The organism is Klebsiella sp. ZJOU C1 (assembly GCF_035620215.1).
Lineage (GTDB): Bacteria > Pseudomonadota > Gammaproteobacteria > Enterobacterales > Enterobacteriaceae > Klebsiella > Klebsiella variicola.
Map to the genome: position 1 here is coordinate 57,672 of NZ_CP141644.1, position 230,686 is coordinate 288,357.

The 230,686-nt window shown below is 56.4% G+C and carries 194 protein-coding genes, 15 tRNA genes, 9 rRNA genes and 3 riboswitches (1 of these 221 running past the window's edge); of the genes, 147 read left to right on the plus strand and 71 right to left on the minus strand.

The genetic code is table 11. The features are described from left to right. Together argH and oxyR are read left to right on the plus strand one after the other, a co-directional pair. Nucleotides 1-8: the 3' end of an argininosuccinate lyase gene (argH, locus tag SPE70_RS00275; RefSeq protein WP_012543258.1), read on the plus strand. The gene continues 1,366 nt to the left of window position 1, outside the view; only the last 8 of its 1,374 coding nucleotides appear in the window; its start codon lies off the left edge, out of view; its stop codon occupies nt 6-8. Between the two features lie 258 nt (nt 9-266). Beyond that, nucleotides 267-1,184, plus strand: coding sequence for a DNA-binding transcriptional regulator OxyR (gene oxyR, locus SPE70_RS00280; protein WP_008807853.1), 918 nt, complete (start codon nt 267-269; stop codon nt 1,182-1,184). Here oxyR and sthA read toward each other — a convergent pair. Further along, on the minus strand, nt 1,167-2,567 hold the full coding sequence (gene sthA, locus SPE70_RS00285; RefSeq protein ID WP_008807852.1) for a Si-specific NAD(P)(+) transhydrogenase: 1,401 nt from the start codon (nt 2,565-2,567) through the stop codon (nt 1,167-1,169). The two genes, oxyR and sthA, sit on opposite strands and share 18 nt — an antisense overlap. Nucleotides 2,568-2,763: 196 nt before the next feature. Here sthA and fabR point away from each other — a divergent pair, with 196 nt between their 5' ends. After that, nucleotides 2,764-3,399, plus strand: a complete 636-nt coding sequence (gene fabR, locus SPE70_RS00290; protein WP_004151856.1) for an HTH-type transcriptional repressor FabR — start codon at nt 2,764-2,766, stop codon at nt 3,397-3,399. Between the two features lie 15 nt (nt 3,400-3,414). Then, nucleotides 3,415-3,774: a YijD family membrane protein gene (locus SPE70_RS00295; protein WP_004203691.1), complete on the plus strand. Its 360-nt coding sequence runs from the start codon at nt 3,415-3,417 to the stop codon at nt 3,772-3,774. A 54-nt stretch (nt 3,775-3,828) separates the two neighbouring features. On the opposite strand, the gene trmA is transcribed toward SPE70_RS00295, so the two are convergent. Beyond that, nucleotides 3,829-4,929 (minus strand): tRNA (uridine(54)-C5)-methyltransferase TrmA, encoded by a 1,101-nt coding sequence (gene trmA / locus SPE70_RS00300; protein ID WP_012543257.1) that lies wholly within the window; start codon nt 4,927-4,929, stop codon nt 3,829-3,831. 114 nt (nt 4,930-5,043) lie between these two features. Next, nucleotides 5,044-5,231: riboswitch (cobalamin riboswitch) on the plus strand. 64 nt (nt 5,232-5,295) lie between these two features. Here trmA and btuB point away from each other — a divergent pair. From btuB to SPE70_RS00345, 9 genes are all read left to right on the plus strand, one after another. Further along, a complete protein-coding gene (gene btuB, locus SPE70_RS00305) occupies nt 5,296-7,134 on the plus strand; it encodes a TonB-dependent vitamin B12 receptor BtuB (protein ID WP_064170667.1) in 1,839 nt (612 codons plus the stop codon). After that, complete coding sequence (gene murI, locus SPE70_RS00310) at nt 7,079-7,930, plus strand: glutamate racemase (RefSeq protein WP_008807849.1); 852 nt, start codon at nt 7,079-7,081, stop codon at nt 7,928-7,930. Before btuB ends, murI begins: the two co-directional genes overlap by 56 nt. A 396-nt stretch (nt 7,931-8,326) precedes the next feature. Further along, nucleotides 8,327-9,866: ribosomal RNA gene (locus SPE70_RS00315) — 16S ribosomal RNA — on the plus strand. Nucleotides 9,867-9,935: 69 nt separating this feature from the next. Beyond that, nucleotides 9,936-10,012, plus strand: a tRNA-Ile gene (locus SPE70_RS00320). A gap of 36 nt (nt 10,013-10,048) precedes the next feature. Then, a tRNA-Ala gene (locus SPE70_RS00325) sits at nt 10,049-10,124 on the plus strand. A gap of 177 nt (nt 10,125-10,301) precedes the next feature. Then, a 23S ribosomal RNA gene (locus tag SPE70_RS00330) occupies nt 10,302-13,206 on the plus strand. Nucleotides 13,207-13,301: 95 nt separating this feature from the next. After that, nucleotides 13,302-13,417: ribosomal RNA gene (gene rrf, locus SPE70_RS00335) — 5S ribosomal RNA — on the plus strand. The 16S, 23S and 5S rRNA genes sit together here with 4 tRNA genes alongside, the layout of an rRNA operon. Before the next feature lie 57 nt (nt 13,418-13,474). After that, nucleotides 13,475-13,551 (plus strand) — tRNA-Asp (locus tag SPE70_RS00340). A 52-nt stretch (nt 13,552-13,603) separates the two neighbouring features. Beyond that, nucleotides 13,604-13,679, plus strand: a tRNA-Trp gene (locus SPE70_RS00345). A 101-nt stretch (nt 13,680-13,780) separates the two neighbouring features. Here the strand turns inward: SPE70_RS00345 and hdfR are convergent. Beyond that, nucleotides 13,781-14,602 (minus strand): HTH-type transcriptional regulator HdfR, encoded by an 822-nt coding sequence (gene hdfR, locus SPE70_RS00350; RefSeq protein WP_012543255.1) that lies wholly within the window; start codon nt 14,600-14,602, stop codon nt 13,781-13,783. A 118-nt stretch (nt 14,603-14,720) separates the two neighbouring features. On the opposite strand from hdfR, the gene SPE70_RS00355 reads away from it, so the two are divergent. Next, nucleotides 14,721-15,059, plus strand: coding sequence for a MaoP family protein (locus tag SPE70_RS00355; protein WP_004886877.1), 339 nt, complete (start codon nt 14,721-14,723; stop codon nt 15,057-15,059). A gap of 24 nt (nt 15,060-15,083) precedes the next feature. Here SPE70_RS00355 and SPE70_RS00360 read toward each other — a convergent pair whose 3' ends face one another. Further along, entirely contained in the window at nt 15,084-16,604 is a 1,521-nt protein-coding gene (locus SPE70_RS00360; RefSeq protein ID WP_012969207.1) for a YifB family Mg chelatase-like AAA ATPase, read from the minus strand. Between the two features lie 354 nt (nt 16,605-16,958). Here SPE70_RS00360 and ilvL point away from each other — a divergent pair, with 354 nt between their 5' ends. The 7 genes from ilvL to ilvA all read left to right on the plus strand — a co-directional run bounded on the left by ilvL (nt 16,959) and on the right by ilvA (nt 23,505). Next, entirely contained in the window at nt 16,959-17,057 is a 99-nt protein-coding gene (gene ilvL, locus SPE70_RS00365; RefSeq protein WP_001311244.1) for an ilv operon leader peptide, read from the plus strand. Nucleotides 17,058-17,144: 87 nt separating this feature from the next. Then, complete coding sequence (ilvX, locus tag SPE70_RS26345) at nt 17,145-17,195, plus strand: peptide IlvX (protein ID WP_175426296.1); 51 nt, start codon at nt 17,145-17,147, stop codon at nt 17,193-17,195. Between the two features lie 2 nt (nt 17,196-17,197). Continuing rightward, nucleotides 17,198-18,844 carry an acetolactate synthase 2 catalytic subunit gene (gene ilvG / locus SPE70_RS00370; RefSeq protein ID WP_008807982.1) on the plus strand — a complete coding sequence of 549 codons (1,647 nt, stop codon included), beginning with the start codon at nt 17,198-17,200 and terminating at the stop codon, nt 18,842-18,844. Then, nucleotides 18,841-19,098: an acetolactate synthase 2 small subunit gene (ilvM, locus tag SPE70_RS00375; protein WP_008807981.1), complete on the plus strand. Its 258-nt coding sequence runs from the start codon at nt 18,841-18,843 to the stop codon at nt 19,096-19,098. The genes ilvG and ilvM overlap by 4 nt, the downstream gene beginning before the upstream one ends. Nucleotides 19,099-19,117: 19 nt before the next feature. Continuing rightward, nucleotides 19,118-20,047, plus strand: a complete 930-nt coding sequence (locus SPE70_RS00380; RefSeq protein ID WP_008807980.1) for a branched-chain amino acid transaminase — start codon at nt 19,118-19,120, stop codon at nt 20,045-20,047. A 60-nt stretch (nt 20,048-20,107) separates the two neighbouring features. Beyond that, nucleotides 20,108-21,958 carry a dihydroxy-acid dehydratase gene (ilvD, locus tag SPE70_RS00385; protein ID WP_060876633.1) on the plus strand — a complete coding sequence of 617 codons (1,851 nt, stop codon included), beginning with the start codon at nt 20,108-20,110 and terminating at the stop codon, nt 21,956-21,958. Nucleotides 21,959-21,960: 2 nt separating this feature from the next. Beyond that, on the plus strand, nt 21,961-23,505 hold the full coding sequence (ilvA, locus tag SPE70_RS00390; RefSeq protein WP_008807978.1) for a threonine ammonia-lyase, biosynthetic: 1,545 nt from the start codon (nt 21,961-21,963) through the stop codon (nt 23,503-23,505). Here the strand turns inward: ilvA and ilvY are convergent. After that, complete coding sequence (ilvY, locus tag SPE70_RS00395; RefSeq protein ID WP_012543253.1) at nt 23,502-24,392, minus strand: HTH-type transcriptional activator IlvY; 891 nt, start codon at nt 24,390-24,392, stop codon at nt 23,502-23,504. The genes ilvA and ilvY overlap by 4 nt on opposite strands. Nucleotides 24,393-24,546: 154 nt before the next feature. On the opposite strand from ilvY, the gene ilvC reads away from it, so the two are divergent. Beyond that, entirely contained in the window at nt 24,547-26,022 is a 1,476-nt protein-coding gene (gene ilvC, locus SPE70_RS00400; protein WP_008807976.1) for a ketol-acid reductoisomerase, read from the plus strand. Nucleotides 26,023-26,224: 202 nt separating this feature from the next. Here ilvC and ppiC (SPE70_RS00405) read toward each other — a convergent pair whose 3' ends face one another. Both ppiC (SPE70_RS00405) and ppiC (SPE70_RS00410) read right to left on the minus strand, forming a co-directional pair. Further along, nucleotides 26,225-26,506 carry a peptidylprolyl isomerase PpiC gene (ppiC, locus tag SPE70_RS00405; RefSeq protein WP_002883180.1) on the minus strand — a complete coding sequence of 94 codons (282 nt, stop codon included), beginning with the start codon at nt 26,504-26,506 and terminating at the stop codon, nt 26,225-26,227. Between the two features lie 51 nt (nt 26,507-26,557). After that, the gene (gene ppiC / locus SPE70_RS00410) at nt 26,558-26,839 is read right to left on the minus strand and encodes a peptidylprolyl isomerase PpiC (protein ID WP_008807974.1); all 282 of its coding nucleotides are present in this window, start codon (nt 26,837-26,839) and stop codon (nt 26,558-26,560) included. A gap of 112 nt (nt 26,840-26,951) precedes the next feature. Here ppiC (SPE70_RS00410) and rep point away from each other — a divergent pair, with 112 nt between their 5' ends. Next, the gene (rep, locus tag SPE70_RS00415) at nt 26,952-28,973 is read left to right on the plus strand and encodes a DNA helicase Rep (protein WP_012543251.1); all 2,022 of its coding nucleotides are present in this window, start codon (nt 26,952-26,954) and stop codon (nt 28,971-28,973) included. Between the two features lie 4 nt (nt 28,974-28,977). On the opposite strand, the gene SPE70_RS00420 is transcribed toward rep, so the two are convergent. The 5 genes from SPE70_RS00420 to rhlB form a co-directional block, all read right to left on the minus strand. After that, nucleotides 28,978-29,700 (minus strand): DUF554 domain-containing protein, encoded by a 723-nt coding sequence (locus SPE70_RS00420; protein WP_012969205.1) that lies wholly within the window; start codon nt 29,698-29,700, stop codon nt 28,978-28,980. Nucleotides 29,701-29,762: 62 nt separating this feature from the next. After that, a complete protein-coding gene (locus tag SPE70_RS00425; RefSeq protein WP_008807971.1) occupies nt 29,763-30,761 on the minus strand; it encodes an amidohydrolase family protein in 999 nt (332 codons plus the stop codon). A gap of 130 nt (nt 30,762-30,891) precedes the next feature. Continuing rightward, nucleotides 30,892-31,818: a LysR family transcriptional regulator gene (locus tag SPE70_RS00430; protein WP_032736939.1), complete on the minus strand. Its 927-nt coding sequence runs from the start codon at nt 31,816-31,818 to the stop codon at nt 30,892-30,894. Nucleotides 31,819-31,837: 19 nt separating this feature from the next. Further along, a complete protein-coding gene (gene gppA / locus SPE70_RS00435) occupies nt 31,838-33,346 on the minus strand; it encodes a guanosine-5'-triphosphate,3'-diphosphate diphosphatase (RefSeq protein WP_012969202.1) in 1,509 nt (502 codons plus the stop codon). A gap of 118 nt (nt 33,347-33,464) precedes the next feature. Then, entirely contained in the window at nt 33,465-34,730 is a 1,266-nt protein-coding gene (rhlB, locus tag SPE70_RS00440; RefSeq protein ID WP_008807968.1) for an ATP-dependent RNA helicase RhlB, read from the minus strand. 341 nt (nt 34,731-35,071) lie between these two features. On the opposite strand from rhlB, the gene trxA reads away from it, so the two are divergent. The 20 genes from trxA to SPE70_RS00535 all read left to right on the plus strand — a co-directional run bounded on the left by trxA (nt 35,072) and on the right by SPE70_RS00535 (nt 52,144). Further along, nucleotides 35,072-35,401 carry a thioredoxin TrxA gene (gene trxA, locus SPE70_RS00445; protein ID WP_002883224.1) on the plus strand — a complete coding sequence of 110 codons (330 nt, stop codon included), beginning with the start codon at nt 35,072-35,074 and terminating at the stop codon, nt 35,399-35,401. A 144-nt stretch (nt 35,402-35,545) separates the two neighbouring features. After that, nucleotides 35,546-35,647, plus strand: coding sequence for a rho operon leader peptide (locus SPE70_RS26350; protein WP_049245627.1), 102 nt, complete (start codon nt 35,546-35,548; stop codon nt 35,645-35,647). Between the two features lie 86 nt (nt 35,648-35,733). After that, nucleotides 35,734-36,993: a transcription termination factor Rho gene (gene rho, locus SPE70_RS00450; RefSeq protein ID WP_002883293.1), complete on the plus strand. Its 1,260-nt coding sequence runs from the start codon at nt 35,734-35,736 to the stop codon at nt 36,991-36,993. A 240-nt stretch (nt 36,994-37,233) separates the two neighbouring features. Beyond that, the gene (gene wecA, locus SPE70_RS00455; RefSeq protein ID WP_004886849.1) at nt 37,234-38,337 is read left to right on the plus strand and encodes a UDP-N-acetylglucosamine--undecaprenyl-phosphate N-acetylglucosaminephosphotransferase; all 1,104 of its coding nucleotides are present in this window, start codon (nt 37,234-37,236) and stop codon (nt 38,335-38,337) included. A gap of 13 nt (nt 38,338-38,350) precedes the next feature. After that, nucleotides 38,351-39,397 carry an ECA polysaccharide chain length modulation protein gene (wzzE, locus tag SPE70_RS00460; RefSeq protein WP_002883296.1) on the plus strand — a complete coding sequence of 349 codons (1,047 nt, stop codon included), beginning with the start codon at nt 38,351-38,353 and terminating at the stop codon, nt 39,395-39,397. A gap of 56 nt (nt 39,398-39,453) precedes the next feature. Next, entirely contained in the window at nt 39,454-40,584 is a 1,131-nt protein-coding gene (gene wecB, locus SPE70_RS00465; protein ID WP_008807966.1) for a non-hydrolyzing UDP-N-acetylglucosamine 2-epimerase, read from the plus strand. Next, entirely contained in the window at nt 40,581-41,843 is a 1,263-nt protein-coding gene (gene wecC / locus SPE70_RS00470; RefSeq protein WP_008807965.1) for a UDP-N-acetyl-D-mannosamine dehydrogenase, read from the plus strand. The genes wecB and wecC overlap by 4 nt, the downstream gene beginning before the upstream one ends. Next, nucleotides 41,840-42,907, plus strand: coding sequence for a dTDP-glucose 4,6-dehydratase (rffG, locus tag SPE70_RS00475; RefSeq protein ID WP_012969200.1), 1,068 nt, complete (start codon nt 41,840-41,842; stop codon nt 42,905-42,907). Before wecC ends, rffG begins: the two co-directional genes overlap by 4 nt. Nucleotides 42,908-42,925: 18 nt before the next feature. Further along, nucleotides 42,926-43,807 carry a glucose-1-phosphate thymidylyltransferase RfbA gene (rfbA, locus tag SPE70_RS00480; protein WP_002883307.1) on the plus strand — a complete coding sequence of 294 codons (882 nt, stop codon included), beginning with the start codon at nt 42,926-42,928 and terminating at the stop codon, nt 43,805-43,807. Further along, entirely contained in the window at nt 43,785-44,459 is a 675-nt protein-coding gene (gene rffC, locus SPE70_RS00485; RefSeq protein WP_032732160.1) for a dTDP-4-amino-4,6-dideoxy-D-galactose acyltransferase, read from the plus strand. The genes rfbA and rffC overlap by 23 nt, the downstream gene beginning before the upstream one ends. 4 nt (nt 44,460-44,463) lie before the next feature. Continuing rightward, nucleotides 44,464-45,594 (plus strand): dTDP-4-amino-4,6-dideoxygalactose transaminase, encoded by a 1,131-nt coding sequence (gene rffA, locus SPE70_RS00490; protein WP_022065886.1) that lies wholly within the window; start codon nt 44,464-44,466, stop codon nt 45,592-45,594. Nucleotide 45,595: 1 nt separating this feature from the next. Then, the gene (gene wzxE, locus SPE70_RS00495; RefSeq protein ID WP_064170676.1) at nt 45,596-46,846 is read left to right on the plus strand and encodes a lipid III flippase WzxE; all 1,251 of its coding nucleotides are present in this window, start codon (nt 45,596-45,598) and stop codon (nt 46,844-46,846) included. Continuing rightward, nucleotides 46,843-47,919, plus strand: a complete 1,077-nt coding sequence (locus tag SPE70_RS00500; protein WP_008807960.1) for a TDP-N-acetylfucosamine:lipid II N-acetylfucosaminyltransferase — start codon at nt 46,843-46,845, stop codon at nt 47,917-47,919. The genes wzxE and SPE70_RS00500 overlap by 4 nt, the downstream gene beginning before the upstream one ends. Next, complete coding sequence (gene wzyE, locus SPE70_RS00505; protein ID WP_004886822.1) at nt 47,916-49,262, plus strand: ECA oligosaccharide polymerase; 1,347 nt, start codon at nt 47,916-47,918, stop codon at nt 49,260-49,262. The genes SPE70_RS00500 and wzyE overlap by 4 nt, the downstream gene beginning before the upstream one ends. Before the next feature lie 11 nt (nt 49,263-49,273). After that, entirely contained in the window at nt 49,274-50,014 is a 741-nt protein-coding gene (gene wecG, locus SPE70_RS00510; protein ID WP_012969197.1) for a lipopolysaccharide N-acetylmannosaminouronosyltransferase, read from the plus strand. 205 nt (nt 50,015-50,219) lie between these two features. Continuing rightward, complete coding sequence (thrP, locus tag SPE70_RS00515) at nt 50,220-51,605, plus strand: bifunctional threonine/serine APC transporter ThrP (RefSeq protein WP_064170677.1); 1,386 nt, start codon at nt 50,220-50,222, stop codon at nt 51,603-51,605. A 102-nt stretch (nt 51,606-51,707) separates the two neighbouring features. Further along, a tRNA-Arg gene (locus tag SPE70_RS00520) sits at nt 51,708-51,784 on the plus strand. A 55-nt stretch (nt 51,785-51,839) separates the two neighbouring features. After that, nucleotides 51,840-51,915, plus strand: a tRNA-His gene (locus SPE70_RS00525). A 23-nt stretch (nt 51,916-51,938) separates the two neighbouring features. Then, nucleotides 51,939-52,025, plus strand: a tRNA-Leu gene (locus SPE70_RS00530). A 42-nt stretch (nt 52,026-52,067) separates the two neighbouring features. Next, nucleotides 52,068-52,144: transfer RNA gene (locus tag SPE70_RS00535), tRNA-Pro, on the plus strand. A 461-nt stretch (nt 52,145-52,605) separates the two neighbouring features. On the opposite strand, the gene hemY is transcribed toward SPE70_RS00535, so the two are convergent. From hemY to hemC, 4 genes are read right to left on the minus strand one after another with little or no spacing between them, the layout of a single operon-like run. Further along, nucleotides 52,606-53,802 (minus strand): protoheme IX biogenesis protein HemY, encoded by a 1,197-nt coding sequence (gene hemY / locus SPE70_RS00540; RefSeq protein WP_008807956.1) that lies wholly within the window; start codon nt 53,800-53,802, stop codon nt 52,606-52,608. A 3-nt stretch (nt 53,803-53,805) separates the two neighbouring features. Then, nucleotides 53,806-54,987 (minus strand): uroporphyrinogen-III C-methyltransferase, encoded by a 1,182-nt coding sequence (gene hemX / locus SPE70_RS00545; protein ID WP_008807955.1) that lies wholly within the window; start codon nt 54,985-54,987, stop codon nt 53,806-53,808. Between the two features lie 21 nt (nt 54,988-55,008). Next, nucleotides 55,009-55,749, minus strand: coding sequence for a uroporphyrinogen-III synthase (gene hemD / locus SPE70_RS00550; protein ID WP_012969195.1), 741 nt, complete (start codon nt 55,747-55,749; stop codon nt 55,009-55,011). Beyond that, nucleotides 55,746-56,687, minus strand: a complete 942-nt coding sequence (hemC, locus tag SPE70_RS00555; protein WP_032734013.1) for a hydroxymethylbilane synthase — start codon at nt 56,685-56,687, stop codon at nt 55,746-55,748. The genes hemD and hemC overlap by 4 nt, the downstream gene beginning before the upstream one ends. A 357-nt stretch (nt 56,688-57,044) precedes the next feature. Between hemC and cyaA the strand changes: the two genes are divergently transcribed. After that, entirely contained in the window at nt 57,045-59,597 is a 2,553-nt protein-coding gene (gene cyaA, locus SPE70_RS00560; protein ID WP_002883383.1) for a class I adenylate cyclase, read from the plus strand. A 133-nt stretch (nt 59,598-59,730) separates the two neighbouring features. On the opposite strand, the gene cyaY is transcribed toward cyaA, so the two are convergent. Next, a complete protein-coding gene (gene cyaY / locus SPE70_RS00565) occupies nt 59,731-60,051 on the minus strand; it encodes an iron donor protein CyaY (RefSeq protein WP_002883389.1) in 321 nt (106 codons plus the stop codon). Between the two features lie 138 nt (nt 60,052-60,189). Here cyaY and lptM point away from each other — a divergent pair, with 138 nt between their 5' ends. The 8 genes from lptM (at nt 60,190) to corA (ending at nt 67,104) form a co-directional block, all read left to right on the plus strand. Beyond that, nucleotides 60,190-60,393 carry an LPS translocon maturation chaperone LptM gene (gene lptM / locus SPE70_RS00570; protein ID WP_004886794.1) on the plus strand — a complete coding sequence of 68 codons (204 nt, stop codon included), beginning with the start codon at nt 60,190-60,192 and terminating at the stop codon, nt 60,391-60,393. A 35-nt stretch (nt 60,394-60,428) separates the two neighbouring features. Beyond that, the gene (gene dapF, locus SPE70_RS00575; RefSeq protein WP_002883394.1) at nt 60,429-61,253 is read left to right on the plus strand and encodes a diaminopimelate epimerase; all 825 of its coding nucleotides are present in this window, start codon (nt 60,429-60,431) and stop codon (nt 61,251-61,253) included. Further along, nucleotides 61,250-61,957: a DUF484 domain-containing protein gene (locus SPE70_RS00580; protein ID WP_008807952.1), complete on the plus strand. Its 708-nt coding sequence runs from the start codon at nt 61,250-61,252 to the stop codon at nt 61,955-61,957. The genes dapF and SPE70_RS00580 overlap by 4 nt, the downstream gene beginning before the upstream one ends. Continuing rightward, nucleotides 61,954-62,856: a tyrosine recombinase XerC gene (gene xerC, locus SPE70_RS00585; RefSeq protein WP_023296872.1), complete on the plus strand. Its 903-nt coding sequence runs from the start codon at nt 61,954-61,956 to the stop codon at nt 62,854-62,856. The genes SPE70_RS00580 and xerC overlap by 4 nt, the downstream gene beginning before the upstream one ends. Then, nucleotides 62,856-63,572, plus strand: a complete 717-nt coding sequence (yigB, locus tag SPE70_RS00590; protein ID WP_012969191.1) for a 5-amino-6-(5-phospho-D-ribitylamino)uracil phosphatase YigB — start codon at nt 62,856-62,858, stop codon at nt 63,570-63,572. Before xerC ends, yigB begins: the two co-directional genes overlap by 1 nt. Nucleotides 63,573-63,635: 63 nt before the next feature. Continuing rightward, a complete protein-coding gene (gene uvrD, locus SPE70_RS00595; RefSeq protein ID WP_012543235.1) occupies nt 63,636-65,798 on the plus strand; it encodes a DNA helicase II in 2,163 nt (720 codons plus the stop codon). 148 nt (nt 65,799-65,946) lie between these two features. After that, nucleotides 65,947-66,003 carry a YsgD/CorL family protein gene (gene ysgD, locus SPE70_RS26355; RefSeq protein WP_349815745.1) on the plus strand — a complete coding sequence of 19 codons (57 nt, stop codon included), beginning with the start codon at nt 65,947-65,949 and terminating at the stop codon, nt 66,001-66,003. Between the two features lie 150 nt (nt 66,004-66,153). Continuing rightward, nucleotides 66,154-67,104, plus strand: coding sequence for a magnesium/cobalt transporter CorA (gene corA / locus SPE70_RS00600; RefSeq protein WP_012543234.1), 951 nt, complete (start codon nt 66,154-66,156; stop codon nt 67,102-67,104). A gap of 43 nt (nt 67,105-67,147) precedes the next feature. Here the strand turns inward: corA and rarD are convergent, their stop codons facing one another. After that, nucleotides 67,148-68,041, minus strand: a complete 894-nt coding sequence (gene rarD, locus SPE70_RS00605; protein ID WP_063106422.1) for an EamA family transporter RarD — start codon at nt 68,039-68,041, stop codon at nt 67,148-67,150. A gap of 48 nt (nt 68,042-68,089) precedes the next feature. Further along, on the minus strand, nt 68,090-68,554 hold the full coding sequence (gene yigI / locus SPE70_RS00610; RefSeq protein WP_008807947.1) for an acyl-CoA thioesterase YigI: 465 nt from the start codon (nt 68,552-68,554) through the stop codon (nt 68,090-68,092). A gap of 152 nt (nt 68,555-68,706) precedes the next feature. On the opposite strand from yigI, the gene pldA reads away from it, so the two are divergent. The 3 genes from pldA (at nt 68,707) to rhtC (ending at nt 72,143) form a co-directional block, all read left to right on the plus strand. Further along, nucleotides 68,707-69,567, plus strand: coding sequence for a phospholipase A (gene pldA, locus SPE70_RS00615; RefSeq protein ID WP_002883408.1), 861 nt, complete (start codon nt 68,707-68,709; stop codon nt 69,565-69,567). A gap of 67 nt (nt 69,568-69,634) precedes the next feature. Continuing rightward, the gene (gene recQ, locus SPE70_RS00620; RefSeq protein ID WP_324726425.1) at nt 69,635-71,461 is read left to right on the plus strand and encodes an ATP-dependent DNA helicase RecQ; all 1,827 of its coding nucleotides are present in this window, start codon (nt 69,635-69,637) and stop codon (nt 71,459-71,461) included. A 61-nt stretch (nt 71,462-71,522) separates the two neighbouring features. Further along, entirely contained in the window at nt 71,523-72,143 is a 621-nt protein-coding gene (gene rhtC, locus SPE70_RS00625) for a threonine export protein RhtC (protein ID WP_008807945.1), read from the plus strand. Between the two features lie 44 nt (nt 72,144-72,187). On the opposite strand, the gene SPE70_RS00630 is transcribed toward rhtC, so the two are convergent. Next, a complete protein-coding gene (locus SPE70_RS00630; protein WP_012543232.1) occupies nt 72,188-73,096 on the minus strand; it encodes an Rpn family recombination-promoting nuclease/putative transposase in 909 nt (302 codons plus the stop codon). 162 nt (nt 73,097-73,258) lie between these two features. After that, complete coding sequence (gene rhtB, locus SPE70_RS00635; RefSeq protein ID WP_008807943.1) at nt 73,259-73,879, minus strand: homoserine/homoserine lactone efflux protein; 621 nt, start codon at nt 73,877-73,879, stop codon at nt 73,259-73,261. Between the two features lie 109 nt (nt 73,880-73,988). Between rhtB and pldB the strand changes: the two genes are divergently transcribed. From pldB to SPE70_RS00650, 3 genes are all read left to right on the plus strand, one after another. Next, complete coding sequence (gene pldB / locus SPE70_RS00640) at nt 73,989-74,981, plus strand: lysophospholipase L2 (protein WP_008807942.1); 993 nt, start codon at nt 73,989-73,991, stop codon at nt 74,979-74,981. 44 nt (nt 74,982-75,025) lie between these two features. Beyond that, nucleotides 75,026-75,826, plus strand: a complete 801-nt coding sequence (yigL, locus tag SPE70_RS00645) for a sugar/pyridoxal phosphate phosphatase YigL (RefSeq protein WP_008807941.1) — start codon at nt 75,026-75,028, stop codon at nt 75,824-75,826. Between the two features lie 88 nt (nt 75,827-75,914). Further along, nucleotides 75,915-76,814, plus strand: a complete 900-nt coding sequence (locus SPE70_RS00650) for a carboxylate/amino acid/amine transporter (protein ID WP_012969187.1) — start codon at nt 75,915-75,917, stop codon at nt 76,812-76,814. On the opposite strand, the gene metR is transcribed toward SPE70_RS00650, so the two are convergent. Next, nucleotides 76,702-77,655, minus strand: a complete 954-nt coding sequence (gene metR / locus SPE70_RS00655) for an HTH-type transcriptional regulator MetR (protein WP_064170678.1) — start codon at nt 77,653-77,655, stop codon at nt 76,702-76,704. The two genes, SPE70_RS00650 and metR, sit on opposite strands and share 113 nt — an antisense overlap. A gap of 248 nt (nt 77,656-77,903) precedes the next feature. Here metR and metE point away from each other — a divergent pair, with 248 nt between their 5' ends. Then, nucleotides 77,904-80,168 carry a 5-methyltetrahydropteroyltriglutamate--homocysteine S-methyltransferase gene (gene metE / locus SPE70_RS00660; RefSeq protein WP_063106420.1) on the plus strand — a complete coding sequence of 755 codons (2,265 nt, stop codon included), beginning with the start codon at nt 77,904-77,906 and terminating at the stop codon, nt 80,166-80,168. A 58-nt stretch (nt 80,169-80,226) separates the two neighbouring features. On the opposite strand, the gene SPE70_RS00665 is transcribed toward metE, so the two are convergent. Then, a complete protein-coding gene (locus tag SPE70_RS00665) occupies nt 80,227-81,039 on the minus strand; it encodes a dienelactone hydrolase family protein (protein ID WP_008807937.1) in 813 nt (270 codons plus the stop codon). Nucleotides 81,040-81,311: 272 nt separating this feature from the next. On the opposite strand from SPE70_RS00665, the gene udp reads away from it, so the two are divergent. The 9 genes from udp (at nt 81,312) to tatD (ending at nt 89,278) form a co-directional block, all read left to right on the plus strand. Then, entirely contained in the window at nt 81,312-82,073 is a 762-nt protein-coding gene (gene udp, locus SPE70_RS00670; protein ID WP_002883419.1) for a uridine phosphorylase, read from the plus strand. A gap of 135 nt (nt 82,074-82,208) precedes the next feature. Then, nucleotides 82,209-83,657, plus strand: a complete 1,449-nt coding sequence (gene rmuC / locus SPE70_RS00675) for a DNA recombination protein RmuC (protein WP_008807936.1) — start codon at nt 82,209-82,211, stop codon at nt 83,655-83,657. Nucleotides 83,658-83,727: 70 nt separating this feature from the next. Continuing rightward, on the plus strand, nt 83,728-84,483 hold the full coding sequence (gene ubiE / locus SPE70_RS00680; protein ID WP_008807935.1) for a bifunctional demethylmenaquinone methyltransferase/2-methoxy-6-polyprenyl-1,4-benzoquinol methylase UbiE: 756 nt from the start codon (nt 83,728-83,730) through the stop codon (nt 84,481-84,483). 13 nt (nt 84,484-84,496) lie between these two features. Next, nucleotides 84,497-85,102, plus strand: coding sequence for a ubiquinone biosynthesis protein UbiJ (ubiJ, locus tag SPE70_RS00685; RefSeq protein ID WP_008807934.1), 606 nt, complete (start codon nt 84,497-84,499; stop codon nt 85,100-85,102). After that, a complete protein-coding gene (gene ubiB / locus SPE70_RS00690) occupies nt 85,099-86,739 on the plus strand; it encodes a ubiquinone biosynthesis regulatory protein kinase UbiB (RefSeq protein WP_008807933.1) in 1,641 nt (546 codons plus the stop codon). Before ubiJ ends, ubiB begins: the two co-directional genes overlap by 4 nt. 129 nt (nt 86,740-86,868) lie before the next feature. Next, nucleotides 86,869-87,120: a Sec-independent protein translocase subunit TatA gene (gene tatA / locus SPE70_RS00695; protein ID WP_002883425.1), complete on the plus strand. Its 252-nt coding sequence runs from the start codon at nt 86,869-86,871 to the stop codon at nt 87,118-87,120. Between the two features lie 3 nt (nt 87,121-87,123). Beyond that, complete coding sequence (gene tatB / locus SPE70_RS00700; protein WP_023323445.1) at nt 87,124-87,660, plus strand: Sec-independent protein translocase protein TatB; 537 nt, start codon at nt 87,124-87,126, stop codon at nt 87,658-87,660. 2 nt (nt 87,661-87,662) lie between these two features. Then, nucleotides 87,663-88,442, plus strand: a complete 780-nt coding sequence (gene tatC, locus SPE70_RS00705; protein WP_004886745.1) for a Sec-independent protein translocase subunit TatC — start codon at nt 87,663-87,665, stop codon at nt 88,440-88,442. 32 nt (nt 88,443-88,474) lie between these two features. After that, complete coding sequence (tatD, locus tag SPE70_RS00710) at nt 88,475-89,278, plus strand: 3'-5' ssDNA/RNA exonuclease TatD (protein ID WP_163593179.1); 804 nt, start codon at nt 88,475-88,477, stop codon at nt 89,276-89,278. Here the strand turns inward: tatD and rfaH are convergent. Then, a complete protein-coding gene (gene rfaH / locus SPE70_RS00715; protein WP_022065870.1) occupies nt 89,275-89,763 on the minus strand; it encodes a transcription/translation regulatory transformer protein RfaH in 489 nt (162 codons plus the stop codon). The two genes, tatD and rfaH, sit on opposite strands and share 4 nt — an antisense overlap. Before the next feature lie 178 nt (nt 89,764-89,941). Between rfaH and ubiD the strand changes: the two genes are divergently transcribed. Continuing rightward, nucleotides 89,942-91,411 (plus strand): 4-hydroxy-3-polyprenylbenzoate decarboxylase, encoded by a 1,470-nt coding sequence (ubiD, locus tag SPE70_RS00720; protein WP_008807929.1) that lies wholly within the window; start codon nt 89,942-89,944, stop codon nt 91,409-91,411. Nucleotides 91,412-91,466: 55 nt separating this feature from the next. Next, nucleotides 91,467-92,168 (plus strand): NAD(P)H-flavin reductase, encoded by a 702-nt coding sequence (gene fre, locus SPE70_RS00725; protein ID WP_008807928.1) that lies wholly within the window; start codon nt 91,467-91,469, stop codon nt 92,166-92,168. Between the two features lie 106 nt (nt 92,169-92,274). Here fre and fadA read toward each other — a convergent pair whose 3' ends face one another. Both fadA and fadB read right to left on the minus strand, forming a co-directional pair. Next, the gene (fadA, locus tag SPE70_RS00730; protein ID WP_008807927.1) at nt 92,275-93,438 is read right to left on the minus strand and encodes an acetyl-CoA C-acyltransferase FadA; all 1,164 of its coding nucleotides are present in this window, start codon (nt 93,436-93,438) and stop codon (nt 92,275-92,277) included. A 9-nt stretch (nt 93,439-93,447) separates the two neighbouring features. Then, nucleotides 93,448-95,637, minus strand: a complete 2,190-nt coding sequence (fadB, locus tag SPE70_RS00735) for a fatty acid oxidation complex subunit alpha FadB (RefSeq protein WP_012543218.1) — start codon at nt 95,635-95,637, stop codon at nt 93,448-93,450. A gap of 191 nt (nt 95,638-95,828) precedes the next feature. Here fadB and pepQ point away from each other — a divergent pair, with 191 nt between their 5' ends. The 11 genes from pepQ to birA all read left to right on the plus strand — a co-directional run bounded on the left by pepQ (nt 95,829) and on the right by birA (nt 107,662). Continuing rightward, nucleotides 95,829-97,160: a Xaa-Pro dipeptidase gene (pepQ, locus tag SPE70_RS00740; protein ID WP_012969182.1), complete on the plus strand. Its 1,332-nt coding sequence runs from the start codon at nt 95,829-95,831 to the stop codon at nt 97,158-97,160. After that, on the plus strand, nt 97,160-97,774 hold the full coding sequence (locus SPE70_RS00745) for an IMPACT family protein (RefSeq protein ID WP_008807924.1): 615 nt from the start codon (nt 97,160-97,162) through the stop codon (nt 97,772-97,774). The genes pepQ and SPE70_RS00745 overlap by 1 nt, the downstream gene beginning before the upstream one ends. Nucleotides 97,775-97,813: 39 nt before the next feature. After that, entirely contained in the window at nt 97,814-99,265 is a 1,452-nt protein-coding gene (gene trkH, locus SPE70_RS00750) for a Trk system potassium transporter TrkH (protein WP_008807923.1), read from the plus strand. An 11-nt stretch (nt 99,266-99,276) separates the two neighbouring features. Then, nucleotides 99,277-99,810: a menaquinone-dependent protoporphyrinogen IX dehydrogenase gene (hemG, locus tag SPE70_RS00755; protein WP_050887809.1), complete on the plus strand. Its 534-nt coding sequence runs from the start codon at nt 99,277-99,279 to the stop codon at nt 99,808-99,810. Between the two features lie 388 nt (nt 99,811-100,198). Beyond that, nucleotides 100,199-101,738 (plus strand): 16S ribosomal RNA (locus SPE70_RS00760). Nucleotides 101,739-101,807: 69 nt separating this feature from the next. Continuing rightward, nucleotides 101,808-101,884 (plus strand) — tRNA-Ile (locus SPE70_RS00765). 36 nt (nt 101,885-101,920) lie between these two features. Further along, nucleotides 101,921-101,996 (plus strand) — tRNA-Ala (locus SPE70_RS00770). Between the two features lie 178 nt (nt 101,997-102,174). Then, nucleotides 102,175-105,078 (plus strand): 23S ribosomal RNA (locus SPE70_RS00775). Nucleotides 105,079-105,269: 191 nt separating this feature from the next. Further along, nucleotides 105,270-105,385: ribosomal RNA gene (gene rrf, locus SPE70_RS00780) — 5S ribosomal RNA — on the plus strand. 289 nt (nt 105,386-105,674) lie between these two features. Beyond that, entirely contained in the window at nt 105,675-106,703 is a 1,029-nt protein-coding gene (murB, locus tag SPE70_RS00785) for a UDP-N-acetylmuramate dehydrogenase (protein WP_012969181.1), read from the plus strand. Then, complete coding sequence (gene birA, locus SPE70_RS00790; RefSeq protein ID WP_008808010.1) at nt 106,700-107,662, plus strand: bifunctional biotin--[acetyl-CoA-carboxylase] ligase/biotin operon repressor BirA; 963 nt, start codon at nt 106,700-106,702, stop codon at nt 107,660-107,662. The genes murB and birA overlap by 4 nt, the downstream gene beginning before the upstream one ends. Before the next feature lie 26 nt (nt 107,663-107,688). Here birA and coaA read toward each other — a convergent pair whose 3' ends face one another. Continuing rightward, entirely contained in the window at nt 107,689-108,639 is a 951-nt protein-coding gene (gene coaA / locus SPE70_RS00795; RefSeq protein WP_012543215.1) for a type I pantothenate kinase, read from the minus strand. Between the two features lie 418 nt (nt 108,640-109,057). Here coaA and SPE70_RS00800 point away from each other — a divergent pair. From SPE70_RS00800 to dcuB, 14 genes are all read left to right on the plus strand, one after another. Beyond that, a tRNA-Thr gene (locus SPE70_RS00800) sits at nt 109,058-109,133 on the plus strand. Nucleotides 109,134-109,143: 10 nt separating this feature from the next. Continuing rightward, nucleotides 109,144-109,228: transfer RNA gene (locus SPE70_RS00805), tRNA-Tyr, on the plus strand. A gap of 115 nt (nt 109,229-109,343) precedes the next feature. Next, nucleotides 109,344-109,418: transfer RNA gene (locus SPE70_RS00810), tRNA-Gly, on the plus strand. 5 nt (nt 109,419-109,423) lie between these two features. After that, a tRNA-Thr gene (locus tag SPE70_RS00815) sits at nt 109,424-109,499 on the plus strand. 115 nt (nt 109,500-109,614) lie between these two features. Then, nucleotides 109,615-110,799 carry an elongation factor Tu gene (gene tuf, locus SPE70_RS00820; RefSeq protein WP_012543214.1) on the plus strand — a complete coding sequence of 395 codons (1,185 nt, stop codon included), beginning with the start codon at nt 109,615-109,617 and terminating at the stop codon, nt 110,797-110,799. A gap of 338 nt (nt 110,800-111,137) precedes the next feature. Continuing rightward, nucleotides 111,138-111,521 (plus strand): preprotein translocase subunit SecE, encoded by a 384-nt coding sequence (gene secE, locus SPE70_RS00825; protein ID WP_002883772.1) that lies wholly within the window; start codon nt 111,138-111,140, stop codon nt 111,519-111,521. Nucleotide 111,522: 1 nt separating this feature from the next. Then, the gene (nusG, locus tag SPE70_RS00830) at nt 111,523-112,068 is read left to right on the plus strand and encodes a transcription termination/antitermination protein NusG (protein WP_007665882.1); all 546 of its coding nucleotides are present in this window, start codon (nt 111,523-111,525) and stop codon (nt 112,066-112,068) included. A gap of 156 nt (nt 112,069-112,224) precedes the next feature. After that, entirely contained in the window at nt 112,225-112,653 is a 429-nt protein-coding gene (gene rplK, locus SPE70_RS00835; RefSeq protein ID WP_008808007.1) for a 50S ribosomal protein L11, read from the plus strand. 3 nt (nt 112,654-112,656) lie between these two features. Then, nucleotides 112,657-113,361 (plus strand): 50S ribosomal protein L1, encoded by a 705-nt coding sequence (rplA, locus tag SPE70_RS00840; RefSeq protein ID WP_008808006.1) that lies wholly within the window; start codon nt 112,657-112,659, stop codon nt 113,359-113,361. 414 nt (nt 113,362-113,775) lie between these two features. Next, nucleotides 113,776-114,273 (plus strand): 50S ribosomal protein L10, encoded by a 498-nt coding sequence (gene rplJ, locus SPE70_RS00845; protein WP_001207203.1) that lies wholly within the window; start codon nt 113,776-113,778, stop codon nt 114,271-114,273. A 66-nt stretch (nt 114,274-114,339) separates the two neighbouring features. Next, entirely contained in the window at nt 114,340-114,705 is a 366-nt protein-coding gene (gene rplL, locus SPE70_RS00850) for a 50S ribosomal protein L7/L12 (RefSeq protein WP_002884142.1), read from the plus strand. Nucleotides 114,706-115,029: 324 nt separating this feature from the next. Then, a complete protein-coding gene (rpoB, locus tag SPE70_RS00855; protein ID WP_008808005.1) occupies nt 115,030-119,058 on the plus strand; it encodes a DNA-directed RNA polymerase subunit beta in 4,029 nt (1,342 codons plus the stop codon). Nucleotides 119,059-119,134: 76 nt separating this feature from the next. Next, complete coding sequence (rpoC, locus tag SPE70_RS00860) at nt 119,135-123,358, plus strand: DNA-directed RNA polymerase subunit beta' (RefSeq protein WP_008808004.1); 4,224 nt, start codon at nt 119,135-119,137, stop codon at nt 123,356-123,358. A gap of 400 nt (nt 123,359-123,758) precedes the next feature. Further along, the gene (gene dcuB / locus SPE70_RS00865) at nt 123,759-125,099 is read left to right on the plus strand and encodes an anaerobic C4-dicarboxylate transporter DcuB (RefSeq protein WP_008808003.1); all 1,341 of its coding nucleotides are present in this window, start codon (nt 123,759-123,761) and stop codon (nt 125,097-125,099) included. Nucleotides 125,100-125,142: 43 nt separating this feature from the next. On the opposite strand, the gene SPE70_RS00870 is transcribed toward dcuB, so the two are convergent. From SPE70_RS00870 to SPE70_RS00915, 10 genes are all read right to left on the minus strand, one after another. Then, nucleotides 125,143-125,460 (minus strand): PTS lactose/cellobiose transporter subunit IIA, encoded by a 318-nt coding sequence (locus tag SPE70_RS00870; protein WP_008808002.1) that lies wholly within the window; start codon nt 125,458-125,460, stop codon nt 125,143-125,145. A gap of 3 nt (nt 125,461-125,463) precedes the next feature. Next, entirely contained in the window at nt 125,464-125,724 is a 261-nt protein-coding gene (locus SPE70_RS00875; RefSeq protein ID WP_004198931.1) for a PTS sugar transporter subunit IIB, read from the minus strand. A 216-nt stretch (nt 125,725-125,940) separates the two neighbouring features. Further along, the gene (locus SPE70_RS00880) at nt 125,941-127,473 is read right to left on the minus strand and encodes a sensor domain-containing diguanylate cyclase (protein ID WP_012543212.1); all 1,533 of its coding nucleotides are present in this window, start codon (nt 127,471-127,473) and stop codon (nt 125,941-125,943) included. Nucleotides 127,474-127,788: 315 nt separating this feature from the next. After that, nucleotides 127,789-128,922, minus strand: a complete 1,134-nt coding sequence (gene thiH, locus SPE70_RS00885; RefSeq protein WP_064170696.1) for a 2-iminoacetate synthase ThiH — start codon at nt 128,920-128,922, stop codon at nt 127,789-127,791. After that, on the minus strand, nt 128,919-129,689 hold the full coding sequence (gene thiG / locus SPE70_RS00890) for a thiazole synthase (RefSeq protein ID WP_064170695.1): 771 nt from the start codon (nt 129,687-129,689) through the stop codon (nt 128,919-128,921). The genes thiH and thiG overlap by 4 nt, the downstream gene beginning before the upstream one ends. Nucleotide 129,690: 1 nt before the next feature. Further along, a complete protein-coding gene (thiS, locus tag SPE70_RS00895; protein ID WP_008807998.1) occupies nt 129,691-129,891 on the minus strand; it encodes a sulfur carrier protein ThiS in 201 nt (66 codons plus the stop codon). Beyond that, complete coding sequence (gene thiF, locus SPE70_RS00900; protein ID WP_008807997.1) at nt 129,875-130,630, minus strand: thiazole biosynthesis adenylyltransferase ThiF; 756 nt, start codon at nt 130,628-130,630, stop codon at nt 129,875-129,877. The genes thiS and thiF overlap by 17 nt, the downstream gene beginning before the upstream one ends. Next, on the minus strand, nt 130,623-131,258 hold the full coding sequence (gene thiE / locus SPE70_RS00905; RefSeq protein ID WP_023296881.1) for a thiamine phosphate synthase: 636 nt from the start codon (nt 131,256-131,258) through the stop codon (nt 130,623-130,625). Before thiE ends, thiF begins: the two co-directional genes overlap by 8 nt. Then, nucleotides 131,258-133,153 carry a phosphomethylpyrimidine synthase ThiC gene (gene thiC / locus SPE70_RS00910; RefSeq protein ID WP_023323453.1) on the minus strand — a complete coding sequence of 632 codons (1,896 nt, stop codon included), beginning with the start codon at nt 133,151-133,153 and terminating at the stop codon, nt 131,258-131,260. The genes thiE and thiC overlap by 1 nt, the downstream gene beginning before the upstream one ends. Nucleotides 133,154-133,239: 86 nt before the next feature. Beyond that, nucleotides 133,240-133,364, minus strand: a riboswitch (TPP riboswitch). Between the two features lie 53 nt (nt 133,365-133,417). Then, a complete protein-coding gene (locus tag SPE70_RS00915; RefSeq protein ID WP_002884324.1) occupies nt 133,418-133,915 on the minus strand; it encodes an Rsd/AlgQ family anti-sigma factor in 498 nt (165 codons plus the stop codon). Nucleotides 133,916-134,008: 93 nt separating this feature from the next. On the opposite strand from SPE70_RS00915, the gene nudC reads away from it, so the two are divergent. The 6 genes from nudC to SPE70_RS00945 all read left to right on the plus strand — a co-directional run bounded on the left by nudC (nt 134,009) and on the right by SPE70_RS00945 (nt 138,371). Beyond that, on the plus strand, nt 134,009-134,782 hold the full coding sequence (gene nudC / locus SPE70_RS00920) for an NAD(+) diphosphatase (protein WP_008807994.1): 774 nt from the start codon (nt 134,009-134,011) through the stop codon (nt 134,780-134,782). Between the two features lie 40 nt (nt 134,783-134,822). After that, nucleotides 134,823-135,887: a uroporphyrinogen decarboxylase gene (gene hemE / locus SPE70_RS00925; RefSeq protein ID WP_008807993.1), complete on the plus strand. Its 1,065-nt coding sequence runs from the start codon at nt 134,823-134,825 to the stop codon at nt 135,885-135,887. A gap of 12 nt (nt 135,888-135,899) precedes the next feature. Further along, entirely contained in the window at nt 135,900-136,571 is a 672-nt protein-coding gene (gene nfi / locus SPE70_RS00930; RefSeq protein WP_008807992.1) for a deoxyribonuclease V, read from the plus strand. 42 nt (nt 136,572-136,613) lie between these two features. Continuing rightward, nucleotides 136,614-137,204 (plus strand): YjaG family protein, encoded by a 591-nt coding sequence (locus tag SPE70_RS00935; RefSeq protein ID WP_012543208.1) that lies wholly within the window; start codon nt 136,614-136,616, stop codon nt 137,202-137,204. 186 nt (nt 137,205-137,390) lie between these two features. Continuing rightward, entirely contained in the window at nt 137,391-137,663 is a 273-nt protein-coding gene (gene hupA / locus SPE70_RS00940; protein ID WP_002884342.1) for a nucleoid-associated protein HU-alpha, read from the plus strand. A 12-nt stretch (nt 137,664-137,675) separates the two neighbouring features. After that, nucleotides 137,676-138,371: a DUF1481 domain-containing protein gene (locus tag SPE70_RS00945; protein ID WP_012969176.1), complete on the plus strand. Its 696-nt coding sequence runs from the start codon at nt 137,676-137,678 to the stop codon at nt 138,369-138,371. A gap of 3 nt (nt 138,372-138,374) precedes the next feature. Here SPE70_RS00945 and zraP read toward each other — a convergent pair whose 3' ends face one another. After that, nucleotides 138,375-138,812: a zinc resistance sensor/chaperone ZraP gene (zraP, locus tag SPE70_RS00950; protein ID WP_064170694.1), complete on the minus strand. Its 438-nt coding sequence runs from the start codon at nt 138,810-138,812 to the stop codon at nt 138,375-138,377. A gap of 259 nt (nt 138,813-139,071) precedes the next feature. On the opposite strand from zraP, the gene zraS reads away from it, so the two are divergent. Both zraS and zraR read left to right on the plus strand, forming a co-directional pair. After that, nucleotides 139,072-140,466 (plus strand): two-component system sensor histidine kinase ZraS, encoded by a 1,395-nt coding sequence (gene zraS, locus SPE70_RS00955; protein ID WP_032734024.1) that lies wholly within the window; start codon nt 139,072-139,074, stop codon nt 140,464-140,466. After that, a complete protein-coding gene (gene zraR, locus SPE70_RS00960; protein WP_016160093.1) occupies nt 140,453-141,784 on the plus strand; it encodes a sigma-54-dependent response regulator transcription factor ZraR in 1,332 nt (443 codons plus the stop codon). Before zraS ends, zraR begins: the two co-directional genes overlap by 14 nt. On the opposite strand, the gene purD is transcribed toward zraR, so the two are convergent. After that, nucleotides 141,774-143,069 (minus strand): phosphoribosylamine--glycine ligase, encoded by a 1,296-nt coding sequence (gene purD / locus SPE70_RS00965; protein ID WP_040971032.1) that lies wholly within the window; start codon nt 143,067-143,069, stop codon nt 141,774-141,776. The genes zraR and purD overlap by 11 nt on opposite strands. Nucleotides 143,070-143,084: 15 nt before the next feature. After that, on the minus strand, nt 143,085-144,674 hold the full coding sequence (gene purH, locus SPE70_RS00970; protein ID WP_022064764.1) for a bifunctional phosphoribosylaminoimidazolecarboxamide formyltransferase/IMP cyclohydrolase: 1,590 nt from the start codon (nt 144,672-144,674) through the stop codon (nt 143,085-143,087). 627 nt (nt 144,675-145,301) lie between these two features. Here purH and SPE70_RS00975 point away from each other — a divergent pair. The 4 genes from SPE70_RS00975 (at nt 145,302) to rrf (SPE70_RS00990) (ending at nt 150,308) form a co-directional block, all read left to right on the plus strand. Next, nucleotides 145,302-146,841 (plus strand): 16S ribosomal RNA (locus tag SPE70_RS00975). Nucleotides 146,842-146,926: 85 nt separating this feature from the next. Further along, a tRNA-Glu gene (locus tag SPE70_RS00980) sits at nt 146,927-147,002 on the plus strand. A 190-nt stretch (nt 147,003-147,192) separates the two neighbouring features. Beyond that, nucleotides 147,193-150,096, plus strand: a 23S ribosomal RNA gene (locus SPE70_RS00985). Between the two features lie 96 nt (nt 150,097-150,192). Next, nucleotides 150,193-150,308, plus strand: a 5S ribosomal RNA gene (rrf, locus tag SPE70_RS00990). Between the two features lie 239 nt (nt 150,309-150,547). Here the strand turns inward: rrf (SPE70_RS00990) and SPE70_RS00995 are convergent. Then, complete coding sequence (locus SPE70_RS00995) at nt 150,548-151,003, minus strand: acetyltransferase (RefSeq protein ID WP_012969172.1); 456 nt, start codon at nt 151,001-151,003, stop codon at nt 150,548-150,550. A 156-nt stretch (nt 151,004-151,159) separates the two neighbouring features. On the opposite strand from SPE70_RS00995, the gene metA reads away from it, so the two are divergent. The 4 genes from metA (at nt 151,160) to aceK (ending at nt 157,222) form a co-directional block, all read left to right on the plus strand. Then, nucleotides 151,160-152,089 carry a homoserine O-acetyltransferase MetA gene (metA, locus tag SPE70_RS01000; protein ID WP_012969171.1) on the plus strand — a complete coding sequence of 310 codons (930 nt, stop codon included), beginning with the start codon at nt 151,160-151,162 and terminating at the stop codon, nt 152,087-152,089. A gap of 260 nt (nt 152,090-152,349) precedes the next feature. Beyond that, complete coding sequence (gene aceB, locus SPE70_RS01005; RefSeq protein WP_008807330.1) at nt 152,350-153,951, plus strand: malate synthase A; 1,602 nt, start codon at nt 152,350-152,352, stop codon at nt 153,949-153,951. Nucleotides 153,952-154,030: 79 nt separating this feature from the next. After that, the gene (gene aceA, locus SPE70_RS01010) at nt 154,031-155,335 is read left to right on the plus strand and encodes an isocitrate lyase (RefSeq protein ID WP_032701149.1); all 1,305 of its coding nucleotides are present in this window, start codon (nt 154,031-154,033) and stop codon (nt 155,333-155,335) included. Nucleotides 155,336-155,437: 102 nt separating this feature from the next. Then, nucleotides 155,438-157,222, plus strand: coding sequence for a bifunctional isocitrate dehydrogenase kinase/phosphatase (gene aceK, locus SPE70_RS01015; RefSeq protein WP_012969170.1), 1,785 nt, complete (start codon nt 155,438-155,440; stop codon nt 157,220-157,222). 50 nt (nt 157,223-157,272) lie between these two features. Here the strand turns inward: aceK and iclR are convergent, their stop codons facing one another. Further along, the gene (gene iclR / locus SPE70_RS01020) at nt 157,273-158,103 is read right to left on the minus strand and encodes a glyoxylate bypass operon transcriptional repressor IclR (RefSeq protein WP_004206826.1); all 831 of its coding nucleotides are present in this window, start codon (nt 158,101-158,103) and stop codon (nt 157,273-157,275) included. Nucleotides 158,104-158,297: 194 nt separating this feature from the next. Between iclR and metH the strand changes: the two genes are divergently transcribed. Both metH and SPE70_RS01030 read left to right on the plus strand, forming a co-directional pair. After that, nucleotides 158,298-161,981 (plus strand): methionine synthase, encoded by a 3,684-nt coding sequence (metH, locus tag SPE70_RS01025; RefSeq protein ID WP_136047518.1) that lies wholly within the window; start codon nt 158,298-158,300, stop codon nt 161,979-161,981. 130 nt (nt 161,982-162,111) lie between these two features. Continuing rightward, a complete protein-coding gene (locus SPE70_RS01030) occupies nt 162,112-163,743 on the plus strand; it encodes a Na/Pi cotransporter family protein (RefSeq protein WP_008807325.1) in 1,632 nt (543 codons plus the stop codon). Between the two features lie 87 nt (nt 163,744-163,830). Here SPE70_RS01030 and SPE70_RS01035 read toward each other — a convergent pair whose 3' ends face one another. The 8 genes from SPE70_RS01035 to SPE70_RS01070 form a co-directional block, all read right to left on the minus strand. Next, nucleotides 163,831-164,640 carry a shikimate 5-dehydrogenase gene (locus tag SPE70_RS01035; RefSeq protein ID WP_008807324.1) on the minus strand — a complete coding sequence of 270 codons (810 nt, stop codon included), beginning with the start codon at nt 164,638-164,640 and terminating at the stop codon, nt 163,831-163,833. Then, nucleotides 164,633-165,865: an L-sorbose 1-phosphate reductase gene (gene sorE, locus SPE70_RS01040; RefSeq protein ID WP_008807323.1), complete on the minus strand. Its 1,233-nt coding sequence runs from the start codon at nt 165,863-165,865 to the stop codon at nt 164,633-164,635. The genes SPE70_RS01035 and sorE overlap by 8 nt, the downstream gene beginning before the upstream one ends. 72 nt (nt 165,866-165,937) lie before the next feature. Continuing rightward, entirely contained in the window at nt 165,938-166,762 is an 825-nt protein-coding gene (locus SPE70_RS01045) for a PTS system mannose/fructose/sorbose family transporter subunit IID (protein WP_002884590.1), read from the minus strand. Between the two features lie 11 nt (nt 166,763-166,773). After that, nucleotides 166,774-167,574 carry a PTS mannose/fructose/sorbose transporter subunit IIC gene (locus SPE70_RS01050; protein WP_002884608.1) on the minus strand — a complete coding sequence of 267 codons (801 nt, stop codon included), beginning with the start codon at nt 167,572-167,574 and terminating at the stop codon, nt 166,774-166,776. A gap of 64 nt (nt 167,575-167,638) precedes the next feature. Further along, nucleotides 167,639-168,133 (minus strand): mannose/fructose/sorbose PTS transporter subunit IIB, encoded by a 495-nt coding sequence (locus SPE70_RS01055; protein ID WP_004151751.1) that lies wholly within the window; start codon nt 168,131-168,133, stop codon nt 167,639-167,641. Then, nucleotides 168,133-168,540 (minus strand): PTS sugar transporter subunit IIA, encoded by a 408-nt coding sequence (locus tag SPE70_RS01060; RefSeq protein WP_002884611.1) that lies wholly within the window; start codon nt 168,538-168,540, stop codon nt 168,133-168,135. Before SPE70_RS01060 ends, SPE70_RS01055 begins: the two co-directional genes overlap by 1 nt. 9 nt (nt 168,541-168,549) lie before the next feature. Further along, the gene (locus SPE70_RS01065) at nt 168,550-169,353 is read right to left on the minus strand and encodes an SDR family oxidoreductase (RefSeq protein WP_022065225.1); all 804 of its coding nucleotides are present in this window, start codon (nt 169,351-169,353) and stop codon (nt 168,550-168,552) included. 70 nt (nt 169,354-169,423) lie between these two features. Further along, entirely contained in the window at nt 169,424-170,371 is a 948-nt protein-coding gene (locus SPE70_RS01070) for a sugar-binding transcriptional regulator (RefSeq protein ID WP_002884616.1), read from the minus strand. A 349-nt stretch (nt 170,372-170,720) separates the two neighbouring features. On the opposite strand from SPE70_RS01070, the gene rluF reads away from it, so the two are divergent. Further along, complete coding sequence (gene rluF / locus SPE70_RS01075; protein WP_008807321.1) at nt 170,721-171,596, plus strand: 23S rRNA pseudouridine(2604) synthase RluF; 876 nt, start codon at nt 170,721-170,723, stop codon at nt 171,594-171,596. Here rluF and SPE70_RS01080 read toward each other — a convergent pair. Beyond that, nucleotides 171,593-171,865 carry a YjbD family protein gene (locus tag SPE70_RS01080; RefSeq protein ID WP_004177859.1) on the minus strand — a complete coding sequence of 91 codons (273 nt, stop codon included), beginning with the start codon at nt 171,863-171,865 and terminating at the stop codon, nt 171,593-171,595. The two genes, rluF and SPE70_RS01080, sit on opposite strands and share 4 nt — an antisense overlap. 199 nt (nt 171,866-172,064) lie before the next feature. Between SPE70_RS01080 and SPE70_RS01085 the strand changes: the two genes are divergently transcribed. Then, complete coding sequence (locus SPE70_RS01085; RefSeq protein WP_012969165.1) at nt 172,065-172,421, plus strand: type II toxin-antitoxin system RelE/ParE family toxin; 357 nt, start codon at nt 172,065-172,067, stop codon at nt 172,419-172,421. After that, nucleotides 172,418-172,756: a helix-turn-helix domain-containing protein gene (locus SPE70_RS01090; protein ID WP_008807319.1), complete on the plus strand. Its 339-nt coding sequence runs from the start codon at nt 172,418-172,420 to the stop codon at nt 172,754-172,756. Before SPE70_RS01085 ends, SPE70_RS01090 begins: the two co-directional genes overlap by 4 nt. 36 nt (nt 172,757-172,792) lie before the next feature. Here SPE70_RS01090 and panS read toward each other — a convergent pair whose 3' ends face one another. Beyond that, nucleotides 172,793-173,722, minus strand: coding sequence for a ketopantoate/pantoate/pantothenate transporter PanS (gene panS, locus SPE70_RS01095; RefSeq protein ID WP_002884627.1), 930 nt, complete (start codon nt 173,720-173,722; stop codon nt 172,793-172,795). A 139-nt stretch (nt 173,723-173,861) separates the two neighbouring features. Continuing rightward, complete coding sequence (lysC, locus tag SPE70_RS01100; RefSeq protein ID WP_008807318.1) at nt 173,862-175,211, minus strand: lysine-sensitive aspartokinase 3; 1,350 nt, start codon at nt 175,209-175,211, stop codon at nt 173,862-173,864. Nucleotides 175,212-175,390: 179 nt separating this feature from the next. Beyond that, nucleotides 175,391-175,626: riboswitch (Lysine riboswitch) on the minus strand. A gap of 349 nt (nt 175,627-175,975) precedes the next feature. On the opposite strand from lysC, the gene pgi reads away from it, so the two are divergent. Further along, nucleotides 175,976-177,625 carry a glucose-6-phosphate isomerase gene (pgi, locus tag SPE70_RS01105; protein ID WP_012543196.1) on the plus strand — a complete coding sequence of 550 codons (1,650 nt, stop codon included), beginning with the start codon at nt 175,976-175,978 and terminating at the stop codon, nt 177,623-177,625. Nucleotides 177,626-177,672: 47 nt separating this feature from the next. On the opposite strand, the gene SPE70_RS01110 is transcribed toward pgi, so the two are convergent. Together SPE70_RS01110 and SPE70_RS01115 are read right to left on the minus strand one after the other, a co-directional pair. After that, nucleotides 177,673-178,128, minus strand: a complete 456-nt coding sequence (locus SPE70_RS01110) for an acyltransferase (RefSeq protein ID WP_032734029.1) — start codon at nt 178,126-178,128, stop codon at nt 177,673-177,675. A gap of 8 nt (nt 178,129-178,136) precedes the next feature. Next, the gene (locus tag SPE70_RS01115) at nt 178,137-178,646 is read right to left on the minus strand and encodes a GNAT family N-acetyltransferase (protein WP_008807315.1); all 510 of its coding nucleotides are present in this window, start codon (nt 178,644-178,646) and stop codon (nt 178,137-178,139) included. A gap of 144 nt (nt 178,647-178,790) precedes the next feature. Between SPE70_RS01115 and psiE the strand changes: the two genes are divergently transcribed. Continuing rightward, a complete protein-coding gene (gene psiE / locus SPE70_RS01120; protein ID WP_004206282.1) occupies nt 178,791-179,201 on the plus strand; it encodes a phosphate-starvation-inducible protein PsiE in 411 nt (136 codons plus the stop codon). Between the two features lie 193 nt (nt 179,202-179,394). Here psiE and malG read toward each other — a convergent pair whose 3' ends face one another. From malG to malE, 3 genes are all read right to left on the minus strand, one after another. Continuing rightward, nucleotides 179,395-180,285 carry a maltose ABC transporter permease MalG gene (gene malG / locus SPE70_RS01125; protein WP_002884725.1) on the minus strand — a complete coding sequence of 297 codons (891 nt, stop codon included), beginning with the start codon at nt 180,283-180,285 and terminating at the stop codon, nt 179,395-179,397. Between the two features lie 14 nt (nt 180,286-180,299). Continuing rightward, nucleotides 180,300-181,844 (minus strand): maltose ABC transporter permease MalF, encoded by a 1,545-nt coding sequence (gene malF / locus SPE70_RS01130; RefSeq protein WP_008807314.1) that lies wholly within the window; start codon nt 181,842-181,844, stop codon nt 180,300-180,302. Nucleotides 181,845-181,961: 117 nt separating this feature from the next. Then, complete coding sequence (malE, locus tag SPE70_RS01135) at nt 181,962-183,152, minus strand: maltose/maltodextrin ABC transporter substrate-binding protein MalE (RefSeq protein WP_008807313.1); 1,191 nt, start codon at nt 183,150-183,152, stop codon at nt 181,962-181,964. 370 nt (nt 183,153-183,522) lie between these two features. Between malE and malK the strand changes: the two genes are divergently transcribed. The 5 genes from malK to ubiA all read left to right on the plus strand — a co-directional run bounded on the left by malK (nt 183,523) and on the right by ubiA (nt 188,615). After that, nucleotides 183,523-184,632, plus strand: coding sequence for a maltose/maltodextrin ABC transporter ATP-binding protein MalK (gene malK / locus SPE70_RS01140; RefSeq protein WP_008807312.1), 1,110 nt, complete (start codon nt 183,523-183,525; stop codon nt 184,630-184,632). Nucleotides 184,633-184,717: 85 nt separating this feature from the next. After that, nucleotides 184,718-186,007: a maltoporin gene (locus SPE70_RS01145; RefSeq protein WP_008807311.1), complete on the plus strand. Its 1,290-nt coding sequence runs from the start codon at nt 184,718-184,720 to the stop codon at nt 186,005-186,007. Nucleotides 186,008-186,121: 114 nt separating this feature from the next. After that, nucleotides 186,122-187,051 (plus strand): maltose operon protein MalM, encoded by a 930-nt coding sequence (malM, locus tag SPE70_RS01150; protein ID WP_008807310.1) that lies wholly within the window; start codon nt 186,122-186,124, stop codon nt 187,049-187,051. Nucleotides 187,052-187,238: 187 nt separating this feature from the next. Further along, nucleotides 187,239-187,736: a chorismate lyase gene (gene ubiC / locus SPE70_RS01155; protein ID WP_008807309.1), complete on the plus strand. Its 498-nt coding sequence runs from the start codon at nt 187,239-187,241 to the stop codon at nt 187,734-187,736. A gap of 12 nt (nt 187,737-187,748) precedes the next feature. After that, the gene (gene ubiA, locus SPE70_RS01160) at nt 187,749-188,615 is read left to right on the plus strand and encodes a 4-hydroxybenzoate octaprenyltransferase (protein WP_008807308.1); all 867 of its coding nucleotides are present in this window, start codon (nt 187,749-187,751) and stop codon (nt 188,613-188,615) included. 57 nt (nt 188,616-188,672) lie between these two features. Here the strand turns inward: ubiA and plsB are convergent, their stop codons facing one another. After that, entirely contained in the window at nt 188,673-191,096 is a 2,424-nt protein-coding gene (plsB, locus tag SPE70_RS01165) for a glycerol-3-phosphate 1-O-acyltransferase PlsB (RefSeq protein WP_008807307.1), read from the minus strand. Between the two features lie 128 nt (nt 191,097-191,224). Here plsB and SPE70_RS01170 point away from each other — a divergent pair, with 128 nt between their 5' ends. The 4 genes from SPE70_RS01170 to SPE70_RS01185 all read left to right on the plus strand — a co-directional run bounded on the left by SPE70_RS01170 (nt 191,225) and on the right by SPE70_RS01185 (nt 194,155). Continuing rightward, the gene (locus tag SPE70_RS01170) at nt 191,225-191,593 is read left to right on the plus strand and encodes a diacylglycerol kinase (protein WP_008807306.1); all 369 of its coding nucleotides are present in this window, start codon (nt 191,225-191,227) and stop codon (nt 191,591-191,593) included. Between the two features lie 122 nt (nt 191,594-191,715). Continuing rightward, nucleotides 191,716-192,324, plus strand: coding sequence for a transcriptional repressor LexA (gene lexA, locus SPE70_RS01175; RefSeq protein WP_004206291.1), 609 nt, complete (start codon nt 191,716-191,718; stop codon nt 192,322-192,324). 69 nt (nt 192,325-192,393) lie between these two features. Further along, nucleotides 192,394-193,710 carry an MATE family efflux transporter DinF gene (gene dinF / locus SPE70_RS01180; RefSeq protein WP_008807305.1) on the plus strand — a complete coding sequence of 439 codons (1,317 nt, stop codon included), beginning with the start codon at nt 192,394-192,396 and terminating at the stop codon, nt 193,708-193,710. Between the two features lie 235 nt (nt 193,711-193,945). Then, the gene (locus tag SPE70_RS01185) at nt 193,946-194,155 is read left to right on the plus strand and encodes a CsbD family protein (RefSeq protein ID WP_004206293.1); all 210 of its coding nucleotides are present in this window, start codon (nt 193,946-193,948) and stop codon (nt 194,153-194,155) included. Between the two features lie 95 nt (nt 194,156-194,250). Here SPE70_RS01185 and zur read toward each other — a convergent pair whose 3' ends face one another. Beyond that, nucleotides 194,251-194,766: a zinc uptake transcriptional repressor Zur gene (gene zur, locus SPE70_RS01190; RefSeq protein ID WP_012543190.1), complete on the minus strand. Its 516-nt coding sequence runs from the start codon at nt 194,764-194,766 to the stop codon at nt 194,251-194,253. Nucleotides 194,767-195,015: 249 nt separating this feature from the next. Between zur and SPE70_RS01195 the strand changes: the two genes are divergently transcribed. The 3 genes from SPE70_RS01195 (at nt 195,016) to pspG (ending at nt 196,985) form a co-directional block, all read left to right on the plus strand. After that, on the plus strand, nt 195,016-195,504 hold the full coding sequence (locus SPE70_RS01195) for a cupin domain-containing protein (RefSeq protein ID WP_324726428.1): 489 nt from the start codon (nt 195,016-195,018) through the stop codon (nt 195,502-195,504). Nucleotides 195,505-195,604: 100 nt separating this feature from the next. Next, nucleotides 195,605-196,603, plus strand: a complete 999-nt coding sequence (dusA, locus tag SPE70_RS01200) for a tRNA dihydrouridine(20/20a) synthase DusA (RefSeq protein ID WP_012543189.1) — start codon at nt 195,605-195,607, stop codon at nt 196,601-196,603. A gap of 139 nt (nt 196,604-196,742) precedes the next feature. Further along, a complete protein-coding gene (pspG, locus tag SPE70_RS01205; RefSeq protein ID WP_012543188.1) occupies nt 196,743-196,985 on the plus strand; it encodes an envelope stress response protein PspG in 243 nt (80 codons plus the stop codon). Nucleotides 196,986-197,166: 181 nt separating this feature from the next. On the opposite strand, the gene SPE70_RS01210 is transcribed toward pspG, so the two are convergent. Beyond that, nucleotides 197,167-198,150 carry a quinone oxidoreductase gene (locus tag SPE70_RS01210; protein ID WP_008807300.1) on the minus strand — a complete coding sequence of 328 codons (984 nt, stop codon included), beginning with the start codon at nt 198,148-198,150 and terminating at the stop codon, nt 197,167-197,169. Between the two features lie 169 nt (nt 198,151-198,319). Here SPE70_RS01210 and dnaB point away from each other — a divergent pair, with 169 nt between their 5' ends. The 6 genes from dnaB to SPE70_RS01240 all read left to right on the plus strand — a co-directional run bounded on the left by dnaB (nt 198,320) and on the right by SPE70_RS01240 (nt 204,029). Then, nucleotides 198,320-199,735 carry a replicative DNA helicase gene (gene dnaB / locus SPE70_RS01215; protein ID WP_008807299.1) on the plus strand — a complete coding sequence of 472 codons (1,416 nt, stop codon included), beginning with the start codon at nt 198,320-198,322 and terminating at the stop codon, nt 199,733-199,735. 30 nt (nt 199,736-199,765) lie between these two features. Then, nucleotides 199,766-200,845, plus strand: a complete 1,080-nt coding sequence (gene alr, locus SPE70_RS01220) for an alanine racemase (protein WP_064170552.1) — start codon at nt 199,766-199,768, stop codon at nt 200,843-200,845. Between the two features lie 176 nt (nt 200,846-201,021). Next, nucleotides 201,022-202,215 (plus strand): aromatic amino acid transaminase, encoded by a 1,194-nt coding sequence (tyrB, locus tag SPE70_RS01225; protein WP_064170551.1) that lies wholly within the window; start codon nt 201,022-201,024, stop codon nt 202,213-202,215. Nucleotides 202,216-202,408: 193 nt separating this feature from the next. Beyond that, the gene (gene aphA, locus SPE70_RS01230) at nt 202,409-203,122 is read left to right on the plus strand and encodes an acid phosphatase AphA (protein WP_023323467.1); all 714 of its coding nucleotides are present in this window, start codon (nt 202,409-202,411) and stop codon (nt 203,120-203,122) included. A 130-nt stretch (nt 203,123-203,252) separates the two neighbouring features. Then, on the plus strand, nt 203,253-203,669 hold the full coding sequence (locus SPE70_RS01235; RefSeq protein ID WP_008807295.1) for a secondary thiamine-phosphate synthase enzyme YjbQ: 417 nt from the start codon (nt 203,253-203,255) through the stop codon (nt 203,667-203,669). 3 nt (nt 203,670-203,672) lie between these two features. After that, nucleotides 203,673-204,029 carry an MmcQ/YjbR family DNA-binding protein gene (locus SPE70_RS01240; protein ID WP_008807294.1) on the plus strand — a complete coding sequence of 119 codons (357 nt, stop codon included), beginning with the start codon at nt 203,673-203,675 and terminating at the stop codon, nt 204,027-204,029. Here SPE70_RS01240 and uvrA read toward each other — a convergent pair whose 3' ends face one another. Continuing rightward, a complete protein-coding gene (gene uvrA / locus SPE70_RS01245) occupies nt 204,030-206,855 on the minus strand; it encodes an excinuclease ABC subunit UvrA (protein WP_008807293.1) in 2,826 nt (941 codons plus the stop codon). It abuts the gene before it with no gap. Between the two features lie 251 nt (nt 206,856-207,106). On the opposite strand from uvrA, the gene ssb1 reads away from it, so the two are divergent. Then, complete coding sequence (gene ssb1, locus SPE70_RS01250) at nt 207,107-207,634, plus strand: single-stranded DNA-binding protein SSB1 (RefSeq protein ID WP_008807292.1); 528 nt, start codon at nt 207,107-207,109, stop codon at nt 207,632-207,634. Between the two features lie 150 nt (nt 207,635-207,784). Here the strand turns inward: ssb1 and SPE70_RS01255 are convergent, their stop codons facing one another. Continuing rightward, nucleotides 207,785-209,365 (minus strand): MltF family protein, encoded by a 1,581-nt coding sequence (locus SPE70_RS01255; protein WP_064170549.1) that lies wholly within the window; start codon nt 209,363-209,365, stop codon nt 207,785-207,787. A 588-nt stretch (nt 209,366-209,953) separates the two neighbouring features. On the opposite strand from SPE70_RS01255, the gene SPE70_RS01260 reads away from it, so the two are divergent. Further along, nucleotides 209,954-212,212, plus strand: a complete 2,259-nt coding sequence (locus SPE70_RS01260) for a TonB-dependent siderophore receptor (RefSeq protein WP_008807289.1) — start codon at nt 209,954-209,956, stop codon at nt 212,210-212,212. Between the two features lie 263 nt (nt 212,213-212,475). On the opposite strand, the gene SPE70_RS01265 is transcribed toward SPE70_RS01260, so the two are convergent. Then, nucleotides 212,476-212,844: a helix-turn-helix transcriptional regulator gene (locus SPE70_RS01265; RefSeq protein ID WP_008807288.1), complete on the minus strand. Its 369-nt coding sequence runs from the start codon at nt 212,842-212,844 to the stop codon at nt 212,476-212,478. A 33-nt stretch (nt 212,845-212,877) separates the two neighbouring features. Beyond that, nucleotides 212,878-214,638, minus strand: a complete 1,761-nt coding sequence (locus tag SPE70_RS01270; protein WP_022065216.1) for a tannase/feruloyl esterase family alpha/beta hydrolase — start codon at nt 214,636-214,638, stop codon at nt 212,878-212,880. 626 nt (nt 214,639-215,264) lie between these two features. Here SPE70_RS01270 and bamA point away from each other — a divergent pair. Continuing rightward, nucleotides 215,265-217,688: an outer membrane protein assembly factor BamA gene (gene bamA, locus SPE70_RS01275; RefSeq protein ID WP_012969159.1), complete on the plus strand. Its 2,424-nt coding sequence runs from the start codon at nt 215,265-215,267 to the stop codon at nt 217,686-217,688. A 39-nt stretch (nt 217,689-217,727) separates the two neighbouring features. Here the strand turns inward: bamA and SPE70_RS01280 are convergent, their stop codons facing one another. Continuing rightward, nucleotides 217,728-218,894 (minus strand): L-dopachrome tautomerase-related protein, encoded by a 1,167-nt coding sequence (locus SPE70_RS01280; protein ID WP_023323470.1) that lies wholly within the window; start codon nt 218,892-218,894, stop codon nt 217,728-217,730. A 129-nt stretch (nt 218,895-219,023) separates the two neighbouring features. On the opposite strand from SPE70_RS01280, the gene SPE70_RS01285 reads away from it, so the two are divergent. Further along, nucleotides 219,024-219,971, plus strand: coding sequence for a LysR family transcriptional regulator (locus SPE70_RS01285; RefSeq protein WP_022065214.1), 948 nt, complete (start codon nt 219,024-219,026; stop codon nt 219,969-219,971). A gap of 270 nt (nt 219,972-220,241) precedes the next feature. After that, nucleotides 220,242-220,595: an anti-adapter protein IraM gene (locus SPE70_RS01290; protein WP_008807283.1), complete on the plus strand. Its 354-nt coding sequence runs from the start codon at nt 220,242-220,244 to the stop codon at nt 220,593-220,595. Nucleotides 220,596-220,633: 38 nt separating this feature from the next. Here SPE70_RS01290 and SPE70_RS01295 read toward each other — a convergent pair whose 3' ends face one another. The 3 genes from SPE70_RS01295 to SPE70_RS01305 are packed head-to-tail and all read right to left on the minus strand — an operon-like array spanning nt 220,634 to nt 223,186. Next, on the minus strand, nt 220,634-221,395 hold the full coding sequence (locus SPE70_RS01295) for an inositol monophosphatase family protein (protein ID WP_012969157.1): 762 nt from the start codon (nt 221,393-221,395) through the stop codon (nt 220,634-220,636). A 10-nt stretch (nt 221,396-221,405) separates the two neighbouring features. Beyond that, nucleotides 221,406-222,419, minus strand: a complete 1,014-nt coding sequence (locus tag SPE70_RS01300; RefSeq protein ID WP_016160112.1) for a LacI family DNA-binding transcriptional regulator — start codon at nt 222,417-222,419, stop codon at nt 221,406-221,408. After that, on the minus strand, nt 222,416-223,186 hold the full coding sequence (locus SPE70_RS01305; protein ID WP_064170547.1) for an MBL fold metallo-hydrolase: 771 nt from the start codon (nt 223,184-223,186) through the stop codon (nt 222,416-222,418). Before SPE70_RS01305 ends, SPE70_RS01300 begins: the two co-directional genes overlap by 4 nt. A 162-nt stretch (nt 223,187-223,348) precedes the next feature. Here SPE70_RS01305 and SPE70_RS01310 point away from each other — a divergent pair, with 162 nt between their 5' ends. The 4 genes from SPE70_RS01310 to SPE70_RS01325 are packed head-to-tail and all read left to right on the plus strand — an operon-like array spanning nt 223,349 to nt 227,297. After that, the gene (locus tag SPE70_RS01310) at nt 223,349-224,380 is read left to right on the plus strand and encodes an ABC transporter ATP-binding protein (protein ID WP_012543175.1); all 1,032 of its coding nucleotides are present in this window, start codon (nt 223,349-223,351) and stop codon (nt 224,378-224,380) included. 29 nt (nt 224,381-224,409) lie between these two features. Next, nucleotides 224,410-225,549 carry an ABC transporter substrate-binding protein gene (locus tag SPE70_RS01315; RefSeq protein ID WP_008807278.1) on the plus strand — a complete coding sequence of 380 codons (1,140 nt, stop codon included), beginning with the start codon at nt 224,410-224,412 and terminating at the stop codon, nt 225,547-225,549. A gap of 60 nt (nt 225,550-225,609) precedes the next feature. Continuing rightward, nucleotides 225,610-226,443, plus strand: coding sequence for an ABC transporter permease (locus SPE70_RS01320; protein WP_008807277.1), 834 nt, complete (start codon nt 225,610-225,612; stop codon nt 226,441-226,443). Beyond that, complete coding sequence (locus tag SPE70_RS01325) at nt 226,440-227,297, plus strand: ABC transporter permease (protein WP_064170546.1); 858 nt, start codon at nt 226,440-226,442, stop codon at nt 227,295-227,297. The genes SPE70_RS01320 and SPE70_RS01325 overlap by 4 nt, the downstream gene beginning before the upstream one ends. Nucleotides 227,298-227,343: 46 nt before the next feature. On the opposite strand, the gene SPE70_RS01330 is transcribed toward SPE70_RS01325, so the two are convergent. Continuing rightward, the gene (locus SPE70_RS01330; protein ID WP_008807275.1) at nt 227,344-227,625 is read right to left on the minus strand and encodes a YjcB family protein; all 282 of its coding nucleotides are present in this window, start codon (nt 227,623-227,625) and stop codon (nt 227,344-227,346) included. A gap of 508 nt (nt 227,626-228,133) precedes the next feature. Here SPE70_RS01330 and SPE70_RS01335 point away from each other — a divergent pair. After that, nucleotides 228,134-229,738, plus strand: coding sequence for an EAL domain-containing protein (locus SPE70_RS01335; RefSeq protein ID WP_008807274.1), 1,605 nt, complete (start codon nt 228,134-228,136; stop codon nt 229,736-229,738). Here SPE70_RS01335 and soxS read toward each other — a convergent pair. After that, nucleotides 229,723-230,052 (minus strand): superoxide response transcriptional regulator SoxS, encoded by a 330-nt coding sequence (gene soxS / locus SPE70_RS01340; protein WP_004151738.1) that lies wholly within the window; start codon nt 230,050-230,052, stop codon nt 229,723-229,725. The two genes, SPE70_RS01335 and soxS, sit on opposite strands and share 16 nt — an antisense overlap. An 84-nt stretch (nt 230,053-230,136) precedes the next feature. On the opposite strand from soxS, the gene soxR reads away from it, so the two are divergent. Beyond that, entirely contained in the window at nt 230,137-230,595 is a 459-nt protein-coding gene (soxR, locus tag SPE70_RS01345) for a redox-sensitive transcriptional activator SoxR (RefSeq protein WP_004206331.1), read from the plus strand. Nucleotides 230,596-230,686: the final 91 nt, after the last annotated feature.

Below are 230,686 nucleotides of genomic sequence, written 5' to 3' on the forward strand. Positions count from 1 at the left end.
TGAGCTAATTCTCTGGCATCCACCTTTCTGAACCCGGCCGAGCCTGACGACGCCGGGTTTTTTATGCAAAAAAAAGCGGACACAAGGTCCGCAAAAGTTCACGTTGGCTTTAGTTGTTCGGGTAGAGAAACAGTGTGACGGGCCAATGATTTTCACAGGTATACCGTCTCTATGGGCGTATTATTGAACAGAAAGCTTGATAGGGATAATCGTTCGTTGCTATGCTATCTATCGCCATGGACTATCGTGGCGATGGAGGATGAATAATGAATATTCGCGATCTTGAATACCTGGTAGCGCTCGCCGAACACCGCCACTTCCGGCGGGCGGCTGACTCATGCCACGTGAGCCAACCGACGCTCAGCGGACAGATCCGCAAGCTCGAGGATGAACTTGGCGTCATGCTGCTGGAGCGCACCAGCCGTAAGGTTCTGTTTACCCAGGCGGGGCTGTTGCTGGTGGATCAGGCGCGTACCGTGTTACGCGAAGTAAAAGTGCTCAAGGAGATGGCAAGCCAACAAGGGGAAACCATGTCCGGGCCGTTGCATATCGGCTTGATCCCGACAATTGGCCCGTACCTGCTGCCGCAAATCATTCCGATGCTGCACCAAACTTTTCCGAAACTGGAAATGTACCTGCACGAAGCGCAGACCCATCAGTTGCTGGCCCAGCTCGACAGCGGTAAGCTCGACTGCGCCATTCTGGCGCTGGTCAAAGAGAGCGAGGCCTTTATCGAGGTGCCGCTGTTTGATGAGCCGATGATGCTGGCTATCTATGAGGATCACCCGTGGGCGAACCGCGACCGGGTGCCGATGTCGGATCTGGCTGGTGAAAAGCTGCTGATGCTGGAGGATGGCCACTGTCTGCGCGATCAGGCGATGGGCTTTTGCTTTGAAGCAGGAGCGGATGAGGATACCCACTTCCGGGCGACCAGTCTGGAAACGCTACGCAATATGGTGGCGGCAGGCAGCGGCATTACCTTGCTGCCTGCGCTGGCGGTACCGCAGGAAAGAAAACGCGATGGCGTGGTCTATCTGCCGTGCATTAAGCCAGAGCCAAGACGAACCATCGGCCTGGTTTACCGTCCCGGCTCCCCGCTGCGCAGCCGCTATGAACATCTGGCGGAGGCCATCCGCGGTACGATGGATGGCCATTTCGACAAGGCGTTAAAACAGGCGGTTTAAGCCGTTCAGCGCGGCAACCCGATACGCTTCCGCCATGGTCGGGTAGTTAAAGGTGGTGTTGACGAAGTACTCAATGGTGTTACCACCACCTTTCTGCTCCATGATCGCCTGGCCGATGTGAATGATTTCGGCTGCGCGTTCGCCAAAGCAGTGAATGCCGAGGATCTCCTTGGTCTCCCGATGGAACAGGATCTTCAGGGTTCCCACGCTCATGCCAACGATTTGCGCCCGTGCCAGGTGTTTAAACTGGGCGCGACCCACCTCATACGGCACTTTCATTGCCGTCAGCTGCTGCTCGGTTTTCCCGACGGAGCTGATTTCCGGAATGGTGTAGATCCCGGTGGGGATATCTTCAATCAGATGCGCTGAAGCTTCGCCTTTCACCAGCGCCTGGGCGGCAATGCGCCCTTGATCGTAAGCGGCAGAAGCCAGGCTTGGATAGCCGATGACATCGCCAACCGCATAAATGTGCGGGAGGGCGGTCTGGTACATGCTGTTGACCTTCAGCTGGCCGCGGCTGTCAGTCTGCAGACCGATGTTTTCCAGCGCCAGGGTGTCGGTATTGCCGGTGCGGCCGTTGGCGTACAGCAGGCAATCGGCCTTCAGTTTTTTACCGGACTTCAGGTGCATGATCACGCCGTCATCCACCCCCTCAATTTTCTCATACTCCTCATTGTGGCGAATGACCACGCCGCTGTTCCAGAAGTGATAAGAGAGCGAGTCTGACATCTCCTGATCGAGGAAGGCCAGCAGACGATCGCGGGTGTTGATCAGATCGACCTTCACCTCCATGCCGCGGAAGATCGAGGCGTATTCGCAACCGATCACCCCGGCGCCGTAAATGATCACGTGGCGCGGCTCATGCTGCAGGCTGAGAATCGAATCGCTGTCATAGATGCGTGGGTGGTGGAAATCGACATCGGCCGGATGGTAGGGACGTGACCCGCAGGCGATAACGAATTTCTCCGCAGTCACCGTCTCGACCGTGCCGTCATGGCATTCCAGCGCCAGAGTATGTTCATCAACGAAGTGCGCGTTGCCCTGCAGAATTTCACAGTGGTTGCGCTCATAGAATCCCTGGCGCATATGAGTCTGCTGGTTGATGACGCTGTCGGCATGGTTGAGGATGTCGGCGAAAGAAGAGCGAAGAAGGCGGGAGTGGTCGCTGTAGAGGGGGTTTTGGTTAAACTCGATAATACGGCTGACGGCATGGCGGAGGGCTTTCGACGGGATGGTGCCCCAGTGGGTGCAACCGCCGCCGACATTATGGTAGCGCTCAATGACGGCAACGCGTACTCCCTGTTTCACCAGTCCCATGGCGGCGCCTTCGCCGCCAGGACCGGAACCAATCACTATTGCATCATAATCCCAAGAGTGTGACATGGCATTACTCACCTGTTTTATACATAAAATAAACACGATGATAACATTCGCTGCGCTTTAACCCAATTATCGTTGTGCTTTTTTGCGGCATAAAAGCAGAAACGGCTCGTAAACAATCATTCACAATCCAGTGCAAACCGATTAGTTTTAATCTCTGGTATAGTGCCAGCAGGGCTATTGGAAGGATTCATACATCGTGATGGGCGTAAGAGCACAACAAAAAGAAAAAACCCGCCGTTCGCTGGTGGAAGCAGCATTCAGCCAACTTAGCGCTGAGCGGAGTTTCGCCAGCCTGAGCTTGCGCGAAGTGGCGCGGGAAGCTGGGATCGCGCCGACGTCCTTTTATCGTCATTTTCGCGATGTCGATGAGTTAGGCCTGACGATGGTCGATGAGAGCGGACTGATGCTGCGCCAGCTGATGCGCCAGGCGCGCCAGAGAATTGCTAAAGGCGGCAGCGTGATCCGTACCTCGGTCTCCACCTTTATGGAGTTTATCGGTAACAACCCGAACGCCTTCCGCTTGCTGTTGCGAGAGCGCTCGGGAACCTCTGCGGCGTTTCGCGCCGCCGTCGCGCGCGAGATCCAGCACTTTATCGCGGAACTCGCCGACTATTTAGAACTCGAAAACCATATGCCGCGCGCCTTCACCGAAGCGCAGGCTGAAGCTATGGTCACCATCGTCTTTAGCGCTGGCGCGGAAGCGCTGGATGTCGGCCCTGAACAGCGCCGGCAGCTGGAAGAACGGTTGGTGCTGCAGCTCAGAATGATCTCGAAAGGCGCGTATTACTGGTATCGCCGTGAACAAGAAAAAATGTCACATCATTCCGAATAACGTGAAGGACGAGCAATGAAACACTCAGTTCAAGATAAAGGTACGCTGCTGCTGGCGCTGATTGCCGGGTTATCCATTAATGGCGCCTTTGCGGCGCTGTTCAGTTCGATAGTTCCGTTTTCCGTCTTCCCGATTTTATCCCTGCTGCTGACGGTCTACTGTCTGCATCAGCGCTATCAGAATCGCAGTATGCCCGTTGGGCTTCCGGGCCTGGCCGCCGCCTTTTTTATTCTCGGGGTACTGTTGTACAGCACCGTCGTGCGTGCGGAGTACCCGGATATCGGCTCTAACTTCTTCCCGGCCGTTCTGTCCGTCGCGATGGTCTTCTGGATCGGCTACAAGATGCGTAACCGCAAAAATACGGCAGCCGAGTAAGCCGCCAGTGGTGTAAAAAAAACCGGCAATATGACATTGCCGGTTTTTTTGGGCCTATTTCCGGGTCAGCAGAACGCCGCATTCCATATGATGGGTGTACGGGAACTGGTCGAACAGCGCCAGCCGGGTGACGTTGTGCGTCTGGCTTAACGTCTCCAGATTGCGGCACAGCGTTTCCGGGTTGCACGAAATGTACAGAATGCGCGGATAGGCCTGCACCATTTTTTCCGTTTCGCTGTCCAGTCCGCTGCGCGGCGGATCGACGAAAATGGTCTCGCACTGATAGCTCTGCAGATCGATACCCTGCAGCCGGTTGAACTCCCGCACGCCATTCATCGCCTGAGTAAACTCTTCCGCCGCCATGCGGATAATCTGCACGTTGTCGATATGGTTAGCGGCGATGTTGTACTGCGCCGCAGCCACCGACGGTTTGGCGATTTCGGTGGCCAGCACGCGATCAAAATTACGCGCCAGCGCCAGCGAGAAGTTACCGTTGCCGCAGTACAATTCCAGCAGGTCACCGGTCGCCTCTTTGGTGACATCCAGCGCCCACTCCAGCATCTGAATGTTCATGGCCGCGTTCGGCTGGGTAAAACTGTTTTCCACCTGACGGTAGATCATCTCTCGACCGCCAACCGGCAGGCGTTCATCTATATAGTCCTGATCGAGCTCGATTTTGGTTTTGGTCGCCCGTCCAATCAGATGCACATTGAGTCCCTGGGCTCGCAGGGCGTCACGCAGCGCCTCCGCTTGCTCACGCCAGGTATCATCGAGTTTTTTATGATACAGCAGCGAAACGACCGCCTGGTTGCTGAGGGTGGTCAGATAGTCAATCTGGAACAGCTTATGGCGCAGCACGGGATTGTTGCGCACGCCCTCCAGCATGGCGGTCATCAGCTGATTGATAAGCGCGCTGGCGGCCGGAAAGCTGTCAACGCGAATCCGCGACCGGGTCTGCTGATCGAAAATAATATGGTACAGATCGTCGCCATCGTGCCACAGACGGAACTCGGCGCGCATCCGGTAGTGGCTGACCGGCGAACGAAACACTTCCGGAACCGGCGCGGCAAAAGGCGCCATCATGGTTTGCAAACGGACGACTTTTTCTGCCAGCTGCGCTTCGTATTGTTCGGTAGGAAGGTGTTCGGGGGTCATGATGCATCCTGAATAAAATAAGTACGCGGGGATTGTAGGGAAAGCGCCGGGGATGTCCAGCTTCGAATGTGGCGGGAAATATAATTAGCAGTCTGGACATCTATATGATTCTAATTGTAGCATTCGCCTACCGGTCCTGTGAGTTAAAAGGGAACCCAGTGGAAATCTGGGGCTGACGCGCAGCGGTAAGGAAGGTGAGAAATGAGCGCACTCGGTGCAGACACTGCGGCTAGCCGTGGGAAGTCATTATTTCTTGAAACAGCCTCCAAGCCCGAAGACCTGCCGGAATACGTCGCACTGGGTTTTATCGTCGCGAGCAACTGATAAAACCAGCGGCATCCTTTTTCTGTTTCGGATGCTTTTACAATGATTAAAAAAGCTTCGCTGATGACGGCTTTATCCGTCACGGCATTTTCCGGCTGGGCGCAGGATAGCAATTCAGATACGTTAGTGGTGACAGCAAACCGTTTTCAACAGCCGGTCAATACCGTGCTGGCGCCGACCGACATTGTGACGCGCGATGATATCGACCGCTGGCAGTCCAAAGATTTAAACGATGTCATGCGTCGTCTTCCTGGGATCGATATTGCCCGCAACGGCGGCATGGGGCAGAGCGCTTCGCTGTATGTTCGGGGGACGGAGGCTCGTCACGTGCTGGTGCTGATCGACGGTGTGCCGATGGCGCGTCCGGGGATCTCCAATGGCGTAGATATCAGTCAGATCCCTATCTCGCTGGTCCAGCGGGTGGAATACATCCGTGGCCCGCGCTCCGCAGTCTACGGCTCCGGAGCGATCGGTGGGGTGGTGAACATTATCACCATGACCGACGCTGAGCGTTCGCAAATTAACGCCGGCGCGGGGACGAACGGCTACCAGTCCTATGACGGCGCCTTTAACAAGCGGTTTGGCGATACGCTGGTTACCGCTGCCGGCGCCTATCAGACCACCAAAGGATTTAACGTTCAGCCAAACTCCTCTTATAGTGGCGACAGCGATCGCGACGGCTACCGCAATAAAATGCTGTGGGGCGGGGTACAGCATCAGTTCGATGACAACTTCTCAGGTTTCTTCCGCGGCTATGGTTATTCCGCCAACGCTGACTATGACCAGGGCAACTGGGGCTACGCAGGCGGAAACGATGAAGATCAGTCTTATACTCAGTCCTGGGATACCGGTCTGCACTACCACTCCGGGATTTACTCCTCTCAGTTGATTGCTAACTATCAGCGCATCAAAGATTACAACTACAGCAGCGACGCTGGCCGCTATGCCGCGGGCACCACCCTGGATGATATGGAACAGCGCTATATCCAGTGGGGAAATAATGTTGTGGTAGGCCATGGGGCAGTGAGCGGCGGCGTTGACTGGAAACAAGAGAAGCTGAAATCCAGCGGAACGACCAGTACCGACGTGTATAAGCGTGACACCACCGGTCTTTATCTGACTGGGCAGCAGCAGATTGATAGCGTGACGCTGGAAGCTTCCGGCCGTGAGGATCATGACGAGCAGTTTGGCTGGCACGGAACCTGGCAGACGGCGGCAGGCTGGGAGTTTATCGACGGTTATCGGACAACGCTCTCGTACGGTACAGGATTCCTCGCCCCCTCCCTTGGGCAGCAGTATGGCGCAGAGCGTTTTGGCATCGCCTCTAACCCGAACCTGAAACCCGAGGAGTCGAAGCAATGGGAAGCGGGCCTCGAAGGGTTAACGGGGCCGCTCGACTGGCGCCTCTCCGCGTATCGCTATGAGATTCAGAACCTCATCGATTACGACAACAACGCCTATTACAACGTCAAGTCTGCGACGATCAAGGGGCTGGAGTGGACGGGGAATGTCACCACCGGGCCGGTGGAGCATCATCTGACGCTGCAGTATGTTGACCCTCGCGATGACGAAACCGACAAGATCCTCTATCGCCGGGCGAAGCAGCAGGTGAAATACGAGCTGAACGGTCAGGTCTACGATCTGGGGTGGGATGTGACGTATCACTACATCGGCAAGCGTTACGATTATGACTACGACAACTCGCGTACCGTCAATATGGGTGGGTTGAGCCTCTGGGATGTCGGTTTATCGTATCCCGTCACCTCACACCTGACAGTTCGTGGTAAAATAGCCAATCTGTTCGATAAAGATTACGAGACAGTTTATGGCTACCAATCTGCAGGACGGGAATACACCTTGTCTGGCAGCTACACCTTCTGATCCACGTCCCACCGTGCTGGTGTTTGATTCCGGCGTCGGTGGGTTGTCAGTTTATAATGAGATTCGGCAGCTGCTGCCGAATCTGCATTACATCTATGCTTTTGATAACGTTGCTTTCCCGTACGGTGAGAAGAGCGAGGAGTTTATCGTTGAGCGCGTTGTGGAAATCGTGACTGCCGTTCAGCAACGCTATCCACTGGCGCTGGCGGTCATCGCCTGTAACACCGCCAGTACCGTCTCACTGCCTGCCCTGCGTGAAAAGTTCGCTTTCCCCGTCGTTGGCGTGGTGCCGGCGATCAAGCCCGCCGCCCGCTTAACGGCGAACGGTATTGTTGGCCTGCTGGCGACGCGCGGTACCGTTAAGCGTCCTTATACCCGTGAGCTGATCGACCGCTTTGCCAATGAATGTCGGATTGAGATGCTGGGGTCGGCGGAGCTGGTGGAGCTGGCGGAAGCGAAGCTGCATGGCGAGCCTGTGCCGTTAGAAGAGCTGCGCCGTATCCTGCGCCCGTGGCTGCGGATGCAGGAGCCGCCGGATACGGTGGTGCTGGGCTGCACCCACTTTCCTCTTTTACAGGAGGAGCTGCAGCGCGTTCTGCCGGAGGGCACGCGGCTTATCGATTCTGGCGCGGCGATTGCCCGCCGCACCGCCTGGCTGTTAGAGCATGAAGCGCCGGACGCGAAGTCCAGTGACGAGAATAAAGCATTCTGCATGGCGCTGACGGCAGAAACAGAACAACTTTTACCCGTTCTGCATCGCTATGGTTTCCCAACGCTGGAAAAATTACCGCTTTAAGGGCGTTTTGCACAAAAAAGAGACGGTTGAATAATTTTTTGAAAACAGGGCTTGTCAACGTCTCAGAACTCCCTATAATGCGCCTCCACTGACACGGAACAACGGCAAGCAAGCCGCCGGGTCAGCAGGGTTTCGGTGGTGAAGTTCAACGCTGAAAACCGACAGAGAAAAGCAAAATAAGCGCTTGACTCTGCATGAGGAAAACGTATTATACGGGACCTCGCAACGGTGAGCTGAAAGCCGCGTTGCAACTGCTCTTTAACAATTTATCAGACAATCTGTGTGGGCACTCAAAGTGACATGGATTCTTAATGTCTTCGGACAAAAAATGAATACCAAGTCTCTGAGTGAACATGCGTAATTCATTACGAAGTTTAATTCACGAGCATCAAACTTAAATTGAAGAGTTTGATCATGGCTCAGATTGAACGCTGGCGGCAGGCCTAACACATGCAAGTCGAGCGGTAGCACAGAGAGCTTGCTCTCGGGTGACGAGCGGCGGACGGGTGAGTAATGTCTGGGAAACTGCCTGATGGAGGGGGATAACTACTGGAAACGGTAGCTAATACCGCATAACGTCGCAAGACCAAAGTGGGGGACCTTCGGGCCTCATGCCATCAGATGTGCCCAGATGGGATTAGCTAGTAGGTGGGGTAACGGCTCACCTAGGCGACGATCCCTAGCTGGTCTGAGAGGATGACCAGCCACACTGGAACTGAGACACGGTCCAGACTCCTACGGGAGGCAGCAGTGGGGAATATTGCACAATGGGCGCAAGCCTGATGCAGCCATGCCGCGTGTGTGAAGAAGGCCTTCGGGTTGTAAAGCACTTTCAGCGGGGAGGAAGGCGGTGAGGTTAATAACCTCATCGATTGACGTTACCCGCAGAAGAAGCACCGGCTAACTCCGTGCCAGCAGCCGCGGTAATACGGAGGGTGCAAGCGTTAATCGGAATTACTGGGCGTAAAGCGCACGCAGGCGGTCTGTCAAGTCGGATGTGAAATCCCCGGGCTCAACCTGGGAACTGCATTCGAAACTGGCAGGCTAGAGTCTTGTAGAGGGGGGTAGAATTCCAGGTGTAGCGGTGAAATGCGTAGAGATCTGGAGGAATACCGGTGGCGAAGGCGGCCCCCTGGACAAAGACTGACGCTCAGGTGCGAAAGCGTGGGGAGCAAACAGGATTAGATACCCTGGTAGTCCACGCTGTAAACGATGTCGATTTGGAGGTTGTGCCCTTGAGGCGTGGCTTCCGGAGCTAACGCGTTAAATCGACCGCCTGGGGAGTACGGCCGCAAGGTTAAAACTCAAATGAATTGACGGGGGCCCGCACAAGCGGTGGAGCATGTGGTTTAATTCGATGCAACGCGAAGAACCTTACCTGGTCTTGACATCCACAGAACTTTCCAGAGATGGATTGGTGCCTTCGGGAACTGTGAGACAGGTGCTGCATGGCTGTCGTCAGCTCGTGTTGTGAAATGTTGGGTTAAGTCCCGCAACGAGCGCAACCCTTATCCTTTGTTGCCAGCGGTCCGGCCGGGAACTCAAAGGAGACTGCCAGTGATAAACTGGAGGAAGGTGGGGATGACGTCAAGTCATCATGGCCCTTACGACCAGGGCTACACACGTGCTACAATGGCATATACAAAGAGAAGCGACCTCGCGAGAGCAAGCGGACCTCATAAAGTATGTCGTAGTCCGGATTGGAGTCTGCAACTCGACTCCATGAAGTCGGAATCGCTAGTAATCGTAGATCAGAATGCTACGGTGAATACGTTCCCGGGCCTTGTACACACCGCCCGTCACACCATGGGAGTGGGTTGCAAAAGAAGTAGGTAGCTTAACCTTCGGGAGGGCGCTTACCACTTTGTGATTCATGACTGGGGTGAAGTCGTAACAAGGTAACCGTAGGGGAACCTGCGGTTGGATCACCTCCTTACCTTAAAGAACCTGCCTTTGTAGTGCTCACACAGATTGTCTGATGAAAAACAGCAGTAAAAACCTCTACAGGCTTGTAGCTCAGGTGGTTAGAGCGCACCCCTGATAAGGGTGAGGTCGGTGGTTCAAGTCCACTCAGGCCTACCAAATTTGCGAAGCAAATTTGAAGAGGTTGCAAACGATGGGGCTATAGCTCAGCTGGGAGAGCGCCTGCTTTGCACGCAGGAGGTCTGCGGTTCGATCCCGCATAGCTCCACCATCTTTACTGCAAACACAAGAAAACTTCAGAGTGAACCTGAAAAGGTGCACTGCGAAGTTTTGCTCTTTAAAAATCTGGATCAAGCTGAAAATTGAAACGACACACAGTTAATGTGTGTTCGAGTCTCTCAAATTTTCGCGACACGATGGTGTTTTACGAAACATCTTCGGGTTGTGAGGTTAAGCGACTAAGCGTACACGGTGGATGCCCTGGCAGTCAGAGGCGATGAAGGACGTGCTAATCTGCGAAAAGCGTCGGTAAGGTGATATGAACCGTTATAACCGGCGATGTCCGAATGGGGAAACCCAGTGCAATTCGTTGCACTATCGTTAACTGAATACATAGGTTAACGAGGCGAACCGGGGGAACTGAAACATCTAAGTACCCCGAGGAAAAGAAATCAACCGAGATTCCCCCAGTAGCGGCGAGCGAACGGGGAGCAGCCCAGAGTCTGAATCAGCTTGTGTGTTAGTGGAACGGTCTGGAAAGTCCGACGGTACAGGGTGATAGTCCCGTACACCAAAATGCACAGGTTGTGAACTCGAAGAGTAGGGCGGGACACGTGGTATCCTGTCTGAATATGGGGGGACCATCCTCCAAGGCTAAATACTCCTGACTGACCGATAGTGAACCAGTACCGTGAGGGAAAGGCGAAAAGAACCCCGGCGAGGGGAGTGAAAAAGAACCTGAAACCGTGTACGTACAAGCAGTGGGAGCACCTTCGGGTGTGACTGCGTACCTTTTGTATAATGGGTCAGCGACTTATATTCTGTAGCAAGGTTAACCGTATAGGGGAGCCGCAGGGAAACCGAGTCTTAACTGGGCGTTAAGTTGCAGGGTATAGACCCGAAACCCGGTGATCTAGCCATGGGCAGGTTGAAGGTTGGGTAACACTAACTGGAGGACCGAACCGACTAATGTTGAAAAATTAGCGGATGACTTGTGGCTGGGGGTGAAAGGCCAATCAAACCGGGAGATAGCTGGTTCTCCCCGAAAGCTATTTAGGTAGCGCCTCGTGAACTCATCTTCGGGGGTAGAGCACTGTTTCGGCTAGGGGGTCATCCCGACTTACCAACCCGATGCAAACTACGAATACCGAAGAATGTTATCACGGGAGACACACGGCGGGTGCTAACGTCCGTCGTGAAGAGGGAAACAACCCAGACCGCCAGCTAAGGTCCCAAAGTCATGGTTAAGTGGGAAACGATGTGGGAAGGCACAGACAGCCAGGATGTTGGCTTAGAAGCAGCCATCATTTAAAGAAAGCGTAATAGCTCACTGGTCGAGTCGGCCTGCGCGGAAGATGTAACGGGGCTAAACCATGCACCGAAGCTGCGGCAGCGACGCTTATGCGTTGTTGGGTAGGGGAGCGTTCTGTAAGCCTGCGAAGGTGGCCTGTGAGGGTTGCTGGAGGTATCAGAAGTGCGAATGCTGACATAAGTAACGATAAAGCGGGTGAAAAGCCCGCTCGCCGGAAGACCAAGGGTTCCTGTCCAACGTTAATCGGGGCAGGGTGAGTCGACCCCTAAGGCGAGGCCGAAAGGCGTAGTCGATGGGAAACAGGTTAATATTCCTGTACTTGGTGTTACTGCGAAGGGGGGACGGAGAAGGCTATGTTAGCCGGGCGACGGTTGTCCCGGTTTAAGCATGTAGGCGGAGGTTCCAGGTAAATCCGGTACCTTTTAACGCTGAGGTGTGATGACGAGGCACTACGGTGCTGAAGTAACAAATGCCCTGCTTCCAGGAAAAGCCTCTAAGCATCAGGTAACATTAAATCGTACCCCAAACCGACACAGGTGGTCAGGTAGAGAATACCAAGGCGCTTGAGAGAACTCGGGTGAAGGAACTAGGCAAAATGGTGCCGTAACTTCGGGAGAAGGCACGCTGGTGTGTAGGTGAAGTCCCTGCGGATGGAGCTGAGACCAGTCGAAGATACCAGCTGGCTGCAACTGTTTATTAAAAACACAGCACTGTGCAAACACGAAAGTGGACGTATACGGTGTGACGCCTGCCCGGTGCCGGAAGGTTAATTGATGGGGTTATCCGTAAGGAGAAGCTCTTGATCGAAGCCCCGGTAAACGGCGGCCGTAACTATAACGGTCCTAAGGTAGCGAAATTCCTTGTCGGGTAAGTTCCGACCTGCACGAATGGCGTAATGATGGCCAGGCTGTCTCCACCCGAGACTCAGTGAAATTGAACTCGCTGTGAAGATGCAGTGTACCCGCGGCAAGACGGAAAGACCCCGTGAACCTTTACTATAGCTTGACACTGAACATTGAGCCTTGATGTGTAGGATAGGTGGGAGGCTTTGAAGCGTGGACGCCAGTCTGCGTGGAGCCAACCTTGAAATACCACCCTTTAATGTTTGATGTTCTAACGTAGGCCCCTGACCGGGGTTGCGGACAGTGTCTGGTGGGTAGTTTGACTGGGGCGGTCTCCTCCCAAAGAGTAACGGAGGAGCACGAAGGTTAGCTAATCCTGGTCGGACATCAGGAGGTTAGTGCAATGGCATAAGCTAGCTTGACTGCGAGCGTGACGGCGCGAGCAGGTGCGAAAGCAGGTCATAGTGATCCGGTGGTTCTGAATGGAAGGGCCATCGCTCAACGGATAAAAGGTACTCCGGGGATAACAGGCTGATACCGCCCAAGAGTTCATATCGACGGCGGTGTTTGGCACCTCGATGTCGGCTCATCACATCCTGGGGCTGAAGTAGGTCCCAAGGGTATGGCTGTTCGCCATTTAAAGTGGTACGCGAGCTGGGTTTAGAACGTCGTGAGACAGTTCGGTCCCTATCTGCCGTGGGCGCTGGAGAATTGAGGGGGGCTGCTCCTAGTACGAGAGGACCGGAGTGGACGCATCACTGGTGTTCGGGTTGTCATGCCAATGGCACTGCCCGGTAGCTAAATGCGGAAGAGATAAGTGCTGAAAGCATCTAAGCACGAAACTTGCCCCGAGATGAGTTCTCCCTGAGACTTTAAGTCTCCTGAAGGAACGTTGAAGACGACGACGTTGATAGGCCGGGTGTGTAAGCGCAGCGATGCGTTGAGCTAACCGGTACTAATGAACCGTGAGGCTTAACCTTACAACGCCGAAGATGTTTTGGCGATTTGAGAGAATTTTCAGCTCTGATACAGATTAATCAATGCGTCCGTGAGACGTGTTGAAAAACAGAATTTGCCTGGCGGCGATAGCGCGGTGGTCCCACCTGACCCCATGCCGAACTCAGAAGTGAAACGCCGTAGCGCCGATGGTAGTGTGGGGTCTCCCCATGTGAGAGTAGGGAACTGCCAGGCATCAAATTGCAGTAAGCCGGGGTGACAACCGGTGGTAATAAAGCGAAGAAATTCGGTGGAGCGGTAGTTCAGTCGGTTAGAATACCTGCCTGTCACGCAGGGGGTCGCGGGTTCGAGTCCCGTCCGTTCCGCCACTTATTAAAATTAAGCCTGCTATATTAGCGGGCTTAATAGCGAGAAAGATTTAGGGGCGTAGCTCAGTTGGTAGAGCACCGGTCTCCAAAACCGGGTGTCGCGAGTTCGAGTCTCTCCGCCCCTGCCATATATAATCCTTTGCTTAGGCAAAGGATTTTTTTTGCTTGTAATTTTTCCATTCCTCTCTCTTCCTTGCTTTCTGAGCACTCCATCCATGGAGTCAGATCTTTATTCCAGTATGCTGCTTTTCAGGATCTCGCGAATATGCGCTTGTTTATCACTATTTTGTAGCCAAATGGCATACAGAGGACGTGAGAGCGTTACGCTATCGGTCACCGTATGCAGACCACTTTTCTGCTGCGCCCAACTGACGGGTAACCAGGTACAGCCATTCAAGGTACTGAGTTGCTGATAAGCCAGTTCTGCGGAGCTCGTCGTTAACAGTGGCACATCATCGCTACCAATCAGCCCCACTTCGTTTTGCTGGAAATCCGGCCCCCATTCCAGACGCAGGTAGTTCAAATCATTCTTATTTTTCCCTGGGGCGGCACAATAGAGCGCCAGGGTGAAATTACCCAGCAACTGGCAGCTTAATTCATCCATCTTCGGTGATTCAGTTGTGATCAGGAGATCGAGCTGGCGTTCATGCAACTGTTTAACTAATGACTGACGTTGGGCGATCCGCGCCTCGAATTGCAGGTTATAGGGATCTTTGTAGAGAGTCCCCAACCAGCCGTTCAGTAGACATTCCCACAGCGACGCGCTGGCCCCGATGGAGAATTCGTTATGTCGCGAAGAGTGAGCGACCTCCTTGCGCGCGGCCTGCCAGGTGTTCATCAACGTTTCGGCGTAGGGCAGGAGCTTTTCTCCGGCGGTCGTCAGACGAATGTTATTACGATGGCGGGTGAACAGGTTCACGCCAAGTTGATTCTCCAGCTGACGAATACGAAAGCTGACCGCTGACTGCGTCAGGTAAAGTGCCTCTGCTGCCCGCCCAAAGTGACGAGTTCTGCTCACTTCCAGGAAAGTCTTGAGCAATTCCGTATCCACACCGTTCTCCACAAAATTATTTGTCGTCATGATTTAAATGTTTTGTTTGACGCTCTGTCAAGCGTAACTAATACTCCGCGCCATAAATAGCTCGGCCAAAGAATCAGGAGCGTGTAGGATGGCGGAAAGCTTTACGACGACTAATCGTTTTTTCGACAATAAAAATTATCCACGCGGGTTCTCCCGTCATGGTGATTTCACCATCAAAGAGGCGCAACTGCTGGAACGTCATGGTTATGCCTTTAACGAACTGGAACTGGGTAAACGCGAACCTGTTACCGATGATGAAAAACAATTTGTCTCGGTGTGCCGTGGTGAACGTGAGCCGGTAACGGAAGCAGAACGCGTATGGATTAAGTATATGGCACGCATTAAGCGGCCGAAGCGTTTCCATACTCTTTCCGGCGGCAAACCGCAGATGGAAGGCGCTGACGATTACACCGAAAGCGATGACTAAGAAAAAAGGGCGTAAGCCCTTTTTTTACGCCATCATTTTCTGCAGATGGTTTAGCATCCGGTCTATTGCCCGATAGCTGAGCGCCTCCTGCAAATGGCGGCGTTCAATCTCTTCAGCTTCTGCCAGATCGGCAATGGTTCTTGCCACCTTTAACAGACGCTGCCAGGCCCGTATAGAAAGCCCCAGCTGCGTTAACGTCTGTTCCAGCCAAAGCGCATCCTCCTGGCGCAAGTGACAGCAGCTCTTCATTTCACGATTCTCAAGATGCGCATTCAGCTTATTTTGCCTGAGCATTTGACGTTCACGTGCCGCCAGCACACGCTGACGGACCGTCGCACTCGATTCTTCGCCCTGCGTGCCCTGGCTCAGTATCCCCGGCGGCGGGAGCGGGATCTCTAAAGAAAGATCGAAGCGGTCGAGAAAAGGGCCGGACAGGCGCCCAAGGTAGCGCAATGTCTGCTCAGGCGACGCGCGATTATGTTTGCCCTGATAATGCCCGGTAGGGCTTGGGTTCATTGCCGCGATAAGCTGAAAACGCGCCGGATAGTCAATCTTGGCGCGCGATCGTGATATGTGGATCTTGCCTGACTCAATGGGTTCACGCAGCGCGTCCAGCACCCGTCGTTCAAACTCTGGCAGTTCATCAAGAAATAGGACGCCATTATGGGCCAGTGAAATCTCGCCGGGGACAGGTATTGAGCCTCCGCCTACCATCGCTGCCAGCGAGGCGCTATGGTGAGGGGCGCGAAACGGCCTCTGACGCCACCGGGTCTTCGCAGTCTGGAGGTTGACCAGACTTTGAATGGCCGTGCTCTCCAGCGCTTCCTGGTTGCTTAATGGCGGCAAAAGGCCGGGGAGCCGGCAGGCAAGCATTGTTTTGCCGGTACCGGGCGGGCCAATCAGCAGCAGGTTGTGGCCACCGGCCGCCACAATCTCCAGCGCTCGCTTGCCTTGTTGTTGGCCGATAACATCACGTAGATCTTCACAGCGTTCATCAACGGCGGGCACGTCGGCGAGAGGCGGCGAGAGCGATGCTTGCCCTGCGAGAAACGCGCACACCTGTTGCAGATGGTCGGCGACCAGGCAATCGCTGCCGCCGATCAGACCCACCTCAGCCGCATTGTCAGAGGAGACGACAATGCGCCGGCCGGCTTTGATGGCTTCCATTGCGCTGGGGATCGCCCCTGGAACGCCGCGTAAGCCGCCTGTAAGGGCGAGTTCGCCCACAAACTCATATTGATTCAATCGGGTAGTGTTGAGCTGCTCTGAGGCGACGAGAAGCGCGAGAGCGATGGGAAGGTCATATCGCCCGCCCTCTTTGGGCAGATCCGCGGGTGCCAGGTTAATGGTTATTTTCTTCGCAGGGAAAGCGTAGCCGCTGTTGATCAAGGCGCTGCGTACCCGGTCGCGGGCCTCTTTCACGGTGGTCTCCGGTAGCCCGACCATGGTCAAGCCAGGCAGACCGCTGCTGAGATGAACCTCGATAGTAATCAATGGCGCTTCGATACCGAGCGCCGCGCGTGTGTAAACGATGGCGAGCGACATAAAACCTCCTGGACAGAGAAGGATTATGACGAGCCTGCCGTGAAACGGCAGCGGCAATAACACGAAGTTAGAAGCATAAATCCATTATTTTCACGCCATCTCGTTACATTTAGCCGAAAATGGAAGCGTGATCGAAAAAGGTGGTGCATCCGAAACAGAGATGGGCGCTGAGCGTACAGCGTGAAAGAAAACTGAATTTTTTTCATTTCTGATTTTCTTCATATAAAACAATTATTTTTCCTGAAACTGTTAGGCTGCTCAGAAACCAGGATATAAAAAAATCTTGTGTTTTATGTGATGTCTGTGGTACCTCTTTAGGTATTCCTTCGAACAAGAAGCCAGAAAGTACAGAAAATGACAGCCCTTCTACGAGTGATTAGCCTGGTCGTGATTAGCGTGGTGGTGATTATTATCCCACCGTGCGGGGCTGCACTTGGACGAGGAAAGGCTTAAGAATCAAGCCTTAACGAACTAAGACCCCCGCACCGAAAGGTCCGGGGGTTTTTTTATAACTGAAATAACCTAAGCGAGGAGCAGATGATGACTTTTAGCATAAAATTCTGTTTCTCCCGATTTATGACGGGGAACTAACTATGAATGGCGCGCAGTGGGTGGTACATGCTTTGCGGACACAGGGAGTCGACACAGTTTTTGGCTATCCGGGTGGCGCAATTATGCCGGTTTACGATGCACTGTATGACGGCGGCGTGGAGCACCTGCTGTGTCGGCATGAGCAAGGGGCAGCCATGGCGGCTATTGGCTATGCGCGAGCAACCGGGAAAACCGGGGTGTGCATAGCGACGTCCGGCCCGGGCGCGACCAACCTGATCACTGGCCTGGCGGACGCCCTGCTTGATTCCATTCCCATTGTCGCTATCACCGGCCAGGTGGCCGCTCCCTTCATCGGCACGGATGCGTTCCAGGAAGTAGACGTTCTTGGTTTGTCACTGGCCTGTACTAAGCACAGTTTCCTCGTGCAGTCTCTGGATGAGCTGCCGCGGGTTATCGCTGAAGCTTTCCAGGTGGCAAACTCAGGCCGTCCGGGCCCGGTGCTGGTTGATATCCCTAAGGATATTCAGATGGCCCAGGGCGAGCTTGATCCTCATTTCTCTACCGTCGACGATGAGATGGCGTTCCCGCAGGCGGAGGTTGCTCAGGCTCTGCAGATGCTGGCTCAGTCACAGAAGCCGATGCTGTATGTTGGCGGCGGGGTGGGTATGGCGCAGGCGGTACCGGCTTTGCGTGAATTCCTGGCGGTAACCCGAATGCCGGCAACCTGCACGCTGAAAGGGCTGGGCGTGGTGGCCGCAGATTATCCGTATTATCTCGGTATGCTGGGCATGCACGGCACTAAGGCGGCCAACCTGGCGGTACAGGAGTGCGATCTGCTGATCGCTGTCGGCGCGCGCTTTGACGATCGTGTGACCGGTAAGCTCAATACCTTCGCTCCGCATGCCAAAGTGATCCACATGGACATCGATCCGGCGGAGCTGAACAAGCTGCGTCAGGCGCACATCGGTCTGACCGGCGATCTGAACCGCTTGCTGCCGGCGCTGCAGCAGCCGTTAGCTATCGATGCCTGGCGCGAGCATAATGCCGCACTGCGTACCGAGCACGCCTGGCGTTACGATCATCCCGGCGAGGCGATCTACGCGCCGCTGCTGCTGAAGCAGCTTTCCGACCGTAAGCCGGCGGATAGCGTCGTGACAACCGACGTTGGCCAGCACCAGATGTGGTCGGCTCAACATATGACCTATACCCGCCCGGAAAACTTTATCACCTCCAGCGGCTTAGGCACCATGGGCTTTGGCCTGCCAGCCGCCGTTGGTGCCCAGGTGGCGCGCCCGGACGATACGGTGATCTGTATCTCCGGTGACGGTTCCTTCATGATGAACGTGCAGGAGCTGGGCACCGTCAAGCGCAAACAATTACCGTTAAAGATCGTGTTACTCGACAACCAGCGGTTAGGGATGGTTCGACAATGGCAGCAGCTGTTTTTCCAGGAACGTTATAGCGAAACCACTCTGACTGATAACCCTGATTTCCTCACGCTGGCCAGCGCCTTCGGTATTCCTGGCCAACACATCACCCGTAAAGACCAGGTTGAAGCGGCACTCGACACCATGCTTTCGAGCCAGGGGCCATACCTGCTTCATGTCTCAATTGACGAACTTGAGAATGTCTGGCCGTTGGTGCCGCCCGGCGCCAGTAATGCAGAAATGCTGGAGAAATTATCATGAAGCAACATCAGGTCGCTTTGCAGGCGCGTTTCAATCCGGAAACCTTAGAGCGCGTGCTGCGCGTGGTCCGCCACCGTGGTTTTCAAATCTGCGCAATGAATATGGAAACCGCGTCGGATGCGCAAAATATAAATATCGAATTGACCGTTGCCAGCCCGCGGCCCGTCGAATTACTGTTTAGTCAATTAAGTAAACTGGTCGACGTCGCCTGCGTCGAGATCCAGCAACCCACATCACAACAAATCCGCGCCTGAGCGCAGAGGAATAAAAAAAATGACGACGAAGAAAGCTGACTACATTTGGTTCAATGGCGAGATGACCCCATGGGGCGAGGCGAAAGTGCACGTCATGTCCCATGCGTTGCACTACGGGACTTCGGTATTCGAAGGCATCCGCTGCTACGACTCGCACAAGGGCCCGGTGGTGTTCCGTCATCGCGAACATATGCAGCGTCTGCATGACTCAGCCAAAATTTATCGTTTCCCGGTCTCGCAGAGCGTTGATGAGCTGATGGAAGCCTGCCGCGAAGTTATCCGTACCAATAAACTGACCAGCGCTTATATTCGTCCGCTGGTGTTTGTTGGCGATGTTGGCATGGGCGTTAACCCGCCGGACGGTTACAAAACCGACGTTATCATCGCGGCGTTCCCGTGGGGCGCCTACCTCGGCGCAGAAGCGCTGGAGCAGGGGATCGATGCGATGGTTTCTTCCTGGAACCGCGCGGCGCCTAACACCATCCCAACCGCGGCGAAAGCGGGCGGCAACTATCTCTCCTCTCTGCTGGTCGGCAGCGAAGCGCGTCGTCACGGTTATCAGGAAGGTATCGCGCTGGATGTTAACGGTTATATCTCCGAAGGTGCAGGCGAAAACCTGTTTGAGGTAAAAGATGGCGTGCTGTTTACTCCGCCGTTCACCTCTTCCGCGCTGCCGGGCATTACCCGCGACGCGATCATCAAACTGGCGAAAGATCTTGGCATCGAAGTGCGCGAGCAGGTGCTGTCCCGTGAATCGCTGTACCTCGCGGATGAAGTGTTCATGTCCGGCACCGCGGCAGAAATCACCCCGGTACGCAGCGTTGACGGCATCCAGGTCGGCGCAGGTCGCCGCGGGCCGGTGACCAAACGCATTCAGGAAGCCTTCTTTGGCCTCTTCACCGGTGAAACAGAAGATAAATGGGGCTGGTTGGATCCGGTAAGTAAGTAATTAAAAATGGGACGGCACGCACCGTCCCATTTAATAAACAGAGATGGGAGTAAAAAGAGCATGCCTAAGTACCGTTCCGCCACCACCACACATGGCCGCAACATGGCGGGCGCCCGCGCGTTGTGGCGCGCAACCGGAATGACCGATGCCGATTTCGGCAAACCGATTATCGCCGTCGTCAACTCCTTTACCCAGTTTGTCCCCGGGCACGTGCACCTGCGCGATCTCGGTAAACTGGTTGCCGAGCAGATTGAAGCGGCAGGCGGTGTCGCCAAAGAATTTAACACCATCGCGGTGGATGATGGGATCGCCATGGGCCACGGGGGTATGCTCTATTCACTGCCATCCCGCGAGCTGATCGCCGACTCGGTCGAGTACATGGTTAACGCCCACTGCGCCGATGCCATGGTCTGTATCTCCAACTGCGACAAAATCACCCCGGGGATGCTGATGGCCTCTCTGCGCCTGAACATTCCGGTGATCTTTGTTTCCGGCGGCCCAATGGAAGCCGGGAAGACCAAGCTGTCAGATAAAATCATCAAGCTCGACCTGGTGGATGCGATGATCCAGGGGGCGGATCCGAAAGTGTCCGACGAACAGAGTAACCAGGTGGAACGTTCCGCTTGTCCGACCTGTGGTTCCTGTTCCGGGATGTTCACCGCGAACTCCATGAACTGCCTGACCGAAGCGCTGGGCCTGTCACAGCCGGGTAACGGCTCGCTGCTGGCGACCCACGCCGATCGTAAGGAGCTGTTCCTGAACGCCGGTAAACGTATCGTGGAGCTGACCAAACGCTACTACGAGCAGGATGACGCTTCCGCCCTGCCGCGTAATATCGCCAGCAAGGCGGCATTTGAAAACGCCATGACCCTCGATATCGCGATGGGCGGTTCAACCAATACCGTACTGCACCTGCTGGCGGCGGCGCAGGAAGCCGAAATCGACTTCACCATGAGCGATATCGACAAACTGTCCCGCAAGGTCCCGCAGCTGTGTAAAGTGGCGCCGAGTACGCAGAAATACCATATGGAAGACGTGCACCGGGCTGGTGGCGTTCTGGGCATTCTGGGCGAGCTGGACCGCGCGGGGTTACTCAACCGCGATGTGAAAAACGTCCTTGGCCTGACGCTGCCGCAGACCCTGGAACAGTACGATGTAATGGTGACCCAGGACGACGCGGTGAAAAAAATGTTCCGCGCCGGCCCGGCCGGGATCCGTACCACCCAGGCGTTCTCGCAGGATTGCCGCTGGGATACGCTGGATGACGATCGCGCCGAGGGATGTATCCGTTCTCTGGAACATGCCTACAGTAAAGACGGTGGCCTGGCGGTCCTGTACGGTAACTTTGCCGAAAACGGCTGTATCGTCAAAACCGCTGGTGTGGACGATAGCATCCTGAAATTTACCGGCCCGGCGAAAGTTTATGAAAGCCAGGACGAAGCGGTTGATGCCATCCTCGGCGGCAAAGTCGTGGAAGGCGACGTCGTGGTTATTCGCTATGAAGGGCCGAAAGGCGGGCCGGGGATGCAGGAAATGCTCTATCCGACCACCTTCCTGAAGTCCATGGGTCTTGGCAAAGCGTGCGCGCTGATCACCGATGGCCGTTTCTCCGGCGGCACCTCCGGGCTGTCCATCGGCCACGTATCGCCGGAAGCGGCGAGCGGCGGCAACATCGCGATCATCGAAGATGGCGACATGATTGCTATCGATATTCCGAACCGCGGTATTCAGCTGCAGCTCAGCGATGCCGAAATCGCCGCCCGTCGCGAAGCGCAGGAAGCGCGTGGCGATCAGGCGTGGACGCCGAAAGACCGCGAGCGCCAGGTCTCCTTTGCACTGCGCGCTTATGCCAGTCTCGCGACCAGCGCCGACAAGGGCGCGGTGCGCGATAAATCAAAACTGGGTGGCTAATTATGGCGGACTCACAACCCCTGTCCGGTGCCCCTGAGGGCGCCGAATACCTGAGAGCAGTGCTGCGCGCGCCAGTTTATGAAGCGGTGCAGAAAACGCCGCTGCAAAAAATGGAGAAGCTCTCTTCGCGGCTGGATAACGTTATTCTGGTCAAACGCGAAGATCGCCAGCCGGTACACAGCTTTAAGCTGCGCGGCGCCTACGCGATGATGTCCAGCCTGACGGCGGAACAGAAATCGAATGGGGTGATCACGGCGTCGGCAGGCAACCATGCGCAGGGAGTGGCTTTCTCAGCCTCCCGGCTTGGGGTTAAGGCGCTGATCGTGATGCCGGTAGCGACCGCCGATATCAAAGTCGATGCCGTTCGCGGTTTTGGTGGCGAAGTGCTGCTGCATGGCGCCAACTTTGACGAAGCGAAAGCTCGGGCGATTGAACTGGCGCAGCAGCAGGGCTTCACCTGGGTGCCGCCGTTTGATCACCCGATGGTGATCGCGGGTCAGGGAACCTTGGCGCTGGAGCTGCTGCAGCAGGATGCCCACATCGACCGTGTATTCGTCCCGGTGGGCGGCGGCGGTCTGGCGGCGGGCGTGGCGGTGCTGATCAAGCAGCTGATGCCGCAGATTAAAGTGATAGCGGTAGAAGCGGAAGATTCGGCGTGTCTGAAAGCGGCGCTGGATGCCGGCCATCCGGTGGATCTGCCGCGCGTCGGTTTGTTTGCTGAAGGCGTGGCGGTGAAGCGCATTGGCGATGAAACCTTCCGTTTGTGCCAGGAGTATCTGGACGACATCATCACTGTCGACAGCGACGCTATTTGCGCGGCGATGAAAGATCTGTTCGAAGATGTGCGGGCGGTGGCGGAGCCTTCCGGCGCGCTGGCGTTGGCGGGGATGAAGAAATATGTCGCCCAGCACAATATTCGCGGCGAGCGACTGGCTCATATTCTGTCCGGGGCCAACGTTAACTTCCACGGCCTGCGCTACGTGTCTGAGCGCTGCGAGCTCGGGGAACAGCGCGAAGCGCTGCTGGCGGTGACGATCCCGGAAGAGAAGGGCAGCTTTCTGAAGTTTTGCCAGCTGCTGGGCGGGCGCTCGGTGACGGAGTTCAACTACCGCTTTGCTGATGCTAAAGATGCCTGCATTTTTGTCGGGGTACGCCTGAGTCGCGGGCTGGAGGAGCGGAAAGAGATCCTCCAGTTACTGAACGATGGCGGCTACAGCGTCGTTGACCTTTCCGATGACGAAATGGCCAAGCTCCATGTGCGCTATATGGTCGGCGGCCGGCCGTCCAAAGCGCTGCAGGAGCGGCTGTTCAGCTTCGAGTTCCCTGAATCGCCGGGGGCGCTGCTGAAGTTCCTGCACACCCTTGGCACCCACTGGAATATTTCGCTGTTCCACTACCGTAGCCATGGCACCGACTATGGTCGGGTGTTAGCGGCCTTTGAGCTGGGCGAGCACGAGCCGGACTTTGAAACCCGCCTTAATGAACTGGGCTATGAGTGCCACGACGAAACCCATAACCCGGCGTTCCGCTTTTTCCTCGCGGGCTAGTGGTTAGGCAGGATTTTCCAGAAAGCATCAATAAGCGGCTCATGCAGCCGCTTTTTTTGTGCGCAAACGCCCAGCTCAAACGGGGTTTGCTCATCGCTGCGCTCCAGAATCATCACCCGGTTGCGTACTGGTTCCGGGCTGTTTTCCAGTACCACCTCCGGTAGCAGCGCCACGCCGCAGCCGAGGGCGACCATCGACACCATCGCTTCGTGTCCCCCGACGGTGGCATAGATCGACGGGTTGCTGATTTTATGGCGTCGAAACCACAGCTCGATGCGCCGACGTACCGGCCCCTGGTCAGCCATGATAAACGGCACTGTCGACCAGTCCGGACGCTCGACGGTCACCTGGTTACGCACCGGGCAGGGAAGCGCCGGGGCAATTAACACCACGGCGAGGTTCTCCAGCATCGAAAACGCCACCGATCCCGGCAGGGTCTCTGGTTTACCGGCAATCGCCAGGTCGGCTTCGCCGGTGACGACCTTCTCCATGGCGTCAGCGGCATCGCCGGTCGATAATTTTATCTCAACCGAAGGATGCGCGGCGCGAAAGCGGTCGAGGATCGGCGGCAGATGGCTATAAGCGGCGGTGACAGAGCAGAAGATATGCAGCTCGCCGGAGAGCGACGGTCCCTGCTGATCGATGGCGTGGCGAAGCTGCTGATACTGCAGTAAGGTCTGCTGGGCAAAGGTGCGTAACTCTTCCCCGGCTTCGGTGAGCGTCACCGTGCGATTATCACGCACGAACAGCGGCTGGCCGAGGTCCTCTTCCAGGCGTTGGATCTGCCGCGAAAGGGTCGAAGGACTGACGTGCATGGCCCGCGCGCTGCGGCCAAAATGGCGGCTTTCCGCCAGATGCAGAAAGGTTTTCAGATCGCGTAAATCCACGGCGCGTACTCCCCGATTTTGTATTTCATAAATTGCAACGTGACGTTGTGAATATATCAATTTCCGCAATAAAATTCCTGTCATATAGTAAGTTCATTCTCGCAAAAGCGAACCGAACAATAAGCACGACAACACAACATCACGAGGTATCACCATGGCTAACTACTTCAACACACTGAATCTGCGCCAGCAGCTGGCACAGCTGGGCAAATGCCGCTTTATGGGGCGCGATGAATTTGCCGATGGCGCAAGCTATCTTCAGGGTAAAAAAGTAGTCATCGTCGGCTGTGGCGCGCAGGGCCTGAACCAGGGTCTGAACATGCGTGATTCCGGCCTGGATATCTCCTATGCGTTGCGTAAAGAAGCGATTGCCGAGAAGCGCGCTTCCTGGCGTAAAGCGACCGAAAACGGCTTCAAAGTCGGTACCTATGAAGAGCTGATCCCGCAGGCCGACCTGGTGGTTAACCTGACGCCGGACAAACAGCACTCTGACGTTGTGCGTTCCGTACAGCCGCTGATGAAAGACGGCGCGGCGCTGGGTTACTCCCACGGCTTCAACATCGTTGAAGTGGGCGAGCAGATCCGCAAAGACATCACCGTGGTGATGGTGGCGCCGAAGTGCCCGGGTACCGAAGTTCGTGAAGAGTACAAACGCGGTTTCGGCGTGCCGACGCTTATCGCCGTCCACCCGGAAAACGATCCGAAAGGCGAAGGCATGGCCATTGCCAAAGCCTGGGCAGCGGCGACCGGCGGCCATCGTGCGGGCGTTCTGGAATCCTCCTTCGTGGCGGAAGTGAAATCTGACCTGATGGGCGAGCAGACCATCCTCTGCGGCATGCTGCAGGCGGGTTCTCTGCTGTGCTTCGACAAGCTGGTGGCGGAAGGTACCGATCCGGCGTATGCGGAAAAACTGATTCAGTTCGGCTGGGAAACCATCACCGAAGCGCTGAAGCAGGGCGGTATTACCCTGATGATGGATCGCCTCTCTAACCCGGCGAAACTGCGCGCTTATGCGCTGTCCGAACAGCTGAAAGAGATCATGGCGCCGCTGTTCCAGAAACACATGGACGACATCATCTCCGGCGAATTCTCCTCCGGTATGATGGCAGACTGGGCGAACGATGATAAGAAACTGCTGACCTGGCGCGAAGAGACCGGCAAAACCGCGTTCGAAACCGCCCCGCAGTATGAAGGCAAAATCGGCGAGCAGGAGTACTTCGATAAAGGCGTGCTGATGATCGCGATGGTGAAAGCGGGCGTTGAGCTGGCGTTCGAAACCATGGTTGATTCCGGCATCATCGAAGAGTCCGCTTACTATGAATCACTGCACGAGCTGCCGCTGATCGCGAACACTATCGCCCGTAAGCGTCTGTATGAAATGAACGTGGTTATCTCTGATACTGCAGAGTACGGTAACTACCTGTTCTCTTACGCTTGCGTACCGCTGCTGAAAGAGTTCATGACTACCCTGCAGACCGGCGACCTGGGCAAAGCGATTGCTGAAGGCGCGGTAGATAACGCTCAGCTGCGCGATGTGAACGAAGCAATTCGCAGCCACGCTATCGAGCAGGTAGGTAAGAAACTGCGCGGTTATATGACTGATATGAAACGTATCGCGGTAGCCGGCTAATTCCTCGTCGTCTTTCGACTTGCCGATGCGTTGGCTACGGTACGTACACCCCAGTCACATAGTAATCTATGTTCCTGGGGATGTACTTCCTTGCCGCCTTCCGGCAAGCCGAAATCCATAGAGGAATGGATTTGTTTAGTCGGCCTGATAAGCGAAGCGCCATCAGGCAGAAACCCGGAGATTAAGATCCCCGGGTTTTTTATTATTTCCGGTATAGCACTTTGATGATGTGGTAGCCGAACTGGGTATGCAGCGGGCCGGTTGGCTCCAGTTCCGGGCAGGAGAAGACCACTTTATCGAAGGCCGGTACCATCTGGCCCTGGCGGAACTCACCCAGATCGCCGCCGCGTTTGCCTGACGGACAAATGGAGTGTTTCTTTGCCAGCTTGCCGAAATCGGCGCCGTTTTTGAGCTGCTCGAGCAGATCGAGCGCCAGTTTCTCTTCTTTTACCAAGATGTGCAGTGCTGCCGCGGTTTTAGCCATGATTGCGCCTTGATTGAGTTGGGATAAATCAGGGCGCCATAGTAGCACGCGTTACCGGCGATACAGCACCTTGATGATATGGTAGCCAAATTTGGTTTTCACCGGGCCATAGGGTTTGAGCAGCGGACAGCTGAAGACAGCTTGATCAAACGGGCCGACCATCGTCCCCTGCGGGAATTCGCCTAAATCACCGCCATGACGTCCGGACGGACACTTTGAGTAACGCTTCGCCAGATGATCGAAGCTGATGCCCCGTTCCAGTTTGGCGAGGATCTCGTGCGCCAGTTTCTCTTCTTTAACCAGAATATGCAGGGCCGCTGCGCTTTTTGCCATTACCAGATCCTCAGGATGAATTGCGTGGCTGACACTTTACCATCAGCCGGTAAATCTCGGCCTCGCTTTCTGCTACAATCCACACCCCGTTCGAAGATTGAGCAATATTCCCATGCGTTTAAACCCTGGCCAACAACAAGCCGTCGAATTCGTTACCGGACCGTGCCTGGTGCTGGCGGGCGCCGGTTCCGGTAAGACCCGCGTTATTACGAATAAAATCGCCCACCTGATCCGCGGCTGCGGCTATCAGGCGCGCCATATCGCGGCCGTCACCTTCACCAACAAGGCCGCGCGCGAAATGAAAGAGCGCGTCGGGCAAACGCTGGGGCGCAAAGAGGCGCGCGGGCTGATGATCTCCACCTTCCACACCCTGGGCCTGGATATCATCAAACGTGAATACGCCGCGCTGGGAATGAAGTCTAACTTTTCCTTGTTCGATGATACTGACCAGGTCGCGCTGCTGAAAGAGCTCACCGAAGGGTTGATCGAAGATGACAAAGTGGTGTTGCAGCAGCTGATCTCGACGATCTCCAACTGGAAAAACGATCTGAAAACCCCGGCGCAGGCGGCGGCTGGCGCGAAAGGCGAACGGGACCGCATTTTCGCCCACTGCTATGGGCTGTACGATGCGCACATGAAGGCCTGCAACGTCCTCGATTTTGACGATCTGATCCTGTTGCCGACGCTGCTGCTGCAGCGTAATGAAGAGGTGCGCGAACGCTGGCAGAACAAGATCCGTTACCTGCTGGTGGATGAGTATCAGGATACCAACACCAGCCAGTATGAACTGGTGAAATTACTGGTGGGGCAGCGCGCGCGTTTTACCGTGGTGGGGGACGATGACCAGTCGATCTACTCGTGGCGTGGCGCGCGGCCGCAGAACCTGGTGCTGCTCAGCCAGGACTTCCCGGCGTTGCAGGTGATCAAGCTTGAACAGAACTACCGCTCCTCCGGGCGTATTCTGAAAGCCGCTAACATTTTGATCGCTAATAACCCGCACGTCTTTGAAAAGCGGCTGTTCTCAGAACTTGGCTACGGTACCGAGCTGAAAGTACTCTCCGCCAACAATGAAGATCATGAAGCGGAGCGCGTGGCCGGGGAACTGATCGCCCACCACTTTATTAATAAAACCAACTACAAAGACTACGCGATCCTTTACCGCGGCAACCACCAGTCGCGGGTCTTTGAAAAGATGCTGATGCAGAACCGCATCCCGTACAAAATCTCCGGCGGCACGTCGTTCTTCTCGCGTCCGGAAATTAAAGACCTGCTGGCCTATCTGCGCGTGCTGACCAACCCGGATGACGATAGCGCCTTCCTGCGTATCGTCAACACGCCGAAACGCGAGATCGGCCCGGCGACGCTGCAAAAGCTGGGTGAGTGGGCGATGAGCCGCAATAAAGGCTTATTCACCGCCAGCTTTGACATGGGGTTAAGCCAGACGCTGACCGGGCGCGGCTACGAATCCCTCACGCGCTTTACCCACTGGCTGCGGGAAATTCAGCAGCTGACCGAACGCGAGCCCGTTGCCGCCGTGCGCGATTTGATTCGCGGGATCGACTACGAATCCTGGCTGTATGAAACCTCGCCCAGCCCGAAAGCCGCGGAAATGCGAATGAAAAACGTCAACCAGCTGTTTACCTGGATGACCGAGATGCTGGAAGGCAGCGAAATCGATGAGCCGATGACCCTAACGCAGGTGGTCACCCGCTTTACCCTGCGGGACATGATGGAGCGCGGCGAATCGGATGAAGAGCTCGATCAGGTGCAGCTTATGACCCTCCATGCCTCAAAAGGGCTGGAGTTCCCGTATGTTTACCTGGTGGGAATGGAAGAGGGATTGCTGCCGCACCAGAGCAGCATCGATGAAGATAACGTCGATGAAGAGCGCCGGTTAGCCTACGTCGGCATCACCCGTGCGCAAAAAGAGCTGACCTTTACGCTCTGTAAGGAACGCCGACAGTATGGTGAGCTGGTGCGCCCGGAGCCAAGCCGTTTCCTGCTCGAGCTCCCGCAGGACGATCTGATATGGGAGCAGGAGCGAAAAGTTATCTCTGCGGAAGAACGTATGCATAAAGGCCAGGCCAACGTCGCGAATATTAAAGCGATGCTGGCGAAGGCGAAAAAAGGCTAACGCCTCAGGCGACAAACTGCTGCCAGGCGGCGGAGAAGGGCATTACCAGCAGCAGTGAGGGCAGCATATTGGCGGTGGGGAAGGCGCGGATCCCGCACAGACGAAAACCAGTCGCCAGCATAATGATGCCGCCGCAGGCGGTGAAGTCGGCGATCATCGCCGGATTGATCAGCGCCATGATAAAGGTTGCCGCGAAAAACAGGATAATGAAGACAATCAGCTGGGGAATAAAGATCACGGTGATGATATACCCCAGCGTAGAGGCGAAAATCGCGGCAGTGAAAAAGTCGAGTATCGACTTGGTCAGCAGAATGGTCGGGTCGCCGGTCATCCCTTCGGTTAAAGCACCGAAGATGCCGGTGCCGCTGGCGCAGAACAGGATCAGCACGGCGATAAACTGATTCATAAAATCTTCCGCACTCACGCTGGCGCTGGCCTGCGCCGGGAAAATGCGCTCAATGGGCGTGCGTAGCGTTGTCCCGGCCCGCTCAATCCATTTTTCAATATTCAGCAGACCGCCGATAATCGTGCCGACAATAATGGCCAGGGCAATGGGTGGCAGATTATGCAATTTATTGACAAAGTGGATGCCCATGCTGATGGAGATCAGACCGGCAATTAGCGGCAAGGTTTTCTTGAAGTGTTCCGGAATAAAGCGATTTAGCGAGGCGCCGGCCAGCGCACCGACGAGAAGCGAGCCGCTACAGACAAATATACCTATTGCCATCATTTATTCTCCCTAATAAAAACAGGGCCTGAATATTCAGGCCCTGAAGTCTGTCTTTAATATTATTGAATGTTAAAGACGCGGCTGGCATTGCCCCAGGCAATTTTATCTTTCAGGCCCGCTTCAAGTTCTAACGGATCAAACCAGTCACAAGCCTGATGAATATCTTCATACGGATAATCGACAGAGAACATCACACGATCGGCGCCCATGACTTCAATGGCATTATTCAGCGAATGGGTATTAAAATGGCCGCTGGTGGTAACAATGAAGTTATTCTGCAGGTAGTGCATTAACGGTTTTTCCGCTTTACCCAGACCGCAGCCGAAACGCTGACGATAGAGGCGGTGCTGAGTACGCGGCAGCATATGAACCAGCCCTTCGCCGAGGTGGCCCAGTACCAGATTGAGGTTAGGATAACGATCGAACAAACCACTCATCATCAGACGGATAGCATGCACTGCCGTTTCCTGCGCAAAGCCCCACGCGGAGCCGATCAGGCTTTCGTAACCGGTATAGATGCCGCGCGCCGGGCCTTCCAGCGGTTCGCGAGGATGCAGGTACACCGGTACGTTCAGCTCGTTGACCTTATCCCAGAAGACCAACATCGATTCGTCATCAAGATACAGGCCATGCTCGCTATCTTTAACGTTGGTATAGCCGTTGATCAGTGCGCCTTTCATGCCTAGTTTCTTCACGGCGCGCTCCAGCTCTTCCGCCGCGGCTTCCGGGTTTTGCAAGGCCAGGGTGGCGAAAGCGCTAAATTTATCCGGATTTGGCTTCACATAATTCTCGACGATAAAATCGTTAGTATCACGAGCAAAAGAGACCGCTTTGGCTTTATCTAAAATAGATTGCGCGCCAGGTGAAGTTAGAGAAAGAATGACGTGGTCAATATGACGCTGCGCCATTTCTTCCAGCTGAATACTGCGATCCAGCAGGCGACGTTCAACGTCTTTCATATATTCTGTACCGTTACGGCCGGCTTCACCGGTTGAATCCCACAGACGGTTATTTTCAGGAGTGGAGACGTGCTCTTCTAAAGCGATTTTTCCGCGCATGATATATTCCTTGCGATATTTGTTAGTATGGCTTGATGCAAGGAGAATAAAAGCTTTCACGTATTGCCAGCAATAAACCAAACGTAATAGGGATTATCAGTAAAACTAATACAGCGGTATATTTCGCGGTTTAGATCGTAATAGATCCGCTCTGCTGAGCGGGATCGGCAAGTGCGGCGATCAGCGAACGTAGCCAGATATGCCCGGGATCGCGATGCAGCCGCTGATGCCAGACCTGACGAATGGCGATCCTGGCGAGAGGAAAAGGTAGCGGCCAGCTGCGGCAGGGATAGCGGCGGGTGATATGCCGCGCCACCTGTTCCGGGACGACGGCAATCATATCGCTTTCGGCCACCAGCTCGCCGGTACCTAAAAAGCTCGGTAATGTCAGCGCGATCCGCCGGGGCATACTGTGCTCATCAAGCCGCTTATCCATATCGCCGTGGGCAGTCCCCTCCACGCGGATCGCCAGATGCTTTTCCTGCCGCCAGTCTTCGGCACGAAGCTGGGTTCGAATACGTGGATGATTTTCCGCCGCGAGGCAGACATACGATTGATCGAAGAGATGCTGCTGGTAGACGCTATCCGGAAGCTGCGTCAGATAGCCGATCGCGAGATCACACTTCCCGGATTCGAGGGCGTTGAGGGTCTGCTCATCCAGATTCTGTACCGTAAAGGTGATCCCGTCCGCCGCCTGCTGCTGGAGCGCAATTTGCAGCAAAGGCAGCAGCGTCATTTGACTGATATCGGTCATTCCGATCGTGAAGTTACGCTGGCTCTGCTGGGGAAGAAATTCAGGTTTGACGGCTAAATCGTTATCGGCAAGCTGGAGAAGGGTAAATACAGTCGGGGCGATCGCGTCCGCTCGCGGCGTCGGCATCATCCGCTGTCCCACCCGGACAAACAACGGGTCAGCAAAATGATCCCGTAGTTTTTTCAGCAAAAGGCTGCCGGTGGGTTGGCTGATATTCAGCGCGTCAGCCGCCGGGGAGACATTGCCTAGCCGGTAGAGCGCGGAGAAAAAGCGTAGCGATTTGAAATCCAGTTCTTCCCGCATCCGCCCTCCTGGCTGGATATTATCTTGGCGTATCGCCGCTGGTGACCCGTAGCGTCCAGTGGACGTAGCTTTGCCATTGACACTCCTGATCGACCATTTCCCGGCCAAGCGGATGTTCAGCCAGCCAGTTCTCCGGCAGCGTCAGCGTTAACTGGTCGTCGTGAGCGGCCAACTGAATCGCCGGCAACAAATCGTCGCGCCGCCGGCTGGCAAACAGGATCGCCAGTCGCAGCAGGCGACACAGATGTTCGGCCACTCGCGGCGGGACCGCATTCTGCTGATGAAGCGAAGACAGGTCGATGGCGTTGGTCTGATTCAGGAGCAGCGTGGCAATCAACTTCTTCTGCGCCGGGGTAAAGCCGGGCAGGTCGAGGTTATTGACCAGATAAGCCGCGTGCTGCGGCGCGCGCTTGAAATCCACACTCAGCCCAATTTCATGCAGCGAGCAGGCGCTGAGGAGTAAATCACGGCTCAGCGGGTCCAGCTCCCAGCTGCCATCCAGCTGACTGAGCAGATGGCTGGCCAGACTGGCGACGCGCTGGGCCTGCTCGGTGTCGATCATAAAACGGCGCTGAATATTGCGCAGGGTGCGGCTGCGGATGTCCTGTTCGACAGAGAGATGCAGCATGCCGTACACCAGACCTTCGCGTAACGCGCCGCCTGCCAGGGTCATACACTGAATATTCAGTTCGCTGAAGATAGCGATCAGGATCGCCAGCCCGCTCGGGAACACCAGCGCCCGCTCAAGGGTTAAGCCTTCGATCTCCAGCTCTTCCAGACGTCCGCACTGGATGGCGCGCTGTTTAAGCTGCTGGAGTTTGGCGAGGGTGATGCGTTCATCCATCCCCTGCGCCATCATAATTTCCTGCAGCGCCTGAACGGTGCCGGAAGCGCCGACGCACACTTTCCATCCGTGATAGCGCAGCACATCGGCGATGGGTAATAACACCTCGCGCGCGGCCGCTTCGGCGAGATCGAAATTCTCTTTCGTCAGGCTACGGTCGGCAAAATAGCGTTCAAGCCAGGTCACACAGCCCATCGACAGACTGAACAGCGAGGTCGTTTGCGCGCCGGTGCCGGTCACCAGCTCGGTGCTGGCGCCGCCGATATCGACCACCAGACGCTGATCGGCGCCGCCGGTGGTGTGGGCGACACCCTGGTAAATCAGGCGCGCTTCTTCTTCGCCGCTGATCACCTGCACTGGCGTGCCGAGGATCTCTTGCGCTTTCGCCAGAAACTCCTCTGCATTGACGGCAAGACGTAGCGTGGCGGTGGCCACGACGCGGATTTGCGTCGGCGGAATATCCTGCAGGCGTTCGGCAAACAGGCGTAAGCACTGCCAGCCGCGCTCCATCGCTTCCGCGGAGAGCGTGTTGTCGCTATTCAGACCGGCGGCCAGACGAACCTTACGCTTAATACGGCTCAGCGTCTGGATGCTGCCCGCCACCTCGCGCACCACCAACATATGGAAACTGTTGGAACCCAAATCAATGGCGGCATACAGCGAGGTGGAGCTCATACTCTTCATCGTTCAGAAGGCTCCCTGGTTGGCGGAGCGCTTAGGCCCGGTCCACATCACTGAGCGGGTTGCCAGAGGAAGGTCGCCCTGGCTGATTCTGAATGATTGAGCGTATGGCATAGATTTCTTAACCTGAACGACGACGATTGCGCGGTGGACCGTTGCGGCGCGGGCCGTTGCCTGGGCGCGCACGGGTCAGACGCAGCGGCTTAGGCAGGTCGGTCATCAGCGCGTCCGGGTTGTACTTACTGACCGGGATCGAGTGACCAATATAGGTTTCGATTGCCGGCAGGTTCAGCGCGTACTCTTCGCAGGCGAGGCTGATAGAGTTGCCGCTGGCGCCAGCGCGGCCGGTGCGGCCGATGCGGTGAACGTAATCTTCGCAGTCGTCCGGCAGATCGTAGTTAAAGACGTGGGTCACAGCCGGAATATGTAAGCCGCGCGCAGCAACGTCAGTTGCGACCAGAATATCGAGATCGCCACGAGTAAATTCGTCGAGAATACGCAGACGCTTTTTCTGCGCCACGTCGCCGGTCAGCAGACCTACACGATGGCCGTCAGCGGCGAGATGACCCCAGATATCTTCACAACGGTGCTTGGTGTTGGCGAAGATGATGGCGCGATCGGGCCACTCTTCTTCCAGCAGCGTCTGCAGCAGGCGCATTTTTTCTTCGTTGGAAGGGTAGAACAGCTCTTCTTTAATACGGTGGCCCGTTTTCTGTTCCGGTTCCACTTCGACATATTCGGCGTTGTTCATCTGCTCGAACGCCAGTTCGCGAACGCGATAAGAAAGAGTCGCGGAGAACAGCATGTTCAGGCGCTGCGTCGCCGGCGGCATGCGGCGGAACAGCCAGCGGATATCTTTAATAAAGCCGAGATCGTACATGCGATCGGCTTCGTCCAGTACGACGACCTGAATGGCGCCGAGGTTAATGTGGTTCTGTTTCGCGTAATCGATCAGACGACCAGTGGTACCGATCAGAATATCGACACCGCTTTCCAGCACTTTCAGCTGCTTGTCGTAGCCGTCGCCGCCGTAAGCCAGACCCAGCTTCAGACCGGTGGCCTGCGCCAGCGGTTCAGCATCCGCGTGGATCTGTACCGCCAGTTCACGCGTTGGTGCCATAATTAGCGCGCGCGGTTGGTTAACCTGGCGATCGGCGATAGCCGGGTGAGAGAGAAGATAATGAAACGTTGACGTCAGGAACGCCATCGTTTTACCGGTACCGGTTTGCGCCTGCCCGGCGACATCGCGGCCTTCCAGCGTCAGCGGAAGGGCGAGGGCCTGAATGGGTGTGCAATTATGAAACCCTTTCTTTTCAAGGGCTTCAATGACTGCCGGGTGCAGGGCGAAGTCGGAAAACTTCTGTTCTGTTAAATGTGTTTTGCTCATAGTGTGGTAGAATATCAGCTAACTATTGCATTAAGAAAGCGTATCCGGTGAAATAACGTCAACCTTTCGTTGGCGGTGTACGAAATTATTCAAGGTACGTCTACGGTAACTGAACGAATCCAGGATAGCTTAGACTACTAAGCGAGTCGGGAGCGATAAATCTGCAGCATGCAGTTCGCGTTCGGGCACCCTGGCGTCAACAGGCGAGTCCATGATGGATTGCGCCAGTTGGCAGCCCAGAGAATTGAGGTATCCTGAAGAATAGCGTGCATAACGTAGCCGCAGCACGTCGTTGATGGCTACGACACCAACACACCAGGCTTATTCCTGTGGAGTTAAATATGAGCGATAAAATTATTCACCTGACTGACGACAGTTTTGACACGGACGTACTCAAGGCTGACGGGCTGACCCTCGTCGATTTCTGGGCAGAGTGGTGTGGTCCGTGCAAAATGATCGCCCCGATTCTGGATGAGATCGCTGAAGAGTATCAGGGCAAACTGACCGTAGCTAAGCTGAACATCGACCAGAACCCGGGCACCGCGCCGAAATACGGCATTCGCGGTATCCCAACCCTGCTGCTGTTCAAAAACGGCGAAGTGGCGGCCACTAAAGTTGGCGCACTGTCCAAGGGTCAGCTGAAAGAGTTCCTCGACGCCAACCTGGCGTAAGCGAATTGCTGGTCCGGCGTCCAGATTCCTATTTTTTGCGGAACTCTGGACGCCCGGCAGGAGTCGTGCTAAGTTAATCCACAGACTTCGTTTTAAACATACCTATTGTTTGAATCTTGTTTTACCCAAAGCGTCCCGCAGACGATGCGCGTGAGGCTAATAATTCCGGGCTTATCACTCATTCCGTCTTGTCGTTTCAGTTCTGCGTTCTTTCCTGTGACCAGGCAACGTACAGACACGAGATGAAGCCGCTAACAGGCATGGATGTTCCTGCCATACCATTCACAACATTAAGTTCGAGATTTACCCCGAGTTTAAGAACCCACACCACTATGAATCTTACCGAATTAAAGAATACGCCGGTTTCTGAGCTGATTACTCTCGGCGAAAATATGGGGCTGGAAAACCTGGCTCGTATGCGTAAGCAGGATATTATTTTTGCCATCCTCAAGCAGCATTCGAAGAGTGGCGAAGATATCTTTGGCGACGGCGTACTGGAGATACTGCAGGATGGATTTGGATTCCTCCGCTCCGCAGACAGCTCCTACCTCGCCGGCCCTGACGACATCTACGTATCCCCCAGCCAAATCCGCCGTTTCAACCTTCGCACTGGTGACACCATTTCCGGTAAGATTCGTCCTCCGAAAGAGGGTGAGCGTTACTTTGCACTGTTGAAAGTTAACGAAGTTAACTACGACAAGCCGGAAAACGCGCGTAACAAGATCCTGTTCGAGAACTTAACGCCGCTGCACGCGAATTCTCGCCTGCGTATGGAACGTGGTAACGGTTCTACCGAAGACTTAACCGCTCGCGTACTGGATCTGGCCTCCCCGATTGGCCGCGGCCAGCGTGGTCTGATTGTCGCGCCGCCGAAAGCCGGTAAAACGATGCTGCTGCAGAACATCGCGCAGAGCATCGCTTACAACCACCCGGACTGCGTGCTGATGGTGCTGCTGATCGACGAACGTCCGGAAGAAGTGACCGAGATGCAGCGTCTGGTGAAAGGTGAAGTGGTTGCTTCCACCTTTGACGAGCCGGCATCCCGCCACGTGCAGGTTGCCGAGATGGTTATCGAGAAAGCAAAACGTCTGGTTGAACACAAGAAAGACGTTATCATCCTGCTCGACTCCATTACTCGTCTGGCGCGAGCCTACAACACCGTGGTACCGGCTTCTGGTAAAGTCCTGACCGGTGGTGTGGACGCCAACGCCCTGCACCGTCCGAAGCGTTTCTTCGGTGCGGCACGTAACGTCGAAGAGGGCGGCAGCCTGACCATCATCGCCACGGCGCTGATTGACACCGGCTCCAAAATGGACGAAGTGATCTACGAAGAGTTTAAAGGCACCGGTAACATGGAGCTGCACCTCTCTCGTAAGATTGCCGAAAAACGCGTCTTCCCGGCTATCGATTACAACCGTTCCGGTACCCGTAAAGAAGAACTGCTCACCACTCAGGAAGAGCTGCAGAAAATGTGGATCCTGCGCAAAATTATTCATCCGATGGGTGAGATCGATGCAATGGAATTCCTCATTAACAAGCTGGCGATGACCAAGACGAATGATGACTTCTTCGATATGATGAAGCGCTCGTAAGGTAAAAAAAGCCAAAAACGCCACGCCTTTGCGTGGCGTTTTCATTTTTGGGTTTGTATGATCCAGAGACAGAGAAAGCGGGACGAAAGTTGTCGTATAATGGCGCCGGATAGCAGGCGGAGACAGCTTTAACAGACTAAAATCTATACAATAAATTTGTAATGTTCTGCTTTTCCCCTTCTGGAGTTGGGGCATCATCGCTATACTTCCCGGATTAACTATGCTGAGAGCACATGCGTTGTGAATTTACTCACTGCTATTACTGAATTAATCAGTATTTTCTTATTCACGACCCTCTTTATTTTTGTCGCGCGGAAAGTGGCAAAAAAGATCGGGTTGGTGGATAAACCAAACTATCGCAAACGGCATCAGGGGTTGATTCCGTTGGTCGGTGGTATCTCAGTTTATGCAGGCATCTGTTTTACTTTCGCCATCGCCGATTATTATATTCCTCACGCCTCGCTGTATCTGGCCTGCGCGGGGGTATTGGTGCTGGTTGGCGCGCTTGACGATCGCTTCGATATCAGCGTGAAAATTCGCGCAGTCATACAGGCTGCGATCGCCGTGATTATGATGATGGCAGGGAATCTGCATCTGAGTAGTCTCGGCTTTATTTTTGGCTCGTGGGAGCTGGTGCTGGGGCCTTTCGGCTTCTTCCTGACGCTGTTTGCCGTGTGGGCTGCCATCAATGCGTTTAACATGGTCGACGGGATCGACGGCCTGCTCGGCGGTCTGTCATCGGTCTCCTTTGCGGCGACTGGGATCATCCTCTGGTTTGATGGTCAGTACAGCCTGGCGATGTGGTGTTTCGCGATGATCGCCGCCATTCTGCCCTATATTCTTCTCAATCTTGGCGCCCTCGGCCGCCGCTATAAAGTCTTTATGGGTGACGCCGGCAGCACGATGATTGGCTTCACCATTATCTGGATCCTGCTGGAAACCACGCAAGGTAAAACACATCCCATTAGCCCGGTGACCGCGCTGTGGATTATCGCTATCCCGTTGATGGACATGGTGGCGATTATGTATCGCCGCCTGCGCAAAGGCATGAGTCCTTTCTCTCCGGACCGTCAGCATATTCATCATTTGATCATGCGCGCCGGCTTTACTTCCCGTCAGGCGTTCGTCCTGATTACCCTGGCCGCCGCCCTGCTGGCGCTGGTTGGCGTCGCGGCGGAATACACCCGCATTGTGCCGGAATGGGTGATGTTAATTCTCTTTTTGGTAGCCTTCTTCCTTTATGGCTACTGTATTAAGCGCGCCTGGAAAGTGGCGCGCCTGGTTAAGCGCATCAGACGCAGAATTCGGCGACACAGCGGCAATAATCCGAAACTAACCAAGTAAAGCTGGGGATGTGATGACTCAACCATTACCGGGAGCACAAGCAGTGAACGTTGAGAACGAGCTGGATATTCGCGGGCTGTTTCGCGCTTTATGGGCAGGAAAAGGCTGGATAGTCGGCGGCGCCGTACTCTTCGCCGCCATCGTGCTGGTATATACCTTTTTTGCTCGCCAGGAGTGGAGCGCCACGGCGATCACCGATCGGCCTACTGTCAATATGTTGGGGGGGTACTATTCCCAGCAGCAGTTCTTACGCAATCTGGACATTAAAGCCGACCTTGCCTCGGTCGATCAGCCTTCCGCCATGGATGAAGCGTATAAAGAGTTCATCATGCAGCTGGCCTCCTGGGATACCCGGCGCGATTTCTGGCTACAAACGGACTACTACAAGCAGCGTCAGTCGGGTAATGCCCGCGCGGATGCGGCGATGCTGGATGACCTGATTAACAATATCCAGTTTATGCCAGGCGATGCGGCCAAGAGCATTAACGACAGCGTCAAACTGACCGCCGAGACCGGGCAGGATGCCAATAATCTGTTGCGTCAGTATGTGGCTTTCGCCAGCCAGCGGGCGGCAGGCCATCTTAATGACGAACTCAAAGGCGCCTGGGCGGCGCGGACCGTGCAAATGAAAGCGCAGGTGAAGCGCCAGGAAGAGGTGGCCGAGGCCATCTTCAACCGTCGGACGCACAGCGTGGAGCAGGCGCTGAAGGTGGCCCAGCAGCACAATATTTCACGCAGCGAAACGGATGTTCCTGCCGATCAGTTGCCGGATTCAGAGCTATTTTTATTGGGCAGGCCGATGCTGCAGGCCAGGCTGGAAAACCTGCAGGCCGTCGGGCCGGAATATGACCTCGATTACGACCAGAACCGCGCCATGCTGAGCACGTTGAACGTCGGTCCAACGTTAGATCCGCGTTTTCAGACTTACCGGTATTTGCGGACGCCGGAAGAACCTGTAAAACGCGATAGCCCGCGCCGTGTATTTCTGATGGTGATGTGGGGGATTGTGGGTGCGCTCATCGGCGCAGGCGTGGCGTTATCACGTCGTCGTGTCCTGTGATTGCGGCCTGTGGTGAAGGGCAGATGACCTTCATCGCCTAATCGAAGAGAATCGATGTGAAAGTACTAACTGTATTTGGCACGAGGCCGGAAGCCATCAAGATGGCGCCTCTGGTCCATGCGCTGGCAAAGGATCCTCATTTTGAGGCGAAAGTATGCGTGACCGCGCAGCATCGGGAGATGCTCGATCAGGTGTTGAAACTTTTCTCTATTGTCCCGGACTACGATCTCAACATCATGAAGCCGGGGCAGGGGCTGACCGAGATCACCTGTCGCATCCTTGAGGGGCTGAAGCCGGTGCTGGAGTCGTTTAAACCCGACGTGGTGCTGGTGCATGGCGATACCACGACCACCATGGCGGCGAGCCTGGCGGCGTTTTATCAGCGGATACCGGTGGGCCACGTAGAGGCCGGCCTGCGCACTGGCGATTTAAGTTCGCCGTGGCCGGAAGAAGGCAACCGTACGTTGACCGGCCATCTGGCGACATACCATTTCGCCCCCACGGAAACCTCGCGGCAGAACCTGCTACGGGAAAATATTGCCGACAGTCGCATCACGGTCACCGGGAATACGGTCATTGACGCCCTGTTCTGGGTGCGGGATCGGGTTCTGGGTGATGAAGCGCTACGGGAGACCCTGCTGCAGCGCTATCCTTTCATCAGCCACGGTAAAAAGATGATTCTGGTTACCGGCCACCGGCGGGAAAGCTTTGGGCTCGGCTTTGAACAGATCTGCCAGGCGCTGGCGGAAATAGCCCATACCCACCCTGAGGTGCAGATTGTCTATCCGGTTCACCTGAATCCTAACGTCAGCGAGCCGGTGAATCGTATTCTCGGTCATATTGACAATGTGATGTTGATTGAACCGCAGGACTACCTGCCGTTCGTCTGGCTGATGGATCGGGCCTGGCTGATCCTGACCGATTCCGGCGGCATTCAGGAAGAGGCCCCTTCTCTCGGGAAACCGGTACTGGTCATGCGCGATATGACCGAACGTCCGGAAGCGGTGGCCGCTGGCACCGTGTGCCTGGTCGGCACCGACAGCCAGCGCATCGTGGCGGAAGTCACGCGACTGCTGCAGGATGATGCCGCATACCAGGCGATGAGCCGCGCGCATAATCCCTATGGCGATGGTGAAGCATGTCGTCGAATTTTGTCTGCACTTAAAAATAATCAGGTAACGTTATGAGTTTTTCTACCATTTCAGTGATTGGCCTTGGCTATATCGGGCTGCCAACCGCTGCCGCGTTCGCCTCCCGGCAGAAGCGGGTGGTCGGCGTTGATGTTAATCAACATGCCGTGGAGACCATTAACCGTGGAGAGATTCATATCGTGGAGCCGGATCTGGCGAGCGTGGTGAAGACCGCGGTCGAACAGGGTTATTTAAGCGCCACCACCACCCCGGTGGAGGCGGATGCCTACCTGATTGCCGTGCCGACGCCGTTTAAAGATCGCCACGAGCCGGATATGGTGTTTGTCGAGTCGGCCGCTAAATCCATTGCGCCGACGTTAAAGAAAGGGTCACTGGTGATCCTGGAGTCCACCTCGCCGGTGGGTTCGACTGAGCAGATGGCCGGCTGGCTGGCGGAGATGCGCCCGGATCTCAGCTTCCCTCAGCAGGCGGGCGACGCCGCTGACGTGAATATCGCCTACTGCCCGGAGCGGGTATTGCCCGGTCAGGTGATGGTCGAGCTGATTAAAAACGATCGCGTTATCGGCGGCATGTCGCCGGTCTGCTCGGCGCGCGCCAGCGAGCTGTATAAAATCTTCCTCGAAGGCGAATGCGTGGTGACCAACTCGCGCACCGCCGAGATGTGTAAGCTGACGGAAAACAGCTTCCGCGACGTCAACATCGCCTTTGCCAACGAACTGTCGCTGATTTGCGCCGACCAGGGCATTAACGTCTGGGAGCTGATCCGCCTGGCAAACCGCCATCCGCGCGTCAATATCCTGCAGCCGGGCCCGGGCGTCGGCGGCCACTGCATCGCCGTCGACCCGTGGTTTATCGTGGCGCAAAACCCGCAGCAGGCGCGTCTGATCCGCACCGCTCGCGAGGTCAACGACCATAAGCCGGAATGGGTTATCGAACAGGTGAAAGCGCAGGTCGCGGACTGCCTGAATGCCACCAACAAACGGGCCAGCGAACTGACGATCGCCTGTTTTGGCCTCGCTTTTAAACCGAATATTGACGACCTGCGCGAAAGCCCGGCGATGGAAATTGCCGCGCAGATTGCCCGCTGGCACAGCGGCACGACGCAGGTGGTTGAGCCCAACATTCACGCGCTGCCGAAGAAACTCGATGGACTGTGTACGCTGGCGACCCTCGATGCGGCGCTGGCCAGCGCCGATGTGCTGGTGATGCTGGTCGATCATAATGAATTTAAAGCCGTTAGCGGCGATAGCGTCACCCAGGCGTATATCATCGACACCAAAGGAGTGTGGCGGTGAGAACCATTCTGGTCACCGGCGGCGCGGGCTTTATTGGTTCGGCGGTGGTGCGGGAGATTATCCAGCACACCGCCGATCGCGTAGTGGTGGTGGATAAACTGACCTATGCCGGCAATTTAATGTCGCTGGCGCCAGTGGCGCAGGATGCGCGTTTCGCCTTTGAACAGGTGGATATCTGCGACCGCGGCGAGCTGGACCGTATTTTCCGTCAGCATCAACCCGATACGGTGATGCACCTGGCGGCGGAAAGCCACGTCGATCGTTCGATTGACGGCCCGGCGGCGTTTATCGAAACCAATATCGTAGGCACCTATACGCTACTGGAGGCGGCCCGCAGCTGGTGGAATACCCTGGCCACGGAGAAAAAATCGGCGTTCCGTTTTCACCATATCTCGACCGACGAAGTGTATGGCGATCTGCACGGCAGCGAGGATTTCTTTACCGAGACCACGCCCTATGCGCCAAGCAGCCCCTATTCGGCCTCGAAAGCCAGCAGCGACCACCTGGTGCGCGCCTGGCTGCGGACCTATGGCCTGCCGACGCTTATCACCAATTGCTCCAATAACTACGGCCCGTATCACTTCCCCGAGAAGCTGATCCCGCTGACGATCCTCAATGCGCTGGCGGGCAAGCCGCTGCCGGTGTATGGCAATGGGCAGCAGATCCGCGACTGGCTGTACGTGGAAGATCACGCCAGAGCGCTGTATCTGGTGGCGACCCGCGGCGAACCGGGCGAAACTTACAATATCGGCGGTCATAACGAACGTAAAAATATCGAGGTGGTGGAAACCATTTGTCAGCTGCTGGAAGAGCTGGCGCCGCATAAACCGCAAAGCGTGGTGCACTATCACGATCTGATCACCTTCGTAGCCGATCGTCCGGGCCACGATCTGCGCTATGCCATTGATGCCTCGAAGATTGCCCGCGAGCTGGGCTGGACGCCGGCAGAGACCTTTACTTCCGGTATGCGTAAGACCGTGGCGTGGTATCTGGCGAACGAGAGCTGGTGGCGCCAGGTTCAGGATGGAAGCTATCAGGGCGAGCGTCTTGGGCTGCAAGGCTAATCATCTCTGGGGGGAATGATGAAAGGTATTATTCTGGCGGGCGGTTCCGGAACGCGACTGCATCCCATCACCCGCGGCGTATCGAAGCAGTTGTTGCCGATCTACGACAAGCCGATGATCTACTACCCGCTGTCGGTATTAATGCTGGCCGGGATACGTGAGATCCTGATCATCACCACGCCGGACGACCTACGTGATTTCCAGCGCCTGCTCGGCGATGGCTCAGAGTTTGGCATTGCGCTGCACTATGCCGTACAGCCGACGCCGGATGGTTTAGCCCAGGCGTTCATCATCGGCGAAGCCTTTCTTAACGGCGAACCGGCATGTCTGGTGCTAGGCGACAATATTTTCTTCGGCCAGAGCTTTAGCCCGAAGCTGCGCAGCGTGGCTGCTCGCACGGAAGGGGCGACGATTTTTGGCTATCAGGTGATGGATCCTGAGCGCTTTGGCGTGGTGGAGTTTGATGACAACTTCCGCGCGCTGTCGCTGGAAGAGAAGCCGAAGCAGCCGAAGTCGAACTGGGCGGTCACCGGTCTCTATTTCTACGATGGCAAGGTGACGGAGTATGCCAAACGGGTCAAGCCGTCCGAGCGCGGCGAGCTGGAAATCACCTCCATCAACCAGATGTACCTTGAGGATGGCGCATTGACCGTCGAGCTCCTCGGGCGCGGTTTTGCCTGGCTGGACACCGGCACGCACGATAGCCTGATCGAGGCCAGCATGTTCGTGCAGACCGTCGAGAAGCGCCAGGGCTTTAAAATCGCCTGTCTGGAAGAGATCGGCTGGCGTAACGGCTGGCTGGACGATGATGGCGTCAAACGCGCCGCGAAGCGGCTGGAAAAAACCGGCTACGGCCAATACCTGCTGGATCTGCTCCGTGCCCGTCCGCGCCAGTATTGATCCCCTGGAGTGGGAGAACCGCTTCTTTGCTGTTAACAGCGCCATCGTTCACTTTGATGAACGTGCGCCGCGGCTGACGCCTGAGGCGCTGGCGGGGTGGTCGCGGGTGCAGGCGAAGGTGGCCGCCAGCGACACCGTCCGGCTGGACGCGCTACAGCAGCTGGGTTTTCAGCTGGTGGAAGGCGAAGTCGATCTGGCGCTACCGGTGGGCAACCCTGCTGATGCGGGCGCCGACGTTGCCGTGGAAGCGGATATTGCGCCGCTGCGCGAGCTGGCGGCGCAGGCCTTTGCCATGAGCCGCTTTCGCGCGCCCTGGTACGCTGCCGATGCCAGCGGCCGCTTCTATGCCCAGTGGATTGAAAATGCGGTGCGTGGCACCTTCGATCATCAATGTCTGATTTACCGCCATCCTGAGGGGGATATCCGCGCCTTTGTCTCCCTGCGGCAGATCACTGCGACCGAAGCGCGTATCGGCCTGCTGGCCGGGCGCGGCGCCGGGGCGCAACTGATGCAGGCGGCGCAGTACTGGGCTGCCTCGCGCGGACTTTCTACACTGCGGGTGGCGACCCAGATGGGCAACACCGCCGCGCTTAAACGTTATATTCTCAGCGGTGCTAACGTGGAAAGCACCGCCTACTGGCTATACAGGTGACCCCATGATCCCATTTAACGCGCCGCCGGTGGTTGGAACCGAGCTTGATTACATGCAGTCTGCGATGAACAGCGGCAAGCTGTGCGGCGACGGCGGTTTTACGCGCCGCTGCCAGCAGTGGATGGAGCAGCGATTTGGCACGGCAAAAGCGCTGCTGACGCCTTCCTGCACGGCTTCGCTGGAGATGGCCGCGCTGCTGCTGGATATCCAGCCGGGCGACGAAGTGATTATGCCCAGCTATACCTTTGTCTCTACCGCCAACGCCTTTGTGCTGCGTGGGGCGAAAATCGTCTTCGTTGATATCCGCCGCGATACGATGAATATCGATGAAACGCTTATCGAAGCCGCCATCACCGATAAAACCCGGGCGATTGTCCCGGTGCACTATGCCGGCGTAGCCTGCGAGATGGACACCATCATGGCCATTGCCGACAAATACAACCTGTTTGTGGTGGAAGACGCCGCGCAGGGGGTGATGTCTACCTACAAGGGGCGCGCGCTGGGCACCATCGGCCATATCGGCTGCTTCAGCTTCCATGAAACCAAAAACTACACCGCCGGCGGTGAGGGCGGGGCGACGCTGATCAACGATCGCACGCTGGTGGAACGCGCGGAGATTATTCGCGAAAAAGGCACCAACCGCAGCCAGTTCTTTCGCGGCCTGGTGGATAAATATACCTGGCGGGACATTGGCTCCAGCTATCTGATGTCCGACCTGCAGGCCGCCTATCTGTGGGCGCAGCTGGAAGCGGCGGAGCGGATCAACCAGCAGCGCCTGGCGCTGTGGCAGAACTATCACGATGCGCTGCTGCCGCTGGCGCGTGCGGGGCGTATCGAACTGCCGACGGTTCCGGCCGACTGTGGGCAAAATGCGCACATGTTCTACATTAAGCTGCGTGATATCGAGGATCGCAGCAGGCTGATCGCCTGGCTGAAAGAGGCGGAGATCCTCGCGGTATTCCATTATATTCCGTTGCACAGCTGCCCGGCCGGAGAACACTTCGGCGAGTTCCACGGTGAAGACCGCTACACCACCCTGGAGAGCGAGCGCCTGGTGCGCCTGCCGCTGTTTTACAATCTCTCTCTGGTGAACCAGCGGACGGTGATTAACTCGCTGCTGAGCTATTTCTCCTGATATGTCGTTAGCAAAAGCCTCACTGTGGACGGCGGCATCGACGCTGGTCAAAATCGGCGCCGGTCTGCTGGTCGTCAAGCTGCTGGCCGTCTCGTTTGGGCCGGCGGGCGTTGGCCAGGCCGGTAACTTCCGGCAGCTGGTCACCGTGCTCGGCGTGCTGGCGGGTGCCGGGATATTTAATGGCGTCACGAAGCTGGTGGCTCAGCATCACGACGCTCCCCCACGTCTGAAACAGGTGGTGGGTACCTCGTCGGCTATGGTGCTTGGCTTTTCCACGCTGCTGGCGCTGGTGTTTTTACTGGCGGCGGCGCCGATAAGCCAGGGGCTGTTCGGCCATACGCACTATCAGGGGCTGGTACGCCTGGTGGCGCTGGTGCAGATGGGGATCGCCTGGGCGAACTTCCTGCTGGCGCTGATGAAAGGCTTTCGCGATGCGGCGGGTAACGCCTTCTCGCTGATTGCTGGGAGCCTGATTGGCGTCGCGGCCTATTATGCCTGTTACTACTTCGGGGGTTACCAGGGGGCGCTATTGGGGCTGGCGTTAGTGCCGGCGCTGGTGGTGATCCCGGCGGGCATCATGCTCTGGCGGCGGGGTAATATACCGCTGAGCGCCCTGCGCCCGCGCTGGGATAACGGTCTGGCGGGACAGCTATCGAAATTTACCCTGATGGCGCTCATAACCTCGGTGACGCTGCCGGTGGCCTATGTGATGATGCGTAATCTGCTGGCGGCGCATTACGGCTGGGAGGCGGTCGGGATTTGGCAGGGGGTGAGCAGCATTTCCGATGCTTACCTGCAGTTTATTACCGCCTCGTTTAGCGTCTATCTGCTGCCGACGCTGTCGCGGCTGAGCGCCAAAACGGATATCACCCGCGAGATTGCCAAATCGCTGAAATTCGTTCTGCCGGCGGTGGCGGCGGCAAGCCTGACGGTCTGGCTACTGCGCGATTTTGCCATCTGGCTGCTGTTTTCCGATCGCTTTACCGCGATGCGTGACCTGTTCGCCTGGCAGCTGGTGGGCGACGTCTTAAAAGTCGGCGCCTATGTCTACGGCTATCTGGTGATCGCCAAAGCGTCGCTACGTTTTTATATTCTGACGGAAATCAGCCAGTTCACGCTGCTGACCGCATTCTCACACTGGCTTATTCCGGCGCACGGCGCAATTGGCGCGGCGCAGGCGTATATGGCCACGTATATTGTTTATTTCGCCCTCTGTAGTGGCGTGTTTTTACTCTGGCGTAAACGGGCATGACAGCACTGATACATGTACTGGGATCGGATATCCCGCACCATAACCAGACCGTACTGCGGTTCTTTAACGACGAACTGGCCGCCGACCCGCAGGCCCGGAGATTTTTGGTCGTCGGTGATGAGGCCAGCGTGCGTGATGGATATCCGGCACTGGACATCACCTGCTATCCAGGAAAGAAAGCGCTGGCGCAGGCAGTGATTGCCACCGCGAAAGCCAACCGCCAGCAGCGCTTTTTCTTCCACGGCCAGTTTAATACCGGGCTGTGGCTGGCGCTGTTGAGCGGCGGCATCCGCCCGTCACAGTTTAACTGGCATATCTGGGGGGCAGATCTGTATGAAAACTCTGCCAGCCTGAAGTTTCGCCTGTTCTATCCGCTACGCCGCATGGCGCAGGGGCGAGTAGGGCGCGTTTTCGCCACCCGCGGCGATCTCAGCTGGTTCGCTAACCGCCATCCGCGTGTGCCGGGTGAGCTGCTCTACTTCCCGACCCGTATGGATCCGGCGCTGAATACCCTGGCCGATAACGCCCCGCGCGGTGATACCCTGACTATTCTGGTCGGCAACTCCGGGGATCGCAGCAATGAACATATTGCCGCGCTGAAGGCTATCCATCAGCAGTTTGGCGATACGGTGAATGTCATCGTGCCGATGGGTTATCCGGCGAATAACGACGCCTATATCAACGAGGTTCGCGAGGCGGGGGCGGCGCTGTTTAGCCGTGCGCATCTGCAGATCCTCAGCGAGAAGCTTGAATTTAATGATTATCTGGCGCTGCTGCGCCGCTGCGATCTGGGCTATTTTCTGTTTGCCCGCCAGCAGGGGATCGGCACCCTGTGTCTGCTGATTCAGGCGGGTATTCCCTGCGTGCTCAATCGCGAAAATCCGTTCTGGCAGGATATGACCGAGCAGCATGTGCCGGTGCTGTTCACCAGCGACGCGCTGGACGTCAGCGTGGTGCGTGAAGCGCAGCGTCAGCTGGCGAGCGTGGATAAATCTACTATCGCCTTCTTCCGGCCGAACTATCTGACGGGCTGGCAGCGGGCGCTACGGTTAGCGGCGGAGGGGCAGGCATGACGTTAATGCAATTTAGCGGGCTGCTGGTGGTCTGGCTGCTGTCGACCCTGTTTATCGCCACCGCCACCTGGTTTGAGTTCCGTCGGGTACGCTTCAACTTCAACGTCTTTTTCTCGTTGTTGTTTCTGCTGACCTTTTTCTTCGGCTTCCCGCTGACCAGTATTCTGGTGTTCCGCTTTGACGTCAGCGTAGCGCCGCCGGAGATTTTGCTGCAGACGCTGCTGATCGCGGTGTGCTTCTACGCGATCTACTACGTGACCTATAAAACGCGGTTGCGCCCGGCCTCGCGCGAGGTTGCGCATCGCCCGCTGTTTACCATGAACCGGGTGGAAACCCATCTGGCGTGGGGCATACTGATGGGGCTGGCGCTGCTGTGCGTCGGCATCTTCTTCGCTCACAACGGCTTTCTGCTGTTTAAGCTCAACTCCTACAGCCAGATTTTTTCTGCTGAAGTGTCCGGCGTGGCGTTGAAGCGCTTCTTTTACTTCTTTATTCCGGCGATGCTGGTGGTTTATTTTCTGCGCCAGGATTATAAGGCGTGGATCTTCTTCCTCGTCAGTACCGTGGCCTTTGGTTTGCTGACCTACGCCATTGTCGGCGGGACCCGCGCCAATATCATCATCGCCTTCGCCATCTTTCTGTTCATCGGTATTATTCGCGGCTGGATCAGCTTGTGGATGCTGGCGGCGGCGGGCGTGCTGGGTATTGTCGGCATGTTCTGGCTGGCGCTGAAGCGCTACGGGATGAACGTCAGCGGCGATGAAGCGTTTTATACCTTCCTGTATCTCACGCGCGACACCTTCTCACCGTGGGAAAACCTGGCGCTGCTGCTGCAGAACTACGACAAGATCGATTTCCAGGGGCTGGCGCCGATGATCCGCGATTTCTACGTCTTCATCCCCAGCTGGATGTGGCACGGTCGTCCGACGATGGTGCTCAATACCGCCAACTACTTCACCTGGGAGGTGTTAAACAACCATTCGGGGCTGGCGATTTCGCCGACGCTGATTGGCTCGCTGGTGGTGATGGGCGGCGTCTGGTTTGTGCCGCTGGGCGCAGTGGCGGTAGGGTTGATTATTAAATGGTTCGACTGGCTGTATGAGCTGGGCAACCGGGAGAGCAATCGTTACAAAGCGGCTATCCTGCACAGTTTCTGTTTCGGCGCTATCTTCAACATGATAGTGCTGGCGCGCGAGGGTCTGGATTCGTTCGGCTCCCGCGTGGTGTTTTTCCTCGTGATCTTTGGTATCTGCTTGCTGGCGGCGAAATTGCTGTACTGGTTCCTGGATAGCGTGGGACTGATTCATAAGCGCGTAAAACCGCTTTCGCAACCGCAAGTCTGAGAAGGATAGACATGACTGGGACCATTTCCGCGCCGTTGTATCTGTTAAGAGGGCTGCAGCTCATAGGCTGGCGCGATATGCAGCACGCTCTGGATTATTTGTATGCCGACGGCGCGCTCCGGGAGGGGACGCTGGTGGCCATTAATGCTGAGAAAATGCTGGCCGTAGAAGATAACCCGGAGGTACGGGCGCTGATTGAGGCGGCGGAGTTTAAATATGCGGATGGCATCAGCGTGGTGCGTTCGCTGCGCAAAAAATACCCGCAGGCCCAGGTATCCCGCGTCGCCGGGGCCGATCTCTGGGAAGCGTTAATGCAGCGCGCTGGCGCTGAAGGGACACCGGTGTTTTTGGTTGGTGGTAAACCGGAGGTCCTGACGCAAACGGAGTCCAGGCTGCGTCAGCGCTGGCAAGTGAACATCGTCGGCAGCCAGGACGGTTATTTTACCCCTGAGCAGCGCCAGGCATTGTTCGAACGCATTCGCGACAGCGGGGCGAAAATCGTCACCGTCGCGATGGGGTCGCCGCGCCAGGAGATCTTCATGCGCGACTGCCGGCGCCTGTATCCGCACGCGCTGTATATGGGCGTCGGCGGCACTTACGATGTCTTCACTGGGCACGTCCATCGGGCGCCGAAGTTCTGGCAGGATCTGGGGCTGGAGTGGTTCTATCGCCTGCTTTTGCAGCCGAGCCGCATCAAGAGACAGTTCCGTCTGCTGCGCTATTTACGTTGGCATTATACCGGCAAGCTCTGATATTCCACTGCAACCAGGCGAGTTTGCATACATATTCTGTGTAATCTCTTCACTCGCCTGATACTTTATTTGCCATTTCCGTAAAATTAATTAACCATTCGCAGGCTTCATACGCGCGGGGGAGATCTGCGCGTCGGCAAGGCTATGGTTTCAGTTAATAACAATAACCGGGAGTACCCGGAATACGGCAAACACAAGAGGATATATGACTGAGAAAAAAGCGGAGCTCCAGCGTGGACTGGAGGCCCGGCATATTGAACTGATCGCCCTTGGCGGGACGATTGGCGTGGGGTTGTTTATGGGGGCGGCCAGTACGTTGAAATGGGCCGGGCCTTCCGTGCTGCTGGCGTACATTATCGCTGGCCTGTTCGTCTTTTTCATTATGCGCTCAATGGGCGAAATGCTGTTCCTTGAGCCTGTCACTGGCTCCTTCGCGGTGTATGCGCATCGCTATATGAGCCCCTTCTTCGGCTACCTGACCGCGTGGTCCTACTGGTTTATGTGGATGGCGGTGGGGATCTCGGAGATTACCGCCATCGGGGTCTATGTGCAGTTCTGGTTCCCGGAGATGGCGCAGTGGATCCCGGCGTTAATTGCCGTGGGGCTGGTGGCGCTGGCGAACCTGGCGGCGGTCCGGCTGTACGGTGAAATCGAGTTCTGGTTCGCCATGATTAAAGTCACCACCATTATCGTGATGATCGTCGTCGGGCTGGGCGTCATTTTCTTCGGCTTTGGCAACGGCGGCCACTCCATTGGTTTTGGTAATCTCACCGAACATGGCGGTTTCTTCGCCGGCGGCTGGAAGGGCTTCCTGACGGCGCTGTGTATCGTGGTCGCGTCCTATCAGGGGGTGGAGCTCATCGGCATTACCGCAGGTGAAGCGAAAAATCCGCAGGTGACCCTGCGCAGCGCGGTGGGCAAAGTGCTGTGGCGGATCCTGATTTTCTACGTGGGCGCGATTTTCGTTATCGTCACCATCTTCCCGTGGGATCAAATCGGCTCCAACGGCAGCCCGTTCGTACTGACGTTTGCCAAAATCGGGATTACCGCGGCGGCGGGAATTATCAACTTCGTGGTGCTGACGGCGGCGCTTTCCGGCTGCAACAGCGGAATGTACAGCTGTGGACGTATGCTGTACGCCCTGGCGAAGAACCGCCAACTGCCGGCGGTGATCGGTAAGGTATCGCGCAACGGCGTTCCGGCCGTCGGCGTGGCGCTGTCGATTCTGATCCTGCTGGTGGGCTCCTGCCTGAATTACATCATTCCTAATCCGCAGCGGGTGTTTGTCTATGTCTACAGCGCCAGCGTGTTGCCAGGGATGGTGCCATGGTTTGTGATCCTGATTAGCCAGCTGCGTTTCCGTCGCGTGCATCGGGCGGCAATCGCCAGCCATCCGTTCCGTTCGCTGCTGTTTCCGTGGGCCAACTATTTCACCATGGCCTTCCTGATCTGTGTGCTGGTAGGGATGGGTCTGAATGATGAAACCCGGATGTCGCTGTTTGTCGGTATTATTTTCCTGGCCGCCGTCACCCTGATTTATAAGGTGTTTGGCCTCGGAAGACAGGGGCAAGTCAATAATACGGCTGAATAACCGTCAAAACGAACAAAGCATGAGCAAACGATAATTTTCTTTTAAAAGGCACTAGACAGCGGGGTAGGAAGTCCGTATTATCCGACCCCGCAACGGCGCTAAGCGCCCGTAGCTCAGCTGGATAGAGCGCTGCCCTCCGGAGGCAGAGGTCTCAGGTTCGAATCCTGTCGGGCGCACCATTAACCCGGTGCTGGAGCTGCGGTGGTTTTAATACCGCGTAAAAGGTTTGCAGTGGTGGCTATAGCTCAGTTGGTAGAGCCCTGGATTGTGATTCCAGTTGTCGTGGGTTCGAATCCCATTAGCCACCCCATTATTTGATAGAGTTGTGAATTTGCGAAGGTGGCGGAATTGGTAGACGCGCTAGCTTCAGGTGTTAGTGTTCTTACGGACGTGGGGGTTCAAGTCCCCCCCCTCGCACCACGACTTTAACGAATTGAACTAAAAATTCAAAAAGCAGTATTTCGGCGAGTAGCGCAGCTTGGTAGCGCAACTGGTTTGGGACCAGTGGGTCGGAGGTTCGAATCCTCTCTCGCCGACCAATTTTGAACCCCGCTTCGGCGGGGTTTTTTGTTTTCTGTCGCTGCCCGCCATTATTTATTCCCCTGATCTTGCTGATAAAAAAACGCCTCTCTGCTTGAGAATACGCGTCAGGAAAACTCTCAATTCATCACTGTGGTAGATGCAATTTCCCCGGATCCTGTGCGATAATAACCGGGTAGATGCTCATTCCATCTCTTATGTTCGCCTTCGTGCCTCATAAACTCCGGAATGATGCAGAGCCGTTCTTACGGTGCTTATCGTCCACTGACAGATGTCGCATTTATGCCTCATCAAACACCATGGACATTACGTTGAGTGAAGCACCCAATTTGTTGTCAAACAGACCTGTTTTAACGCCTGCCCTGATTTCAGCGCAGGCGTTTTTTTCTTTCAGGGATCCGTCAACGCGAAGGCGGGGGAGAAGGGCTATCGCCCCGCAGGAGGCGATAGCCATGGCAGGTTACGGCTGAGGATTATTCTGCAGCGTCAGCAGCAGCCCATCGCGGCGCATAGCGGCGGCTTCTTCCGGCTGATGCAGGCGATCCAGGGCATCCGCCAGCCAGGCGTAATCAAAGGCATCCGGACGCTGCTTAAGCGCGGCGCGGAAGGCGATGCTGGCCTCCTGCCATTCGCCGTGCCGCATCAGCGACTGGCCCAGGGTACTCCACAGCAGCGGACGGTCGCCAACGGCTTTGATCTGCTGGCGCAGCACTTTCTCCAGCTGTTCCGGGTTATTGGTCTTCAGACGCGGGATCGGCATCACCAGACGGTCATCATACTGTTTCTTCAGACCATCAATGATAATTTGCTGCGCGGTATCGTGATCGTCGCTCTCGATGAGGCGCTCGGCCATCGCCACCTGCAGCGGCACCAGCGCCCGCGTTTTACGGCTCTGGTTGCGCCACCATTCGCGCAACCCTTCGCTGCCGCCGTCGGCCAGCGCTTTATCCATCAGGCCAACCCAGGCCAGCTGTTCCAGCGCAGCGCGGTGCTCTTCATCGCCGACGTTAGCTTTCGCCATCGATGGAATGATGTCCAGCAGCGACTGCCAGGCGCCGGTGCGGGTGTATGCCTGTTCGGCGAGGCGCAGCACTTCAGGATGACGCGGAGTAATTTCCAGCAGCTTATCGATGCCATGGCGCGCGGCGTGATTTTCATTACGTGCCAGCTGCAGGCGAACGCGGGTGATTTCCACCGGGATCAGGTCATCGCCCGCCAGCTCGGTGGCGCGCTCCAGATGCTGGTTGGCCCGCGCTTCATCGCCGCGCTGCTGGGCCGCTTCCGCCGCCAGCAGATAGTTCACCACCGGCTGTTCGGCGTGATCGGCATTTTTCGCCATCAGCTTCTCAACCTGCTGGTAATCACCTTCCGCCAGCTTGAGTAGCGCCTGCTCGGTTTGCTTACGCGCGCGACGGCGTTTACGGCCGACAAACCAGCCGCGCGTATGTGCCCCGGTGCGGAAAATGCGGCGCAGCAGCCATTCAATGGCGAACAGCACCACCATGGCGAGGATCAGGATGATCACCAGCCCGGTCACGCTGGTCTCGATATTGTAATTATCGGTCTGGATCAGGACGTAGCCCTGATGCCCGGCGATCATCGGGCCAAGCACGATCCCGGCGATCAACAGCGCGAAGAGTAGAAGAATTTTCAGCATGCGTTACTCTCCTTGCGGCGCAGCAGGGGCGGCCGGTGCAGCAGGGGCTGGTGAGGGCGCGCCGCCCGCGGTAACGGCAGGCTGCGCCATCAGGTTGCGCACCCGGGTCTGCATCAGTTTTTCCAGCAACGCCTGGCTCTGCAGCGTTTCCGGCACCGTCATGGTAATGCTTTGCTGACTGAGCTTATCCACCTCGTCGAGGAAGGCTTTGGTGGTGGCGTCATCAGTATCGTAATAGGCGCGTACCCAGGTCGAGACGTTATCCAGCGACTGTTTCCAGGTCTCTTCCTGATGGCGCGGCACTGCCTGCGCGGCGACCAGCAGGCGAGAGCGAATATTTTCCCGCAGATAGATATCCTGATTCGGCGCCAGCAGCGGGACCGCGGTTTCATCGCGGCGGCGCACGGTGATAAAGCTGTCCATAAAGTTCTGCCAGCTTTTCTGCAGATTGACGCGCCATTCGCTGATAGAGCTGGAAAGCTCGTCGCTATCAGAGTCCATCGGCGAATCGTCATCGTTATTATCGGCCAGCCGCAGGTTGTCGATTTGGTTCGCCAACTGATTCACCTTGAGGATCATACCGTCGTAGTCCACCTGGCTTACCGCGGAGAGGGTGGCGATGTCGTCGGTGATCGCCCGGCGGGCGCCGATCAGGCTGGGGTCATTCATGTCGGCGAGGCTGGCGTCGGCGCTTTTTAGCAGCGCGGCGGCGGTGGTGACATCCTGATCGCTCCACAGCTTACGTCCCGCCAGCTTGACGAGGAAATCGGCCTGGGCCAGCAGCCAGGTTTTGGCATCGCTGCCCGAAATCACGGCGACTTTCTGCTGCAACTCATCAAGCTGTTTGGTCAGGGTTTCCTGCTCGTGTTTGGCCTGACTCAGCTGGTCGGCCTGCTGTTTGATAATGCCTTCCAGTTCGCTCTTTTGGCTCTCCTGCGCTTTTTGCAGTGCCGCAAGCTGGCCTGATAATTCAGAGGTGGTTGCGTTTTGCCGCGTGGCCTGCTGTTTGTTCAGGCCATACAGGCCGATGCCAGCGGCTATCGCAATGGCGATAGCGATCGCGCTGAGCGCCAGGCTGGTTTTGTTACCCGCCTTCTTCTTATCGTTGTTCTCTGGCTGTGGTGTGGTTTCCACGGCCTCCCTGGTCTCTTCAACCACGGCGGATTGATTTTGTTGTTCCGTCATTATGGCTTCCAATGTTGAGAGTTATTGTAATGCGCGTAGCAGCGCATCGTTGTCAGCGTTATCGGCAACCTGAATCTCCTGCCAGCCCAGTTCCCGGGCCTGAAGGGCCAGACGTTCGCTGACAACGACAACGCGGCAGTGCAGGAGCCATTGTTCGCGATACCATTGCGGTATGAGCGACCACAGCTGCTGCAGCATCTCACCGCTGGTGACCACCAGCGTGGTGACCCCGCGAGACTGCCAGCGCATCGCTTCTTCTGCGCCATCGTAATGTTTTGCACTACGTTGATAACATTCACAAAATGTGACCCTGGCGCCGCGTTCAGCCAGCGTGGCACCTAAGAGTTCCCGCCCACCATTGCCGCGTAGGATCAGCGCATTTTTCCCGGCAATGTTTTGTAATTCAGGTAATTGTAGCAAGACTTCGCTAATTTCCCGATCTAACGGGTAACGGATGTGCTGCCCGCTGACCGTATGCAGGGCCAGCGCCGTCGTTCGACCAATGGCAAAATAGTGCGGAGAAGTGGGCCAGGGCAGGCCTTGCTGCTGCAGACGGGCATGGGCGAATTCCACCGCATGCTGGGATAGCGCAAACAGCAGGTCGTCGGACCCCAGATGGGCAAGATGGTCGCCCAGCACGGGAAGCTCCCGGCCAGGCGTAAATTCTATCAGCGGAAAGCTCCAGGCCACGCGTCCCATGGCCCGCAGACGGCTGACCAGCGCTTCCCCTTGCGGGAGTGGACGAGTGACCAGGATGCTCATCGTGGGGCTTCTCCATCATAAACTGCCGCGAGAATGTCGCGGGCGCCGTTATCCAGGAGCTCTTCCGCCAGCGAGATGCCGAGCGCTTCGGCCTGCTCTGCTGGCCCGCGCCGTTCGCCGCGTACCATCTGCGAACCATCCGGGGCGCCAACCAGCGCCCGCAACCACAGTTCGCCGTTGACGAGTTCCGCATAGCTGCCAATTGGCACCTGACAACCGCCTTCGAGGCGGGTGTTCATCGCCCGTTCGGCGCGCACGCGTACTGCGGTTTCCGCATGGTTGAGGGGCGCTAACAGCGCCTGGGTCCATGCATCGTCAAGACGGCATTCGATACCCACCGCGCCCTGGCCGACGGCCGGCAGGGATTGCTCCGGCGACAGCGGCTGGCGAATACGCGCTTCCAGTTTCAGGCGCTTCAACCCGGCGGCGGCAAGGATAATGGCGTCATACTCACCGTTATCCAGTTTACTCAGCCGGGTACCGACGTTACCGCGCAGAGAGCGGATCACCAGGTCTGGACGGGTGGCGGCCAGCTGGCACTGACGGCGTAAACTTGACGTGCCAACGACGCTGCCGGCCGGCAGTTCGTCAATTGAGGCATAGTGATTGGAAACAAACGCGTCGCGCGGATCGTCGCGCTCGCAGATGGTGACCAACCCCAGGCCCTCCGGGAATTCCACCGGGACATCTTTCATCGAATGGACGGCGATATCGGCCCGCCCTTCGAGCATGGCGAGCTCTAACTCTTTCACAAATAAGCCCTTGCCGCCCACCTTTGCCAGGGGCGTATCAAGGATGACATCACCGCGCGTAACCATCGGCACCAGCTCGACGTTCAGTCCTGGATGCGCGTGTTCCAGGCGCGCTTTAACATACTGCGCCTGCCATAGCGCAAGCGGGCTTTGCCGTGTGGCAATTTTCAAAACTTTGTCTAACATGCTTGTTACCGTCATTGTCGACCACTATCCATCCTAACATTGTTGTCTTACGGATGTTAGTTTTCACGGTTTATGTGGGAGATGGCTCCGGCCTTCTCTTTTTTAACCTTTCATGCGCGTGGCGGTTGCCGGAGGCGTAGTGAGGAATTTACAGGTAATAAACGGTGCTACACTTGTATGTAGCGCATCTTTCTTTACGGTCAATGAGCAAGGTGTTAAATTGATCACGTTTTAAACCATTTGTCCGTCCGCTGCTCATCACAACCACACCGACGACGAATGGTGACGGTTTTTGTTGAAATACTGAAATCCTCCGTACTATTGTACTTCGGGTTTTTGAACATCAGGCGATATGTCTTGTACCTCTATATTGAGACACTGAAACAGAGACTGGATGCCATCAACCAATTGCGCGTGGATCGCGCGCTTGCTGCCATGGGACCCGCTTTCCAGCAGGTTTACAGTCTACTGCCAACGTTACTACATTATCATCACCCGCTGATGCCGGGTTACCTTGACGGTAACGTTCCCCGTGGCATTTGCCTCTACACGCCTGATGAAACCCAACGCCACTATCTTGAAGAACTGGAGCTGCATCGCGGTATGCAGACCCAGGAGCCGCCGAAAGGCGAGCTGCCGATCACCGGCGTCTACTCGATGGGCAGTACTTCCTCCGTTGGTCAAAGCTGTTCTTCCGATCTGGATATCTGGGTATGTCACCAGGCCTGGCTGGATAGCGAAGAGCGCCAGCTGCTGCAGCGAAAATGCAGCCTGCTTGAGAGCTGGGCGGCCTCGCTCGGCGTGGAAGTCAGCTTCTTCCTGATCGACGAAAACCGCTTCCGTCATAATGAAAGCGGCAGCCTCGGCGGCGAAGACTGCGGTTCGACTCAGCATATCCTGTTGCTCGATGAGTTCTATCGCACCGCGGTGCGTCTCGCCGGCAAGCGTATTCTGTGGAATATGGTGCCGTGCGATGAAGAAGAGCATTACGATGATTACGTCATGGGGCTGTATGCTCAGGGCGTGCTGACGCCTAACGAATGGCTCGATCTCGGCGGCCTCAGTTCGCTGTCGGCGGAAGAGTACTTCGGCGCCAGCCTGTGGCAGCTGTATAAGAGTATCGACTCCCCCTATAAAGCGGTGCTGAAAACGCTGCTGCTGGAAGCCTACTCCTGGGAATACCCCAATAACCGCCTGTTAGCGAAAGATATCAAACAGCGTCTGCACGACGGCGAGATTGTCTCCTTCGGCCTCGACCCGTACTGCATGATGCTGGAGCGCGTGACTACCTATCTGCAGGCCATCGAAGATGAAACCCGCCTCGACCTGGTGCGCCGCTGCTTCTACCTGAAAGTCTGTGAAAAACTCAGCCGCGAACGCGCCTGCGTCGGCTGGCGTCGCGAAGTCGTCAGCCAGTTGGTGAATGCCTGGGGCTGGGACGAAAAGCGTCTGATGATGCTCGACAACCGCGCCAACTGGAAAATTGATGAAGTGCGCAAGGCGCACAACGAACTGCTCGACGCCATGATGCAGAGCTATCGTAATCTGATCCGCTTCGCGCGGCGCAATAACCTTAGCGTCTCCGCCAGCCCTCAGGATATTGGCGTGCTGACCCGTAAGCTGTATGCGGCCTTTGAAGCGCTGCCGGGGAAAGTGACGCTGGTGAACCCGCAAATTTCGCCGGATCTGTCGGAACCGAACCTGACCTTTATCCACGTGCCGCCGGGCCGTGCCAACCGTACCGGTTGGTATCTGTATAACCGCGCGCCGGATATGGAATCGATCATCAGCCATCAGCCGCTGGAATATAACCGTTATCTTAATAAGCTGGTGGCCTGGGCCTGGTTTAACGGCCTGCTGACCTCACGCACTCGCCTGTTTATTAAGGGCAACGGCATCGTCGATCTGGCGAAGCTGCAGGAGATGGTGGCCGACGTGTCGCACCACTTCCCGCTGCGCCTGCCGGCGCCGACGCCAAAAGCGCTGTACAGCCCGTGCGAAATCCGCCATCTGGCGATTATCGTCAACCTCGAATATGACCCGACCGCGGCCTTCCGCAATCAGGTGGTGCACTTCGACTTCCGTAAACTGGATGTTTTCAGCTTCGGCGAAGAGCAAAAATGCCTGATCGGCAGCGTCGACCTGCTGTATCGCAACTCGTGGAACGAAGTGCGTACGCTGCACTTTAACGGCGAGCAGGCGATGATCGAAGCGCTGAAGACGATCCTCGGCAAAATGCATCAGGACGCCGCGCCGCCGGACAGCGTGGAGGTGTTCTGCTATAGCCAGCACCTGCGCGGCCTGATCCGTACCCGCGTGCAGCAGATGATCTCCGAATGCATCGAACTGCGTCTCTCCAGTACCCGCCAGGATACCGGGCGCTTCAAAGCGCTGCGCGTCTCCGGCCAGACGTGGGGGCTGTTCTTCGAGCGTCTTAACGTTTCGGTGCAGAAGCTGGAAAACGCCATTGAGTTCTACGGCGCTATCTCGCACAACAAGCTTCACGGGTTGTCGGTGCAGGTGGAAACCAATCACGTTAAGCTGCCGGCGGTGGTGGATGGCTTCGCCAGCGAAGGGATTATTCAGTTCTTCTTTGAAGATGCGGATAACAACGACAGCGGCTTTAACATCTATATTCTTGATGAGAGCAACCGTGCCGAGGTCTATCATCACTGCGAGGGCAGTAAAGAGGAGCTGGTGCGCGACGTCAGCCGCTTCTATTCGTCATCGCACGATCGTTTCACCTACGGCTCCAGCTTTATCAACTTCAACCTGCCGCAGTTCTATCAGATTGTCGAGGTAGACGGGCGCACCCAGGTGATCCCCTTCCGCACCCAGGCGATTGCCGCCGCGATACCCACCAGCCAGGACGTTACCGCCTCGCCGGTGCTGCAGCAGCGCTACTCGTAGATTTGGCCCGGATAAGGCGTGAGCCGCTATCCGGAGATATTCCCTGCTGGCGCTGCGCTTAGCAGGGCTACGGTTCTAAGTCGTCGGGTAGCCCGGATAAGGCGCGATGCGCCGCCATCCGGGAAACACGTCATTAACGGAATTTCACCGTCTCACCGGCCTGCTGGCTCGCCGCCTGCTCCAGCAAATCCCAGAAGGTCTCGCCGCTGCGATCGCAGATCCACTCGTCGCCTTTGAGATCAAAATGGTAGCCGCCCTGTTTGGTGGCCAGCCACACCTGGTGCAGCGGCTCCTGACGGTTAATAATGATTTTGCTGCCGTTTTCAAAGCTGATGGTCAGCACGCCGCCGTTGATTTCACAGTCGATGTCGCTATCGCCGTCCCAGTCGTCCAGGCGTTCTTCGATGGTCATCCACAGGCTATCCGCCAGGCGATGGAATTCACTGTCGTTCATGGTTCTATCCTGCTTTTTTGAAGATGGCGGCAGTATAGCGCGAAACAAAAGCGCGCGCAGTCGGATGCTAAAGGCTTGCTTTTACGTCTTCTCCTGCGATGATAGAAAGCAGAAAGAATGAATCACGGGCAACTATCAATGAAAAACGTTTTTCCTACGCTTGCCGTTTTGTTTGCGATCTTCAGCCTGACCGGCTGCGGTCTGAAAGGGCCTCTTTATTTCCCGCCGGCGGACAAAACCGCGCCGCCGCCGACCAAACCGGTTAACCCGGGCATTCAGAGCTCAACGCCGGATCGTAACGATCGTGGCGATACCGGTGGTCCGAGCCAGGTCAATTACTAACGATAACGTTCTGTTCCGCGCAACTGGAGTAGATGATGCAGTTCTCTAAAATGCATGGCCTTGGCAACGATTTTATGGTCGTTGACGCGGTAACGCAGAATGTTTTTTTCTCGCCGGAGTTGATTCGCCGCCTGGCAGATCGCCATCTTGGCGTCGGGTTCGATCAGCTGTTGGTCGTCGAGCCGCCCTACGATCCCGATCTGGATTTTCATTACCGGATCTTTAACGCCGACGGCAGCGAAGTGTCGCAGTGCGGCAACGGCGCGCGCTGTTTTGCCCGCTTTGTCCGGCTGAAAGGCCTGACCAATAAACGTGATATTCGCGTGAGTACGGCCAACGGGCGTATGGTATTAAGCGTAACGGAAGACGATCTGGTGCGGGTGAATATGGGCGAGCCTAACTTTGAGCCGTCCCAGGTGCCGTTCCGCGCCAACAAAGCGGAAAAGACCTATATCATGCGTGCCGCCGAGCAGACAGTATTGTGCGGCGTGGTGTCCATGGGGAATCCGCACTGCGTCATCCAGGTGGATGACGTGGATACGGCGGCCGTAGAAACCCTCGGCCCGGTGATGGAAAGCCACGAGCGTTTTCCGGAGCGCGCCAATATCGGCTTTATGCAGGTGGTCGGCCGGTCCCACATCCGTCTGCGCGTCTACGAACGCGGCGCGGGGGAAACCCAGGCCTGCGGCAGCGGCGCCTGCGCCGCGGTGGCGGTGGGGATCCAGCAGGGGCTGCTCGCTGAAACGGTACGCGTGGAATTGCCCGGCGGTCGTCTTGATATCGCCTGGAAAGGCCCGGGCCAGCCGCTGTTTATGACCGGCCCGGCGGCCCATGTCTATGATGGATTTATTCATTTATGAAACCAATCGGGGAAGAACAGCAGGAGGTTACCAGCGCGTTGAACGATCGGGCGGTGGTGGACTATCTGTTGCAACATCCTGAATTTTTTATTCGTAATGCCGCCCAGGTTGAACATATCCGTGTCCCGCATCCGGTCCGCGGTTCGATTTCGCTGGTGGAGTGGCACATGATGCGGGCGCGTAACCATATTCATGTGCTGGAAGAGAATATGTCGCTGCTGATGGAGCAGGCGGTCGCTAATGAAAGCCTGTTCCAGCGCCTGCTGCAGCTGCAAACGCGGCTGGCGGCCGCGGAGAGCCTCGATGATATGCTCAACCGCCTTCATCGCTGGGCTCGCGAGCTGGGGTTAGCTGGCGCCACGGTGCGCCTGTTCCCTGACTGCTGGCGCCTCGGCGCGCCCTCGAAGTTTACCCATTTGGCGTTAAGCCGGCAGGCGTTTGAGCCGATCCGTATTCAACGTCTGGGCCAGGCGCGCCACTATCTTGGGCCGCTGAACGGTCCGGAGCTGCTGGTGGTGCTACCGGAAGCGAAGGCCATTGGATCCGTGGCGATGTCGATGCTGGGCGGCGATAACGCTCCGGGCGTGATGCTCTTTAGCAGCCGCGATGCGCAGCATTATCAGTCAGGGCAGGGGACGCAGTTGCTGCAGGAAATTGCGCAGATGCTCCCTGGCCTGCTGGAGCGCTGGATTGAACGCGCATGACCGACTCTCCGCTTTCCGCCTGCGTCGACCGCTTCCTGCGCTATCTCGGCGTTGAGCGTCAGCTTAGCCCGATTACGCTGACTAACTACCAGCGTCAGCTGGACGCGTTGATCGCCCTGGCGGATGAGGCGGGGCTGAAAAGCTGGCAGCAGTGCGATGCCGCTCAGGTGCGTAGCTTTGCGGTACGCAGCCGCCGTGCGGGTTTAGGCCCGGCGAGCCTGGCGCTGCGGCTTTCCGCGCTACGCAGCTTCTTTGACTGGATGGTCAGTCAGGGCGAACTGGCCGCTAACCCGGCGAAGGGGATTGCGGCGCCGAAAATTCCCCGCCACTTGCCGAAAAATATCGATGTCGATGATGTAAATCGGCTGCTGGATATCGACCTCAACGATCCGCTCGCGGTGCGCGACCGGGCGATGCTGGAAGTGATGTACGGTGCAGGTCTGCGTCTGTCTGAGCTGGTCAACCTTGATATTAAGCACCTCGACCTCGAAAGCGGTGAGGTTTGGGTGATGGGCAAAGGCAGCAAAGAACGCCGTTTGCCGATCGGTCGTAACGCGGTGGCGTGGATTGAGCACTGGCTGGATTTGCGCGGCCTGTTCGGTACTGATGACGACGCGCTGTTTTTGTCGAAGCTGGGTAAACGCATTTCGGCGCGCAACGTGCAGAAGCGATTTGCCGAGTGGGGGATTAAGCAGGGGCTGAACAGCCATGTGCACCCGCACAAGCTGCGCCACTCCTTTGCTACCCATATGCTGGAGTCCAGTGGCGATCTGCGCGGCGTGCAGGAGCTGTTGGGCCATGCTAACCTCTCCACCACTCAAATCTATACCCATCTTGACTTTCAACACCTTGCCTCGGTGTACGATGCCGCGCATCCGCGCGCTAAACGGGGGAAATAATGCGTTTTTACCGACCTCTGGGCCAGATTTCCGCACTGACGTTTGACCTGGACGACACCCTATATGATAACCGCCCGGTGATTGACCGGACGATGCACGAGTCGCTGGCCTTTGTGCGCAATTACCATCCGTCGCTCAGCCAGTTCGATGCCCATGAGCTTAACCAACTGCGTCAGACGCTGCTGGCATCTGAGCCGGAGATCTACCACGACGTGACCGTCTGGCGCCATCGTGCGCTGGAGCTCGGCATGCGTAACGCTGGGCTCTCCGCCGAAGCGGCAAAAGCCGGCGCCGATGCGGCGATGGAAAACTTCGCCCACTGGCGCAGCCGGGTCGATGTTCCGCAGGAGACCCACGATACGCTGGCGAAGCTGGCACAGAAGTGGCCGCTGGTGGCCATTACCAATGGCAACGCCCGCCCCGAGCTGTTCGGCCTGAGCGACTATTTCCGCTTCGTGCTGCGCGCGGGTCCGGATGGTCGTTCCAAGCCGTTTGCCGATATGTATCACCTGGCGGCGGCGCGTCTGAATTTACCGCTCGGGCACATTCTGCACGTCGGCGATGATCTGACGACCGACGTCGCCGGTTCGCTGCGCTGTGGGATGCAGGCCTGCTGGATCAAACCGCAAGGCGCGGACCTGATGCACACCGCGGACAGCCGCCTGCTGCCGCATATTGAAATTTCACGGTTGGCATCTCTAACCTCGCTGATATAATCACCAGTCACTCTGTATATATTAACAGGGGTTCATGGAACCCCTTCTCTTCCGGCGGTGCCAATGGACGTTTCTTACCTGCTCGACAGCCTTAATGACAAACAGCGTGAAGCCGTAGCGGCCTCGCGCACCAATATGCTGGTTCTGGCAGGGGCGGGCAGTGGTAAGACGCGCGTTCTGGTGCACCGTATCGCCTGGCTGCTGAGCGTGGAGAACTGCTCGCCGTACTCGATTATGGCGGTGACCTTTACCAACAAAGCGGCGGCGGAGATGCGCCACCGTATCGGCCAGCTGATGGGCACTACCCAGGGCGGCATGTGGGTAGGCACCTTCCACGGCCTCGCGCACCGCCTGCTGCGTGCGCATCATCTGGACGCCAACCTGCCGCAGGATTTCCAAATCCTCGACAGCGAAGACCAGCTCCGTCTGCTGAAGCGTCTGATTAAGGCGATGAACCTCGATGAGAAGCAATGGCCGCCGCGTCAGGCGATGTGGTACATCAACAGCCAGAAAGATGAAGGGCTGCGCCCGCATCACATTCAGAGCTACGGCAACCCGGTCGAGCAGACCTGGCAGAAGGTCTATCAGGCCTACCAGGAGGCCTGCGACCGCGCCGGGCTGGTGGATTTCGCCGAGCTGCTGCTGCGCGCGCACGAGCTGTGGCTGAACAAGCCGCATATCCTGCAGCACTATCGTGAGCGTTTCACCAATATCCTTGTCGATGAATTCCAGGACACCAACAACATCCAGTACGCCTGGATCCGCCTGCTGGCGGGCGATACCGGCAAGGTGATGATCGTCGGCGATGATGACCAGTCGATTTACGGCTGGCGCGGTGCGCAGGTTGAGAACATTCAGCGCTTCCTCAACGACTTCCCCGGCGCGGAAACTATTCGCCTGGAGCAGAACTATCGTTCAACCAGCAATATTCTTAGCGCTGCCAACGCCCTGATTGAAAACAACAACGGGCGCCTGGGCAAGAAGCTGTGGACCGACGGCGCCGACGGCGAGCCGATTTCGCTGTACTGCGCCTTCAACGATCTCGACGAAGCGCGCTTCGTGGTGAACCGCATTAAAACCTGGCAGGAGAACGGCGGCGCGCTGGAGCAATGCGCCATTCTCTATCGCAGTAACGCCCAGTCGCGCGTGCTGGAAGAGGCGCTCCTGCAGGCCAGCATGCCGTACCGTATCTACGGCGGTATGCGCTTCTTCGAACGTCAGGAAATCAAAGATGCGCTCTCTTACCTGCGCCTGATTGCCAACCGTAACGACGATGCAGCGTTTGAGCGGGTGGTCAATACGCCGACTCGCGGCATCGGCGATCGTACGCTGGACGTGGTGCGCCAGACGTCGCGCGATCGTCAGCTGACGCTGTGGCAGGCCTGCCGCGAGCTGCTGAAAGAGAAAGTGCTGGCTGGCCGAGCCGCCAGCGCTCTGCAGCGATTTATGGAGTTGATTGACGCGCTGGCGCAGGAAACCGCCGATATGCCGCTACATGTTCAGACCGATCGGGTGATTAAAGACTCCGGGCTGCGCGCGATGTACGAGCAGGAGAAAGGCGAGAAGGGCCAGACCCGTATTGAAAACTTAGAGGAACTGGTGACGGCGACGCGCCAGTTCAGCTACAACGAAGAAGATGAAGACCTGATGCCGCTGCAGGCGTTCCTCTCCCACGCCGCGCTGGAAGCGGGCGAGGGGCAGGCGGACACCTGGCAGGACGCGGTTCAACTGATGACCCTGCACTCGGCGAAAGGGCTGGAATTCCCGCAGGTGTTTATCGTCGGCGTCGAAGAAGGGATGTTCCCGAGCCAGATGGCGCTTGATGAAGGCGGCCGCCTGGAAGAAGAGCGTCGCCTGGCCTACGTTGGCGTGACGCGCGCCATGCAGAAGCTGACGCTGACCTACGCCGAAACCCGCCGTCTGTACGGCAAAGAGGTTTACCATCGCCCGTCGCGCTTTATTGGAGAACTGCCGCAGGAGTGCGTAGAAGAAGTGCGTCTGCGGGCCACGGTGAGCCGTCCGGTAAACCACCAGCGACTGGGGGCGCCGATTGCCGAGAGCGATACCGGCTACAAGTTAGGTCAGCGGGTGCGTCATCCGAAGTTTGGCGAAGGCACTATCGTCAACCTCGAAGGCAGCGGCGAGCACAGCCGGCTGCAGGTGGCTTTTCAGGGCCAGGGAATCAAATGGCTGGTGGCGGCTTACGCGCGGCTTGAGACGGTGTAACTTTAAGAAAAATATCATTATTTTGTAATATTCTGCTACCTTTATACGTTAAGGCGCCTGATTTGCGCTTTCGCGTTCCGTTGCGTGTTGACGCCGATTTTGCGCTGGCGTAACATGCGCGCACGATTACGCTAAGAGGACATTCGCCTTGGACACACCCAGTAGATGCTGGCTCAACTTCCTGTCATTCAGGAACAACTCCTAAGGCTATCCTCTTATGCTGATAGCCTTAGCGGTTGTCAGCGACCTGCCCTATTCCCGTCGCGCTGAGTCAGGCTTAATGGTCTGAAACCCAATTTGTTTCTGTGTGCCCACCGAACTGTCCGATAATTTTTTTGCATTGGGAGTCCCGGTCATGCTGAGCGCATTTCAACTGGAAAACAATCGTTTAACGCGCCTGGAAGCCGATGAGATCAAGCACCTCGCCAGCTCGGTGTGGGTCGATCTGGTCGAGCCTGACGACGATGAGCGAAGCCGCGTGCAGACGGAACTGGGTCAGAACCTGGCGACGCGCCCGGAACTGGAAGATATCGAAGCCTCCGCGCGTTTCTTTGAAGATGAAGACGGGTTACACATCCACTCGTTCTTCTTTTTTGAAGATGCGGAAGATCACGCCGGCAACTCTACCGTGGCGTTTACCATCCGCGAAGGCCGCCTGTTCACGCTGCGCGAGCGCGAACTGCCCGCTTTCCGCCTGTACCGTATGCGCGTGCGCAACCAGACGCTGGTCGACGGTAACGCCTACGAACTGCTGCTCGACCTGTTCGAAACCAAAATCGAGCAGCTGGCGGATGAAATTGAAAATATCTACAGCGACCTGGAAAAGCTGAGCCGCGTGATTATGGAAGGCCATCAGGGCGACGAGTACGATGAAGCGCTGTCGACGCTGGCGGAACTGGAAGATATCGGCTGGAAGGTCCGCCTCTGTCTGATGGATACCCAGCGCGCGCTGAACTTCCTGGTGCGTAAGGCGCGCCTGCCGGCGGGCCAGCTGGAACAGGCGCGGGAGATCCTGCGCGATATCGAATCCCTGCTGCCGCACAACGAATCGCTGTTCCAGAAGGTGAACTTCCTGATGCAGGCGGCGATGGGCTTCATCAACATCGAGCAGAACCGCATCATCAAGATCTTCTCTGTGGTGTCGGTGGTGTTCCTGCCGCCAACCCTGGTGGCGTCCAGCTACGGGATGAACTTTGAATTTATGCCGGAGCTGCACTGGAGCTTCGGCTACCCGGGGGCGATCGTCTTTATGATGCTGGCCGGCCTGGCGCCATATCTCTACTTCAAGCGTAAAAACTGGCTGTAAAAAAAGGGAGCGGCGGCTCCCTTTTTTACTGGCTGAGGCCGGCTTAGCCTCTGCGCAGCCGGCGCTGGGTATACAGCGCATCGACGATAAATACCGCCAGCGCGACCCAGATAAAGCCGAAGGTCACCATTTTATCCTTGCCCGGCACTTCGCCGTAGAACGTCACCGCCAGCAGGAACATCAGCGTTGGGCCGATGTACTGGAAAAAGCCCAGCGTGGAGAGCCGCAGGCGCGTTGCCGCGCCGGTGAAGCACAGCAGGGGAATGGTCGTGACCACGCCCGCGGCCATCAGTAGCAGATTGAGCGACCAGGGGTTCTCCCCCATATGGCTGGTCGGGCTATCAGTGATGCCAAACAGCCAGATTGCCGCCACCGGCAGTAGCCACAGCGTTTCCACCAGCATGCCGGTCTGCGCGTCGACAGCGATTTTCTTCCGCACCAGGCCGTAAAAGGCAAAACTGAAGGCCAGCCCAAGGCCGATTATCGGCAGCGAACCAAAGGTCCACAGCTGGACCAACACGCCGCAAAAGGCGAGGATCACCGCCAGCCACTGCAGGCGACGGAAGCGTTCGCCGAGGAAAATCATCCCCAACAGAATATTTACCAGCGGGTTGATAAAGTAGCCGAGGCTGGCTTCCAGCATATGGTGGTTATTCACCGCCCAGATGAACAACAGCCAGTTACCGCCGACCAGCACTGCCGAGAGCGCCAGCAGGAAGATCTTGCGCGGCGTCTTCAGCAGCTTTTTCACCTGCGGCCACTGGCGGCTGACGCTGATGAGCACCACCATGAAGAAGAAGGACCAGATCACGCGATGGGTCAGAATTTCATCGGCGGGAACATAGTAGATAAGTTTGAAGTACGCTGGCGCGATACCCCAGATAAAGTAGGCGGCGAGGGCCAGAATGATCCCCAACCGCGTCTGTTTCGCATCCATCGGTAAAATCCATTGCCAAAGAGAGTGATGTTACTCGATTTTGGCCAATCAACCCACCATATAGGTGGCCGTTGCGCTGGCAATATAGACCTGAGCTTCGTTATGCAGTTCCACGCGGGCTACCGCCACTTTATTGCCGGCGCGCAGCAGGCTGCTGGTGGCGGTAAACCGTTCGCCGCGGCCCGGACGCAGGTAGTCTACGCGCAGGTCGATGGTTCCCATGCGGGAGAGGCGTTGGCGCAGCTCTTCTTCGTTGATGGTGTCATGGCGGGTGAGGGTGCTGCCGACGCAGACCAGGCCAGCGGCGACGTCCAGCGCGGAGGCGATCACTCCGCCATGCAAAATACTCTGCGCCCAGTTGCCGACCATCATCGGCTGATTATTAAAGCTGAGCTGGGCAAACGCCTTTTCATAGCGCTCCAGTTCGAGACCGAGGGCACGGTTAAACGGCATGTGATAGACGAAAATCTCCCCCACCAGTTTCAGCGCTGCTTCGGCAGTAAGTTCAGACATAACACCGGTTCCATTCGTTAACAAAATGTTGATTTTATGCTTCTAAAATATTGATTTCCACTTTCGGAGCGGATTAGGGGGCAGGTGATTAATAAACAGGTAGAATGGCTTCAGGTTAAACAAAAATAAAAACTATTTATCAGGAGACCAGCATGCGTATCTCTTTGGCCTGCCTGGTGGCGCTGTGCGCGCTACCGGCCGGTGTTATGGCGCAGGATGCGTCGGTTCACGACAAACCGGCAGTGCGCGGCAGCATTATCGCCAACCTGCTCCAGGACCATGATAATCCTTTCCTGCTCTACCCTTATGAGAGCAACTATTTGCTCTACACATGGACCAGCGACCTCAATAAAGAGGCGATCCGCAGCTATGACTGGGCCGAAAATGCCCGTAAAGATGAAGTGAAATTTCAGCTGAGTCTGGCGTTTCCGCTGTGGCGCGGCATCCTGGGTGATAATTCGCTGCTCGGCGCATCGTACACCCAGAAATCCTGGTGGCAGCTCTCCAACAGCAAAGAGTCGGCGCCGTTTCGCGAAACCAATTACGAACCCCAGCTGTTTTTGGGCTTTGCGACCGACTACCAGTTTGCCGGCTGGACGCTGCGCGACATCGAGATGGGGTATAACCACGACTCGAATGGTCGTTCCGACCCCACCTCGCGCAGCTGGAACCGGCTTTACGCCCGCCTGATGGCGCAAAACGGCAACTGGCTGGTGGAAGTGAAGCCCTGGTATGTGGTGGGCAACACCGATGATAACCCGGATATCACCAAATATATGGGCTATTACCGGCTGAAGGTGGGCTACCAGCTGGGAGAGGCGATCCTCAGCGCGCAGGGGCAATATAACTGGAACACCGGCTATGGCGGGGCGGAGCTCGGCGTGAGCTATCCCATTACCAAACATGTTCGCGCCTATACGCAGATCTACAGCGGTTACGGCGAATCGCTTATCGACTACAACTTCAATCAAACGCGCGTCGGCGTCGGGCTAATGCTCAACGATCTGTTTTAATCGTTGCACTCTGGCTCGCAGGCGCTGAAAATAGCGCCTGTTTTCTTTTCAGGCAAATGGGGTCAACGTGGCACAGGCGGAAGTATTAAATCAGGAATCGCTGGCGAAGCAGGTTTTACAAGAGACCTTCGGCTACCAGCAGTTCCGTCCTGGCCAGGAAACGATTATCGAGACGGTGCTTGAGGGCCGGGACTGCCTGGTGGTCATGCCGACCGGTGGCGGCAAGTCGCTGTGCTATCAGGTGCCGGCGCTGGTCATGGGCGGTCTGACAGTCGTGGTCTCACCCCTGATCTCGCTGATGAAAGACCAGGTCGATCAACTGCTGGCCAACGGCGTGGCGGCGGCTTGTCTGAACTCGACGCAAAGCCGCGAGCAGCAGCAGGAAGTGATGGCCGGCTGTCGCAGCGGGCAGGTTCGTCTGCTGTATATCGCGCCGGAACGGTTGATGCTGGATAACTTTCTTGAGCATCTGGCGAACTGGAACCTGGCGATGCTGGCGGTAGACGAAGCGCACTGTATCTCCCAGTGGGGCCATGACTTCCGTCCGGAATATGCCGCGCTGGGCCAGCTGCGTCAGCGGTTGCCGCAGATCCCGTTTATGGCGTTGACCGCCACCGCCGATGACACCACCCGCCGTGATATCGTCCGTCTGCTGGGGCTTAACGATCCGCTGATTCAGGTCAGCAGCTTCGACCGGCCGAACATCCGCTATATGCTGATGGAGAAATTCAAACCGCTCGACCAGCTGATGCGCTACGTTCAGGATCAGCGCGGCAAATCGGGCATCATCTACTGCAACAGCCGCTCGAAAGTGGAAGATACCGCCGCGCGTCTGCAGAGCCGCGGCATCAGCGCGGCGGCTTACCATGCTGGTCTGGAAAACGCCGTTCGCGCCGACGTGCAGGAGAAATTCCAGCGCGACGATCTGCAGATCGTGGTGGCGACGGTGGCCTTCGGGATGGGTATCAACAAGCCGAACGTCCGCTTTGTGGTGCACTTCGATATCCCGCGCAATATTGAATCCTACTACCAGGAAACCGGCCGCGCCGGGCGTGATGGCCTGCCGGCGGAAGCGATGCTGTTTTACGATCCGGCGGATATGGCGTGGCTGCGCCGCTGTCTGGAGGAAAAACCCGCCGGATCGCTACAGGATATCGAGCGGCATAAGCTGAATGCGATGGGGGCGTTTGCCGAAGCGCAAACCTGTCGTCGTCTGGTGCTGCTGAACTACTTTGGCGAAGGGCGCCAGGAGCCGTGCGGCAACTGCGATATCTGTCTTGACCCACCAAAGCAGTACGATGGCTTAATGGATGCGCGCAAGGCGCTGTCAACGATTTACCGGGTGAATCAACGTTTCGGGATGGGTTACGTGGTGGAGGTCCTGCGCGGGGCCAACAACCAGCGCATCCGTGACATGGGCCACGATAAGCTGCCGGTTTACGGTATCGGCCGGGAGCAGAGTCACGAGCACTGGGTGAGCGTAATCCGCCAACTGATTCACCTTGGGCTGGTGACGCAGAATATCGCCCAGCACTCCGCACTGCAGCTGACCGAAGCCGCACGACCGGTGCTGCGCGGCGAGGTGCCGCTGCAGCTTGCCGTACCGCGTATCGTGGCGCTGAAGCCGAAGGCGATGCAGAAATCCTTTGGCGGCAATTACGACCGCAAGCTGTTTGCCAAGCTGCGCAAATTGCGTAAAGCGATCGCCGACGAAGAGAATATCCCGCCATACGTGGTCTTCAACGACGCGACGCTGATCGAGATGGCGGAACAGTCGCCACTCACCGCCGGCGAGATGCTCAGCGTCAACGGCGTGGGGACGCGTAAACTTGAGCGCTTCGGTAAAGAATTCATGGCATTGATACGCGCTCATGTCGATGGTGATGATGAGTAGTCAGCCGCGGGAAAAGGTGCCAGAATAGTTTCCCTCTTCACTATTTTCCTGCGAGTTAACTATGCTGATGCTTTTCCTCACCGTGGCGCTGGTGCATATCATTGCGCTGATGAGCCCGGGGCCGGACTTTTTCTTTGTCTCACAAACGGCCATCAGCCGCTCGCGCAGAGAGGCGATGATGGGTGTGCTGGGGATCACCTGCGGCGTCATGATCTGGGCGGGGGTTGCCCTGCTCGGCCTGAACCTGATCCTCGCGCAGATGGCGTGGCTGCATAACATCATCATGGTCGGTGGCGGCCTGTATCTGTGCTGGATGGGCTACCAGATGCTGCGCGGCGCGCTGAAAAAAGAGGCGGTGGCCTCGGCGGAGCCGCAGGTGGAGCTGGCCCGCAGCGGACGCAGCTTCGTGAAGGGACTGCTGACCAATCTGGCGAATCCGAAAGCGATCATCTACTTCGGCTCGGTGTTCTCGCTGTTCGTGGGTGACAGCGTCGGCGCTGGTGCGCGCTGGGGTATTTTCCTGCTGATTATCGTCGAGACGCTGGCCTGGTTTATGGTGGTTGCCAGCCTGTTCGCCCTGCCGGGGATGCGCCGCGGCTATCAGCGGATGGCGAAGTGGATCGATGGTATCGCCGGTACGCTGTTTGCGGGCTTCGGCATCCACCTGATTATCTCGCGTTAACCGGTATGCTGTTTCCCACCCGGCTGTTTCCGGGTGGGAAAGTGTCAGTGGCGAAGCCGCTGCAGCTCATCCTCAGCCAGACCGGTCATTTCCATAATAGCTGCGTCATCAATACCGCGTTTGCGCATTGCTTCGGCAACCTGCAGCAAGGCCTGGTGTTTACCTTCTTTTATGCCCTGCTGTACGCCTTTCTCCATACCTTCTGCAAGCCATGTTTCCGCCAGCGTCATCAGTAATCCTCCATGCTGCGGCACGCGCTGTGCCAGTCCGTACAAGAGTGTCCGTGTATCCTCGGCATCTCCTGCCTGAGCCATATAGTTTACCAATACGGTGATTTGTTGTCCGCTCATCTGCTCCAGCAGTAAGAGATGGGTCAACTTATCCAGCAATTGCGCCATATCGCGCTGGCGGATGTGCTTTTGCACCAGCGTCAGGGCTGCCATGCTGCGGTGCTGCATGATGTCGTCGTCGGGGATCACCGTGATATCGACCAGCGGAAACGCCCCGCTATAGAGCTGGCGGGCGGTCTCAGGATCGGCAAAATTATCCAGCCAGCGCATCGACCAGGGATAGGGGCTGCGTCGTCCCTGATAAAAGAGAATAGGGATAACCAGAGGCAGCGTTTTATGGCCGCTCTCCAGGTGCCGCTGCATGGCGGCGACAGCATAGCGCATTAAGCGAAAGGCCATCAGCTTATCAGGTGCGCTCTGGTGCTCGATCAGAACATGGACATAGCCCGCACCGCGGGTGGTTTCCAGCGAATAAAGGATATCACTGTAGTAAGGCCTGAGATCGTCTTCGAGAAAGCTGCCGGATTCCAGACGCAGGGTATCCAGTTTGCAGATCTGTGTTAACGACGAAGGCAGGTGGAGCTCGATAAAATCGCGCGCCGTCTCTACCCGCGAGAGAAAGGTTTTAAATACCGCATCATGAGGAGTCGCCGTTTCCGCCATCGCCGTTCATCCGTGAATCACGTATCTGGCGGCATCCTGACACGGTGGGTTCAACGCCGACAGCGGGTAAAAAAATTAATTACCCGCTTTGCGTGTCGGCTCGTGCAGAGAGTGCGCGTTTTTCGCCCGGCAAACCTCTCTTTGCGAGCGAGATTCCATGATTCAGGCGTGACGGGCGGAGGCGAGCAGCGCCCCGACCAGCATAAACAGCGAACCAAAGACTTTGTTCAGCGCCTTCATCTGCTTTGGACCTTTAATCCACGCTGAAATGCGCTGCGCCAGGGTCGCATAGCCAATCATCACAATGATATCGACGACAATGGTGGTGACGCCCAGAACAAGATACTGCATCACCTGTGGCTGGTGCGGCAGGATAAACTGCGGAAACAGGGCGGCCAGAAACACAATGCTTTTGGGGTTGGTGAGATTCACGAACACCGCGCGCTGGAACAGTTTGCCGCGCGTCTGCGCCTTCGCCAGCGTATTCAGGTCGATCGCCCCCGCCGCCCGCCATTGCTGGATCCCCAGCCAGATAAGATAAGCCGCGCCGGCCCATTTCAGCACTTCAAAGGCCAGCACCGAGCGGGAGAAAAGGGTGCCGAGACCAACACCAACCAGCACGATATGAATAACCAGCCCGGTCTGCAAACCGGCAATCGACGCCGCCGCGCCGCGGTAACCGTGGTTAATGGAGGTGGTCATGGTATTAATCGCTCCGGAACCTGGTGACAGGCTGAGAATGATTGATGTCAGCAGGTAGGCGAACCACCACTCAATGGTCATGAGAAACTCCCTGATTGTCTGTTTTTATGCCACAATACGCTATTGTGTCAGCATTGTGTGATACAGGGCAAAAAAACGATTTTCAGCGGTTAACAGGGGTGTAAACCCGATGTTTGGGCAGAAAAAGGACTGGGAAACACGAGAAAACGCGTTTGCGGCCTTTAGCATGGGGCCGCTGACGGATTTCTGGCGACAGCGCGAAGAGGCTGAATTTAAAGGCGTCGATGATGTGCCGGTACGCTTTGTTCGCTTCTGCGCGCAAAATAACGATCGTCTGGTGCTGATTTGCCCCGGGCGCATTGAAAGCTACGTGAAGTATGCTGAAGTGGCCTACGATCTCTTTCACAGCGGCTTTGACGTGATGATCATCGACCATCGCGGCCAGGGGCGCTCGGGCCGCCTGCTCTCTGATACCCACCGCGGACACGTCGTCAACTTCAGCGACTATGTCGATGACCTGGCGGCGCTCTGGCAGCAGCAGGTGGTCCCCGGACACTGGCGAAAACGGTTTATCCTCGCTCACTCTATGGGCGGGGCGATTGCCACGCTTTTTCTGCAACGTTACCAGGCGCATTGCGATGCGATTGCGCTCTGCGCACCGATGTTCGGGATTATCATTCGATTGCCGGACTGGATGGTGCGCCATATTCTCGACTGGGCTGAGGGCCATCAGCGCATTCGCGAAGAGTATGCCATCGGCACCGGGCGCTGGCGGGCGCTGCCTTTTGCCGTTAACGTGCTGACGCACAGTCGACAACGCTATCGTCGCAACCTGCGCTTCTATGCCGATGAACCGCGACTGCAGGTTGGCGGCCCGACCTGGCACTGGGTGCGGGAGGGCATGCTGGCCGGCGACGAAGTGCTGGCGAATGTGGAAAAAGACACCGCCCCGACGCTGCTTTTACAGGCAGAGGAGGAGCGGGTGGTCGATAATCTGATGCACGACCGCTATTGTGAATTACGGGCCGCTGCCGGCCATCCCTGTGAGGGCGGTAAACCGCTCGTCATTGAAGGGGCATATCATGAGATCCTTTTTGAAAAGGACGCTATGCGCTCAGTCGCGCTCAATGCCATCGTCGAGTTTTTCAATCGACATACTTAATCCGACGATAACGCTCGTCGCCCTGCTTAGAGGTTAACTTTTTTATGTACCAGGTTGTTGCGTCTGATTTAGACGGCACGCTGCTTTCCCCCGATCATTTCCTGACCCCGTATGCCAAAGAGACGCTGAAATTGCTCACCGCCCGTGGGATCAATTTCGTCTTCGCCACCGGCCGTCACTACATCGACGTCGGGCAGATCCGCGATAATCTCGGCATCCGGTCGTACATGATCACCTCTAACGGCGCCCGGGTTCACGATAGCGATGGTCAGCAAATCTTTGCCCATAACCTCGACCGCGATATTGCCGCCGACCTGTTTGAGATCGTGCGTAACGACCCGAAAATCGTCACTAACGTCTATCGGGAAGACGAGTGGTATATGAACCGCCATCGTCCGGAAGAGATGCGCTTCTTCAAGGAGGCGGTGTTTAACTACAAGCTGTATGAGCCGGGCGAACTGGATCCGCAGGGGATCAGCAAAGTATTCTTTACCTGCGAGGATCACGAGCATCTGCTGCCGCTGGAGCAGGCGATGAACGCCCGCTGGGGCGATCGCGTGAACGTCAGCTTCTCCACCTTAACCTGCCTGGAAGTCATGGCGGGTGGGGTATCGAAGGGGCATGCGCTGGAGGCGGTGGCGAAAATGCTCGGTTACACTCTTGCCGATTGCATCGCCTTCGGCGACGGTATGAACGACGCTGAGATGCTGTCGATGGCCGGCAAAGGCTGCATCATGGCCAACGCCCATCAACGGCTGAAGGATCTGCATCCGGAACTGGAAGTGATCGGCAGTAACGCCGACGATGCGGTCCCGCACTACCTGCGTAAGCTATACCTCGACTGAAAAAGATTGACGACTGGCGAATAACTCTCCAGTCGTCAACCTGACTCTTCGCTACAATGCCTGTTCTTTATCCAACGAGACGACCATTGTGGCGCTGTTAATTATCACCACTATCCTGTGGGCCTTTTCTTTTAGCCTGATTGGCGAATACCTGGCCGGTAGCGTCGACAGCTATTTTTCGGTGCTGATGCGTGTGGGCCTGGCGGCGCTGGTGTTCCTGCCTTTCCTGCGCACGCGCGGCCAGTCTCCGCGCACGATCGTGCTCTATATGCTGGTGGGCGCGATGCAGCTTGGCATCATGTATCTGCTGGCTTTCCGCGCCTATCTCTATCTGACGGTTTCGGAATTTCTGCTGTTTACCGTGTTTACCCCGCTGTATATCACGCTGATCTACGACCTGCTCAGCGGACGTAAGCTGCGCTGGGGCTATCTGCTGAGTGCTGCGCTGGCGGTGCTGGGGGCGGCGATTATCCGCTATGACAAAGTCAGCGATCATTTCTGGACCGGGCTGTTACTGGTGCAGTTGTCAAACCTCTGCTTCGCTATCGGCATGGTGGGTTACAAGCGCCTGATGGAGGTACGTCCGATGCCGCAGCACAATGCCTTTGCCTGGTTTTATGTCGGGGCCTTTATCGTGGCGGTGGCAGCGTGGTTTATGCTGGGCAACCCCCAGAAGCTGCCGACCACCACGCTGCAGTGGAGCGTGCTGGTGTGGCTCGGCGTGGTGGCTTCCGGGCTGGGTTACTTTATGTGGAACTATGGCGCCACGCAGGTGGATGCCGGCACGCTGGGGATCATGAATAACGTCCATGTCCCCGCGGGTCTACTGGTAAACCTCGCCATCTGGCAGGAGCAGCCGCACTGGCCGAGCTTTATTAGCGGAGCGTTGGTGATCCTGGCCTCGCTGTGGGTCCATCGCCGCTGGGTCGCTCCGCACTCCGGACAAACGGCAGATGATCGCAGGCGTGGTTCCGCGCAGAGCGAATAAACGCTTCGGTGACCGGTTGACGCTGTTCGCCATCGCGGACGGCCGCGTACAACCGGCTCCATAATCCCTCACCCAGGGTTTTGGTGACCACCAGGCCCTGGCGTTCAAAGCTTTCCACCACCCAGTGCGGCAGCGCGGCGATGCCCATCCTTGCGGCCACCATCTGGATCAGCAACAGCGTGTTATCGACGCTTTTCAGCTGGGGACTGATGCCGGCCGGCTGCAGGAAATGGCGCCAGATGTCGAGGCGCCCGCGCTGCACGGGATAAATCAGCAGTGTTTCCGAGGCCAGGTCCTCTGGCGTAATCAGCATCTTCATGGCTAACGGGTGCTCGGGCGCCAGCACCAGACGCACCTCATAATCAAACATCGGCGAGTAGTGCAGACCGCTGCGCGGCAGGATATCGGAGGTCATCACCAGATCCAGTTCGCCCTGCTGTAGCGCAGGCTGCGGGTCGAAGGTCACTCCGGAATGGAAGTCGACCTCCACGTGCGGCCAGCGGGCGCGGAAATTCTCCAGCGCCGGCGTCAGCCACTGAATACAGCTGTGACATTCGATAGCCAGCCTCAGCCGGGTCTGCTGTGGTTCGTTACAGTCCTGCAGGGCGCGAGCGATCTGCGGCAGCACCTGATTGGCCAACTGCAGCAGAATTTCCCCTTGCGGCGTGAAGCGTAGTGGCTGGCTTTTACGCACAAACAAACGGAAGCCAAGGCGCTGTTCCAGATCGCTGAACTGGTGAGACAAGGCGGACTGGGTCTGGTGCAGGGCCGCTGCCGCACCCGCCAGTGAACCGCTGTTCCGCAACGCTTGCAGCGTTTTCAGGTGTTTAATTTCGATCATGAAAGTCCTTCACTTCGCCATGAGCAATTTGCGCTTGAGGAATATACAGTAACTGTCAATTATGGATGTGTAAACATCTGGACGTCTAAAACTCGTCATATTTCGACTTGCAGATGCGTTGGCTGCCTCGCTTACCCCAGTCACTTACTTCAGTAAGCATCCTGGGGATGCGCATCGTTGCCGCCTTCCTGCAAGCCGAACTATTTAGAGTTTTTCTTCAGATTCAATGAAATAAGAGAGGAACAAAAATGACAATTATTAACCACACCCTCGGTTTTCCTCGCGTTGGCCTGCGCCGCGAGCTGAAAAAAGCGCAAGAGAGCTACTGGGCGGGCAACGCCACTCGCGAGGAACTGCTGACAGTAGGCCGTGAGCTGCGCGCCCGTCACTGGGAGCAGCAGAAACAGGCGGGCGTTGATCTGCTGCCGGTGGGGGATTTCGCCTGGTACGACCATGTTCTGACTACCAGCCTGCTGCTTGGCAACGTGCCGGCTCGTCATCAGAACAAAGACGGATCCATCGATATCGATACCCTGTTCCGCATTGGCCGCGGCCGCGCGCCGACTGGCGAACCAGCCGCCGCTGCGGAAATGACCAAATGGTTTAACACCAACTATCACTACATGGTGCCGGAGTTCGTGAAGGGCCAGCAGTTCAAACTGACCTGGCCCCAACTGCTGGATGAGGTAGACGAAGCGCTGGCGCTGGGCCACAAGATCAAGCCCGTGCTGCTGGGGCCGGTAACGTACCTGTGGCTGGGTAAAGTGAAAGGTGAACCGTTTGACCGTCTGAGCCTGCTGAATGCCATCCTGCCGGTTTACCAGCAGGTGCTGGCCGAACTGGCGAAGCGCGGCATCGAGTGGGTGCAGATTGATGAACCGGCGCTGGTGCTGGAGCTGCCGCCAGCGTGGCTGGAGGCCTTTAAACCGGCTTATGACGCCCTGCAGGGCCAGGTGAAACTGCTGCTGACCACCTATTTTGAAGGCATTAGCGACAATCTCGCGACCATTGCTGCGCTACCGGTCCAGGGGCTGCACGTCGATCTGGTGCACGGCAAAGATGATGTTGCCGAGCTGCACAACCGCCTGCCGGCCGACTGGCTGCTGTCTGCGGGTCTGATCAATGGGCGCAACGTCTGGCGCGCCGATCTCACCGAAAAGTATGCGCAAATTAAAGACCTCGTCGGTAAACGCGACCTCTGGGTCGCGTCATCCTGTTCTCTGCTGCATAGCCCGATCGATCTGAGCGTGGAGACGCGCCTTGATGCGGAAGTGAAGAGCTGGTTTGCCTTCGCGCTGCAGAAATGCGGCGAGCTGGCGCTGCTGCGCGATGCGCTGAACAGCGGCGATACGGCGGCGATTACCGAGTGGAGCGCGCCAATCCAGGCCCGTCGCCATTCGACCCGCGTGCACAACGTGAAAGTGGAAAAACGGCTGGCGGCGATCACCGCTCAGGACAGCCAGCGTGCCAGCCCCTATGAGGTTCGCGCGCAGGCACAGCGCCAGCGCTTTAACCTGCCGAAATGGCCGACCACCACCATCGGGTCATTCCCGCAAACGACGGAGATCCGCGGCCTGCGCCTGGACTTCAAAAAGGGCAACCTGGATGCCAGTCATTATCGTACCGGGATTGCGGAACATATTAAGCAGGCGATCGTCGAGCAGGAGCGGTTAGGTTTAGACGTACTGGTGCACGGAGAAGCCGAGCGGAACGACATGGTGGAATACTTCGGTGAACATCTGGACGGTTTTATCTTCACGCAAAACGGCTGGGTGCAGAGCTATGGTTCCCGTTGCGTGAAGCCGCCGGTGGTGATCGGCGACGTCAGCCGTCCGCAGGCGATCACCGTCGACTGGGCGAAGTACGCGCAGTCGCTGACCGACAAGCCAGTGAAAGGGATGCTTACTGGACCGGTGACCATTCTGTGCTGGTCCTTCCCGCGGGAAGATGTCAGCCGTGAAACCATCGCGAAACAGATTGCGCTGGCCCTGCGTGATGAAGTGGCGGATCTGGAGGCGGCGGGGATCGGCATCATCCAGATTGATGAGCCGGCGTTGCGCGAAGGGTTACCGCTGAAGCGCAGCGACTGGGATGCCTATCTGCAGTGGGGTGTGGAAGCCTTCCGCCTTAATGCTGCGGTCGCCAAAGACGACACGCAGATCCACACCCACATGTGCTATTGCGAGTTCAATGACATCATGGACTCCATTGCCGCGCTGGACGCTGACGTGATCACCATTGAAACCTCGCGGTCCGATATGGAGCTGCTGGAGTCGTTCGAAGCGTTCGAGTACCCCAATGAGATCGGGCCGGGAGTATATGATATTCACTCGCCAAACGTGCCGAGCGTGGAGTGGATCGAAGCGCTGCTGGCAAAAGCCGCGCAGCGTATCCCGGCGGAGCGGCTGTGGGTTAACCCGGACTGCGGCCTGAAAACTCGCGGCTGGCCGGAAACCCGCGCCGCGCTGGCGAATATGGTGCAAGCGGCGCAGAACCTGCGCCAGTCCGCCTGATCGTTACGCAAAAAATCAAAAAGGAGGCATTTGCCTCCTTTTTTCATGCATTGGGTGATTATGCTTTTTTACCGCCATACTGAGCAAACCACGCGAGCATTCGCTGCCAGCCGTCTTTGGCTGACTCTTCATGATAGCTGGCGCGATAGTCGGCGTTAAAGGCATGATCGGCTTCGGGATAGACCACGATTTCCGCTGTGGCGTTGGCCGCCCGCAGCGCCTGACGCATGGTCTCGATGGTGTCCTGTGGAATACTGGCGTCTTTAGCGCCGTACAGACCAAGCACCGGGGCGTTGAGATCGACCGCGATATCTACCGGATGCTTCGGTGAATTCAGCGATTTTTCTCCCACCAGCTTGCCGTACCAGGCCACGCCTGCCTTCAGCTGCGGGTTATGCGCGGCATACAGCCAGGTAATGCGTCCGCCCCAGCAGAAGCCGGTGATTAGCAGACGATGGGCATCGCCGCCGTGGCGCGCCGCCCAGCTGGCGACATGGTCGAGATCCGCCAGCACCTGCGCGTCCGGCACCTTGGTAACCAGCTCTTTGAACAGGGTCGGGATATCGTGGTACTCATTCGGATCGCCCTGACGGAAGTACAATTCAGGCGCAATAGCCAGATAGCCTTCCTGCGCCAGGCGGCGACAAAGATCGCGAATATGCTCATGCACGCCGAAAATTTCCTGTACCACGATAACGATCGGCAGCGGACCGTCGGCATTTTTCGGGCGGGCGTGGTAGGCCGGCATGTTTTCACCCTGAGAGGGAATAGACGTCTCTCCGGCGATAATATGCTCTTCCGGCGTATGAACCGCGGTGGCGGCGTGTGGTGAAGCTGCAGGTGCGAATCCAGGTTGCTTGGTGGTGGTCATGGTATTCTCCGTACCCTTATTTATTAGCGCATCAATAACTATAGACCCTTTACCTTTAGTTCGGGCGGTAATAAAGCACAGTGCCTGAAAGCGGCTATCTTTTGTTCTGTGACGATGAATATAACTTGTTAATGTGATGTGTATCACTATTTACTGAAAAACAACTGCAATCATTATTGGTCTTGGTGACTATCATCACAAAATGTTGCCAGGGGCTTCTGTACAGTACCGTTTTGCTTCTGCTGATAATTCGACCCACAGAGGAGTTTTTTATGTCCAAGTCTGATGTTTTTCATCTCGGCCTCACCAAGAACGATTTACAAGGGGCTACGCTGGCTATCGTCCCTGGCGATCCGGAGCGTGTGGAAAAGATCGCCGCGCTGATGGATAAGCCGGTTAAGCTGGCATCCCACCGCGAATTTACCTCCTGGCGCGCGGAGCTGGACGGCAAACCGGTGATCGTCTGCTCCACCGGCATCGGCGGCCCGTCGACTTCTATCGCCGTGGAAGAGCTGGCGCAGCTGGGCGTGCGTACCTTCCTGCGTATCGGCACCACCGGCGCGATTCAACCGCACATTAACGTTGGCGATGTGCTGGTTACGACCGCTTCCGTTCGCCTGGACGGCGCCAGCCTGCACTTCGCGCCGATGGAGTTCCCGGCCGTCGCAGACTTCGCCTGCACCACCGCGCTGGTGGAAGCGGCGAAATCTATTGGTGCCACCACCCATATCGGCGTGACCGCCTCTTCGGATACCTTCTACCCAGGCCAGGAGCGTTACGACACCTTCTCCGGCCGCGTGGTGAGCCGCTTCAAGGGCTCAATGGAAGAGTGGCAGGCAATGGGCGTGATGAACTATGAAATGGAATCCGCCACGCTGCTGACCATGTGCGCCAGCCAGGGCCTGCGTGCCGGGATGGTCGCCGGGGTTATTGTGAACCGTACCCAGCAAGAGATCCCTAACGCCGAAACCATGAAGCAAACCGAAAGCCACGCGGTCAAAATCGTCGTGGAAGCGGCGCGTCGTCTGCTGTAATTCAACCCCTTCTCTGTCAGGCCGGGTCCTCCGGCCTTTCTTTTTTGCGTTGCTCCTCGCAGGAAATCCCTTTTAAACTGGACGTTTGTACAGCACAATTCTATTTTGTGCCATCAGGTTATCGCAGGGGGCGTCGTGGATCTCTCAATCATTATCAGCGCGGTTATCGCACTGGCTGCCGGGTTAATGGTCGGCTGGCTGGCAACCAAAGCGCGCGCCGACCAAATCCGGGCCGATCTCATTGAGGAGCGGCGAGAGCTGGATATTGAGCTGAGCGCCGCCCGTCAGCAGCTGGTGCAGGAGGCCCACTGGCGTGAGGAGTGCGAGCTGCTGAACAATGAGCTGCGCAGTCTGCGGGATATCAATACCTCGCTGGAGGCCGATCTGCGTGAGGTCACCACCCGGCTCGAATCCACCCAACTGCATGCGGAAGATAAGATCCGTCAGATGGTTAACAGCGAGCAGCGCCTGAGCGAGCAGTTTGAAAACCTCGCCAACCGCATTTTCGAACACAGCAACCGGCGCGTCGATGAGCAAAACCGCCTGAGTCTGCATGGTCTGCTGACCCCGCTGCGCGAACAGCTCGACGGGTTCCGCCGCCAGGTGCAGGAGAGCTTTGGCCAGGAGGCGCGGGAAAGGCACACCCTGGCGCATGAGATCCGCAATCTTCAGCAGCTGAACGCGCAGATGGCGCAGGAGGCACTGAACCTGACGAAAGCGCTGAAAGGTGATAACAAAACCCAGGGCAACTGGGGGGAAGTGGTCTTAACCCGCGTGCTGGAGGCCTCCGGCCTGCGCGAAGGCTATGAGTACCAGACCCAGGTCAGTATCGAGACCGATAACCGCTCGCGGATGCAGCCTGACGTCATTGTCCGCCTGCCGCAGGGCAAGGACGTGGTGATAGACGCCAAAATGACCCTGGTCGCCTATGAGCGCTATTTCAACGCCGAAGACGACTACACCCGCGAAGTCGCGCTGCAGGAACATCTTGCCTCGGTGCGAAACCATATTCGCCTGCTGGGACGCAAGGATTATCAACAGCTGCCGGGGCTGCGCTCTCTCGACTACGTGCTGATGTTTATTCCCGTCGAGCCGGCGTTCCTGGTGGCCATCGATCGTCAGCCCGAGCTCATCAGCGAGGCGTTGCAAAATAATATCATGCTGGTCAGCCCGACGACGCTGCTGGTAGCCCTGCGTACTATCGCCAATCTGTGGCGCTATGAGCATCAGAGCCGCAACGCGCAGAAGATCGCCGAGCGGGCGGGGCGCCTTTACGACAAAATGCGCCTGTTTGTGGATGATATGTCCGCCATCGGCCAGAGTCTGGATAAGGCGCAAGAGAACTATCGCCAGGCGATGAAAAAGCTCGCTTCCGGGCGCGGGAATCTGCTGGCCCAGGCGGAAGCCTTTCGCGGCCTGGGGGTGGAGGTGAAGCGCGGGATAAATCCTGATTTAGTCGAACAAGCCACTGCCCAGGACGATGAATATCGTCTCGAAGACGAGGATAACCTCCCGGAAAATGACGCATTTTCAGCCGACTCTGCCGAGGCGTTACATAATCGGGAGGCGGCTCCGCCACGTTGAAACGTATGGGAAATGCGCTGAATCTGATACACTCAGTGAACATTTTCTTGAAAAGCAAGCAGGCATAGAGATGGTTGAGGATTCACAAGAAACGACGCACTTTGGCTTTCAGACGGTCGCTAAAGAGCAGAAACAGGACATGGTGGCGCATGTATTCCATTCTGTCGCGGCAAAGTATGATGTGATGAACGACTTGATGTCGTTTGGTATCCATCGTTTGTGGAAGCGTTTCACCATCGACTGCAGCGGCGTACGTCGCGGGCAGACCGTGCTGGATCTGGCAGGGGGGACCGGCGATTTGACAGCCAAGTTCTCCCGTCTGGTAGGAGAAACCGGCCGCGTCATGCTTGCTGATATCAATGATTCCATGCTCAAAATGGGCCGCGAAAAGCTGCGTAATATCGGCATCGTGGGCAACGTTGAGTATGTTCAGGCCAACGCGGAAGCCCTGCCGTTTGCTGATAACACCTTTGACTGCATCACCATCTCTTTCGGTCTGCGTAACGTTACCGATAAAGAAAAAGCGCTGCGTTCGATGTACCGCGTGCTGAAGCCAGGCGGACGTCTGCTGGTGCTGGAGTTTTCTAAACCGATTATCGAACCGCTCAGCAAAGCCTACGACGCTTACTCCTTCCATATCCTGCCGAAGGTGGGGGAACTGGTGGCAAAAGACGGCGACAGCTATCGCTACCTGGCAGAATCTATCCGTATGCACCCGGATCAGGAAACCCTGAAAGGGATGATGCAGGATGCAGGTTTTGAAAGTGTCGACTACCACAACCTGACGGCGGGTATCGTTGCCTTGCATCGCGGTTACAAGTTCTGACAGGAGGGACGCTATGCCTTTCACACCCCTGGTGACCGCTAGCATTGAGACGGCGCTGAATACTTTTCTCTGGCGTGACAAGGCGCTAAAACCCGCTCGTCAGCGCCTGCTGGGTAAGGTATTGCGAGTTCAACTGCAGGACTTCTCCACCCCGATCGTACTGGCGTTCAGCGAACGCCAGGTTGATGTCCTGAGCGCCTGGGAGGGAGAGGCCGACTGCACTGTGATTACCCGGCTCAGCGTGCTGCCCAAACTGCGTAATCGTCAGCAGCTCACGGCGCTTATCCGTAGCGGAGATCTGGAAGTGCAGGGCGATCTGCAGGTGGTGCAGAATATGGTCTCCCTGTGCGATCTGGCGGAGTTCGATCCCGCTGAACTGCTGGCGCCTTATACTGGCGATATCGTGGCTGAAGGCGTTGGCAAAGTCCTCCGCGGCGGCGCTCAGTTTTTACTGAAAGGCGCGCAGCGCCAGCAGCGCTATGTCGCAGAAGCGATCACTGAAGAGTGGCGACTGGCACCGGGGCCGCTGGAGCTGGCATGGTTTGCGGAAGAAACGACGGCTATTGAACGCGCGCTGGCCGCACTGGAAAAACGGCTGGAAACGCTGGAGGGCAAATGACGCCAGGAGAATTACGGCGCCTGTATTTCATCATCCACACCTTTTTGAGCTACGGGCTCGATGAGCTCATCCCCAAAATTCGTCTCACGCTGCCGCTGCGTATCTGGCGGCGGATGCTGTTCTGGATGCCAAATCGTCATCAAGACCAACCCCTTGGCACTCGTCTGCGCCTGGCGCTTCAGGAGCTGGGGCCGGTGTGGATTAAATTTGGCCAGATGCTTTCCACCCGCCGGGATCTCTTCCCGCCGCATATTGCCGATCAGCTGGCGCTGTTGCAGGACCGCGTAGCGCCCTTTGAAGGAAAGCTCGCGCAGCAGCAGATAGAGAAAGCGATGGGGGGCCTGCCGGTGGAAGCCTGGTTTGATGATTTCTCCGTAGAGCCGTTAGCCTCGGCGTCCATCGCCCAGGTGCATACCGCACGTCTGAAAGAGAATGGCAAAGAGGTGGTGATCAAGGTTATCCGCCCGGATATTTTGCCGATCATTAAAGCGGACATGAAGCTCATCTACCGCCTGGCGCGCTGGGTACCGCGTCTGCTGCCTGACGGCCGCCGTCTGCGCCCGCAGGAGGTGGTTCGCGAATATGAAAAAACGCTGCTGGACGAGCTGAACCTGTTGCGGGAATCCGCCAACGCCATTCAGCTGCGGCGTAATTTCGAAGATAGTCCGATGCTGTACGTGCCGGAGGTGTACCCCGACTACTGCAGCGAAAGCATGATGGTGATGGAGCGCATCTACGGTATCCCGGTGTCCGACGTGGAGGCGCTGGAGGCCCAGGGGACCAACATGCAGCTGCTGGCGGAGCGGGGCGTGCAGGTCTTCTTTACCCAGGTGTTCCGCGACAGCTTCTTTCATGCCGATATGCACCCTGGCAACATATTCGTCAGCTACGAGCACCCGGAAGATCCGCAGTATATCGGCATCGACTGCGGTATTGTCGGCTCGCTGAACAAAGAAGATAAGCGCTATCTGGCGGAAAACTTTATCGCCTTCTTTAACCGCGATTATCGTAAGGTGGCTGAGCTGCACGTCGATTCCGGTTGGGTACCGCCCGATACGAATGTCGAAGAGTTTGAGTTCGCGATCCGCACGGTCTGCGAGCCGATCTTTGAGAAGCCGCTGGCGGAGATCTCCTTCGGCCACGTGCTGCTTAATCTGTTCAATACCGCGCGGCGTTTCAATATGGAAGTCCAGCCGCAGCTCGTTTTACTACAGAAGACATTACTTTACGTAGAAGGGGTAGGCCGGCAGCTCTATCCTCAGTTAGACTTGTGGAAAACGGCGAAGCCTTTCCTCGAGTCGTGGATCAAAGATCAGGTCGGCATTCCGGCGCTGGTGCGCGCGTTTAAAGACAAAGCGCCGTTCTGGATCGAAAGAATGCCTGAAATACCTGAGCTGGTGTACCAGAGCCTGCAGCAGAGCAAACAGCTGCAGACCAGCGTCGATACCATCGTGCGGGATATGCATGTGCGTCATGTGCGCCAGGGCCAATCCCGTTATCTGTTTGGTATAGGCGCGGTTTTATTGCTCAGTGGTACGCTGCTCTTTATCCATCGCCCTGAGTGGGGAATGATGCCCGGCTGGTTGATGGCCGGCGGTGTGGTGACCTGGCTGATTGGCTGGCGGAAAACCCACTGATCGGTTCGCCTCTTCATGACGCAGGCTTATTTGCGCAAAATCATGCCGGCGGCCTGACGAAGAGGCGGCTCGCAGGATGGCGTGTATAATGCGTCCACATAATTCATCATCTGTCATAGGGGAACGTGTATGGGTGGTATCAGTATTTGGCAGTTATTAATTGTTGTCGTCATCGTAGTTCTGCTTTTTGGGACGAAGAAGCTGAGCTCACTGGGGTCAGACTTAGGGGCATCTATCAAAGGCTTTAAAAAAGCCATGAGTGATGATGATAAACCCGAAAAGTCGGCGCCAGACGCAGATTTCACGGCGAAAACCATCGCCGATAAACAGGATGATGCAAAAAAAGACGAGACAAAACGCCACGACAAAGAGCAGGTGTAACTCGTGTTCGATATTGGTTTTAGTGAACTACTGCTGGTGTTTGTGATTGGCCTCATTGTTCTGGGGCCACAGCGGCTTCCCGTCGCGGTTAAAACGGTGGTTGGCTGGATCCGTACGCTACGCTCGCTGGCGACCACGGTACAAAATGAGCTGGCCCAGGAGCTAAAACTGCAGGAGTTCCAGGAGAGCCTCAAGAAGGTGGAAAAGGCCAGCCTGAATAACCTGACGCCGGAGCTGAAAGCCTCCATGGATGAACTGCGCGAGGCCGCGGAGTCGATGAAGCGCTCCTATAGCGCCCACGATCCTGAAAAGGCCAGCGACGAAGCCAATACCATCCTTAATCCGGTGGTGAAAGGCAGTGAAGCGCAGCGCCAGGACGTCACGCCGGCGACGGCAGAACATCAGGCCAGCGCTCCGGCTCATGCGCCGGGTCCCGTCGTCGATGAGCAACCCGCTTCACCGGCTGAACTTCCGGCAGAGAAAACATCCGCTACGGCGGCAGCCCCTCATTCTTCCCCCGCATCGAGTGATAAACCGTAAACATGGGCGTAGACGATACACAACCGCTAATTTCGCATCTGATTGAGCTGCGCAAGCGTCTGCTCAACAGCATCATTGCTATTCTGGTGATCTTCCTGGCGCTGGTCTATTTCGCCAATGATATCTACCAGCTGGTCTCGGCCCCGCTTATCAGCAAGATGCCGGTGGGCGCGACGATGATCGCTACTGATGTCGCTTCACCTTTCTTTACGCCGATAAAGCTGACCTTCATGGTGTCGGTGATCCTGTCAGTGCCGATTATTCTTTACCAGGTATGGGCCTTCGTCGCGCCGGCGCTGTATAAGCACGAGCGCCGGCTGGTGGTGCCTTTACTGGTATCCAGTACGCTGCTGTTCTATATCGGCATGGCTTTCGCTTATTTTGTCGTGTTTCCGCTGGCGTTCGGCTTCCTGACCCATGCTGCACCGGAGGGGGTGCTGGTCTCGACCGATATCCGCAGCTATCTCGACTTCGTGATGGCGCTGTTTATGGCTTTCGGGGTCTCTTTTGAGGTGCCGGTCGCCATTGTGCTGCTCTGCTGGATGGGCGTTACTACGCCGGAAGAGCTGCGCAAAAAACGGCCGTATGTCCTGGTGGGCGCCTTCGTGGTGGGTATGCTGCTGACGCCGCCGGACGTATTCTCGCAGACGCTGCTGGCCATTCCGATGTACTGTCTGTTTGAAGTCGGGGTGTTCTTCGCCCGCTTCTACACCGGGAAGCGCCTGACGCGTGATGACGACGCTGCGGCCGAAGCTGAAGCCGCGGAGCACAGAGAAGAGTAATACCGCCAACCGCCCGTCAGGGCGGTTGTCATATGGGAGCGATCATGTTTGATATCGGCGTTAATCTCACCAGTTCGCAGTTTTCCCGCGACCATGATGAGGTGGTGGCGCGCGCCCGGGCGGCGGGGGTTCACGGCATGCTGCTGACCGGCACAAATTTGCCGGAGAGCCAGCAGGCCCAGAGAATGGCGAGCCGCTATTCCGGCTGCTGGTCCACGGCGGGGGTTCATCCCCATGATGGCAGCAGCTGGACGCCAGCGGTCGCCGAGGCGATTTATACCCTCGCCCGCGAGCCACAGGTGGTGGCGATAGGTGAGTGCGGTCTGGATTTCAACCGTAATTTCTCCACGCCGCAGGAGCAGGAGGCAGCGTTCAGCGCCCAGCTGGCGCTGGCCGCTGAGCTGTCGATGCCGGTGTTTTTACACTGCCGCGACGCCCACGACCGGTTTCTGGCGTTGCTTAAACCCTGGCTTGAGAAGATCCCGGGCGCGGTGCTGCACTGCTTTACCGGCAGCCGCAGCGAGGTGCAGGAATGCCTGGATCTGGGCCTGTTTATCGGTATTACCGGTTGGGTATGCGATGAGCGGCGGGGACTGGAGCTGCGCGAGCTGCTGCCGGCGATCCCGGCGGAACGTCTGCTGCTGGAGACCGATGCGCCTTATCTGCTGCCTCGCGACCTCAAGCCGAGACCGGCCTCGCGGCGTAACGAGCCCGCGTATTTGCCGCATATCCTGGCCAGCGTCGCGAGCTGGCGGGGCGAAGAGACGCAATGGCTGGAGGCGCAAACGGACGCAAACGTCAGGACGCTGTTTGGCATCGACGTTAACGGCGTTTAGATTTTCTGGAAGTCGGTATTTTTAACGCTCTGCAGGACTTGCTTATTCAGCAGGTTTAACAGCAACATAGAACGAGCTTCGCCGTCCGGCTCGGTGAAGATAGCCTGTAAGCCTTCGAACGCGCCGTCGGTGATTAGCACGCTATCGCCCTCATGCGGCGTTTCCGGGTCGGTAATGCCTTCTGGTTCGTAGATAGAGAGCTGATGAATCACCGCCGAGGGAACGACAGCGGGCAGGGCGCCAAAGCGCACGAAGTTGTTAACCCCGCGGGTGGCGCTGATGGTAGTGGTATGAATCACCTCTGGATCGAACTCAATAAACAGGTAGTTCGGGAACAGCGGTTCGCTGACCATGGTGCGTTTACCGCGAATGATTTTTTCCAGCGCAATCGTCGGCATCAGGCAGTTAACTGACTGACGTTCCAGATGTTCCTGGGCTCGTTGTAGCTGCCCACGTTTGCAATACAGTAAGTACCAGGCTTGCATAATGACTCATTCCACTTCTAATAACGGCAAGCATAACAAATGGCTGGTGTAATCGCGAAAGCCATTATAATTGAAATCCAAATTTCAGCGTTCTTTCACGCTAATTTAACAAAATTACAGCATCGCGCCGTCGAACACCGTATAATTAGCCGCCTGTAGAGAGGTCAATAACACTTTCATGAAATACCACGATCTTCGCGACTTTCTGACACTCCTGGAACAACAGGGCGAACTAAAACGTATCACTCTGCCGGTCGATCCTCACCTGGAAATCACCGAAATTGCCGACCGGACCCTGCGTGCCGGTGGCCCGGCGCTGCTGTTTGAAAACCCGAAAGGCTACTCGATGCCGGTGCTGTGCAATCTGTTTGGCACGCCGCGTCGTGTGGCGCTAGGGATGGGGCAGGAAGACGTCAGTTCGCTACGGGAAGTCGGGAAGCTATTGGCCTTTCTGAAAGAGCCGGAACCGCCAAAAGGCTTCCGCGATCTGTTTGATAAGCTGCCGCAGTTCAAGCAAGTGCTGAATATGCCGACCAAACGCCTGCGCGGTGCGCCCTGCCAACAAAAAATCATCCAGGGCGATGACGTCGACCTGAATAAAATCCCGATTATGACCTGCTGGCCGGAAGATGCCGCGCCGCTGATCACCTGGGGGCTGACGGTGACCCGCGGGCCGCACAAAGAGCGGCAGAACCTGGGAATTTATCGCCAGCAGCTGATCGGTAAAAATAAACTCATCATGCGTTGGTTATCCCACCGCGGCGGCGCGCTCGATTTCCAGGAGTGGTGCGCGGCGCATCCCGGCGAGCGCTTCCCGGTTTCCGTGGCGCTTGGCGCCGATCCGGCGACCATTCTTGGCGCGGTGACGCCGGTGCCCGATACCTTGTCGGAATATGCTTTCGCAGGCTTGCTGCGCGGCACCAAGACCGAAGTGGTGAAGTGCGTTTCCAATGACCTTGAAGTCCCGGCCAGCGCGGAAATTGTGCTCGAAGGTTACATTGAGGCCGGTGAGATGGCGCCGGAAGGCCCGTATGGCGATCATACTGGCTACTACAATGAAGTGGATAGCTTCCCGGTGTTTACGGTAACCCACATTACCCAGCGCGAAGACGCGATTTATCATTCGACCTATACCGGTCGTCCGCCGGATGAACCTGCGGTGCTGGGCGTGGCGCTGAACGAAGTCTTTGTGCCGATTCTGCAAAAGCAGTTCCCGGAAATCGTCGACTTTTATCTGCCGCCGGAAGGGTGTTCCTATCGCCTGGCGGTGGTGACCATGAAAAAACAGTACGCGGGCCATGCCAAGCGCGTGATGATGGGCGTCTGGTCATTCCTGCGCCAGTTCATGTATACCAAATTCGTGATCGTATGCGATGACGACGTCAACGCACGCGACTGGAACGACGTGATTTGGGCGATTACTACCCGTATGGACCCGGCTCGTGATACGGTACTGGTAGAAAATACGCCAATAGATTATCTGGATTTTGCCTCGCCGGTTTCCGGCCTGGGTTCAAAAATGGGGCTGGATGCCACAAATAAATGGCCTGGCGAAACCCAGCGTGAATGGGGTCGTCCAATCAAAAAAGATCCTCAGGTGACGGCGCGCATCGACGCCATCTGGGATGAACTGGCCATCTTTAAATAACAGTAAGCGGGGCTAACGCCGCTGTTTTGCTCTATAGACCCGACAGAGGGGACGCATGACAACCTTAAGCTGTAAAGTGACCTCAGTGGAGGCGATTACCGATACCGTGTATCGCGTTCGATTAGTACCGGAAGCGGCATTCTCTTTCCGCGCTGGCCAGTATCTGATGGTGGTAATGGACGAGCGCGATAAGCGTCCGTTCTCTATGGCTTCCACGCCGTCAGAGCACGAGTTTATCGAGCTGCATATCGGTGCTTCTGAACTCAATCTGTATGCGATGGCGGTGATGGATCGCATTCTGAAAGAGCGTGAAATTGAGGTTGATATTCCGCATGGCGAAGCGTGGCTGCGCGATGACGAAGATCGCCCGCTGATTCTGATCGCCGGCGGTACCGGATTCTCTTATGTGCGTTCTATTCTGTTAACCGCGCTGGCGCGTAACCCGGATCGCGATATCGCCATTTATTGGGGCGGCCGCGAGGCTAAGCATTTGTACGATCTGGCCGAGCTGGAAGCGTTAAGCATCAAGCATCCGAATCTGCGCATCGAGCCGGTGGTCGAGCAACCGGAAGAAGGGTGGCGCGGTCGTTCCGGTACGGTACTGACTGCCGTGCTACAGGATTACGGCACGCTGGCCGAGCATGATATCTACATTGCCGGTCGTTTTGAGATGGCCAAGATTGCCCGCGACCTGTTCTGCAACGAACGCGGCGCGCGCGAAGATCGCCTGTTTGGCGACGCGTTTGCCTTTATCTGAAAATAAAAAACCCGCCCCTGACAGGCGGGAAGAACGGCAACTAAACCTGCTCTCTTCGCCATTGCTGCCTGTTTCTGGTCGCAATGGCGTTGAGATAACCCTTCGATTAAATCCGCTCAAACACAGTGGCAATACCCTGACCTAAACCGATACACATGGTCGCCAGACCGAACTGAGCGTCTTTGCGTTCCATCTGATTGATCAACGTGGTGCTAATGCGCGCCCCGGAGCAGCCCAGCGGATGTCCGAGCGCGATCGCGCCGCCGTTGAGGTTGATCTTCTCGTCAATCTGCTCCATTAAGCCCAGATCTTTAATACACGGCAGGATCTGCGCGGCAAACGCTTCATTCATTTCAAAGACGTCGATATCGCTGGTGGATAAGCCCGCTTTTTTCAGCGCCAGCTTTGAGGCCGGAACCGGGCCATAACCCATAATGGACGGGTCGCAGCCGACCACCGCCATCGAACGGACGCGGGCGCGTGGCTTCAGCCCCAGCTCGCGGGCGCGGCTTTCGCTCATCAGCAGCATTGCCGCCGCGCCGTCGGAAAGGGCGGAAGAGGTGCCTGCCGTTACCGTGCCGGTCACCGGATCAAATGCCGGTCTCAGCGCCGCCAGCGCTTCGACGGTGGTTTCCGGGCGGATCACTTCGTCATAGTTAAAAGACTTCAGTACGCCATCGGCATCGTGGCCACCGGTCGGGATAATCTCGGCTTTGAAGGCGCCTGATTGGGTCGCCGCCCAGGCGCGAGCGTGAGAGCGTGCGGCGAACTGATCCTGCATTTCGCGGCTGATGCCGTGCAGACGCGCCAGCATTTCCGCGGTCAGCCCCATCATGCCGGCGGCTTTCGCCACATTACGGCTGAGGCCCGGATGGAAATCGACACCGTGGCTCATTGGCACATGGCCCATGTGCTCAACGCCGCCAATCAGGCAGACGCTGGCATCGCCGGTCATGATCATACGGGCCGCATCGTGCAGCGCCTGCATGGAGGAACCGCACAGACGGTTAACCGTCGTCGCCGGTACCGAGTGCGGGATTTCTGCCAGCAGCGCGGCGTTACGCGCAATGTTGAAACCCTGCTCCAGCGTTTGTTGCACGCAGCCCCAGTAAATATCGTCAATCGCGCTCGCCTCAAGCGACGGGTTACGCGAAAGCAGGCTACGCATCAGGTGCGCGGAGAGGTCTTCCGCACGCACGTTGCGAAAGGCGCCGCCCTTCGAACGGCCCATCGGGGTGCGAATTGCATCGACAATGACAACCTGTTCCATTGTGACTCCTTAAGCCGTTTTCAGAGCGCCAACCGGACGGGCTGGCTCTACCTGGGGATAATACGCTTCGTTATGGCGCGCTTTGTCACGCAGACCGGCTGGCACTTCATACAGCGGGCCAAGGTGCTGGTATTGCTGTGCCATATCGAGATACTTCGCGCTGCCGATGGTGTCCAGCCAGCGGAATGCGCCGCCGTGGAACGGAGGGAAGCCCAGGCCGTATACCAGCGCCATATCCGCTTCCGCCGGGCTGGCGATAATGCCTTCTTCCAGGCAGCGGACGACTTCGTTAACCATCGGGATCATCATGCGGGCGATAATCTCTTCATCGCTGAAATCGCGCTTCGGCTGGCTGACGTCGGCCAGCAGGCTGTCGACGGCAGCGTCTTCTTCTTTCTTCGGCTTACCTTTGCTGTCTTCTTTATAACGCCAGAAACCGAGGCCGTTCTTCTGGCCGAAACGGTTGGCGTCAAACAGGGCGTCGATGGCGTCGCGATAATCTTTCTGCATCCGCTGCGGGAAGCCCGCCGCCATCACGGCCTGAGCATGGTGGGCGGTATCGATGCCGACAACATCCAGCAGATAGGCCGGGCCCATTGGCCAGCCAAACTGTTTTTCCATCACTTTGTCGACCTTGCGGAAATCCGCCCCGTCGCGCAGCAGCTGGCTGAAGCCGGCGAAGTAGGGGAACAGCACGCGGTTGACGAAGAAGCCGGGACAATCATTCACCACGATTGGCGTCTTGCCCATTTTGCTGGCCCAGGCCACAACTTTGGCAATGGTCTTATCCGAGGTTTTTTCGCCGCGGATCACTTCAACCAGCGGCATGCGATGCACCGGGTTAAAGAAGTGCATACCGCAGAAGTTTTCCGGGCGTTGCAGAACGCTGGCCAGTTCGCTGATGGGGATTGTTGAGGTGTTGGATGCCAGCACGGTATCCGGGCGCACTTTTGCCTCGGTTTCGGCCAGCACCGCTTTCTTCACTTTCGGGTTTTCGACCACCGCTTCAACAACCACGTCGACGCGATCAAAACCGCTGTATTCCAGGGTTGGCTGAATGGTGCTGATCACTCCGGCCAGCTTCAGACCGTCGATTTTGCCGCGTTCCAGCTGTTTATTCAGCAGTTTCGCCGCTTCGGTCATGCCCAGGGTCAGCGATTTGTCGCTAATGTCTTTCATCACCACCGGCACGCCTTTCCAGGCCGACTGGTATGCGATACCGCCGCCCATAATGCCAGCGCCCAGGACAGCAGCATGCTTCGGCGTCTCGACATCTTTGGTCAACTTTTTCGCTTTCGCTTTGACGTACTGGTCGTTCAGGAAGATACCAACCAGCGCGCGGGCCTCATTGGTATGGGCCAGCGGGACAAAGCTTTTATTTTCCAGCACCAGGGCTTCTTCACGACCAAGACGTGCGGCGGCTTCAATGGTTTTCACCGCGGTGATCGGCGCCGGGTAATGTTTCCCGGCCGTTTGTGCGACCATGCCTTTGGCAATCGTGAAGCTCATGGTAGCTTCAATTTTGCTGAGCTTCAGCGGCTCTAGTTTCGGCTGACGTTTTGCTTTCCAGTCCAGATCGCCATTAATCGCCTGACGCAGGATCGCCAGCGCGCCGTCACGCAGTTTTTCCGCTGCGACCACACCATCCACCAGGCCGATTTTCAGCGCCTGATCGGCGCCGACGTCTTTCCCGGCGGCAATAATTTCCAGCGCGCTATCGGCGCCGAGCAAGCGTGGCAGACGCACAGAACCGCCGAAGCCCGGCATAATGCCAAGCTTGGTCTCCGGCAGACCGATACGCAGATCCGGCGTCGCCAGGCGGTAATCGGTCGCCAGGACGCATTCACAACCGCCGCCCAGCGCGTAACCATTGACGGCAGAGATCGTCGGGACGGGAAGATCTTCCAGACGATTGAAAACGCTGTTAGCAAAATGCAACCACTGGCTTAACTGCTCCTCAGGGACCAGGAACAGCGAGAGGAATTCGGTGATATCCGCGCCGACGATAAACGCCGCTTTTTCAGAGCGCAGCAGCAGACCTTTGAGATCGTTTTGTTTTTCCAGTACGTCCAGCGCGTGACCGAGGCTGGCTACGGTTGCGGTATCAAGCTTGTTGACCGAACCTGGGGCATCGAACACCAGTTCGGCGATGCCATCTTCCAGCCAGTCGAGGTACAGGGTGTCGCCTTTGTAGAGCATGTCAGTCTCCTGAATCCAGCAATATGATCTGGTCATACCAGATGAAACGGAGTGTGGAATTTATGTTAAAGAATTGCAAATTACTCTTTAAATAATTGCTGGTCGGATCACATCCGGCGGAAATCACCCGCACGCAGGGTGATGTGCTAAGATGCGGAGTATCACGATCCCATAAAAGCAAAGGATGAAAGATGGAATCCCTGTCCGCGCTCTATAAAAATCATATTGTTACCCTACAAGAACGTACCCGCGACGTGCTGGCCCGTTTTCAGATGGATGCGCTGCTGATTCACTCCGGTGAGCTGGTTAACGTCTTCCTTGACGACCACCCGTACCCGTTCAAGGTCAATCCGCAGTTCAAAGCCTGGGTGCCAGTGACGCAGGTGCCTAACTGCTGGCTGCTGGTGGATGGCGTTAACAAACCGAAGCTGTGGTTCTATCTGCCGGTCGATTACTGGCACAACGTCGAGCCGCTACCGACCGCATTCTGGACCGAAGAAGTTGACGTCATTGCTCTGCCGAAGGCCGATGGCATCGGCAGCCAGCTACCTGCCGCTCGCGGTAATATCGGTTATATTGGGCCGGTACCGGAGCGCGCGCTGGGGCTGGGTATCGCTGCGGATAAGATCAACCCGAAAGGGGTTATCGATTACCTGCACTACTATCGGGCTTACAAAACGGATTACGAGCTGGCCTGTATGCGTGAAGCGCAGAAATCGGCGGTCAATGGTCATCGCGCGGCCTATGAAGCTTTCCAGTCCGGGATGAGCGAATTCGATATCAACCAGGCCTATCTCACCGCTACTGGTCACCGCGATACCGACGTGCCTTACAGCAACATTGTCGCGCTGAATGAGCATGCCTCCGTCCTGCACTACACCAAACTGGATCATCGCGCCCCGGCGGAGATGCGCAGCTTCCTGCTCGACGCTGGCGCAGAATATAACGGCTATGCCGCGGATCTGACGCGAACCTGGGCGGCGCACGGCGACAACGACTTTGCCCATCTGATCAAAGACGTTAATGACGAGCAGCTGGCGCTGATTAGCACCATGAAGGCCGGGACTCGTTATGTTGATTACCATATCCAGTTCCATCAGCGCATCGCAAAGCTACTGCGTAAACACCAGTTGGTTACCGACATAAGCGAAGAGGCGATGGTGGAGAATGACCTGACCGGGCCGTTTATGCCGCACGGGATTGGCCATCCGCTGGGTCTGCAGGTGCATGATGTCGCTGGCTTTATGCAGGATGACACCGGTACGCATCTGGCGGCGCCGTCGAAATACCCGTATCTGCGCTGCACCCGTATTATCGAGCCGCGCATGGTGCTGACTATTGAACCCGGCATCTACTTCATCGAGTCGTTACTGGCGCCGTGGCGTGAAGGCCCGTTCAGCAAGCACTTCAACTGGCAGAAAATTGACGCCATGAAGCCGTTTGGCGGGATCCGTATCGAAGATAACGTGGTGGTTCACGAAAACAGCATTGAAAATATGACGCGCGATCTGAAGCTGGCGTAATGGAAAGCTGGTTAATCCCGGCGGCGCCGGTTACCGTCGTTGAGGAGATTAAAAAAAGCCGTTTTATCACGCTGTTGGCGCATACCGACGGCGTGGCGGCGGCAAAAGCGTTTGTCGAGTCCGTCAGAGCGGATCACCCTGATGCCCGCCACCACTGCGTGGCGTGGGTCGCCGGGCCGCCTGATGATTCGCAACAGCTGGGGTTTTCTGACGATGGCGAACCGGCGGGGACGGCGGGTAAACCGATGCTGGCGCAACTGATGGGGTGCGGCGTGGGTGAGATAACCGCTGTCGTCGTGCGCTACTACGGTGGTATCCTGCTGGGCACTGGCGGCCTGGTGAAAGCCTATGGCGGCGGTGTTCATCAGGCGCTGGCGCAGCTGACGACGCAGCGCAAGACACCGTTAACAGCATATACTTTGCAATGTGAGTATGGGCAACTGGCCGGTATCGAAGCGCTGCTCGCCCAATTCTCCGGGAAGGTAGTCGAAAGCGAATATCTGGCGTCGGTTCGGCTGCGCGTGGCGCTTCCCCGGGCCGAAGTGGCGGCTTTTTCAGCAAAACTGGCTGATTTTAGTCGCGGTTCATTGCAATTACTGAAGATTGACGAATAATCCCCTCTGTTTTTTTGCCTATCAAAGGAAGCGCCAGAGATGCATTTTCGCGCCATAACCCGAATCGTTGGACTGTTGGTCATCTTATTTTCGGGGACGATGATCGTTCCGGGATTAGTGGCCCTGATATATCGCGATGGCGCGGGGCGGGCCTTCACGCAAACCTTTTTTGTTGCGCTGGCGATTGGCTCCATGCTGTGGTGGCCGAATCGTAAACAAAAAGGCGAACTGAAATCCCGCGAAGGGTTTCTGATTGTGGTGCTGTTCTGGACCGTGCTGGGGAGCGTGGGGGCCTTGCCCTTTATTTTCGCCGAGCAGCCGAACCTGACGGTGACCGATGCCTTCTTCGAGTCATTTTCCGGCCTGACGACGACCGGAGCGACCACCCTGGTTGGTTTGGACTCATTACCTCATGCAATCCTCTTTTACCGGCAGATGCTGCAATGGTTCGGCGGCATGGGGATCATTGTGCTGGCGGTGGCGATTCTGCCTATCCTCGGCGTAGGGGGGATGCAGCTCTACCGCGCGGAAATGCCCGGTCCGTTGAAAGACAACAAGATGCGCCCGCGTATCGCCGAGACGGCGAAGACGCTGTGGCTTATCTATGTGTTATTGACGATAGCCTGCGCATTGGCGCTCTGGTTTGCCGGTATGCCGGCGTTCGATGCGATTGGGCACAGCTTTGCCACTATCGCCATCGGCGGTTTCTCGACTCACGATGCCAGCGTCGGCTATTTCAATAGCCCGATGATTAACTCTATCATCGCGATCTTTTTGCTGATCTCTGGCTGTAACTACGGTCTGCATTTTTCGTTATTGAGCGGACGCAGCCTGAAGGTGTACTGGCGCGACCCAGAATTTCGCATGTTCATTGGCGTCCAGTTGACGCTGGTCATCATCTGTACGCTGGTGCTATGGCTTCATAACGTGTATGGGTCGGTGCTGACGACGCTGAATCAGGCATTTTTCCAGGTGGTGTCGATGGCGACCACCGCGGGATTCACTACCGATAGCATTGCGCGCTGGCCGCTATTCCTGCCGGTGTTGCTGCTCTGCTCCGCATTTATCGGCGGCTGTGCCGGTTCCACGGGCGGTGGCTTAAAGGTGATCCGTATCCTGTTGCTGTTTAAGCAGGGCAACCGTGAGCTTAAGCGTCTGGTACACCCGAATGCGGTTTATAGCATCAAGTTAGGTAACCGCGCCTTGCCGGAACGTATTCTTGAAGCCGTGTGGGGGTTCTTCTCCGCCTATGCGCTGGTCTTTATCATTAGTATGTTGGCTATTATCGCCACCGGGGTGGATGATTTCTCTGCCTTCGCCTCCGTGGTGGCGACGTTGAACAACCTCGGGCCTGGGCTTGGCGTTGTCGCGGACAACTTTGCCACTATGAACCCGGTCGCGAAATGGATCCTGATTGCTAATATGCTGTTTGGTCGTCTGGAAGTGTTCACCTTACTGGTGCTCTTTACTCCCACTTTCTGGCGCGAATAACAGGAGTGCTCGTGAAAACTTTAATACTCTTCTCCACCCGCGACGGGCAGACCCGTGAAATCGCTTCGTTTCTGGCCTCCGAGCTGAAAGAGCTGGGCATCGACGCGGACATCTTGAACCTGAACCGTACCGATGTCGTCGAATGGCATCACTACGATCGGGTGGTCATCGGCGCGTCGATTCGCTACGGGCACTTTCATCCGGCGGTGGACCGCTTTGTGAAAAAGCATCTGGCATCATTGCAGGCGCTGCCGGGAGCATTCTTCTCTGTTAACCTGGTGGCGCGTAAACCCGAGAAGCGCACGCCGCAGACCAACAGCTATACGCGTAAGTTTCTGCTGAACTCGCCGTGGCAGCCGCAGAGCTGCGCGGTATTTGCCGGCGCGCTGCGCTACCCGCGCTACAGCTGGTACGATCGGTTTATGATCCGCCTGATTATGAAAATGACCGGGGGGGAAACGGATACCCGCAAAGAAGTGGTCTATACCGACTGGCAACAGGTATCCCGGTTTGCTCGGGAAATCGCACAAATGGCGCGCAAATAGCGCGTAAAACTCGCGTTGTGATGGAAAATCGAGCGAACGAAAAGTTTTTTTGAATTTCCCCTTGTCACCTCAGAATTACTCCCTATAATGCGCCTCCACTGACACGGAACAACGGCAAACAAGCCGCCGGGTCAGCGGGGTTCCGGTGAGAACCTCGCAGAGAAAAGCAAAAATAAATGCTTGACTCTGAGGCGGGAAAGCGTAATATGCACACCCCGCGCCGCAGCGAAAAACGAAGCGGCACTGCTCTTTAACAATTTATCAGACAATCTGTGTGGGCACTCAAAGTGACATGGATTCTTAACGTCCTCGGACGAAAAATGAATACCAAGTCTCTGAGTGAACATGCGTAATTCATTACGAAGTTTAATTCACGAGCATCAAACTTAAATTGAAGAGTTTGATCATGGCTCAGATTGAACGCTGGCGGCAGGCCTAACACATGCAAGTCGAGCGGTAGCACAGAGAGCTTGCTCTCGGGTGACGAGCGGCGGACGGGTGAGTAATGTCTGGGAAACTGCCTGATGGAGGGGGATAACTACTGGAAACGGTAGCTAATACCGCATAACGTCGCAAGACCAAAGTGGGGGACCTTCGGGCCTCATGCCATCAGATGTGCCCAGATGGGATTAGCTGGTAGGTGGGGTAACGGCTCACCTAGGCGACGATCCCTAGCTGGTCTGAGAGGATGACCAGCCACACTGGAACTGAGACACGGTCCAGACTCCTACGGGAGGCAGCAGTGGGGAATATTGCACAATGGGCGCAAGCCTGATGCAGCCATGCCGCGTGTGTGAAGAAGGCCTTCGGGTTGTAAAGCACTTTCAGCGGGGAGGAAGGCGGTGAGGTTAATAACCTCACCGATTGACGTTACCCGCAGAAGAAGCACCGGCTAACTCCGTGCCAGCAGCCGCGGTAATACGGAGGGTGCAAGCGTTAATCGGAATTACTGGGCGTAAAGCGCACGCAGGCGGTCTGTCAAGTCGGATGTGAAATCCCCGGGCTCAACCTGGGAACTGCATTCGAAACTGGCAGGCTAGAGTCTTGTAGAGGGGGGTAGAATTCCAGGTGTAGCGGTGAAATGCGTAGAGATCTGGAGGAATACCGGTGGCGAAGGCGGCCCCCTGGACAAAGACTGACGCTCAGGTGCGAAAGCGTGGGGAGCAAACAGGATTAGATACCCTGGTAGTCCACGCTGTAAACGATGTCGATTTGGAGGTTGTGCCCTTGAGGCGTGGCTTCCGGAGCTAACGCGTTAAATCGACCGCCTGGGGAGTACGGCCGCAAGGTTAAAACTCAAATGAATTGACGGGGGCCCGCACAAGCGGTGGAGCATGTGGTTTAATTCGATGCAACGCGAAGAACCTTACCTGGTCTTGACATCCACAGAACTTTCCAGAGATGGATTGGTGCCTTCGGGAACTGTGAGACAGGTGCTGCATGGCTGTCGTCAGCTCGTGTTGTGAAATGTTGGGTTAAGTCCCGCAACGAGCGCAACCCTTATCCTTTGTTGCCAGCGGTTAGGCCGGGAACTCAAAGGAGACTGCCAGTGATAAACTGGAGGAAGGTGGGGATGACGTCAAGTCATCATGGCCCTTACGACCAGGGCTACACACGTGCTACAATGGCATATACAAAGAGAAGCGACCTCGCGAGAGCAAGCGGACCTCATAAAGTATGTCGTAGTCCGGATTGGAGTCTGCAACTCGACTCCATGAAGTCGGAATCGCTAGTAATCGTAGATCAGAATGCTACGGTGAATACGTTCCCGGGCCTTGTACACACCGCCCGTCACACCATGGGAGTGGGTTGCAAAAGAAGTAGGTAGCTTAACCTTCGGGAGGGCGCTTACCACTTTGTGATTCATGACTGGGGTGAAGTCGTAACAAGGTAACCGTAGGGGAACCTGCGGTTGGATCACCTCCTTACCTTAAAGAACCTGCCTTTGTAGTGCTCACACAGATTGTCTGATGAAAAACAGCAGTAAAAACCTCTACAGGCTTGTAGCTCAGGTGGTTAGAGCGCACCCCTGATAAGGGTGAGGTCGGTGGTTCAAGTCCACTCAGGCCTACCAAATTTGCGAAGCAAATTTGAAGAGGTTGCAAACGATGGGGCTATAGCTCAGCTGGGAGAGCGCCTGCTTTGCACGCAGGAGGTCTGCGGTTCGATCCCGCATAGCTCCACCATCTTTACTGCAAACACAAGAAAACTTCAGAGTGAACCTGAAAAGGTGCACTGCGAAGTTTTGCTCTTTAAAAATCTGGATCAAGCTGAAAATTGAAACGACACATCTTTAATGGTGTGTTCGAGTCTCTCAAATTTTCGCGACAAGATGGTGTTTTACGAAACATCTTCGGGTTGTGAGGTTAAGCGACTAAGCGTACACGGTGGATGCCCTGGCAGTCAGAGGCGATGAAGGACGTGCTAATCTGCGAAAAGCGTCGGTAAGGTGATATGAACCGTTATAACCGGCGATGTCCGAATGGGGAAACCCAGTGCAATTCGTTGCACTATCGTTAACTGAATACATAGGTTAACGAGGCGAACCGGGGGAACTGAAACATCTAAGTACCCCGAGGAAAAGAAATCAACCGAGATTCCCCCAGTAGCGGCGAGCGAACGGGGAGCAGCCCAGAGTCTGAATCAGCTTGTGTGTTAGTGGAACGGTCTGGAAAGTCCGACGGTACAGGGTGATAGTCCCGTACACCAAAATGCACAGGCTGTGAACTCGAAGAGTAGGGCGGGACACGTGGTATCCTGTCTGAATATGGGGGGACCATCCTCCAAGGCTAAATACTCCTGACTGACCGATAGTGAACCAGTACCGTGAGGGAAAGGCGAAAAGAACCCCGGCGAGGGGAGTGAAAAAGAACCTGAAACCGTGTACGTACAAGCAGTGGGAGCACCTTCGGGTGTGACTGCGTACCTTTTGTATAATGGGTCAGCGACTTATATTCTGTAGCAAGGTTAACCGTATAGGGGAGCCGCAGGGAAACCGAGTCTTAACTGGGCGTTAAGTTGCAGGGTATAGACCCGAAACCCGGTGATCTAGCCATGGGCAGGTTGAAGGTTGGGTAACACTAACTGGAGGACCGAACCGACTAATGTTGAAAAATTAGCGGATGACTTGTGGCTGGGGGTGAAAGGCCAATCAAACCGGGAGATAGCTGGTTCTCCCCGAAAGCTATTTAGGTAGCGCCTCGTGAACTCATCTTCGGGGGTAGAGCACTGTTTCGGCTAGGGGGTCATCCCGACTTACCAACCCGATGCAAACTACGAATACCGAAGAATGTTATCACGGGAGACACACGGCGGGTGCTAACGTCCGTCGTGAAGAGGGAAACAACCCAGACCGCCAGCTAAGGTCCCAAAGTCATGGTTAAGTGGGAAACGATGTGGGAAGGCACAGACAGCCAGGATGTTGGCTTAGAAGCAGCCATCATTTAAAGAAAGCGTAATAGCTCACTGGTCGAGTCGGCCTGCGCGGAAGATGTAACGGGGCTAAACCATGCACCGAAGCTGCGGCAGCGACACTATGTGTTGTTGGGTAGGGGAGCGTTCTGTAAGCCTGCGAAGGTGGCCTGTGAGGGTTGCTGGAGGTATCAGAAGTGCGAATGCTGACATAAGTAACGATAAAGCGGGTGAAAAGCCCGCTCGCCGGAAGACCAAGGGTTCCTGTCCAACGTTAATCGGGGCAGGGTGAGTCGACCCCTAAGGCGAGGCCGAAAGGCGTAGTCGATGGGAAACAGGTTAATATTCCTGTACTTGGTGTTACTGCGAAGGGGGGACGGAGAAGGCTATGTTAGCCGGGCGACGGTTGTCCCGGTTTAAGCATGTAGGCGGAGGTTCCAGGTAAATCCGGTACCTTTTAACGCTGAGGTGTGATGACGAGGCACTACGGTGCTGAAGTAACAAATGCCCTGCTTCCAGGAAAAGCCTCTAAGCATCAGGTAACATTAAATCGTACCCCAAACCGACACAGGTGGTCAGGTAGAGAATACCAAGGCGCTTGAGAGAACTCGGGTGAAGGAACTAGGCAAAATGGTGCCGTAACTTCGGGAGAAGGCACGCTGGTGTGTAGGTGAAGTCCCTGCGGATGGAGCTGAGACCAGTCGAAGATACCAGCTGGCTGCAACTGTTTATTAAAAACACAGCACTGTGCAAACACGAAAGTGGACGTATACGGTGTGACGCCTGCCCGGTGCCGGAAGGTTAATTGATGGGGTTATCCGTAAGGAGAAGCTCTTGATCGAAGCCCCGGTAAACGGCGGCCGTAACTATAACGGTCCTAAGGTAGCGAAATTCCTTGTCGGGTAAGTTCCGACCTGCACGAATGGCGTAATGATGGCCAGGCTGTCTCCACCCGAGACTCAGTGAAATTGAACTCGCTGTGAAGATGCAGTGTACCCGCGGCAAGACGGAAAGACCCCGTGAACCTTTACTATAGCTTGACACTGAACATTGAGCCTTGATGTGTAGGATAGGTGGGAGGCTTTGAAGCGTGGACGCCAGTCTGCGTGGAGCCAACCTTGAAATACCACCCTTTAATGTTTGATGTTCTAACGTAGGCCCCTGACCGGGGTTGCGGACAGTGTCTGGTGGGTAGTTTGACTGGGGCGGTCTCCTCCCAAAGAGTAACGGAGGAGCACGAAGGTTAGCTAATCCTGGTCGGACATCAGGAGGTTAGTGCAATGGCATAAGCTAGCTTGACTGCGAGCGTGACGGCGCGAGCAGGTGCGAAAGCAGGTCATAGTGATCCGGTGGTTCTGAATGGAAGGGCCATCGCTCAACGGATAAAAGGTACTCCGGGGATAACAGGCTGATACCGCCCAAGAGTTCATATCGACGGCGGTGTTTGGCACCTCGATGTCGGCTCATCACATCCTGGGGCTGAAGTAGGTCCCAAGGGTATGGCTGTTCGCCATTTAAAGTGGTACGCGAGCTGGGTTTAGAACGTCGTGAGACAGTTCGGTCCCTATCTGCCGTGGGCGCTGGAGAATTGAGGGGGGCTGCTCCTAGTACGAGAGGACCGGAGTGGACGCATCACTGGTGTTCGGGTTGTCATGCCAATGGCACTGCCCGGTAGCTAAATGCGGAAGAGATAAGTGCTGAAAGCATCTAAGCACGAAACTTGCCCCGAGATGAGTTCTCCCTGAGACTTTAAGTCTCCTGAAGGAACGTTGAAGACGACGACGTTGATAGGCCGGGTGTGTAAGCGCAGCGATGCGTTGAGCTAACCGGTACTAATGAACCGTGAGGCTTAACCTTACAACGCCGAAGATGTTTTGGCGATTTGAGAGAAGATTTTCAGCTCTGATTCAGAGTCCGAAGGATTTTGCGCTGAGACAAGGCGGCAAACGAGGCGATGGAAGGAGCATACATAAGTATGTGACTGACACTCGCGAGAGCAGCCAACGCAGTATGAGCGCAAAAGACACAGGACGAGCACAAAGAATTTGCCTGGCGGCACTAGCGCGGTGGTCCCACCTGACCCCATGCCGAACTCAGAAGTGAAACGCCGTAGCGCCGATGGTAGTGTGGGGTCTCCCCATGTGAGAGTAGGGAACTGCCAGGCATCAAATAAAGCAGAAAGCTCAGTCGAAAGACTGAGATTTTTGTTTTTGCGTTTTAACAAGAACCCCGTCCCGAAAGGTGCGGGGTTTTTTGCTGTGTGGGCATATCTCCCCGGTGGCGCTGCGCTTACCGGGGCTACGGATTCGCACCCGCCCTGCACGACCTGTAGCCCGGACCGGTACACCGCATCATTACCGGTAACGCCCCCAATATCACTGCCCCTGCAATCAGGCAAGCCTTCCCCCGCCAGATACGGTAAACTAACGCCGATTTTGCATCAGGAAGCCACTATGAACCACTCCCTCAAACCCTGGAATACCTTTGGCATTGAGCGCTCCGCCAGGACGATTGTACGCGCCGAAACTGAGCAGCAGTTATTAAGCGCCTGGCAAACTGCTGTCGCGGCAGGCGAACCCACGCTGATCCTTGGGGAAGGTAGTAATGTCCTGTTTCTGAACGACTATGCCGGTACGGTGATCCTCAACCGAATTATGGGGATCGAGGTGAGCGAAACGCCGGAAGCCTGGTGCTTGCACGTCGGCGCCGGCGAAAACTGGCATCAACTGGTGCAGTTCACGCTACAGCATGCGATGCCAGGTCTGGAAAATTTGGCATTGATCCCTGGCTGCGCAGGATCTTCGCCGATCCAGAATATTGGCGCCTACGGTGTCGAGCTCCAGCGGGTTTGCAACTATGTGGACTGCATTGAGCTGGAAACGGGTCGTAAGCAGCGTCTTTCAGCGGCGGAATGCCGTTTCGGCTACCGTGACAGTATCTTTAAACATGAATACCAGGATCGCTACGCCATCGTCGCGATTGGTTTAACGTTAGCGAAAGCATGGCAGCCTGTACTGAGTTACGGTGATTTAACGCGTCTTGATCCACAGACCGTCACCCCGCAGCAGGTATTCGATTCCGTTTGTCATATGCGAATGACGAAGTTGCCGGATCCCCGGATTAACGGCAATGCCGGAAGTTTCTTTAAGAATCCGATCGTCAGCGCTCAGGTTGCTGAAGCGCTGCTGGCGCAATTCCCCCAGGCGCCGCATTATCCGCAGGCAAACGGCACCGTCAAGCTGGCCGCGGGCTGGTTAATCGATCAATGTCAGCTCAAAGGGCAACGCATTGGCGGCGCGGCCGTCCATCGACAACAGGCCCTGGTACTCATTAATGAAGATCGAGCGACCAGCGAGGACGTGGTAAAACTAGCCCATTACGTTCGCCAGCAGGTGGGTAAGAAATTCGATGTATGGCTTCAGCCCGAGGTGCGCTTCATTGGAACGCATGGTGAAGTCAACGCAGAGGAGAGCATTGCGTGAAAGACCATACTATTCCCTTAACGTTGATTTCTATCCTGGCTGATGGCGAGTTCCACTCAGGTGAACAGCTTGGTGAGCAGTTAGGCATGAGCCGGGCGGCGATTAATAAGCATATCCAGACCTTACGCGACTGGGGCGTCGATGTGTTTACAGTGCCAGGCAAGGGTTACAGCCTGCCGGAGCCCATTCATCTGTTGGATGAGAAAAAGATTTCCCAACAGATTGAACATGGCCGAGTGACGGTTCTCCCCGTGATTGACTCCACTAACCAGTATTTACTGGACAGGCTTGATGAGCTGACATCCGGGGATGCCTGTGTGGCTGAATATCAGCAGGCAGGGCGAGGACGGCGAGGTAGAAAATGGTTCTCGCCCTTTGGCGCCAATCTTTATCTCTCGATGTACTGGCGCCTGGAGCAGGGGCCGGCGGCGGCTATTGGACTCAGCCTGGTGATTGGTATCGTGATCGCTGAAGTTCTGCAGCAACTCGGGGCCGATCAGGTTCGTGTGAAATGGCCAAACGATATTTACCTGCAAGATCGTAAACTGTCAGGGATCCTCGTGGAACTGACCGGGAAAACGGGTGATGCTGCACAAATCGTTAGTGGCGCGGGTATCAATCTTGTGATGCGTCGCGTGGAGTCTGACGTGGTCAATCAGGGGTGGATAAGCCTTCAGGAGGCGGGGGTTGTCATCGACCGCAATCTCCTCGCCGCGCGCCTGATTAAAGAGCTACGTCTGGGCCTGGAACTGTTCGAGCAGGAAGGGTTAGCGCCCTATCTGCCGCGCTGGGAGAAACTGGATAACTTTATTCATCGCCCGGTAAAACTCATTATCGGTGATAAAGAAATCTATGGAATTTCCCGGGGCATTGATGCGCAAGGCGCACTATTGCTGGAACAGGATGGGGTGATAAAAGCCTGGGTTGGCGGTGAAATATCATTGCGCAGCGCAGAATAAAAAAGGGAGCTTCGGCTCCCTTTGCTTTATTTACGTAAGCGTACTTGATTCACAGAATGATTGGCGCTTTTGGTCATGATCAGGCTGGCACGTTCGCGGGTTGGAAGGATGTTTTCTTTAAGATTCATTAAGTTAATCTCGTTCCATAGCGAGGTGGCAATATCCACCGCCTCTTCCTTCGACAGCTTAGCGTAATTGTGGAAGTAGGAGTCAGGATCGGTAAACGCCCCTTCTCGGAATTTGAGAAAACGGTTGATATACCAGCTTTTCAGTAATTCTTCCGGGGCATCGACATAAATAGAAAAATCGACAAAATCGGATACAAATACATGATGAGGATCGTGCGGATAATCCATTCCACTTTGCAGAACGTTGAGTCCCTCAAGAATTAAAATATCCGGCTGCGCGACGGTTTTATCGCCGTCGGGAATAACATCATAAATCAGATGGGAATAAACCGGCGCGGTTGCCTGCGGTACACCTGATTTAAGATCGGAGACAAACTTCACCAGTCGATGCATATCATAGGACTGCGGGAAGCCTTTCTTCTTCATTAATCCGCGTTCTTTCAATACTGAGTTAGGGTGCAAAAAACCGTCAGTAGTGATGAGTTCAACATGGCGGTGCTCCGGCCAACGGCTAAGCAAGGCCTGCAGTACACGCGCGGTGGTGCTTTTCCCCACCGCAACGCTGCCAGCGATGCTGATGATATAGGGAATGCGTTGACCGTTGGTACCAAGAAATTGTTCGAGAACAGCCTGACGACGCAGGTTAGAACTGATATAGAAGTTGAGCAAACGCGACAGCGGCAAATAGATCTCGGCAACCTCTTCCAGAGAGAGATCTTCGTTGATGCCTTTTAACCGCGTGATTTCATCCTCGGTTAACGTCATCGGGACAGAATCACGAAGTGCAGCCCATTGGTGGCGGTTAAATTGTAGGTACGGTGTCATTAACGTCTGCTCTTTTTGGCTCATAAGCATGTTCTTACCATCGCCGTATACGTTGAAACGGCGATGCTTCACACGAGTTAATCAGGACAATGGGCAGGAGGGTAACACCAGATTGCCGGGAATAATAAGAAAAAAACTCATTGAATGCTGCTTTCTCGCGCCAGCATCACAAGAGAGGAATAAGTTTCTTATTCGTAGTAAACCAGCAGGATAGTGCTAACGGCCCGTTACCTTTCTGTCAGTCGTCCGCATACATCCTGGGCATCAGCGGGTGACTGGAACCGCTCCTGATGAGCTGGATTGCTGGCGAATATTTGCACTGCCCTGTTTGAAATTACACCGTTTTTTCGTGTAAGAGCACAAAATGTGAGCAAGAGAACGTTTTATGCAAATTTTTAGTTGCATGAACTCGCTCCTCTCCCTAGAATGCGCGCTACTTGATGCCGACTTAGCTCAGTAGGTAGAGCAACTGACTTGTAATCAGTAGGTCACCAGTTCGATTCCGGTAGTCGGCACCATAACAATTTGGGTGGGGTTCCCGAGCGGCCAAAGGGAGCAGACTGTAAATCTGCCGTCATCGACTTCGAAGGTTCGAATCCTTCCCCCACCACCACTTTCTGGCGACGCTTTGCGTAGCCGGAGTTGGTTGGGTAAACTAATCAGCTCAATACTAAAGAGAGCAGTCTCTTTAGTATTACAGAAAGAACTGGGTAGCCGAGTTTCAGGATGCGGGCATCGTATAATGGCTATTACCTCAGCCTTCCAAGCTGATGATGCGGGTTCGATTCCCGCTGCCCGCTCCAGACGTGCTGATATGGCTCAGTTGGTAGAGCGCACCCTTGGTAAGGGTGAGGTCCCCAGTTCGACTCTGGGTATCAGCACCACTTCTTTTCTCTCCTTCCCTGTTTCTCTTCTGTTATTTTCATTCAACAAGTCGGGCATGTTGCCTGGTTGATGTGGTGATATCACCGATTTATCCGTGTCTTAGAGGGACAATCGATGTCTAAAGAAAAGTTTGAACGTACAAAACCGCACGTTAACGTCGGTACTATCGGCCACGTTGACCATGGTAAAACAACGCTGACCGCTGCCATCACTACCGTTCTGGCTAAAACCTACGGTGGTTCTGCTCGTGCATTCGACCAGATCGATAACGCACCGGAAGAAAAAGCTCGTGGTATCACCATCAACACCTCTCACGTTGAATATGACACCCCGACTCGCCACTACGCGCACGTAGACTGCCCGGGCCACGCCGACTATGTTAAAAACATGATCACCGGTGCTGCGCAGATGGACGGCGCGATCCTGGTTGTTGCTGCGACTGACGGCCCGATGCCGCAGACTCGTGAGCACATCCTGCTGGGTCGTCAGGTAGGCGTTCCGTACATCATCGTGTTCCTGAACAAATGCGACATGGTTGATGACGAAGAGCTGCTGGAACTGGTTGAGATGGAAGTTCGTGAACTGCTGTCTCAGTACGATTTCCCGGGCGACGACACCCCGATCGTTCGTGGTTCTGCTCTGAAAGCGCTGGAAGGCGACGCAGAGTGGGAAGCGAAAATCATCGAACTGGCTGGCCACCTGGATACCTATATCCCGGAACCAGAGCGTGCGATTGACAAGCCGTTCCTGCTGCCGATCGAAGACGTATTCTCCATCTCCGGTCGTGGTACCGTTGTTACCGGTCGTGTAGAGCGCGGTATCATCAAAGTCGGTGAAGAAGTTGAAATCGTTGGTATCAAAGAAACCGCGAAGACCACCTGTACTGGCGTTGAAATGTTCCGCAAACTGCTGGACGAAGGCCGTGCTGGTGAGAACGTTGGTGTTCTGCTGCGTGGTATCAAACGTGAAGAAATCGAACGTGGTCAGGTACTGGCTAAGCCGGGCAGCATCAAGCCGCACACCAAGTTCGAATCTGAAGTGTACATCCTGTCCAAAGACGAAGGCGGCCGTCATACTCCGTTCTTCAAAGGCTACCGTCCGCAGTTCTACTTCCGTACTACTGACGTGACTGGCACCATCGAACTGCCGGAAGGCGTAGAGATGGTTATGCCGGGCGACAACATCAAAATGGTTGTTACCCTGATCCACCCGATCGCGATGGACGATGGTCTGCGTTTCGCAATCCGTGAAGGCGGTCGTACCGTTGGCGCGGGCGTGGTTGCTAAAGTTCTCGGCTAATCGCTGATAACATTTGACGCAATGCGCAATAAAAGGGCATCATTTGATGCCCTTTTTGCACGCTTTCATACCAGAACCTGGCTCATCAGTGATTTTTTTTGTCATAATCATTGCTGAGACAGGCTCTGAAGAGGGCGTTTATACACCAAACCATTCGAGCGGTAGCGCGACGGCAAGTCAGCGTTCTCCTTTGCAATAGCAGGGAAGAGGCGCCAGAACCGCCAGCGTTGAAGCAGTTTGAACGCGTTCAGTGTATAATCCGAAACTTAATTTCGGTTTGGATCGCCTCGCCCCCGCGGGGTGAAATTGTTTGTAGAATACTTCTGACAGGTTGGTTTATGAGTGCGAATACCGAAGCTCAAGGGAGCGGGCGCGGCCTGGAAGCGATGAAGTGGATTATCGTTGCCGTGCTGCTGATCGTGGCGATCGTGGGCAACTTCCTTTATCGCGACATTATGCTGGCGGTGCGTGCGCTGGCCGTGGTTATTCTTATTGCTGCTGCCGGTGGCGTCGCGCTGTTGACGACGAAAGGTAAGGCGACCGTTGCTTTTGCTCGCGAAGCGCGAACTGAAGTGCGTAAAGTGATTTGGCCGACTCGCCAGGAAACGCTGCATACTACGCTGATTGTTGCTGCCGTGACTGCAGTAATGTCACTGATCCTGTGGGGACTGGATGGTATTCTGGTTCGCCTGGTCTCCTTTATCACTGGCCTGAGGTTCTGAGATGTCTGAAGCTCCTAAAAAGCGCTGGTACGTCGTTCAGGCGTTTTCCGGTTTTGAAGGTCGCGTAGCTACTTCGCTGCGTGAACATATCAAATTACACAACATGGAAGAGTTGTTTGGCGAAGTCATGGTTCCAACCGAAGAAGTGGTTGAAATCCGTGGCGGCCAGCGTCGCAAAAGCGAACGTAAATTCTTCCCTGGCTACGTTCTGGTTCAGATGGTCATGAACGACGCGAGCTGGCACCTGGTGCGCAGCGTACCGCGTGTGATGGGCTTCATCGGCGGTACTTCCGACCGTCCGGCGCCGATCAGCGACAAAGAAGTCGATGCCATCATGAACCGCCTGCAGCAGGTTGGCGATAAGCCGCGTCCGAAAACGCTGTTTGAGCCGGGCGAAATGGTTCGTGTCAACGATGGTCCGTTCGCTGACTTTAACGGCGTCGTTGAAGAAGTGGACTATGAGAAGTCCCGCCTGAAAGTTTCTGTTTCTATCTTCGGTCGTGCGACGCCGGTAGAACTGGACTTCGGTCAGGTTGAGAAGGCGTAAGCCGGCGATCAAAAAAGCAGCGATTTAATCGTTGCATAGGGCGCGAAATTGGCATACAATTTCGCGCCTTTTGTTTTTATGGGCCTGGCCCGTAAAACGATGTTTAATCACGGGGAGCTTCTCTGAAGCGTTAATACCCAATTTGAGGATTTAAGAATGGCTAAGAAAGTACAAGCCTACGTCAAGCTGCAGGTTGCAGCTGGTATGGCAAACCCGAGTCCGCCGGTTGGTCCAGCACTGGGTCAGCAGGGCGTTAACATCATGGAATTCTGCAAAGCGTTCAACGCAAAAACTGAATCCATGGAAAAAGGTCTGCCAATCCCGGTTGTTATCACCGTTTACGCTGACCGTTCTTTCACTTTCGTTACCAAAACCCCGCCGGCAGCAGTTCTGCTGAAAAAAGCGGCTGGTATCAAGTCCGGCTCTGGTAAGCCGAACAAAGATAAAGTGGGTAAAATTTCCCGCGCTCAGCTGCAGGAAATCGCGCAGACCAAAGCTGCCGACATGACTGGTGCCGACATTGAAGCGATGACTCGCTCCATCGAAGGTACTGCACGTTCCATGGGCCTGGTAGTGGAGGACTAAGAAATGGCTAAACTGACCAAGCGCATGTCCGTGATCCGTGACAAAGTTGATGCAACTAAACAGTATGACATCAACGAAGCCATCTCTCTGCTGAAAGAACTGGCTACTGCTAAGTTCGTTGAAAGCGTTGACGTTGCTGTAAACCTGGGCATCGATGCTCGTAAATCTGACCAGAACGTACGTGGTGCAACTGTACTGCCGCACGGTACTGGCCGTTCTGTTCGCGTTGCCGTATTTGCCCAGGGCGCAAACGCTGAAGCTGCTAAAGCTGCAGGCGCTGAGCTGGTAGGTATGGAAGATCTGGCTGACCAGATCAAGAAAGGCGAAATGAACTTTGACGTTGTTATTGCTTCCCCGGATGCAATGCGCGTTGTTGGCCAGCTGGGCCAGGTTCTGGGTCCGCGCGGCCTGATGCCAAACCCGAAAGTGGGTACCGTAACCCCTAACGTTGCTGAAGCGGTTAAGAACGCTAAAGCAGGTCAGGTTCGTTATCGTAACGACAAAAACGGCATCATCCACACCACCATCGGTAAAGTGGACTTTGACGCTGACAAACTGAAAGAAAACCTGGAAGCTCTGCTGGTTGCGCTGAAAAAAGCAAAACCGACTCAGGCGAAAGGCGTGTACATCAAGAAAGTTAGCATCTCCACCACCATGGGTGCAGGTGTTGCAGTAGATCAGGCTGGCCTGAACGCTTCTGCAAACTAATGCCTTTACGTGGGCGGTGATTTTGTCTACAATCTTACCCCCACGATTCTGTCAATAAGACAGACGCTATGCGAGTCATTTGAATTGCAGCAAGGCAGCAATCGAGTGAATCACCGGGAGTGTAGTTAACTACATGACCGGTGTGAACGAGAGCAGCTAACGCCGCTGCGGTTCGAAGGACGAAGTCATAGAAAGAATTTGTTCGTTGGAGCCTGGCCTATCCAGGCCTCCGTCGAAGACCGCAGGTGTTTCGCAAGAAACTTAATCCCCTGCGTAGACGGTGACAGAACGCTAAGATTATTTTTTGGATACTCTGGCTTGTTTCTGCTCACCGTATTTAGACGCTCTTTTCGTTGAATTGAGTGAAGTGAGTTCCAGAGCATAAGCTCTGGCAAACATCCAGGAGCAAAGCTAATGGCTTTAAATCTTCAAGACAAACAAGCGATTGTTGCTGAAGTCAGCGAAGTAGCCAAAGGCGCGCTGTCTGCAGTAGTTGCGGATTCCCGTGGCGTAACTGTAGATAAAATGACTGAACTGCGTAAAGCAGGTCGTGAAGCTGGCGTATACATGCGTGTTGTTCGTAACACCCTGCTGCGCCGCGTCGTTGAAGGTACTCAGTTCGAGTGCCTGAAAGACACGTTTGTTGGTCCGACCCTGATTGCATACTCTATGGAACACCCGGGCGCTGCTGCTCGTCTGTTCAAAGAGTTCGCGAAAGCGAATGCAAAATTTGAGGTCAAAGCCGCTGCCTTTGAAGGTGAGCTGATCCCGGCGTCGCAGATCGACCGCCTGGCAACTCTGCCGACCTACGAAGAAGCAATTGCACGCCTGATGGCAACCATGAAAGAAGCTTCGGCTGGCAAACTGGTTCGTACTCTGGCTGCTGTACGCGATGCGAAAGAAGCTGCTTAATCGCAGTTATCTTTATAAAGCATTCGCTTACGTATAAACTTATTCTGATATTCAGGAACAATTTAAATGTCTATCACTAAAGATCAAATCATTGAAGCAGTATCCGCTATGTCCGTAATGGACGTTGTTGAGCTGATCTCTGCAATGGAAGAAAAATTCGGTGTTTCCGCTGCTGCTGCTGTAGCTGTAGCTGCTGGCCCGGTTGAAGCTGCTGAAGAAAAAACTGAATTCGACGTAATTCTGAAAGCTGCTGGCGCTAACAAAGTTGCTGTTATCAAAGCAGTACGTGGCGCAACTGGCCTGGGTCTGAAAGAAGCTAAAGACCTGGTAGAATCTGCTCCGGCTGCACTGAAAGAAGGCATCAGCAAAGACGACGCTGAAGCTCTGAAAAAATCTCTGGAAGAAGCTGGCGCTGAAGTTGAAGTTAAATAAGCCAACCCTTCCGGTTGCAGCCTGAGAAATCAGGCTGAGGCTGGTGACTTTTTAGTCACCAGCCTTTTTGCGCTGTAAGGCGCCAGTAGCATTTCACACTGTTTGACTGCTGGTTTGCCTGACAATGCTTGTTTCTATCGACGACTTAATATACTGCGACAGGTTAGGGTTCCTGGGCTGTGTAAATCGCAACGAAATGGTTTAAGCGTGATAGCAACAGGTATTGCGGAAAGTGTTCCATTTTCCGGTCAACAAAATAGTGTTGCATAAAAAACTGCCTTACTTAGGCAGACGGGTCGACTTGTCAGCGAGCTGAGGAACCCTATGGTTTACTCCTATACCGAGAAAAAACGTATTCGTAAGGATTTTGGTAAACGTCCACAAGTTCTGGACATACCTTATCTCCTTTCTATCCAGCTTGATTCGTTCCAGAAGTTTATCGAGCAAGATCCTGAAGGGCAGTATGGTCTGGAAGCAGCCTTCCGTTCCGTATTCCCGATTCAGAGCTACAGCGGTAATTCAGAGCTGCAATACGTCAGCTACCGTCTGGGCGAACCTGTTTTTGATGTTAAAGAATGTCAGATCCGTGGCGTGACTTATTCTGCACCGCTGCGCGTAAAACTGCGTCTGGTGATCTACGAGCGCGAAGCGCCGGAAGGCACCGTTAAAGACATCAAAGAACAAGAAGTCTACATGGGCGAAATTCCGCTCATGACCGACAACGGTACCTTTGTTATCAACGGTACCGAGCGTGTTATCGTTTCTCAGCTGCACCGTAGCCCGGGCGTCTTCTTTGACAGTGACAAAGGTAAGACCCACTCCTCCGGTAAGGTCCTGTATAACGCACGTATCATCCCTTACCGCGGTTCCTGGCTGGACTTCGAATTCGACCCGAAAGACAACCTGTTCGTTCGTATCGACCGTCGTCGTAAACTGCCGGCAACCATCATTCTGCGCGCGCTGAATTACACCACTGAGCAGATCCTTGACCTGTTCTTCGAGAAAGTGGTCTTTGAAATTCGCGACAACAAGCTGCAGATGGAGCTGGTACCGGAGCGTCTGCGCGGTGAAACCGCCTCCTTCGATATCGAAGCCAACGGTAAAGTGTACGTTGAGAAAGGCCGTCGTATTACTGCGCGCCACATTCGCCAGCTGGAAAAAGACGATATCAAACATATCGAAGTTCCGGTTGAGTACATCGCGGGTAAAGTTGCTTCTAAAGACTACATCGACGAAGCGACCGGCGAACTGATCTGCCCGGCGAACATGGAGCTGAGCCTGGATCTGCTGGCTAAACTGAGCCAGTCCGGCCACAAGCGTATCGAAACGCTGTTCACCAACGATCTGGACCACGGTCCGTACATTTCTGAAACGGTACGCGTCGACCCGACCAACGATCGTCTGAGCGCGCTGGTAGAAATCTACCGCATGATGCGCCCTGGTGAGCCGCCGACTCGCGAAGCGGCTGAAAGCCTGTTTGAGAACCTGTTCTTCTCCGAAGACCGCTACGATCTGTCCGCGGTTGGTCGTATGAAATTCAACCGTTCTCTGCTGCGCGACGAAATCGAAGGTTCCGGTATCCTGAGCAAAGACGACATCATCGAAGTGATGAAGAAGCTCATCGATATCCGTAACGGTAAAGGCGAAGTCGATGATATCGACCACCTCGGCAACCGTCGTATCCGTTCCGTTGGCGAAATGGCGGAAAACCAGTTCCGCGTTGGCCTGGTACGTGTAGAGCGTGCGGTTAAAGAGCGTCTGTCTCTGGGCGATCTGGATACCCTGATGCCTCAGGATATGATCAACGCCAAGCCGATTTCCGCAGCAGTGAAAGAGTTCTTTGGTTCCAGCCAGCTGTCCCAGTTTATGGACCAGAACAACCCGCTGTCTGAGATTACGCACAAACGTCGTATCTCCGCACTCGGCCCAGGCGGTCTGACCCGTGAACGCGCAGGCTTCGAAGTTCGAGACGTACACCCGACGCACTACGGTCGCGTATGTCCAATCGAAACGCCTGAAGGTCCGAACATCGGTCTGATCAACTCCCTGTCCGTGTACGCACAGACTAACGAATACGGTTTCCTTGAGACCCCGTATCGTAAAGTGACCGACGGTGTGGTTACCGATGAAATTCACTACCTGTCTGCTATCGAAGAAGGCAACTACGTTATTGCTCAGGCGAACTCCAACCTGGATGAAAACGGCCACTTCGTAGAAGACCTGGTTACCTGCCGTAGCAAAGGCGAATCCAGCTTGTTCAGCCGCGACCAGGTTGACTACATGGACGTATCCACCCAGCAGGTGGTATCCGTCGGTGCGTCCCTGATCCCGTTCCTGGAGCACGATGACGCCAACCGTGCATTGATGGGTGCGAACATGCAACGTCAGGCGGTTCCGACTCTGCGCGCTGATAAGCCGCTGGTTGGTACCGGTATGGAACGTGCTGTTGCCGTTGACTCCGGTGTTACTGCGGTGGCTAAACGTGGCGGTACCGTTCAGTACGTGGATGCTTCCCGTATCGTTATCAAAGTTAACGAAGACGAGATGTACCCGGGCGAAGCAGGTATCGACATCTATAACCTGACCAAGTACACCCGTTCTAACCAGAACACCTGCATCAACCAGATGCCTTGCGTGTCCCTGGGCGAACCCATTGAGCGCGGCGACGTGCTGGCCGACGGCCCATCCACCGACCTTGGTGAACTGGCACTGGGTCAGAACATGCGCGTAGCGTTCATGCCGTGGAACGGCTACAACTTCGAAGACTCCATCCTCGTCTCCGAGCGTGTTGTTCAGGAAGACCGTTTCACCACCATCCACATTCAGGAACTGGCGTGCGTGTCCCGTGACACCAAGCTGGGGCCGGAAGAGATCACCGCTGACATCCCGAACGTGGGTGAAGCTGCGCTCTCTAAACTGGATGAGTCCGGTATCGTTTATATCGGCGCGGAAGTGACCGGCGGCGACATTCTGGTTGGTAAGGTAACGCCGAAAGGTGAAACCCAGCTGACGCCGGAAGAGAAACTGCTGCGTGCGATCTTCGGTGAGAAAGCGTCTGACGTTAAAGACTCTTCTCTGCGCGTACCGAACGGTGTCTCTGGTACCGTTATCGACGTTCAGGTCTTTACCCGTGATGGCGTAGAAAAAGACAAACGTGCGCTGGAAATCGAAGAGATGCAGCTGAAGCAGGCGAAGAAAGACCTGTCTGAAGAACTGCAGATCCTCGAAGCCGGTCTGTTCAGTCGTATCTACGCGGTGCTGGTCTCCGGTGGCGTTGAAGCTGAGAAGCTCGACAAACTGCCGCGCGATCGCTGGCTGGAACTGGGCCTGACCGACGAAGAGAAACAGAATCAGCTGGAGCAACTGGCTGAGCAGTATGACGAACTGAAACACGAGTTCGAGAAAAAACTCGAAGCGAAACGCCGTAAAATCACCCAAGGCGACGATCTGGCACCGGGTGTGCTGAAGATTGTTAAGGTATACCTGGCCGTTAAACGCCGTATCCAGCCTGGTGATAAGATGGCAGGCCGTCACGGTAACAAGGGTGTTATCTCTAAGATCAACCCGATCGAAGATATGCCGCACGATGCTAACGGTACGCCGGTAGATATCGTACTGAACCCGCTGGGCGTACCGTCTCGTATGAACATCGGTCAGATCCTGGAAACTCACCTGGGTATGGCTGCGAAAGGCATCGGCGATAAGATCAACGCCATGCTGAAACAGCAGCAAGAAGTCGCGAAACTGCGCGAATTCATCCAGCGTGCTTACGATCTGGGCGCTGACGTTCGCCAGAAAGTTGACCTGAATACCTTCAGCGATGAAGAAGTTCTGCGTCTGGCTGAAAACCTGCGTAAAGGCATGCCGATCGCAACGCCGGTATTCGACGGTGCGAAAGAAGCTGAAATCAAAGAGCTGCTGCAGCTGGGCGACCTGCCGACTTCCGGTCAGATCACCCTGTTTGACGGCCGCACCGGTGAACAGTTCGAACGTCCGGTAACCGTGGGTTACATGTACATGCTGAAACTGAACCACCTGGTCGACGACAAAATGCACGCTCGTTCCACCGGTTCCTACAGCCTGGTTACTCAGCAGCCGCTGGGTGGTAAGGCGCAGTTCGGTGGTCAGCGCTTCGGTGAGATGGAAGTGTGGGCGCTGGAAGCTTATGGCGCGGCCTACACCCTGCAGGAAATGCTCACCGTTAAGTCTGATGACGTGAACGGTCGTACCAAGATGTATAAAAACATCGTGGACGGCAACCACCAGATGGAACCGGGCATGCCGGAGTCCTTCAACGTACTGTTGAAAGAAATCCGCTCGCTGGGCATCAACATCGAACTGGAAGACGAGTAACTCTCGCTCAAACAGGTCACTGGTGCCGGGATAAAACCCGGCGCCAGATTGTGCTAACTCCGACGGGAGCAAATCCGTGAAAGACTTATTAAAGTTTCTGAAAGCGCAAACTAAAACCGAAGAGTTTGATGCGATCAAAATTGCTCTGGCATCGCCAGACATGATCCGTTCATGGTCTTTCGGTGAAGTTAAAAAGCCGGAAACCATTAACTACCGTACGTTCAAGCCTGAGCGTGACGGTCTGTTCTGTGCTCGTATTTTCGGGCCAGTAAAAGACTATGAGTGCCTGTGCGGTAAGTACAAGCGCCTGAAACACCGCGGTGTGATCTGTGAGAAGTGCGGCGTTGAAGTGACCCAGACTAAAGTGCGTCGTGAGCGCATGGGCCACATCGAGCTGGCATGCCCGACGGCGCACATCTGGTTCCTGAAATCGCTGCCGTCCCGTATCGGCCTGCTGCTGGATATGCCGCTGCGCGATATCGAACGTGTACTGTACTTCGAATCCTACGTGGTTATCGAAGGTGGCATGACCAACCTCGAACGCAACCAGATTCTGACTGAAGAGCAGTACCTGGATGCGCTGGAAGAGTTCGGTGACGAATTCGACGCGAAAATGGGTGCGGAAGCGATCCAGGCGCTGCTGCGCAATATGGATCTGGAGCAGGAATGCGAACAGCTGCGTGAAGAGCTGAACGAAACCAACTCCGAAACCAAGCGTAAAAAGCTGACCAAGCGCATTAAACTGCTGGAAGCGTTCGTTCAGTCTGGCAACAAGCCGGAATGGATGATCCTGACCGTTCTGCCGGTTCTGCCGCCAGATCTGCGTCCGCTGGTTCCGCTCGATGGCGGCCGTTTTGCGACTTCTGACCTGAACGATCTGTATCGTCGCGTCATTAACCGTAACAACCGTCTGAAACGTCTGCTGGATCTGGCTGCGCCGGACATCATCGTACGCAACGAAAAACGTATGCTGCAGGAAGCGGTTGACGCCCTGCTGGATAACGGCCGTCGCGGTCGTGCGATCACCGGTTCTAACAAACGTCCTCTGAAATCTTTGGCCGATATGATCAAAGGTAAACAGGGTCGTTTCCGTCAGAACCTGCTTGGTAAGCGTGTTGACTACTCCGGTCGTTCTGTTATCACCGTAGGTCCATACCTGCGTCTGCATCAGTGCGGTCTGCCGAAGAAAATGGCGCTGGAGCTGTTCAAACCGTTCATTTACGGCAAGCTGGAACTGCGTGGCCTGGCCACCACCATCAAAGCTGCTAAGAAAATGGTTGAGCGCGAAGAAGCCGTCGTTTGGGATATCCTGGACGAAGTTATCCGCGAACACCCGGTACTGCTGAACCGTGCGCCAACGCTGCACCGTTTAGGTATCCAGGCATTCGAACCGGTTCTGATCGAAGGTAAAGCTATTCAGCTGCACCCGCTGGTTTGTGCGGCCTATAACGCCGACTTCGATGGTGACCAGATGGCTGTTCACGTACCGCTGACGCTGGAAGCCCAGCTGGAAGCGCGTGCGCTGATGATGTCTACCAACAACATCCTGTCCCCGGCGAACGGCGAACCAATCATCGTTCCGTCTCAGGACGTTGTACTGGGTCTGTACTACATGACCCGTGACTGTGTTAACGCCAAAGGCGAAGGCATGGTGCTGACTGGCCCGAAAGAAGCGGAGCGTATTTATCGCGCCGGTCTGGCCTCTCTGCATGCGCGCGTTAAAGTGCGTATCACTGAATACGAAAAAGACGAGAATGGTGAATTCGTCGCGAAGACTAGCCTGAAAGACACGACCGTTGGCCGTGCCATTCTGTGGATGATCGTACCGAAAGGTCTGCCGTTCTCTATCGTGAACCAGGCGCTCGGTAAGAAAGCGATCTCCAAGATGCTGAACACCTGTTACCGTATTCTGGGCCTGAAACCGACCGTTATTTTTGCGGACCAGACGATGTACACCGGCTTTGCTTATGCAGCGCGTTCAGGTGCATCCGTTGGTATCGATGACATGGTCATCCCGGAGAAAAAATACGAAATCATCAGCGAAGCGGAAGCGGAAGTTGCTGAGATTCAGGAACAGTTCCAGTCTGGTCTGGTCACCGCGGGCGAACGCTACAACAAAGTTATCGATATCTGGGCTGCGGCGAACGATCGTGTATCCAAAGCGATGATGGATAACCTGCAAACCGAAACCGTGATTAACCGTGACGGTCAGGAAGAGCAGCAGGTTTCCTTCAACAGCATCTACATGATGGCCGACTCCGGTGCGCGTGGTTCTGCGGCACAGATTCGTCAGCTGGCTGGTATGCGTGGTCTGATGGCGAAGCCGGATGGCTCCATCATCGAAACGCCGATCACCGCGAACTTCCGTGAAGGTCTGAACGTACTCCAGTACTTCATCTCCACCCACGGTGCGCGTAAAGGTCTGGCGGATACCGCACTGAAGACTGCGAACTCCGGTTACCTGACTCGTCGTCTGGTTGACGTTGCGCAGGACCTGGTTGTCACTGAAGACGACTGTGGCACCCTGGAAGGCATCACCATGACGCCGGTTATCGAAGGTGGCGACGTTAAAGAGCCGCTGCGCGATCGCGTACTGGGTCGTGTGACTGCTGAAGACGTTCTGAAGCCGGGTACCGCGGACATTCTGGTTCCACGCAACACGCTGCTGCACGAGCACTGGTGTGACCTGCTGGAAGAGAACTCCGTTGACTCCGTCAAAGTTCGTTCCGTTGTATCCTGTGACACCGACTTTGGTGTATGTGCGCACTGCTACGGTCGTGACCTGGCGCGTGGCCACCTCATCAACAAAGGTGAGGCTATCGGCGTTATCGCGGCACAGTCCATCGGTGAGCCGGGTACACAGCTGACGATGCGTACGTTCCACATCGGTGGTGCGGCATCTCGTGCGGCTGCTGAATCCAGCATCCAGGTGAAAAATAAAGGTAGCATCCGTCTGAGCAACGCGAAGTCGGTTGTGAACTCCAGCGGTAAACTGGTTATCACCTCTCGTAACACCGAGCTGAAACTGATCGACGAATTCGGTCGTACCAAAGAAAGCTATAAAGTGCCTTACGGCTCCGTTATGGCGAAAGGCGACGGCGAACAGGTTGCTGGCGGTGAAACCGTTGCAAACTGGGATCCGCATACCATGCCGGTTATCACCGAAGTGAGTGGTTTCGTCCGCTTCACTGACATGATCGACGGCCAGACCATTACTCGTCAGACCGACGAGCTGACCGGTCTGTCTTCGCTGGTGGTTCTGGATTCCGCGGAACGTACCTCCGGTGGTAAAGATCTGCGTCCAGCACTGAAAATTGTTGATGCTCAGGGCAATGACGTTCTGATCCCAGGCACCGATATGCCGGCTCAGTACTTCCTGCCGGGTAAAGCGATTGTTCAGCTGGAAGATGGCGTACAGATCAGCTCTGGTGACACCCTGGCGCGTGTTCCGCAGGAATCCGGCGGTACCAAGGACATCACCGGTGGTCTGCCGCGCGTTGCGGACCTGTTCGAAGCACGTCGTCCGAAAGAGCCGGCAATCCTGGCTGAAATCAGCGGCATCATTTCCTTCGGTAAAGAAACCAAAGGGAAACGTCGTCTGGTTATCACCCCGGTAGACGGTAGCGAACCGTACGAAGAGATGATTCCGAAATGGCGTCAGCTGAACGTGTTCGAAGGTGAACGTGTAGAACGTGGTGACGTGGTTTCCGACGGTCCGGAAGCACCGCACGACATTCTGCGTCTTCGTGGCGTGCACGCGGTAACGCGTTACATCACCAACGAAGTGCAGGACGTTTACCGTCTGCAAGGCGTTAAGATTAACGATAAGCACATTGAAGTTATCGTTCGTCAGATGCTGCGTAAAGCGACCATCGAAAGTGCTGGTAGCTCCGACTTCCTCGAAGGCGAGCAGGTTGAATACTCCCGCGTTAAGATCGCTAACCGCGAGCTTGAAGCGAATGGCAAAGTGGCGGCAACCTATTCCCGCGACCTGCTGGGTATCACCAAAGCGTCTCTGGCAACCGAGTCCTTCATCTCCGCGGCCTCGTTCCAGGAGACCACTCGCGTGCTGACCGAAGCAGCCGTTGCGGGCAAACGCGACGAACTGCGCGGTCTGAAAGAGAACGTCATCGTGGGTCGTCTGATCCCGGCGGGTACCGGCTATGCGTACCACCAGGATCGTATGCGCCGTCGCGCAGCGGGCGAACAGCCAGCTGCCCCGCAGGTGAGCGTAGAAGAAGCGTCTGCCAACCTGGCAGAACTGCTGAACGCAGGCCTGGGCGGTTCTGACAACGATTAATCGTTGATGCACTGCTAAAAAGCCGGTCAGGTTTCCTGACCGGCTTTTTTATTGTTTGTTCGCCGCCTCACCCTCTTCTTTAATTACATTTACGACATATTAACGCCGCATATTTTTAGCAATTAATTCATATAAAATATCCATCCCCCGTTCACTGGAAAAACCTTTGTTTATATATGGGTAAAAGTTCTACTCATATCAAAAAATAATCAATCCAAAGGCGATATATTCAAAATACCTAATGAATCATGGGATTACTTCTGCTGCTTTATCTTCGAAGCTACGGCTCTGGAGAGGGATCGCCGCATCTCATGCTTCTCCCGATAAGACGCAGAAATAATACCGGCAGGCAGGTGTTGGTCATTTCTTTTGGTCTGAGTGGACAGGCTCTGGGGGCTGCATGGAATTTGCGATACAACTCATTATTATCTTAATTTGTCTGTTTTATGGTGCCCGAAAAGGCGGTATTGCGCTGGGCCTGTTGGGCGGCATCGGTTTGGTTATCCTTGTTTTTGTGTTCCATCTTCAGCCGGGTAAACCACCGGTTGATGTAATGCTGGTGATCATTGCCGTCGTGGCCGCTTCGGCCACGCTACAGGCGTCCGGCGGGCTGGATGTCATGTTACAGATTGCCGAGAAGCTGCTGCGGCGCAACCCGAAATATGTTTCAATCGTCGCGCCTTTCGTCACCTGCACGCTGACCATTCTCTGCGGTACCGGACACGTGGTGTACACGATCCTGCCGATTATCTACGATGTCGCCATTAAGAATAACATTCGTCCGGAGCGTCCGATGGCGGCCAGCTCCATAGGCGCCCAGATGGGGATCATCGCCAGCCCGGTCTCGGTAGCGGTGGTGTCGCTGGTGGCGATGCTGGGGAATTTTACCTTTAACGGTAAACACCTGGAATTTCTCGACCTGCTGGCGATAACCATTCCGTCCACGCTGCTGGGGATCCTGGCGATTGGTATCTTCAGCTGGTTCCGTGGCAAAGATCTGGATAAAGACGAAGCCTTCCAGGCGTTTATTGCGGTACCGGAAAATCGCCATTACGTCTATGGCGATACGGCGACGCTGCTGGATAAAAAGCTGCCGACCAGCAACTGGATTGCGATGTGGATCTTCCTTGCTTCCATCGCCGTGGTGGCCTTACTCGGCGCGTTTTCCGAACTGCGTCCGGCCTTCGACGGTAAGCCGCTGTCGATGGTGCTGGTGATCCAGATGTTCATGCTGCTCTCCGGGGCATTGATCATCATCATTACCAAAACCAACCCGGCGTCGATTTCTAAAAATGAGGTTTTCCGTTCGGGAATGATCGCTATCGTCGCGGTATACGGCATCGCGTGGATGGCGGAAACTATGTTCGGCGCGCATATGACCGAGATTAAAGGTGTGCTCGGGGAGATGGTGAAGGAGTACCCGTGGGCTTACGCCATCGTACTGCTGCTGGTTTCGAAGTTTGTGAACTCTCAGGCGGCAGCGCTGGCGGCGATTGTTCCGGTGGCGCTGGCCATCGGCGTCGACCCGGCCTATATCGTGGCTTCCGCGCCGGCCTGCTATGGCTACTATATTCTGCCGACCTACCCAAGCGATCTGGCGGCGATCCAGTTCGACCGCTCAGGGACCACCCATATCGGCCGCTTTGTCATTAACCATAGCTTCATCCTGCCCGGGCTCATCGGCGTCGGTGTCTCCTGCGTGTTTGGCTGGGTATTCGCCGCGATGTATGGTTTTCTTTGAGAGGGGACGGGCGCCGGCAGCGGCGCCCGTTAAATCCGCGAGATTACTGCGCGAGCGGCAGACGACGATAGAGTTCAATCATATCGGTCGCCAGATCCTGAATGACCATGGCGTTCATCAGGTGGTCCTGAGAGTGAACGGTGATCAGGTTGACCGGCAGCTTACCGGTGCCTTCATCCAGGCCGATGAGCTGGGTCTGGATTTTATGCGCATGTTTGACGAACTCATGGGACTCGGCCATGGCCTGCTCGGCTGCCGCAAAGTCACCTTTCCGTGCTAACTGGAGAGCAGTGAGCGCCGCGCTACGTGCGGAACCGGCATTAACCAACAGTTCCATGATGATCGTTTCTAAATCTTCCATCGATTACTCCAGCATCTTCAGGGCTTTATCCAGAACGGCATCGCCTTTCATCATGCCGTAGTCCATCATATCGATCACCGCGACTTTCTTGCCGAATGGATCGGCCAGCGCCTGCAGTTTCGCCTGCTCATATTTCACCTGCGGGCCGAGTAAAATAATGTCGGCGGCGGCCAGGTTATCTTTAAACTCGGCGACCGGGACGGCCTTGATAGAAACCTCAACACCTTTCTTCTGCGCGGCATCTTGCATACGCTGAACCAGCATGCTGGTGGACATACCGGCGGCACAGCACAAAACGATATTCTTCATAGTCAGTGGCCCTTGTGTTCCGTGATGTCTTATCTTTATCGCGGCCCTGGCGATGCGACAACCGCTTTACCGTGATTGTGTGTAAGTCATCACACAAAAATTGAAACCGGTTTCATTATTGCCGATAAAAATAAAAAAGCCCACCGAAGTGGGCGGCCGCTTCCTGTTGTCTCACGCGCGGAGGATGCGGTTTTTACCTTGTTGCTTGGCTTTGTAAAGTGCCTCATCGACGCTCACCACCAGCTTATCCAGCGGCTCCATATTCCATTCCCCCAGTCCGGCGCTAAATGTGACCGTCAGGCCATCTTCGCGCCAGGTACGCCGTTCGACGTTGACCCGCCATGTTTCCAGTAGCGTTCGGGCGTTATCGATGTGTTCGGCAGGAAAGACCACCGCGAACTCTTCACCGCCGTAGCGATAAAGGGAAATCTCCAGCGGCTGGAGGACCTGCAGCCCCTCGCGGGCGACGTTGCGCAGGACGATATCGCCGTTGAGGTGTCCCCAGGTGTCGTTGATCGATTTGAAGTTATCGATATCGACCAGGGCAAGGGCGAAAGGTTGGTGATCGTTCATCAGCGCGGCGATATCGCTGTCGAAGGCGCGGCGGTTTTTGCAGCCAGTGAGGGCGTCGATGGTGGCCTGGCGAACGTAGGTCAGTTCACGCTGTTTGTTGGTTTCAATGGCTTTACTCAGCATTGCCTCAAGGCGCGGAGCGCGTTTGACGTCGCCGGTTTTAATCGCATTGATGATATTCATCAGCACGGTACGGGAAGCATGACGCAGATAAAGGCCGAACAAGAGGATGATAATCGCCGCGAGTGAGAAACCGCCGATCACTAAGTTTGTCTCATGGCGCGTCAGATTGATCAGGGTGGCGTTATCGACACGGTAAATCACGAACCAGTCGGGATTGGTAAAGGAGTAGTAGTAATACCAGGTATCGCTCCTGACATCGTAAAGCTGCCCCTCTCCGCTGGTCATTTTATCCATCAGTTCGTCGCTGACGAAGGGTTTAAACAGCGCGCCCGGGTCGGAGTGCAGGACAACTTTGCCATCCCGCTGCACCACAAAAAATTCCCCCTGTACGGGGGCGACCATCTGCCGTAGCGCGAACCCCATGGAGGTGAGATCTAGATGAAAAGCCAGGCTGCCCTTGAGTTTACCCTCCGGAGTAATGATGGGTTTGAAAATGGTAATCGTCGGATGGTGGGTGAAAAAGTCCATATACGGGCTGGTGTAGTGGCTGAAGGTGCTGGCTTCTGCCTGTTTGATAAACCAGGGCCGCGTTTTGGGGTCGAAAGCCAGGCTGTCTTCATTTTTCAGTACTTCCGGGGCGCGCAGATAGTGGCCCTCGGTATCCGCCAGCGAGATGGATGAGACGCTTGGCATCATGTTCTGTAACTGCATTAGCGTGGTTAACCCTTTCTCCGGATCAACGTTCACCGCGCGGTTCAGTTCGTCATTACGGGCAAAGAAGGTGGCCGCGCGGCCGAGGATAAAATCATTTTCCCGCAGCAGCGTTTCCGTATAGTTGATGGCCAGGTTGTGGGTAAAGTTGCGGTTAATATCGTGATAATCTTCGAGAAAATCTTTCCGCTGTGCCAGGGTGACAAAAGTAGCAATCAGCATGAAACTGAGCAAAATGCCGGCAAACCCCACGACGATTGGTGTCGTAAAAGAGAGTTTTCTGTTGTGTAGCGCCATGAATCGTTAATCGTCCCGGATGTATAAACCAAGGGTCCGAACGCAGCTTGTGTCAGCGAGCCTGCCGATCGAATCAGTTAACTATTGCTCAATTATAACTCTGAGGCCTTCATCTATCGTGATTTATATTCGTCGATAATGAACCGGCCCTCGCGCAGCGCGGAGAGGCAGGGCGAAAATGAGGAAGAAAACGTTCGCCCTGGTCAGCGTCCGCTGCTGACCCGGGCAGAATAGAAAAACGGCGGCAATCGGGCGACTCCCCATTTTTCATCTCTCGTGCAGGCACGCAAAATAATCAGCGGCTTGCAACATACTTCATGATGATTGCGAGGCGCGTCCCAGCCAGCTGTCCCAGTCTTTCCATACCGGCTGCAGGCCACGGGCGGCTAGCGCGCTGGCGACCTCTTCAGGGCGGCGATCGTCATGTGGGGCAAATTGCTCGAGCTCCGGATGATCGTCGGCGTAGCCGCCGGGCTGCGTTTTAGAGAAGGCGCTGACGTTATTGATCGCCAGCGGGATCACCCGGTCGCGGAACCAGGGTGATTCACGGGTTGAAAGCGACAGCTCAACCTCCGGCGCCAGCAGGCGGAAGGCGCAAATGGTCTGCACCAGCTGGCGCTCATCCATCAGCGAAGCTGGTTCAATACCGCCGGCGCAGGGACGCAGGCGCGGGAAGGAGACCGAGTAGCGGCTGCGCCAGTAGCGCTGCTGCAGCCACAGCAGGTGCTCGGCGACCATAAAGCAGTCCACCCGCCAGCTGTTGGAAAGACCAATCAACGCGCCGAGGCCGATCTTATCGATCCCCGCCTCGCCCAGGCGATCCGGTGTATCCAGCCGCCAGAAGAAATCCTGTTTTTTCCCTTTCAGATGGTGCTGGGCATACATGCTTTCATGGTAGGTCTCCTGATAGACCATTACCCCGTCGAGCCCCAGCGTTTTCAGCTCGGCATACTCTTCGGTCGCCAGCGGCTGCACCTCCATATGCAGCGAGGCAAACTGGCTGCGGATAGCCGGCAGGTGCTGGCGGAAATAATCCATTCCCACCTTGCCCTGATGCTCGCCGGTCACCAGCAGCAGATGCTCAAAGCCCAGGTCGCGGATCGCGGCGCACTCGCGGGCAATCTCGGCGGCATCCAGCGTCTTGCGCTTAATGCGATTGCTCATTGAGAAGCCGCAGTAGGTGCAGTCATTGGCGCACAGGTTGGAGAGATACAGTGGTACGTAAAAGCTGACGGTATTGCCGAAGCGCTGCCGGGTGAGCCGCTGCGCACGCTGGGCCAGCGGTTCAAGATAGTTGGCCGCCGCCGGTGAAAGCAGGGCCATCATGTCGTCACGGGTGAGCTGTTTGGCCGCCAGCGCCCGTTCGACGTCGGCGGCGGTTTTGCTGTTGATGCGCAGGCGGATGTCGTCCCACTCCAGCTCCCGCCAGCGATCGCTGAAGGTTTTCATGCCAGCGCCTCCAGGAATCCGGTCAGCGGGCTGGTGGCCTGCGCCTGCGTACTGCGTGCCCCCGGTCCGGCCTGACGCGCCAGTAATCCGGCATCGACTGCCATACGGAAGGCGCGGGCCATGGTCACGGGGTCGTCGGCGACGGCAATGGCGGTATTGACCAGCACCGCATCTGCGCCCATCTCCAGCGCCTGCGCCGCATGGCTCGGCACGCCGATCCCGGCATCAACCACCACCGGTACCGTCGCCTGTTCGATAATAATCTCCAGCATAGCCCTGGTTTCCAGCCCCTGATTGGAGCCGATCGGCGCACCCAGCGGCATCACCGCCGCGCAGCCAGCCTCTTCCAGCCGTTTACACAGCACCGGATCGGCGCCACAGTAGGGCAGGACGACGAACCCTTCGCGCACCAGCAGCTCCGCCGCCTTCAGGGTTTCAATCGGGTCAGGCAGCAGCCAGCGGGCATCCGGGTGGATCTCCAGCTTCAGCCAGTGGGTGCCCAGGGCTTCCCGCGCCAGGCGGGCGGCAAACACCGCCTCTTCCGCCGTCTTGGCGCCTGAGGTATTCGGCAGCAGGTTAACGCCCGCCGCCAGCAGCGGCGCGAGAATCGCGTCATTGTGCTGGCGTAAATCGACGCGCTTCATCGCCAGCGTCACCAGCTGGCTTCCCGAGGCGCGAATCGCCTCAACCATCACCTCCGGGGCGGCGAATTTGCCGGTACCGGTAAAAAGATGGGATTCAAACGTTTTGTCTGCAATACGTAACATGTCAACCTCCAGCGATAACCTGAAAAAGCAGGATCCGATCGCCTTCCTGTAAGAGATGATCTTCCCACCGGTCGCGCGGCAGGATGTGTTGATTAAGAGCCAGCGCAACGCCCGGCTGCAGCTGTTCGAGCTGGGTCAGCAGGGCGCTGACGCTGAGATTGTCGGCACATGCCAGCGGCTCGTCGTTAAACCAAATCTGCATGCCGCCCTCCGCACACCGGGCAATTCCGGGAGCGCTGTAGCGCCAGATTACGCCAGTTGCTGGTGCGGGCGTCGAACAGCCGCAGGGTATTACGCGGCGTCGTCATGCCGCTGAGTAGCTTAATCGCCTCCAGCGCCTGCAGCGTGCCCATCATGCCGACGACCGGGCCGACGATCCCCGCGGTGCGGCAGTTGCGCTGCGGTTCGTCGCTATCCGGCCACAGGCAGCGATAGCAGCCCTGCGCCCAGGGGGGAGTGAGCACCATCAACTGACCGCCGAAGCCGACGGCGCTGGCGGTCACTAACGGGGTGTCGAGGGCCACACAGGCGGCGTTGATTGCCTGGCGGGTCACCATGTTATCGGTGCAGTCCAGCACCACGTCCGCTTTCGCCACCTCAGCGCGCAGCGCCTCGCCGCTCAGACGTTGCTGGAGCGCAACCAGTTTGATCTGCGGGTTTAGCTGACTGAGCCGGGTCTTTGCCGCCGCGGCTTTTGGCCGGTCGATATCCTCGCTGGTGAACAGGATCTGCCGCTGCAGGTTGCTGAGATGCACGGCGTCGTCATCGGCCAGGGTCAGCGTCCCGACGCCCGCTCCGGCAAGATAGAGCGCCGCCGGGGAGCCCAGCCCGCCAAGGCCGATAATCAGCACCCGGCTGGCTAACAGTTTCTGCTGACCCTCGATGGCAATATCCTCCAGCAGCAGCTGGCGGCTATAGCGCATAAAGTCGTGATCATTCATCGCCTGCTCCCGCCAGCGCCAGCAGCTGGTCTGTCGCTGCCCGCCAGTCCGCCGCCTGGGTAATAGCGCTGACCACCGCGATGCTGCCGACGCCGGTCGCCAGTACGCCCGGCGCTTTTTCCAGACTGATGCCGCCGATCGCGACGGTGGGGTAATCCGCCAGGCGTTGAATATGTCTGGCTAGCTGGTCGAGGCCCTGCGGCGCGGAAGGCATCTGTTTGGTTTGCGTCGGGAAGACATGGCCCAGCGCGATGTAAGAGGGGCGCGCCGCCAGCGCGACATCAATTTCCATATCGTCGTGAGTGGAGACGCCGAGACGCAGTCCGGCTTTGCGGATAGCGCTCAGATCGGTGGTTTCCAGATCTTCTTGCCCCAGGTGTACCCCGTAGGCCTGATGCTTAATCGCCAGCTGCCAGTAATCGTTAATGAACAACCGGGCGTGATAGCGGCGGCCAAGGGCGATGGCGGCGATCACGTCATCCTCCACGTCGCTGTCACGTTGGTCTTTGATGCGCAGTTGAAGAGTACGCACTCCCGCCTCCAGCAGGCGCTCAATCCACGCCACGCTGTCAACCACCGGGTAGAGTCCAAGACGAAATGGGACGGGTGGAAAATCAGGTTGATACATCAGGCTTCCTCCTGTTTCAGGTAGATTTCGCCGCCACGGGCGCGGAAGTGATGCGACATATCGGCCATGCCAGCTTCGATATTTTGCTTCGCGGCGTAGTCGCGGACTTCCTGGGTGATTTTCATCGAACAGAATTTCGGCCCGCACATGGAGCAGAAATGGGCGACCTTGCCGGACTCCTGCGGCAGGGTTTCATCGTGATAGGCCCGCGCGGTGAAGGGGTCGAGCGCGAGGTTGAACTGGTCTTCCCAGCGGAATTCGAAACGCGCTTTGGACATCGCGTTGTCGCGGATCTGCGCCCCGGGGTGGCCTTTCGCGAGGTCGGCGGCGTGGGCGGCGATTTTGTAGGTAATCAGCCCCTGTTTCACATCCTCTTTGTTGGGCAGGCCGAGATGCTCTTTTGGCGTGACGTAGCACAGCATCGCGCAGCCAAACCAGCCAATCATTGCCGCGCCGATACCGGAAGTGAAATGGTCGTAGCCCGGCGCGATGTCGGTGGTGAGCGGGCCTAAGGTGTAGAATGGCGCTTCGTGGCAATGCTCCAGCTCTTCGGTCATATTGCGGCGGATCATCTGCATCGGCACGTGGCCGGGGCCTTCAATCATCACCTGCACGTCATACTCCCAGGCGATTTTCGTCAGTTCGCCGAGGGTGCGCAGCTCGGAAAACTGCGCCTCGTCGTTGGCGTCCTGAATGGAGCCGGGGCGCAAGCCATCACCCAGCGAGAGCGAAACGTCATAGGCGGCGCAGATTTCGCAGATTTCGCGGAAGTGCTGGTAGAGGAAGTTTTCCTGATGGTGCGACAGGCACCATTTGGCCATGATTGAACCACCGCGCGACACGATACCTGTCAGGCGCTTCGCGGTCATCGGCACGTAGCGCAGCAGTACGCCGGCGTGAATCGTGAAGTAGTCGACGCCCTGTTCGGCCTGTTCCAGCAGGGTATCGCGGAAGGCTTCCCAGGTCAGGTTCTCGGCAATGCCGTTGACCTTCTCCAGCGCCTGGTAAATCGGAACGGTACCAATCGGCACCGGGCTGTTGCGCAGGATCCACTCGCGGGTTTCGTGGATATAGCGGCCGGTGGAGAGGTCCATCACCGTGTCGGCGCCCCAGCGGGTTGACCAGACCAGTTTTTCCACCTCCTCTTCGATGGAAGAGGTCACCGCCGAGTTGCCGATATTGGCATTCACTTTCACCAGGAAATTGCGGCCGATAATCATCGGCTCAGATTCCGGGTGGTTGATGTTGGCGGGGATGATGGCGCGTCCGGCGGCAACTTCATCGCGGACGAACTCGGGGGTAATGTTTTCCGGCAGGCGGGCACCGAAGCCTTCCCCGGCATGCTGCTGGCGCAGAACCTCGCTGCGGATACGTTCGCGACCCATGTTTTCGCGAATGGCGATGAACTCCATCTCCGGGGTGACGATCCCCTGGCGGGCGTAGTGCAGTTGGGTAACGCATTTCCCGGCGACGGCGCGTTTGGGCGTCAGCAGGCCGCTGAAGCGCAGCTCATCGAGACCGTCATCGGCCAGCCGCGCTTTGGTATAGGCCGAGCTGCGTTCGCTGAGCGGAGCGCAGTCGTTACGCGCGTCGATCCACGGCTGGCGCAGCTTTGCCAGCCCCTGGCGGACATCAATGCCAATATCCGGGTCGCCATAAGGGCCGGAGGTGTCATATACCGGGATCGGTTCATTGGCTTCGTACCGGGGGTTATCTTTATCGCCGCCGACGAGGGTCGGGCTGAGCTGAATTTCACGCATCGGGACGCGGATATCCGCTTGTGAGCCGTGAACGTAGATGCGGCGTGAATTGGGAAAAGCGGTACCTGCCAGCGTATCAATGAATCGCTGCGCGTGCTCGCGTTGTTCCCGACGGGTGAGTTTGGTAGTAGACATAGCGCATTCCAGTTAAAAAAGGAGATGGCTTGTCAGACGACGGATGGAGTAACAGATGCGACCGGTCCAGAACGGACAGGTGCAACCAGCAGTTTACTCTTGTTCCCTTCGCAGGTATTAGCCTGATCAGGTTCCGCGGATCCCGAATTAACGGTCTCAGCCTTTTCCACTTTAGCCAGCGCATGGAAAATAGGCACTCCGACAAGATGACGTCCCCTCCGGAGAGGGGGAATGGAGGTAAACTACTCGTTAATTGCGCACAACTCAAGCGGTCGGCGCAATATTATCGCGCACGTCGTTGCTCAGATTATGCGCGACGGCGAGGGCGATCAGTTTATCCTCCAGCGCGAAACGTGCTTCCAGCGACTCGCCGATATCCGACAGCGCCTGCTGAAATTCAAGGTAGTTATCGTGATCGATAGCGTTTTCGAGGCAGGTATCGTAGTAGTCCATCATCTGCTGGGTATTGGCTTCCAGCTGTGGATAAAGCCGGGTGGCGGCTAAAAGTGGGGTATCGCCTTCCATTTCGCCAATAATGCGTTCATAAATACTAAAATGACCGGATGAGAGGTAATCCACCAGACTTTGGCAAAAGTCATCCAGCGCCTTTTCGTTTAGCCGCATAAATGACTCTTTGCCCGGTTTCAGGCCAACCAGATTGTAGTAAGCCACGAGCAGATGCTTACGCACTTGTAGCCAGCGATCGACCAGTTCATTACTACCGCCAACGCGCTCCGTCAGATTTTCCAGCTGGTTTAGCATGATTGACTCCGCTAGTTTTGATTTAAATCTGCTCACCAAAATGTAAATATAATGTTAACAACATGCCAGTGAAGCAAAGGTAGTGCAATAGATATGGATCGTATTATTGAAAAATTAGATCGCGGCTGGTGGGTTGTCAGTCACGAACAAAAATTATGGTTGCCTGGTGGAGAATTACCACATGGCGAAGCGGTTAATTTCGATCTTGTCGGACAGCATGCGCTGCATATTGGCGAGTGGCAGGGCGAGTCCGTCTGGATGGTGCGCCAGGATCGCCGCCATGACATGGGATCGTTACGCCAGGTTCTGGATCAGGATCCGGGTCTCTTCCAGCTGGCGGGGCGAGGGATCCAGCTCGCCGAATTTTATCGATCGCATAAATTTTGCGGCTACTGTGGCCATCCGATGCATGCCAGCAAAAGCGAATGGGCGATGCTGTGCAGCCACTGCCGTGAACGCTATTACCCGCAAATTGCCCCCTGCATTATCGTCGCTATCCGTCGCGATGATTCGATCCTGTTGGCGCAACATACCCGCCATCGTAACGGCGTGCACACCGTGCTGGCCGGGTTTGTCGAAGTGGGTGAAACCCTTGAGCAGGCGGTGGCCCGCGAGGTGATGGAGGAGAGCGGTATCAAGGTGAAAAACCTGCGCTATGTGACCTCTCAGCCGTGGCCGTTCCCGCAGTCGCTGATGACCGCTTTTATGGCGGATTACGCGGATGGCGATATCGTGGTCGACAAAAAAGAGCTGCTGACCGCGGACTGGTACCGCTATGACAATCTGCCGCTCCTGCCACCGCCGGGCACGGTGGCGCGTCGGCTTATCGAAGATACGGTGGCGATGTGTCGGGCAGAGTTCGAGTGACATGTTACACTGGGCGCATCAACGCTAAAGGAATGTAAAAATGACCGAACTGAAAAACGATCGTTACCTGCGCGCGCTGCTGCGTCAGCCGGTTGATGTCACCCCGGTGTGGATGATGCGCCAGGCGGGCCGCTATTTACCGGAGTACAAAGCCACCCGTGCGCAAGCGGGCGACTTTATGTCGCTGTGTAAAAATGCCGAGCTGGCCTGCGAAGTGACGCTCCAGCCGCTGCGCCGTTACCCGCTGGATGCGGCGATCCTCTTTTCGGACATCCTGACGATCCCGGACGCCATGGGTCTGGGGCTGTACTTTGAAGCTGGCGAAGGTCCGCGCTTCACCTCGCCGATAAAAAGCAAAGCCGACGTCGACAAGCTGCCAATCCCGGATCCGGAGCAGGAACTGGGCTATGTCATGAACGCCGTGCGTACCATTCGCCGCGAACTGAAAGGCGAAGTGCCGCTGATCGGCTTCTCCGGTAGCCCCTGGACGCTGGCGACCTACATGGTGGAAGGCGGCAGCAGCAAAGCGTTCACCGTGATCAAAAAGATGATGTACGCCGAACCGCAGGCGCTGCATGCGCTGCTGGAGAAGCTGGCGAAAAGCGTCACCTTGTACCTCAACGCGCAGATCAAAGCCGGCGCGCAGTCGGTGATGATTTTCGACACCTGGGGCGGGGTGCTGACCGGTCGCGACTATCAGCAGTTCTCGCTCTACTACATGCATAAAATTGTCGATGGCCTGCTGCGGGAGAACGAAGGCCGCCGCGTGCCGGTGACCCTGTTCACCAAAGGCGGTGGCCAGTGGCTGGAAGCGATGGCGGAGACCGGCTGTGACGCGCTGGGGCTCGACTGGACCACCGATATCGCTGATGCTCGCCGTCGTGTAGGTCACAAAGTGGCGCTCCAGGGCAATATGGACCCGTCGATGCTGTATGCTCCCGCCCCGCGTATTGAAGAGGAAGTGGCGACTATTCTCGCCGGCTTCGGCCAGGGCGAAGGCCATGTCTTTAACCTTGGTCACGGCATCCATCAGGATGTCGACCCGCAGCATGCGGGCGTCTTTGTTGAGGCGGTGCATCGTCTTTCCACACCCTATCATCAATAGGAGATAAGCCGTATGGATTTAGCCGCGCTACGTACCCAACAACAACAGTTAGCCGCGTCGGTCGAGCGAGCGGATCGACTGGATCGCGACCCGCCGGCGTTGATCGGCGGCGCGGATGTCGGGTTTGAGCAGGAAGGGGAAGTGACCCGGGCTGCGATGGTGCTGCTGACCTGGCCTGAGCTTGAGCTGGTGGAGTATCAGGTGGCGCGCGTCGCCACCACCATGCCCTATATTCCCGGCTTTCTCTCGTTTCGCGAAACACCTGCGCTGCTGGCGGCGTGGGAGCAGCTTTCGCAAAAACCGGACCTGCTCTTCGTCGACGGCCACGGTATCTCCCATCCCCGGCGGCTCGGCGTCGCCAGCCATTTTGGTCTGATGATTGACGTGCCGACCATCGGGGTGGCGAAAAAACGGCTGTGCGGAAAAATCGGCGAACTGGGTGATGAGCCCGGCGCACTGGCCCCGCTGATGGATAAAAATGAGCAACTGGCCTGGGTCTGGCGCAGCAAAGTGCGCTGCAACCCGCTGTTTATTAGCACCGGTCACCGGGTGGGCATGGACAGCGCCTTAATGTGGGTTGAGCGCTGCATGCGAGGCTATCGTCTCCCCGAGCCGACGCGCTGGGCCGATGCGGTGGCGTCCCGTCGTCCGTCGTTTGTGCGTTGGCAAGCAAATCACGGCTGATTCAGGTACACTGCGCCTAATTTCTGACTTCGAGAATTCATCATGTTACAAAACCCGATTCACCTGCGCCTGGAGAAGCTGGAAAGCTGGCAGCATGTCACTTTTATGGCCTGCCTGTGCGAGCGTATGTACCCTAACTACGCCATGTTCTGCAAGCAAACCGAGTTCGGCGACGGCCAGCTGTACCGTCGTATCCTGGACCTGATCTGGGAAACGCTGACGGTTAAAGATGCGAAGGTGAATTTCGACAGTCAGCTGGAGAAACTGGAAGAGGCCATCCCGGCGGCAGATGATTTCGACCTGTACGGTGTTTATCCGGCTATAGACGCCTGCGTGGCGTTGAGCGAACTGATCCATTCGCGTCTGAGCGGTGAAACACTTGAGCACGCGATTGAGGTGAGCAAGACATCCATCACCAGCGTGGCGATGCTGGAAATGACCCAGGCCGGTCGCGAAATGACCGATGAAGAGCTGAAAGCGAACCCGGCGGTAGAGCAGGAATGGGATATTCAGTGGGAAATTTTCCGCCTGCTGGCCGACTGCGAAGAGCGTGACCTTGAGCTGATAAAAGGTCTGCGCGCGGACCTGCGTGAGGCCGGTGAGAGCAATATTGGTATAAATTTTCAGCAGTGAGACCAGAAAACGTGATTTACCGCCTGAATTGTAGCGTCTGAAGGCTTCCATTCCGCCCCCCGTCTGGTCTACATTTGGAGGGCGAAAAAAAGTGGCTATCGGTGCGTGTATGCAGGAGGGTGCTTTTTTGGCATTTCCGTCGCACTCGATGCTTAGCAAGCGATAAACACATTGTAAGGATAACTTATGAACAAGACTCAACTGATTGATGTAATTGCGGACAAAGCTGACCTGTCCAAAGCACAGGCTAAAGCTGCCCTGGAATCTACCCTGGCTGCAATTACTGAGTCTCTGAAAGAAGGTGATGCTGTTCAACTGGTTGGTTTCGGTACCTTCAAAGTGAACCACCGCGCTGAGCGTACTGGCCGCAACCCGCAGACCGGTAAAGAGATCAAAATCGCTGCAGCTAACGTGCCGGCATTTGTTTCTGGCAAAGCACTGAAAGACGCAGTTAAGTAAGACCGCGTGGCAGTGAACAGTTTTATCGAAGGGGCTATTAAGCCCCTTTTGTCTGTCTGGCGCCGGCCTCTGGCGCTGGCGGGCATCCTGTTGCTGACTGCCTGCAGCCACGACGCCTCGCTTCCACCGTTTACCGCCAGCGGTTATGCGGATAATCAGGGGGCGATGCGTATCTGGCGTAAAGATTCAGGTGATGAAGTCCATCTTCTCGCCGCTTTCAGCCCGTGGCGTCACGGGGATACCTCGACCAGTGAATATCGCTGGCAGGGCGATCAATTGACGTTTATCGAACTCAATGTCTACGGTAAGCCGCCGGAACATATTCGCGCCCGCTTCGACGCGCAGGGCGATCTCAGCTTTATGCAGCGGGAAGTCGACGGGCAGAAGCAACAGCTCTCCAGCGACCAGGTCGCACTGTATCGTTATCGCGCCGAGCAGATCCGCCAGACCAGCGATGCTCTCCGCCAGGGACGCGTCGTCCTGCGTCAGGGGCGCTGGAACGCTGCCGCGCATACCGTGTTGACCTGCGAAGGTCAGACGGTGAAGCCTGACCTCGATAGCCGGGCCCTGGCGCATATTGAACGTCGCCAGAGTCATTCCTCCGCCGCGGTGAGCATCGCCTGGCTGGAGGCGTCTGAAGGCTCTCAACTATTGCTGGTCGCCAATGAAAACTTCTGCACCTGGCAGCCGACAGAAAAAAGCTTCTAACGATTACCAGTGGTTCATGCCCCTATGACCACCGCCGTTACCGCGGCAGCCGTTGTATCCCATTCCTGCGCCACGGGGAACGCCCGCCTCAGCCAGGGCGACATCAAACTTCACCCGCTGCTGATCCAGCTTCTGGCGTAAGCCTTCCATCTCCTGAGCGACAGCTTCAATCTTTCCACTGTCCGGCTTTTGCGTCGTGACCAGCGCATTGTACTCATAGCGTTTGGACTGCAGCTGCTGGCGCAGGGCGCTGGTTTGCGCAGCGTAATCGTTATGCAGCTTTTGCGCGGTAGCCTGCTGCTCCTGGGTCAGCTGGCTGTAACCCTGCGCGCCCATTCTGTTGTTATCGCCCCAGTGATGGTTGGCCCAGGCCGCGTTGCTGCCAAAGGTCAGTGCGGCAAGGGTGACGAGGGTGAGAGGTAAGTTACGGTTCCGTTTCATGGCATTATCTCCTGTGTGGTTTCTCTCGTTATTGCATCTTCCATGCCAGCCTGAAAAAGCCCGCCCGTACGGGCCTGCCGGAGGAGCCGATGGGGAAGGTGAGTAAAAATGACCCGTTCCTGGCGGGTCAGGCGGGTCATTTTTACTCGCTAAACCGCAGGCGATATGTTTGAGAACAGGATTGACGGCGTGGGAAAATGGCATGATTTCTGCTGAAGGATCCTGCAGAAAGCAAAAAGGATATGACAAGGACTCACCGATGAAGATCAAACCTTTCTCCCGGCACGCCGCTGCGGACGCCCTGAGCTGGCTGCTGACCGGCGCAATGGTGCTGTTGGTCATGCTGTTCTCCGTAATGATCGTCCGCGACTACGGTCGTGAGACGACCGCCGCCCGACAAACCATTAAGGAGAAGGGGAGCGTGCTGATCCGCGCGCTGGAGTCTGGCACGCGCGTCGGGATGGGGATGCGTATGCATCATGCGCAGCTGCAGGCCCTGCTGGAAGAGATGGCCTGGCAGCCTGGAGTGCTGTGGTTCGCGGTGACCGATGAAAACGGTAAAATCATCGCCCATAGCGATCCGCAACAGGTGGATAACGCGCTGTACAGTCCGGCGCAGATGCGCGAACTCCACGTGAGCGAACAGGCCCGCTGGCGCCGGCTTAGCGAACCGCAGCCGGCGCTGGAGATCTATCGCCAGTTCCGCCCGCTCAATCCTGCTCGCGGCCATCATATGGGGATGATGAATCGCGGCAACAGCGCGCTGGCTCAGCCCACTGTCCCGCAGGTGATTTTTATCGCCTTTGATAGCCGCGAGCTGGATGCGGCGCAGGCCCGCGGCCAGCGTAACATGATGATCATGCTGGGTGCCGCGGCGCTGGTCATCGCGGCGACGATCCTCGCTCAGTTCTGGTTCCGCCGCTATCGTCGCTCACGCCAGCAGCTGCTGGAGGCGATGGCCCGCAAAGAAAAGCTGGTGGCGCTTGGCCATCTGGCGGCGGGTGTCGCGCATGAGATCCGCAATCCGCTCTCTTCGATTAAAGGGCTGGCGAAGTATTTTGCCGAACGCACTCCCCCAGGCGGCGAAGCGCAGCAATTAGCCCAGGTGATGGCGAAAGAAGCCGACCGCCTGAACCGGGTGGTCAGCGAGCTGCTGGAGCTGGTCCGGCCCGCGCATTTAAATTACCAGCCGGTGGATATCAACGCGCTTATCCGGCACTCATTGCAGCTGGTAAGCCAGGATGCGCAGAGTCGCGGGATCGCGCTGCAATTTACTCCGCGCCCTGAGTTAACCACGATCAACGCCGATGCTGACCGCCTGAACCAGGTGCTGTTGAACCTGTACCTGAACGCGATGCAGGCGATTGGCCGTGATGGCGTCATTCACGTATCGGCAAGCGAAGCCGATCGTCAGCGGGTGAAAATCGTCGTCACGGATAGCGGTAAGGGGATGAGCGATGAAGAGCTGCAGGCCATCTTCACACCGTATTTCACCACCAAGGCGGACGGCACGGGGCTGGGGCTGGCGGTGGTACAGAATATTATCGAACAACATGGCGGGACAATCCGCGCCGAAAGCCAGCCGGGGGCCGGAGCGATATTTACGCTTTGGTTACCGGTGGAGGCTCAACGGAGGGAAGATGAGCAGCGATAAAGTACAGATTCTGGTTGTCGATGATGACGTCAGCCACTGCACGATCCTGCAGGCGCTGCTACGCGGCTGGGGCTATCAGGTGGCATTAGCTCACAACGGCCTGCAGGCGCTGGAGCAGATCCATCACCAGGTCTTCGACCTGGTGCTGTGCGATATCCGTATGGCGGAGCTGGACGGTATCGCGACGTTAAAAGAGATAAAAGCCTATAACCCGGCGATACCGGTGCTGATCATGACGGCGTTTTCCAGCGTCGGCACGGCGGTGGAGGCCATTAAGTCCGGGGCGCTGGATTATCTGGTCAAACCGCTGGATTTTGACACCCTACAGCAGACGCTGGTTCAGGCGCTGGCACACACCCGGCAGAGCGAGGGCGATTTCAGCGGCGCGACAGAATTACGATGGGGAATGATTGGCGATAGCCCGGCAATGCAGGCGCTTATCAACAATATTACGCTGGTGGCGCCCTCGGATGCGACGGTGCTGATCTGCGGCGAATCGGGAACCGGTAAAGAACTGGTGGCGCGCGCCATTCACGCCTGCAGCGAACGCCGCGAGAAGCCGCTGGTGACGCTAAACTGCGCGGCGCTGAATGAGTCGCTGCTGGAGTCCGAGCTGTTCGGTCATGAAAAAGGGGCGTTTACCGGGGCGGATCGGCGGCGGGAAGGGCGTTTTGTCGAGGCGGATGGCGGCACGCTGTTCCTTGATGAAATTGGTGATATCTCACCGCTGATGCAGGTGCGTCTGCTGCGGGCGATTCAGGAACGCGAGGTGCAGCGCGTTGGCAGTAACCAGACGCTTGCCGTTGATGTGCGGCTGATTGCCGCTACCCATCGTAATCTGGCGGAGGAGGTGAGCGCCGGGCGCTTTCGCCAGGATCTCTATTATCGCCTGAACGTCGTGACCATTGATATGCCGCCGCTGCGTCAGCGCCGGGAAGACATTCCTCTACTGGCGCAACACTTTCTTAAGCGCTATGCCGAACGCAATCGCAAAACGGTGCAGGGGTTTACGCCGCAGGCGATGGATCTGCTGATCCACTACCCCTGGCCGGGTAATATCCGTGAACTGGAAAACGCGGTGGAGCGGGCGGTGGTGCTGCTGACCGGAAACTATATCTCCGAACGAGAACTGCCGCTGGCGATAGCGGGCACGCCGTTGCCGTCGGGTGGTAGCGAGAACGCGCTGATTCAGCCGTTAGTGGAAGTTGAAAAAGAGGTGATTCTGGCGGCGCTGGAAAAAACGGGCGGCAACAAAACTGAAGCCGCCCGTCAGTTAGGCATTACGCGGAAAACGCTGCTGGCAAAACTTAGCCGTTAGCTTTTTCACGTTCGATGGCGCGCCAGCCGATATCGTTACGGCTAAAGCTGCCGTCCCAGCGAATATCGGTCAGCAGTTGATAGGCGCGCTGCTGCGCCTGCGCCACGGTTTCACCCAGCGCGGTCACGCACAGCACGCGCCCGCCGTTGGTGACGACGCGCTGGTCGTCTGCCAGTTTGGTGCCGGCATGGAAGACTTTACCATCTGCCGCTTCCTGCTGCGGCAGGCCGAAGATCTCATCACCCGTGTTGTAATTGCCCGGATAGCCGCCGGCGGCAACCACCACACCCAGCGACGCGCGGTCATCCCACTCGGAGGTTTTCTCGTCCAGTTTGCCCGCGCAGGCGGCGAGGCACAGATCTACCAGGTCGGACTTCATGCGCAGCATGATCGGCTGGGTTTCCGGATCGCCAAAGCGGCAGTTGAACTCAATTACCTTCGGGTTACCCTGTTTGTCGATCATCAGACCGGCATACAGAAAACCGGTATAGGTATTGCCTTCAGCGGCCATGCCTTTCACGGTTGGCCAGATAATCCGCTCCATGGTGCGCTGATGGACTTCATCAGTCACGACCGGCGCCGGAGAATAAGCGCCCATCCCACCGGTGTTCGGGCCGGTATCGCCGTTGCCGACGCGTTTGTGATCCTGGCTGGTGGCCATCGGCAGGACGTGCTCGCCGTCGACCATCACAATAAAGCTGGCCTCTTCGCCATCGAGGAACTCTTCAATCACGATACGGTGGCCAGCATCGCCAAAGGCGTTGCCGGCCAGCATATCTTCGACTGCCGCTTCGGCTTCCTCAAGGGTCATCGCCACGATAACGCCTTTACCTGCCGCCAGACCGTCGGCTTTGATGACGATCGGCGCGCCTTTCTCCCGCAGATAAGCCAGCGCAGGCTCGACCTCGGTGAAGTTCTGGTATTCCGCCGTCGGGATATGATGACGGGCGAGGAAATCTTTGGTGAAGGCTTTTGAGCCTTCCAGCTGCGCGGCGCCTTCGGTTGGCCCAAAGATGGTCAGCCCTGCGGCACGAAACGCGTCAACCACGCCAATGACCAGCGGCGCTTCCGGGCCAACGATGGTCAGATCGATGTTCTCATCCTGCGCAAAGCGAAGCAGCGCCGGAATATCGGTGACGCCGATGGCGACGTTTTGCAGCGCCGGCTCCAGGGCGGTACCCGCGTTGCCCGGCGCGACATAGACGGTATCAACCAGCGGCGACTGGGCCGCTTTCCAGGCCAGCGCGTGTTCGCGCCCGCCGTTGCCGATTACTAATACTTTCATCTGCTGCTCCGTGAATTAATGGCGGAAGTGGCGCATGTCGGTGAAGATCATGGCGATACCATGTTCGTCCGCGGCGGCAATCACTTCTTCGTCGCGGATAGAGCCGCCCGGCTGGATCACACAGGTGATGCCTACTGCGGCTGCGGCATCAATGCCGTCGCGGAACGGGAAGAAGGCGTCAGAGGCCATGGCGGAGCCTTTCACTTCCAGACCTTCGTCACCGGCTTTAATCCCGGCAATTTTCGCTGAGTAGACGCGGCTCATCTGACCGGCGCCTATGCCGATGGTCATGTTGTCTTTGGCATAGACGATGGCGTTGGATTTAACGAATTTCGCCACTTTCCAGCAGAACAGCGCATCGCGCAGTTCCTGCTCGCTCGGCTGACGTTTGCTGACCACGCGCAGTTCGCCCGCGGTGACCATGCCGAGATCGCGGTCCTGAACCAGCAGGCCGCCATTGACACGTTTGAAATCGAGGCCGGCAACGCGAGTATCCCACTGGCCACAGACCAGTACGCGGACGTTCTGTTTCGCGGCGGTGATCTTCAGCGCTTCTTCGCTGGCGGACGGCGCGATGATCACTTCGACGAACTGGCGAGAGATGATCGCCTGCGCGGTTTCTGCATCCAGCTCGCGGTTAAAGGCGATGATGCCGCCGAACGCGGAGGTTGGGTCAGTTTTATAGGCGCGATCGTAGGCGTCGAGAATCGAGTCGCTGACGGCAACGCCGCATGGGTTAGCGTGCTTAACGATCACGCAGGCTGGCTCATTGAACTCTTTCACGCACTCCAGCGCCGCATCGGTATCGGCAATGTTGTTATAGGAGAGCGCTTTGCCCTGCAGCTGAGTGGCGGTCGCCACGGAAGCTTCTTTGACATTCTCTTCTATATAGAAGGCAGCCTGCTGGTGGCTGTTTTCGCCGTAGCGCATATCCTGCTTCTTAATGAAGTTCAGATTCAGGGTGCGTGGGAAGCGGCCAGCGGCTTCTTTGCTTTCGCCGTGATAGGCCGGAACCATGCTGCCGAAGTAGTTAGCGATCATGCTGTCGTAAGCTGCGGTGTGTTCGAAGGCTTTAATGGCGAGGTCGAAGCGGGTGTTCAGCGTCAGGGAGCCTTCGTTGGCGTCCATCTCATTAATGATGGCGTCGTAGTCGCTGCTCTTCACTACGATAGCGACGTCTTTATGGTTCTTCGCTGCGGAGCGCACCATGGTTGGGCCGCCGATATCAATGTTTTCCACCGCGTCTTCCAGCGAGCATCCTTCACGAGCGACGGTCTGGGCAAACGGGTAAAGGTTAACGACCACCATATCGATAGGCGCAATACCGTGCTGCTGCATGATACCGTCATCCTGACCGCGACGACCGAGGATGCCGCCGTGTACTTTCGGATGCAGGGTCTTCACGCGTCCATCCATCATTTCCGGGAAACCGGTGTAGTCAGAGACTTCGGTAACCGGCAGGCCTTTATCTGCCAGCAAGCGGGCGGTGCCGCCGGTGGACAGCAGCTCGACACCACGAGCGGAAAGCGCCTGCGCGAATTCGACGATACCGGCCTTGTCAGAAACACTGAGCAGAGCGCGGCGGACTGGACGACGTTGTTGCATGGTATTAAATCCCCAGGATTTGAACATTACAGAGAGCGTTAGGTGAGTTTTTGCCTAAAAACTCACCTAACGCACCCAACCGGGCATCCGTGTCATAGCGCGGCATTGTAACGAAAACGTTTGCGCAACGCTCGCGAATTTTTATCTTTCTCTTTCAGGCACCGTTTCTTCTTTATATAGAAGCTGACCCACCGGGCTTTTGTCGCCCTTTCATCGCGCTTCTGTGGATAATTCTGTGTGTAAAAGGGTATAAAGCGGGGTTTTGCTGGGGAATGCAGCAATCAGTCATTTTTCTGCCATTTTTCTATTGCAGGCGCTCGAGAACTCCCTATAATACGCCTCCATCGACACGGCAGATGTGAATCACTTCACACAAACAGCCGGTTCGGTTGAAGAGAAAAATCCTGAAATTCAGGGTTGACTCTGAAAGAGGAAAGCGTAATATACGCCACCTCGCGACAGAGCGCTAAAGCGCGTCGCAACTGCTCTTTAACAATTTATCAGACAATCTGTGTGGGCACTCAAAGTGACATGGATTCTTAACGTCCTCGGACGAAAAATGAATACCAAGTCTCTGAGTGAACATGCGTAATTCATTACGAAGTTTAATTCACGAGCATCAAACTTAAATTGAAGAGTTTGATCATGGCTCAGATTGAACGCTGGCGGCAGGCCTAACACATGCAAGTCGAGCGGTAGCACAGAGAGCTTGCTCTCGGGTGACGAGCGGCGGACGGGTGAGTAATGTCTGGGAAACTGCCTGATGGAGGGGGATAACTACTGGAAACGGTAGCTAATACCGCATAACGTCGCAAGACCAAAGTGGGGGACCTTCGGGCCTCATGCCATCAGATGTGCCCAGATGGGATTAGCTGGTAGGTGGGGTAACGGCTCACCTAGGCGACGATCCCTAGCTGGTCTGAGAGGATGACCAGCCACACTGGAACTGAGACACGGTCCAGACTCCTACGGGAGGCAGCAGTGGGGAATATTGCACAATGGGCGCAAGCCTGATGCAGCCATGCCGCGTGTGTGAAGAAGGCCTTCGGGTTGTAAAGCACTTTCAGCGGGGAGGAAGGCGGTGAGGTTAATAACCTCATCGATTGACGTTACCCGCAGAAGAAGCACCGGCTAACTCCGTGCCAGCAGCCGCGGTAATACGGAGGGTGCAAGCGTTAATCGGAATTACTGGGCGTAAAGCGCACGCAGGCGGTCTGTCAAGTCGGATGTGAAATCCCCGGGCTCAACCTGGGAACTGCATTCGAAACTGGCAGGCTAGAGTCTTGTAGAGGGGGGTAGAATTCCAGGTGTAGCGGTGAAATGCGTAGAGATCTGGAGGAATACCGGTGGCGAAGGCGGCCCCCTGGACAAAGACTGACGCTCAGGTGCGAAAGCGTGGGGAGCAAACAGGATTAGATACCCTGGTAGTCCACGCTGTAAACGATGTCGATTTGGAGGTTGTGCCCTTGAGGCGTGGCTTCCGGAGCTAACGCGTTAAATCGACCGCCTGGGGAGTACGGCCGCAAGGTTAAAACTCAAATGAATTGACGGGGGCCCGCACAAGCGGTGGAGCATGTGGTTTAATTCGATGCAACGCGAAGAACCTTACCTGGTCTTGACATCCACAGAACTTTCCAGAGATGGATTGGTGCCTTCGGGAACTGTGAGACAGGTGCTGCATGGCTGTCGTCAGCTCGTGTTGTGAAATGTTGGGTTAAGTCCCGCAACGAGCGCAACCCTTATCCTTTGTTGCCAGCGGTTCGGCCGGGAACTCAAAGGAGACTGCCAGTGATAAACTGGAGGAAGGTGGGGATGACGTCAAGTCATCATGGCCCTTACGACCAGGGCTACACACGTGCTACAATGGCATATACAAAGAGAAGCGACCTCGCGAGAGCAAGCGGACCTCATAAAGTATGTCGTAGTCCGGATTGGAGTCTGCAACTCGACTCCATGAAGTCGGAATCGCTAGTAATCGTAGATCAGAATGCTACGGTGAATACGTTCCCGGGCCTTGTACACACCGCCCGTCACACCATGGGAGTGGGTTGCAAAAGAAGTAGGTAGCTTAACCTTCGGGAGGGCGCTTACCACTTTGTGATTCATGACTGGGGTGAAGTCGTAACAAGGTAACCGTAGGGGAACCTGCGGTTGGATCACCTCCTTACCTTAAAGAACCTGCCTTTGTAGTGTCCACACAGATTGTCTGATGAAAGTAAAGAAGCAAGGCGTCTTGCGATTGAGACTTCAGTGTCCCCTTCGTCTAGAGGCCCAGGACACCGCCCTTTCACGGCGGTAACAGGGGTTCGAATCCCCTAGGGGACGCCACTTGCTGGTTCGTGAGTGAAAGACGCGTGCCGATGTATCTCAAAACTCATCTTCGGGTGATGTTTGAGATATTTGCTCTTTAAAAATCTGGATCAAGCTGAAAATTGAAACGACACACTGTTTAAGTGTGTTCGAGTCTCTCAAATTTTCGCGACACGATGATGTTTTACGAAACATCTTCGGGTTGTGAGGTTAAGCGACTAAGCGTACACGGTGGATGCCCTGGCAGTCAGAGGCGATGAAGGACGTGCTAATCTGCGAAAAGCGTCGGTAAGGTGATATGAACCGTTACAGCCGGCGATGTCCGAATGGGGAAACCCAGTGCAATTCGTTGCACTATCGTTAACTGAATACATAGGTTAACGAGGCGAACCGGGGGAACTGAAACATCTAAGTACCCCGAGGAAAAGAAATCAACCGAGATTCCCCCAGTAGCGGCGAGCGAACGGGGAGCAGCCCAGAGTCTGAATCAGCTTGTGTGTTAGTGGAACGGTCTGGAAAGTCCGACGGTACAGGGTGATAGTCCCGTACACCAAAATACACAGGTTGTGAACTCGAAGAGTAGGGCGGGACACGTGGTATCCTGTCTGAATATGGGGGGACCATCCTCCAAGGCTAAATACTCCTGACTGACCGATAGTGAACCAGTACCGTGAGGGAAAGGCGAAAAGAACCCCGGCGAGGGGAGTGAAAAAGAACCTGAAACCGTGTACGTACAAGCAGTGGGAGCACCTTCGGGTGTGACTGCGTACCTTTTGTATAATGGGTCAGCGACTTATATTCTGTAGCAAGGTTAACCGTATAGGGGAGCCGCAGGGAAACCGAGTCTTAACTGGGCGTTAAGTTGCAGGGTATAGACCCGAAACCCGGTGATCTAGCCATGGGCAGGTTGAAGGTTGGGTAACACTAACTGGAGGACCGAACCGACTAATGTTGAAAAATTAGCGGATGACTTGTGGCTGGGGGTGAAAGGCCAATCAAACCGGGAGATAGCTGGTTCTCCCCGAAAGCTATTTAGGTAGCGCCTCGTGAACTCATCTTCGGGGGTAGAGCACTGTTTCGGCTAGGGGGTCATCCCGACTTACCAACCCGATGCAAACTACGAATACCGAAGAATGTTATCACGGGAGACACACGGCGGGTGCTAACGTCCGTCGTGAAGAGGGAAACAACCCAGACCGCCAGCTAAGGTCCCAAAGTCATGGTTAAGTGGGAAACGATGTGGGAAGGCACAGACAGCCAGGATGTTGGCTTAGAAGCAGCCATCATTTAAAGAAAGCGTAATAGCTCACTGGTCGAGTCGGCCTGCGCGGAAGATGTAACGGGGCTAAACCATGCACCGAAGCTGCGGCAGCGACACTATGTGTTGTTGGGTAGGGGAGCGTTCTGTAAGCCTGCGAAGGTGGCCTGTGAGGGTTGCTGGAGGTATCAGAAGTGCGAATGCTGACATAAGTAACGATAAAGCGGGTGAAAAGCCCGCTCGCCGGAAGACCAAGGGTTCCTGTCCAACGTTAATCGGGGCAGGGTGAGTCGACCCCTAAGGCGAGGCCGAAAGGCGTAGTCGATGGGAAACAGGTTAATATTCCTGTACTTGGTGTTACTGCGAAGGGGGGACGGAGAAGGCTATGTTAGCCGGGCGACGGTTGTCCCGGTTTAAGCATGTAGGCGGAGGTTCCAGGTAAATCCGGTACCTTTTAACGCTGAGGTGTGATGACGAGGCACTACGGTGCTGAAGTAACAAATGCCCTGCTTCCAGGAAAAGCCTCTAAGCATCAGGTAACATTAAATCGTACCCCAAACCGACACAGGTGGTCAGGTAGAGAATACCAAGGCGCTTGAGAGAACTCGGGTGAAGGAACTAGGCAAAATGGTGCCGTAACTTCGGGAGAAGGCACGCTGGTGTGTAGGTGAAGTCCCTGCGGACGGAGCTGAGACCAGTCGAAGATACCAGCTGGCTGCAACTGTTTATTAAAAACACAGCACTGTGCAAACACGAAAGTGGACGTATACGGTGTGACGCCTGCCCGGTGCCGGAAGGTTAATTGATGGGGTTATCCGTAAGGAGAAGCTCTTGATCGAAGCCCCGGTAAACGGCGGCCGTAACTATAACGGTCCTAAGGTAGCGAAATTCCTTGTCGGGTAAGTTCCGACCTGCACGAATGGCGTAATGATGGCCAGGCTGTCTCCACCCGAGACTCAGTGAAATTGAACTCGCTGTGAAGATGCAGTGTACCCGCGGCAAGACGGAAAGACCCCGTGAACCTTTACTATAGCTTGACACTGAACATTGAGCCTTGATGTGTAGGATAGGTGGGAGGCTTTGAAGCGTGGACGCCAGTCTGCGTGGAGCCAACCTTGAAATACCACCCTTTAATGTTTGATGTTCTAACGTAGGCCCCTGACCGGGGTTGCGGACAGTGTCTGGTGGGTAGTTTGACTGGGGCGGTCTCCTCCCAAAGAGTAACGGAGGAGCACGAAGGTTAGCTAATCCTGGTCGGACATCAGGAGGTTAGTGCAATGGCATAAGCTAGCTTGACTGCGAGCGTGACGGCGCGAGCAGGTGCGAAAGCAGGTCATAGTGATCCGGTGGTTCTGAATGGAAGGGCCATCGCTCAACGGATAAAAGGTACTCCGGGGATAACAGGCTGATACCGCCCAAGAGTTCATATCGACGGCGGTGTTTGGCACCTCGATGTCGGCTCATCACATCCTGGGGCTGAAGTAGGTCCCAAGGGTATGGCTGTTCGCCATTTAAAGTGGTACGCGAGCTGGGTTTAGAACGTCGTGAGACAGTTCGGTCCCTATCTGCCGTGGGCGCTGGAGAATTGAGGGGGGCTGCTCCTAGTACGAGAGGACCGGAGTGGACGCATCACTGGTGTTCGGGTTGTCATGCCAATGGCACTGCCCGGTAGCTAAATGCGGAAGAGATAAGTGCTGAAAGCATCTAAGCACGAAACTTGCCCCGAGATGAGTTCTCCCTGAGACTTTAAGTCTCCTGAAGGAACGTTGAAGACGACGACGTTGATAGGCCGGGTGTGTAAGCGCAGCGATGCGTTGAGCTAACCGGTACTAATGAACCGTGAGGCTTAACCTTACAACGCCGAAGCTGTTTTGGCGGATTTGAGAGAATTTTCAGCTCTGATACAGATTACTCGATGCGTCCGCAGGACGTGTTGAAAAACAGAATTTGCCTGGCGGCGATAGCGCGGTGGTCCCACCTGACCCCATGCCGAACTCAGAAGTGAAACGCCGTAGCGCCGATGGTAGTGTGGGGTCTCCCCATGTGAGAGTAGGGAACTGCCAGGCATCAAATAAAACGAAAGGCTCAGTCGAAAGACTGGGCCTTTTGTTTTTGCGTTTTAACAAGAACCCCGTCCCGAAAGGTGCGGGGTTTTTTGCTGTGTGGGGTATATCTCCCCGGTGGCGCTGCGCTTACCGGGGCTACGGATTCGCACCCGCCCTGCACGACCTGTAGCCCGGACAAGGTGCGCAGCACCGCCTCCGGGGAGGTCCCTGCCTAAGGGTCAGCAGTTGCGACGTCAATCTTAATCTGCTTCAGCCTGCTGCTCATGTATCAAATTCAATAACGGATACGGTTGCCCCAGATCGTCCGTCTCAGTACGCCCTGTTACGTTAAAACCCATCCTCTGATAAAACCCGACCGCTTGTTCATTCTGCTCATTCACATTCGTCGTCAGCTTTGGCGTTAACGACAGGGCATGCTCAATCAGCAATTTCCCCACGCCGCAGCCGCGGACATCCGGATCGACGAACAGCGCATCCATATGCTCTCCGGTAAGCAGCATAAAGGCGATCGGCTGGTCCTGGGTGTTAGCCGCCACCCACAGCGGAGCCTCCGGTAAAAATGCGCGTACCATCTCCTCCAGCTCCTTTCGATACGCTTTTGACAGAAAATCGTGCGTGGCGTCGACCGACCGACACCATATCGCAATCAGTTTATCCCCTTCATCTGGCCGGGAACGGCGGATGCTAATAACCATAGTTTCTCCTTTTCTTCATTCTTATATTCTAACTCAATGCGCGCCGTGAAATTTTCTCACCGTGAACATGCAGACTCGACATTCACCCGATTCCTGGTTATCTTCAGCTATCTGGATGTCTAAACGTTTATACGTATGCTATGAGGTAATACAGTTATGCCAATTCGGGTGCAGGACGAGCTACCAGCCGTCAGTTTCTTGCGCAATGAAAACGTCTTTGTGATGACGACAACACGTGCAACGACTCAGGAAATTCGCCCCCTGAAGGTGTTAATCCTCAACCTGATGCCGAAGAAAATCGAGACGGAAAATCAGTTCCTGCGTCTGCTATCGAACTCTCCGCTGCAGGTGGACATCCAGTTGTTGCGTATTGATGCGCGTGAGTCGCGTAATACGCCGACGGAGCATCTGAATAACTTTTACTGCAATTTCGATGAGATCTGCGATCAGAACTTTGATGGCCTGATTGTCACCGGTGCCCCCTTAGGCCTGGTTGAGTTTAACGATGTTGCTTACTGGCCACAGATCAAACAGGTGCTGGAGTGGGCGAAGGATCACGTCACCTCCACGCTGTTCGTCTGTTGGGCGGTTCAGGCCGCGCTGAATATTCTGTACGGCATTCCCAAGCAGACCCGCGCCGAAAAGATTTCCGGCGTTTATGAACACCATATTCTGCATCCACACGCCTTACTGACCCGCGGTTTCGACGACTCTTTTCTGGCCCCGCACTCACGCTATGCTGATTTTCCGGCGGGACTTATCCGCGATTACACCGATCTCGAGATCCTCGCGGAGACGGAAGAGGGCGATGCGTATTTGTTTGCCAGTAAAGATAAGCGGATCGCCTTTGTTACTGGCCACCCGGAGTACGATGCCAATACCCTGGCAAGCGAATATTTCCGCGATGTGGAAGCCGGTTTGAATCCAGAGGTTCCTTACAACTATTTTCCGCAAAACGACCCGCAGAACAAACCGCGCGCCACCTGGCGGAGCCACGGCAATCTGCTGTTTGCTAACTGGCTTAACTATTATGTCTACCAGATTACACCATACGATCTGCGCCATATGAATCCTACACTGGAGTAATACTCTACACGAAACGATCCTAAAGCGTTTCAGCACTTTGCCTCTGGCACCTTCGGGTGCCTTTTTTATTTCCGAAATTCACTTCATGCTCGATGATAACTTTAATTCCATTGTTATCAATGTGTTAAAGCTATTTTAAAATTAAAATGGAAATTGTTTTTGATTTTGAAAATTAATTGAGTAGTCTTAATTGTGCTGAGCGAAAACTACACAACGATCTCTCGCTCGCTTCCAGCGGATCAACCAAGAGGAACAGCACAATGACGCAGCAGGCGACAATCACCGATGAACTGGCCTTTAGTCAGCCCTATGGCGAGCAGGAGAAGCAGATCTTAACGCCTGAGGCGGTAGAATTTCTGACGGAACTGGTGAGCCGCTTTGCGCCGGCGCGTAATAAGCTACTGGCCGCGCGTCAGCAGCAGCAGCAGGCCATTGATCAAGGTGTACTTCCTGACTTTATTTCGGAAACCGCTTCCATTAGAAATGGAAACTGGACCATCCGCGGTATCCCGGCGGATTTGCAGGATCGCCGTGTTGAAATCACCGGTCCCGTTGAACGCAAAATGGTCATTAACGCGATGAATGCCAACGTCAAAGTCTTTATGGCGGACTTTGAGGATTCGCTGGCGCCTGACTGGCGTAAAGTCATTGATGGCCAAATTAACCTGCGTGATGCCGTGAACGGGACCATCAGCTACACCAACGAGGCCGGCAAAATCTACCAGCTGCAGCCCAATCCCGCTGTGCTGGTATGCCGTGTGCGCGGCCTGCACCTGCCGGAAAAGCACGTCACCTGGCGTAATGAGGCCATCCCCGGCAGTCTGTTCGATTTTGCGCTCTATTTTTTTCATAACTACCAGGCGCTGCTGGCGAAGGGGAGCGGTCCCTACTTCTATCTGCCAAAAACCCAGGCCTGGCAGGAGGCGGCATGGTGGAACGATGTCTTTAGCTTTACGGAAGATCGCTTTGACCTGCCGCGCGGCACCATCAAGGCCACGCTGCTGATTGAGACGCTGCCAGCGGTGTTCCAGATGGATGAGATCCTGCATGCGCTGCGCGACCATATTGTTGGCCTGAACTGCGGCCGTTGGGACTACATCTTCAGCTATATCAAAACGCTGAAAAACCATCCGGACCGCGTGTTGCCTGACCGTCAGGTGGTGACGATGGATAAACCGTTCCTCAGCGCCTACTCACGGTTGTTGATTAAGACCTGCCACAAACGCGGTGCGTTTGCGATGGGCGGCATGGCGGCGTTTATCCCGAGCAAAGATGCCGAACGCAACCGTCAGGTGCTGAGCAAAGTCACCGCCGATAAAGAGCTGGAGGCGAACAACGGTCACGATGGCACCTGGATCGCCCACCCGGGGCTGGCGGATACCGCTATGGCGGTGTTTAACCGCGTACTGGGCGATAAGCCGAATCAGCTCTCGGTCACCCGGAGCGCGGATGCGCCAATTACCGCCGAACAGCTGCTGGCCCCCTGCGAGGGCGAGCGCACGGAAGCCGGGATGCGCGCCAACATTCGCGTGGCGGTGCAGTACATCGAAGCCTGGATCTCCGGCAACGGTTGCGTCCCGATTTATGGCCTGATGGAAGACGCCGCGACGGCCGAGATCTCGCGCACCTCTATCTGGCAGTGGATCCATCATCAGAAAACCCTGAACGACGGCACCCCGGTCACGAAGGCGCTGTTCCGCCAGTGGCTGGCGGAAGAGCTGATGGTGATTCAGGAGGAGCTGGGAGAGCACCGTTTCAGCCACGGCCGCTTTGACGATGCGGCGCGACTGATGGAGCAGATCACCACCTCCGACGAGCTAATTGATTTTCTGACATTACCGGGCTACCGCCTGCTGGCCTGATCGCCAGATGGTGTGGTTCGCCATTTAGTCCTTCACCAATGCGCCTGGGGAGCCAGGAAATTATATGGAGCATCTGCACATGAAAACCCGTACCCAACAAATCGAAGAATTAAATAAAGAGTGGACGAACCCGCGCTGGGAAGGCATTACCCGCCCGTACAGCGCGGAAGAGGTGGTGAAGTTACGCGGCTCGGTGAATCCGGAATGCACGCTGGCGCAGCTTGGCGCGGCGAAAATGTGGCGTCTGCTGCACGGTGAGGCGAAAAAAGGGTACGTCAACAGTCTCGGCGCGCTGACCGGCGGCCAGGCCTTGCAGCAGGCGAAGGCGGGTATCGAAGCCATTTATCTCTCCGGCTGGCAGGTGGCGGCGGATGCTAACCTGGCGTCCAGCATGTATCCGGATCAATCGCTGTATCCGGCCAACTCGGTACCGGCGGTGGTGGATCGGATCAACAACACTTTCCGTCGTGCCGATCAGATCCAGTGGTCGGTCGGGATTGAACCGAACGATCCGCGTTATATCGACTACTTCCTGCCGATCGTGGCGGATGCGGAGGCCGGTTTTGGCGGCGTCCTTAACGCCTTTGAGCTGATGAAATCGATGATTGAAGCCGGTGCAGCGGCGGTTCACTTCGAAGATCAGCTGGCGTCAGTGAAGAAGTGCGGTCATATGGGCGGTAAAGTGCTGGTCCCGACCCAGGAGGCGATTCAGAAGCTGGTGGCGGCGCGTCTGGCAGCCGACGTGATGGGGGTCCCGACGCTGGTGATCGCCCGTACCGATGCCGATGCGGCCGATTTAATTACCTCTGACTGCGATCCGTACGATCGTGAGTTTATTACCGGGGATCGCACCAGCGAAGGGTTCTTCCGCACCCACGCCGGGATCGAGCAGGCGATCAGTCGCGGGCTGGCTTATGCGCCGTACGCGGATCTGGTGTGGTGCGAAACGTCGAAACCGGATCTTGAGCAGGCGCGCCGCTTTGCTGAGGCTATCCATGCGCGTTTCCCGGGCAAATTGCTGGCCTATAACTGCTCACCGTCGTTTAACTGGAAGAAAAATCTCGACGATAAAACCATCGCCAGCTTCCAGCAGCAGCTGTCGGACATGGGATACAAATACCAGTTTATTACCCTCGCCGGGATCCACAGCATGTGGTTCAACATGTTCGACCTCGCCCATGCCTACGCTCAGGGTGAGGGGATGCGCCACTATGTTGAGAAAGTGCAGCAGCCGGAATTCGCTGCCGCGCCGGAAGGCTATAGCTTCGTCTCGCACCAGCAGGAGGTGGGCACTGGCTACTTCGACAAAGTCACTACCATTATCCAGGGCGGCGCCTCATCGGTGACGGCGCTGACCGGCTCGACCGAAGAAGATCAGTTTTGAGCCATGCCCGGCGGCGCGACGCTGACCGGGCCTGGGAAGGGATGCAGGCCGGATAAGCGAGCGCGCCATCCGGCATGACGTGGTGCCGGATGGGGGAAAGCGATGACGCGTGGCCTGGAACTACTGATTGCCCAAACCATTTTACAGGGATTCGACGCCCAGTACGGGCGTTTCCTGGAGGTGACCTCCGGCGCGCAGCAGCGCTTTGAACAGGCTGACTGGCACGCCGTACAGCAGGCGATGAAGCAGCGTATCCATCTCTACGATCACCACGTTGGCCTGGTGGTAGAGCAGCTGCGCTGCATTACCGAAGGGAAAAGTACCGACGTCGATTTTCTTCTGCGGGTGAAACAGCAGTACACCCAACTGTTGCCGGATTACCCTCGCTTTGAAATTGCCGAGAGCTTTTTCAATTCGGTCTACTGCCGACTGTTTGACCACCGCTCGCTGACCCCCGAGCGGCTCTTTATTTTCAGTTCGCAGCCCGAGCGTCCCTTTCGCACCCTACCGCGACCGCTGGCGAAAGATTTCTTTCCGGAACGCGGCTGGTCCCACCTGCTGGGCAAAGTACTGTCCGATTTGCCGTTGCGGCTGCCGTGGCAGAACAAAGCGCGGGATATCGGCTATATCATTGCCAGTCTGCAGGAGGCGCTGGGGGAGGAACTGCTCGCCACCTGTCATCTGCAGGTCGCCAATGAGCTGTTCTACCGGAATAAAGCCGCCTGGCTGGTGGGCAAACTGGTCATGCCGATGGCGACGCTGCCTTTTTTGCTGCCGATCCACCGCAGCGATGAGGGTGAGTTGTTTGTTGACACCTGCCTGACCACCCATGCCGAAGCAAGCATCGTTTTTGGCTTCGCGCGTTCCTATTTTATGGTTTATGCGCCGTTGCCCGGCGCTCTGGTGGAATGGCTGCGTGAGATCCTGCCGGGCAAAACGACGGCCGAGCTGTACATGGCGATTGGCTGTCAGAAGCACGCCAAAACCGAAAGCTATCGCGAATATCTACACTACATTACTCGCTGCGATGAGCAGTTTATTGAAGCGCCGGGCATTCGCGGGATGGTGATGCTGGTGTTTACCCTGCCGGGGTTTGACCGGGTGTTTAAGGTGATCAAAGACCGCTTCGCGCCGCAGAAAGAGGTGACCGCCGCCCACGTGCGCGCCTGCTATCAGCTGGTAAAGGAACACGACCGCGTCGGGCGGATGGCGGATACCCAGGAGTTTGAAAATTTCGTGCTGGATAAACGGCAAATCGCGCCGGCGCTGCTGGCGCTGTTGCAGGCGGAAGCGGGGAACAAACTCACCGATCTCGGCGACCGCATCGTCATCAGTCATCTCTATATTGAACGGCGAATGGTGCCGCTCAACCTGTGGCTGGAGCAGGTTAACGGCCAGGCATTGCGTGATGCGGTAGAAGAGTATGGCAATGCTATCCGCCAGCTGGCCGCCGCCAACATCTTTCCCGGCGATATGCTGTTTAAAAACTTCGGCGTCACCCGCCACGGCCGGGTGGTGTTCTACGACTATGACGAAATTTGCTATATGACAGAGGTAAATTTCCGCCAGATCCCGCCGCCGCGCTATCCGGAAGATGAGCTGGCCAGCGAGCCGTGGTACAGCGTTTCGCCGGGGGATGTGTTTCCGGAGGAGTTCCGCCACTGGCTGTGCGCCGACCCGCGCGTTGGGCCGCTGTTTGAGGAGATGCATGCCGACCTGCTGCGCGCGGACTACTGGCGCGAGCTGCAGACGCGGATTAAAAACGGCCATGTGGAAGATGTTTACGCCTACCGGCGCAAGCAGCGTTTTAGCGTGCGCTATGGCGCTGACAGTAGGCCGGATAAGGTGTTTACGCCGCCATCCGGCAGGGTGCGCCGATCTGCCTGATGGCGCTACGCTTATCAGGCCTACTTAAAATGCCCCAGTGGGGCATTTTTTTATTTAACCCCGCCATACGCCAGCGTCACTTCCTTCGCCGCTTTGATCACCAGCGCGCCCAGCTCGGTCACCCGGTCATCGGTCATGCGTGAAATCGGCCCGGAGATGGAGATTGCCGCGAACGGTTCGCGATGTTCATCATAAATGCAGGCGGCGACGCAGCGCAGGCCGAGCGCGTGCTCCTCGTCATCGAAAGAGTAGCCCCGCTTGCGGGTCTGCGCTAAATCTTCCTTCAGATGCAGCGGCGAGACCAGCGTGGCATGCGTATAGGCATGCAGCCCTTTACGGTGCAGCAGGCTGGTGACCTGCTCTTCGCTTAATTGCGAGAGAAACGCCTTCCCGGCGCCGGAGGCGTGCATCGGCAGCTTACCGCCGATCGGCGCCGACATACGCATCAGCTGGGTGCACTGCACCTGGTCGATAATGATCGCCTGGTGGTCGCTCTGGTCAAGCACCGCCAGATTCACCGTTTCACCGGAATCTTCCATCAGCTGGCGCAGGATCGGGTGGACAATCGCCAGCAGATTGCGGCTTTGCAGAAAGCTGCTGCCGACCACGAAGGCATGCGCCCCGACGGCCCAGTGGCCCAGCTCGCCCACCTGGCGGACGAAGCCCAGCTGCTGCATGGTGGTCAGCAGGCGGTGGGTGGTGGAGTTGGGCAGACCCGCCTGCTGCGCCAGCTCGGTTAGCGCGACGCTGCTGTGGGACTCGGCAATCCATTCGAGCAATTTCAGGCCGCGGGTCAGCGACTGAACCTGACCGCCAGCCTGCTGGGCGGTGGCAGCCGCGGGTTTTCTGCCGCGTTTCGCGGGAACGGGGGTAGTGGCCATCGCGGACTCCTTTTTCTGTATCGTGGAAATGATTTTCGTTTTATTTGGCGATAATGCAATCACAACCGGACTCATCGGAGGAGTGAAGCTGAACATGTCTCATATTGCCTGTTGTTGTCTTTTCCGCTCCGGTGGTTTATGCCAGTATGGTTTGTTGGCTATTTGGCCTGAGTTGAGCGTTGTCGGGAGCAAGTGTGAGCAGCAAAGTTGAGCAACTGCATCAGCAGTTAAAAGAACGTATTCTGGTTCTGGATGGGGGCATGGGCACCATGATCCAGGGCTATCGTCTGAGTGAGCAGGACTTTCGCGGTGAGCGCTTTGCTGACTGGCCGTGCGACCTGAAAGGCAACAACGACCTGCTGGTGCTCAGCAAGCCCGAGGTGATCCGCGAGATCCACGACGCCTACTTCGAGGCCGGTGCGGATATCATTGAGACCAACACCTTTAACTCGACGACCATCGCGATGGCGGATTACCAGATGGAATCCCTGTCGGCCGAGATCAACTTTGCCGCGGCGAAGCTGGCCCGCGCCAGCGCCGACGCCTGGACGGCCCGCACGCCGGAAAAACCGCGCTACGTCGCGGGCGTGCTTGGCCCGACCAACCGTACCGCCTCTATTTCGCCTGATGTGAACGATCCGGCGTTCCGTAATATTACCTTTGACCAGCTGGTGGCTGCCTATCGCGAATCCACCCGGGCGCTGGTGGAAGGTGGCGTGGATCTGATCCTGATTGAAACGGTATTTGATACTCTGAACGCCAAGGCGGCCATCTATGCGGTGAAAGAGGAGCTGGAGGCGCTGGGCGTTGACCTGCCGCTGATGATCTCCGGCACCATCACCGATGCGTCCGGCCGCACGCTTTCCGGACAGACCACCGAAGCCTTTTATAACTCGCTGCGTCACGCCGAAGCCTTATCGTTTGGTCTGAACTGCGCCCTCGGGCCGGACGAACTGCGGCAGTATGTCCAGGAGCTGTCGCGCATCGCCGAATGCTACGTCACGGCGCACCCGAACGCCGGTCTGCCCAACGCCTTCGGTGAATACGATCTGGATGCCGACACCATGGCGACGCAAATTCGCGAATGGGCGGAAGCCGGTTTCCTCAATATCGTCGGCGGCTGCTGCGGTACGACCCCGGAGCATATTGCCGCTATGAGCCGGGCGGTGGCCGGTTTACCGCCGCGCCAGTTGCCGGAACTGCCGGTGGCCTGCCGCCTCGCCGGCCTGGAGCCGCTGAACATCGGCGACGACAGCCTGTTCGTTAACGTCGGCGAACGTACCAACGTCACCGGCTCGGCGAAATTTAAGCGCTTGATCAAAGAAGAGAAGTACAGCGAAGCGCTGGACGTTGCCCGTCAGCAGGTCGAAAGCGGCGCGCAGATTATCGATATCAACATGGATGAGGGGATGCTCGACGCGGAAGCGGCGATGGTGCGCTTCCTCAACCTGATTGCCGGCGAGCCGGACATTGCCCGCGTGCCGATCATGATCGACTCCTCCAAGTGGGAAGTCATTGAAAAGGGTTTGAAATGCATTCAGGGCAAAGGCATTGTTAACTCGATTTCGATGAAAGAGGGCGTTGAACCTTTTATCCACCATGCGAAGCTGGTTCGCCGTTATGGCGCCGCGGTAGTGGTGATGGCCTTTGACGAAGTGGGCCAGGCCGACACCCGCGAACGCAAAATTGAGATTTGCCGTCGCGCTTACAAAATTCTCACTGAAGAGGTCGGCTTCCCGCCAGAAGATATCATCTTTGATCCCAATATCTTTGCGGTAGCGACCGGTATCGAAGAGCACAATAACTATGCGCAGGACTTTATCGGCGCCTGCGAAGACATCAAACGCGAGCTGCCGCATGCGCTGATCTCCGGCGGCGTCTCCAACGTGTCGTTCTCGTTCCGCGGTAATGACCCGGTACGTGAGGCGATCCACGCCGTGTTCCTCTACTACGCTATCCGTAACGGCATGGATATGGGGATCGTCAACGCCGGCCAGCTGGCGATTTACGACGATCTGCCGTGCGAGCTGCGCGACGCGGTCGAAGATGTGATCCTTAACCGCCGCGATGACAGTACCGAACGGTTACTTGAGCTGGCGGAAAAATATCGCGGCAGCAAAGCGGACGACGGCGCGAATGCTCAGCAGGCGGAATGGCGCAGTTGGGACGTGAAAAAGCGTCTCGAATATTCGCTGGTGAAGGGCATTACCGAATTTATCGAACAGGACACCGAAGAAGCGCGTCAGCAGGCTGCCCGCCCGATTGAGGTGATTGAAGGGCCGCTGATGGACGGCATGAACGTGGTCGGCGACCTGTTCGGCGAAGGTAAAATGTTCCTGCCGCAGGTGGTGAAATCCGCTCGCGTGATGAAACAGGCGGTGGCCTACCTCGAACCTTATATCGAAGCCAGCAAAGAACAGGGCTCCAGTAACGGCAAAATGGTGATTGCCACCGTAAAAGGCGACGTTCACGACATTGGTAAAAATATCGTCGGCGTGGTGCTGCAGTGTAATAACTACGAAATTATCGATCTTGGCGTGATGGTCCCGGCGGATAAAATTCTCAAAACCGCCAAAGAGGTCAATGCGGATCTGATCGGCCTTTCCGGGCTGATTACTCCGTCACTGGACGAGATGGTTAACGTGGCGAAAGAGATGGAGCGCCAGGGCTTTACCATCCCGCTGCTGATCGGTGGCGCGACTACCTCGAAAGCGCATACGGCGGTGAAAATCGAGCAGAACTACAGTGGCCCGACCGTTTACGTACAGAACGCCTCGCGCACCGTCGGGGTGGTGGCTGCGCTGCTCTCGGATACGCAGCGCGATGATTTTGTCGCCCGCACGCGTAAAGAGTATGAGACCGTGCGTATTCAGCATGGGCGTAAAAAACCGCGCACGCCGCCGGTGACCCTGGCCGCCGCGCGGGAAAACGATCTGGCCTTCGACTGGGAGAGCTACACGCCGCCGGTGGCCCATCGCCTGGGGGTACAGGAGGTGGAAGCGAGCATCGAGACGCTGCGCAACTACATCGACTGGACGCCGTTCTTCATGACCTGGTCGCTGGCGGGTAAATACCCGCGGATTCTGGAAGATGAAGTGGTGGGCGAAGAGGCACAGCGCCTGTTCAAAGACGCCAACGATTTGTTAGATAAACTCAGCGCAGAGAAAACCCTGAACCCGCGCGGCGTGGTCGGGTTGTTCCCGGCCAACCGCGTGGGCGACGATATTGAAATTTATCGCGATGAAACCCGCACCCACGTGCTGACGGTGAGCCATCATCTGCGTCAGCAGACGGAAAAGGTCGGCTTCGCGAACTACTGCCTCGCCGATTTTGTCGCGCCGAAGCTGAGCGGCAAGGCGGACTACATCGGCGCCTTTGCCGTGACCGGCGGCCTGGAAGAGGACGCGCTGGCGGACGCCTATGAAGCGCAGCATGATGACTATAACAAGATCATGATCAAGGCCATCGCCGATCGTCTGGCGGAAGCCTTCGCCGAGTATCTGCATGAGAAAGTGCGCAAGGTCTACTGGGGGTATGCGGCCAATGAGAACCTCAGCAATGAGGAACTTATTCGCGAGAATTACCAGGGGATCCGTCCGGCGCCGGGGTATCCGGCCTGTCCGGAGCACACCGAAAAAGGCACCATCTGGCAGCTGCTGGACGTCGAAGCCCATACCGGCATGAAGCTGACCGAATCGTTCGCCATGTGGCCCGGGGCATCGGTTTCCGGCTGGTACTTCAGCCATCCGGACAGCAAGTACTTCGCCGTGGCGCAGATCCAGCGCGACCAGGTCGAAGACTACGCGCTGCGTAAAGGGATGACCCCGGCGGAAGTCGAACGCTGGTTAGCGCCTAATCTGGGCTATGATGCCGACTAAATCGTCACCTTTCCTTACAACAAACAAGGCGCTCTGTGAGCGCCTTGTCTCTTTATTGAGGTTAACCCCTTATACTGAGAGAGGTTCCTGATCTTCGGAAAACCTATAATGATAAGGAGAAGCTGATTCCGTGTTAACTCTGCTACACCTGTTGTCCGCGGTTGCTCTGCTGGTGTGGGGCACGCATATTGTGCGTACCGGGGTGATGCGCGTCTATGGCGCTCGCCTGCGTACCGTTCTCAGTAGCAGCGTAGAGAAAAAGCCGCTCGCCTTCTGCGCGGGTCTTGGCGTCACTGCGCTGGTGCAAAGCAGCAATGCCACCACCATGCTGGTGACCTCGTTTGTCGCCCAGGATCTGGTGGGCCTGACGCCAGCGCTGGTAATGGTGCTGGGGGCCGACGTCGGGACGGCGCTGATGGCGAGGGTGCTGACCTTCGACCTGTCGTGGCTATCGCCGCTACTCATTTTTATCGGGGTGATCTTCTTCCTTGGCCGCAAGCAAACCCGCGCCGGGCAGCTGGGGCGAGTGGGGATTGGTCTGGGGCTGATCCTGCTGGCCCTGGAGCTGATTGTGCAGGCCGTGAACCCCATCACCCAGGCCAACGGCGTGCAGGTGATTTTCGCCTCGCTGACCGGCGATATCATGCTGGATGCCTTAATTGGCGCCGTATTCGCGATCATCAGCTACTCCAGCCTGGCGGCGGTGCTGCTGACGGCGACGCTGACCGCGGCGGGAGCAATCTCCTTCCCGGTGGCGCTGTGCCTGGTAATTGGCGCCAACCTGGGCTCCGGGCTGTTGGCGATGCTCAACAACAGCGCGGCAAACGCGGCGGCGCGCCGCGTGGCGCTGGGTAGCCTGCTGTTTAAGCTGGTGGGGAGCCTGATTATTCTGCCATTTGTCCATCCGCTGGCCGCGGCGATGCACAAGCTGCCGTTGGCGGAGTCTGAGCTGGTTATCTACTTCCACGTCTTTTATAACCTGCTGCGCTGCATCGCGATGGTGCCCTTTGCCGGACCGATGGCGAAGCTGTGCCAGCGTATGATCCGCGATGAGCCCGAGCTGGATAACCAGCTGAAACCCAAGCATCTTGACCCGTCGGCGCTGGATACGCCAGCGCTGGCGCTGGCCAATGCCGCGCGCGAGACGCTGCGCATTGGAGATGCGATGGAGCAGATGCTGGGGAGCCTGCATAAAGTGATGCATGGCGAACCGCGTCAGGAGAAAGAGCTACGTCGTATGGCGGACGATATCAACGTGCTCTACACCGCCATTAAGCTCTATCTGGCGCGAATGCCAAAGGATGAGCTGGCGGAGGAGGAGTCCCGGCGCTGGGCGGAAATCATTGAGATGTCGCTAAACCTCGAGCAGGCGTCCGATATCGTCGAGCGGATGGGCAGCGAGATCGCCGATAAATCGCTGGCGGCGCGGCGCGCCTTCTCGGTGGAAGGGTTAAAGGAGCTGGATGCGCTGTACGATCTGTTGCTCAGCAATCTGCAGCTGGCGATGTCGGTCTTCTTCTCCAGCGATGTACCCAGCGCCCGCCGTCTGCGGCGCAGCAAACACCGGTTCCGCATTCTTAACCGCCGTTACTCGCATGCGCACGTTGACCGTCTGCATCAGCAGAACGTGCAGAGTATCGAAACCAGTACGTTGCACCTGGCGCTGCTGGGGGATATGAAGCGTCTGAACAGCCTGTTCTGCTCAGTGGCTTACAGCGTGATGGAGCAGCCGGATGAAGACGACGAACGGGATGACTACTGAGACGGATTATTTTTCCGTCTATGTCGCTTCTTTTCTGGCGAGGTAGCCCTCCCGGGACGTGGCTGACGCCTTCCCGGGAGGGACATCCTAGCTTCTGGCAAACGCCGAGGCTTCTGCCACCAGCGCGTTATCCGGTCGTACGCCGGTATAAAGGGCGAACTGCTCGACAGCTTGCAGGGCAATGACTTCCGCACCGCTGATGGTTTGCTTACCCCGTTGTTGCGCCAGGCGGATCAGCGGAGTTTCCGCCGGCAACGCGACCACGTCAAACACGACGCTGGCCTGGGCCACCATGGCCTTGCTGAACGCCAGCGTGTTACTTTCCGCTCCCCCTGCCATGCCCAGCGGTGTGACATTGACCAGAATCTCGGCTGCGATCCCTTCGGGCAGGGGCTGCCACTGAAAGCCATACTGTTTTGCCAGCGCCAGGCCGCGCTGGCGATTGCGGGCCGCAATGATCACGTCGCGGAAACCGGCATCACGGAAGGCGGCAATGACGGCTTTCCCCATGCCGCCGCTACCCTGAATCATCACTCTGGCGTTGGTATCGAGCCGATGGCTGGCGATCAGGCTTTTGACCGCGATGTAATCGGTGTTTAGCCCGGTTAACTTCCCGTCGTCATTGACGATGGTGTTGACGGAGTCGATGACTTTTGCTGACGGATCGATCGCGTCAAGAAACGGTATGCAGCTCTCTTTAAACGGCATGGAGACCGCACAGCCGCGGATACCCAATGCGCGAACCCCTTTTACCGCCGCCTCAATATCCTTAGTCGTAAAGGCTTTGTAGAGGTAGTTCAATCCCAGCTTGTCATACAGATAGTTATGAAAGCGGGTGCCGAAGTTGCCGGGGCGACCCGCCAGGGAGATGCACAGCAGCGTATCGCGGTTAATCATGCGTAATATCCTCCGCGTGGGCCAGCAGATACGCTTCAGCCTCCTGGGACCAGATCCCATGGTGACGCGCCACAATCGCTGCCAGTTCGGGATCGGCGATCTCGCCCAGCGGCGTGAGCGGGAAGGCTTTTCCGGTATACACCAGCTTTTTTCCCCCGCCGACGGCAGGCAGATCGAGGGTGGTTTCGCCCGCGGCGTTCAGGCCGAGAATATGGGTGACCACTTTCGCCGTCTGGACCTTTTTCGCCTGCATCAGCGCCACCGCGGCGCGCATATCGTCAGTATTACCGCCGGAGGTGCCGACGTAGTGGGTAAAGGCGTAGTGCACGTCGTAGAAGTTGATCGGGGCGCTGAATTGCTTATCCTGGGGGCCAGCAAAGAAATTCAGGCAGCCGTCCGGGGCCAGCAACGAGGAGGCCAGGGTGATCAGCTGTTCGTTTGGCACAAACACGAAGATATCGTCGAAGCCATGGCCGCCGCTGAGCGCCAGCAGCGTATCGCGACTGGCCTCATGGCCGTCGAGGTAGTGGATCAGCGTCTGCGGCTCAGAGGGGTAATGACGGCGGGCGTAGCTGAGCTTCGGCTTATTGGTATCGGTCACTACCAGTAGTGAAGGATTGATGGGGCCGTGCAGCGCATAGTCGATAGCCAGCAGCCCCATCGGCCCCGTCCCGCCCAGGATCAGAGTGCGTCCCTGAGGACGGATCCCCATCACGTGGTTGTAACTCCCCTCCTGCAGATGATAATTGGCGTTGAAAGCGCCAATGACGCAGGAGAGCGGCTCCACCAGCGATCCTTCAAACCAGGTATCCCCCTCCCAGGTGAGCAGGCAATCCTGCGCCATCACCTCATTGGGGATCACCACATGGGTGGCTTCGCCACCGATCCATGGGAATGAGTAGCCGGGGCAGTCGGGTCGGTCGGGCAACTGCAGGTTGGCCTGAATCACGTAGCGCTGCCCTGGCTGAAACTTATGCTGCCACTTTTTACCGACGGCAAGGATTTCGCCGCAGAATTCATGACCGATAATAATGGGCCTGGTGGCCACATCATCTGGCACCTTTTTATGATCGGCACCCTGATTGGCCTCTTTCCATGAGGAAAGACACAGGCTGTCCGTGACCACCCGGGCGAGGATCTCATCGTCCTGCATCGCCGGGAGGGTAAAGGTTTCCAGGCGCAGGTCTCGTTTGCCATACAGGCGCAGGGCCGTTGTTGTTTGCATAAACCACCTCATCCCCTTCATCTTTCGGGGCTATGTTGTTGACGTCACCCCGGCATCGCCGGGGCGGAATAATCAGGACAGAAAGCCGAGGGCGTTGCCGATAATGCCTAAGCCGAAAAGGGCGAAAATCAGCCAGACCGGATTCACTTTCTTGTTCAGCAGACGCACCATCAGTAGCGTCAGGCCCAGCGCCAGCAGGCCGGGGCAGAGCTGATCGAGGATGTTCTGGACGGTCATCGTGACGGTGGCGCCGTCTGCACCGGGCGTTTGGGAAACCACCAGCGGCACATTGATGGTGGTCCATTTGGTCACCAGCACCCCCATGACAAACAGGCCGAGAATGGAGGCGCCTTCGGTCAGCTTCTGCAGCAGGTTACCGCCCATATCGCTGACGATATTGACCCCTTTACGGAAGCCCAGTTGCAGGCCGTACCACTTCATTGCCAGCCGCACTGCATTGAAAATAAAGAAAAATAACAAAGGTCCCAGAATGTTGCCGGAGAGGGCCAGCGAGGCGCCAAGGGCCGCGGTAATCGGCCGCAGCGTGCCCCAGACCAGCGGGTCGCCGACGCCGGCCAGCGGGCCCATCAGACCCACTTTGATGCCGTTGATAGCGCCATCGTCAATGGCCGCGCCGTTAGCCCGGGCCTCCTCCATGGCGGCGGTGACGCCGATCACCGGGCCACACACCGCCGGCGTGGTATTAAAGAACACCAGATGACGCTTCAGCGCCGCGACCTGATCGGCTTTGAGCGGATACAGGCGTTTGATCGCCGGGATCATGTCGTAGCAAAATCCCAGGCCATGAATACGTTCGAAGTTAAAGGAGGCCTGCTGGAGGTTGGAGCGGAGAAACATGCTCACCAGGTCGCCTTGCGTGATTTTTTTCTGTTCCATTTTCGGCTCCATTAGTCGTCAAGCTGGTCAAGGGCGGGGGCAGAGGGGGCAGTGGAGGCGGCGGGTTCAGCCTTACGCCACTGTGGATTGAGCTGGATGTAGATCAGCGCGATGATGACGCCCACGCCGCCGAAGGCCAGCAGGCTGAAGTCGAGATAACCCCCGGCGAGAAAACCGAGGAAAAAGAAGGGCATCAGGTACTTCACGCCCATCATTCGCAGCACCATCGCGTAGCCCACGACGACAATGAAACCACCGGCAATCTGCAGGCCGCGGGTGACGAATTCCGGGATCGCGCTGAGCATACTGCTGACCATGTCCGCGCTAACGAACAGCGAGACCACCAGCGCCGGGATTGCCACGCGCAGTGCCTGCACCCCCAGTGCGGAGACATGCAGCAGGTCGATGGTGCGAAAGCGCGCCTCCTCGGCCGCTTTGTCCGCGGCGTGCTGGAACACCACGGTAATGGTACGGGCGAAAACGGTCAGCACCTGCCCGGCGGCGGCCACCGGCAGAGCAATGGCGATACCGGTGGCAATGCTCTGGTGGCCCACAATCACCAGAATGGCGGAGATAATGCTGGCCAGCGCCGAATCTGGCGACTGCGCTGCCCCCACGTTCATCCAGCCGAGGGCGATCAGCTCCAGCGTACCGCCGAGCATAACCCCGGTTTTTAAATCGCCCAGGATGAGGCCAATCACGGTACAGGCGATAAGGGGCCGATGGGTCTGAAATTCATCCAGCACGCTGCCCATTCCGGCAATACAGGAAAAAATAAATATGGCTATTATCTGTAGGGTACTAATTTCCATAATTTATGACCTTTAAGGTGTGAGTCATCCTGCCTGCTACGGCATATCACAACAGGCGCTATTTTTATTCGCAGAAAGCTGTTTCGTTAATTTTGTCGAGAATATTGACTGACGGATCTGATGCGACCACGCGTAAATCGAGTTTTACGCCCAGTTTATCGAGTTCACGGAATGCCTGAATATCCTGCGGATCCAAAGAAACGGCTTTGGTTAGCTGTTTTTTACCGGGTCGCCAGGCCATGCCACCAATATTTAACGTGGCGATCTGCACGCCCTGGCGCACCATCGTTAAAACATCGTGTGGATTGGTAAATAAATAAAAGACGGTCTCGTCCTGATATTGCGGGTTATGATAGACCGCAACCGCTTTTTCCAGACTGACAACGTTTACCTTCATGCCTGGCGGAGCCGCCTGGCGCAACAGGGTCCGGCGAACCTCATCGTTAAATACATCGTCATTGCAGATAATTATCCGCTGGGCGTTGGCGACTTTTGACCACACGGTGGTGACCTGGCCATGAATCAGTCGGTCATCAATACGGGCGAGGGTAATTTGCATCAGAACTCCTCCTCAACGGTTTCTGGCTGCTGCCAGACCACACAGCACTGACTGGCGATGGCCTGCAGATGCTGGCATAAGTCATCGGCGCTCAGGGTATGCTGGTTATCCACCAGCTCGAGCGCCAGCGGCAGCGACAGGCCGCTAATCACCCGGATCTGCGGGTGACGCATTGCCAGCCCAGCTGCGGCATTCCATGGGCTTCCGCACTGCAAATCTACCGCGATTACCCACTCCTCATCGGTGTGGGCGCTTACTAACTTTTCCAGGTTAATGGCGATATCCGCCGCGTTTTCGCCGGGGACAAACGCGACGGCGCTGACGTTAACCTCGCCGTAGACCATGCATACCGAATCAAGCATGGCCCCGGCCAGCTGGCCGTGGGCGCAGAAGATAGCGTGAACCATACTGCCTCCTTAACCGCGCGTTTTTCCGCCGGCAATGTTAGTGGTGACTCCGGTGATGTAGCTGGCGCGCGCTGACAAGAGATAGCAAACAAAATCAGCCACTTCCGAGAGCTTTCCTGCCCGCCCGATGGGAATGGCGTTTTTGGTATATCCCTCGCGAAGTTGCTCGACGGTGATATTGCGCGTCCAGGCCAGCGCCTCTTCATATTCCGGTGTCCGCAGACCGGTTTTTTCGAGGATCCCCGGCGCAACGCCGACCACGCGGATCCCATATTTACCCAATTCTTTGGACCAGGAGCGGGTAAAGCTGTTGAGCGCGGCCTTGGTCGCGGCGTAGCAGCTTTGACCTTCAGAGCCTTCCAGGCCGCTCTCCGAAGAGACATTGACAATCACACCGGCGCGCTGTTTGACCATTTGACGCGCCACCGCCTGCGACATGAAAAACACCCCTTTCTGGTTGATATTGACCATTTTTTCAAAAGCGGCTTCGTTTAATTCATAGCGGCCGGCCGGTGCTTTTTCGTCGACTAATAAACGCGGGAAATTCACGCCAGCGTTATTGACCAAACCATCAATACGCGACCAGCGCTGAATAATGGCATCGATAGTCTGTTGCACCTCTGTCGCGCTGGAAATATCCGTCGGCCAGAAGTGATAATTATCGCCATTGTGATGACGATCGCCGCCATGAATATCAATCATCTGGACATGAGCACCTTGTGATAATAATTCATCGACAATGGCCAGCCCAATTCCCGAGGCGCCGCCGGTCACGATAATGATGTTATCTTTTAAATTTAACCAGGTATTCATTATTCACTCCCATTTCTTTAGATAAAGGGATCCCCCGCAGCGGGTGCTGCGTGAAATCATATCCTGTGTGTTATTTCAGTAATAACTCAGCCGTTTCTCTGTTTGTCACCAGACAATTAATATAGCGTCCGTGCAATGCGCCAAGAATGCCAGAGTATTTCTCTTCCCCCATGGCGATGCCGATGGAATAGCGAGCCTGGCGGAGCTTCGCCATTTCGATCGACAGGGTTTTTTCGCTCATATTGGTATCGACTAACCCGCCGTTAATATCGTAGAAACGCGAACAGATATCCCCGGCGACGTGGCGGGCGTTGAGATCGTCGCTCTCTTCGCTGCCGTAGAAGGCGTGCCAGTTTGCGCCGTCGCGAATGGCCGGTGAACCAATACCCACCAGCGCCACATCCAGGCTGTCCCAGTAGGATGAGATGGTTTTAAAATGCTGGGACTGCATGATGCCGTTGCGGATCAGCGGGTTATCCAGCAGAGCTGGAAAATCGGCAAGGTGGGATTCCGCTTTCAGTCTGGCTGCCGCGCCGTAGGTTAAGGTGTTCACATGGTAGCGGCTCTCCAGTTTACCGGAAGGTCCACCGATGATGGGGACGCAGATCACCTGGCGTGACTGGCTGGCCTGCGGCAGGTTCTCCACCAGAGAACGCACGGCGCGGCCCCATGAAAAACCGATGATATCGCCTGGCTCCAGCAACCGATCGACAAGCAGGGCGCCATGCTGGCCCATCGCACTCAGCTGTTCTTCTTCCAGCAGCCCATCGCTGCTGGCAACCACCGCCTCTTTCAGGCCAAATTTTTGCTTGAGCTGTTGCTCGAGCCACAGGTTTTCATTGTAGTCATAGTTGATGGCGATGGTAACAATGCCCTGCTCGCGGCCGCGCTTCAGCAGGCGACTGATGGTGGTGCGATAGATCCCCAGCTCGCGAGCGATTTGCGCCTGAGTCATATCCTGCTCGTAATAGAGCTGGGCGATTTTGACAATCAACCGGATATCATCGCTGTTTTCCATGGTCATCTGCAGGCTCCTGCACATTTGTGCAAATCGCGGGTTTGTGCTGTTGATCTGATATAACCCTATTAGAGCCACCGTTTAAAGCGATTTTCTTTTATTTCATCACCCTAATCTGGCGAATAATCTTGCACATTTGCGTTATCAATAGCGGGTTGTTGGCACCTTTGTGCATTGCACGCTAAATCGCTGATTCTGTGATATTTCATCATGCAAAGTTGCCAGGCGTTGAGCGGGACACTTTTGTGAAAAAAGGCGTAGTCGATCACACCTTGCGCCGGAGGGCGCAAAGGCACATCTTTTTTCTCGCCCACAAGGTAGGGTATATTTCGCTTTTACAGGAGAATCTATGCTGCCCGACTCATCAACCCGATTAAATAAATACATCAGCGAAAGCGGCATCTGCTCGCGTCGCGAAGCGGACCGCTTTATTGAACAAGGCAACGTCTTTATTAATGGCAAGCGCGCCACCATTGGCGATCAGGTGAAGCCTGGTGACCTGGTCAAAGTGAACGGACGGTTGATTGAGCCGCGTGAAGCGGATGATCTGGTGCTGATTGCGCTGAATAAGCCGGTCGGTATTGTGAGCACCACCGAAGATGGCGAACGCGACAATATTGTCGACTTCGTCAACCACAGCAAGCGTATCTTCCCTATTGGCCGTCTGGATAAAGATTCTCAGGGGCTGATCTTCCTCACCAACCACGGTGATCTGGTGAACAAGATCCTGCGTGCCGGCAACGACCATGAAAAAGAGTATCTGGTGACGGTCGATAAGCCAGTGACCGATGAGTTCATTCGCGGGATGGGCGCGGGGGTGCCGATTCTCGGGACGGTGACGAAAAAATGTAAAGTGAAGAAAGAGGCGCCGTTCGTTTTCCGCATCACTCTGGTGCAGGGGCTGAATCGCCAGATCCGTCGTATGTGCGAGCACTTTGGCTATGAAGTGACGAAGCTTGAGCGTACGCGGATTATGAACGTGAGCCTGACGGGGATCCCCTTGGGGGAATGGCGTGATCTAACCGATGACGAGTTGATCGACCTGTTCAAGCTGATTGAAAACTCCTCTTCCGAAGCGAAGCCGAAAGCCAGGCCGAAGGCCAAAGCGGCGACTCCCGGCATCAAGCGCCCGGTGGTGAAGATGGAAAATAGCAACGATAAGGGCCGCCCGGCTGCTAACGGGAAACGTTTCACCCAGCCGGGACGTAAAAAGAAAGGGCGTTAACGCCTGCCGCGGGTCGGCGTATTCGCCGACCAGGAAAAGGTCGCTTCCTTATCCGTTTTATAAGCCTGCTGTTTTTTCACCTGGCGGGCTTTCTTCGCTTCCGCTTCACGCTGCGCCATCAGCTTATCGATATATTCCTTTTTCACGCTGTTCGTTTCCGCATTGCTCAGCGGGCGGCCATGCGCAATACGCGCGCGGTCAAGCAGCGTTTTCAATTCGCGCTGTTCGCGCTCGGTCATCTCTTTTTGTGTAATACGGGGGAGTGCCATGGTGGTGCCCTCAGTCAGACCAGAGCACCCAGTGTACGGCAATCAGCGCAAAATAGAACGCATCCGGAAAGCGCCTCGCAGAATATTTCCCTCGTTCGTGACCAGTGCGCGGGTCTGGCTTAGGGTAACGGCACGCCTACTGGCCAACGACGACAAATTTTGGGCGGGAGATGTATAAAATTTTATACAAGGATGTGGTATGCTCAATCAGCAACAGAAATTAAGGCGTATCGTCTGGATGGGCTCTTCCTTTGACGATCTGCGCCAGTTTCCTGAGGACGTCCGCAGAGATGCCGGATTCCAGCTTTATCGTTTACAGTCGGGTTTAGAGGCTGCGGACTGGAAAGCGATGCCTCAACTGGGGCGGGGCGTTGAGGAAATCCGCCTGCGCCACTTTTCCGGTGCATATCGGGTAATTTATCTGGCCCGTTTTGCAGAGGCGATATATGTCCTGCACTGTTTTAACAAAAAGACGCGACGTACCGCCGAACACGAAAAACAGATTGTCAGAAACCGTTTGCAGGTTATACAGCAGGAACACAGGAGTCATAAATGAATCGTAAGAGGGTGGATGGTATTCGTCATGTGACCTCTGAAGAGAGCAATATATTCAGTGAACTGGGCTTTGATGATGCTGACGCAGAGCAGCTTCGGGGACAAGCGGAAAAAGAAGTTGAGCAGTTGATGGCGCTTAAACGACAGTTAATGCAGGAAATCGCTGAGTGGATAGATGAACATCAATTGAAGCAGGCCGATGCTGCCGCGAAGTTGAGCATTTCGCGCCCGCGTATTTCAGATGTGGTCAATCAGAAAACCAGTAAGTTTACCCTGGATGCGTTAGTCATGATGTTAATGAAGTTAGGTAAACCAGTACGTTTGCAGATTGGATAACGCACACGCCCGGGCCTGCGCCCGGACGTATCACGCTCAGCGCTTGTCGGCTTTTTTGGCGATAGGCTTTCCTGACCAGTACCCGGCCAGCAGCGAACCGGACAGGTTATGCCAGACGGAGAACAGCGCGCCTGGCAGCGCCGCCAGCGGGCCGAAGTAAATTTTACCCAGCGCGGCCGCCAGGCCAGAGTTCTGCATCCCCACCTCGATCGCCAGCGTACGGCAGGTGGATTCATCAAAACCAAACAGACGTCCGCCCCAGTAGCCGCCAAGCAGGCCAATGGTGTTATGCAGGATCACCGCGATAATCACCACCAGGCCGACGGAGGCGATATGGGCGGCGGAACCCGCCACCACCGCGCTGATGATCGCCAGTATGCATACCATCGAGAAAGCGGGCAGGAACGGCTCTACCGCTTTCACCACCTTCGGCAGCAGATGATGGACAATCAGTCCCAGCGCGATGGGGATGACCACAATCTGCAGAATGCTGAGCAACATGCCCATGACGTCGACCTGAATATGCGCGTCGACGTACAGACGGGTGAGCAGCGGTGTCGCCACGACGCCGACGAGGGTGGAGACCGAGGAGATGGTCACCGACAGCGCCACATCCCCTTTGGCAAGAAAGATCATCACGTTGGAGGCGGTCCCGCTGGCGACGCTGCCGACCAGCACCATCCCGGCGGAAAGCTCCGGCGGCATATGAAACAGCAGCGCCAGCAGCCAGGCGGCGAGCGGCATCACCAGATAATGGAGAAAGATCCCCGCAGCGACCGGCGCCGGGCGCGACAGGACGCGTTTGAAATCCTCCAGCTTCAGATGCACACCCATACCGAACATGATCAGCATCAGCAGGGTGGTGACCCATGGGCCAATTGGGGTGAAGGTGGTGGGAGTGTAATAGGCCAGAACGGAGAGCAGCAGTGCCCATAACGGGAACAGCCGCGTCAGAGTTGCGAGCATGTTGTGTTCCTTGCGATACGCGAACCGGGCCGCGCCATCCCGATGGGGCGGCGAGCAGGTCCGCTGGTTGTGTTGATGTTGTTATAAAAAAGCCGGGTTCGAGCCCGGCTATAGGTATTGTTTATCGTGCTAAGAAATTTTACTCAAACAAATTATGATGCAGCTTCTGCACCACCTTCTCCGCATCGGCGCCAGGCACCAGGAAGCAGAGGTTATGGCTGGAGGCGCCATAGCAAATCATGCGGATATTAAACGGCTCGAGGACGCCAAAGACCTCTTTGCCGACGCCGCAGGCTTTCGACAGCTCATTGCCAATCAGGGCCACCAGCGCCAGGTCTTCCTCCACTTCCACGCGGCACAGCGAGGAGAGTTCAGTCAGCAGCGCCTGGGTCAGCAGGGTATCGCCTGCAGAGGTTGAGCCGGTGGTATCCATGGTCAGGGCCACGCTCACTTCGGAGGTGGTGATCAAATCGACGGAGATGTTATGGCGCGCCAGAATGCCGAATACCTCGGCGAGGAAGCCGCGGGAGTGCAGCATATTCAGGCTGTGCAGCGTCAGCAGCGTCTGGCGGCGACGCAGCGCCAGCGCGCGGAACAGCGGCGGGTTCTCGGTGGTTTTACACACCAGCGTACCGCCCGCTTTAGGCTCTTTACTGGAGCCGACAAACACCGGGATATCGCTGCGCACAGCGGGCAGCAGGGTCGCCGGGTGCAGCACTTTGGCGCCAAAGGTGGCCATTTCCGCTGCCTCTTCAAAGGCGATGACGTCGATGCGTTTCGCCGCTGGCGCCACGCGCGGATCGGTCGTATAGATCCCGGGCACATCGGTCCAGATATCGACGCGGGTGGCATTCAGCGCTTCGCCGAGCAGAGCGGCGGTATAATCGCTACCGCCGCGGCCGAGGGTGGTGGTGCGGCCTTTCGCTTCGCTGCCGATAAAGCCCTGCGTCACCACCAGGCCTTCCGCCAGGCGCGGCGCCAGCTGCTGCTGGGTCAGTTCGGCGACGGCGGCGATGTCCGGTTCGGCGCGGCCAAAGCGATCGTTAGTGCGCAGCACTTTACGGGCGTCAAACCACTGCGCCTGAATACCGCGTTCACGCAGAATTTCTACAAACAGCAGGGTGGACATCAGTTCGCCATGGCTGACCAGTTCGTCGGTCAGGGCGGTCGAGGAGGCGAGCGCGGCGGCTTCCGCCAGCGTCGTGATATTTTCCAGCAGGCGCTCAATCTCTTCGCGGATCACGTTGGGATAGCGCAAACGCTCCAGAATATTGAACTGGATCTGGCGCAGAGCATCCAGCTGGGAAAAACGTTCGGTGGGTTCCAGCCCTCCCGCTAAGGCCACCAGAATGTTGGTCACGCCGGCGGAGGCGGAGAGCACAACAATACGGGTATTGGCATCGAGCAGCGCCACATCGATGCTGCGGTTCATAGCGTCAAAATCGGCAACGCTGGTGCCGCCAAATTTGGCGACGACTAGATCTGTCATAACAACCTCGTGTCAGGGGGCCTGACTTATTAAAACGATTCCTGAACACCGATCGTGGCAGGGGCTGGACGCCGCCGGATCGCAACAAAATGTCTTAATAAGCCAGGCCAAATTATTCAGCCATGGCACAAGGGAAGAGCGATAAACAGGGTGGCGCAGAGTGATAAACAACTACGATGTCACCCAGAAGTGCTCCACCTTGTAGACCCGACTCACCGCTCTGGGCGCTGAGGTGTTCGGGTATGAAACGCCCGACTGCGAACGTTTCTGGTGACAACCCAGGGGATTCAGCCCCTGTGGCCGGTGAGGAGCGTGACCAGACGCTCTTTCACCTCGGCGTTGCTCCCCCTCACGTATTTTCCCCGGACTGGTTCCTCCAATACGGTTACCTGGGCAACGCACCTCTTCTGGCAATTACCGACGTCTTTCACCTGGCCGGGGGAACAGGGACATTATATCCCCCGCGAATACCCTTTCGCTGTAGCGTGAAATGCGCGAGCAATAGATACCTACCAATACGTAAGCACTGCGGATATATAAAGGCTTAACACCAGCTATGTCAACGCTGCGGTTATGCGGATTTTTCATGCCCCTGCGGCTAACAGAAAAAAGCCTTATGATAGCTATACTAATGGGGCTTTTTACTCCGTTTTGACCCGATTCCTGACCGGCGTCAGGGACAAGTCACAAAAATCATCACAATTTTCCGTCACCGGCGCTACAATCGACCGAAGTCACAATCTCAAATCAGAAGAGTATTGCTAATGAAAAACATCAACCCAACGCAGACCTCTGCCTGGCAGGCATTACAGAAACACTTCGACGAAATGAAAGATGTCACTATCAGCGAGCTGTTCGCCAAAGATAGCGACCGTTTTTCTAAGTTTTCCGCGACGTTCGACGATCTGATGCTGGTGGACTTCTCCAAAAACCGCATCACCGAAGAGACGCTGGCTAAACTGCAGGATCTGGCGAAAGAGACCGATCTGGCAGGCGCCATTAAATCGATGTTCTCCGGCGAAAAGATCAACCGTACCGAAGACCGTGCGGTACTGCACGTCGCGCTGCGCAACCGCAGCAATACGCCGATTGTGGTTGATGGCAAAGATGTGATGCCGGAAGTGAACGCTGTGCTGGAGAAGATGAAAACCTTCTCAGAAGCGATTATCTCCGGTAGCTGGAAAGGCTATACCGGCAAACCGATCACCGACGTGGTTAACATTGGTATCGGCGGTTCCGACCTCGGTCCGTTCATGGTCACCGAAGCGCTGCGTCCGTACAAAAACCACCTCAACATGCACTTTGTCTCCAACGTCGATGGCACCCACATCGCTGAAGTGCTGAAGAACGTCAACCCGGAAACGACCCTGTTCCTGGTGGCGTCCAAGACCTTCACCACTCAGGAAACCATGACCAACGCCCACAGCGCGCGCGACTGGTTCCTGGCGACCGCGGGCGACGACAAGCACGTGGCCAAACACTTCGCGGCGCTTTCTACCAACGCGAAAGCGGTTGGCGAGTTCGGCATCGACACCGCCAACATGTTCGAATTCTGGGACTGGGTTGGCGGCCGCTACTCCCTGTGGTCGGCGATTGGCCTGTCCATCATTCTCTCCGTGGGCTTCGACAACTTCGTTGAGCTGCTGTCCGGCGCGCATGCGATGGATAAACACTTCTCCACCACCCCGGCGGAGAAAAACCTGCCGGTGCTGCTGGCGCTGATCGGTATCTGGTACAACAACTTCTTCGGAGCAGAAACCGAAGCGATTCTGCCGTACGACCAGTACATGCACCGTTTTGCCGCCTACTTCCAGCAGGGCAACATGGAGTCCAACGGTAAGTATGTTGACCGTAACGGCCACGCGGTAGACTACCAGACTGGCCCGATCATCTGGGGTGAGCCGGGCACCAACGGTCAGCACGCGTTCTACCAGCTGATCCACCAGGGCACCAAAATGGTACCGTGCGATTTCATCGCCCCAGCTATCACCCACAACCCGCTGTCCGACCATCATCCGAAGCTGCTGTCCAACTTCTTCGCTCAGACCGAGGCCCTGGCTTTCGGTAAATCCCGTGAAGTGGTCGAGCAGGAATATCGCGATCAGGGTAAAGATCCGGCGACCCTGGAGCACGTGGTGCCGTTCAAAGTGTTTGAAGGCAACCGTCCGACGAACTCCATCCTGCTGCGTGAAATCACCCCGTTCAGCCTGGGGGCGCTGATTGCCCTGTACGAGCACAAAATCTTCACCCAGGGCGCGATCCTCAACATCTTCACCTTCGACCAGTGGGGCGTTGAACTGGGCAAACAGCTGGCTAACCGCATCCTGCCGGAGCTGAAAGACGGCAGCGAAGTTAGCAGCCACGACAGCTCGACTAACGGCCTGATTAACCGTTATAAAGCCTGGCGCGCATAATCTTGCGCAGCTAAGACGCAATGCCGACCCTTAGGTCGGCATTTTTTTTACAGCCGCCGCAGCAGGCGGGCTGGATTTCCCGCCCACACCCCTTTCTCGGTAATGGACTTCGTCACCACGCTGCCCGCGCCAATCACCACGCCGTCGCAGATGCTGACGGCCAGAATCGTGGCGCCACTGCCGATCGACACGTCATCGCCAATCTCAATTCGCCCCCAGCTGGCGCGGTCGGCGTTTGGTTTACCCTCGCGAAACAGGTCGTTGGCAAACATCACGCCGTGACCGATAAAGCAGCGCTGGCCGATGGTGACGTACTCGCAGATAAAGGTATGGGACTGAATTTTACTGTTCGCGCCGATGCGGGTATTGCCCTGGATCTCAACGAACGGCCCGACGAAGACGTTATCGCCCAGTGTGCAGTCGTACAGGTTGGCGGGCTGGTAGATCACCACGTTCTCACCGCTGGTGACGTTGCGGATCGCCGTTTCCCGAAGGGTATGCATAGTGCCTCTCAGATCGGTTTGGCCAGAATATGTAAGGTGCTTTGCTGGCTGGCGGAATGAAATGCGACATCTTTCACGTGCTGCATCCCCTGACGTTCGTAAAAGCGGCGCGCAGCGGGGTTATCGGCGAGCACTTCCAGCCACAGCCAGCGTTCACCGGCCGCTTTTGCTCTCGCCTCGACGGCGCGAAATATCTGCTCGCCGTAGCGTCGGCCCGTTGTGTCAGGCAGCAGATAGAGCTTATGCAACAGCGTACCGGACGGACCTTCAGGACTTATCGCCTGACGACAGGCGTATTTCGCAAAGCCGACAGGGTGGGGGGCTTCAGCAATCAACCAACAGCACTGGGAATCGGTCAGGCTGCGTTGCAGCGAGGCCAGGGAATACTCTTGTTGCAGGTAGCACGCCAGCTCGTCGGCGTTATGCCAGAGGTGAGCAAAGTGATGGCGATAGCTGGCATTGCCCATTTCATTGAGTAAAGCCGCATCCTCTGCGCGTGCGGTACGAATCTTCAGCATGGTTGTTTCCTTTTTAACCCGTCCGTCTGGGCTGTGATTGTTACATCTTCGCCGGTGGTGGCAAAAAGTTAGCGAATAATGTCGATCTGGATCACATTTTTGCGTTATACAGGTCTCAAAGAAGCATAATGATGAGGGGTATTTATGTCGTCGGTTTATCGTCCGCTGGTGAATTTTATCGCCACCGCGATGCAAACGGTTTTGAATCTTGGGCTGCTGTGCCTGGGGATTATTTTGATCGTCTTCCTCGGGAAAGAGACGCTGCATCTGGCCGATGTCCTCTTTACCCCGGAGCCGACCAGTAAGTACCGGCTGGTGGAAGGTCTGGTGGTCTACTTCCTCTACTTCGAGTTTATCGCGCTGATCGTCAAGTATTTTCAGTCGGGGTTCCACTTCCCGCTGCGCTATTTCGTCTATATCGGCATCACCGCGATTGTGCGCCTGATTATCATCGACCATGAGTCGCCGATGGCGGTGCTAATTTACTCTGCTGCGATCCTGATCCTGGTGATTACGCTCTGGCTGTGTAACTCCAATCGCCTGAAACGCGAATAAAAAAAAGCGGCCTCCAGGGCCGCTGACCAACAGTCACAAATAAAATTTATGTAGGGTCCAGTTGAGGATAGCAGTGGCATTGGCCTTACTTTTTCAGCTGAGGGCGACGGCGACAATACCCGGTTGGGGTCGTGTATTGCGGCTAGACCGTCGGCCCTCATCTGAAATTTGGGGCCGGTGTTACAAAAAAAACTTAACCTTTCACCCCACCCGCCGTCAGGCCGTTAACCAGCCAGCGCTGCGCCAGCAGGAAGACGACCGTGATCGGGATGGCGGAGAGCACCGCCGCAGCGGCGAAGTCGCCCCACAGATAGTTCTGCGGGTTGAGATACTGTTGCATACCTACCGCCAGGGTATAGCTGTTCACATCGCGCAGCAGCAGCGAGGCGACGGGCACTTCGGTGATGGCTGCGATGAACGACAGAATAAACACCACCGCCAGAATCGGCACCGACAGCGGCAGCAGCACGAGGCGGAAGGCCTGCCATGGGGTCGCGCCATCCAGCGCCGCCGCTTCTTCCAGCGAACCATCGATGGTTTCGAAGTAGCCTTTAATCGTCCAGACGTGCAGCGCGATACCGCCCATATAAGCGAAGATCACGCCGCCGTGGGTGTTGAGGCCGACGAACGGGATGTACTGGCCCAGGCGGTCAAACAACGCATACAGAGCCACCAGCGACAGCACCGCCGGGAACATCTGGAAAATCAGCATCCCTTTCAGCAGCGTCGCTTTCCCCGGGAAGCGCATACGGGCAAAAGCGTAGGCGCAGGTGGTGGAGAGGGCGACGATACCGATCGCGGTAATGCCGGCGACCTTAATCGAGTTCCACAGCCACAGCAGCACCGGGAACGGCGGCGGCGTGACGCGGCCATCGGCGTGTTCGACGCTGAAGCCTAACGCCAGACGCCAGTGTTCCCAGGAGATGGTATCCGGGATCAGGCTGCCGGTGGCGAAGTTACCCTCGCGCAGCGAGATGGCGATAACCATCAGCAGCGGAAACATAATCGCCGCGATAAAAATCAGTAGCAGGAGATGCGTAGTAAAGAGACGCAGCTTTTGAGATTTGGGTTGGACCATAGCCATTATCGTTATCTCCCTTAATCAAACTTCATGCGTGTGGCTTTCAGATTCACAATCGCTAACGCGCCAACCAGCAGGAAGATAAGCGTTGCGATAGCCGCCGCCAGGCCGAAGTCCTGACCGCCGCCGCCTTCAAAGGCGATGCGATAGGTGTAGCTCACCAGCAGGTCGGTATAACCGGCCGGGGTGGTGGTGCCGAGACGGTCCGGACCACCGTTGGTCAACAGCTGAATCAGCACGAAGTTGTTAAAGTTAAAGGCGAAGCTGGCGATCATCAGCGGTGTCAGCGGTTTGATCAGCAGCGGCAGCGTAATTTTAAAGAAGTTCTGGAACGGACCGGCGCCATCCATCGCCGACGCTTCGTACAGATCGTCCGGAATCGCCTTCAGCAACCCCATGCACAGGATCATCATGTACGGATAGCCCAGCCAGGTATTGACGATGATGATCATGGTGCGCGCGGTGGTCGGGTCGCTAAACCAGGCCGGCTTAATGCCGAACAGCGCGCTGAGCATCATATTGATTTCACCAAAGCTCTGGTTGAACAGCCCTTTGAAAATCAGAATCGAAATAAACGACGGTACGGCATACGGCAGAATCAACAGGACGCGGTAAATTGCTTTGCCTTTCAGTGCTTCCCACTGCACCAGACAAGCCAGCACCATTCCCACGGCCACGGTCAAAATCACCGTCAGCACCGAGAACACCACGGTCCAGACGAAAATAGCGAAGAACGGTTTCTGGATACCTTCGTCCTGGAAGACGCGGGTGAAGTTATCCCAGCCGATCGTCACGGTGTAGCCCGGGCTCAGCTTTTCAGTGCCCCAGCTGCCGTCGGCGTTAATCGCCTGGTAGAAGCCTACGTCATTGTTCGGGCGGTATTTAACGTGGGTCTGATTGTTGGTCAGCACCCCATCTTCGCTAAGCGTATACAGCGGTTGAGTGCCAGAGAACTGACGCAGCGAGCTCATGATCACTTTGCTGTCATCCGGCAGCACCGCGGTCAGTTGGTTCAGCGCAGTGCGGTTCTGGGTAATGACGCGCAGGCTGACGCGCTCGCCTTCCGGCAGGGCATCGGTTTCTTTTAACGCCAGCTTCTGCTCACCGCCGAATTTAAAAGCGTCGGAAAGGTAGTTTTTACCGCTCTCGCCGTCGGTCAGGGCCAGTTTCCACTCGTCCCCCGCCGGGATCAGCGTGAAGTTATAGGCTTTGCCAGCCTGGAAAGAGCGATCCATCAGCACCTGCTGCGCACGTTCAAAGGTCAGCTGGTTGGTGCTGCTGTAGTTAGTGAAGGCGATGGCAATGGTACAGATCAGCGGAAACAGGACGAACAGACCCATGCCGGCGAGGCCGGGATAGACATAGCGCCAGGCATAAGCCTTGCGATTAGCGAAAATATACAGGCCAACTGAGCTTAAAATCAGCGTCATGATGGCGAACAGGTACTCCCCCTGGGCGTACATCAAAACAACAAGGTAACCCACCAGCAGGCACAGTAAGCCAATCACAGACCATGTGAGTTGCGGACTTTGCCACCAGTGTTTCTTTTTAACGGCATCCATGGGGATCATCCTCTACAGCGGTGAAAACTTATTTGTCAGGCGGCGCTTCGCTTACCTGACCTACGGTCCGAGCCGTAGTGGTAGGGCGGGTAAGCGCAAGCGCCACCCGCCGTTTTCTTACTTGGTGATACGGCTCTGTGCATCCTTCAGTGCAGCATCGACCGTCTGGCGACCGCTGGCGGCGTTGATTACCGCGGTACGAACGGCATACCAGAAGGCAGACATCTGCGGGATGTTAGGCATGATTTCGCCATTCTGGGCGTTCGCCATGGTGGCGGCGATGCGCGGATCTTTTTCCAGTTTCTCCTGGAAGGATTTCAGCGCGACAGCACCCAGCGGTTTGTCGTTGTTAACCGCTTCCAGACCCTGATCGGTCATCAGGTAGTTTTCGAGGAACTCTTTCGCCAGCTCTTTGTTCGGGCTGGCGGCGTTGATACCGGCGCTCAGCACGCCAACGAACGGTTTCGATGGTTTGCCTTTAAAGGTCGGCAGCAGGGCGACGCCGTAATTAACCTTGCTCTTATCAATGTTAGACCACGCCCACGGACCGTTGATGGTCATGGCGGTTTCGCCTTTGTTGAAGGCGGCTTCCGCGATGGAGTAATCCGTGTCGGCATTCATGTGCTTGTTCTTGATCAGGTCAACCAGGAAGGTGAGACCCGCTTTCGCGCCTGCGCTGTCTACGCCGACGTTTTTCACGTCATATTTGCCGTTTTCAAACTTGAAGGCGTACCCGCCGTCGGCAGCGATCAGCGGCCAGGTGAAGTACGGTTCTTGCAGGTTGAACATCAGCGCGCTCTTACCTTTCGCTTTCAGCGCTTTATCCAGCGCCGGGATCTCTTCCCAGGTTTTCGGCGGGTTCGGCACCAGGTCCTTGTTATAAATCAGGGACAGGGCTTCAACCGCCACCGGATAGGCGATCAGTTTGCCGTTAAAGCGCACGGCATCCCAGGTGAAGGGATAGAGTTTGTCCTGGAACGCTTTGTCCGGGGTGATTTCAGCCAGCAGGCCGGACTGTGCGTAGCCGCCGAAACGGTCATGCGCCCAGAAGATGATGTCCGGGCCGTCGCCGGTCGCCGCAACCTGCGGGAACTTCTCTTCCAGCTTGTCCGGATGCTCTACGGAAACTTTAATGCCGGTGTCTTTTTCAAACTTTTTACCCACTTCAGCGAGGCCGTTATAGCCTTTGTCGCCGTTAATCCAGATAACCAGCTTACCTTCTTCAATTTTTGCGAGGGCAGAGGCGGAAAACATCATCGTGGTCAGTGCTGACAGCGCGAGGATGCGAGCGCCAGTTTTGATTTTCATATACCCGTCCTATTTGGTGATGTACTCGTGGATACACTTCGGTGGCTTAACGATGATGAGTTTCCTTTTTTAACAACCCCTTTCCATCCTCCCCAGGTCTACGCCCCACCCGCTGGTTGTGTGATCTCCATTGCAAAAACGGCCGTATTGCGTCCTGGAGCACAGAAAAAAGTGCCCAATTTTGTCGTCCCCATCACGAAATCACGCTGCGTCCGCCATCCCCCGCGGCGAGAGGCAATCTCTCATCCTCCCATCTCCTCCCCCATAAAAAAGCCGGGGGGTGGAGGATTTGCCAGCCTAAGGAATGCCGCATAGTCGACCCATCTTGAATGTGTCTTTAAGTGACAGGTTGTAACGAAGGGAGAAGGGCATGGCGAGCGTACAGCTGCGAAATGTAACGAAAGCCTGGGGCGACGTGGTGGTATCTAAAGATATCAATCTCGAGATCCAGGATGGGGAGTTCGTCGTGTTTGTTGGACCGTCGGGCTGCGGCAAATCCACCCTGCTGCGTATGATTGCCGGACTGGAAACCGTCACCAGCGGCGATCTGTTTATTGGCGATACCCGGATGAACGACGTGCCGCCAGCCGAACGTGGCATCGGCATGGTATTCCAGTCATATGCGCTTTATCCCCATCTTTCCGTTGCCGAAAATATGTCTTTCGGCCTCAAGCTGGCCGGCGCGAAAAAAGAGGTTATTAACCAGCGTGTGACTCAGGTGGCTGAGGTCTTACAGCTGGCGCATCTCCTGGAGCGTAAACCGAAAGCGCTTTCCGGTGGTCAGCGCCAGCGTGTGGCGATCGGTCGTACGCTGGTGGCAGAGCCAAGCGTCTTCCTGCTGGATGAACCGCTCTCTAACCTGGATGCCGCCCTGCGCGTCCAGATGCGTATCGAGATCTCCCGTCTGCATAAGCGACTGGCCCGCACCATGATTTATGTCACCCACGATCAGGTGGAAGCGATGACCCTCGCCGACAAGATCGTGGTTCTGGACGCCGGCCGTGTGGCGCAGGTCGGGAAACCGCTGGAGCTCTATCACTATCCGGCTGACCGCTTCGTTGCTGGCTTTATCGGTTCGCCGAAGATGAACTTCCTGCCGGTCAAAGTCACGGCGACGGCTATCGATCAGGTGCAGGTAGAACTGCCGAACCGTCAGCAAGTCTGGCTGCCGGTGGACAGCGCCAACGTTCAGGTGGGCGCCAACATGTCCTTAGGTATCCGCCCGGAGCATTTACTGCCCAGCGATATCGCCGATGTGACCCTCGAAGGCGAGGTTCAGGTCGTCGAACAGCTCGGTCATGAAACGCAAATTCATATCCAGATCCCCGCCATCCGTCAGAACCTGGTTTACCGCCAGAACGACGTGGTGTTGGTAGAAGAGGGAGCCACATTCGCCATCGGTTTGCCGCCAGAACGTTGCCACTTATTCCGTGAGGATGGCACCGCTTGTCGTCGGCTGCATAAAGAGCCGGGCGTGTAAGGCTTCCCATTAAAAAAAGGCGCGAACCCGGCAGGCGGTACACCGGCGAAGCGTTCAAAGAAAAGCAATGATCTCAGGAGATAGAATGATGATTACTCTGCGCAAACTTCCTCTGGCGGTCGCCGTCGCAGCAGGCGTAATGTCTGCTCAGGCGCTGGCTGTCGATTTCCATGGCTACGCGCGTTCCGGCATTGGCTGGACCGGCAGCGGCGGCGAGCAACAGTGCTTCAAAGCGACCGGTGCTCAAAGTAAATACCGTCTTGGTAACGAATGTGAAACCTATGCGGAACTGAAGCTGGGCCAGGAACTGTGGAAAGAAGGGGATAAGAGTTTTTATTTCGATACTAACGTTGCCTATTCCGTGAATCAGGAAGATGACTGGGAAAGCACCTCTCCGGCGTTCCGTGAAGCCAACATCCAGGGTAAAAACCTGATCGACTGGCTGCCGGGCTCCACGCTGTGGGCGGGTAAACGCTTCTATCAGCGTCATGACGTTCACATGATCGACTTCTACTACTGGGATATCTCCGGCCCGGGTGCAGGTCTGGAAAACGTTGACCTTGGCTTCGGTAAGCTCTCTCTGGCCGCTACCCGTAACTCAGAAAGCGGCGGTTCTTATACCTTCTCCAGCGATGACACCAAAAAATATGCAGCGAAAACGGCCAACGACGTCTTTGACATCCGTCTGGCGGGCCTGGAAACCAACCCGGGCGGCGTGCTGGAGTTAGGCGTCGATTACGGCCGTGCGAACCCGCAGGATGACTACCGCCTGGAAGACGGCGCGTCGAAAGACGGCTGGATGTGGACCGGTGAACATACTCAGTCCATCTGGGGCGGCTTCAACAAGTTTGTCGTTCAGTACGCGACCGACGCAATGACCTCCTGGAACAGCGGCCACTCTCAAGGGACCAGCATCGATAACAACGGCAGCATGATCCGCGTTCTGGATCACGGTGCGATGGACTTCAACGATGACTGGGGCCTGATGTACGTGGCGATGTACCAGGACGTGGACCTGGACAGCAAAAACGGTTCGACCTGGTACACCGTGGGTGTCCGTCCGATGTACAAATGGACGCCGATCATGAGCACCCAGCTGGAAATCGGTTACGACAACGTGAAATCCCAGCGTACCAGCGAAAACAACAACCAGTACAAAATTACTCTGGCTCAACAGTGGCAGGCAGGCAACAGCGTCTGGTCTCGTCCGGCTATCCGTATTTTCGCAACCTACGCGAAGTGGGATGAAAACTGGGGTTACAGCAACGCCTCCGGTCTGCAGACCAAAGACAGCAGCGGAAGCGGCATGTACACCTCCAGCCGCGGTGACGACAGCGAAGTTACCTTCGGTGCCCAGATGGAAGTGTGGTGGTAATACCGTCCGCAGGACGGGTGTAACCTGGGAGGGGCGTCAGCCCCTCCTGACTATTCAGGGTTAGCGCGCTATTGCCTGGCTACCGCTAAACCGATGCTATCCAAGGTGAGAAGAATGAAAATGAAGAAAACTCTCGTCGCTCTGTGTTTATCCGCAGGGATGTTGGCATGCGTGCCGGGGATGAGCCTTGCCGATGTTAACTTTGTACCGCAGAACACCAGCGCCGCGCCGTCTATTCCAGCCAGCGCGCTGCAGCAGCTGATCTGGACGCCTGCCGATCAATCAAAGACGCAGAGCGTTGATTTAACCACCGGCGGTCAACGCCTGGATGTCCCGGGGATCGTCGGACCGGTCGCCGCCTGGAGCGTACCGGCCAATATCGGTGAGCTGACCCTGACGCTCGACAGCGAACTGAACAAACATAAGCAGATTTTTGCGCCGAACGTGCTGATTCTGGATCAGAACATGACGCCAGCGGCGTTCTTCCCCAGCAACTACTTTACCTATCAGCAGCCGGGCGTCATGACCGCTGACCGCCTGGGCGGCGTGATGCGCCTGACCCCGGCGCTGGGCCAGCAAAAACTCTATGTGCTGGTGTTTACCACTGAAAAAGATCTCCAGCAGACCACGACCCTACTGGATCCGGCGAAAGCCTATGCCAAAGGCGCCGGCAATGCGGCCCCGGATATCCCGGATCCGATCGCTAAACATACCACCGATGGCGTGCTGAAGCTGAAAGTGAAAACCAATAGCACCTCCAGCGTGCTGGTGGGCCCGCTGTTCGGCTCCTCCGGCCCGGGTCCGGTCACCGTAGGCAATACCGCCGCGCCGGTGGCCGCGCCAGCCGCCGCTGCTGCTGCTGCACCGGCAGCCAAAAGCGAACCGATGCTCAGCGATACCGAAACCTACTTCAACAACGGTATTAAGCAGGCGGTGAAACAAGGTGACATCGACAAAGCCCTGAAATTGATGAACGAAGCTGAGCGCCTCGGCTCGAAATCCGCTCGTTCCACCTTTATCAGCAGTGTAAAAGGCAAGGGGTAATCGTCTCCCCACAATGCTGATGTTTAGGCACAGCCTTTAGGTGCATCCTTCGGGATGCACCTTTTTTTGCACGCGCGGCAGCCTGTTGCATGGCTGTTGCGTGAATGATCGTATATTGACGTTTGCCCGCCACCAACCGCCTATTCTGCGATACAATGCTTTCACGTTATGTACCGGAGAATCAGGCATGTCCCATCCTGCGCTTACGCGACTGCGTGCGCTGCGCTATTTTGCCGTTATGCCATCCCTGGCGCCGCCCCTGAGTGACTGGCTGCTGCTGGAGGACTCAATGACCCAGCGCTTTGAGCAACAAGGAAAGCAGGTCACCGTGACCCTGATTAACGAAGGGTATATTGAGCGTGAGGCGCTGACTGACGAAGCGGCGCTGCTACCTGACGAGCCGCGCTACTGGCTGCGGGAGATTATACTCAATGCCGATGGCGAACCCTGGCTGGCCGGGCGCACGGTGGTGCCGGAGTCGACACTGTGTGGTCCGGAGCTGGCGCTACAGCAGCTCGGGCAGATCCCGCTGGGCCGATACCTGTTCACGTCGTCGACATTAACCCGCGATTTTATTGAAATTGGTCGCGATGCAGCGCTGTGGGGGCGTCGTTCCCGTCTGCGGCTGAGCGGCAAACCCCTGCTGCTGACCGAGCTGTTTTTGCCTGCATCGCCGTTGTACTAAGAGGAAGAAAAAATGGAGTGGAGTCTGTCGCAGAATAAGCTGTTGGCGTTTCATCGCCTGATGCGCACTGACAAACCGATCGGCGCTTTGCTGCTGCTGTGGCCGACGCTGTGGGCGCTGTGGGTGGCCTCGCCGGGCGTCCCGCCGCTGTGGATCCTGGCGGTATTCGTCGCCGGCGTCTGGCTGATGCGCGCCGCCGGCTGCGTGGTGAATGACTATGCCGATCGAAAATTTGATGGTCACGTAAAGCGTACCGCCCGTCGTCCGCTACCGAGCGGCGACGTTACCGAGAAAGAGGCGCGAACGCTGTTTATCGTTCTGGTGTTGCTCTCCTTCCTGCTGGTGCTCACCCTCAACACCATGACCATTCTGCTGTCGGTCGCGGCGCTGGCCCTGGCGTGGGTCTACCCGTTTATGAAGCGCTACACTCATCTGCCGCAGGTGGTGCTGGGGGCCGCCTTTGGCTGGTCGATCCCGATGGCCTTCTCGGCCGTTAGCGAATCGCTGCCGCTGAGCTGCTGGCTGATGTTCCTCGCCAACATTCTGTGGGCGGTGGCCTACGATACCCAGTATGCGATGGTGGATCGCGATGACGACGTGAAGATCGGCATCAAGTCCACGGCGATCCTGTTCGGCGAAAACGATCGTCTGATTATCGGTATCCTGCAGGTGGCCGTGCTGGCGCTGATGGGCGCGGTGGGCTGGCTGAATGGGCTGGGCTGGGAATACTACTGGTCGTTGTTTGTCGCGGCAGGTCTGTTTGGCTGGCAGCAGAAGCTTATCTTCAATCGCGAGCGCGATAACTGCTTCAAAGCGTTTATGAACAATAACTACGTCGGGCTGGTGCTATTCCTGGGCCTGGCGATGAGCTACCTGTAATCCCCTGTCAGCTTCCCCCCGGTGTATCGGGGGGAAGCGAGGGCAGAAAACACCGCGTTACGCGTCATCCTGCGTGACGCTTTCAATCGTCAGCCGCACATCCGACGTAATCAAGTCCGCCAGCATCCGATAAACCTTCAGGGTCTCTTCCGGCTCGGCATCGCCGGTGTCGCTAATGTAGCCTTCATCGCGCAGGGTCAGCACCAGGGTGCTGAACACCGCTTTGTCGAAGAACTCCGGCGCGTTAATGCCATGCAGCACCGACAGGCGCTGGGCCACGGTACGACTCTCTTTTTCCAGCGAACTGCGGTTGATTGACGGGTTGGCGCTCAGCAGCCAGAAGGTGATGGCATAGCGCTGCAGCGTCTCGCGCGCGCCCGCGGCCAGCAGTTGCAGGGAGCGAGAGTGCGACGGATTGAGGCTCATCACCTCGCCATCGACGACGATCAGCTCCTGACGCAGCATCTCGGCAATCAATGCATCCACCACCCCGGCCAGCTCTGCTTTCTCCCAGCGCAGGAACAGCTCGGCCTTGAGGAACGGATACAGCGTTTCGACATGGCGCAGCACTTCGGTGCGGCTGAGCTGACGATGCTGAGTCACCAGGGCGGCTAACAGCGACGGTATCACCAGCATATGGGCGATGTTGTTGCGATAGTAGGTCATCAGCACCGCCTGCTCGCGCGGCAGGATGATGATATCGCCGATGGTGTCCTTCTCCACTTCGAACTTGTTCATTTGCAGCGCGTGGTCGATAAGCTCGCTGGCCGAAGCGGAAGGTGTCGTCGCATCTGGCGAATAGGGCACATTGCGCAGCAGCGCGAGGTAGCACTCCAGCTGTTGGGTGAGCTGCTCCCGGGTCAGTGAACGCTGACGCGAGGCCAGCAGCGCCGTGCAGCACAGGTTCATGGCGTTGGCCGCGCCGGCGTTGTTGATGCGCACCATCAGGTCAGCGGCGATGTTGTTCACCGTTGGCGTCAGCCAGGAAGGGCGGATGGCTTCGATCGGGTCGATGGCTTCCCGCCACTCCGGCACATGGTGGTTAAGGTAGGTCATCAGCGGCAGTGGTTCGCCGAAGTTGACATAGCCCTGGCCAAGGTTGCGCAGCTTGCTCAAGCCACGCACCATCTGCGGCAGGCTCTCTTTCTCTTTGGTGGCGCCGCGCAGCTCTTTAGCGTAGGTGCCTACTTCCATCACGTGTTCATAGCCGATGTAGATAGGCACCAGAGTGATCGGCCGGGTGCCGCCGCGCAGCATCGCCTGGATGGTCATCGACAGCGTACCGGTCTTCGGATCGAGCAGACGGCCGGTACGGGAGCGGCCGCCTTCGACGAAATACTCGACGGAATAGCCGCGGCTGAACAGCTCGCCAAGATATTCACGGAACACCGTGGAGTAGAGCTTGTTGCCCTTAAAGGTGCGACGGATGAAGAACGCGCCCAGGCGGCGGAAGATCGGCCCGGCAGGCCAGAAGTTGAGGTTGATGCCCGCCGCGATATGCGGTGGCACCAGGCCCTGATGATACAGGACGTAGGAGAGCAGCAGATAGTCCATGTGGCTGCGGTGGCAGGGGACATAGACAATCTCATGGCCGTCGTGAGCCAGCTGGCGCACGCGCTCGGCGTTATGCACGTTGATCCCCTGGTACAGGCGGTTCCAGGTGAAGCCGAGAATGCGGTCGGTCAGGCGGATCATCTCGTACGAGAAGTTCGCGGCAATCTCTTCCATCAGCGCGATAGCGTTCTGCTGGGCCTTCTCATGCGAAATTTTCTTGCTGCGCGCTTCGTCTTCCACCGCGCGGGCAATCGCTTTCGAGGCCAGCAGTTTATTAAACAGATCCTGGCGGGCCGGCAGACGCGGGCCGACGGCGGCCAGGCGCTGGCGGGCAAAGTGCATCCGGGCGACGCGAGCCAGCTTCTGGGCGATGATCTTATCGGTACCGTGCTCATCCGCCATGCGGCGCAGCGACACGGAAGGCGAGAAACGCACGAAACTGTCGCGGCCGAGCCAGGAGACGGCGAAAAATTTCTGGATACCGTTCAGCATCCGCAGCGGCGGATTGACTTCCCCTTTCTCACGACCCGGCGAGCGGCCGAACATCACCGAGACCGGCACCATTTGCACATCGAGGTCCGGATGGTTGCGGTGCAGATCGAGGTAGTCGTGGAACAGCTTGATGGACTCTTCTTTTGGCGTGTAATAGGTAAATACGCGCGGCCCACCGTGGATGAATACGTAACGCGGCAGCAGCGCGCCGTCGATCTCCAGCGGTTCAAGCGGATCGGGTAAATCATGCGCCAGGCATTGGGCGCGCAGCGTCAGCAGGTCCGCCTTGGAATTATATGGCAGGACGTACATGACCGGACGCGAGGTATCGAGTCCTAATTCCTGCGCAGGCTCTGCCGGAATAGACTTGCTTTTTACCAGCACCCGTAATGGTAAATTCAGTAATTTATAGTAAATTCGTTGCCAGCCGGACATAAACGATGTGAAGCCTCTGGTTAATCATGCAAATGCGCGGCAAGAATAACAGAAAGTGGGCAAAATTTCCGTTACCACGCGGCAAACGCGTACACTCATCGACGTCATTTACGTAAAAAGGTTTTGTGATGGCCAATAATACCACCGGGTTAACCCGAATCATTAAGGCGGCAGGTTACTCCTGGAAAGGATTTCGCGCAGCGTGGATCAACGAGGCCGCGTTTCGTCAGGAAGGTATCGCCGCCATCGTGGCCGTCGCGATAGCCTGCTGGCTGGACGTCGACGCCATCACCCGCGTATTGCTGATTGGGTCGGTCCTGCTAGTGATGATAGTCGAAATTCTCAACAGCGCGATTGAGGCGGTCGTGGACCGTATTGGCTCGGAATATCATGAGCTTTCAGGGCGCGCCAAAGACATGGGGTCGGCGGCGGTCCTGCTGGCGATTATCATCGCGCTGATCACCTGGGGAACGCTGCTGTGGAGCCATTATCACTAACGTTCTTCGCTAAGCCTCGCAAAATATAAACAATCTGCCGATTTTTGTGTGCCATGTGGTTCCAAAATCACCGGTAGCTGTATATACTCACAGCATAACTGTATATACACCCAGGGGGCGGAATGAAAGCGTTAACGACCAGGCAGCAAGAGGTGTTTGATCTCATTCGGGATCATATCAGCCAGACGGGCATGCCGCCGACGCGTGCGGAAATTGCTCAGCGCTTGGGGTTCCGTTCCCCAAACGCGGCGGAAGAACACCTGAAAGCGCTGGCGCGTAAAGGCGCGATCGAGATCGTCTCCGGTGCTTCTCGCGGTATCCGCCTGCTGACGGAAGAAGAACATGGCCTGCCGCTGATCGGCCGCGTCGCCGCCGGCGAGCCGCTGCTGGCGCAGCAGCACATTGAGGGGCACTATCAGGTCGACCCGTCGATGTTTAAACCCAACGCGGATTTCCTGCTGCGCGTCAGCGGCATGTCGATGAAAGACATCGGTATCCTTGATGGCGATCTGCTGGCGGTCCACAAAACCCAGGACGTGCGTAACGGCCAGGTGGTGGTAGCGCGCATTGACGACGAAGTGACGGTGAAGCGCCTGAAAAAGCAGGGTAACGTCGTCGAACTGTTGCCGGAAAACAGCGAATTTACCCCTATCGTTGTCGATCTGCGTCAGCAGAGTTTTACCATTGAGGGGCTGGCCGTTGGCGTGATCCGTAACGGAGAATGGCTGTAGCGCCTGCCCCTGCGCAGCGTCATCTGATGCATGACGCTGCGACGTTTGTCCTCAATCAGGTCTCCGAACATGCTGCTCAACGCTGCCGATAAAGCGCTGTGGCGCCTTGCGATCCCGATGATTTTCTCCAATATCACCGTCCCGCTGCTGGGGCTGGTGGATACCGCGGTGATCGGCCACCTTGACAGCCCGGTATACCTCGGCGGCGTCGCGGTTGGGGCGACGGCTACCAGTTTCCTCTTCATGCTGCTGCTGTTTTTGCGCATGAGCACCACCGGGCTCACCGCTCAGGCCTGGGGTGCCAAAGATCCGCTGCGACTGGCGCGGGCGCTGGTGCAGCCGCTGGCTCTGGCGCTGGGCGCCGGGGTTCTCATCATCCTGTTTCGCCTGCCGCTGATTAACCTCGCTCTGCATATTGTCGGCGGCAGTGAGGCGGTGCTTGAGCAGGCGAGACGGTTTCTCGAAATCCGCTGGCTCAGCGCCCCCGCCTCGCTGGCCAATCTGGTGCTGCTCGGCTGGCTGCTGGGAGTCCAGTACGCCCGGGCGCCGGTGATTCTGCTGGTGGTCGGTAATCTGCTCAATATTGTGCTCGACCTGTGGCTGGTGATGGGCCTGCGGATGAACGTCCAGGGGGCGGCGCTGGCCACGGTCACCGCGGAGTACGCCACTCTCATTATTGGCCTGATGATGGCGAAGCGGGTGCTGACGCTGCGCGGCGTGTCGCTGGCAATGCTGAAAAACGCCTGGCGCGGGGATCTGCGCCGTCTGCTGGCGTTGAATCGGGACATCATGCTGCGTTCCCTGCTGCTACAGCTGTGCTTTGGCGCGCTGACCGTGTACGGCGCGCGTCTGGGCAGCGACATTGTGGCGGTCAATGCGGTACTGATGACCATGCTGACCTTTACCGCCTATGCGCTGGATGGCTTTGCCTATGCCGTGGAGGCCCACTCCGGCCAGGCCTACGGCGCGCGCGACGGCAGCCAGCTGCTGGAAGTCTGGCGGGCGGCCTGCCGGCAGTCTGGCATGGTGGCGCTGGCGTTTGCCCTGATTTATAGCCTGGCGGGGGAGTACATCATCGCGTTGTTAACCTCGCTGCCTTCTCTGCAGCAGCTGGCCGATCGCTATCTGATCTGGCAGGCCATCCTGCCGGTGGTGGGCGTCTGGTGCTATCTGCTGGACGGCATGTTTATCGGCGCCACACGCGGCGCGGAGATGCGGAACAGCATGGCGGTCGCCGCGGCGGGGTTTGCTGTAACGCTGCTTTCGGTCCCGCTGCTCGGTAACCACGGTCTGTGGCTGGCGCTGGCGGTGTTCCTCGCCCTGCGCGGCCTGTCTCTGGCGCTGATCTGGCGTCGCCACTGGCGACACGGCACCTGGTTTAGCTAGTCATTGCCGTTCATCACGGCCATCTATGAATTCCCGCGGTTGCGCGCCGCTTACCGGGGCAACTCAGTAGCCCGGCTCAGCGTAGCGCAAGCCGGGAAAATCGCCTCAGCCTTACCCATCGGTATGATGGTTAAAAATTCCGAATAACGAATCGGTACCAGCATTCTCATCTATAGTTAATACCATGTCCGGTACAAAACGGGCTGTAAACCCACCGAATGATGAGGACGTTATCATGAATAAAGACGAAATCGGCGGTAACTGGAAACAGTTGAAAGGTAAAGCCAAGGAACAGTGGGGCAAACTTACCGATGATGATATGACCGTGATCGAAGGTAAGCGCGATCAGCTGGTCGGTAAAATTCAGGAACGGTACGGCTATGCGAAGGATCAGGCTGAGAAAGAAGTCTCAGACTGGGAGCATAAAAACGACTACCGCTGGTAGCGTTCCGTGGCTCAAAGAATAAAGCATTTGTGTTAGTGCCTGTCTGAATGGCGTAAGGATGCGCCGTTAACCCTGTTTCCCGCTGCGGCTGACGCTCAGCGGGCTTTCTTTTTCAGCTGAATGGAATGGTCGTGCTGGCAGTGTCCCGGCGTGCTGCAGGCTTCGACTTCCACGCAGTCTGCACAAAGGCCGTGAGCTTCAATCACGTTGTGGCGCAGGGCAAAGCCCATTCTGGCCGCTAACGTATGCATGATATCTTCCACCCCTTCCGCCGCCTCTTCCTTCACCACGCCACAGCGGTCACAGATAAACATGGCTGAGCTATGGGTCGGCTGGTCAAAGAGATGGCACAGCACATAGCTGTTGGTCGATTCAACCTTATGAACAAAGCCCTGCTCGAGTAAAAACTCCAGCGCGCGGTAAACCGTCGGCGGTTTAGCCTGCGGCTCTTTGTCACGCAGGAGATCCAGCAGATCGTAGGCGCTGATCGCCCCTTGTTGCAGGCTCATCAGGCGCAACACCTCCAGACGCTGTGGGGTCAGGCGTACGCCGCGCTGCGCGCATAGCTTTTCAGCATGCGCTAACATCTCTTGCGAAGGGGTCTTATCCATGAGCATCCTCGGGTTGCGTGAATTTGAATCTGTTACTTTATCACGTTCCTCAGAAAACACCGAGAGCCGGCAGGTGATACGGGTCATACTTCAGATTGTCGGTACCTGCGCCAGTTCCGGGTGCTGGCCGCTGACTTTCGTGCAGACTACGCCTTAGTCGATCGCTAAAACCGTCCTGCCCGATTTAATCGCAACACGCATGACCCTGGGTATGCTATATCTGAAGTGTCTCATTTTCGGGAGAAAACGATGAAACGACCTGATTGCATTCGCCACTGGCGCGAACTGGAAGGGCCCGACGATGCCACTTATCCCGACAGCCCGGAGCGTTTTTCGATTGGCGCGCCGCTGGGGCGCGGTTTACGTCTCCACCGGCTGGGGATCCACCACGAGCGACTGCCGCCCGGGCGGCGCACCTCGTACCCGCACGCGGAGAGCGATGAGGAAGAGTTCATCTACGTGCTGGAGGGCTATCCGGAAGTGTGGATAAACGGCTATCTCTGGAAGCTGGAGCCAGGGGACAGCGTGGGTTTTCCCGCGGGTACCGGTATCTGCCACACTTTTCTCAATAACACCGAGCAGGAGGTTCGTCTGCTGGTGGTGGGCGAGGCCAACAAGAAATACAACCGCATCTATTATCCGCTCAATCCAGGCTATGCCGCGACGCGCCAGGATCGCTGGGTTGACCATCCGCCGCAATTCTTCGGTCCACACGACGGCAAGCCGCGGAAAAAGTAATCGACCCGGGGAAGGGGCGAAGCGCGGCGCACTATGCGCCTGTGGTTTATCTTTGTGCTATAGTAGCGCCCCTTTTTACCCGGATGCTTATTTATTCGCCATGATGCCTGAATCAACGTCACCTGTTTTCCCTGCTCACCGCTTCTCCATCGCGCCGATGCTCGACTGGACTGACCGACACTGCCGCTACTTCCTGCGGCTGCTGTCGCGGCATACGCTGCTGTATACCGAAATGGTGACCACGGGGGCGATTATTCACGGCAAAGGTGACTATCTGGCCTATAGCGAAGAAGAGCACCCGGTTGCTCTGCAGCTCGGCGGCAGCGATCCGCAGGCCCTGGCGCAGTGCGCGAAGCTGGCTGAAGCGCGTGGCTACGATGAGATCAATCTCAACGTCGGCTGCCCCTCCGACCGCGTGCAGAACGGGATGTTTGGCGCCTGTCTGATGGGCAATGCGCCACTGGTGGCCGACTGCATCAAGGCGATGCGCGATGTGGTGTCGATTCCGGTCACGGTGAAAACCCGTATCGGGATTGACGATCAGGATAGCTATGAGTTTCTATGCGAATTCATTGAGACGGTCTCCGGCAAGGGCGAGTGTGAGATGTTTATTATTCACGCCCGCAAAGCCTGGCTCTCCGGCCTGAGCCCAAAAGAGAACCGCGAGATCCCGCCGCTGGATTACCCCCGCGTCTGGCAGCTGAAGCGCGACTTTCCCCACCTGACGATGGCGATTAACGGCGGGATCAAATCGCTGGACGAAGCCAGACTGCAGCTTGAGCATATGGATGGGGTGATGGTCGGGCGTGAGGCCTATCAGAACCCGGGTATTCTGGCCTCGGTCGACCGCGAAATTTTCGGCATCGCCGGCGCGGATGCCGATCCGGTGGCGGTGGTGCGAGCCATGTACCCGTATATTGAGCGCGAGCTCAGCAATGGCACCTATCTGGGCCATATTACCCGCCATATGCTGGGGCTGTTTCAGGGCATCCCCGGCGCTCGCCAGTGGCGTCGCTACCTGAGCGAGAACGCGCATAAAGCCGGCGCCGATATTGCGGTGCTGGAGCATGCTCTGAAGCTGGTGGCCGATAAACGTTAATTTCTGACGAAAACCTGGTGAAATTGACCACGCCTCGCGCACTGACGCGGGGCGTTTTCTTTTAAAGTCAAATGTTTATGTTTGGCATGCTTTTTGTAATACCTGCAGAGTGAAGTATTCATTCGTTGGGGAGAGAACCATGCTGGAACTGCTATTTGTCATTGGATTTTTTGTCATGCTGTTGGTGACCGGCGTATCGCTGCTGGGGATTATCGCGGCTATCGTGGTCGCTACCGCGCTGATGTTCGTCGGCGGGTTGTTTGCCTTGATGATCAAATTACTGCCGTGGCTGCTGCTGGCCGTGGTGGTGGTGTGGATTATTCGGGCGCTGAAATCCCCGAACGGAAACGCTTTTCGCGACAATAACCGTTGGCGTTACTAAGGTATTGAGGGGTCTGTCACAACCTGAACAATTTTGCAGACAACCGCGTAGGCATTACTGAGCAAATCTGTCACTATTAGCGCGTTAACGAATTCATCGCGCTGTACCCTACATACAGCCGAACTAAAAAAAAGTAAGGGCTTCCCAGGTGGAAGCCCTAAACTTTTGTCCCTTTGTCCGCTTACGGCAGCAGCAGACTAGACCCCTGAGTTACCCGGCTTTCCAGAACTTCATGCGCCCGACGGGCCTCGGTCAGCGGATAGGTCTGACTCTCGGGCACGTCCACTTTGATTACCCCACTGGCGATCAGTGAAAACAGTTCACTGCAGGCTTCCGCCAGCTCTTCCCGGTTGGTGATATAGCCCTGCAGCGATGGGCGGGTGACGTACAGAGAACCTTTCTGATTCAGGATCCCCAGATTGACGCCGGTCACCGGGCCGGAGGAGTTGCCAAAGCTGACCATCAGGCCGCGTCGCTGCAGGCAGTCCAGAGAGGCTTCCCAGGTATCTTTCCCCACCGAGTCGTAGACCACGGCCACTTTCTTACCGTCGGTAAGCGCCTTGAGTCGCTCCACGATTTGCTCTTCGCGATAGTTAATTACCTGCCAGGCGCCAGCCTCTTTGGCACGCTGCGCTTTCTGCGCGCTGCCGACGGTGCCGATAAGTTTCGCGCCCAGCGCTTTCGCCCACTGACAGGCAATCAGCCCCACGCCGCCGGCGGCCGCGTGAAACAGGAACACTTCATTAGGCTTAATTTCATAGGTTTTGCGCAGCAGATACCAGACCGTCAATCCTTTCAGGAACGATGCCGCGGCCTGTTCGAAAGAGATGGCGTCCGGCAGGACCGCGGCTTTGTCGGCCAGCACATTGTGTACCGTGCTGTAGGCGCCGAGCGCCGACTGCGCGTACACCACCCGATCGCCTACCTTAATGTGCGTTACCCCATGGCCAACTTTACTGACGACGCCGGCTGCCTCGGTGCCCAGACCGCTCGGCAGCGATGGTGGCGGATAGAGGCCGCTACGAACATAGGTGTCGATATAGTTGATACCGATGGCTTTGTTTTCGACCTGAATTTCATGTTCCGCAGGATCGCGGGGCGTGAACTCAACCGCCTGAAGCACCTCCGGCCCGCCGTGTTTTGAAAATTCGATGCGTGTTGCCATGTTCGCTCCTGTGTTGTTCTGAGATTATCCAGTAAGCTTAACAGCCTGCGGCGGCAGCGACGGATTTTCTTATCCGCCTCAGGCCTGCCACGCTTAATGGGTTCTTTAGCGGCAATGGCTTTCTCGCTATACTGTCACGCTCTTTTCCGTATCGGTGAAATGTTAGGCTATGGCAGGAAATAAACCCTTCAACAAACCACAGACAGAAACCCGCGAACGCGATCCGCAGCTCGCCGGGCTGAAAGTCCCGCCGCACTCGATTGAAGCGGAGCAGTCGGTGTTGGGCGGTTTAATGCTGGATAACGAGCGCTGGGACGACGTCGCCGAACGCGTGGTGTCGGAAGATTTCTATACTCGTCCGCATCGTCATATCTTTACCGAGATGGCGCGTCTGCAGGAGTCAGGTAGCCCGATTGACCTGATCACCCTTGCGGAGTCGCTGGAGCGTCAGGGGCAGCTGGACAGCGTCGGCGGCTTCGCCTACCTGGCCGAACTGTCCAAAAACACGCCCAGCGCGGCGAACATCAGCGCCTATGCTGACATCGTGCGCGAACGCGCGGTGGTGCGCGAGATGATTTCGGTGGCCAACGAGATCGCCGAAGCCGGCTTCGACCCGCAGGGGCGAACCAGCGAAGATCTGCTCGATCTCGCCGAATCCCGGGTTTTCAAAATCGCCGAAAGCCGGGCCAATAAAGACGAAGGGCCGAAAAACATCGCCGATGTGCTTGATGCCACCGTCGCCCGTATCGAACAGCTGTTCCAGCAGCCGCATGACGGTGTCACCGGGGTGAATACCGGCTACGACGACCTCAACAAAAAGACCGCTGGCCTGCAGCCGTCGGATCTGATTATCGTCGCCGCCCGTCCGTCGATGGGTAAAACGACCTTCGCGATGAACCTCGTGGAAAACGCGGCAATGCTGCAGGATAAGCCGGTACTCATCTTCAGTCTTGAGATGCCCTCGGAACAGATCATGATGCGTTCTCTGGCCTCGCTGTCGCGCGTCGATCAGACCCGCATTCGTACCGGTCAACTGGACGATGAAGACTGGGCGCGGATCTCCGGCACCATGGGCATCCTGCTGGAAAAACGCAATATCTATATCGATGACTCCTCCGGCTTGACGCCGACGGAAGTGCGCTCCCGCGCGCGGCGTATCGCCCGTGAGCACGGCGGCATCGGACTTATCATGATCGACTACCTGCAGCTGATGCGCGTGCCGTCGCTCTCCGACAACCGTACCCTTGAGATCGCCGAAATCTCCCGCTCGCTGAAGGCGCTGGCGAAAGAGCTGCAGGTGCCGGTGGTGGCGCTGTCGCAGCTGAACCGCTCGCTGGAACAGCGCGCCGATAAACGCCCGGTCAACTCCGACCTGCGTGAGTCCGGATCCATTGAACAGGATGCCGACTTGATCATGTTCATTTACCGTGATGAGGTTTATCACGAGAACAGCGATCTTAAAGGCATCGCGGAAATTATCATTGGTAAACAACGTAACGGCCCGATCGGCACCGTGCGACTGACCTTTAACGGCCAGTGGTCGCGTTTCGATAATTATGCCGGCCCTCAGTATGACGATGAGTAAACTCTGTCTGTCTTTTTTTAAGGAATTCAAATGCAAGCGGCAACTGTAGTTATCAACCGCCGCGCTCTGCGACACAACCTGCAACGTCTGCGTGACCTGGCGCCTGCCAGCAAACTGGTTGCGGTGGTGAAAGCGAACGCCTACGGACACGGCCTCCTTGAGACCGCGCGAACGCTGACCGACGCCGACGCCTTTGGCGTCGCCCGCCTGGAAGAGGCGCTGCGCCTGCGAGCAGGAGGCATCGCCCAGCCGATCCTCCTGCTGGAAGGCTTTTTTGCTGCGGAAGACCTGGCGGTGATCGCCGCCCAGCGCCTGCATACGGCGGTGCATAGCCCCGAACAGCTGGCGGCGCTGGAGCAAGCCGATCTCCCCGAGCCGGTAACCGTGTGGATGAAGCTGGATACCGGCATGCATCGCTTAGGGGTGCGCCCGGAGGAAGCCGAGGCGTTTTATCAGCGTCTGAGCCAGTGTAAAAACGTCCGCCAGCCGGTGAACGTGGTGAGCCATTTCGCCCGCGCCGATGAGCCGACCTGCGGCGCCACCGAACGCCAGCTGGATATCTTCACCACCTTTACCGAAGGCAAACCGGGGCTGCGCTCTATCGCCGCCTCGGGCGGCATTCTGCTGTGGCCGCAATCGCATTACGACTGGGTGCGCCCCGGGATTATCCTGTATGGCGTGTCGCCGCTGGACGATCGCTCCACCGGGCAAGATTTTGGCTGCCAGCCGGTGATGACCCTGACGTCCAGCCTGATTGCGGTGCGCGAGCATAAAGCAGGGGAGCCCGTCGGCTACGGCGGCACCTGGATCAGCGAACGCGATACCCGTCTCGGCGTGGTGGCGATGGGCTATGGCGACGGTTATCCGCGCGCCGCGCCGTCGGGCACGCCGGTGCTGGTCAATGGCCGGGAAGTGCCGATTGTCGGCCGGGTAGCGATGGATATGATCTGCGTTGACCTCGGACCGCAGGCCCAGGATAAAGCCGGCGACGCGGTAGTGCTGTGGGGAGAGGGACTCCCGGTAGAGCGCATCGCCGAGATAACGAAAGTGAGTGCTTACGAACTTATTACGCGACTGACCTCCCGCGTCGCCATGAAATACCTCGACTAAGCACCAGCCGTACCGGATAACCCTGATGTTATCCGGTACGCCATCGGCACAGCCGCGAGCGAAAAAGCGGTTTATGCCACCTCGCGGTCATTTTCCCCTCAACATCCTCTCGACCTGTCGTCATATCCGGTTTATTGTGTAAGAACCTGCCCTATGTAAACCTGGAGATACATCGCGTGTTTCAAAAAGTTGACGCCTACGCCGGCGACCCTATTCTATCTCTGATGGAACGCTTCAAAGAAGATCCGCGAAGCGACAAAGTCAACCTGAGTATCGGGCTGTACTACAACGATGACGGCATTATCCCGCAGCTGCAGGCGGTGGCGGAAGCGGAAGCACGCCTGAACGCCGGGCCGCATGGCGCCTCGCTGTATCTGCCGATGGAAGGGTTGAGCGGCTACCGTCAGGCGATTGCGCCGCTGCTGTTTGGCGCAGAGCATACCGCGCTTAAGCAAAACCGCATTGCCTCCATTCAGACGGTCGGCGGTTCGGGCGCGCTGAAGGTCGGGGCCGACTTCCTCAAACGCTACTTTCCGGAGTCTCATGTCTGGGTCAGCGATCCGACCTGGGAAAACCACATCGCCATTTTTGAAGGGGCTGGCTTCGAAGTAAGTACTTACCCCTGGTTTGACAAAGCCACCAACGGCGTGCGCTTTGAGGACCTGCTGGCGACGCTGCAAACGCTGCCAGCGCGCGATATTGTGCTGCTGCACCCTTGCTGCCACAACCCGACCGGCGCCGACCTGACGCCAGCCCAGTGGGACCGCGTGGTTAAGGTATTACAAGCGCGTCAGCTGATCCCCTTCCTCGACATCGCCTACCAGGGCTTTGGCGGGGGGCTGGAAGAGGATGCTTACGCCATTCGCGCCATCGCCAGCGCCGGGATGCCGATGCTGGTCAGCAACTCGTTCTCCAAGATTTTCTCCCTGTACGGGGAGCGTGTCGGCGGCCTGTCAGTGGTCTGTGAAGACAGCGAAACTGCAGGCCGCGTGCTGGGTCAGCTGAAGGCCACCGTGCGCCGCAACTACTCCAGCCCGCCAAGCTTTGGCGCGCAGGTGGTGGCGACGGTGCTGAACGATGCAGCTCTGAAAGCCACCTGGCAGGCGGAAGTGGACGCCATGCGCGCGCACATTCTGACCATGCGCCAGGCGCTGGTCGACGCGCTGCAGCAGGTTGCTCCGGGCAGCAAGGTGGATTACCTGCTTAAGCAGCGCGGGATGTTCAGCTACACCGGCTTCAGCGCAGCGCAGGTCGATCGTCTGCGCGACGAGTTTGGCGTCTACCTGATTGCCAGCGGTCGTATGTGCGTGGCAGGGTTAAACTCACGTAATGTTCAGCAGGTGGCGAAAGCCTTTGCTGCGGTGATGTAAGCCGCTCTCCAGTGGGTTGCCGCTGCCGGTCAACGGGCAGCGGCAACCTCCTCTCTGATTGTGATCATCCTCTTTTTCTATGACATCTACGCGAAAAAGGCTTTTCATCCACGCGATCGGCGGGTAAGGTCGGGGCGTTGCTAAGCATGCACATTATTAAAAATAATAATGATTGATAGATTTAGGGATAAATATGCGCAAACTTACTCTCGCCTTTGCGGCGGCTTCTCTTTTGTTCTCGCTGAACAGCGCCGTTGTGGCGCGCGCCTCCACGCCACAGCCGCTGTGGGTGGGCACCAATGTGGCCCAGCTGGCCGAGCAGGCGCCGATCCACTGGGTTTCGGTGGCGCAAATCGAGAACAGCCTGCTGGGGCGGCCGCCGATGGCCGTCGGTTTTGATATCGATGACACCGTCCTCTTCTCCAGTCCGGGCTTCTGGCGCGGGCAAAAAACTTTCTCCCCCGGCAGTGAGGATTACCTGAAAAACCCGCAGTTCTGGGAAAAAATGAACAACGGCTGGGATGAATTCAGCATGCCGAAAGAGGTGGCGCGCCAGCTGATTGCGATGCATGTGAAGCGTGGGGACAGCATTTGGTTCGTCACCGGCCGCAGCCAGACCAAAACAGAAACCGTTTCTAAAACCCTGCAGGATGATTTTCTCATTCCGGCCGCCAATATGAATCCGGTGATTTTCGCCGGTGATAAGCCTGGCCAGAACACCAAGACCCAGTGGCTGCAGGCGAAGCAGATAAAGGTTTTCTACGGCGATTCGGATAACGACATCACCGCTGCCCGTGAGGCCGGCGCCCGTGGGATCCGCGTGCTGCGGGCCGCCAACTCCTCCTATAAGCCGCTGCCGATGGCCGGGGCGCTGGGCGAAGAAGTGATCGTCAATTCCGAATACTGACGATCGCCTGAACGCGATAAACGGCAGCGGTAGCGCTGCCGTTTTTTTATGCAAAATCAGGGGTGGAAGGTTTTACCTTTTCACGTATTGCTGCACACTTAGAAGGATTCATTCGCAAAAGGAGTCGATGATGTGGTATCAGCAAACCCTGACGCTTGGGCCAAAATCCCGCGGTTTTCATCTGGTCACCGATGAGGTCCTCGGTCAGATTCGCGGGCTGTCCGGGGTGAAGGTTGGCCTGCTGCACCTCCTGCTCCAGCATACTTCCGCTTCCCTGACGCTCAACGAAAACTGCGATCCCACCGTCCGCTATGACATGGAGCAGTATTTTCTCAACGCCGTGCCGGACAATGCGCCGTACGAACATGATTATGAAGGTCCTGACGATATGCCTTCGCACATCAAATCATCGATGCTTGGCGTGTCGCTGATGCTGCCGGTCGAGGACGGGCGCGTCAGGCTGGGAACCTGGCAGGGCATCTGGCTGGGGGAGCATCGGATACACGGCGGTTCGCGGCACATCGTTGCGACGCTCATGGGGGAATAAAAGATGACAATTTCGGAGTTATTGCAGTACTGCATGGCGAAACCGGGAGCGGAGCAGAGCGTCCATAGCGACTGGAAAGCCACGCAGATCAAAGTCTCGGACGTGCTGTTTGCCATGGTGAAGGAAGTAGAGGACCAGCGGCCGGCGGTCGCGCTGAAAGCGAGCCCGGAACTGGCGGAGCTGCTGCGAGAGCAGCATCGCGATGTCCGGCCCAGCAAGCATCTCAATAAAGCGCACTGGAGCACCGTCTTTCTGGATGGCTCGCTGCCGGATTCGCAAATCTACTACCTGGTCGATGCATCTTACCAGCAGGCGGTGAAAATGCTGCCGGAGTCGGTCCGGCAGCAGCTATCCCGCTAATTATTTCAGCATCGGCTTCAGGAAGCGCGCGGTGTGCGAGGCTTCGCACTCGGCGACGGTCTCAGGTGTACCGGAGACCAGTATTTCGCCGCCGCCGCTACCGCCTTCCGGACCCAGATCGACAATCCAGTCGGCAGTTTTAATCACATCGAGGTTATGCTCAATCACCACGATGGTATTGCCCTGATCGCGCAGCTGATGCAGCACTTCCAGCAACTGCTGAATATCGGCGAAGTGCAGACCCGTGGTCGGCTCATCGAGGATATACAGCGTCTGGCCGGTACCGCGTTTGGAGAGTTCGCGCGCCAGCTTCACGCGCTGCGCCTCGCCGCCGGACAGCGTCGTCGCCGACTGGCCGAGACGGATATAGGTCAGGCCGACGTCCATCAGGGTTTGCAGCTTACGCGCCAGCGCCGGTACGGCATCAAAGAATTCACGCGCCTCTTCAATGGTCATATCCAGCACTTCGTGGATGGTCTTACCCTTGTACTTAATCTCCAGCGTTTCGCGGTTATAGCGTTTGCCTTTGCACTGGTCGCACGGCACATAGATATCCGGCAGGAAGTGCATCTCAACCTTAATGACGCCATCACCCTGGCAGGCTTCACAGCGCCCGCCGCGAACGTTAAAACTAAAGCGCCCTGGCGTATAGCCGCGTGAACGTGATTCCGGCACCCCGGCGAACAGTTCGCGCACCGGCGTAAACACCCCGGTATAGGTCGCCGGGTTGGAGCGCGGCGTACGGCCGATCGGGCTCTGGTCGATATCGATCACTTTATCGAAGTGCTCCAGCCCCTGGATATCGCGATACGGCGCCGGTTCGGCGATGGTCGCGCCGTTAAGCTGGCGCTGAGCAATCGGGAACAGGGTGTCGTTAATCAGCGTCGATTTACCCGAGCCGGAAACGCCGGTAATGCAGGTAAACAGACCGACCGGCAGGGTCAGCGTCACATCCTTCAGGTTGTTGCCGCGCGCGCCGGTCAGTTTCAGCACTTTTTCCGGATTGGCGGGTACGCGCTGTTTCGGCACTTCGATTTTGCGCTTACCGCTCATGAACTGCCCGGTGAGGGATTCTGGTACCGCCATAATGGCGTCCAGTGGCCCTTCGGCCACCACCTGGCCGCCGTGGACCCCAGCGCCAGGGCCGATATCGATCACATGGTCGGCGGCGCGAATCGCGTCTTCGTCATGCTCAACGACGATCACCGTGTTGCCTAAATTACGCAGATGGATCAGGGTACCCAGCAGGCGTTCGTTATCGCGCTGGTGCAGGCCGATAGAAGGCTCATCCAGCACGTACATCACACCAACCAGCCCGGCGCCAATCTGGCTCGCCAGACGGATACGCTGGGCTTCGCCGCCGGAGAGCGTTTCCGCCGAACGGGAAAGCGTCAGATAGTTCAGACCGACGTTGACAAGGAACTTCAGGCGATCGCCGATCTCTTTCAGCACTTTCTCAGCGATTTGCGCCCGCTGGCCGGAGAGCTTCAGGTTGTTGAAGAAGTCCATCGCGTGGCCGATGCTCATATCGGAAATGGTCGGCAGCGGGGTGTTCTCTACAAACACGTGGCGCGCTTCACGACGCAGCCGCGTGCCGTCACAGCTGGCGCATGGGCGGTTGCTGATGAATTTCGCTAGCTCTTCGCGCACGGCGCTGGATTCCGTCTCTTTGTAACGGCGCTCCATATTGTGCAGCACGCCTTCGAACGGGTGACGACGTACCGAGGTGTCGCCGCGATCGTTCATGTATTTGAATTCAATATTCTCTTTACCGGAACCGTACAGGACCACTTTCTGCACGCTGGCGCTGAGGGTGCCCCACGGCGCTTCGACGTCGAATTTATAGTGCTCCGCCAGCGACTTCAGCATCTGGAAGTAGTAGAAGTTGCGGCGATCCCAGCCGCGGATGGCGCCGCCCGCCAGCGACAGCTCCGGATTCTGCACCACGCGGTCGGGATCGAAATATTGCTGAACACCGAGGCCGTCGCAGGTCGGGCAGGCGCCCGCCGGGTTGTTGAAGGAGAACAGGCGCGGCTCCAGCTCGCGCATGCTATAGCCGCAGATCGGGCAGGCGAAGTTAGCGGAAAACAGCAGTTCTTCCGCTTTTTCATCATCCATATTGGCCACAATGGCGGTACCGCCGGAGAGCTCCAGCGCGGTTTCGAACGACTCGGCCAGGCGCTGCGCCAGATCGTCGCGCACCTTAAAGCGGTCGATGACCACCTCGATGGTGTGCTTCTTCTGCAGCTCCAGCTTCGGCGGATCCGAAAGATCGCAGACTTCGCCGTCGATCCGCGCGCGGATGTAGCCCTGGCTGGCGAGGTTTTCCAGGGTTTTGGTGTGCTCGCCTTTACGCTCTTTAATAATGGGCGCCAGCAGCATCAGGCGCAGGCCTTCCGGCTGCGCGAGGACGTTATCGACCATCTGGCTGACGGTTTGCGCCGCCAGCGGCACGTCGTGATCCGGACAGCGCGGTTCACCGACGCGGGCGTACAGCAGACGCAGGTAGTCGTGAATTTCGGTAATGGTACCCACCGTCGAACGGGGGTTGTGAGAGGTTGATTTCTGTTCGATGGAAATCGCCGGCGACAGCCCTTCGATGTGGTCGACGTCCGGCTTCTCCATCAGCGACAGGAACTGTCGCGCATAGGCGGAGAGCGATTCGACGTAGCGACGCTGGCCTTCGGCATACAGGGTGTCGAAAGCGAGTGAAGATTTGCCAGACCCGGAAAGCCCGGTGACGACAATGAGTTTGTCGCGCGGGATAACGAGGTTGATGTTTTTGAGATTATGGGTGCGGGCGCCCCGAACTTCGATCTTATCCATTCACCTTTCCCGGTAGGTAGATACACGGATTGCCTGGTTTGCTTGGAGGACAAACGGCAGAAACGGCTAATTATGACACAATTTAACCTGAATGAATATACAGTATCGGAATGCAAATTCAGGGGGAGTGTGCAACAATGTCTTGTACGAGTGCTATCTCTGGAATCAGCCTCGCAGCTATCAAAATGCTACGTGGAAATGGTACACTCGCGCGTTTACACTATTAAGAAACGTATTCAGGAGACACGAACATGGCCAGCAGAGGCGTAAACAAGGTGATTCTCGTCGGTAATCTGGGGCAGGACCCGGAAGTACGCTACATGCCAAGTGGCGGCGCTGTCGCCAACTTCACGCTGGCAACTTCCGAATCCTGGCGTGACAAGCAGACCGGCGAAATGAAAGAGCAGACCGAGTGGCACCGCGTTGTGCTGTTCGGCAAACTGGCGGAAGTCGCTGGCGAGTATCTGCGCAAAGGCTCTCAGGTATATATCGAAGGCCAGCTGCGTACCCGCAAGTGGACCGATCAATCCGGTCAGGAGAAATACACCACCGAAGTCGTGGTTAACGTTGGCGGCACCATGCAGATGCTGGGCGGCCGTCAGGGTGGCGGCGCGCCGGCAGGCGGCGGCCAGCAGCAGGGCGGTTGGGGTCAGCCTCAGCAGCCGCAGGGCGGCAACCAGTTCAGCGGCGGCGCACAGTCCCGTCCGCAGCAGCAGGCCCCGGCAGCGCCTTCTTCTAACGAACCGCCGATGGACTTCGACGACGACATCCCGTTTTAAGGCTTGCCTTAAACGCGTTGCCTGCGCCGTAAAATACAAAAAGCCCCGGTTTCGCCGGGGTTTTTTCTTTATCCTTTCAGCATCATCCTTTCAGCATTTTTTCTGCGCCACCGTGTCAGAACCGGTTTTTAACCTGCGGCGACGAGCGTTTCAGGCAGAGGGCGCCTGAGCGGTCTCCGGCGTCGCCACGCTGGGCTGCGGTTTCACTGGCTCTGCTGCTGGCTCCTGTCGCGGCGCGGCCGTCGCTTTCTGTTTGCGGGCCATATCATCGACGATCAGCCGATAGGCGATGTAATACTTATAGATATTACTGACGTAGGTGACCGTCTCGGCGCCAATTTTTTCTGCCGCCAGATTTTCGACATTACCGAACCAGACGTTCGGGTCAAATCCTCGCTGTTTAGTCATGGTGCGCAGGCGAGCGATACGCGCCGGACCCGCGTTATAGGAGGCAAAGGCAAACAGCGCCTTATCGAGCCGGGTCATGGGCTCATCAGCATAGTAGCGATCTATCATCCAGCGCATGTATTTCACGCCTGCATGGATGTTGGGATCCAGCTGTTTAATATCGCCCACTTTCAGCTCTTTTCCGGTGCTGGGCATCACCTGCATTACCCCGACGGCGCCGACGTGGCTTCGCACCGACTGGTTCAGTCGCGATTCCTGGTACCCCTGGGCCGCCATCAGCAGCCAGTCGACATCGTAGCGATCGCCATATTTGCGGAAGACTTCCACCATGGCGAGGAACTTGCGCCGTTCCTTACTCGCGGCGGCATTTTTGACATATTTGGCATTTTTCAGGTAACGCAGCAGGAGGATATTACCCAGCGTGGTGCCCTGACGATTCTTTTTGACGAAGTTGTTTAGCACCGCCAGCAGCTGCGGGCTGTCTTTGCGTACCGCCCAGGCAATATTGCCGCCGTCGCGCAGCACCACGTTGTCATGGACCTGAATTTTCGGAAACACCTGTTTCCAGAAAACGGCTTTGTGTTGATCGACGACGATCAGCGGAATCAGCCCGGCGTTGAGCATTTCCAGCAGATCTTCATCCTCCAGCGCTTCCGGCGCTGCCTCCAGGATAACCGGCGGCCGCGACTCACTGGCAAATCGGGCATTCAGCGCCTGCAGACTCTCGTAATAGCTGGAGGAGCGGCGAACAAAGACGGTTTGGCCGGAGAGCTGCTCCAGGCTGTCGATCTTCGGCGATGCCGGCCCGGAGATCAGTAATTCTTTCACGTTGCTGTAGAGCGGCTGGGCGAAATCGACCTGGGCTTCCCGCGAGGGCGTGATGGTCAGATTGGCAGCCGCAATATCGCCTTTACCTTCATTAAGCGCGATAAAGAGATTATCCCGGCTGACCGGCACAAAAACGATATGCAGCTTCAGGTGGCGCTGTTTGAGCTTTTTATCCTTCGCCAACTGCTTATTCAGATCGTTTTCCAGCGCCATAAAGATATCGTGGGTTGCTCCGCGCTGAGTGCCTTTATCAATAAAAAAGAAGGTTTTGCTGTAGGTGGTTAATACCCGAATGGTGCGCCGCTCGGTCATGCCGGGCAGATCGCCTTTCCATGGCTGCAGCATATCGTCGATGTGGATCGACAGCGTATTGTCTTCGGTTGCGACTGGCGGCGCTTTTTCCGCCTCCGCCGCAAGCAGGATAGGGGCGAATAACAGCGCCGCGAGGCAGGTGAGCCAGGCGATAAACAGGCGTGATAGCAAGTTGGCGTTCATGGAGGAACACTCCGCAGGGGGATGTGGTTATTTTAGCAGAACGGCTGCCGTTAGCCGGGCACGACAAGGGCGTAAAAAACATAACGATGCCGACAAATAGTCTTCTCCCATTTTATCGCTTGCTATTAATGTGCTTTTATCTTTACTTTAACTATGGAGATAATATGGCGGAAATGTGTGTTTTTAATGATAAATAGAAAATGATGATGATATTTTTATTTTATTCTTCTCCATTTGTTTTGTTGTAACTGTTTGATTATTTGTGTTTATTTTATTTTTCCCCGATATTGATTATTATCATCTTGATAATGAATCTCATTTTTATTACCGTAGCACAGCACATTACTCTTATTATTCGCTGTCTGGATTACGCTATCAAAGAATAGCGCGCAGCGCTTTTTCTCTAATGATGAAACAGGGCACTTAATTTTATTATGCCTCATGCTGTTTTCTTATTCCCATGACTATCGGGAAGGGGCTGACCTACGCCAAAATCTGGCGAGGCGCAGAGGCGAGTATTTTATCCCATTGTTTTTTCAATTGGGGAAGGCGTTATGCCCGACAGCAACAGAAAACAGGGCATATTCTATGAAATACACGTCTCACTTCCCGCTGGGGATCGTCATTCCTTTGCTCGCCTGTAGCGTGCCGCTGCAGGCGGCAGAGAATATGACAGAACAATCGACGCGCGATAAGAGCACCCCAACGGCCGAAAACCAGGAGGAAACGATGGTGGTGACCGCTGCCAGGCAGAACCTGCAGGCACCGGGCGTGTCGACCATTACCGCAGAGGAGATTCGCAAACATCCCCCCGCCCGCGATGTATCGGAGTTAATTCGTACGCAACCTGGGGTAAACCTGACCGGCAACTCCACCAGTGGTCAGCGCGGCAACAACCGGCAAATTGATATCCGTGGCATGGGGCCCGAGAATACGCTGGTGCTGGTCGATGGTAAACCGGTGACCAGCCGTAACTCGGTGCGGTATGGCTGGCGCGGCGATCGTGACTCCCGCGGCGATACCAGTTGGGTGCCAGCGGAGATGATCGATCATATCGATGTGATCCGCGGCCCGGCGGCGGCGCGCTATGGTAATGGCGCGATGGGCGGGGTCGTCAACATCGTGACCAAACCGACCACGCCAGAATGGCACGGGTCGTGGAATACCTATATGAATGCTCCGCAGCACCGTAAAGAAGGGGCGACGAAACGTACCAACTTTAGCCTCAATGGTCCACTGTCGGACAGTGTCAGCTTCAATCTCTGGGGTAATCTGAGTAAAACCCAGGCTGATGCTCAGGACATTAACGCCGGGCATGAAGCGGAGCGTACCGGTTCCTACGCCGGTTCTTATCCCGCCGGACGTGAAGGGGTGGTGAACAAAGATATTCACAGTAAGCTACGCTGGGAGTTCGCCCCGATGCAGGCCCTGGAGTTTGAGGCCGGCTACAGCCGCCAGGGCAACCTCTATGCCGGCGACACGCAAAACACCAATACCAGTACGTTGGTGAAGAGTATGTACGGGAAAGAGACCAACCGTCTCTACCGGCAAACTTACGGCGTCACATGGACCGGCGGCTGGGATAATGGCGTGACCAGCAACAGCTATGCCCAGTACGAACACACCCGTAACTCGCGAATGAATGAAGGGCTGGCGGGCGGTACGGAAGGGATCTTCTCCAGTAGCGAGTTTTCAGATATCGATCTGGCCGATGTCCTGCTACATAGCGAAGTGAATATTCCGTTTACGCTGGGGGTCGATCAGAATCTGACGCTGGGCACCGAATGGAATCAGCAGCGGATGAAAGATGGCGTATCGACAACCCAGGCGCTCTCTTACGGGACTATCGACGGTGTGTCGGCTACCGGTCGTAGCCCGTACTCCAGCGCCGAGATCTTCTCGCTGTTTACCGAAGATAATATGGCGCTAACGGACAGTACCATGCTGACACCCGCCCTGCGCTTCGATCACCACAGCATCGTCGGCAATAACTGGAGCCCCTCACTGAACCTCTCCCAGGAGTTGACGGATGACTGGACGCTGAAGCTGGGCATTGCCCGCGCTTACAAGGCACCTAACCTCTACCAGTTGAACCCGAACTATATTCTCTACAGCAACGGTCAAGGCTGTTACGCCAGTAGTTCCGCCTGCTATCTGATGGGGAATAGCGACCTGAAAGCGGAGACCAGCGTTAATAAAGAGATTGGTCTTGAGTACAAGCATGATGGCTATCAGGCGGGAATCACCTGGTTCCGTAACGACTATCACAACAAGATTGAGTCAGGGTACGCGGCGGTGGGCACCGCCAGCAACGGCACCACCAATATCTATCAGTGGGAAAACGTACCAAAGGCGTTAGTGGAAGGCCTGGAAGGAACGCTGAATCTTCCGGTGGGGGAGACGGTTAACTGGAGCAATAACCTGACATGGATGCTGCAGAGCAAGAATAAGACGACCGGCGACCGGCTGTCAGTGATCCCGCAGTTTACCCTGAACTCGACTTTGAGCTGGCAGGTTCGTGAAGATCTCTCCCTGCAGAGCACCTTTACCTGGTATGGTCGACAGAAACCAAAACGCTTTAATTATAAGGGCGAGGCGGTCAGCGGCAGCGAACTAAACGAAGTCAGCCCATACAGCATTGTCGGCCTCAGTGCGACCTGGGATGTGAACAAAAATCTGAGCTTCACCAGCGGGATAGATAACCTGTTTGATATTCGCCACTACCGGGCAGGGAATGCGCAAACGACCGGCAACGCGACGACGGGGGCTTATCTGTATGGCGCGGGTGCGGAGACCTATAACGAGTCGGGGCGGACCTTCTTTATGAGCGTTAATACTCATTTCTGATGATGCTGATGAGGAGTAAACCGGGTGCAGCGCGACCCGGTTTTTTTATTTCAGATGAGAGCGGAGGAGGCGGTTATAAATCGTGACAAAATCTTCACGCCCTCTACATTATTAGCTCAACATATCCTTTTATACTGATTTCCGTCGCGCAAGGTCGTTGATCCCGACCGGGTTCGATAATAGCATCCTGCTATTTCCCTTCTGTAATATCCCCTGTCCCCCTTCCATTCCCAACCGCAGCGATGCGGAGGAGGGGGACCTCCTTATTTTTGCCGCGTGATCTGATAGCGATACTGAGTGGGTGTGAGCGCATAATATTTTTTGAAGGTACGATTAAACGCACTGAGATCGTCATAACCGACCATCATACAAATATCGACGATTCGGTAACCAGGCGTCGTCAGCAATAAACGGCAACACAGCGACATGCGCTGCTGGCGGATATATTCCATGGGCGAACGATCAAAATAATGGCGGAAGAGTCGAAATAAATGCCAGGGGGAATAACCAGAGATATCGCTCAGATCGTCGACGGTCAGTTTCTTATCCAGATTATTATCGATCCACAGGAGCAGGTCGTTTAATACCGATTGCTGGAGCGTTTTGCTACGCATGATTGCGGCTAATCCCATAACGAATGGCTCCTCAGCGAGGAGCCTTGGGGTTTATTGAACAGTGAGTTCGCCGTGGCGAACCTGATAATTTTTTTGATTATCAGGGCCAATATAGTCGCTGGCGGGTTTTGCCAGCTGCAGATGACCAAACGCGGTTGATTGCTCTGCATGATAATTTTCGCCGTCATTCACGTCGCCGTGCCCGTTATAACGGGCAATGGCCGGAAAGGGGTACGCCGGGCGAGTCGCGATAACGGCTGGGGCGGCGTCAGCGTAAGGCTGACTGACTTTCTGCACGCCGTGAAACTGCGTTTGGGCATCTGGTTTTTCTGTCATCGGCGGCAGGCTGGTGGCGGCTGGCGCCCGTTTTCCGGCCATGATCTCTTGCGGCGCGATGCCTTCCTCGGTCCAGCGCATCAGCGGGGTAAGGAGATCAATTTGGTCGTAACCTTCGCCATTACCGCAATGGGCTACCCCAGGCAGCAGGAATAACCGCAGGAAGGTATCCGTTGCGGCATGGCCCATCTCTGCTTCTACGCCGCGGTAATAGGCGATAGAAAAGGCTGGGCTGACGGAGTCATCGGCCAGACCGTGCCACAGGATAAGCTTGCCGCCGCGCTGTTGATAGGCATGAAGATTGGTATTTGCCGCGTTATAGAGCGGTGCCAGTTGAGCGACGGCGTCAAAATTCTGCTGGTTCAGTGGGAAATCCCGCATCGATTGGATCTTCTGTTTTCCTCCCGGCAGGAGCACGGATTGCAGAGCCGGCAGTACCATCATTTCCGACATCGAGTGGCCGGTCGGGGTCTCGGGCACCGGCCAGCGTAGCTCGGAGCCCAGCGGCAGACCGCCAGCGACAAACTGGGCGCCGTGGCTGTCGTAAGCGCCGCGGTAGAGTTTTTTCACCACCTCGATCTCTTCCTGCGTCAGGCAGGTAGAACGGTCCTGAGCATCGGCAGGACAGCGGGGGAGCCATGACTCAGAGAACTGACAGGCATACGGATTTTGCAGGATACCATCCTGCACGCCGGAAAGCGTCGGGCAGTGAGCCAGCACGGCCTGGTGAATCAGAGGAAGGCGATCTTTCAGCAGGATAGCGGTACCGTCCGGACGCTGATTGGCGGCCACATTCCAGCCGTGGAAGAAGGAATTCTGAAACTGGAAAAAGGCCGCAGGCGCGCCAGCGCTGATACCGTCAAAATCTTGCGGAAAGCGCTGTGCTTCCATCAATGCTTCGCGACCGCCGTCTGAGCAGCCCATAAAGTACGCGTACTTTGGTTGCTGGCGGTAAAGCGTCTGAATCACCGCTTTGGTCAGCACGGCGGTCAGGTGGTTGGCGCGCCAGGCAAAATCGATGCGCTTTTGCGGATCCTCAGCCCATGAAGCATCCATCATACTGCCATGGTGCCCCATATCGGTTGCTGCCACCACAAACTCGCCGTTCATTGCCGGCAGGCAGCCGCTGGCATTCGACAGACTCAGGTTAATACTCCCGCACAGTCCGCCGCAGCCGACCTGCAAGAAACGTTGACTCCAGCGTTGGGTCGGCAGGGCAATCTGCACGCCAATCTGGGGGGCGATAGTGGCGCTCACCTTGCACCAGCTTCCCTGCGCGGAGGTCTGCATTTCAGTGTGGTTGATAGTGACCTTTGCGCCAACGGCGGCGCTGAAGTCGGTCGCGCTCAGCGCATCGCATGTTAGCGCGGGGAGAACCATCGGCAGACTGGCGGCAGCCTGCGTGGGTGAAGCGAACGATAACCCAAAGAGGGTGCAGAGGATGACGGGTAAGATCGTCTTGAGTAAGCGTGTCATACGCAGTTCCCTGTTGCTAATGATGGGAGGCGGCAGGATGGCGAAGCCTATGCCTCACCTTCCCTGGCGAGGCGCCACTGCTTGGCTATTGTAGATAACGATAGACTTTCCTTGATGCCTTGATAAGGCGACCCTACTGTATTCTGCTATTTTGAGGAAAATATGGAGATGTTCGTTAACGGCCTTTGGCAGTGTATACGGGGTAGAATGTTGTGATATCAGTTGCATAATTTATTCAATTTCTCTTCATTATATCTGCTGGGTTTCAGGATATTTTTCTCCCTGTTCCTGGTGATCCCAGAGAGCATCATTCCTAACGAGAATTTTCCCCCTTTTCATTAACAAGAAAGGGGGCTTTTTTAATAAAAAAACGTTCAGGTAAATCTAAATATAGCCCTGGTGTTGGCCATTAGAACCACGGCGTTCAGCAAAAGTTCCATCATTAAATATATTTTTAAAGATGATTTAACATCCTTTTTTTCTCCATTTTATCGCCATAATTGCATGTAATTCTGCGCCTCGCTCAGGTTATTTTCTGTCGCACATTTTAGAGATGCATCCTGAACAAATAAGCTCAACGCCAGCAGAATACTGCTATTGCTCATTATCTCGTAGACGACACATTCATGTTAAAAAAGACTCATATCATCAGCGGATTATTGATCGCCCCTTTAACGTTATATGCCGCAACATCATATCAAGTTGATGATATCCGTTTTGAAGGGCTACAGCGCGTGACCGTCGGGGCGGCGCTATTAAGTATGCCATTGCACGCGGGAGATGCGGTGACGCCAGAAGATGTCAGCGAGGCTGTGCGCGCGCTGTATGCGAGCGGCAATTTCGAGAATGTGCAGATCCTGCGCGATGGGAAAACGCTGGTGGTGCAGGTTAAGGAACGGCCCACTATTGCCAGCGTCAGTTTTTCTGGGAATAAGTCAGTGAAGGATGATGCGCTAAAGGAAAATCTCACCGCGTCCGGTATTTCTGCAGGTAGCGCACTGGACAGAAATTCGCTTAGCGAAATAGAAAAAGGGTTACAGGATTTCTATTACAGTGCGGGGAAATACAGTGCGCAGGTTCACGCGGTGGTGACCCCGTTACCGCGTAATCGCGTTGACTTAACGTTCGTCTTTCAGGAAGGCATCTCGGCGAAAATCGCACAAATAAACATTATCGGTAATCAGGCGTTTCGGGAAGAGACGCTCCTGGACCAGCTTCAGCTACGCGATAATGTGCCGTGGTGGAACGTGGTAGCCGATAAAAAATACCAGAAGCAGAAGCTGGAAGCCGATCTGGAAACGCTGCGCAGTTTTTATCTCGATCGCGGCTATGCGCGCTTTGCTATCGAGTCCACGCAGGTCAGTATGACGCCAGATAAAAAATCCCTGTATATCACTATCGCCCTCAATGAAGGCGAACGTTATCGGGTCGACCGAACTCAGGTGACAGGCGACCTGGCGCAGCATGGCCCAGAGATCGAGGCCCTTGCCCAGCCGCTGGCGGGGGCATGGTACAGCGGGGCGCAAGTCACCACAGTTGAAAATGAGATCAAAAAGCGTTTCGGTAAGTATGGTTATGCCTGGCCGCAGGTGACGACCACGCCGGAAATCGATGATGCGCATCACCGCGTGGCGCTGCATATTCAGGTCAACGCGGGCCGCCGCTACTCGGTACGCCAGATCCGATTTTCCGGTAACGACACCTCCCGGGACGCGGTGCTGCGTCGTGAAATGCGCCAAATGGAAGGGGCGTGGCTCAACAACGAAAAAGTCGAACAAGGGAAAGTACGTCTTGACCGAACGGGTTTTTTTGAGAACGTTGAACAGCAGATCGTTCCGGTCAGTGGGACGGCAGATCAGGTCGATGTGGTCTACAAGGTGAAGGAGCGCAACACCGGCTCATTTAACGTGGGCCTGGGATTTGGTACGGACAGCGGCGTGAGCTATCAGCTTGGCGTGACTCAGGATAACTGGCTGGGAACGGGTAATAGCGTTAGCTTCAACGGGACGCGCAACAGCTACCAGTCTTATCTTGAACTGGGGGCGACGAACCCGTGGTTTACCGTCGATGGCATCAGCCTGGGCGGAAAGATTTTTTATAACAGCTATGATGCTTCCGATGCGGATGCCGGGAGCTATAACCAGCAGAGCTATGGCTTAGGCAGTACGCTGGGGTTTCCCATTAGCGAAAATAACTCCCTGAACCTGGGACTGGATTATGTTCATAATCGCCTGACCAATATGGATCCGGAGCTGACGACCTGGCGCTACCTCAGCTCCCGGGGAATCGAGCCCAGCGTGGTGACGAAAGATGGCGACAGCGGCGCGAAATATAGCGCCAACGACTATTTTGTGAGTCTTGGATGGGGATATAACGATCTCGATCGCGGCTTCTTCCCGCGTGCGGGAAACAAGAGCAGTCTTAGCGGTAAAGTGACCCTCCCCGGTTCGGATAATAGCTACTACAAGCTCTCATTTGACACCGCCCAGTATCTGCCGCTGAGCGAGAATAAGCGCTGGGTCTGGATGGAACGTTTGCGTGCAGGCTATGCCGGTGGGTTAGACGGCAAAAGTGTACCGTTCTACGATAACTTTTACGCCGGCGGCTCGTCGTCAGTGCGCGGCTTCTCTTCTAACACCATTGGGCCTAAAGCGGCCTATTACCGCTGCAATGGTAGCGAAAGCAGCTATAGCGCCTGCCCGCTGGACGCCTCATCTGATGCGGTCGGCGGGAATGCCATGGCGGTGCTGAACAGCGAATTTATCATTCCAACCCCCTTTGTGAATGATAAGTACGCCGATAGCCTGCGAACCTCGCTGTTTGTTGATGCCGGGACGGTCTGGAGCACATCCTGGCAGAACACCGCGCAGACGCTGGCGGCAGGGATCCCTGATTACGGCGATCCGGGTCATATTCGTCTCTCCGCGGGGATTGCCGTGCAGTGGATGTCTCCCCTCGGTCCACTGGTCTTCTCCTGGGCAGAGCCGTTTAAAAAGTATGATGGCGATAAAGCAGAACAGTTTCAGTTTAATATTGGCAAAACCTGGTAAAAACGCAGGCAGGTCCAACGGGCCTGCCTGCCGTGTGGATCAGGGTTGCACCACTTTCCAGATGGTATATTTCTCTTCTCCCGGTTTAACCGCCTGAGCGAAGTGTTGGTTTAAATGGCTGGCGGTGAACATTACCGCGCCATCCGGGCCGATAGTCGGCGTATCGGGCCAGTACACGCGGTCGTCAGCGGCAAGCAGGGTGAACCGCCCGCTCTGCGGGCGATAACGGACAATACCGTTATGGGTCACATCGGTGATATAGAGTGCGCCATGCTTATCGACCACGATCCCATCGCTATTCCCGCCGACCTCACCCGCGGTACGGATGGCCGCGGCGAGCTGGCGTTCGTTCATCGCGGGATCGCGCAGCGCGGCGGTGGCGATGGTCCGCGCCGTGGTACCGGTGGTGACCGTCCAGTAGAGGGTTTCCTGGTCCGGTGACAGCGCAATACCATTGATACCAAGCATAATGGGGTTGCCCGGCCAGACCGTTTCCCCATGTGAAACCACCTGCAGACCGGCAACCGGCATCAACGCCGGGTGCTGGTTCAGTACCCGGCGGACCGTCCCACGGTTAGCATCCGCGACGATCAGTCCGGCCTGATTGTCCGGCGCGCTGCGCAGGCCGCTGTCGGCGATATACGCCACCCGGCGCGCCTCATCGACCACAATATCGTTGAGGAAGCTTCCTTCCCGGTCGGCGACGCTGTCGAGCGGAATACGCTGCACCAGATGACCGTCGCTGAGCGCATAGATCATGATTTTTTGCGCCCCCGGCGGCGCCGTCTTTTCCCCTGCGACAAAGCCCTGATCTAACGCCCATAGCCAGCCGTTGCGGTTATCGACGTAAAAGCCCAGCACATTGCGCAGGTGCGTGCGGGGATCGGCGCTGATGCTGTTGGCCGCGGTGGACGGAAAGGCGGTGAGTCGTGCCGGGCCGCTCAGGGACTTGGTATCGAGCAGGCTGAGCGTGGCGGGCGCCTGGGTCGAAATCAGACGTGGGGTGCTAACAAATGCCCGACCGGCGGCGTCAAAGTGCAATCCTGCGATGGGCGCATTGACGGAATGCGCATCGACGCGCTGCTGCCAGGTGACCCCGGTATAACTGCGCCATAGCGCCAGATGGGCAGGGGCGTCAGGCCCGGCCGCCAGTGCGGTCTGCCCCAGGGACAGCAGGCCGAGAACGAAGAGTGAAAAACGATGCATCATGGTCTCCAGAAAGCAGTAAAAAAGAGGGGCAGATGGCCCGGTTAAGCCTCGGTAAACGATTTTATTAAATCCCTTCGGGAAGATAAGATGCCTGGAATGACAATCATTTGTTCTCTGGAGAACCAAATGGCCCGGCGGTTTGATTATCTTGCGGATGTAGAAGTCTTTCTGGCGGTGGCCGAGCGCGGGTCGTTTACCGCCGGCGCGGTGGCGCTGTCGTCGACGCCGTCGGTGTTAAGCCGGGCCGTCACCCGTCTTGAAACGCGTCTGGGGTGCCAGCTGCTGCGCCGCTCCACCCGTCGGATCAGCCTGACCGAGGCCGGAAGCGCCTATCTGAGTCAGGTCCGCCAGGCGTTTGAGGTGCTGGATAATGCCGAACGGGAGACGCAGGGGCAAAAAGGGGCGTTATCCGGGCGCGTTAAATTGAGCGCCCCCACCACCTGGGGACACTATCGTTTGCCCGCCCGGCTGGCGTTGTACCGTCAGTTGCACCCCGACGTACAGATTGAGCTGAATATTACCAACCGTAATGTCGATATTATCGCTGAGGGCTTCGATCTGGTGGTGCGCCAGGGACATTTACCCGACAGCGGCCTGGTGGCAAAAAAGCTGGAAGATGCGGCGCTATGTCTGGTGGCCTCGCCGGCCTATTTACGCTCGACAGCGAGACCGCTGAGTAAAATAGCCGATTTGCGCCATCATTCATGCCTGACATTTATTATGCCGGCAACGGGAAAAGTCGCCGAATGGGTATTTCGTGAGGATGGCCGGGATATCAGCTGGCTGCCGACGTCATCTCTGCATGTCTCCGATGATGTGCTCGGGGTGGTCTCGCTGGCCCTGCAGGGGGCGGGGATCTGTCAGAGCTATGCGTTTATTGTGCAGGAGGCGATCGCGCGCGGGGAGCTGGTTCCTGTTCTTCCGGCGTTCGCCGGACGTTCACGGCCTTTCTCGGTGCTTTACCCGCCGCATAAAAGCCAGTCAGCCGCTGCCCGGGCATTAATTACCCTGCTGACCATGCCAGCCGAGGCGCTGGCGACGCTGTGTGCGACATTACCTGATACCCATGGCTGAGGGCTCATCCACAAGGACTAAGACGTTTTGTCAATTATGTTTATATTATCTTATTTTTTATTATATTTTCTTTTCTGTGGTTAATTTATTTCTTTTTTTATAGAGGTTAACCATTAATCTCTTGATGAAAAATTAAGGTTACCGATAATGGGTTATGTTGTTAGGAATTGTCTTAAGTCACATAATTGTCAGGTGTGCTTGCAGTTTATAATGATGGATGCTATCACTATATAAGGTAATAATTTGTAGCATCTGTTATAAGGAAGGAATATGAAATGGACTATTCTTAATACTCTCATCTGCCCGCAATCCGGCATCGCCTTTTCGGCAATATCCAGCCTGCGTTTCTTAAAATTTATTATGTGGTACGAGGCCGATGTGATACTGCTGCCCGGCGAGTCGATGAAGCTCTATTCCTCGAGAGTTTTAATTAATGACCAGTATCATTCATTAAAAATCTACAATATTACGGTGTACGACGAGGCGCAGTGGGAGAAATTACGCGAACGGCCATCTTGCCCGTATCAGGCTGGCGGCAAGCAGTCTGACTCCTGTTTTTTCCAGTCCTTTTGCGCGATTAAGCGCTGCCCGAATAATATTCCGCGCGGTGAACCCTGGCGTTAGCCCGAGAAAGCCGCCGGTCGGCTACCGGCGGCGCGATGTTATTTGACCAGCAGGGCGGCCATTCGTGGCTGGACGCTTGCGCAGCCGGCGAGGACGAGGTTGCCTTGCCGCAGCCCTTCATTGGCGAGAAATGCATTGCACGTTCCGCCCGCCTCCTCAATCAACAGCATACCCGCCAGCGCGTCCCAGCTGTTCATATGCGCTTCAAAATAGCCATGGATCTGACCGGCAGCGACATGCGCCAGCATCAGGGCGCCTGCGCCAAAACGGCGATACTCCAGGCCGGCGTCGAGCAGCGTGTCGATGGCCCGGGCATAGTCGCTGGCCGGGGCGCGGCTGGAGCGCCCCATGCCGATCACCACCGCGTCGGGATCCGGTTCACGCAGCGTCAGGCGACGACCGTTGAGAAACGCCCCTTCGCCGCGGCCGGCGAAGAAAAACTCATTGCGATCGGGGGCGTAGATGATGCCGAGCGAGAGTTCGCCCTGGCACACTCTCGCCAGTGAGATGCACCAATAATCCATACCAAGGATAAAGTTGGTGGTGCCATCCACGGGGTCAAGCACCCAGACGGTGTGCTCATCGCCTTCGAAACCGCTCTCTTCACCGAGGAAACCCTCCTGCGGAAAGTGCGCCTTCAGCCACCCTTTAATCTCCTGTTCTACCGCGAGATCTGCTTGCGAAACAAAGTCCTGGCGCGATTTTTTATCGACCTGCAATCCCGCATCGCGCAGCGCCTGGGCGTGGGCGCCTGCCTGGCGAATCAAGGCGCATAATGACTCTCGTTGTGCTTCCGTCATGGTCTTGCTCTCAGATAATAAAGGGCGACGTGCGCCGGTGAATTAATGTCACCTCCACCCAGGTGGTGCGTGAAGGTTGTAAAGGGTCGACGGTGCGCTCCTGCAGCCGGGCGAGCGCCTGGCGGGAGATCGCCGCCACATCCTGATGTAGCGTGGTGAGCTGGTAGCTATATTGCGCGGTCGGCGGCGTGTTATCAAAACCAATCAACTGATAATCCTCAGGCGCCTGTTTGCCGCGCTGGCGCATTCCATCGAGAAAGCCGCAGGCAATCTGGGCGTTAGCGCAGAAGATCCCCTCCAGCGCCTCGTCGGCGAGCGCAGCGGCCTGAAACCCGCCCGTATAGCCCTCTTCCGGGCAGGCGAGGATCGCCAGATTGCGTTCGACGTCCACTCCGCGCGCCTGCAGTGCCCGGCTGAATGCTTCCCCACGCATGCGCCCGGCCCAGGTGGAAGGTGAGTGGTTGAGCCAGCCAAACCGCCGGCAGCCGCTGCGCAGCAGCTGGTCGGCCGCCAGTTCGGCGCCGGCGATGTTGTCAGAGCAGACATAATCCACCCCGGGGATCGTCGGCTGGCGGTTTATGCCCACTACCGGGATATGCTGCTGGACGCACTCGTTCACCAACGCCTCCGGCGGCTGGCCGGAGGTGACGATAACGCCGGAGACGCGAAACTGCGTGAAACGGCGCAGGGTGTGCGCCAGGTCCTGCTCGCTGTGGATCTCGCTCACCAGCGCCTGAAAGCCCTGGCGCTGGATCTCGTTGAGCAGGGCATCAAGCAGGGCGCTGCGAAAAGGATCGCTGATGCGTGAGACGATCACGCCGATTAAGTGGCTGCGCTGGCGATTGAGCCCCTGGGCAAGAAAGTTAACCTGGTACCCCAGCTCTTCGGCGGCGCGCAGCACCCGCGCCCGGGCGTCGGGAGAGATGCTGCCGTTGCTGCTCAGCGCGCGTGACACCACCGCCCGCGAGACGCCGGCCAGTCTGGCCACATCCTGGGCGGTGACGCTGGGTTTACGTGGGCTCATAGGGCATGCGCCTCATCGGCGAATGCGGGACGCGGCAGCGTAAAGTGGTCCCCATCCTGCGACACGAATAATCCCTGCCACGGCTGACAGGCTTGCTTCAGCGCCGACAGGGCGGCGTCCTCGCAGTGATAGAGCCCCAGCGCCGGGAGCTGCAGCGTTCTGAACAGCATCAGGCAGGAGGGGTAATCGCCATGAGAAGCATCGTCGTCAAGGGCCGCCACTGAGGCACACTCCTGAAACGCCAGCCCGGCGCCGGCCATCAGGGCTATCGAGTCGGCGGTTGGCCGGCCATCGCCGCTGTAAAACAGCGTCTGCCCGGCAATGGTGATGCGGATGGCGCGATTACTCAGCTCATGCTGGGTGGTGGCGGTGCGGATCTGCCAGTCCTGCCACGTCCAGGCTTCGCGGCATTCCTGCCAGTCGATGGTGAAACCAGGATCCGCCTGAGGCCAGTTCGCCAGCGCGGTCAGCTGCATGAGCACCGGCTGCTGCGCTGGCTGGCAGTAGATAATCAGCGGCTTCTGACGGGAGCCACTTTTCCAGTAATTCAGCAGCGCCGTCAGACCGGTACAGTGATCCGGATGGACGTGGGTGAAGTAGATTGCGTCAATATCATTGACCCCACCGCCGCGCTGCCAGAGTGCGCGGGGAACGGTGGGGCCGCAGTCGATTAACCACTGTTTGTTGTCCGCGTCGATCACCCGCAGCGCGGAGGTATTTTGCGTGCAGGAAAAGGCGCTCCCGCAGCCAAGCACATCTATTTTCATTGACCCTCGCCAAAATTTTTTGCCGCTTAATTAAATTGTCATAAATACCCGACAAAGTAGGCTCACATCATGTCGAGTTAACGTTGCATTTTTTTTACAGCCAAATGAACACGTGTTCACCTTGCTAAAAAAATGCCGCAGCAGCGCTTTCAGGTAGCGAATATGAGTTATTTACAGATCACCGGCCTTAAAATTAGTTATGGCGATAACGTGGTTTTACATAATATCGATCTGGCGGTCGAGCAAGGGGAAATGATTGCCCTGCTGGGTCCGTCGGGATGCGGAAAAACCACGCTGCTGAACGCGCTCTGCGGTTTTATTCCGGTGCAAAGCGGCGAGATGGCGATTGCCAGTCGAACGATCACCCATCTTGCGCCGGAGCAGCGCAATATCACCATGGTGTTTCAAAGCTACGCCCTGTGGCCGCACCTGACGGTAGCGCGCAATATCGGCTATGGCCTGAAACTGCGCAAATGGCGCGGGGCGGATATCGCGCGGCGGGTGGCGGAGCTGCTGCGAATAGTGAATCTTGAGGGACTTGGCGAGGTGAAAGTGACCGAACTGTCGGGCGGTCAGCGGCAGCGGGTGGCGCTGGCAAGAGCCCTGGCCATAGAGCCCCAGGTGCTGGTGCTGGATGAGCCGTTATCTAATCTGGATGCCAAAGTGCGCCTGAATGTGCGCCATGAAATTAAATCTCTGCAAAAGAGACTGGGTTTCACGTCATTAATTGTCACCCACGATCAGCAGGAAGCCTTAGTGATGGCGGACCGCATTGCGGTATTAAATCAGGGGCGTATTGAACAAACTGGCACCCCGGAACAAATATATCAACATCCTGCGACGCCCTTCGTCGCTGATTTTATGGGCGCCGATAATAAAATAACCTCCGGTGAATTATCCGCTGCCGCAATATCCGGTTTATCCGCCGCTCAGCAGGGGGAAAAAGTTATTTATTTTCGCAGCGCTGATGCCGCGCTCGCTGAATTAACGCAGCCTGCGCCGCAGGAGGGACTTGCTCTGGAGGGCGTGGTGGAGCAAAGCGCGTTTCTGGGCAATCTGTATCGCCACAGCGTGCGCTGTCATGACCGCCTGCTACTGGCCGATGCCGCGCAGTGCTGGCCGACAAAAAGCCGCGTTCGGCTCCATGTGCCAACGCCGGCCCTGCATATTTTTCCTTTACCACTATCACAGTGATATCAGCGTGTTCATTCTGGGGACAATCCATGTTGACTAAGACGAAAGCAGCGATCGTAACGACCCTCTTCCTGAGCCTTGGCGCACAGGCCGACACCATTCTGAATGTCGCCACCGCGGGCGATCAGAATATGGTGGATTATGTAAAAACCTGGCTGGGGCCAAAATTTGAAGCCGCTCATCCCGGCGTCAAGGTGCGGGTGATCGGTACCGGCCCCGGCGACGCCGGGTCGAATAAAATTAGCGAGAAGCTAACGGCCCAGCAGGAGAGCGGCGCGCAGCAGTGGGATATCGACGTCGCGGTAGTGCACCAGAAGGCGGGCGGTGAGCAGGTGGAAAAGGGATTACTGCAAAAATACCGTCAGGATATTCAGACCGGCGGCATGGTGAGTTCGCCGAGCGCCACTCAGGCGCTGGGCGTTAACGTCGATGGATACGTCATGCCGATGTTCTTAAGCCAGACCGCTATCGCCTGGAACAGCGATCTGCTCAGTACCCCACCGGCGTCGTATGACGAGCTGGTGGCCTGGACGCAGAAACATCCGCAGGCTTTTGGCTATAACGGCATCAAAAACGGCATGTCTGGCGTCAGCTTTGTGGTGGGTTGGATCTACGCCTACGGGACCGACGCCCAGCGTCTCTCCGCTGGGCCCTATGATAAAAGCGTCGAAAAAGGCTGGCAGCAGGCCTATGAGAAGCTGAAGGCGTTCAATAAAAACGTGACTTTCACCCCGGGCAACGCCGGGACGCTCGACATGCTGAGTCGGGGGGAAATCGCCATGGGCCCGGTGTGGGTCGATATGTTCTATAGCTGGAAAGATCAGGGCAAGCTGCCGCCCTCGATCAAGCTTGCTTTACTGGCGCCGGGTATGCCGGGTCAGCCGATGTATTACGTCATCCCGGCGAAGGCGGCGAATCCGCAGCTGGCGCGCGACTTTATCGCGCTGGCCACCAGCCCGGAAGTGCAGGCGCAGGGGATCGTTAAGCAGTTTAACTGGTATCCGGGCATCGACGCCGGCCAGGTGAAGCCGAAACTGGATACGGCGACCTGGCAAAAGCTGTTTGCCGAAATCTCGCCGGAAGCGCTGGCAAAGTATGGCAAAAGCTTCCCGATCGCTCCCTATTTTGACGACATCAAAGAGGGTTACGAAAGCCAGGTGGCCAACTAACGCCTTCTCCCGCCCGGGTTGTCGGCCCGGGCGCTTTCTTGTGCTGACGCCAGGTGCATTATGTCCAGTTCATTAAAATATCTGCTGCTGGTTGCTCCGGCGGCGCTGATGATCGCGATCCTGTTTTTGTATCCGCTGGGGTTTTCGCTGGTCTCGGCGTTTACCGCGCCGGGACAGCCGTTCACGCTCGATCACTTCCGCAAGGTCTATGCGCTTTACGCCAGTGATGTGCTCTTTTCGCTGATTATCGTACTGGTCTCAGTGGCGCTGTTAGCGCTGATCGCCATTACCCTGTCGGCAGTGATTGCGCTGTCACCGTGCCGACCCGTTGTTCGTCTGCTGGGTTTTTTGTATCGCTTACCGCTGTTTATTCCGTTTATTGTCGTCGCCCAGATGATGCGCACTTTTCTCGCCAAAAATGGCCTGATGAACAATGCGCTGGTGGCGGCCGACCTGGTCACACCGCTGGAGACGCTCTCCTGGCTGGGATGGAAAGGGATAGTGATCACCTTTGTCTGGAAGCAACTGGCCTTTGCCACGCTGCTGATCTGCGGGGCGATGGCGGCGCTGGAGTCGTCGCAGATCCTTGCTGCGCGTAACCTTGGCGCCTCCCGGCCGCGGATCCTGTTCGATATCATGCTGCCGCAGGTCCTGCCGACCATCGGCGTGGCGCTGGTGCTGTCGACGGTGACCATGATGTCGGTGCTGTCGGTACCGTTGATGATCGGCGTCGGAACGCCGACGATGCTGACGGTGGATATGGCGTTTCGCGTGAATTCCTATGGCGATTACGCGGTGGCGAATGCGCTGGGTGTGGTGTCGCTGGCGATCTGCGGCGCGCTGTCGTGGTTTTACCTGCGCCACAGCCTGCAGCAAAAAGGAGGGGAATCATGAAAGCGCTGACCCTCGCCTCATCCCCGTCATGGTGGATAAAAGGGCGCCGTAAAGTGCGCGCCAGCCTGGCGCTGCAGACCCTGCTGCTGCTGTTTATGCTGCTGGCGATGTTTGGCCCGTTGCTGAACCTGTTGATCTGGACCGTAGCGGAAAGCTGGTATTTTCCCCATTCGTTGCCCAGTCAGTGGGGTTTGAAGTACTGGTATCAGGTTTTCAATCCATACAGCGATGTGTCCGGTTCGCTGTTAACCAGCGTGTTGATCGCCCTGTTATCGGTGGGGGGCTGTTTGCTGATTTCCGTCCCCGCCGGCTATGCGCTTTCCCGGCGGAAAATGCCGCTGCGGGTGCTGTTTATGCTGCTGTTTCTCATCCCGCAGGCCTTTCCCAACCTGACGGTATACATGAATGTTGCCCGATTGTTTTATCAGTGGGGATTGAACGGCAGTATCGCAGGGGTGGTACTGGTGCATAGCGTTCACGGCCTGATGTATTCGGTGTGGATCTGTATGGCAGCCTTCTCATCCATCGACCCGCTGCTGGCGCGGGCGTCGCGTAACCTTGGCGCCGGACCGGTATATACCTTCTGGCACATTGTGCTGCCGCAGGCGGCGCCGGGGATCGTTGCCGCCAGCATCTTCGTTTTTCTGGAGTCGCTGGATGAGTTTACCGGCACCTTCTTTGTCGGCGCGCCGGATATCACCACGCTGCCGCTACTGCTCTATAACGCCAGCATGTCGGGTAACTATCAGGTCTCGTCGATTACGGCGCTGATTTTGCTGGTGCCATCGCTGCTCTTTATGGTGGTGATCCATAAATTTATGCGCCCGGAGATGATGGCGAAACTGGGGAAGTAAGGACCGTAGAAAACGAAAAAGCTTCCCGGTGGGAAGCTTTTTAACCTCAGGTCATCATCATTGGCCATTCTGGCGGCGTCTGACTCATGACCTCAATCATCACATCTTTGATATTACCCCAGATTTTTGCGATATCGATCAGGGTGATGCCCAGCAAACCGGTGGCGAACCAGCAGGCGGCGGCAAGGCCGAGGCAGCTGCAGATCACTGCCAGACCGGCATAATCGCTTTTCCGTAACTGGATATTCAACGAGCTGGCGAGAAACATCAGTACCGCGCTCACCAGGGGCCAGCGCAACAAAACGACACTGGTAGTAATGGAAGCCATTAACCTATCCTCAAAGAAAGTCGGGGAGCCATGGATGACCTGGCGCGACTGACGATGGCATAGCGCTCTGGTCTCGACTGGCAAACTAGAGAGTGATGAAACGTCATTTCTGTTTCATCAACTTGTGTGAACTATATCACACTTGGTGCTTTATTCGCCAGCCAAAAAATGAGCTTTCGCTGCGCTTAATAAGCTTTGATTTTGTGTGGATATAGGTAAGCAAAACCCGATTATCTTATTTTTATTCTCTTGCTAATGATTATTATTCTGCGGGTTTTATTACCAGTTCCTGTTTATTACACGGAGAAACCGAGTCAGATGCGCGTCTATTCTTAATCTGACGAGAATATCTTTCGAATACCTGATAAATAAGTATTATTCAACACCACCAGCTGAAAAGCTGACGCCCTGAAGGGCTGGCAGATATCTGCTGATGTCTATCGCAGTCGCGATTGCTAACGTGTTCGGGCTACCTTAATTAAGGCATATCGCATGGATGAAAGCGTAAATGGCTGACAGTGCGCCGCATAAGGCGCTCAGACTTGTCGGAATGGGGCTGGTTATTTTATTGCCGGTGATGTTGGCATTGTGGTTTGCCCAGCTGCGGGCCAAAGCCGAAACCATTGATCAATTGCACTCATTTTCGCAGCTGGCGCTGCAAAAAACAGAAATGGTCATCCGGGAAGCGGATCAGGCGCGGTTTAAAGCCAGCCAGTATCGTGGTGAGCTATGCTCAGCGGAGCACCAGCGTTATTTACTGCATATTGTTCGCGGTCTGCTGTATGTAGAAGATCTGATCTACGCCAACGGTCAGCGCTTTATCTGTTCAACGTCCGCTCATCCCGAGACCGGCTGGCGGATGCCCGCGGCGAATTACACCAAAAAGCCGGATGTGGCGATTTACTACTATCGGGATACGCCGTTTTACCCGGGCTTTGCCATGAATTATATGCAGAAGGGGCCCTATGTGGTGGTGGTCAACCCCTACTCGTTCAGCTCGGTGATTGCCAGCGACCGCGATTTAGCCTATGGCGTTTTCGATACTAAAACCAACCTCTTTTTCTCGCTGAGTAATAATGTTGAGCCCGCCGAACTCCAGGCGTTAATTCGCGAAGGCGATGCTTTTTTTAATCAGAATGGCCGTGTGTATACGATAGCCCGCTCCGCTATCCGGCCGATCGCGGTCATCATGTCCACCTCCCGGGCCAGCTACTACCACAACTTCTGTGACCAGGCGAGCCTGACGCTGCCGCTGGGGATCATTTGCAGTATTTTACTGGTGCTGGTGTGGACACGAACCCGCCGCCAGTATCACTCACCGCGCAATATGCTACAGCGGGCTCTGAGCTGCCGCCAGCTGCGGCTGCACTACCAGCCGATTATCGATATTAAAAATAACCGCTGCGTCGGGGCGGAGGCGCTACTGCGATGGCCGGGGTTTGATGGCCCGGTGATGAACCCGGCGGAGTTTATCCCGCTGGCGGAAAATGAAGGCATGATTGCCCAGATCACGGACTACGTGGTGGACGAGCTGTTTTATGAAATGGGTGAGTTTCTTGCCAGCCATCCGCAGCTGTATGTGGCGATCAATCTCTCTGCGTCCGATTTCCACTCGGCGCGGCTGATTTCCCAGATCAGTGAGAAAGCGCACAGCTATGCGGTCTGCATCGGACAGATCAAAATCGAAGTGACCGAGCGCGGGTTTATCGACGTGGCGAAAACGACGCCGGTGATCCAGGCGTTCCGCGAAGCAGGCTATGAGATTGCGATCGATGATTTTGGTACCGGCTACTCGAATCTGCATAATCTGCACGCGCTGAATGTCGATATCCTCAAAATCGATAAAACCTTCGTTGATACGCTGACCACCAACAACACCAGCCATCTGATCGCTGAGCACATCATCGAGATGGCGCGCGGGCTGCGTTTAAAAACTATCGCGGAAGGGGTGGAGACCCCGGAGCAGGTAAGCTGGCTCTACAAGCGCGGCGTGCAATTTTGTCAGGGCTGGCTGTTTGCGAAAGCCATGCCGGCGCGGGAGTTTATGCAGTGGTTAGCGAATGCTCCCACGCCCATAAGCAGGCCTCAGCCGCCGCGTCACGCGGAGATCTGATGGCGGTAGTCGCTGGGAGTGCGGTCGAACTCGCGGCGGAACACCCGGGAGAAGGTTTGCTGCGAGACGTAGCCCAGATCCATCGCGATATCAAAGATAGGTCGCTGAGTGGTTCGCAACGCTTCCGCCGCCAGCAGCAGGCGGCGCTGACGAATATAATCACCCAGCGTCTGATGCATTACGGTACGGAACATCCGCTGCAGATACCATTTCGAGTATCCTGACTTTCTGGCGACTATATCAATGTTAAGTGGTTGATCGATATGTTCATCAATCCATTCAATCAGTGTTTGAATAATATCCTGATGGGACATAAAGCGGCCTCTCTCAATTCTCGATTCGTCGTTTTGTCTGCGGGCGAGTATAATTCCTCAAGTTAACTTGAGGTAAAGCGCTTTATGGAAAAGAAATCACCCCGCATCAAAATGCTGCTGACGCCCGGGGAAGTGGCAAAACGAACCGGCGTGGCGGTCTCGGCTCTCCATTTTTATGAGAGTAAAGGCCTGATCCATAGCCAGCGGAATGCCGGCAACCAGCGGCGCTACCGGCGCGATGTCCTGCGCGCGGTGGCGATTATCAAAATTGCGCAACGCATCGGCATCCCGCTGGCGACCATCGGCGACGCGTTTGGCGTACTGCCGGAAGGGCACAACCTCAGCGCAAAAGAGTGGAAGATGCTGTCATCGCAGTGGCGTGAGGAGCTGGACCGGCGTATTCATACCCTGACGGCGTTGCGCGACCAGCTCGACGGCTGTATCGGCTGCGGCTGTTTATCACGGCGCGACTGCCCGCTGCGCAACCCGGGCGATAAGCTGGGGGAAGAGGGGACCGGCGCCCGGCTGCTGGAAGAGGAATAATAAAACTAAAGCGCCACAACTGGGCGCTTTAGTTGTTTTCCGGTCTTTGTCTTTCGCATTATCTCGCTGGTTCACGAGAGGGTTTCCCCCG

Bases quoted from the DNA above. Each gene is read 5' to 3' on its own strand.
- oxyR (WP_008807853.1), top strand. From the start codon at position 267: ATGAATATTCGCGATCTTGAATACCTGGTAGCGCTCGCCGAACACCGC.
- sthA (WP_008807852.1), bottom strand. From the start codon at position 2,567: ATGTCACACTCTTGGGATTATGATGCAATAGTGATTGGTTCCGGTCCT.
- SPE70_RS00295 (WP_004203691.1), top strand. From the start codon at position 3,415: ATGAAACACTCAGTTCAAGATAAAGGTACGCTGCTGCTGGCGCTGATT.
- trmA (WP_012543257.1), bottom strand. From the start codon at position 4,929: ATGACCCCCGAACACCTTCCTACCGAACAATACGAAGCGCAGCTGGCA.
- btuB (WP_064170667.1), top strand. From the start codon at position 5,296: ATGATTAAAAAAGCTTCGCTGATGACGGCTTTATCCGTCACGGCATTT.
- murI (WP_008807849.1), top strand. From the start codon at position 7,079: ATGGCTACCAATCTGCAGGACGGGAATACACCTTGTCTGGCAGCTACA.
- SPE70_RS00355 (WP_004886877.1), top strand. From the start codon at position 14,721: ATGGCGGAAAGCTTTACGACGACTAATCGTTTTTTCGACAATAAAAAT.
- SPE70_RS00360 (WP_012969207.1), bottom strand. From the start codon at position 16,604: ATGTCGCTCGCCATCGTTTACACACGCGCGGCGCTCGGTATCGAAGCG.
- ilvL (WP_001311244.1), top strand. From the start codon at position 16,959: ATGACAGCCCTTCTACGAGTGATTAGCCTGGTCGTGATTAGCGTGGTG.
- ilvG (WP_008807982.1), top strand. From the start codon at position 17,198: ATGAATGGCGCGCAGTGGGTGGTACATGCTTTGCGGACACAGGGAGTC.
- ilvM (WP_008807981.1), top strand. From the start codon at position 18,841: ATGAAGCAACATCAGGTCGCTTTGCAGGCGCGTTTCAATCCGGAAACC.
- SPE70_RS00380 (WP_008807980.1), top strand. From the start codon at position 19,118: ATGACGACGAAGAAAGCTGACTACATTTGGTTCAATGGCGAGATGACC.
- ilvD (WP_060876633.1), top strand. From the start codon at position 20,108: ATGCCTAAGTACCGTTCCGCCACCACCACACATGGCCGCAACATGGCG.
- ilvA (WP_008807978.1), top strand. From the start codon at position 21,961: ATGGCGGACTCACAACCCCTGTCCGGTGCCCCTGAGGGCGCCGAATAC.
- ilvC (WP_008807976.1), top strand. From the start codon at position 24,547: ATGGCTAACTACTTCAACACACTGAATCTGCGCCAGCAGCTGGCACAG.
- ppiC (WP_002883180.1), bottom strand. From the start codon at position 26,506: ATGGCTAAAACCGCGGCAGCACTGCACATCTTGGTAAAAGAAGAGAAA.
- ppiC (WP_008807974.1), bottom strand. From the start codon at position 26,839: ATGGCAAAAAGCGCAGCGGCCCTGCATATTCTGGTTAAAGAAGAGAAA.
- rep (WP_012543251.1), top strand. From the start codon at position 26,952: ATGCGTTTAAACCCTGGCCAACAACAAGCCGTCGAATTCGTTACCGGA.
- SPE70_RS00420 (WP_012969205.1), bottom strand. From the start codon at position 29,700: ATGGCAATAGGTATATTTGTCTGTAGCGGCTCGCTTCTCGTCGGTGCG.
- SPE70_RS00425 (WP_008807971.1), bottom strand. From the start codon at position 30,761: ATGCGCGGAAAAATCGCTTTAGAAGAGCACGTCTCCACTCCTGAAAAT.
- SPE70_RS00430 (WP_032736939.1), bottom strand. From the start codon at position 31,818: ATGCGGGAAGAACTGGATTTCAAATCGCTACGCTTTTTCTCCGCGCTC.
- gppA (WP_012969202.1), bottom strand. From the start codon at position 33,346: ATGAAGAGTATGAGCTCCACCTCGCTGTATGCCGCCATTGATTTGGGT.
- rhlB (WP_008807968.1), bottom strand. From the start codon at position 34,730: ATGAGCAAAACACATTTAACAGAACAGAAGTTTTCCGACTTCGCCCTG.
- trxA (WP_002883224.1), top strand. From the start codon at position 35,072: ATGAGCGATAAAATTATTCACCTGACTGACGACAGTTTTGACACGGAC.
- SPE70_RS26350 (WP_049245627.1), top strand. From the start codon at position 35,546: ATGCGCGTGAGGCTAATAATTCCGGGCTTATCACTCATTCCGTCTTGT.
- rho (WP_002883293.1), top strand. From the start codon at position 35,734: ATGAATCTTACCGAATTAAAGAATACGCCGGTTTCTGAGCTGATTACT.
- wzzE (WP_002883296.1), top strand. From the start codon at position 38,351: ATGACTCAACCATTACCGGGAGCACAAGCAGTGAACGTTGAGAACGAG.
- wecC (WP_008807965.1), top strand. From the start codon at position 40,581: ATGAGTTTTTCTACCATTTCAGTGATTGGCCTTGGCTATATCGGGCTG.
- rfbA (WP_002883307.1), top strand. From the start codon at position 42,926: ATGAAAGGTATTATTCTGGCGGGCGGTTCCGGAACGCGACTGCATCCC.
- rffA (WP_022065886.1), top strand. From the start codon at position 44,464: ATGATCCCATTTAACGCGCCGCCGGTGGTTGGAACCGAGCTTGATTAC.
- wzxE (WP_064170676.1), top strand. From the start codon at position 45,596: ATGTCGTTAGCAAAAGCCTCACTGTGGACGGCGGCATCGACGCTGGTC.
- SPE70_RS00500 (WP_008807960.1), top strand. From the start codon at position 46,843: ATGACAGCACTGATACATGTACTGGGATCGGATATCCCGCACCATAAC.
- wzyE (WP_004886822.1), top strand. From the start codon at position 47,916: ATGACGTTAATGCAATTTAGCGGGCTGCTGGTGGTCTGGCTGCTGTCG.
- wecG (WP_012969197.1), top strand. From the start codon at position 49,274: ATGACTGGGACCATTTCCGCGCCGTTGTATCTGTTAAGAGGGCTGCAG.
- thrP (WP_064170677.1), top strand. From the start codon at position 50,220: ATGACTGAGAAAAAAGCGGAGCTCCAGCGTGGACTGGAGGCCCGGCAT.
- hemY (WP_008807956.1), bottom strand. From the start codon at position 53,802: ATGCTGAAAATTCTTCTACTCTTCGCGCTGTTGATCGCCGGGATCGTG.
- hemX (WP_008807955.1), bottom strand. From the start codon at position 54,987: ATGACGGAACAACAAAATCAATCCGCCGTGGTTGAAGAGACCAGGGAG.
- hemD (WP_012969195.1), bottom strand. From the start codon at position 55,749: ATGAGCATCCTGGTCACTCGTCCACTCCCGCAAGGGGAAGCGCTGGTC.
- hemC (WP_032734013.1), bottom strand. From the start codon at position 56,687: ATGTTAGACAAAGTTTTGAAAATTGCCACACGGCAAAGCCCGCTTGCG.
- cyaY (WP_002883389.1), bottom strand. From the start codon at position 60,051: ATGAACGACAGTGAATTCCATCGCCTGGCGGATAGCCTGTGGATGACC.
- lptM (WP_004886794.1), top strand. From the start codon at position 60,190: ATGAAAAACGTTTTTCCTACGCTTGCCGTTTTGTTTGCGATCTTCAGC.
- dapF (WP_002883394.1), top strand. From the start codon at position 60,429: ATGCAGTTCTCTAAAATGCATGGCCTTGGCAACGATTTTATGGTCGTT.
- SPE70_RS00580 (WP_008807952.1), top strand. From the start codon at position 61,250: ATGAAACCAATCGGGGAAGAACAGCAGGAGGTTACCAGCGCGTTGAAC.
- xerC (WP_023296872.1), top strand. From the start codon at position 61,954: ATGACCGACTCTCCGCTTTCCGCCTGCGTCGACCGCTTCCTGCGCTAT.
- yigB (WP_012969191.1), top strand. From the start codon at position 62,856: ATGCGTTTTTACCGACCTCTGGGCCAGATTTCCGCACTGACGTTTGAC.
- uvrD (WP_012543235.1), top strand. From the start codon at position 63,636: ATGGACGTTTCTTACCTGCTCGACAGCCTTAATGACAAACAGCGTGAA.
- corA (WP_012543234.1), top strand. From the start codon at position 66,154: ATGCTGAGCGCATTTCAACTGGAAAACAATCGTTTAACGCGCCTGGAA.
- rarD (WP_063106422.1), bottom strand. From the start codon at position 68,041: ATGGATGCGAAACAGACGCGGTTGGGGATCATTCTGGCCCTCGCCGCC.
- yigI (WP_008807947.1), bottom strand. From the start codon at position 68,554: ATGTCTGAACTTACTGCCGAAGCAGCGCTGAAACTGGTGGGGGAGATT.
- pldA (WP_002883408.1), top strand. From the start codon at position 68,707: ATGCGTATCTCTTTGGCCTGCCTGGTGGCGCTGTGCGCGCTACCGGCC.
- rhtC (WP_008807945.1), top strand. From the start codon at position 71,523: ATGCTGATGCTTTTCCTCACCGTGGCGCTGGTGCATATCATTGCGCTG.
- SPE70_RS00630 (WP_012543232.1), bottom strand. From the start codon at position 73,096: ATGGCGGAAACGGCGACTCCTCATGATGCGGTATTTAAAACCTTTCTC.
- rhtB (WP_008807943.1), bottom strand. From the start codon at position 73,879: ATGACCATTGAGTGGTGGTTCGCCTACCTGCTGACATCAATCATTCTC.
- pldB (WP_008807942.1), top strand. From the start codon at position 73,989: ATGTTTGGGCAGAAAAAGGACTGGGAAACACGAGAAAACGCGTTTGCG.
- yigL (WP_008807941.1), top strand. From the start codon at position 75,026: ATGTACCAGGTTGTTGCGTCTGATTTAGACGGCACGCTGCTTTCCCCC.
- metR (WP_064170678.1), bottom strand. From the start codon at position 77,655: ATGATCGAAATTAAACACCTGAAAACGCTGCAAGCGTTGCGGAACAGC.
- metE (WP_063106420.1), top strand. From the start codon at position 77,904: ATGACAATTATTAACCACACCCTCGGTTTTCCTCGCGTTGGCCTGCGC.
- SPE70_RS00665 (WP_008807937.1), bottom strand. From the start codon at position 81,039: ATGACCACCACCAAGCAACCTGGATTCGCACCTGCAGCTTCACCACAC.
- udp (WP_002883419.1), top strand. From the start codon at position 81,312: ATGTCCAAGTCTGATGTTTTTCATCTCGGCCTCACCAAGAACGATTTA.
- ubiE (WP_008807935.1), top strand. From the start codon at position 83,728: ATGGTTGAGGATTCACAAGAAACGACGCACTTTGGCTTTCAGACGGTC.
- ubiJ (WP_008807934.1), top strand. From the start codon at position 84,497: ATGCCTTTCACACCCCTGGTGACCGCTAGCATTGAGACGGCGCTGAAT.
- ubiB (WP_008807933.1), top strand. From the start codon at position 85,099: ATGACGCCAGGAGAATTACGGCGCCTGTATTTCATCATCCACACCTTT.
- tatA (WP_002883425.1), top strand. From the start codon at position 86,869: ATGGGTGGTATCAGTATTTGGCAGTTATTAATTGTTGTCGTCATCGTA.
- tatC (WP_004886745.1), top strand. From the start codon at position 87,663: ATGGGCGTAGACGATACACAACCGCTAATTTCGCATCTGATTGAGCTG.
- tatD (WP_163593179.1), top strand. From the start codon at position 88,475: ATGGGAGCGATCATGTTTGATATCGGCGTTAATCTCACCAGTTCGCAG.
- rfaH (WP_022065870.1), bottom strand. From the start codon at position 89,763: ATGCAAGCCTGGTACTTACTGTATTGCAAACGTGGGCAGCTACAACGA.
- ubiD (WP_008807929.1), top strand. From the start codon at position 89,942: ATGAAATACCACGATCTTCGCGACTTTCTGACACTCCTGGAACAACAG.
- fre (WP_008807928.1), top strand. From the start codon at position 91,467: ATGACAACCTTAAGCTGTAAAGTGACCTCAGTGGAGGCGATTACCGAT.
- fadA (WP_008807927.1), bottom strand. From the start codon at position 93,438: ATGGAACAGGTTGTCATTGTCGATGCAATTCGCACCCCGATGGGCCGT.
- fadB (WP_012543218.1), bottom strand. From the start codon at position 95,637: ATGCTCTACAAAGGCGACACCCTGTACCTCGACTGGCTGGAAGATGGC.
- pepQ (WP_012969182.1), top strand. From the start codon at position 95,829: ATGGAATCCCTGTCCGCGCTCTATAAAAATCATATTGTTACCCTACAA.
- SPE70_RS00745 (WP_008807924.1), top strand. From the start codon at position 97,160: ATGGAAAGCTGGTTAATCCCGGCGGCGCCGGTTACCGTCGTTGAGGAG.
- trkH (WP_008807923.1), top strand. From the start codon at position 97,814: ATGCATTTTCGCGCCATAACCCGAATCGTTGGACTGTTGGTCATCTTA.
- murB (WP_012969181.1), top strand. From the start codon at position 105,675: ATGAACCACTCCCTCAAACCCTGGAATACCTTTGGCATTGAGCGCTCC.
- coaA (WP_012543215.1), bottom strand. From the start codon at position 108,639: ATGAGCCAAAAAGAGCAGACGTTAATGACACCGTACCTACAATTTAAC.
- tuf (WP_012543214.1), top strand. From the start codon at position 109,615: ATGTCTAAAGAAAAGTTTGAACGTACAAAACCGCACGTTAACGTCGGT.
- secE (WP_002883772.1), top strand. From the start codon at position 111,138: ATGAGTGCGAATACCGAAGCTCAAGGGAGCGGGCGCGGCCTGGAAGCG.
- nusG (WP_007665882.1), top strand. From the start codon at position 111,523: ATGTCTGAAGCTCCTAAAAAGCGCTGGTACGTCGTTCAGGCGTTTTCC.
- rplK (WP_008808007.1), top strand. From the start codon at position 112,225: ATGGCTAAGAAAGTACAAGCCTACGTCAAGCTGCAGGTTGCAGCTGGT.
- rplA (WP_008808006.1), top strand. From the start codon at position 112,657: ATGGCTAAACTGACCAAGCGCATGTCCGTGATCCGTGACAAAGTTGAT.
- rplJ (WP_001207203.1), top strand. From the start codon at position 113,776: ATGGCTTTAAATCTTCAAGACAAACAAGCGATTGTTGCTGAAGTCAGC.
- rplL (WP_002884142.1), top strand. From the start codon at position 114,340: ATGTCTATCACTAAAGATCAAATCATTGAAGCAGTATCCGCTATGTCC.
- rpoB (WP_008808005.1), top strand. From the start codon at position 115,030: ATGGTTTACTCCTATACCGAGAAAAAACGTATTCGTAAGGATTTTGGT.
- dcuB (WP_008808003.1), top strand. From the start codon at position 123,759: ATGGAATTTGCGATACAACTCATTATTATCTTAATTTGTCTGTTTTAT.
- SPE70_RS00870 (WP_008808002.1), bottom strand. From the start codon at position 125,460: ATGGAAGATTTAGAAACGATCATCATGGAACTGTTGGTTAATGCCGGT.
- SPE70_RS00875 (WP_004198931.1), bottom strand. From the start codon at position 125,724: ATGCTGGTTCAGCGTATGCAAGATGCCGCGCAGAAGAAAGGTGTTGAG.
- SPE70_RS00880 (WP_012543212.1), bottom strand. From the start codon at position 127,473: ATGGCGCTACACAACAGAAAACTCTCTTTTACGACACCAATCGTCGTG.
- thiH (WP_064170696.1), bottom strand. From the start codon at position 128,922: ATGAAAACCTTCAGCGATCGCTGGCGGGAGCTGGAGTGGGACGACATC.
- thiG (WP_064170695.1), bottom strand. From the start codon at position 129,689: ATGTTACGTATTGCAGACAAAACGTTTGAATCCCATCTTTTTACCGGT.
- thiS (WP_008807998.1), bottom strand. From the start codon at position 129,891: ATGCAGATTTGGTTTAACGACGAGCCGCTGGCATGTGCCGACAATCTC.
- thiF (WP_008807997.1), bottom strand. From the start codon at position 130,630: ATGAATGATCACGACTTTATGCGCTATAGCCGCCAGCTGCTGCTGGAG.
- thiE (WP_023296881.1), bottom strand. From the start codon at position 131,258: ATGTATCAACCTGATTTTCCACCCGTCCCATTTCGTCTTGGACTCTAC.
- thiC (WP_023323453.1), bottom strand. From the start codon at position 133,153: ATGTCTACTACCAAACTCACCCGTCGGGAACAACGCGAGCACGCGCAG.
- SPE70_RS00915 (WP_002884324.1), bottom strand. From the start codon at position 133,915: ATGCTAAACCAGCTGGAAAATCTGACGGAGCGCGTTGGCGGTAGTAAT.
- nudC (WP_008807994.1), top strand. From the start codon at position 134,009: ATGGATCGTATTATTGAAAAATTAGATCGCGGCTGGTGGGTTGTCAGT.
- hemE (WP_008807993.1), top strand. From the start codon at position 134,823: ATGACCGAACTGAAAAACGATCGTTACCTGCGCGCGCTGCTGCGTCAG.
- nfi (WP_008807992.1), top strand. From the start codon at position 135,900: ATGGATTTAGCCGCGCTACGTACCCAACAACAACAGTTAGCCGCGTCG.
- SPE70_RS00935 (WP_012543208.1), top strand. From the start codon at position 136,614: ATGTTACAAAACCCGATTCACCTGCGCCTGGAGAAGCTGGAAAGCTGG.
- hupA (WP_002884342.1), top strand. From the start codon at position 137,391: ATGAACAAGACTCAACTGATTGATGTAATTGCGGACAAAGCTGACCTG.
- zraP (WP_064170694.1), bottom strand. From the start codon at position 138,812: ATGAAACGGAACCGTAACTTACCTCTCACCCTCGTCACCCTTGCCGCA.
- zraS (WP_032734024.1), top strand. From the start codon at position 139,072: ATGAAGATCAAACCTTTCTCCCGGCACGCCGCTGCGGACGCCCTGAGC.
- zraR (WP_016160093.1), top strand. From the start codon at position 140,453: ATGAGCAGCGATAAAGTACAGATTCTGGTTGTCGATGATGACGTCAGC.
- purD (WP_040971032.1), bottom strand. From the start codon at position 143,069: ATGAAAGTATTAGTAATCGGCAACGGCGGGCGCGAACACGCGCTGGCC.
- purH (WP_022064764.1), bottom strand. From the start codon at position 144,674: ATGCAACAACGTCGTCCAGTCCGCCGCGCTCTGCTCAGTGTTTCTGAC.
- SPE70_RS00995 (WP_012969172.1), bottom strand. From the start codon at position 151,003: ATGGTTATTAGCATCCGCCGTTCCCGGCCAGATGAAGGGGATAAACTG.
- metA (WP_012969171.1), top strand. From the start codon at position 151,160: ATGCCAATTCGGGTGCAGGACGAGCTACCAGCCGTCAGTTTCTTGCGC.
- aceB (WP_008807330.1), top strand. From the start codon at position 152,350: ATGACGCAGCAGGCGACAATCACCGATGAACTGGCCTTTAGTCAGCCC.
- aceA (WP_032701149.1), top strand. From the start codon at position 154,031: ATGAAAACCCGTACCCAACAAATCGAAGAATTAAATAAAGAGTGGACG.
- aceK (WP_012969170.1), top strand. From the start codon at position 155,438: ATGACGCGTGGCCTGGAACTACTGATTGCCCAAACCATTTTACAGGGA.
- iclR (WP_004206826.1), bottom strand. From the start codon at position 158,103: ATGGCCACTACCCCCGTTCCCGCGAAACGCGGCAGAAAACCCGCGGCT.
- SPE70_RS01035 (WP_008807324.1), bottom strand. From the start codon at position 164,640: ATGATTAACCGCGATACGCTGCTGTGCATCTCCCTGGCGGGTCGCCCC.
- sorE (WP_008807323.1), bottom strand. From the start codon at position 165,865: ATGCAAACAACAACGGCCCTGCGCCTGTATGGCAAACGAGACCTGCGC.
- SPE70_RS01045 (WP_002884590.1), bottom strand. From the start codon at position 166,762: ATGGAACAGAAAAAAATCACGCAAGGCGACCTGGTGAGCATGTTTCTC.
- SPE70_RS01050 (WP_002884608.1), bottom strand. From the start codon at position 167,574: ATGGAAATTAGTACCCTACAGATAATAGCCATATTTATTTTTTCCTGT.
- SPE70_RS01055 (WP_004151751.1), bottom strand. From the start codon at position 168,133: ATGCAAATTACCCTCGCCCGTATTGATGACCGACTGATTCATGGCCAG.
- SPE70_RS01060 (WP_002884611.1), bottom strand. From the start codon at position 168,540: ATGGTTCACGCTATCTTCTGCGCCCACGGCCAGCTGGCCGGGGCCATG.
- SPE70_RS01065 (WP_022065225.1), bottom strand. From the start codon at position 169,353: ATGAATACCTGGTTAAATTTAAAAGATAACATCATTATCGTGACCGGC.
- SPE70_RS01070 (WP_002884616.1), bottom strand. From the start codon at position 170,371: ATGGAAAACAGCGATGATATCCGGTTGATTGTCAAAATCGCCCAGCTC.
- rluF (WP_008807321.1), top strand. From the start codon at position 170,721: ATGCTGCCCGACTCATCAACCCGATTAAATAAATACATCAGCGAAAGC.
- SPE70_RS01080 (WP_004177859.1), bottom strand. From the start codon at position 171,865: ATGGCACTCCCCCGTATTACACAAAAAGAGATGACCGAGCGCGAACAG.
- SPE70_RS01085 (WP_012969165.1), top strand. From the start codon at position 172,065: ATGCTCAATCAGCAACAGAAATTAAGGCGTATCGTCTGGATGGGCTCT.
- SPE70_RS01090 (WP_008807319.1), top strand. From the start codon at position 172,418: ATGAATCGTAAGAGGGTGGATGGTATTCGTCATGTGACCTCTGAAGAG.
- panS (WP_002884627.1), bottom strand. From the start codon at position 173,722: ATGCTCGCAACTCTGACGCGGCTGTTCCCGTTATGGGCACTGCTGCTC.
- lysC (WP_008807318.1), bottom strand. From the start codon at position 175,211: ATGACAGATCTAGTCGTCGCCAAATTTGGCGGCACCAGCGTTGCCGAT.
- pgi (WP_012543196.1), top strand. From the start codon at position 175,976: ATGAAAAACATCAACCCAACGCAGACCTCTGCCTGGCAGGCATTACAG.
- SPE70_RS01110 (WP_032734029.1), bottom strand. From the start codon at position 178,128: ATGCATACCCTTCGGGAAACGGCGATCCGCAACGTCACCAGCGGTGAG.
- SPE70_RS01115 (WP_008807315.1), bottom strand. From the start codon at position 178,646: ATGCTGAAGATTCGTACCGCACGCGCAGAGGATGCGGCTTTACTCAAT.
- psiE (WP_004206282.1), top strand. From the start codon at position 178,791: ATGTCGTCGGTTTATCGTCCGCTGGTGAATTTTATCGCCACCGCGATG.
- malG (WP_002884725.1), bottom strand. From the start codon at position 180,285: ATGGCTATGGTCCAACCCAAATCTCAAAAGCTGCGTCTCTTTACTACG.
- malF (WP_008807314.1), bottom strand. From the start codon at position 181,844: ATGGATGCCGTTAAAAAGAAACACTGGTGGCAAAGTCCGCAACTCACA.
- malE (WP_008807313.1), bottom strand. From the start codon at position 183,152: ATGAAAATCAAAACTGGCGCTCGCATCCTCGCGCTGTCAGCACTGACC.
- malK (WP_008807312.1), top strand. From the start codon at position 183,523: ATGGCGAGCGTACAGCTGCGAAATGTAACGAAAGCCTGGGGCGACGTG.
- SPE70_RS01145 (WP_008807311.1), top strand. From the start codon at position 184,718: ATGATGATTACTCTGCGCAAACTTCCTCTGGCGGTCGCCGTCGCAGCA.
- malM (WP_008807310.1), top strand. From the start codon at position 186,122: ATGAAAATGAAGAAAACTCTCGTCGCTCTGTGTTTATCCGCAGGGATG.
- ubiC (WP_008807309.1), top strand. From the start codon at position 187,239: ATGTCCCATCCTGCGCTTACGCGACTGCGTGCGCTGCGCTATTTTGCC.
- ubiA (WP_008807308.1), top strand. From the start codon at position 187,749: ATGGAGTGGAGTCTGTCGCAGAATAAGCTGTTGGCGTTTCATCGCCTG.
- plsB (WP_008807307.1), bottom strand. From the start codon at position 191,096: ATGTCCGGCTGGCAACGAATTTACTATAAATTACTGAATTTACCATTA.
- SPE70_RS01170 (WP_008807306.1), top strand. From the start codon at position 191,225: ATGGCCAATAATACCACCGGGTTAACCCGAATCATTAAGGCGGCAGGT.
- lexA (WP_004206291.1), top strand. From the start codon at position 191,716: ATGAAAGCGTTAACGACCAGGCAGCAAGAGGTGTTTGATCTCATTCGG.
- dinF (WP_008807305.1), top strand. From the start codon at position 192,394: ATGCTGCTCAACGCTGCCGATAAAGCGCTGTGGCGCCTTGCGATCCCG.
- SPE70_RS01185 (WP_004206293.1), top strand. From the start codon at position 193,946: ATGAATAAAGACGAAATCGGCGGTAACTGGAAACAGTTGAAAGGTAAA.
- zur (WP_012543190.1), bottom strand. From the start codon at position 194,766: ATGGATAAGACCCCTTCGCAAGAGATGTTAGCGCATGCTGAAAAGCTA.
- SPE70_RS01195 (WP_324726428.1), top strand. From the start codon at position 195,016: ATGAAACGACCTGATTGCATTCGCCACTGGCGCGAACTGGAAGGGCCC.
- dusA (WP_012543189.1), top strand. From the start codon at position 195,605: ATGATGCCTGAATCAACGTCACCTGTTTTCCCTGCTCACCGCTTCTCC.
- pspG (WP_012543188.1), top strand. From the start codon at position 196,743: ATGCTGGAACTGCTATTTGTCATTGGATTTTTTGTCATGCTGTTGGTG.
- SPE70_RS01210 (WP_008807300.1), bottom strand. From the start codon at position 198,150: ATGGCAACACGCATCGAATTTTCAAAACACGGCGGGCCGGAGGTGCTT.
- dnaB (WP_008807299.1), top strand. From the start codon at position 198,320: ATGGCAGGAAATAAACCCTTCAACAAACCACAGACAGAAACCCGCGAA.
- alr (WP_064170552.1), top strand. From the start codon at position 199,766: ATGCAAGCGGCAACTGTAGTTATCAACCGCCGCGCTCTGCGACACAAC.
- aphA (WP_023323467.1), top strand. From the start codon at position 202,409: ATGCGCAAACTTACTCTCGCCTTTGCGGCGGCTTCTCTTTTGTTCTCG.
- SPE70_RS01235 (WP_008807295.1), top strand. From the start codon at position 203,253: ATGTGGTATCAGCAAACCCTGACGCTTGGGCCAAAATCCCGCGGTTTT.
- SPE70_RS01240 (WP_008807294.1), top strand. From the start codon at position 203,673: ATGACAATTTCGGAGTTATTGCAGTACTGCATGGCGAAACCGGGAGCG.
- uvrA (WP_008807293.1), bottom strand. From the start codon at position 206,855: ATGGATAAGATCGAAGTTCGGGGCGCCCGCACCCATAATCTCAAAAAC.
- ssb1 (WP_008807292.1), top strand. From the start codon at position 207,107: ATGGCCAGCAGAGGCGTAAACAAGGTGATTCTCGTCGGTAATCTGGGG.
- SPE70_RS01255 (WP_064170549.1), bottom strand. From the start codon at position 209,365: ATGAACGCCAACTTGCTATCACGCCTGTTTATCGCCTGGCTCACCTGC.
- SPE70_RS01260 (WP_008807289.1), top strand. From the start codon at position 209,954: ATGAAATACACGTCTCACTTCCCGCTGGGGATCGTCATTCCTTTGCTC.
- SPE70_RS01265 (WP_008807288.1), bottom strand. From the start codon at position 212,844: ATGGGATTAGCCGCAATCATGCGTAGCAAAACGCTCCAGCAATCGGTA.
- SPE70_RS01270 (WP_022065216.1), bottom strand. From the start codon at position 214,638: ATGACACGCTTACTCAAGACGATCTTACCCGTCATCCTCTGCACCCTC.
- bamA (WP_012969159.1), top strand. From the start codon at position 215,265: ATGTTAAAAAAGACTCATATCATCAGCGGATTATTGATCGCCCCTTTA.
- SPE70_RS01280 (WP_023323470.1), bottom strand. From the start codon at position 218,894: ATGCATCGTTTTTCACTCTTCGTTCTCGGCCTGCTGTCCCTGGGGCAG.
- SPE70_RS01285 (WP_022065214.1), top strand. From the start codon at position 219,024: ATGGCCCGGCGGTTTGATTATCTTGCGGATGTAGAAGTCTTTCTGGCG.
- SPE70_RS01290 (WP_008807283.1), top strand. From the start codon at position 220,242: ATGAAATGGACTATTCTTAATACTCTCATCTGCCCGCAATCCGGCATC.
- SPE70_RS01295 (WP_012969157.1), bottom strand. From the start codon at position 221,395: ATGACGGAAGCACAACGAGAGTCATTATGCGCCTTGATTCGCCAGGCA.
- SPE70_RS01300 (WP_016160112.1), bottom strand. From the start codon at position 222,419: ATGAGCCCACGTAAACCCAGCGTCACCGCCCAGGATGTGGCCAGACTG.
- SPE70_RS01305 (WP_064170547.1), bottom strand. From the start codon at position 223,186: ATGAAAATAGATGTGCTTGGCTGCGGGAGCGCCTTTTCCTGCACGCAA.
- SPE70_RS01310 (WP_012543175.1), top strand. From the start codon at position 223,349: ATGAGTTATTTACAGATCACCGGCCTTAAAATTAGTTATGGCGATAAC.
- SPE70_RS01315 (WP_008807278.1), top strand. From the start codon at position 224,410: ATGTTGACTAAGACGAAAGCAGCGATCGTAACGACCCTCTTCCTGAGC.
- SPE70_RS01320 (WP_008807277.1), top strand. From the start codon at position 225,610: ATGTCCAGTTCATTAAAATATCTGCTGCTGGTTGCTCCGGCGGCGCTG.
- SPE70_RS01325 (WP_064170546.1), top strand. From the start codon at position 226,440: ATGAAAGCGCTGACCCTCGCCTCATCCCCGTCATGGTGGATAAAAGGG.
- SPE70_RS01330 (WP_008807275.1), bottom strand. From the start codon at position 227,625: ATGGCTTCCATTACTACCAGTGTCGTTTTGTTGCGCTGGCCCCTGGTG.
- SPE70_RS01335 (WP_008807274.1), top strand. From the start codon at position 228,134: ATGGCTGACAGTGCGCCGCATAAGGCGCTCAGACTTGTCGGAATGGGG.
- soxS (WP_004151738.1), bottom strand. From the start codon at position 230,052: ATGTCCCATCAGGATATTATTCAAACACTGATTGAATGGATTGATGAA.
- soxR (WP_004206331.1), top strand. From the start codon at position 230,137: ATGGAAAAGAAATCACCCCGCATCAAAATGCTGCTGACGCCCGGGGAA.